The sequence below is a fragment of the Corynebacterium sp. HMSC035E02 genome (genome assembly GCF_001836065.1).
GTDB lineage: Bacteria > Actinomycetota > Actinomycetes > Mycobacteriales > Mycobacteriaceae > Corynebacterium > Corynebacterium hiratae.
The window spans coordinates 34,179-239,125 of the sequence record NZ_KV827337.1; the positions used below are offsets into that span (position 1 = coordinate 34,179).

The window sequence follows — 204,947 nt, forward strand, 5'->3', positions numbered from 1 at the left end:
ACTTGTACCCACTGCTCCCATGGATTGGCGTACACCAAGTTGGGCGCAGTGGTCCCTAAATGCCTGTGAGGTGTACACACTACCGTGGTCGGAATGGAAAATTGCCCCTTTAAGGCTTCCGCGGACTTTTCTGGCATGAGATAAAGCTTCGATAACCAGCGATACCCGCATGTGATCGGCTAGTGCATGTCCGACGAGTTTGCGCGAGTAGACGTCGATGACCGTGGCCAGGTACATGTTCTTGCCGCCCTTACACGGCAGGTAGGTGATATCGCCTACATAGACCTGGTTCGGCTTATCAGCGGTGAATTTGCGGCCTATTAAATCTGGCATGACTCGATGGCCAGGCTTGCGCCTGGTGGTGATGCACCGACGCCGTTTACTAAAGCCTTTCAGCCCCATGGATTTCATGATGCGTGCGACCTTCTTGTGATTGATCGGAGGAAAGTCCGTATCGTCGTTGAGGCTTGCAGCGATGCGTTTAGCACCATAAAGCCCGTGCTCATCATCGAAGATGGCCTTGATTCGTGTCAATCCGACGGCAACATCACACTCACCACTTTTCTGTAGACATAAGACCTAGACCCCGCTAGACACGTGTAAAACAATGCTAGGAACGGCCCTATTTTACAGGAAACATTCTGCCGCATACCGGCGTAACAATAGGGTGTACCCCAGGTGCCCCTACCAGCGCCCGCAGTTGAAGGCTTCACCTACCAAATGGTAAAGTTAGCTATATGCGAACCAGTCAGCGCTCCGAGATCCTGGAAGCTGCCCTCCGCGTCATGAACGCAGCGGAGGGTGGCGACATTACCCTTGACGCAGTGGCCCACGAGGCCGGGCTCACCAAACCGGGATTGCTATATCACTTCCGCAACCGCGACGTACTGCTCGCCGCGATCGTCGACCACGCTGCGGCCAACGTCGAGAACGACATGACTGCCACCCTTGGCAAGCCCCTCGAGAACGCCAACGCCACCGAGCGGCTCCTGAGCTACGTTCACGTCGCCGCCCACGGGGCCGCCAAGCGCGCCGAGTTCATCATCTGGGGCCAAGCGACGTATCGGCCCGAACTCACCGAACCGTGGACTACGCGGATGGGCCGCTGGCTCGAACTCCCGGACGATCTCGACGCCGCCACCCGAGCCAGGCTGACCACCGCCCGACTCGCCGCCGACGGACTCTGGGGCGCCCAGGCCACAGGTGTGTCCACCCTCCACGGCGCGGATCTCGAAGCCGTCGTCTCCAGCATTCGCTCCCTGATCGAAGGAACAACCCCATGAAGCAGTGGTTCCTGCTCGCTGGCGCCATCACTACCGAAGTGGCGGCGACGCTGTCTCTCAAGGCGGCGCTCAATCACCCATCCTGGTACATCGTGGTTGCTGCCGGATACATCGGCACTTTCGTCTTCCTCACCTTCTGCCTGCGCGAAGGAATGCAGATCGGCGTCGCCTATGGCATCTGGGGAGCCAGCGGGGTCGTGCTCGCCGCCGTGCTATCCGCCGCGATTTTCGGTGAACCTCTGACCGCTGTGATGGGTCTTGGAATGGTTGCGATCATCAGCGGTGTCCTCACCGTCGAACTCGGCTCCCAGAAAGCTCAGCAAACCGCAGCCCAGGAAGCAGGAGTCAACTCATGAGATGGATCTTCCTCGCAGGCGCCATCTTGTCCGAAGTCGTCGCGACCATGTCGCTACGAGCCTCCGACGGTGGCCGGGTGAAGAAATGGTTCATCGGCGTCATCGCGGGGTATCTCGTGGCGTTCGTCGCCTTAAGTCTCGCCTTGGCCGACGGCATGGCCCTTGGCGTCGCCTACGGCATCTGGGCAGCATCCGGCGTAGCTCTCACCGCGATCCTCGCCCGGGTCATCTTCCACGAACCCCTCACCCGAACCATGGCCCTCGGCATCCTCCTCATCGCCGTCGGAGTTCTCACCGTTGAACTCGGCGCCAACTTGGCGAACTGACGCATTTCCGCAGGTAAACCAGGCAGATTGGTGTGCTGCACCACGAGGCGCACAGACAAAGGCTCCCCAATGAGCGCCTGTGGGCCTAGCGTTGTGGATGTGATCACCTGTGTCGTCCACTACACCATCGACCCCGACCAGATCGCAGCCTTTGAACAGTTCGCCCGCGCTTGGATGCGGCATGTCGACGAACACGGCGGCACCCACCACGGGTACTACCTACCCGCGGAAGGTGTGAGTGACCGTGCGGAATCCCTGTTCAGCTTCCCCAGCCTGGCTGCCTACGAGCAGTACCGCACCTTGTTCGGCACCCACTCGGACTTCATCGCCGCTGACCGGATTCGAGACGAGTCCGAGTGCGTCCTGCGGTACGAGCGCACCTTCATGCGGCCGCTCCTACCCCAGGGACACTGAAAGGGACTCCGGCAGCACGCTCGGCACAACCCACAACGCCGCAGGTCAGCGCGTACAGATGGGTGTACCTTATCGCTACATTAATTGTTAAAGTGTTGCCGCTGATCTATAAAGCCTGTTACTACCTCCTGAAACATGTATCACTGGGGCCTTTCGTGACATGGTATTTTTACGGTGCTGTTGCAAAGTTGGGGCAGTAGAAAGACCGACGTGAAATAATCAGAGCCATGGGCATCTTCTCCGGTCGGCATTTCCCCCGTGACATCATCCTGTGGGCGGTGCGGTGGTACTGCCGCTACGGCGTGAGCTACCGCGACCTCGAAGAAATGATGACCGAGCGGGGTGTGCCAGTCGATCACACCACGATCTACCGCTGGGTGCAGAAATACGCCCCTGAGCTGGATAAGCACACTCGCTGGTACCGGCAGGTACCCGACTGGCAGGCCCGGTCCTGGCGGGTGGATGAGACCTATATCCGGGTCGGCGGCACGTGGTGCTATCTCTACCGGGCTATTACCGCCGGTGGGCAGACCTTAGATTTCTACCTCTCACCAAAACGGAATGTGGCTGCGGCCAAGCGTTTCCTGGCCAAGACGCTGCGATCGAATACGACAGCCGGGTCCCCGCGGGTCATCAACACCGACAAGGCACCAGCTCTGGCCAAGGCGATCTCCGAGCTGAAGGCGGAGGGAATCTGCCCTCAGATGGTGGAGCACCGGCAGGTGAAATACCTGAACAACGTTCTCGAGGGAGATCATGGCCGACTTAAAAGAATCCTGGGACCGAAGGGGGCGTTCAAAAACCGAATTTCCGCCTACCGGACGCTGAAAGGGATGGAAGCGATGCATTCATTACGGAAAGGTCAGGGCACGATGTTTGCTTATGGGCACCCCAATCCGGACGCGGTGATCGTCAACCGGGTCTTCGAGACGGCCTGAGAACGCCGGCACGCAGCGGCCATCAGGAAATGAGAAACTGGGTCGTCACGGCTCTCCGCCCAACTTTGCAACAGCACCTATCATATATAGTACATGCCAGCTAAAGGCTTTCATCTTTACACAGCGTTGGATTTGTACTCGCGCAAGGTTGTGGGATGGACTGTCCAACACCGACAGGAAAAGACCATCGCTACACGCCTGATTGAACAAGTCATTGCTGACCAGGAGCTCAACGGTCACAGCGTTGAAGTCGTACACACCGACAACGGCAAAGTCATGACCTCACACATGATGAAGGACATGCTGGATGAACACGGCGTGCAGCTGTCATTAATTCGGCCGAATGTTTCGAATGACAATCCATTTGAAGAGTCATCACATCGCACAATCAAGCATCACCGCTATGCGTTAGAAACCTATGATGATATCCAGCATGCGCAGAAAGTCATCGGCAGGATTATCGACGAATACAATAACCGTGACCGCCACAGCGGGCTGAATGGATACACACCTAGTGAAGTGTATTCAGGCACGTGGCGTGACATCCTTGAACATCGCCGAGCAAAGGAAACCGTCTACTACGCGACGCACCCGCACCGCAGACCCAGACCCCGGAAATCCGTCTACAAGCCACCACCTAAAACGGTAGAAATCAACAACGGCAAACCCCTAGCGCCCGAGACATCGAGCGCGTAAAGTAACAACCACGTCAAACAGGGGGATGTTCACAACTCAAAGGCAGGCGCCGATCGAGGGCAAAGGGACCAAAGTAAGAGGACCAAACTAGAGGGACCATCAAGCGAGCCTCTCCACATCCCCGGTTGGCGGGTTACTTATACGCCGAGAAGCCCGTAATCTTCTTGCCCATGATGAGGGATTGCACGGTATCGGTGCCCTCGTAGGTGTGCATGGCCTCGATGTCGGCGAAGTGGCGCGCGATGTCGTTTTCCAGCAGGATGCCAACTCCGCCGAGCATGTCGCGAGCATCGGCAGCAATGCGGCGAGCCGCACGCGTGTTGTGGAGCTTTGCCGCCGAGGCCTGCTCTGGGGCCAAGGTGCCCGCGGTTTCTCGCTGAGAAACCTCACGGCACGTCAGCATCATCTGACTAAGATCCAAGACCATGTTGGCCAAGCGCTGCTGAATAATCTGAGCCTTGGCCAGCTCACGGCCAAACTGGACACGCTCCAGCACATAAGAACGAGCAATCTCGTAGCAGGCCACCGCCGAACCGAGTGCCATCCAGGACACGCCAATGCGCGTCGCGGTGAGCACGCGGGAGACGTCCTTGAAGCTGCGGCAGCCCGGAAGCTGGTTGGCGGCAGGAATGCGGCAATCGGTCAACGTGATGTGTGCCTGGTGAATCGCACGCAGAGAGAGCTTGCCCTCGATGACGGTGGCGGAGTAGCCGGGGGTTTCCTGCGGGACGATGAAGCCGCTAACGTTACCGTCTTCCATACGGGCGTAGATGATGGTGATGCCGCCAGAGGCGCCATTGCCAATCCACTTCTTTTCGCCGTTGAGGACCCACTCGTCACCATCGCGAACCGCGGTAGTTTCCAAAGCGATGGAGTCCGATCCGTGTGCGGGCTCGGTCAGGCCGAATGCGCCAAGCAGCGAGCAGCTAGCCATCTGTGGCAAGTACGAAGCCTTCTGTTCCTCCGAGCCCAACATGGCAATGGAGCGCATAGCCAACCCCGCCTGGACCGCAATAACGGTACCCATCGAGGCATCCGCGCGCGTGATTTCCATGAGCGTAAGGCCAGCACCAAGCGTGGACATCTGCTCGTGACCTTCCACAGCCAGGCCATCAGTCATCACATCCAAGGAACCCAAACGCTCCACCAAGTCCAGCGGATACTCAGATGCCTGCCAGTGCTTGTTGATCACCGGGTCGGAGTACTCGCGGAACTGAGCGGCACGTTTCCAGCCAGCAGCATCGGCCTCAGAGAGGTCGTCGAAGACGCCGAGGAAGTCAGTGGTGCGCTCAAAGAGATTGTGGGACATGGTTGCTTCTCCAGGTAATACGAATGACGATTAGCCACAATTGTGACGTGTATCTCGACACCTGTCAAGCAGTTGCCCTGTACACTAACCACCATTAGCTAGAACAGGAGGACGCCCCACCGTGGCCAACCAGAAACGTCGCGACCAAATCGCCGCCGCCGCACTCGACCTCTTTGACCAACGCGGCTATCACGCCACCGGCATGGAGGACATCGCCAAAGCCGTCGGCATGCGCGCCTCCAGCCTGTACAACCACTACTCCTCCAAACAAGAGCTTCTCGCCGAAGTCACCATCACCGCCATGGAGGACCTCCTGCGCGCCAACGCCGCCTGCCTCGCCGGGCTGAGCGATCCCCGCGACAAGCTCGTCGCCACCATGAAAGCCCACGTCATCTACCACGCCACCCACGCCCGGCGCGTCCGCGTGGTCAACAACGAGCTCACCAACCTCGAAGAGCCTCACAAATCCGTCGTCCTGCAACTGCGCCGCGACTATGTCGCACGGTGGATGGCCGTGGTCAACGAGGGAGACTTTCACGCGGAGAACCTCAAAATCGCCTGCTGGGCGCTCATCGATATGGGCATCGGCGTGGCCCAATGGTTCAGCCCCGACGGGGATTACACCGCCGAGGCTTTAGGTGACATGTACGGCCAGTTCGCCCTGCGCCAACTTACCTAGGGTGCACAACCAATCTGCTGCTCTTCCTCACGCCCATCCGGGTACTGCACGCGCACGCGGGAGTAGACCTCGGCGTGGTAGCCGCAGGCCACGCGCTTATCGACGACCACCTTGACCCGATCCTCGCTAAACTCGCCCTCCGCGCAGTTGGGATCACAGTTGTTCTCGATAGCCACGCCGTCTGCCTCCGCGGCATCCGCACCCCAGTGCTGCCATTCAAGCTGGTTGACCAAGTAGTTATTATCCGCACAGGCCAGCGAGATGCGGTCCGGGCCCTCCAGGCCCGTGACGGAGACACAGTCCAAAATGGCCGTGGCATCGATGGTGGTTTCCACGTCTGGGCCTACGAGTCCAACCACGCGCACCAACTGGCCGGTGGCGGGCAGGACGGAGAAGGAGACGCGGTCGGAATCGCGAATCACGGTGACCAGCTGGTCCTCGCCTTCGCCCTCAACGGTGCCGACCTCATTGCCATCCGCCTCCGCCAGCATGTCATAGGCAATCTTCTGCTGCTCGCTACTCAGTCCCGGCTGGAGCAGCAGCTCCAGCGCGCCTAGCGCGCGATTCGGGGCGGAATCCGCCAGCTTCTCCAGCCCGGCGCGGTCGGTAGCAACGACGAGCTCCTCCGGGTTGATGGAGGGCTGCGGGTCGAAGCCCGGCACCTCGCCTTGCGAGGAGACCTCCACGGCACCGCCAGCATCCACCGCATATTCGGTGATTGCCGTGGCATCGCCGAGGGTATCGACACGCTTCATGTATTCCTTCGCGGTCACGCCCTTATCCACGGCATCGGGCTGGGTTGCGGCTGCCTCGCCGGCCTGGGTCAGAATCTCTGCCGCCGAGGCCACCGGCTCCGAATAATTGAGCAGCGGGAAGGCACCGCCGATGAGCGCGAGCACCGCGACGGACGCCGCCGCAATGGTCCACGTGGGGCGGCCCTTCGTGATCTTTGCGAGGGTGTCTTCGGAGCGGGTGAGGGAGGCGTCGTCAAGCGCAGTGTCGGGAACGGGGTTGGCGGCGCGGAGTTTGTCGAGAGAGTTAGACATCGGTTTCTCCTGTGAGTTCGGAAAGGTGGGTGCGTGCGCGGTGCAGGCGAACGCGCACGTTGTTGCGGGAAATGCCGAGGACCTCGGCGATATCGGGATGGTCGAGCCCCTCCCAGGCATGGAGAGTGAGAATTTCGCGCTCGGCGTGCGAGAGCTGCATCAGCGCGCGCGTGATGTCGAGGTTGGCATCGACTGCGTCATAGCCGGCGTAGGACTCCAGCTCGTGATCATCGAGGTTCTCCGTCTCCCGGCGGGTGCGGTAGAACTCGCGCATCACGTTGCGGGCGATGCCATACAGCCACGGCAGCGGCGTGCCGCGCAACGAGTCGAAGCCGGCCCACGCCCGCTCGAAAACGTCGGCCGCCAGCTCTTCGGCATGGCTCGGTGGGACGCGGCGGCGCAGGTAGGCCAGCACCGCCGGATAATGCTCGCGGAACAGGCGGGAGAACTCCCGCTTGCGCGAACCAGGCAAGGTAAGGACAGACACTAATTAACTCCAGATTCCTATTGGGCTCACTGAGTATGTTGCACCAGACGCCCAAGCGTTACAGCGGACTGATCAAATGGTTTACTAAAGGGGATGGAACCTCTCGAGCTCTCCGCCCTGACGGGCACGCAGTCGCGCACCTACGGCACGCGCAAGATCACTAAACACATGATCTCAGCACCTGTGCACGTGGCCATTGCACTGTGGGACGAGCGCTGGGATTCTGCGGAGGACGGGACTATCGACGGCTGGGTCATTGCCGTCAACACCACGAAGACGCGCTTTGTGCGCAAGGGCCAGATCATAAAGGGCGACATCGTTGAGGTGGCCGTCCGCGAGTTGGAGAAGGCCACGAAGAATATTCGGGGGCGCAAGTGGATCGTCACCGGCCGCCGGCAGGCGGCGCTGCGGGCTGCGTTGGAGGAGCGCGGTTACACCGTGACGGGGAGTTTTGCGGAGGAGAATAGGGCGTCGAAAAGCGCCAGCTCCGTGCGGCGCAAGCAGGCCGGCATCACCGCGCGCCGCGCGAAGAAGGAGGGCGAGGCGCCGCGCAAGAAGCAGGTCGTAAAGGTAGAAACGCCGAAAGCGCACTGGTGGCCGAACTTCTCGACGGCCTCCTCCTGGCCGGAGGGCGCTACCGTGCGCATCGCTACGGATGCCTCCTCGGACACGGTATTCAAGGGCTCCATGTGCTTCGTGGCCAGCAATGGCGACTACCGGTTGCGCACGCGCAAGACGACGGCGAGCACCGATGAGCTTGAGCTCGAATCCTTGACGCTCGCACTGAAGTACCTGCTCAAGGTTGGCGCAACCAAGGCGATCATCGAGTCGGACTCCGTCGCCGCCTTGGAGGCGGTGGAGCAGATTCGGACGAAGGGCTCAAAGGCGGTGCGCTCCCGCGGCATGTGGCGGGGGCTATCCTCGGGCTCGCGCTCGCGCTTCCAGCAGGCATGGCACGACGTGGAGGGGATCTGCGAGGTAACCATCCGTCGGGTGATGGGGCATGCGGGTGACCCGCTGAACCGGGCGGCGGACCAGATTGCGTACATGGGCCTGCGCGCAATTGCGCATCCGATGAAGCAATCGCGGGCGACGCTGAAAGAGGGCATCGCGAAGACGCTGGCTAAGCTCTAATTCGGGGTTCGGCGCACTGGTGGCCTAGGGTAAATCGCATGAGCAATCCCTTTGACTCCAATCCTTTTGAGGAGCCGGCCAAGCCTTTCAGCGGCCGTGGAGCGAACCCCTTCGCGGAGCCCGCGCGTGAGGCGTATGCGGCGCCTTCTGCGACTCCGCCTGTGACGCCTTTCGCGGATCCTTTTGCTGAGCCTTTTGCCGAGTCTGAGCACGCATACGCCCCGGCCCCGCTGCAGGACTATTCCCTCGAGCAGCACTCAACGGGCGGCAAGGTTCACCGCTTTTCCGTCTTCAAGGGCCTGCTCAGCCTGTTCTCATTCTTGGTCGGCTTCACCGCGATTACCGATGGCGACGTAGCCTTCGGCCTCGGCTTCGCTTTGCCCGGCGCGTGGTACTTCATCAAGACGCTGCAGCAGAAAGCCAACCCGACCACGCCGCAGAAGCGCCACTGGTTTGTCATTTGGCTCATCGCCATCGTGCTCATGTTCTTCGGTGCCTAGGCCACAAGCCGCCGCCACACGATGCGCAGCAGCGAATGCGGGGTCGCCACTACCTCGCGCAGGTAGTTCCACGGGCGGTCTCTTCGCGGGGTGCCAACACCATGCGTGCGGACCCGAATCCCTAGGTGCCAGGCCCACATGCGGGTGCGCAGCACGTGGAAGTCATTGGTCACAACGCGGAAGTAGCTATAGTCCGGGCACAGCGCATGTGCGCGCTCAAGATTCTCGTTGGTGCTCGTAGCGAGTGGTTCGAGGCGAATCCGCTCCGGATTAACGCCCCGCTCGATGAGGTAGCGCGCCATCGGCTCCGCTTCCCCGTAACCGGATACGATGATCGGCTCCTCCGGCAGCATGCGAGCCATCACCACCGCGCGGTCCAAGCGGCTGCGCAGCAGCGAGCCGGGCTCGCCGCCCTCCACGCGCGCGCCCAACACCAGAAGCGGAAACTGCATGCCCGCTAGCTTAGCGTGCATACTGGTCAGCATGAGTATGTGCGTAGTCGGCTCTTAAGATCAATCTCCCCGGTCGACTTCCCGCTTTATTCGCCGAGGAGCTGGGAACGCAGGTTCTCGTCCTTCTTCTCTACCTCGGCGGCCATGTTCTCCTGGTAGGCCGCCATCTTCTCCACGAGGGCTGGGTCGCCCGCGGAGAGGATGCGCACGGCGAGCAAGCCGGCGTTCTTGGCACCACCGATGGATACGGTGGCCACCGGAACGCCACCCGGCATCTGCACGATGGAAAGCAGCGAATCGAGACCATCGAGATCCTTCAGCGCGCGCGGGATGCCGATGACCGGCAGCGGCGTGGCCGCGGCAACCATGCCCGGCAGGTGGGCCGCACCACCGGCACAAGCGATGATGGCTTTAAGCCCGCGCTCGTGGGCAGACTTGGCATAAGCCAGCATCTTTTCTGGGGTGCGGTGCGCGCTGACGACGCCCACCTCGAAGGGCACGCCGAACTCGGCGAGCACCTCGGCGGCGGGCTTGACGGTGGGCCAGTCGGAATCGGATCCCATGATCAGGCCGACGAGAGGTTCCATGAAAAATCTCCTTCTTTACTAAGGCTTAAGCTCGCTGCGGGCTTAAGCCCACTGCGCGTGGACGAGGAAGTGGGCAGCATCGTGAGCGATGCGGCGGGTTTCCTCCACATCCTCACCGACGACGTTGACGTGGCCGATCTTGCGGCCCGGCTGGTGGTCCTTGCCATAGAGGTGGACCTTCGCCTCTGGGTAGCGCTCCATGACTTCACGGACGCGCTGCGGCATGGGCATCTGCGGATCTTCTTCGGCACCCAGCACATTGGTCATGACGGTGACCGGCGCTAGGGCTGCGGTGGAGCCGAGCGGCAGGTCCAGCACGGCGCGCAAGTGCTGCTCGAACTGGGAGGTCACGCAACCATCCTGGGTCCAGTGGCCGGTGTTGTGTGGGCGCATCGCCAGCTCGTTGACGGCGATGTCTTCTGCCACGCATACTCCCGGCGCACCGGAGGCGGACGCAATGATGGAGCCGGCGTCTTGCTTCGTCGCAAAGGCGAAGAGCTCCACTGCAAGCACGCCAGTCACGCCGAGCTCGGTAGCTACCTTGATGCCTACCTGCATGGCACGCTCTGCCAACTCCGGGGACAGGTTCGGGGCGGGTGCGAACGCTTCTGCACAGATACCATCTCGTTGCACGGACTCGGTGACCGGCCAAGCCTTCACTTCGCCGGAGGGGCGGCGGGCGACGAGCACGGACAGCTCGCGGGTAAGGGCCACTTTTTCCTCAGCCATCAGCGGGGTGCCTGCCGCGAGAAGTTCTTCTACCAGCGGCTCCAGCTCCTCCGCAGAGGGGAACCACACGCCATGGCCGTCGTAGCCGCCGCGGCGGGCTTTGAGGCACACGTGATCGTCGACAAGCGCGGCAAAATCCCGCGCATCCTCCACCGAGTCGATAGCAGCAAAGCGTGGCACCGGGGCGCCCAGCTCGGCCAGCTTCTGGCGCATGAGCAGCTTGTCCTGCGCGTTGAGGAGGGCGGAAGGCTGGGGCTGGACGTTGAGACCGTCGGCGATGAGCGCCTGGACGTGCTCCGTGGGGACGTGCTCGTGCTCAAAAGTAATCGCGTCCGCGCCTTCCGCAGCGGCGGTGAGCACGTCGAGATCGTGGTAGTCACCGAGCACCACGTCCGGAATCACCTGTGCGGCGGACTTGTCTGGCGCGGAGGCCAGCACGCGCAGGTGGATATCGAGCTCAGCCGCGGCCGGCTGCATCATGCGTGCAAGCTGGCCGTCTCCATAAACAGTAACGAGGGGTTTGTGTTGTTCACTCACTCTTTCAATACTAGCCTTGGGGCCATGATCGTCCGGCATACCATCTTTCAGAACTCCCTCATGACCGCGCTGTTGGATGGCATTTACGACGGCGAAATGACCATCGGCGAGCTCTTGGGCAAGGGCAATTTCGGCATCGGCACCTTCGATGCGCTGGACGGGGAGATGATTATCCTCGACGGCGTGTGCTACCAGCTGCGCGGCGATGGCACCGCCACGGTGGCGGACTTGGACCAGGGAACCCCCTTCGCGGTGGTCACGAACTTTGTCCCCCGTATTAAGGTGGCCGCGCCCACAGGATTAAAGCGCGAGGAGCTTTCGGCCTTCATCGATGAGGTCGAGCCTTCCGCCAACTACATGTACGCGGTGCGTATCACCGGACGCTTCAGCAACGTAGTTACCCGCACGGTGGTCAAGCAGAGCAAGCCTTATCCACCGATGGCTCAGGCGGTGGGCGGCGATAAGGAGCTGCGCTTTGACGACGTCGAGGGCGTCATCGGCGGTTTCCGCACGCCGGTCTTTGAGAAGGGAATCTCCGTTCCCGGATGCCACGTACACTTTATCGACGCCGAGCGCACCTCCGGCGGGCACGTGCTGGACTACACGGTAGATGAGGCCACCATTGAGCTCTGCCCCGGAACGGACCTCGACCTGCGCCTGCCACTGACCCACGAGTTCCGCTCCGCCAACCTGGCACCTGATGACCTAGACCAGCAGCTGCACACGACAGAGATTAAGGACTAACCCCACACCGGCTGTTCGTTAAGGATGCCCTCGACGTACTTGGCTTTGGGGATGGACGGAAAATACATCGGCTTCTCATAGCCATGGAGTGCCAGCGAAATCCCGCCGCGGCGGCGACGCGCGCCGCGGATATCGGTGAGCGGGATCGAATCAACGCGCTTGCCCTCGCGGGCGATGACGCGCAGGTTGGTCACGATGAAGCGCTTGCGGCGGGCCTTGGCAAGGGGCACGATGAAGCGCCAGACGGCAAGCAGGGCCCATAAAGCTACTAAGCCATTGCGAATCGCCAAGTCAATGCCGTTATAGTCACACCAGCCGATGGCAATCCAGCACACACCCGTGACGACGACGAGCTCTAAAAAGGGAAAGAGCAGTGTCCGAAACGGGGCGGTCATGTCCGCGCGCACAACCTCGCCGCGGCCCATCTGCATGAGGTTCATGGGGCACATGGTACCTACCTTCCCACTCGTTCCACGGTCCTCCCCCGCTACCCGAGCGTGAGGGGTGACCGCCTCCTAGCCTCGGCAATCCGGCGGCCCGGCGCGGCATCGCACATGGCATTTCCTAAAAGGCATCAGTCGAAAGGCGTCCTTGCCCCTGAAAACACCATCTGTCGGCCTGCAAAAGGCGTCTTTGGGAGTAAAGACGCCTTTTGACTAATGCCTTCTGACAGACGCCTTGCGAAAAGCGCCATGCGGGATTGTGACAACCTAGCGCGTTCCACCGGGGTTACCTCTCCTCGCAGATGGGGCCAGTGCACGGAAATTTCTAGACCTCACGACTAGCGCACGACGACTAGCGCACGACACAAAACCCTTGACAGCGGGAAAGGCCGGCAGTAGGTTGAGAAACACCTATGCAATCGATTGCACTAGAGGCCACAGGAAGGAGGATTTCATGACTGGAGCCACATTAAAAGATATTGCCGCTGCGGCCGGGGTTTCAGTTTCCACCGCCTCGCGTTCCCTTGCCGGAAATCCTGCTATCTCCGAGAAAACACGGGCAAAGGTAATGAGCATTGCGCAACAGCTCAATTATTTGCCCAACGCTCAGGCACGAGCCTTGAGAAACTCTCGGTCCGACGCCATAGGGCTCATCATCCCCAACTTGGACAATGCCTATTTTGCTGCCATGGCCGCTGCAGTGGAAGAAGAAGCGAATAAGCGCAAACTCTCGACCATAATTACCAGTTGCGGAGAAGACCCAGAGCGCCTAACCAAGGCCCTCGACACCCTCTCCCAACGCCAGGTAGACGGAATCATCAGTGTCCCGCTCGAAGGTGCAGAAGATGCACTGCAGCGCGCGGCGGAATCTCGCCCACTGATACTCATCGATCGTTCTCTTAAAAACCTCCCAGCCGTGGTCTCAAACCCAATTACCGGGATACATGCGGCCGTGGCCCAGCTCAAGAGCAAGGGACACACGTCAATTGGGTATCTCTCTGGCCCCCAAGAAACGTCCACCGGACGCGAGCGCCTCAACGCATTCAAGGACGCAACAACCGGAATGGATATCCACATCCATCACGGCAGCTTCCGCCACCGATCTGGATACAAGGGCGCCATCGCGCTTCTTCAAGAAGGCGTCACAGCCATAGTCGCAGGCGATTCCATGATGACCGCAGGCGCGCTAGAAGCTTGCCATAACGCTGGCAAAAGAATTGGTGAAGAAATCGCACTAGTTGGCTTCGATGACTTCATCTTTTTACGTTTCCAACCAGCGCCAATCTCTGTCATAGACCAGAACGTTACGCGCATGGGAGAAGAAGCTACCGCTCGCTTGGTTGACGCAATTGATAACAAGCGGCAGCCCGAATCGACGGTCATCGATACCCGCTATATCCCACGAATGTCCACCGCCTACCGATTCCCTGGAGAACTCACATGAGTGAAACCGTCCTAAAACTTGAAGGCGTAACCAAGTCCTTCGGCCCCGTTGATGTCATTAAAGGGGTCGACCTCAACGTTCGGCGAGGCCAAGTTCAAGCCCTTTTGGGCGAAAACGGCGCCGGTAAGTCCACGCTCATCAAAATGATTGCGGGCGTACACGAACCGGACTCTGGCCGCATACTAGTAGATGGCAAAGAAGTTAGAATCCCCGATACTAAGGCCTCCGAGGCCCTCGGTATCGCCACTATTCACCAAGAACTCAACTTGGTGCCGACTATGTCGGTAGCTGAAAACATTGTGCTCGGTCGCACTCCGCAACGCTACGGACTTGTCAACCGCAAGCATCTCAAGGCTCAAGCACAAGCAGCCCTACACCTCATCGGACTTGATGTTGACTTGGATACTCCGGTGGGTGAGTTGGGCGTCGCCAAGCAGCAGCTGGTTGAGATCGCCAAAGCCCTTTCCATGAATGCGCGCATCCTTATCTTGGATGAACCCACAGCCGCGTTGACCGGCAAAGAAGTCGATGCGCTCTTTACAGTTCTCGAAGGACTCAAAGCAAAAGGCGTGGCGATGGTGTTTATCAGCCACCACCTGGATGAACTGGCACGGATCGCGGAGACCATTTGCGTACTGCGCGATGGTGCCTTCATCGCCGAGGTCCCTTCCGATACAGATGAGGATGAACTGGTCCGGCTGATGGTCGGTCGCAGTATCGAAAACCAGTACCCGCGCGACACTCCGCCCGAGCGCGGCGATGTCTTGCTTGAAGTTGCAGGCCTGACTACACAAGGTTCGTTTCAGGACATCTCCTTCGAGGTCCACTCCGGCGAAGTTGTCGGTCTCGCCGGACTTGTCGGCGCTGGCCGCACGGAGATCATTCGTGCCATTGCTGGCGCAGACACCTACGATTCAGGATCCATTCGTGTGAATGGCCAAGAACTTCGAGGCGGCGACATCGGCGCCGCAATTCGCGCCGGGGTGGGACATATCCCCGAGGACCGGAAAGCACAGGCGCTAGTCCTGGATGCTTCGGTAGCAGACAATCTCGGTTTCGCGACGCTCTACCCCACCGCTAGAGCTGGGATTGCGGACCGTTCTGGCCAACATCGGCGTGCGGGAGAAGTGGCAGAAAAACTTCGTATACGCATGTCCGGGCTTGACCAGGCTATCCGCAATCTCTCCGGCGGAAACCAGCAAAAGGCAGTCTTCGGCCGGTGGGTCCTCGCCAACTCAAAAGTTCTCTTACTCGATGAGCCAACCCGCGGCGTCGACGTAGGCGCCAAGGTCGAAATCTACAACATCATTAACGAGGTTACGGCAGCCGGTGGCGCGGTCCTCATGGCTTCCTCTGATCTACCAGAGGTACTTGGAATGTCTGACCGGATCCTCGTCATGTCAGGGGGCCAACTTGCCGGGCAACTGCCAAAAGACTCCACTCAAGACGAGGTCATGACCCTCGCCGTAGCCAACGTAACTTCAGCAACCTCCGCTGCCGCTACTAACTCCGCTAGCCACGACCCCAAGGATTAATTATGACCAAGAATCGTGTAACCAACTGGGCTCTGAACAATGGCGCTCTCGTCGGCCTCATCGCGCTGTGCATAGCGCTTTTCATCGCCACCCCGTATTTTTTAACCGTAACGAATCTACTTAACGTAGGCATCCAGGCAGCTACCGTGGCCATCCTAGCTTTCGGCATGACCTTCGTTATTGTTACCGCGGGAATCGACCTTTCTGTCGGTTCTGTAGCCGCTCTTGGCGCTATGGTGTCGGCCTATATGTTCTCCACTGCTGGGCTTCCGGGCTGGCTGACTCTCCTCATTGGTCTCGGTGTGGGTGCCTTGGCGGGCGCTATCTGTGGAATGGCCACTGCGTGGGGAAAGATTCCCTCCTTCATTGCAACACTGGCAATGATGTCTATTGCGCGTGGCCTAACCCTCGTCATCTCGCAAGGCTCTCCCATTGAGACCGCGCCTTCGGTCAACTTCTTTGGCAGCGACGTCGCCGGCCTCCCCGTGCCCATCATCATGATGGTGATCGCTGGGCTCCTCTGTTGGTTCATCCTCGAGCGCACTGTGCTCGGTCGTTCCATGTACGCGATCGGAGGAAATCTCGAAGCAGCTCGCCTCTCCGGTCTCCCAGTCAAGCGCATCCAGATCGCAGTTTTCGCGCTTTCTGGGTTCTTCGCAGCGTGGGCAGGCATGGTTATGGCGGGCCGACTCGAATCTGCGCAACCGCAAGCAGGCACCGGTTATGAGCTGGATGCCATCGCCGCAGTCGTCATCGGTGGTGCCTCGCTGTCTGGTGGACAAGGCAAAGCAACGGGGACTCTGGTTGGCGCTATTTTGCTGGCTGTCATCCGAAACGGCCTCAACCTCCTCAATGTTTCCTCCTTCTGGCAGCAAATCGTCATCGGTTTAGTCATCGCGTTGGCCGTGGGCTTCGACGTCTTCCGCAATAAGACGGCCAACTAAGGAGCGCCTCATGAAAAAGATCATTTCTGCAGTTCTCGTTGCCGTTCTTGCTTTGGGTTTGGTCTCATGCAACCGCTCGGAGGAAGACCGTCAGCGCATAACTCTTGCGCTATCAACCCAGACAAACCCCTTCTTCGTTGAGCTACGCCATGGCGCACAGGACAAGGCCAAAGAACTCGGAGTCCCCCTCGATATCCAAGACGCCTCGGATGATCCTGCTCAGCAAGTCAATCAACTCGGCAACGCTACGTCGATGGGCGCGAAAGTGGTGGTTGTTAACCCCACAGACTCCGATGCTGTAGCTCCAGCAGTACGCGGAATCAAGAACAATGGTGTCCCTGTGGTCGGTGTAGACCGCGACGTTAACGGCGTAGATTTGGATTCCATGGTTGCCTCCGACAATGTCGCCGGCGGTGCCCAAGCAGCAGATCAACTGGCCAAATCCATCGGCGAGGAAGGTGACATCCTCATCCTGCAGGGCACCGCAGGTACGTCGGCCTCGCGCGAACGTGGCAAGGGCTTCGAGTCACAGATTGCCAAGTACCCGGGCATCAAGGTGGTTGCTAAACAGTCGGCAAATTTTGATCGTACAGAGGGGCTCAATGTAGCCACCAACCTTTTGCAAGCCAACCCGAACATCAAGGCCATCTTTGCGGAGAACGATGAAATGGCCCTTGGCGCCATCGAAGCCCTGGGATCGCGCGCTGGTTCCGAGGTCAAGATCGTGGCCTTTGACGGTACTTTCGACGGACTTAAGGCTGTCAAGGACGGCAAGCTGGAAGCTACTATCGCTCAGCAACCAGCCGAGCTCGGTGCCCGCGCCATCGAGCAAGCCGCACAACTCCTGCATGGTGAAAAGGCACAGAAATCTGTCCCCGTAGAAGTCATCACCGTTACCCGCGACAACGTAGAGGAATTCCAATGAGCAAGTTAACTGTCGTCGGTTCTATCAATGCCGATCTCATCGTCCACGCCGAGCGCCACCCTCAGCCCGGTGAGACCCTGCTGGGTTCTGGCGGTGAAATCCTAGCCGGGGGCAAGGGCGCAAACCAGGCAGTGGCCGCGGCCCAACTTGGTGCGCATGTCGCTTTCGTTGGCGCCGTAGGGTCTGATCCCTATGCGGAACCCGCTATGCATTACATGCGGACCTCGGGTATCGATCTCAGTGCAGTAGAGCAGGTAGACACCAATACTGGCCTCGCTGTCATCACTGTTTCCGCCGACGGCGAGAACACCATCGTCATTTCCCCCGGCGCTAACGCTCAAGTCGACTCAGATTTTGTCGCCGCTCGCGCCTCCACCATCGCCGATGCCGACATTGTTCTCCTACAAGGTGAAATCCCTGCTTCCGGTTTTCAAGCCGCAGTAGAACACAGCAATGGACGCGTCGTGGTTAACCTCGCCCCTGTTGTCCAAGTCGACCGTGAAAGCCTGCTGCAAGCCAATCCGCTTCTTGCCAATGAGCACGAGGCTGGTCTCATTTTAGAGCAGCTCGGTCTTCCCTCCGATGGCACCCCTCACGAGCTTGCTCACCGACTTATTGAGGCTGGCTTCCGCTCCGTAGTCTTAACCCTTGGCGCGCGTGGAGCGTACGTAGCCACCCCAGAAGGCGGCACGGATATACCTACCCCACGCGTGACCACCATAGATACCACCGGTGCTGGCGACGCCTTCGCCGGCGCGTTGTGCTCCCGACTCTTGCAGGGCGACTCACTCATCGATGCGGCCTCATTCGCTGCCCGCGTCGGAGCTTTCGCTACAACCGGCAATGGAGCACAGCCTTCTTACCCAACTACTTCTTCACGCTTACCGGAGGTGGACAATGCGTAAATCTGGAATCCTCAACCCTGCACTCGCCAGCGCCGTTGCTCGCCTTGGGCACACCGATACTTTCGTCATCGCGGATTGCGGGCTTCCCATACCGCAGGATGTGACAGTTATTGATTTGACGTTAACCTTTGGCATCCCTTCCTTCGGCGATACGCTTTCCGCGTTACTCGCCGAAGTAGTAGTAGAGGCAGCCACGATTGCGGATTCCACTCCGCCAGAGGTTCGGACGCTGCTTCCCAGCATCCCACTTACGGAAGTCGCGCACGAGGAGCTCAAACGTCAAGTCGCCGACGCCTCTTTCGTGGTGCGCACTGGGTCAACAACGCCGTTTTCCAATGTGATCTTTCGCTCCGGCGTGCCCTTTTAAAACACCTTTCGATCCTTCCAAAAAGCACGCACTCCCAACTCGCTACTGACCAGCTGGGCGCAGGTGGATGACATCACCCGCGGAGTAGTACTCACCGCCGACGTTGATACGGCCGTCGTCCGCCACGCCCTCAACAGTGCCGGTCACATCGCCCGTCGGGGCTTCGAGGCGGACTTCCTGACCAATCGAAGAACAAACCTTGCGGTAATCAGCCATGAGCTGCGGATCCTGCTTCTCCCATTGGGTGATGCGGTGGCGCAGGTTCTTCAGCACGGTGATGGCCAGCTCGGTGCGGTCGGTATCAAGCCCCTCGAGCGCGAGAGAGGTTGCGGCCTCGATGGGCAGTTCCTCCCTCGTCAACGTCACGTTGATGCCCATGCCCACGACCACGCGGGCTGAGGGCGGATTAGCGGCCTCTGTCTTCGGGGCGATTTCGGCCTTATTCACTTCAGCTTTGTTGATTTCAGCTTTGTTGATCTCTGCCTTGTTGACTTCTGTCTTGGAGACCTCCGTCTTCGGAGCAGACTTGAAGGCCTCACCCACCGGACCGGCCTCCGCGAGGATGCCGCAGAGCTTCTTGCCGTCGATCTGCACGTCATTCGGCCACTTGAGTACCGCTCCCTCGACGGTATCCGTCACGGCCAAACCTGCGGCTAGAGGCAGGGTGCCCAAGTGGTCGAGCGAATCCGGAAGGATGAGCACGGAGAAAATGAGCTGGGATCCAGCCGGACTCACCCACTGACGGCCCAAGCGGCCTTTGCCGGACACCTGCTCGTTGGCGAGCAGCACGGTGCCATCGGCAACCTTCTCCGCCTCCATGAGATCGGTGTTGGTCGAGCCAGTGGACTCGGTGTAATCGATGACGGAAAAATCACCGTCGAGAGCTTCGCGGATGCGGTCAAGATTTAGAGCTGTCATACTGCCAACCCTACCCGCCGTTAGTACTCGACCACGCGCACTGTGTCCGCAGCGAGTGCTAGTGTATGTGCATGGCAAAGGTCACTTTTGAGAACGTCGGCATCACCTATCCCCGCGCCGAGAACCCCACGGTCAAAGACCTCAATCTCGAGATCGCGGATGGCGAGTTTCTAGTCCTCGTCGGCCCGTCCGGCTGCGGTAAGTCCACTACCCTGCGCGCCCTCGCAGGACTTGAACCGGTCTCCAGCGGCCGCATCCTCATCGATGGCAAAGACGTCACGGGGCTCGAGCCCGGCGAGCGCGATATCGCCATGGTCTTCCAGAACTACGCCCTCTACCCGCACCTCACCGTGGCCCAGAACATGGGCTTCGCCCTCAAGCTGGCCAAGATGCCCAAGGCTGAAATCAAAGCCAAGGTAGAGGAAGCCGCGAAGACTCTAGGGTTAACGGAGTACCTGGAGCGTAAGCCGAAGGATCTATCCGGTGGCCAGCGCCAGCGCGTCGCCATGGGCCGCGCCATCGTGCGCGAGCCCAAGGCATTCCTCATGGATGAGCCGCTATCTAACCTGGATGCCAAGCTGCGCGTGCAAACCCGTGCGGAGCTGGCCAGCCTCCAGCAGCGCCTCGGCACCACCACCGTCTACGTCACCCACGACCAGGTGGAGGCCATGACCATGGGAGACCGCGTCGCCGTGCTCAAGGACGGTGTCCTGCAGCAGGTTGCACCGCCGCGCGAGCTGTACGACTCCCCCGCTAACGAATTCGTCGCCGGCTTCATCGGCTCCCCCGCGATGAACATCTTTGACTACAACGGTGGCCGCGTTGGCGTTCGCCCAGAGAAGATGTTCATCAACAAGGGACCGGTGGGCTTCCAAGGCACCGTGGAATTCGTAGAAGAGCTAGGCTCCGAGTCCTTCGTCTACGTCATGGTGGGTGAGCAGCGCTTCGTTGCCCGCGCGAGCGATAACGTTCCACAGCGCGGGGACAACGTCGTCCTCACCTTCAACCCCCGGGAGGCGCACCGCTTCGATCCTGAAACCGGACAGCGCATCGAGGTTTAAGAAGAATCAGGGGTAGTTTTACCCCCATTTTGAGTGAATTAAACGTCAAAACCACGTGCACTGTGGGGGTGATCCCCTATTTTGAAGTCACCAGAAGTTTTCCGAAAGGTGAATACTCCATGAAGAAGCCGTTTCTCCCTAGCTCGCTGCGCTCTGTCCGCCGCGGCGTAGTCGTTACCACCGCTGCCCTTGCTCTGACCTTGGCGGGTTGCTCGTCGAGCGACGAGGGATCGTCGTCAAGCGCTGGCTCCGATGCCGCCTCGACGGATGGTGACGGCCGCGGCCCCATCACCTTTGCCATGGGCAAGAACGATACCGACAAGATCACGCCCATCATCGAGGCATGGAACGCCGAGCACCCAGATGAGAAGGTCGAGCTCAAGGAGCTCGCCGGCGAGGCCGACGCTCAGCGCGAGACCCTCGTGCAGTCCCTGCAGGCGGGCAACTCTGACTACGATGTCATGGCGCTGGACGTGGTCTGGACCGCGGACTTCGCCGCTAACCAGTGGCTGGCACCGTTGACCGGTGACCTCGAGGTGGATACCTCCGGACTGCTGGAGCCCACCGTGGAATCCGCCACCTACAACGACACTCTCTACGCGCTGCCGCAGAACACCAACGGCCAGCTGCTCTTCCGCAACACCGAGTTGGCGGACAAGGCTCCGGAGAAGTTCGACGACATCGCTTCTGCTTGTGAGGCCATCAAGGGTGATGCTTCCTGCCTGACCACCCAGCTCAAGCAGTACGAGGGTCTCACCGTGAACACCGCCGGCTTCATCGAGGGCTGGGGCGGCTCCATCCTGGATGACGAGGGCAACGTCGCCGTTGACTCGGACGAGGCGAAGGAAGGCCTGCAGGCGCTTGTCGACGCCTACGAGGACGGCACCATCTCCAAGGACTCCACCGCCACAACGGAGGAGGAGACCAACCTTGCTTTCACTGAGGGCAAGACCGCTTTTGCCATCAACTGGCCGTACATGTACACCAACGCCGAAGAGGCTGGCGTGAAGTTTGAGGTCCAGCCGCTGGTGGGCAAGGACGGCGTCGGTGTGTCTACCCTCGGTGGCTACAACAACGGCATCAATATCAACTCCGAGCACAAGGCTACGGCCCTGGACTTCATGAAGTTCATCATCAACGAGGAGAACCAGAAGTCCTTCGCCGAGGCTTCCTTCCCGCCGGTGCTGGCTTCCATCTACGACGATGACTCCTTGGTCGAGGAGTTCCCGTACCTGCCGGCTCTGAAGGAATCCCTGGAGAACGCCGCACCGCGTCCGGTCTCCCCGTTCTACACCGCCATCTCCAAGGCGGTGCAGGATAACGCCTACGCGGCACTGACCGCGGGCAAGTCCGTCGATGACGCCACGAAGGATATGAAGGCAGCCATCGAAGCCGCTTCGCAGGGTTAATTTCCCAGCGTGCATGGGGGCGCGAGTAAGTCCACGTGACTTGCCCGCGCCTCCTTCTGCGATCCGGGCTCTTTTCTCCCAGAGGAAGTCCGGGCTACCCGCTATGATTTCCCCAACCCCCGTTAAACCCCTTCTCCCCCTATGAATTAGAAAGGCAGGCACCGCATGGCTGGAGCACCGCCTACCGTGCAGCCCCGCAGACAGTACCTGCGTGTGGCCGCGCTCATCGCACCGGCGCTGATAGCGCTGGCTGTGGTCATCGGCTACCCCATTGTGCGCGCTGTGATGCTGTCCTTCCAGGGCAACAAACGGCTGAACCCGACTACGGGTGTGTTCGAGGAAGGCTCCTTCGCCGGCCTTGAGAACTACCTTTACTGGATTACCAATCGCTGCATGTCAGCCACTGGCCAGGCCACCGCGTGCCCTGACGGTGTCATCGCCACCGATTTCTGGCCGGCTGTGAAGATCACTCTCTTTTTCACCGTGGTCACGGTTGCCCTGGAGACCATCCTGGGCATGTTCATGGCGCTGGTGATGAACGGTGAGTACCGCGGTCGCGGCCTCGTGCGCGCGGCAGTGCTGGTTCCCTGGGCTATCCCCACCGCGGTGACCGCGAAGCTGTGGCAGTTCATGTTCGCGCCGGATGGCATCGTCAACGCGCTCGTCGGCACGCGCATCGCGTGGACCACAGACCCGTTCTATGCCCGTCTCGCGGTGATTATCGCCGACGTGTGGAAGACCGCCCCCTTCATGGCGTTGCTCATCCTGGCTGGTTTGCAGATGATTCCGCGCGATGTCTACGATGCCGCCCGCGTGGACGGCGCTTCGCGCATCCAAACCTTCTTCACCATCACCCTGCCGCTGGTACGCCCGGCGCTCATGGTGGCGATCCTCTTCCGCACGCTGGATGCACTGCGCATGTACGACCTGCCGGTCATCATGATCTCGGCCTCCTCCAACTCCCCGACAGCGACCATTTCCCAGCTCGTCGTGGAGGACATGCGCCAGGGCCACTTCAACTCGGCCTCCGCGTTGTCCACGCTCATCTTCCTGCTTATCTTCACCGTCGCGTTCATCTTGGTGCGCTTCCTCGGCGCTGATGTCTCCGGTACTGCCCGCCAGAAGAAGGAGAAGAAGTCATGAAAAAGATCGGCCATTACCTAGGCATCCTCTTCATCATGTTCTGGGGGCTCGCACCCTTCTATTGGATGGTCGTCACCGCCCTGCGGCACAAGTCCCATACCTTCGACACCACCCCGTGGCCCACGCATGTGACCCTCGATAATTTCCGGGATGCATTAGCCACGGACAAGGGCAATGACTTCCTCAATGCCTTAGGGAACTCTTTGCTCATCTCCCTGGCCACGACCGCGGTGGCGGTCCTCATCGGCGTGTTTACCGCCTATGCCTTGGCGCGCTATGACTTCCCGGGTAAGGGCGTTGTCACCGGCATCATTCTGGCCGCCTCGATGTTCCCGGCCATCGCGCTGGTAACCCCGCTATTCCAGCTCTTCGGCAACCTCGAATGGATCGGTACCTACCGCGCGATGATCATCCCGAATATCTCCTTCGCGCTGCCCCTGACGGTCTACACGCTGCTGAGCTTCTTCCGCCAGCTGCCCTGGGAACTGGAGGAGGCCGCTCGCGTGGACGGTGCTTCCCGCGGTCAGGCCTTCCGCCTGGTGCTCCTGCCCTTGGCTGCGCCGGCACTGTTTACTACGGCTATCATCGCCTTCATCACCACGTGGAACGAGTTCATGCTGGCCAAGCAGCTCTCCACCACCGCCACCGAGCCGGTGACCGTGGCCATCGCACGCTTCTCCGGCCCCTCAGCCTTCGAGTACCCCTACGCCGCCACCATGGCTGCGGGCGCGCTGGTGACTGTTCCGCTGATCATCATGGTGCTCATCTTCCAGCACCGCATCGTCGCCGGCCTCACCGCCGGAGGTGTTAAGGCCTAATGCGCCGCGCACTGCTGTGGGACACCGCGCTGGGATTCGTTGGCTTCTTCGCCTTCCTGGCGCTGGTGCAGGCAGTTCTCAATCTTTTTCACCCCTCCCCCGCCATCTGGCCGGGGCTCCTCGCGGGCGCGCTGTGCCTGGCGGAGTATCTGCTGTGGCGGGCTAAACGGAAGGATCTCCGATGAGCTGGCACGACAACGCCATTTTCTACCAAGCCCTCGTGGGCTCGTACAAGGACACCACCGGCGAAGGCGTGGGCACGCTGCGCGGGGTTATTGAGAAGCTTGACTACCTCAAGTGGCTTGGCGTTGACTGCCTGTGGCTTTCCCCGTTCTATGCTTCCCCGCTGCGCGATGACGGCTATGACATCGCCGATTACTACTCCATCCACCCTGACTACGGCACGATGGAGGACTTCGACGAGCTCGTCGCCGAGCTCCACGCGCGCGGCATGCGCCTCATGACGGATCTCGCGTTTAACCACACCTCTACCGATCACCCGTGGTTCCAAGCCTCCCGAACCGATCCGGAAGGGCCCTATGGGGACTATTATGTGTGGGGCGATGATCCCCTGCGCTACCCCGAGATCCGCATCATCTTCACCGATACGGAGACCTCGAATTGGGCATGGGACCCGGAGCGCAAGCAGTTTTACTTCCACCGCTTCTACTCCCACCAGCCGGACCTGAACTACGACAACCCGAAAGTCCACGAGGAAATTTTCAAGATCCTCTCCTTCTGGTTGGACAAGGGGGTGGATGGCTTCCGCCTCGATGCCATCGCCTACCTCTACGAACGCGATGGACTGGGCGGCGAGTCTCTGCCGGAGACGGTCGAATTTGTGGAGAAGGTCCGCGCCTTCATCAACGAGAACTACCCCGAGGCCATCATGATCGCGGAGGCCAACCAGCCACCGGTGGAAACCATGGAGTTCTACGGCACGGGCAACCGCTTCCACATGGTCTTCAACTTCCCAGTGATGCCGCGGCTTTACCAGGCGCTGGCGCTGGGTGATGCCACACCGGTCTACGACATCATGGCGGAGCTTCCGGAACTGCCCGAAGGCTGCCAGTGGGGAACCTTCCTGCGCAACCACGACGAGCTGACCCTAGAGATGGTCAACGCGGACCAGCGCGCGATCATGTACGAGCACTACCTGCCCGATGATCAGATGCGCGCCCACGTGGGCATCGCGCGGCGCCTTGCCCCGCTGCTGGGCAATGATTACCGCAAGATTGAGCTTTTTTATTCACTACTCATGACCCTGCCGGGCGCTCCCTTTCTGTACTACGGCGATGAGATTGGGATGAACGATGCCCCCGAGCTGCCTGACCGCGATGCTGTGCGCACGCCCATGCAGTGGGAGCCGGGCGAGGGTGCAGGCTTCACTACGTCCGCCCACCCGCGCCGGCCCATCGTCGGCGGCGTAGGGGTTTCGGTAGAGGAGCAGCTTGCCGACGATGACTCGCTCCTCCACCGCCTGCGCGGGCTGATCCAGCAGCGTAAGGCACATCCGGAGCTCGGTACCGCGCCCTTTGAGGCCGTAGAGACCGGCTATGCGGGCGTGCTGGGATTCCAGCGCGGTGAGTTGTTGTGCCTGCACAACTTCACGGATCAGACCGTCGACTTAGGCCCTGTGGAGCTGGGCCCCTATGGCTACGCTTGGCTGCCTGTAGAGGCCTAAAAGACACTTCGTAACTCACCTCACATTTCCCGCTAGGTTAACTAAAAGTTAACTCGCCGTGAATGAAAGCTAGCTTTTGGAGGATTTTACCTATATAGTTGGTTCAACCCCATGATGCGGACAGCCGCATCATTACGACAAGAAATAGAGAGGTGAGCCAAATGAATACCCTGACCGGATTCCTTTCCGCCATCACTAACGAATTCAAGAGTGCCACCGGAATCAACCTTGACACGGTGCACCCGGCGCCACTGGTGTCGCACATCGCTGAAGATCTGCTCAAGCACGGTCTCATCCCAGCCACCCACACGGACATCGAAGAGTCCTACGCCACACTTACGGGCACCTTCCCCAAGGAAGAGGATCTCGTAGATGCCGAACTCTTCCTCTACAGCCTCGGTTGGCTGGCAGACACCCCCGAATAAAACCACATAACCTAAGCCTCGCCCCCTTTTACGGGGCGAGGCTTTTTCATTGAGTCACCTTTCGACGCCCCTCACTACACACCCACTACACTGACCCACATGCACCCGACGCGCCGTATGCGAGGATTCCCTCACCTTTTACACCACCATTCACCTGCACAAACGTGAACTGTGAGAGAAATCACCCGCGTGCCGCTATACATTCCTATACAAAACTTCTCTACACTGTCGAAACATGACTATTTCCTCACATTTGTCGGAGCTTGACTCCCTGAGCGCCGACACCACCGCAGGCAAGATCGCTGAACTGAAGAGGCGTCGCGAAGCAGCGGCGCAGCCCATGGGCGAACAGGCCCACGAAAAGGTCCGCGCCCAGGGCCGCCTCACCGCCCGGGATCGCTTGGACTACCTCCTCGATGAAGGTTCCTTCGTCGAGACTGACATGCTCGCCGTGCACCGCACCACGGACTTCGGTATGGGCAAGAAGCGCCCGGTCACTGACGGCATCGTCACCGGCTGGGGCACCATCGACGGCCGCGAGGTCTGCATCTTCTCCCAGGACGGAACCGTCTTCGGAGGCGCCCTCGGCGAGGTCTACGGCGAGAAGATGATCAAGATCATGGAGCTGTCCATCACTACCGGTCGTCCACTCATCGGCCTGTACGAAGGCGCCGGCGCCCGCATCCAGGACGGTGCCGTCTCCCTGGACTGGATTGCCAAGACCTTCTACCAAAACGTCAAGGCCTCCGGCGTCGTCCCGCAGATCTCCGTCATCATGGGCGCCTGCGCCGGCGGCAACGCCTACTCCCCTGCGCTGACCGACTTCGTCGTGATGGTGGATGAGAAGTCCAAGATGTTCGTCACCGGGCCCGACGTCATCAAGACCGTCACCGGCGAGGAGATCTCCCAAGAGGAACTCGGCGGCGCCGGAGTCCACATGCACAAGTCGGGCACCTCGCACTACACCGCTTCTAGCGACGAGGAAGCACTGGATTGGGTCCACGACCTGCTGACCTACCTGCCTTCCAATAACCGCCAGCTGACACCGGCTGAGCCCTACGAGGAGCTGGGCGAAGAGACTGCCAATGACCTCCTGCTGGATGAAATCATCCCGGACTCCCCGAACCAGCCCTATGACGTCAAGGAAGTCATCGAAACCCTCACCGATGACGGCGATTACCTGGAGATCCAGGCTGATCGCGCCGATAACGTGGTGACCGCCTTCGGCCGCATCGAGGGCCAGACCGTGGGCTTTGTGGCCAACCAACCGCAGGTTTTCGCCGGCTGCCTCGACATTGATTCCTCCGAGAAGGCCGCCCGCTTCGTGCGCACCTGCGATGCCTTTAACATCCCGATCATCATGCTGGTCGACGTTCCCGGCTTCCTCCCCGGCGCCGATCAGGAACACGATGGCATCCTGCGCCGCGGCGCCAAGCTTCTCTACGCCTACGCCGAGGCCACGGTTCCGAAGATCACCGTCACCCTGCGCAAGGCCTACGGTGGTGCCTACTGCGTGATGGGTTCCAAGGGCCTCGGCGCGGACGTCAACCTGGCGTGGCCCACCGCCCAGATCGCCGTCATGGGCGCAGCCGGCGCCGTCGGCTTCATCTACCGCAAGGAGATCAAGGCAGCCCACGAAAAGGGCCTCGACGTGGCTGAGCTGACCAAGTCCTTCGAGCGCGAGTATGAAGACCACATGCTCAACCCGTATAAGGCAGCGGAGCGCGGGCTTATCGACGCCGTCATTCTCCCCTCCGAAACCCGCAGTGCAATTGCCAAAAACTTGCGCTTCTTCGCCGACAAGAACGTCGCGCGCCCGGCGCGTAAGCACGGCAACATCCCGCTCTAACGCGCACTCGGATCGGCACAGATTAGTACAGAAGACGCACTGTATTACACTAGTGTCCCATGACTGACTTGAAGACGACCGCTGGCAAGATCGAGGACCTCAGCGCCAAGCTCACCGAGTCCCGTGCGCCGCAGGGAGAGGTCCCTGCGGCTCGCAGCGCCATCGAGGCGCTCTTCGATGCCGGATCCTTCGTAGAGACCGACGCGCTTGCTCGCCACCGCTCCACCGAGTTCGGCCGCGAGCACGTCCGGCCCTACACCGACGGTGTCGTCACCGGTTTCGGCACCGTGGACGGCCGCAAGGTCTGCGCTTATGCGCAGGACGCCTCGCTGTTCGACGGCACCATGGGCGAGGTCTACGGCGAAAAGGTCACCAAGCTCTACGACCTCGCCATTAAGACCGGCGTGCCCATCGTCGCGCTCGTCGCCAGCGACAAGCCCCGCGCCCAGGAAGGCATCGTCTCCTCCGCCATGCAGGCCCGCATCCTGGCCCGCGCTACCACCGCTTCCGGCCTCATCCCGCAGGTCACGGCGGTCTACGCAGACTCGAAGGAGGCCTCGCTCGTAGCCGCGTTGTCCGATGTAGTCATCGCTCCGGACGGTGACCTGCAGGCGGACGGGGAGCACGAGGTGAGCGTCGCCAAGCGCGTGCTCTCCTACCTGCCTTCCAATAACCGTGCCGCCGCTCCCCGCACCGAGGCCACCATCGTGTCGGGTTCGGTGGAGGAGAACATCACCGACGCCGACCACGCCCTCGATACCCTCGTGGGCGATGACGGCGCCGTCGATCTCGCCGACGTGGTCACCGCCACCTGTGAGGATGTTTTCGAGCTCGGCGCCCAGGTGCGCGGTGTCTTCACCGGCTTCGGCCGCGTGGAGGGCCGCACGGTGGGCTTCATCGCCAACCGCGACACCCTCGACGCGGAAGCTGCCGCCAAGGCCGCGCGTTTCATCCGCCTCTGCGATGCCTTCAATACTCCCATCATCGAGTTCGTCGATACTCCGGCACTGGACGTGGAGAAGGCGGCGCTGGCCAAGCTGGTGCACGCCTACTCCGCGGCGAGCGTGGGCAAGATCAGCGTCATCGTCCGCCGCGCGCACGGTACCGGATACATCGCCTTCGGCTCCAAGGAGCTCGGCGCGGATCTGTCCTATGCGTGGCCGACGGCCGAGATCGCCGTGGCCGATGCCCCCGCACTGGCCTCCGAGCTAGAGCTGAGCGAGGAGGAGGCCGCCGCCTACCTGACCCCGTACCAGGCCGCTGAGCGCGGTCTCGTCGATTCCGTTATTACCCCGGCAGCCACGCGTGGCTCCCTCATTGAGGGCCTGCGCCTGCTGGATCGCAAGATTATTCCGACCCTGCCGAAGAAGCACGGCAATATCGTTTTGTAGAGGTGTCCAATGACCGCTTCCCTGTTTACCGTTCTGCGCGGCAACCCCACCGACGCTGAGGTGGCGGCCCTATCCACGGTGCTCAGCCAGCTCGACTCTGAGGCGCGCGCCAAGGCCGCCGATACCCGCTCTGAGCGCGACCTGTGGGGACAGCCGGGTGACGTATTCAACCCGTCCGCCTTCCGCAACGTCCGCTACTACTAAGCGCATGCGCCTGGTTCTGGCCTCCCAGTCCCCCTCCCGCCTGTCCATCCTGCGGGGTGCGGGCGTGGAACCCGTCATCGCCCCGGCTCACGTGGACGAGCGCGCCATCGAGGAGCGCCTGGCGGGTGCTGAGCCCGCCGAAATCGTCTGTGCCTTGGCTACTGCTAAGGCGGAGGCCATTGCTGCCGACTATCCCGAGGACGTCGTGGTGGGTGGGGATTCAATGCTGCTTCTCGACGGCTCCCTCCAAGGCAAACCCCACACCCCCGAGGCCACCGTGGAACGCTGGCACGCGCAGGCCGGGCGTACCGCGGAACTCATCACCGGACATTGCGTGCTCTACGGCGAGGAGCGCTTCGTTGAAGCCTCACGCACCACGGTGCACTTTGCCCAGGCCTCGGACGCCGATATCGAGGCCTACGCCCGCACCGGCGAGCCGCTGGAATGCGCCGGCGCCTTTACCTTGGAAGCCCTCGGCGGCTGGTTCATCGACCGCATTGAGGGCGATCCTTCCTCCGTCATCGGGCTTTCGCTGCCGGTGCTGCGCCGCGCGCTGTATTCCTTTGGGCTCAACGTTTCCGGCTTCTGGGTTTAATCAAACCTATTGACTGGATTTTTAATCACCGATATTATGTGATTCACATTTCACTGCATGCGAGAGAGCGGAATTAGATCCTGCAATCTACAGGTTTTAAATCGCTTCAGGAACTCGCACAGAGCTTAAGTAAGGAATTTGGAGTACACCATGTCCTCATTGCTGCATCAGTAATTTCTATTTGACACACCGCTGCTTTCGACGGGTCAATATTTCACCGCCGAGAGAATTGTCTACCTCGAAATTCCGACGCTGGGTTCATGCTGCGCGCATGAGTTTCCAGTCGCGGTTGTCAAAACATAGAGAGAACCGATGCAAGATCACAATACTACTGGTGGAAATTTTTGGACTATTGTACGCAAGAGTCATCCCGATTACTTACGGTGGTTCTTCGCCGACACAACAAGCGCTTTAGGCTCATCCCTCATTGCCATCCCTGTTTCACTTGCGAGCTTCTACCTCACTGGAAGTCTAAGCCAAGCAGGTCTCATCGGAGCAGCAAGCTCAGCTGGCTCCATGATCATGACCATCCCAGCCGGAATGATCATTGATCGCTTCGATAAGAAGAATCTGCTTCTCCTTTACGGCCTGAGTCAGATTGCTATCTGGTCTTCCTTTTCCCTACTCCTCTGCCTGGGTAAATTCGCCTTCATCTCCTTATTCTTCTTCAGCGTTTTTGCTGGGATGATTACAGGCACCTTCGGAGGGCTAACCAACGCCATTCTAAGATTCATCATCCCAGAGAATCTACTTGTCCAAGCACAGGGCCGTAACCAAACTCGAGACAACATTATCTGGATGGTCGGATTACCCTTGGGAGGCCTCCTTTACGGACTCGCCCCGGTTATTCCTTTTATTACGCAAGCCCTGTCAGGGCTTGGTCCCGTATATGCTTCAAGGAGCATCAATGCAAACCTAGGTGAAACAATCAGCGGCCCAAGATATTCATTTAAAGAGTTCTGGTCCGATAGCAAATATTCTTTGGCTTGGATTTGGAAATATCCGGTGCTCCGGGCAATTTTCAGCATCGATTTATGCTCGAATTTTGCCAATTTTTTCCTCATCGCGTCCATAGATCTATGGTTGGCCTATCTTAAAGTTGATGGCTGGATAATCGGCTTAACTTCAACCATGTTTACCCTAGGCATGATTGTTGGAGGATTTTTTCAGGACCACCTCATCAAGCGATTACCTGGAAGAAACATAATCCGAGCAACCATGCTCTGGGAATTAATGTGGTACATATTTCTTCTCGTGTTTTCCCATTATTGGCCGCTTATCGCAGTCGCAGCATTTTTCATCGTCATTCCCTCGATCGCATGTAACTCGTACTCTGGTGGACTACTTGCGTTATCTGCACCCCCTGAAAAGATAGGTAAGTGCTCGGCAGGAGCACGCCTAATGATGGGACTACTTCCAATCATCGCCTCCACCAGCGCAGGCGTTCTTCTTTCTGCAATTGGTTTTCAGGCAAGCATGGCACTATGTGTTCTGTGCTCGGTTATCTCTTGCTTGATAGTGGCGGGTTCAGTCTTACGCGCACTACCTAAAGCAACCGAGTTCAATTCCCTCCCAGTTCTCGAGTAACCCTTATGACGTATACGAACGCTTCAAAGCCTTCGCGGCGCCAGTCGGACCCCAGCCTTAGCCTCGACTAGTCGTATCCAAGCTCGCCCCCTCTGGTGGCCTCACTGCCACATGGCTAGAGTGGGGCGGCATGGAAATGAAAGACATGCTCGCTCCCCCACCCATCAATCTGCCCGCCGATCCGGGTGCTGACAGCACCGCTGATCTCACCGCGGGAATTGTCGCCCACCCAGATTCCCCGCTGCTCTGGGCGCTGCTGGCGGAGCAAGAACTAGACAAGAACAAGGGCGCTGAGCCCACCGCATTCATCACCGCCTACGCCTATGCGCGCACCGGCTACCACCGCAGCCTCGACCGCCTGCGCGGCAATGGGTGGAAGGGCTGGGGCCCTGTCCCCTTCTCTCACGAACCAAACCAAGGCGTACTGCGCGCGATTGCCGCACTGGGCCATGCCGCGAAGGCCATCGGTGAGGACGCAGAATATGACCGCATCCGCCAGATGCTCTCCGATGCCGACCCCGAGTGCGTCGCTACGCTACTGGATTAAGCACATGGTTCTAGTCACCTGGTTCTACTCAAAAGGTTTAGTTGGGGGCAAGTAAACCATCTAGGAGGCCACAGATGGTTTGTTTGGGGGCACATGAACCATCTGACCTGAACCATACGACTGAAACCAACTGTGGTGGCTACCGGAATTCTCAGACAGCCCCTCCTACATGTAAAAATCCCGCGGACCTCGAATGTGAGGCCGCGGGATTAGCGTGTCTGCGAAAAGCGCAGCGCGTGAGACCACCTATTCCTTATCGCTATCGCCATCCGCCTGAGAGACAAGGTCTCCGGTGTTCTGCGCGGTGCGGATGTTCGCCACGAAGAACTCCAAGATCAAACGGAACTGAATGACGTAGAAAAGGAACGCGATTCCGCCACCGATGACAGCGCCCAGGAACGTCAAGATTCCGATGAGAAAGCTGTCAGTGAAAGCAAAGAAGGAGAAGAGGATCATTCCCGCCCATGCTGCCCCTGCCACGATGACGAGCAGCAGGTAGATGAAGGAGGAGAACTTCAGGGTGACGAAGTCATTGAAGGAGAAGTCAAACAGCGCCTTGAAGAAGCCAGCGCCCTTGGAGGGGCTGCCGCCCTGTGAATTCTGCTGTGGGTAGTCCTGCTGCGGGGAGGCGGCAAAGGGCGAGTTGTTCTGCTGACCAAAGCCCTGCTGATCCTGCGTGCCGAAAGCCTGCTGTTCTTGGGCGCCGAAACCTTGCTGGCCTTGTGCCCCAAATCCTTGGTTCTGTTGGGGGTAGCCACCAAAGCCGGAGGTTGAGTGGGAAGCCGTGGTTCCAAAGCCCTCTCCCGACTGCTGACCAAAGCCATGGTCTTGGTGCGACTCCGACGGGGTGCCGTAGCCATAGCCCTGGTTAGAAAATCCCTGGCTGCCATAACCCTGGTTGTCGTAGCCCTGATTACCGTAGTTCTGGCCGCCATAGCTTTGGTTCGAGTTCACGGAGTCCGCAGCGTGATCAGCGCCAGCATTGTGAGCGCCAGCATTGTGATCGGTGCCAGCGTTGTGCTCGGCGCTGGAGTTCTGCGCCGCACCCGCGTCGCTGTCGGCATTGTACGAGCCGTAGGAAGCGCCAAAGGTACCGTGAGAGGCTTGGGAATCTTGCCCGCCGAAGGTTTCGGAAGCAGGGACAGAGGAGCTGGAAGAGTGCTCGGTGCCAGACTCCGTGCTGTTCTTCGCCGAATCATAGGCCGAGTCCGCGGCGGAATCGGAGGACGCATTAAAGCCCGAACCGGACGCGTCAAAGCCGCGATTCTCAGCATCCGGCTGCGCACCCTGGGGAGCGGAATAACCGAATCCAGACGAGTCGGCGGAGCCCTCGGAGTAGTCGCCATATCCTGCCTGGCCACCCCAGCCGAAACCGGAGTTCGATGCCTGGCTACCCCACGCGGACGCAGCGTCATCGTTGCCTGACTGGGAGCTATCGTAACCGCCGAAGCTGCTGTAACCGTTGTTCCCGGCGTTCTCACCGTTGGACCCGTTGACGTGGTTATCGCTGTTATCGCCGTTCTCACCAAACTGGTTGGGGTTCGTCATTTTTTCGTTAGACCTTTCGGAGAATCATCGAAATTCGCAGCGCGCTACAGCACTACAATGGCGTAATTTTTACCCCTCCGAACGTACCTGAGATCTCGCTCACCGGCAGCGCGGCTTGGGGAACACGCCCCAGAAAACGACAGTTCCCCCGCCGCAGGCGGGGGAACAATCACAAGCTTGTGCTCAAAGGCTAGTGCGCAGCAACACGCTTAGGCGTGCTTGGCCTCCACGCGCTTGATGGCCTCAGCAGCCACCTTCTCCTGGATGCCCATGTCCAGCTCAGAGGTGAAGCCCACGCAGGAGCAGTTAATCTCACCAAGGACGTAGGTGTCCTCACCATTCTCACCATCAGCCAGCATGAAGTCCGCAGTCCAGATCAGCGGGATGTTGTCGCCACCGAGCTTCTCAGCGATGACCGGGCGGACGTCAGCGAACATGTCGACCAGCTCCTGCCACTCCTCCGGCTTCTGGTAGGTGTACTTGGCACCGGAGAACAGGGTGGCGGAGAAGGCGTCGCCGCCCTCGGCCGGCTTCTTGTGCACCACGAAGACCGGATCTGGGCCCACGAGAAGAATGCGGATCTCGCCTTCGACGATGCGCGGCATGAAGCGCATGTCCACGAGCATGCCGTTGTCACCCACGATGTACTGGTCGCAGAAGTCCATGAACTCGCCGAGCTCGCGCTCCTCAGTGTGGTTGTCCACAGCCTCGGTGCACTTGATCTTGGTGTCGAGCGGCAGTGCGGTGCCCGGCTCGACGGACTCGGCCAGCTTCTCGTCGGCAAGGCGCACGCGCCAGATGCCGGAGCCGGTGGAGCCACGGTTCTGCTTGAGCACGCGCTCACCGTAGGACAGCGAGGTCGGGAAGGTCTTGTGGAAGGACTCGACGTCGTAGTAGGCGGCGGTGTCAGCCGGAACCAGGTCCGTGTCATTGAGCTTGACCAAGGCATCCTTAGCGCCGTAGGCCATCATCTCGTACGGGGTGGACATGCCGACCAGTCCGGCCTCGGACACCTTGGTGAGCAGATCGAAGTAGCCCTTCTCACCGCCCGGGATGTTGCCCGGGTTCACGCGGGAGATGTAGGCATCGAAGTTCTCCGATACATACTCGAAGAGCTTCTCGGACCACTCAGGGCGGTAGAACACGACCTCGGCGTGCCAACCTGCATCCTTGATGCAGTCGACGATCGGCATGGTGTCCTTACGGTGTCCGTTGATCTGCTTATCGGATCCGCCCTCAACCTCGAAGACGACGATTGCTTTGTGCACAGTGATTCCCTTCCACTAGGGGGTTAGTGAGTGTCACTTCTTAAAATAACCCAGGTTGGACCCTCGCGCTCACCTAGAAAAGCACCCCCGAAAAGGCATAAAAAGCAAGCGTACCGCACTTTTTGGCCGCTGACCTGCACGCTTGTTATAACCAGTGAACGTGCAGCAGCGCTAACTGCAGAAGAAATGTATCCAACACCACAAATACGCCTCCCCCGTGACCACATGTCCGCCCAGCACGCTAGAGTTGAACCGAACGTTCCCCCTCAACGAGAAAGGCAGGTGGACCGTGGCCGAATTCGACCCGAATCCCCCTTTCCAGGAATACGCGCACCCTGAGCGCCTCGTGTCCGCACCGTGGCTGTCCGCGCGACTGGGCATCAACGGCCTCCACGTCATCGAGGTTGATGAGGACTCACTCCTCTACGACATCGGCCACATCCCCACCGCGATCCGCATCAACGTCCAAACTGAGCTGCTCGACAGCACAGCGAGGGACATTATCAGCGCAGAGGATTTCACCGCACTCCTCCGCTCCAAGGGTATTGAGCGCGACGACACCGTCGTCCTCTACGGCGACAAGTCCAACTGGTGGGCTGCTTTCGCGCTGTGGGTCTTCGAGCTCTACGGCCACGAGGACGTGCGGCTTCTCGACGGTGGACGGGACGCCTGGATGTCCGAAGAACGCGACACCTCCTTCATGGTCCCCGAGCCTTCTGCTTCCTCCTACCCGGAGGTTTCCCGCGAGGAATCCTCGCGCATTTTCGTCGACGAGCTGCGTGACTCCTCCGCCACGGTGGTTGACACCCGCAGCCCAGAGGAGTTCTGTGGCGAGGCCGCCCACAAGGCTGGAGCCGGCGAGTCCGCCTACGGCACCACAATGACCCACGGCCACATTCCCGGCGCCATCAACCTCGAGTGGGACCGCGCGATTTACCCGAACGGCTGCTTCCGCGCGCTCAGCGAGCTGAAGGTCAACTACGGCGAGCTCGAACCGGCAACGGAAACCGTCCTCTACTCCCACGTCGGAGCCCAAGCCGCGCACACATGGTTCGTCCTCAAGTACCTGCTCGGATTCGAGGCACCCCGTGTCTACGACGGCTCGTGGGCAGAATGGGGCAACATGGTTCGCATGCCCGTTGAGCGCTAGCAACACGCCGATATAAGCCCGCATCCGCGCTGGTGCGGGTTTATTTTTTGACACGAAACCAAGATGTGAAGGTATCCTCATGTTTTGGTGTGCAAGAATAGTACGCAGTCCTATCACAAATCATGGAGGAGGGTTCCTGCCGTGGCAGTTGAAACCAAGAACATCACCAAGGTCCTCGTGGCCAACCGCGGTGAGATTGCGGTCCGTGTTATCCGCGCGGCTCGCGACGCCAACATTGCATCCGTAGCGGTCTACGCCGAGCCCGATGCCGATGCCCCATTCGTCACGCTTGCCGACGAAGCCTTTGCACTCGGCGGCCAGACTTCCGCGGAGTCATACCTCGACTTCGGCAAGATTCTCGACGCCGCCTCCAAATCCGGCGCCGACGCCATCCACCCCGGCTACGGCTTCCTCTCCGAGAACGCCGAGTTTGCTCAGGCCGTCATCGACGCCGGCCTGATCTGGATCGGCCCGTCCCCGGAATCCATCGCGGAGCTGGGTGACAAGGTCACCGCCCGCCACATCGCCGAGCGCGCTGATGCTCCTATGGCACCGGGCACCAAGGATCCCGTCGCCAGCGCAGAAGAAGTCGAAGCCTTCGCCGATGAGCACGGCCTCCCCGTTGCTATCAAGGCCGCCTTCGGCGGCGGTGGCCGCGGCATGAAGGTCGCGCACACCCGCGAGGAGATCAAGGACCTCTTCGAATCCGCCACCCGCGAGGCCGTTACCGCTTTCGGCCGCGGAGAGTGCTTCGTCGAGCGCTACCTGGATAAGGCCCGCCACGTCGAGGCCCAGGTCCTCGCCGACCAGCACGGCAACGTCGTCGTCATGGGCACCCGTGACTGCTCCCTGCAGCGCCGCTTCCAGAAGCTCGTCGAGGAGGCTCCTGCCCCCTTCCTTACCGATGAGCAGCGTGCTTCCATCCATGAATCCGCCAAGCGCATCTGCCGCGAGGCCGGCTACTACGGCGCCGGTACCGTGGAGTACCTCGTAGGTGCGGACGGACTCATCTCCTTCCTCGAGGTCAACACCCGCCTCCAGGTGGAGCACCCCGTTACTGAGGAGACCACCGGCTTCGACCTGGTGCGCGAGCAGTTCCGCATTGCTGAGGGGCGTGAGCTCTCCATCTCCGAGGATCCCGCCCCGCGCGGCCACGCGATCGAGTTCCGCATCAACGGCGAGGACGCCGCCGCGGGCTTCATGCCGGCTCCTGGAACCGTCGTCACCTACTCCGAGCCTTCCGGTCCGGGTGTGCGCATGGATTCCGGCGTGCGCGAAGGTTCCGTTATTGGCGGCCAGTTCGACTCCATGCTGGCCAAGCTCATCGTCTGGGGACCGGATCGTGCCACCGCCATCGCGCGCGCACGCCGCGCCCTGGCTGAGTACCGCATCGAGGGCCTGCCCACCGTTATCCCCTTCCACCAGGCCATCCTCACCGATCCCGCCTTCACCGCCGAGGACGGCAACTTCACGGTCTACACCAAGTGGATCGAGGAAGAGTGGGTCAACGAGCTTCCCGCATACACCGACCCCGCCGAAGCACCCGAGGACGAAGAGCAGGAGGCGGCCCAGAAGTTCGTCGTCGAGGTGGGCGGCCGCCGTATCGAGGTGGCCCTGCCGGGCAACCTGCTCTTGGGCGGTGGTAGCAAGCGCAAGAAGTCGAAGAAGCGTCGTGGCAAGGGGGCGTCGGCAAGCGTGTCCGGTGACACCGTGACCGCGCCGATGCAGGGCAGCGTCATCAAGGTCGCTGTCGAGGAAGGCCAGGAAGTGGAAGAGGGCGAGGTCGTCGTCGTCCTCGAGGCCATGAAGATGGAAAACCCCGTCAAGGCCCACAAGTCCGGCACCGTGACCGACCTCAAGGTATCCACCGGCACGCAGATCAACAAGGGCGAGCCGATTCTGGAGATCAAGTAGTTCGCTAACGCTTCCCTGCCGACAGAGAGCAGTACAAAACTGCTAGAAACCTTGCCTCGATTAGCACAGTTAATTACTCTATGACGTGATACCCCGGTGGAGCTCTGCTCTGGGTCACTGACCTGCTGAGTACTACTTACCGGGGTGCTGACTTGTCGCTCCGGGGGGATGCAGCAGTGGCGCATCAGGATAGCCAGTGGATTACGCAATGGCTCTCAACACCGCGCTGGGAGCCATTTCTTCATGCTGCTCATCAAGACGGCGAAGCCGCATTAGCACTATATGAATGGAACATCAGCGTCGCGATGGCATTTCTCCACGACGCCTCACACGCCGAAGTTCTGCTCAGAAACTCTTATAACACTGTTTTGGAACGGTGGTGGCTGGGGGACCAGCATTGGCTTATAGATCCCAAGTCACCAGTGAATGCACCTCTCCACCGAATGCGCGACGGAGTACAAATAGATTCGAACGATAAGAACCGGCAATCAATAGCGGAAGCTCTGCGACGCAATCATACGAAGCATGTCAGTCCAGGAGCTTTAGTCGCCGAGCTCCCCTTTGGATTCTGGCGCCACTTAACAGACGCAGCTCATGAGCAATTGTTGTGGATTCCTGCGCTGCACAAGGCATTTGAGCCGCACACACGCCGCAAGGAAGTCGAACAACATCTAGCGCGAATCAATCGCGTCAGAAACCGCGCGGCCCACAATGAGCCATTCATAAGCTCACGACGTCGCAGGGAGGCTATTCACGCCTTCCGCTCGATCTTGAAAGTCGAGGAGTTACTGAACCCGCGAGTTACACGCCACACCACCGCCACGAGTACTCTTCTCTGGACCATAGAGAATCCACCAACGCCCCTCGAGCCACTCTGTGAGTAGCTAAATTCAGAGATCAAGTAGCCTCGAAAGGCATGAGCGTTAACGATTCCGAGTTCGGCGTACGGTTGGCCAAGGAGCACGACCGTACCTACCTCTCCCGTCTCCTTTTCCTCGCCGATGTCCTCGGTGACGAGGACGCCCATATCGGGGATTTCCACACACCTGACGTGGGAATGTACGTCGATGAATGGTCCCCGCACGTCGACGGCGGCGTCATCGCAGTCTCCAGCCACCGCGTTCCCGTCGGTGGTGCGTGGCTGCGCTACTACACCACCGAAGCGAAGGGCGCAGCCTACACCGGCAACCCCGAGGCCGATCCTTTCGATGAGTCCCAATGGGCCACCGACCTCGACCCGGAGGATATCCCCGAGCTCTTCATTGCTGTGGAGTCCCGCTACAGGGGCCTCGGCGCTGGGCGACGTCTCCTGCGCAACGCCTGCGACCTCGCCGAGGCGCAGCAAGCCCCGGCGATTTCGCTGTGGATTGAGCCGGAGAACACCGGCGCCCGCAAGCTGTATGAATCCGAGGGCTTTGTCGACATCGACGTCCCGGGCCGCCCGGATGCCCACGTGATGCTCAAGCGCTTCTAGTACCGCAAGCCGACAAAGGGTGTCGACTATACTCGACACCTTCGTCGGCGCGCCGACGGCAGCGCCAAGAGCGACGTTGCTCACCCGCCTATAACCTAGGTCGGGTCACAACGACCGTTTCCGTAGAACGCTGCACGTATCTTCGCGAAACGGATTACCTTCTTCGCACCCCTCGCAACGCACAACGTCTGCATGCCTCCATCGACGTGCTGGAGACATCTGCCAAAAGGCGTCTGGTAAAAGGCATCTGCCAAAAGGCGTTTTCACGGCTAAAAACGCCTTTTACTCATTGCAGATGGCGTTTTTGGACCCAAAGATGCCTTCTGCCAGATGCCTTTTAAGAGGGACGCCCTCCTGACTTAGGCCAATGCAGTGCGGAAAAATCCCACCCCACCGCAGAAACCACCGGTGAGCAGCGCCAAGAATGACGCTGCTCACCCATCCACGACCTAAGTCGACTTTTAGTTGATAACGGCGATGAGGTCGCCGCCCTCCACCTTGGTGGCGGCGCCAATGGCGACTCGCTCGATGGTGCCATCCTTGGTGGCGGAGATGGAGGCTTCCATCTTCATGGCCTCGATGACGGCGATCTGGTCGCCGGCCTTGACCTCGTCGCCAGGCTTGGCGGTCGGGTTCACCACGCCGGCAAACGGTGCGGCCACGTGGCCTTCGTTAGACGGGTCAGCCTTCTCCACGGTGGCGACGGTAGACTCGACGTTGTTGTCGCGCACCTTGAGCGGGCGGATCTGGCCGTTGACGTTGAGCACGACGTTGCGGATGCCTTTCTCGTCCGGCTCGCCCATCGCGTCAAGACGCAAGGTAATGGGCTTGAGATCTGCACGGTCGTTGGAGCCCTCCGGGAAGTGGTGAACAATGTAGTCCTTACCTTCTTCCAGACCGTAGAAGAAGACGGTGTCCGTCAGCGCCTCGGTGTTGCCGTAGGTGCGGCGGAACTCGTTGAACTCTTCGAACTGCTTCGGGAAGAGCAGGCGGTTGAGGGAAGCACGGCGCTCGGTGGAATCATCCGAAGTCAGGTGTGCCTTCTCCTCTTCAGGGACGGGCTTGACGGTGACGTCGCCAGGCGCGCGGCCCTCCAGGACCTTGTCGCGCAGCGGCGGCCAGCCACCCGGAGGCGTACCGAGCTCACCGCGCAGGAAGGCGATGACGGAATCCGGGATGTCGTACTTGGTGGGGTTGGCCTCGAAGTCAGCTGGGTCCACGCCAGCACCCACGAGGTGCAGGGCGAGGTCACCAACCACCTTGGAGGACGGGGTCACCTTGGTCGGGCGGCCGAGCATCTCATTCACCGCAGCGTAGGTGTCCTCGATGATTTCGAAGCGGTCCTCCAAGCCCAGCGCGGTAGCCTGTGCGCGCAGGTTGGACAGCTGTCCACCCGGAATCTCGTGGCGGTACACGCGGCCGGTCGGGCCAGGAATTCCCTTCTCGAACGGATGGTAGAGCTGACGCACTGCCTCCCAGTAGGGCTCCAAGTCGGAGACTGCCTTGAGGGAGATACCGGTGTCACGCGAAGAGTTCGAGAACGCCGCGATGATGGCGGACAGCGAAGGCTGAGAGGTGGTTCCCGCCAGCGGTGCGGAGGCGCCGTCGACGATGTCGGCACCAGAAAGCGCTGCCGCGTAGTAGGTAGCCAACTGGCCACCGGCGGTGTCGTGCGTGTGCACGTGAACCGGCAGGTCGAATTCCTTGCGCAGAGCCATAACCAGCTTGGATGCGGACTCCGGACGCAGCAGGCCCGCCATGTCCTTGATAGCCAGGACGTGGGCACCGGTGTTGACGATCTCTTCGGCCAGCTTGAGGTAGTAATCCAGCGTGTAGAGCTTCTCATCCGGGGAGCACATGTCACCGGAGTAGGCCATGGCAACCTCGGCCACGGTGGTGTTGGTCTCCAGGACGGCGTCGATAGCCGGGCGCATCTGGGTGACGTCGTTCAGCGCATCAAAGATGCGGAAGACATCCACGCCGGACTTGGCAGCCTCCTGCACGAAGCCGGTGCACACATCGTTGGAGTACGGCGAATAACCCACGGTATTGCGGCCGCGCAGCAGCATCTGGATGTTCTGGTTTGGCATAGCCTCGCGCAGCAAGTCCAGGCGGACCCACGGGTCCTCCTTGAGGAAGCGCATGGCCACGTCGTAGGTGGCGCCACCCCATGCCTCCACGGAGTAGAGTTCCGGGGTCATGCGGGCCACGGCTTCCGCCGCGGTGACCAGAGCAGTGCCGCGTACGCGGGTGGCCAGCAGGGACTGGTGAGCATCGCGGAAGGTGGTATCGGTGACGGCCAAGGCGTCCTGCTTGCGGATCTTCTCCGCCCACTTCTTCGGGCCCAGCTCCAGCAGATCATCGCGGGAACCGCGCGGCAGCTCAGAGTTAAAGTCCAGATCCGGCAGCTTATCGAAGGGACGCAGGATGGTCGGGCGCTCGCCGTTCGGCTTGTTAACGGTCACGTCCGCGATGTAGTCGATGATGCGACCAGACTCGTCCACGGCCGGCGGGGCCTTGAGCAGGTCTGGGTGCTCCGGAATGAAGCTGGTGTCCACGCGGGTGTTGACGAAGTCCGGCTCGCGCAGCAGTGCGCGCAGGAAGCCGATGTTGGTGGCCACGCCGGCCACGGTGAACTCGTTGAGCGCACGCTGGGCGCGGGATACCGCCTGCTCGAAGGTGGCACCACGGCAGGTCATCTTCACCAGCAGGGAGTCGAAGTTCGGGGAAATCTCCGCGCCGACGGCCGTTGCACCGTCGAGACGCACGCCCGCACCACCCGGCGAACGGTACTGGGTCAGCGTACCGGTATCCGGACGGAAACCGTTGGAAGGATCCTCAGTAGTGATACGGCACTGCAGGGCCGCGCCGTTGATGTGGATGTCTTCCTGCTTGAGACCCAGCTCGTCTAGGGAAAAGCCCGCGGCAATCTGCATCTGGGACTTCACGATGTCCACGCCCGTGACCTCTTCAGTTACGGTGTGCTCCACCTGCACGCGCGGGTTCATCTCGATGAAGACGTGATTGCCCTTTTCATCGACGAGGAACTCAACGGTACCGGCGCCTTCGTAGTTGATGTGCTCACAGAACTTCACGGCGTCCGCACAGATGCGGTCACGCAGCTCCGGGTCCAGCGTCGGGGCCGGGGCAATCTCCACGACCTTCTGGTGGCGACGCTGCACGGAGCAGTCACGCTCATACAGGTGCATGACGTTGCCCTGGGAGTCAGCCAGAATCTGCACCTCAATGTGCTGCGGGCGAATCACCGCGGTCTCAAGGTAGACGTTGCCATCACCGAAAGCGGCCTCCGCCTCGCGGGAAGCCTCCGCACACTTGGTCTTCAGCTCCGCCTCGTTCTCAATGAAGCGCATACCGCGGCCGCCACCGCCGGCAACTGCCTTTACGAAGACGGGGAACTCAAAGTCCTTGGAGTATTCCGCCAGCTTGTCGACGTCCGTCGAGGGCTTCGAGTCCTTCAGAGTCGGCAGCCCCGCCTCCTCGGCCGCAGCCACAGCGGCAGCCTTGTCGCCGGTCAAGTCTAGGGTCTCAGCGGTGGGGCCGATGAACTTAATGCCGTTGTCGCGGCATGCGCGGGCCAGATCCGCACGCTCAGAGAGGAAGCCATAGCCTGGGTAAATGGCATCCGCACCGGACTTCTTGGCGGCGCGAATCACCTCATTGATGTCCAGGTAAGCCTTGACCGGCTGGCCTTCGGTACCAATGCGCACTGCCTCGTTAGCGAACGCGCGGTGGAAGGAGTTGCGGTCTTCCTTGGGGTAAATGGCGACCGTCTTGGCACCAACCTCGAAGGCCGCACGGAAAGCACGCACGGCAATTTCGCCGCGGTTTGCCACCAAGACCTTGGAGAAGGATTTGTGGGCGGTATCAGACACTGGGAGTAATCCTTTCAGATAAGCACGATACAGATCTCAGAGTAGTGCCCTTCGTACTCACGTGAGGCGGAATTCGACATATAGGTCAACAGAAATCCGCAACCTGTACATAAACTGGGAAAATAGAAGCGAAAAGACCAGCGCACTGCATGAGCACGCTGGTCTAATTCTTCCTTCGCTAGATTTCCTTCGGCGGAACGGAGCGCTGCTCCTTGCCGTTGTAGGCAGACAGCGGGCGGATGAGGGAGTTGCTCTCGTTCTGCTCCACGATGTGTGCGGTCCAGCCGGTGATGCGGGCCATCACGAAGATCGGGGTGAAGAACTCAATGTCGAAGCCCAGGATGTGGTACGCAGGGCCAGCCGGGAAGTCCAGGTTTGGCTGGATCTTGATGGAGGTGTTCTCATACATGGTCTTCGCCATGATTTCGTACACCTCCACCCACTGCTCCTGGCCGTGGTCCTTGGCCAGCTCACGGAAGGCTGCCTCCATGGTCGGAACGCGGGAGTCACCGTTCTTGTACACGCGGTGACCGAAGCCCATGACAAGCTCCTTGTTCTTGAGCTTGTTGAGCGTCCACTCCTCTACCTTGGCAGGGTCACCAATCTCGAGGAAGTTTTTCATCACGGCCTCGTTGGCACCTCCATGCAGCGGGCCCTTCAGAGCGCCGATGGCGGCAGTGACGGCAGAGTAGGTGTCCGACATCGTCGAGGTCACCACGCGGCCGGCGAAGGTGGAGGCGTTGAAGGAGTGCTCAGCGTAGAGGATGAGGGACTTATCGAAGGCCTCAATATCGGAGCGCGACAGTGCCGGGGAACCTTCCTCCTCACCAAAGACCATCCACAGGAAGTTTTCCGCAAAGCCCTTCTTGCGGGAAGGCTCGATGTAGCCCTCACCGCGACGGCGGCGGATATCGAGCGCAACGATGGTCGGCAGCTTCGCCATGAGCTCCAGCGCGGTGCGGCGGATGTGCTCAGAGTCCTTGGTGTACTCCTCCGGGTCCTGGGAACCAATGAAGGAGACTGCCGTGCGCAGAACGTCCATCGGGTGGCAGGACTTTGGCATGGAGGTGATGAGGTCGATGAGGTGGCGGTCCAGGTGGCGCAGTGCCTTCTCACGAGCGGAGAAGCGCACGAGCTCACCTTGGTTCGGCAGCTCGCCGTTCCACAGCAGGTACGCCACTTCCTCGAACGAGCAGTAGCGGGCGAGCTCCTGGACCGGGTAACCGCGGTAGGTCAGGGAGTTGGTCTCCGGGACGACCTTGGAAATGGCGGTCTCATCAACGACAACGCCGTACAGGCCCTTGCGGATCTCTGGGGTCTCAGACATGGTATTTCTCCTTTGCAGTTATGGGGTATTAATCAAAAGTGGGCTTGTAAGTGTCCTTCGAGTACGTGAACACGCTCTGGTCAAAGGCGTTGTACTCGTCGTAGCGCACCAGCTCATAAAGGCGGGAGCGGTGCTGCATGCGCTCGAGCCACTCCTCGGATTGCAGTCCGGTTTCCTGCATGTCGCGCAGGAATTCTTCGGTAGCGCCCATGGCCACGCGCAGGGTGGACACCGGCCAGATGACGGCGTTGTAGCCCAAGTCTTCGATGCGCTTAGCCGACAGCAGCTCGGTCTTGCCAAACTCCGTCATGTTGGCCAGCAGTGGGGTATCCACGGCGGCGCGGAACTTCTCAAAGTCCTCAGGCGAGTACAGGGCCTCGGTGAAGATGAGGTCCGCACCAGCGTCGGCGTAGGCCTTGGCGCGCTCGATAGCGTCATCAATGCCGTGGATACCGGCGGCATCCGTGCGGGCACAGATGATGAAGTTCTCATCGCGACGCTCGTTGACGGCGGCGGTGATGCGACGGACCATGAGATCCGTCGGCACCACTTCCTTGCCATCGAGGTGGCCGCAGCGCTTCGGATTGACCTGGTCTTCTAGGTGGCAGCCGGCCAGGCCAGCGTCCTCCAGCGCGGCAACCGTGCGAGCGGCGGACATGGGTTCGCCGAAGCCAGTGTCGGCGTCGACAAGCACCGGCAAGTCCGTGGCACGAGCGATGTGCCCGGCGCGCTGCGCCACCTCGGTGAGAGTGGTCAGGCCGATATCCGGCAGGCCCAAGTCATTGGCCAACACCGCGCCGGAGACGTACACGCCGCCGAAGCCACCAAGGTCTTGGATAAGGCGCGCGGTGAGCGGGTTGAACGCTCCCGGCAGGGTGGTGATTCCCGGCGCGTTCAGCGCCTCGCGGAAATTCTTGCGCTTTTCTGCGTTGCTGATGGTGGAGCCAAACAGACCAGCCATTTAGAACAGTCCCTTCGGGGTTTCTGGTGCGGTAGCGAGTGCTTCGTCGGTGAGGCGAACGTTGAGCTCGTTGAGGTCGGTGAGATTCTCCAGGTCCTGTACCGCGGCAAGGAAGCGCTCCTGCTCTTCCTCCGAGACCTTGCCGGCGGCGAGCTTCTTGAACTTGTTGATGTATTCCTCGCGGCCGAAGGGGCGGGCGCCGAGCGGGTGGGCGTCGGCCACCGCGCGCTCATCCTCAATGACGGTACTGTCCTTGAAAGTGATGACGGCCTTGCCGCCGAATGCCTTTTCCTCCAGGTCGTTGGAGTGGTAGCGGCGGGTCCACTCCGGGTCCTCGACGGTGGAAATCTTGTGCCACAGGTCGATGGTGTCCTGGCGGTGCTTGCGCTCATCCGAGTAGGAGGTCTCATAATCCCACTCGCCGTCCTGCAGGGCCACGGCGAAGATGTACATGATGGAGTGGTCCAGGGTCTCGCGGGAGGCGTTCGGATCCATCTTCTGCGGGTCGTTGGCGCCGGTGCCGATGACGTAGTGGGTGTGGTGCGAGGTGTGCAGGACGATGGACTCGATGTCCTCCGTCTTCAGGCCCTTCTCCGCGAGGGTCTTCTTGAGAGCAAAGGCCATATCGATCGGGGCCTGCGCCTGGTATTCCGCGGAGTGCTCCTTGGTGTAGGTGTCTAGGATGGCGCGCTTTTCCTCACCCTCCGCCGGAAGGGGGACGGTGTAGGTGCGCTCCGGGGAGTGGAGCATCCAGGCGATGAAGCCGTCCTCGCCTTCCCAAATCGGGGCCGGGGCACCCTCGCCGCGCATGGAGCGATCCACTGCCTCGATGCCCATCTTGCCGGCAAAGGCCGGTGCATAAGCCTTCCAGGAGGAGATGAGGCCCTTGCGGGACTGGCGGGTAGCGGTGGTGGTGTGCAGCGCCTGGCCGATGGCCTGGTAGATGGTCTCGACGTCGAGGTTCAGCATGGTGCCGAGGCCCGCGGCGACGGAGGGGCCGAGGTGCGCCACGTGGTCGATCTTCCACTCGTGGAGGCAGATGCCCTTAACCAGGTTGACCTGGATTTCATAGCCGGTAGCCAGGCCGCGGATGAGGTCCTTGCCGGTCAGCCCCTTGTGCTGTGCCACGGCCAGAATCGGCGGGATGTTATCGCCCGGGTGGGAGTAATCGGCGGCGAGGAAAGTGTCATGGTAGTCCAGCTCGCGCACGGCAGTGCCGTTGGCTAGGGCTGCCCACTCTGCGGAATAAGCGCCGTCCACACCGAAGATGGTGGCGCCGCCTTCCTGCACCGGGTGAGCCTGCGCAATGACGCGGGCGGAGGTAACCGGGCGGCGGGTGGCGGAAGCGACGGCCACGGAGGCGTTATCGATGATGCGGTTGATGATCATCTCGGTGGTCTCGGCCGGAACCTCGACGGGATCGGCGGCTACCTTGGCGATCTTGTAGGCGAGGTGCTCTTCGATGGGGAAGTTCTCGGCTGACTTGTGGGTACGTACTTCGTGGTTAATCAAAGGGGTTCTCCTCCTAGACAAGAACAACGATTGCGATAGGCATCACACTAACCCCAGTCCGTGCGCCCTGCCACATGTGTAAACTGTGACTATCTGTTGCAGGGATTTGCGTTACTTGCAAAACTTGTGGAATCCCCAGGCAGGAAGGCTTTTTAGGAGGAAACAGACGGTGACCAAGCACTACGCGGGGGCGAGAATCCACGCATTACGCAAGGAACGCCACCTCACGCAAGCCGCCATGGCGAAGCAGCTGGGGCTATCCACCAGCTATCTCAATCAGTTGGAAAATGACCAGCGCCCGCTCACCGTCACCGTCCTCATGCAGCTGACCCAACGCTTCGGCGTTGATGCCACCTACTTCGCTGGGGACCGTGACCTGCGTGCGCTCGCCGAGCTGCGCCAACTCTTCCCCGAAGCATCTGAGGCAACTCTTACCGATCTCAGCGGGCGCTTCCCCGAACTTCTGCCCCGGCTTGTCGACGCCGCCGCGCACACCCCCGCCGAACCCGGCCCTTTCGAAGCGGTCCGCGACTTCTTTTACGACGCGCACAACTACGTCCACAGTCTCGACATCGCTGCCGAGGAGCTTTCCGATTCGCTCGGGGACCGAGTTCTGCGCCGCGGGCGCTTGGCTTCCGTCCTGCAAGATGAGTTCGGCGTTACGACGCGATTTTCCTCCTCGTCCCCGCGCCGACGCACCTTCCACAACCGGGAGCTGCACCTGCGCGCGGGCCTTACGGAATCCCAGCTGGTTTTTGAGATGGCCCTTCAGTACTGCCTGCTGGCCTACCCGGAGCACTGCGCGGAACTCGTCGCAGAATTGCCGGGCGAGGAAGCGCAGACCATTGGCACTCTGGGCCTCGCGCAGTATTTTGCCGCCGCCGTGACCATGCCTTATACCCAGTTCCTCGCCACCGCAGAGGAAACGCGCTATGACATCGACGTCATCGCGACGGCCTTTGGCACTGGTTTCGAAACCACCGCGCAGCGCTTGGCGACGTTACAGCGACCCGGCCACCAAGGTGTTCCCTTCTCCTTCATCCGCACCGACCGCGCGGGCAATATCTCCAAGCGCCAGTCCTCCACCGCTTTCCACTTCGCCCGCAGCGGCGGCTCCTGCCCATTGTGGGTGGTGCACCGCGCGTTTGAAACGCCCAACCGCATCACGCGCCAGGTGGCCTCGATGCCCGATGACCACACCTACTTATGGATCGCGCGCTTCGTCCAAGGACAGGCCCAGGCCTGGGGCACGCCGCGCAAGGAATTCGTCGTGGGCCTAGGCTGCGATATCGCACAAGCGGATCGCGTGGTCTACGCGGACGCGCTCAACCTCTCCCCTTCCGAGGCGACCCCCATCGGCCCCGGCTGCGCCGCCTGCCCGCGCCCGGCGTGCCCGCAGCGCGCCTTCCCGCAGGCGGGCCGGCCCGTCAGCCTCGACCTCAATGCCACGCCGGTGACGGCATACGCCACCTCGTAGTTCTCTCATTTTCGCCTAGGCTTTCGAATCTCTTGCGGCGATGTCCGGTGGGCTTGCCACTATAGGACGTGTTCGGCACCACGCCGAGTTCTCTTCACTCACCTATGCAGGAGGTTCTCTCTCATGTCCAACCCTTATGCAGCTCCCCAGTTCTCTCCGGAACCAACCTCAGGGCAGGCAGCACCGAAGAAAAAGAAGAAAGGCGGCTGCCTCAAGTGGGGCGCGGGGGCAATCGCGGTATTGGTGCTCGGCAGCGTCGCCCTCAATGCGGGTTCTGACGGCGATGACCCGACCAACACCGCCGCACCGGAGCCAAGCACAAGCATCACGGCCGTCGATATCAACAATGCCGCAGCTGACGTGGAATCCACTGCAAGCGATACTGGCAACGATGACAACGCCGTACCCACAGAGCACAAGAATGCTCTGCGCGCGGCGAAGCGCTATGTGGACTTTTCTGCCTTCTCTGAGGCTAAGCTCTATGACCAGCTCACGAGCGAATACGGCTCGCAATTCTCCCCGGAGGCGGCGCAGTACGCCATGGATCAGCTCGATGTGGATTGGAATGCCGAGGCTCTCGAGTCCGCCGAACACTACGTGGATTTCGCCGCCTTTTCCAAGGCCAAGCTCTATGACCAGCTGACCTCCGAGTACGGAGAGAAGTTCACACCGGAACAGGCACAGTACGCCGTGGACACGGCAAATGCTGATTGGATGGCCGAAGCCGTCGAGGCAGCGGAAAACTACCAGGAGATGATGCCGATGTCCGGCCCGGCGCTGCTCGATCAGCTCACCAGCGAGTACGGCGAGAGATTCACCATGGAAGAAGCCCAGCATGCCGTGAGCACACTGGGCTTATAAATCCGAGCCGAAGCTAAACCAGAGCCAGGTCTGATTTACTCGCGGTCTTTATTCAAGGTCGTCGTGGGCGACAAGGCGGCGGGCCGCCTCCGTGATGGTGCCCGACAGGGACGGGTAGACCGCGAAGGAATCCGCCAGCTGGTTCACCGTGAGCTGGTTGGTCACCGCCACGGCGATGGGCAGGATAAGCTCGGAGGCGGTCGGCGCGACGATAACGCCGCCGATGACACGGCCGGAGGTAGCGCGGCAGAAGAGCTTGACGAAGCCATGCTGCAGGGAGCGCATCTTGGCGCGCGGGTTGGTGTTCAGCGGCATCATGACGGTGCGGGCAGCGACCTCACCGGCCTCAATCTCTGCCTGGGTGAAGCCCACGGCAGCGATCTCTGGGCGGGTAAACACGGCGGTTGCCACGGTCTTCAAGCGCAGCGGGGACACACCCTCACCCAGGGAGTGGTACATGGCGATGCGGCCCTGCATTGCCGCAACGGAAGCCAGCGGGAACAGATCGGAGCAATCACCGGCGGCATAGATGCCGGCGACGTTGGTGCGAGAGACGCGGTCAACCTCAATGTGGCCGGACGGCGTGGTGGCCACACCAACGTGCTCCAAGCCGAGGTTTTTGGTGTTCGGAATGGAACCAATCGACATGATGACGTGGGAACCGTGGATCTCGCGGCCATCCTGAGTCTTGACCACGACGTTGCCGTCTTCTGTGCGGGAGACCGTCTCCACGCGGCAGTTCTTCTCCAGCTCCACGCCGCGCTCAGCCAGGACGGTCTCGAGGACGTCGGCAGCGTCAGCGTCATCGTGCGGCAGAATGCGGTCGCGGGACGCCACCATGGTCACGCGCACTCCCATCTCCGCGAAAGCAGAAACGAACTCCGCACCGGTCACACCGGAACCCACCACGATGAGGTGCTCCGGCTCCTCCTTGAGGTCATAGACCTGCTGCCAGGTCAGGATGCGCTCGCCGTCCGGCTGCGCGCCCGGCAAGATGCGCGGGGTGGCACCGGTGGCAACGAGGACCAGGTCCGCGTCGAGGGTTTCGGTGGTGCCATCTTTGTGGGTGACATCGATCTTATGCGCTGCCCCCTTCACACCGTGCTGGTCCTCGGAGAAGGCAGCGCGCCCATCGATGACCTTGACGCCGATCTTCTCTAGGCCCGCGCGCACGTCGCGGGACTGGTTAGCAGCCAGCGCCTGCACACGGCCGTTGAGGGCCTCCAGGCTCAGCTGCAGCGAGCCGAGCTGGTGGTTCAGGCCCATATCATCCGCGCGGCGGAAGTCGGTGCGAATGTTGGCGCCAGCGATGAAAGACTTCGAGGGCACGCAGTCCAAGAGAACGGAGGAGCCACCCGGGCCCTGTTCCTCAACCAACGTAATGTGCGCGCCGTACTTGGCGCCGGCGGTCGCAGCCTCGTAGCCTGCGGGGCCACCGCCGATAATTACGATGCGGGGGGCTTCCTGTGACACTGTCGCTCCTTTTTAAAATTCTGCCTATAAGAACTCTGGGAAATCCTTGTCACAGTGTAGTGCTTAGGCGCTTAATCCTCCACGTTGGCGAACTGTTCTGCTACGGAACCAAAGAGTTTGACACCCACGCCGATGGCCCGCTCATCAGGCGCCAAATCCCCCATGTGGAGATCATGCTGCTCTCCTTCACCAGACCAGCAGCCCAAACGGGCCATGGAGCCGGGAACCTTCTCTAGGTACCACGAGAAGTCTTCGCCGCCCGAGGATTGTGGGGCCTGAACCACGGCTTGCGGGTCGATGGCCTGGGCAGCGCTGGCGAGGAGGGCGGTGGAGACGTCGTCGTTAAGCACGGGCGGAACCCCACGGTGATAGACCAACTCATGTTCCACGCCCAAGGGCGCTAGCACCTGTTCCACCAACTCAGCGAAGAGCTGCTGCATGTCGCGCCAAATGCCAATGTCCGCCGTGCGCATCGTGCCGGACACAGAGCCGGTCTCGGGAATCGCGTTCGGGGCATAACCCGAATTCACCTGGCCAAACACCAAAACGGTGCCGGTGCGCGGATCGACGCGGCGCGAGAGCAAGCCCGGCAGATCCGTCAGCAGCTTGCCCAGGGCATAGACGACGTCTGCCGACAAGTGCGGGCGTGACGTGTGCCCGCCCGGGCCAGAGACGTTAATTTCCACAACATCGGTGGCCGAGGTGATCGCGCCGGCGCGGACGCCGATGCGCCCGACGCGCAGCTTCGGTTCAACGTGGACGGCGAAGATGGAGTTCACACCTTCGAGCGCGCCCCACTCGATAACGTCGGTGGCACCGCCCACCCACACCTCTTCAGCGGGCTGGAAGATAACACGAACACCGAAATCCAGCGGATGCTCGCGGTTGAGGTCCGCCAAGGCGCAGGCCGTAGCAAGTGCGATGGTGGTGTGCATGTCGTGCCCACACGCATGCATGACGCCGGGCACCTCGGAGGTGTATTCGAGGCCGGTGACCTCGGTGACAGGAAGCGCGTCGATGTCGGCGCGGAAGGCCAGGCGCCCGAGTTCCGTATCGGGACCAATGTCCACCATGAGGCCGGTTTCGGGGAAAAGCTGCGGCTCCAAGCCGTACTCGCGCAGGGTGCGGGACAAGAAGCGGGTGGTTTCCACCTCGTTATTGGAGGTCTCCGGGTGGCGGTGGATATGGCGACGCCACGCGATGACCTCCGCGCGGTGGTTGCTGAACCACTCACTGACGTAGTCCGAGATCACTGCTTCCTCCTCCGTGGTTTCCTATTGGGAAGAGTCTACAACTAGACCATGCGGTTCAGTTAGTCGGGCAGGTCACGCGCTAGATATACTGAGCGGTCTGCCCCGACCGATGGTTTCGCTACAGGTCGATATTGCGGGGACCATAGAGGCGATCGCCGGCATCGCCGAGGCCCGGGACGATGTAGGCATCCTCGTTGAGGGAGGGATCGATCGCTGCCGTGACCAAGCGGACTGGCAGCCCCGAGTTAGCCAGCGCATCGACGCCAGGCTGCGCGGAGACCATGCAGATTGCCGTGATGTCGGTAGCGCCGCGATCTGCCAGGAGCTTCAGGGAGTGCAGGAGGGAACCACCCGTGGCCAGCATTGGATCAACCACGAAGACACTCCGACCGCTGAGATCCTCCGGCAGAGCTTCCAGGTAAGGCACCGGCTCGTGAGTTTCTTCATCGCGCGCCATGCCGATGAAGCCAACTTGGGCATCAGGGATCATCGACAGCGCCGGGTCAATCATGCCCAGCCCAGCACGGATGATGGGCACGATAATTGGCGGGTCCTGCAGGCGGGTACCGTCGGCCGTGGCGACGGGTGTGACGCACTCAAAGTGCTCAACGGGCAGGTCGCGCGCCGCCTCATAAACAAGCATGGTGCCCAGATCTCGCAAGGCAGCGCGGAAGGCGGCGTTGTCGCTGCGGGCATCGCGCATGAGGGTCAGCCGGGAGGTGGCGAGGGGGTGGTCTACTACGTGGATATCCATGCCCTTCACTGTATAAGAATCGGCCGGGAACCGATCAGCGGGCGGCACAGTCTAATAAGCCATGACTAGCTTCGATACTTTCACCATTGATACTGAACACACTCGCCGCTTAGCCCACGAACTTGCCACTGTCTCTCAGGCCTCTCCCGCTCCTTCTCCCGAGCTACCGATAGAGCCGGTCGTGGACGGCTTTAGCAGTGCGTTCAACGCCGCCATGGAGAATCTCACAGCACGCCTTGCCCAGGTCAGGGCCGATGCCGGAGCGGTGGCAGAGTCCAGCTTCCGCATGGCGCGGGAAGCCGAGGAGACCGATAGTGGCCTCGCGAGCGCGTGTGGAGGTCTGTGATGTTGGAATCAGCGATAGCTCAGATTGCGCGGATGCAGCCGGCGCAGCTTCCCGACGTCTCCCTGCCCACTGTGCCCGATCTCACTGCCGCGGGACCCCTCGCGGAGATAGCGCACGGTGATCCGCGAACGCTGTTGGACACCGCCCGCCAAGCCACTGAGGATCTTTCCACGGCCCGCTCCGCTCTGGATTCCGCGCGCGGGCTGATTTCAGCGGCCATCAGGGAACTCATCGGACTGGGCTTCGAGCTACTCCAGCGCGGTTTACCTATAGCTCTGGGGTTGCTCATTCCGAACCCGGCGGCACAGGCCGCGGCACGCTCAGCTTTGCAGGCTCTCGCTATGGAGTACGTCGGCAAGGCACTTCAGCGCTTGAAGCACTTAGCCGGCGAACTTCTGCAGGCGGCGGCTCCCCTCGTTCCCATCGGCCAGCGTGCGGTCCAGCCTTCGGTGCGTGGCCCCCAAGAAGAAAACACGGCGCGCCACGCGCTCGTCGCTCCGGCGGCGGAGAACGGGGCAACCACGCAGGGACAGGCCGCAGCACAAGCAGCGCTATCCCAGGTGGGGACTCCTTATGGCTGGGGCGGAACCGGCAACGGTAGTTTCGATTGCTCAGGACTCACCCAATGGGCCTGGCGCCAGGCCGGCGTGGAGCTACCGCGCACCGCTGAAAGCCAGACCGTGGGCCGACAGGTCAGCGCGGAGGAGCTGCAACCCGGTGACCTCATCGTGTGGGATGGGCACGTGGCGATGTACTCCGGCGACGGGCAGATGGTGGAGGCCGGAAGCCCCGTGCAAACCAATCCATTGCGCACCAACAACATGGGGATGGCTTTCAAAGGCTTCTGGAGGCCCACAGGGTAGACTGTTTCCCCATGAACACCCGCGCTATTGTCCCTATCCAACTCTCCCTTTCCGAGGGCGATTTTTATACCCTATGGGCGCCAAAGTGGCGCCAGAACGGCTCCGAGTGGCAGGCATTTCTCGGTGATGACGAGTCTGTCCTGCTCTTTAAAACGGAAGCCGAAATGCTGTGCTTCCTCGAGTCGGGGACGAAGCATGACTTGCTCGATCACCCCAAGTGGGAAGTGTTCAACTCCCAAGCGGCAGACCGCGTGGTTCCTGAAAAGAAGCACGTGTACGACCTCGTCGGCATGCCGAAGTACCTCGCTGGCCGCCCGAGCCACGAGAACGTCTCCACGGTCGCGCGTTGCTTGGAGATTGCGCACTCGCTGGCAGAGGTCAGCGGCGCCGAGCACACCGTCATCTTCTTCGCTTCGCACTCCATCCTGCGCAACCCTGCCCGCGGTGCAGATCACTACGCCGGCGACCAGGGCATGAGCGAGTGGTCCGGCGTGGGCCGCGTTATCCACAGCAACTGGCGCGCAGTGATCGAAGACCTCGACAAGGTGGTCAAGGTCGTTCCTTCTTCTGATTTCACCCAGGATGCAACCACGAGCGCCGCCACCCGCATTTCCTCCGCCACCGAAGCGGCGGAGGAAGCACGCAAAAAGGCCGAAGAAGAGCGCAAGGCCGCCGCACAATCGGCAGATCCTTATGACAGCTCCCCGTGGGCAGCCGCAGGCATCGACCCGGTAAAGATCACCGCCGACCAAAGGACTGTCTACACCCTGCGCACCTACCTCGACGGCAAGCCAGTGTTCCTGGGCAAGTGGGGCGAGATCTTCACCTTCCCCAGCTCCAAGGTGCTCGTGCGCTGGATCATGGAAAATGACGACCACGACTTGGCCAAGGTCTCCACCTGGGAGGAGGTCGTTGCCGCAGCGAACGCCGGTGAGCTGGAGGTCACGGTTCACCCGGATAACCAGTACAACTTCAACGGCATCGTGCGTGACATTGAGAAGGGCCCGGAGGCGGTCGATACGGATCAGATGGGTCGCTGCTACGAAGTCTGCGCCGATGCTGCCGACTGGTCCGGGGATGACTCCATCAACTCCTACATGCTGCAGAACCCGCGATTCCAGGACTACCTGGGCTACATGCTCGGCTCCACCGAGCACGCAGGCTACGTTCCCTCCAAGCCCTACACCGAGCACGCGGAGTCCTGGAAGGGCCTGGAGGAGATGCTGACGAAGCGCTTCTCCCGCTTTTAGTTTCTAGTCGGAGGACTCAGTCTCTTCTTCCGCTTCTTCTGTCTCGGAAGCGTCCTCCGCGAATTCCGGATCCGCCAGCTCCTCGTACGCGGGCAGAATCTTCTGCTCGATGAGGCGCTGGCGGTCCTCTTCGCTGGCAAAAGAGTTCTCAATCGCCTTGATGGTGAGGTCGAAGAACTCCTCCAGCCCGTAGCCAAAGGTCTCGCTCAGGGCCAAGAAGACGTCGCTGAGCTTCTCCCCCGCCACCGTGCAGGTAAAGCCGAGCTGCTGCAGCAGCGGCAGAGGGTGATCAGCCAACTCCTCTGCGGGCAGCTCCTCCAGCGGCGCGAAGGTCAGCGCGATGCGGCGATCCCGCACCCACGCAGAGGCCCTGCCTGGGCGAACGCCGTCGAGATCCGCGCTGAAGTCATCGACAAGATCAGTGGCATGAACAAGGCGCGTCGCACCCGCCTGCACTGCAGCCACGGCATCCTCATAAGAATCGACATCGCGCTCCCACGGGATGAAGTCCGCGCGGAGCTTCTCAGCCGCAGACAGCTCGGTCAGCGCCACGCCCACCGCGGCCTCGCTGGCATCGCCCTCGACGATAAGCCGAGCATCGATTCCAGGAACATCCAACCCTTCCTGCGCGGCGGCGAGGGCCTCGGCCGCGTCGAAGGGGAAGGCGCCGGGGCTCAGCCGGAGCTCGGCGTAGACCACGTGGTCGTCGGCAAGCGCTTGTACAACAGCGTGCGTGGCCGCGCGGAGCTCGTCCGGGGTCGAAGCATCCGTGGGCAGCGGCGCGAAGAGCGTCACCTTGGGCAGGCCGGCGAAAATCTCGGCGCCGGAGTCTTTGTTTTCGGGACTAATCAGAGGTGCGTCATGCATGAGGTTCATCCTAGGACGGGGTCTAGGATTAAGCACGCTATGAAACATGTCCCCGCGATCCTGACTGCCCTCGCCTTAGCCGCGACGCCACCGGCGTTTGCAGAGGAGGAAGAGTCAACGTCGCCCACGCGCACCACCGCGCCGGATACCGACTCTTGCCCGCACTCCCTCGTTCCCGAGGAGCCAACCACCACCTCCGAGCGACTCTCCCCCGGCCAAGTCGCGCCCACTCCCCTGCCCGCTGTTGAGGGCGCTGCCTGCGGCGTGACCGCTCCGCGCGGTTTTCGGGTCAATAAGGACGTGGTGGCGTCGGCGTGGATGGTCAGTGACCTGGACACCGGCGAAATCATCGCCATGAAGGATCCCAATGGGCGCTACCGCCCGGCCTCCATCATCAAAGCACTGTTAGCGCTCGTGGTCATCGAGGAGCTTCCCCTCGACCAGCGCATCACCGCCACGCTTGACGACGCCTCCATCGAGGGCTCCGCTGTCGGCCTCGGCCCCGATGGGGTCTACACCGTGGAGCAGCTTTTGCAGGGTTTGCTCATGGCTTCCGGCAACGACGCCGCGCACGCTCTCGCGCAGGCTGTTGGCGGGGACGATGAAGCATTGGCAAAGGTCAATGCGAAGGCACAGGAGATTGGCACGCGCTCGACGGTAGCGGCGAGCTACTCGGGGCTGGACGCGGCAGGCATGTCGACGTCCGCGGCGGATATCTCGCTGATTTACCGCACGGCTTTTGCCAACGACACCTTCGCGCGCATCGTCGACACCGAGCACGTGGAGTTTCCCGGCTGGGGTGACATGCCCGGCTATGAGCTGTGGAACGACAATGGGCTGTTCCTCAACGACCCGGATGGCATCGGCGGCAAGACGGGCTATACCGAGGACGCACACCATACCTTCGTCGGCGCTATCGACCGCGATGGGCGCCGCCTCCAGGCGGTTCTCCTCGATACGACCGTCGAGCATGGGTTCCGCGCCTGGGAGCAGGCGCAGATGCTTCTCGACGAAGCCTCCGACGTCCGCGCCGGCGATGGCGTCGGGCACCTAGATGACTTCGCAGCCGGAAAGGAAGAGCCCGCGGAGTCTGCGGTTACGAGCCCGGCTCCCACCACCCCGGCTGCGCCCGCCACCGCGGAGGTGGCTGCGGAGTCTTCGTCCTTCGAAGGCTCGCAGGGCTGGATTGGCTGGATGGTGGCGGGGCTCGTCGCGCTCCTCGTCGTAGTGGTTGCTACTTTTTCACTACTTCGGCGTTAGCCATGATGTCGTGCTGGCCGCGTAGATTGTTCTTGGCCCCAATCGTGGTCACCACGTAGAGGGCACCAAAAAAGGCGATCAGCGGCCCAATGAGCGGCACGAGGGAGGCCACGCGCCACCAGTTGCGCCTGATGCTCTGCTGCCAGGTGAGCTTCTCGTGGGTCGTCACATCGCGCACGGTATACCCGGCAATCATCTTCGCAGGTGTTGCCCCGGCGAGGACCTCGAAACAGATGTAGTAAGCCACCGTGAAGATGCTGGAGATGCTGACGATCCACACCGAATTATCATCCGGGTTGGTAAAGCCAAAGCCGACGATGAAGGACACCACGAGGGCCGCGAGAAAGTAGTCAATGACGGCCATGAGCACGCGGTTGCCGGGAGAGGCGCGCCGCGCATCATCGCGGGGCGGAGTTGGCGTTGGGGCGTGCGCGCTCTCACCCCACCGGCCGGTAGTCGCGTAATCCTCCAGCTGCGCCCACGTGAGCTGGGCGCCGGACTCGACCTTTTGGTCATAGCTGGCGCGGGAGGAAGGCTCGCATAGAATGCGGGAGGCAACGGCAAGCTCCTCGCGCTCTGGGGCTTCGGGGAGGTAGCCGAGGCCTTCGAGGTGAGCGTCGGCAGCCGCCAACTGCACGCCCAGTTCTCGTGAGGTCGCGCGTGAATCGAGGCTGAAGTGCTCGTACAGGTTCGGGGCAAAAGACGCTGGTAGCATCGGCCTACTTTCGGCGCAGCAGGGCCCAGGCACCAGCTGCGGCTGCACCCAGGGCAGCACCGGCGCCCAGGGTCACGCCCGGGTTCGGGCCCTGGCGGATCTCGTTGCGGACGCGGATGACAGCCTGGTCTGGGACGGGCGGCACGAGCAGCTCGAGGGATTCCTCGGTGGTGGCCGTCCATGCGGAGACGTACAGGACGACGCGCCAGACCAAGTACATGACCACCATGAGGACGATTACGGGGCCGAACACGGCGCCTGCCGGGTTGCCCGCCGCGGAGGACATGATGACGGTGGACAGCTGCTTGATTACCTCAAAGAGCACCGCACCAATGGCCGCGCCCATCAGTCCCGACTTGGTGGGAACCTTCGTGCGCGGCAGGAAGGCCACCATCCACCAGAAGACGAGGAAGTTGGCGATAAGGCCGATGACGATACCGGCCACAACCAGCACTGCGCCCATGCCAGGGAAAGACTCAATACCGACCCACTCGAAAATCTTTTGGGTCAGTCCGGAAGAACCCGCCGCCGTCACGCCGAAGGCGATAACCATGGCCACGAGCAGGCCGATGAGCCCCAGCAGATCGCTGAGCTTCTTGGTCACAAAGTTGCCCGGGGCGTCAGTCGGATCCTGCATCCACATCGCCGAAATGCCAATGCGCAGGTTGTTCATCCAGCCCAGCCCGGACCACAGGGTAGTCAGGCCACCGATGCCGTACATCGCGCCGCGCTGTTCAATCGCGGTATGCAGAATCTGCGTAATCGAATCCCCCAGATCGCCAGACACGGAGTTCGCGATCTGCTCCTCCAGTTGCTGCATGAGATCGGGGCGATTGGCCAACACGGTGGCGATGGCTGCCACCGTGAGCATGAAGATGGGGAAGATAGCCAGAACCGAGAAATACGTAATTCCGGCCGCGAACTGGTTTCCGCCCTGGCTGCCGTAGCGGTCCAGCATCTTCATGATGTGGTCGATAAAACCGGACTTCTCGCGGACTTTATCTACCGCGCCCGGCTCATCGGCATTAGCACGCTCGATGCCGTAGTCATCGGTCTTCTTCTCATCGGGTTGAGTCGTTGGCGCCACAGGCTTTCCCCTTTTTATGAATTACAGAAATAAGTTACAGAGTCCTCTACACAGTCTTCATCATGCTAACCAACTCAGCCGCGGCGCGCGGGGAGGAAGCCCACCGCCTCGTAGACCTTGTCCACGAGCGGGGAGGCGATCTCCGTGGCGCGCTCGGCACCCTGGGCCAAGATGCGCTCGAGCTCGCCGCGGTCTTCCATGAGCTCGTCGTAGCGTGCCTTCAGCGGAGTGGTGAAGGCCTCCAGCGCTTCTGCTGTGTCCACCTTCAGGTGGCCATAGCCCTGGCCCGCGTACTTGTCCACGAGGTTCGGGATGCTCTCACCGGTCAGCGCAGACTGGATAGCCAGCAGGTTGGACACGCCGGGCTGCTTCTCGCGGTCGAAGGCCACCACGCCGAGGTCATCGGTCACCGCGGACTTAATGCGCTTAGCGGAGGTCTTAGGAGCATCGAGCAGGTTCACGATGCCCTTCGGGTTTGCGCCCGACTTCGACATCTTGGACGTCGGCTCCTGCAGGTCATAAATCTTGGCTGAGCCCTCCGGAATGAAGGCCTCTGGCACGCGGAAGACCTCGCCGTATTTGTTGTTGAAGCGCTCCGCCAGGTTGCGAGTGAGCTCGAGGTGCTGGCGCTGGTCCTCCCCCACCGGCACATAGTGCGGGGAATACAGGAGGATATCCGCGGCCATCAGGACGGGGTAGGTAAACAGGCCCACGGACGTGCGGTCCTGGCCTTGCTTGAGGGACTTGTCCTTGAACTGGGTCATGCGGGAGGCCTCACCGAAGCCGGTCAGGCACTGCAAAACCCACGTCAGCTCCGCGTGCGCGGGGACGTGGGATTGCACGAAGAGGGTCGATTTCGCCGGATCGATGCCCAATGCGATGAGCTGTGCGGCGCCCGCCACGGTGCGGTGGCGCAGCTCCTCCGGGTTCTGCTCCACCGTGATGGCGTGCAGGTCCGGGATGAAGTAAAAGGCCTCGTGCGAGTCTTGCAGGTCAATCCACTGCTTGAGCGCACCGAGGTAGTTACCGAGGTGGTAGGAGTCCGCCGTGGGCTGAATACCAGAGAGGACTCGAGAAGCGGAGGTCGATGCAGAAGTGGAGTCAGTCATGGTTGACTACTCTACTCTGCCGCCTCCGGCGGGGAGGCGGTGCGTCGGTTAAATCTTGCGGGAGGTCGGGCTAATGACGTCCATCATGACGGCGAAACCGGCCACCATGAACGCGCCGCCAACGCCCTGGAGGACGATCGGGCCAAGGAAGGCAAAGGACGGTCCGACGATGGTCCACCACCAGATACCCAGGGCAAGCAGAATAGCGCCGAGGACAAAGTAGATGATTGCGCGGGTCATGAGCATCTCCTGCGAAATAGAAAAGGACGTTAAGACGGGATTATCGTACCACTACTTGAATTCGGCTACTTGTACTCCACCAGAAGAGGAGAGTGATCGGACCAGCGCTCCTCCACCGTCGGCGCCTTCTCCACCCACGTGCGCTGCGCGCGCTCCAGCATAGACTTCGTGGCCGCTTGATAATCGATGCGCCACCCAGCGTCGTTATTGAAAGCCTGGCCGCGGTAGGTCCACCAGGTATAGGGCCCCTCAGCCTCCGGGTGCAGGCGCCTGGCGACGTCAAACCACTGCGGGTCCGCGGCCGCTTCCCAGGCGGTCTTGGTCTCATAATCCACCACGCCGAGCCAATCCCCGAGCCCCTTCTTCTCCTGCGGCTGCGCATCCGGGAAGGAGCCAAAGACGCGATCCATGAAAGCGCGCTCCTCCGGCAGGTGGCCGGACTTCTTCTCGTTGGGCTTGTTGTTCTTCAAGTCCTGGGCGCGGTGGCAAATATTCCAGTCACCACCGATAACAGCCTCCGGGTAGGTCGCAGCCATCTCATCCAAGACTGAAGAAAACTCGTCCAGGAAGAGGTACTTCTCATCCTGCTTCGGCGAATCCACATCGCCGGAGGGCAGATACAAAGAGGCCACGCGCACGCCTTCCACGGTGGCGGCAATGAAGCGGCCGGATTCGGCGAAGGAGCCGAAGCCCACGGAGACGTCGCCAAGCGCATGCTTCGATAAGATGCCCACGCCCGCGCGGCCCTTGGCGGCGGATTCGGCCTGCACCAGGTTCCATCCGGCCTCCAGAGCCGGGGCCAGGGCCTTCTGGGTCTGCTCGGGATTGGCGCGCACCTCCTGCATGAGGACGACATCGGCCGGCGTGGTATCCAACCACGCGTTCATCCCCGGGTTGTTCTCATTGCGCTGTTTGCAGGCCGCGCGGATGCCGTTGACGTTGACGGAGGCGATGGTGAAACTCATGCCGGTCAGTCTAACTCTGTTCAATAATCTTCACGGAAGGGCCCCGGCGGCGCTTGTCCCACATGGTGACGACCCAAGTAACACAGCCGGCCACCGCCAGGCCCGCGCCGGCCAGCGCGGTGGAGTTATAGGAGTAGCCCGCGCCCACGACCGCGCCACCGATAGCCGCGCCCGCTGCATTAGCGATGTTGAGCGCGGACTGGTTCAACGCCGCCGCGAGGGTCTGCGCATCCCCCGCTACGTTGACCAGGCGCAGCTGCAAGGAAGGCACGAGAATGGAGCCGAAGAAGGCCAAGACACCAAAGGCAATCGTGCCCGCCCATGCGTTGTGAGCCAGGAAGTAGAAGGCCACGGACACACCGACCATGCAGATGAGAGCAAAGATGATGCCGAATTCCAGGTTTCGGTCCGCCAGCGCACCACCGGCGACATTGCCAACAGTCATACCGATGCCATAGGCCATGAGCACAATCCACGTGTGGCTCGGGTCCATGCCGGCGACCTCCGTCATGGTCCACGTGATGTAGGTGTAGACGGCGAACATGCCACCGAAGCCGACGGTGCCGAGGAATACGGTGAGCAGAACCTGGCTGTTTTTCAGCGCGCCGAGCTCAGTAAACATATCCGTTTCCGGCATGCGCGTCATGTGCGGGAAGAGGAAAAAGAGCAGGACCATCGTGAGCCCCGCAATGGCCACGACCAAAAAGTACGCCGCATGCCAGCCCAATCCTTGGCCTAGGGCCTGGGCCGCGGGCACGCCGATCACGGTGGCGATGGACAGACCCATGCCCACCATCGACATGGCAAACCCTTGCTTGCCCGGTGGCGCCATCGATGCCGCAGCCAGATTAGCTACGGAAAAGTATGCGCCATGCGGCAGACCCGCGATGAAGCGCGCCACCAGCAGGACGCCGTAGTTCGGGGCCAGGGCTGTCAGCAGGTTACCCACGAGCAAGAAGGCGATGAGCAGGATGATGAGGCGGCGGCGTGGGAGCTTGCCTGTAAGTGCGGCGATGACTGGGGCGCCCACGACGACACCGAGTGCGTAGACGGAGATGACTACCGACGCCGTGTCTTCCGTAATGCCGAAATCATCCGCGATGAGCGGCAGCAGGCCCATGGAGGTGAACTCCGTGGTACCGATGGCGAAAGCACCCAGCGCCATGGCAATCATGACGATGGTGCGGCGCGTCGCGGAGATTTCCGTCTGGCGTGGGACGGGGCGGCGTTGGATACGGGTATTCATCGGTTTCACGTGGGCAGACCTTAGTACTTTCCCTGCCGAGCTCGTAAGTCCAGCCGGAAAGGTTGTGCCAAGTACACAGACTTCCCCCGCTGGTGGTGCGAGTCACAGGGGGACCGGCACCGCGAGAAAATAAGACAGGTATCCTGTGAGGTTGAACAGTTTTCAACTTCTTTAGGAGAACCATGGCAAAGATTATCTGGACCCGTACCGACGAGGCGCCGTTGCTGGCGACCTACTCCTTCAAGCCCGTCGTGGAGGCCTTCGCGTCCACCGCAGGCATCGAGGTGGAAACCCGCGACATTTCCCTGGCCGGCCGCATCCTGGCCCAGTTCCCGGAGCGCCTTGGTGACAAGAAGGTCTCCGATGCCCTGGCTGAGCTCGGCGAGCTGGCCAAGACCCCGGAAGCTAACATCATTAAGCTGCCGAACATCTCCGCTTCCCTGGTGCAGCTGAAGAAGGCCATCGCTGAGCTGCAGGCCGCCGGCTACGACCTTCCGGAGTACGAAGAGGCTCAGGAGAAGTACGACGCCGTCAAGGGCTCCGCCGTCAACCCGGTTCTGCGTGAGGGCAACTCCGACCGCCGCGCCCCGATTGCGGTCAAGAACTTTGCTAAGAAGAACCCGCACAAGATGGGTGCGTGGTCGGCGGATTCCAAGACCAACGTGGCCACCATGGACGCTGACGACTTCCGCCACAACGAGAAGTCCGTCATCATGCCGGAGGAGGACACCCTCTCCATCGTGCTGAAGACCGCCGAGGGCGAGCAGACCCTGCTGGAGAAGCTGCCGGTCCTCAAGGGTGAGGTCATCGACGGCACCTTCATGTCCGCCAAGGCACTCGACGAGTTCCTCAAGGCGCAGGTTGCCCGCGCCAAGGAAGAGGGCGTTCTCTTCTCCGCTCACCTCAAGGCCACCATGATGAAGGTCTCTGATCCCATCATCTTCGGCCACGTGGTGCGCGCTTTCTTCGCTGATGTCTTTGAGAAGTACGGCGAGGAGCTCGAGGCCGCTGGCCTCAACGGCGAGAACGGCCTGGGCGCTATCTACGAGGGCCTGGACAAGCTGGAGAACGGCGCTGAGATCAAGGCCGCTTTCGACGCCGCGCTGGCCGCGGGTCCGGACCTCGCCATGGTCAACTCCCACAAGGGCATTACCAACCTGCACGTTCCGTCCGACGTCATCATTGACGCCTCCATGCCGGCCATGATCCGCACCTCCGGCCACATGTGGAACAAGAACGACGAGGAGCAGGACACCCTCGCCGTCATCCCGGATTCCTCCTACGCCGGTGTCTACCAGGCCGTGATCGAGGACTGCAAGGCCAACGGCGCCTACGACCCGACCACCATGGGTACTGTCCCGAACGTCGGCCTCATGGCACAGAAGGCTGAGGAGTACGGCTCCCACAACAAGACCTTCAAGGTGCCGGCAGCCGGCACCGTTGAGGTCCGCAACTCCAAGGGCGAGGCTCTCATCTCCCACGACGTGGAGGAGGGGGACATCTGGCGCGCCTGCCAGACCAAGGACGCCCCGATCCAGGACTGGGTCAAGCTGGCTGTCAACCGTGCTCGCCTGTCCGGCATGAAGGCTATCTTCTGGCTCGACCCGGAGCGCGGCCACGACGCCAACCTCATCGAGCTGGTCAAGAAGTACCTGCAGGATCACGACACCGAGGGCCTCGACATCTCCATCGAGGATCCGGTCACCGCGACCAAGATCTCCGTCGAGCGCATCCGCAAGGGCGAGGACACCATCTCCGTCACCGGTAACGTCCTGCGTGACTACAACACCGACCTCTTCCCCATCCTCGAGCTCGGCACCTCCGCCAAGATGCTGTCCGTGGTTCCGCTCATGGCTGGCGGCGGCCTGTTCGAGACCGGTGCCGGCGGCTCCGCCCCGAAGCACGTCCAGCAGGTTCAGGAGGAGAACCACCTGCGCTGGGACTCCCTCGGTGAGTTCCTGGCCCTGGCTGAGTCCTTCCGCCACGAGCACAACACCAACGGCAACGCCAAGGCTGGTGTGCTGGCCGCTGCACTGGACAAGGCCACCGAGACCCTGCTGGATGAGGGCAAGTCCCCGTCCCGCAAGGTGGGCGAGAACGACAACCGCGGCTCCCACTTCTTCCTGACCCTCAACTGGGCCAAGGAGCTGGCTGCACAGTCTGACGACGCCGAGCTGGCGGAGGCCTTCAAGCCGGTTGCTGAGGCCCTCGAGGCCAAGGCAGGCGAGATTGAGCAGGCGCTTCTCGACGTCCAGGGCTCCCCCGTCGACCTCGGCGGCTACTACGCCCCGAACGAGGAGAAGCTCAACCAGACCATGCGCCCGGTTGCTGCCTTCAACGACATCATTGATGGCCTGAAGAAGTAACTCTTTCTCCCGTCATGTTTCCGACCGCCGCGCGTATCCCCTCCGTAGTGGAGCGCGCGGCGCCGTCGTTTTCCTACGAAGACGTCCTTAACCACCAAGTCACCTTCGACGCCGCTGCGTGACGCGAGACATGGTCCCACCTCACGCTCTACCGGCGGTGTAACACCCCCTCCTCCTCCGATGCCATTGGGCAATTTCTCCGCTGCCTAAAATCAGGTGACTAGCGTCCCGTACAACCATGGGAGCATCAGCTACGGTCGATGCCATCCACTTTTTGAATCTGGCGCTTCTTAGAAATGAAATAGGCTGATACCCAGAGAATCGTCGTAAGTAGGGCCGTCCGGACTACCCACATCAAGTCAGCAGAGGAATACCCCACCATAAGTACCGCGCCTATCGACAAAATCCAACCAGCCAAAAATGATTTCATGCTCTCAACACCTCTACTTAGCGAGAATTGCATCCCAGTCGCAACTGGCGTAACCGTTTAGGCCACCCGCTACAACTCCGGTCGCAATTGCCTTAAGCATTCCTTGCACCGCCCGGCCCGCAGGAACACCAGCAACGGTCATCGCCACTAAGCATCTGTTCCATGCCTCCTGCTTCTCGGGAGATGCACCAGTTGCCACTCCTTCTGGCAATTTGCACGTAGCCGGATTGTTCGCACAGTCTTGGATGTAAGAGTCGGAGGGTTCAGTGGGAAACGGATTGTTGTAGTTTTGCGCATGCGCAGTTGGAATCTTCACAAAGCCTGCCAGCATTACGCCAGCAATGACTACCGCGGTAGTCTTATGTTGTCGTGCAGGGGGGGCAGATCTTCATAATGCTCATGTGCTCAGGCTATCAATATGAGATTAGCCTCGCTATCCCTATTGGCAGATCTCTGTAGCCGACCATCAATTGAAGTCCGACAACGGCTTATGCAAACCCCTAACCTCATCAAAGGTTGTAAAAGCTACACCGCACAGCAAAAGAGAGAGTTTTTCAATCCACGGGAACCAAGCAACCACCGCCTCCGACTAGTAGTGCAGTTGATATCAGCGCCTGTCCATCGCCCGTCTTGAGTGCCCGAAAGCATTCACCCTCAGGCACCCACTACGGGCCCTACCTGTACACACTGAAAAGAGCACTACTTATGAGTCGGACGGCTCTGCGATCCTTCATTCAACGCATCCACTTTTATGGCGGCATGTTCGTCGGCCCCTTCATCCTCGTTGCGGCATTGACTGGCTGTCTCTATGCCATGGCGCCCACCCTGGAGAAGGTGGTGTACCGCGACGTCATGACCGTTCCGGCGGTCGAGCACCCCGTAAGCTTGGAAGAACAAATCCAGGCCGCACAGCAGGGGCACCCCGACATGCCCGTGTCCCAAGTCTGGCCGGCAACCAGCCCCACGGATTCGACGCGCGTGCTGGTTTCCGATGACAGCATCGACGAAAGCCTGCAGCGCACCGTCTTCATCGACCCCGCCAACGCCGAGGTCATCGGGGACTACCCCACCTACTCGGGCCTGGGTGAGATGCCGCTGCGCCGCTGGATTTCCTCCCTGCACGAAAGCTTCCACTTGGGCAAGGTCGGTGAACTCTACTCGGAGCTAGCCGCCTCCTGGCTGTGGGTCATGGCCTGCGGCGGTCTTTATATGTGGTGGATTCGCCGCCGCCCGAAGAACAAGGCAACCGCGAACGCAGCGCAGCAGCAGCCCAAGCGCTCTGCCCGCTGGAAGGCCACCCGCCTGCATTCCACTGTTGGCGCCTGGATCTTCATCGGCCTGCTTGGCCTCTCTGCCACCGGTATCACGTGGTCGGGACTGGCCGGCGACAACGTCGATTCCCTCGTCGAGCGCATGGACTGGAAGGCCACCCCGATCGAGACTGCCCTCCCCGGTACCACCGCCGAAACACATGAGCACACTGGCCATGAAGGACATGAAGGTCATGGGGTTGGAGGGGCGTCGTCAAGCGCGAGCGTGGCTGCCGACGCCGAGCGCGTCCTCGCCACCGGCCGCGCCGAGGGTCTGACCGGACCGCTGCGCCTCTACCCGCCGGAGGACGCCCACTCCGCCTGGCAGGTCAGCGAACGCTGGGTGGAATGGCGCACCACCTCCGATGCAATTTCGGTAGATGGCACTACCGGCGACGTCATCGACCGCCAGCCTTTCTCCAGCCTGCCGCTGTTTAGCAAGCTCAGCAGCTGGGGCATCTACCTGCACATGGGCATCATGTTCGGCCTTCCACTGCAGATTGCGCTGCTCGCACTGGGTCTCGCCACCGCCGCTCTCGTAGTACTGGGGTACTACATGTGGTGGAAACGTCGCCCGCGCTTCCTCCCGACTGCCCACTTCTCCTGGGCCACCACAGGGTTGGGCGCGCTTTTCGCCGCCACCGTGGGCGTCTTCCTGCCGCTCTTAGGAATCACCTTGGCGGCGTTCTTGGTTCTCGATGTCATCCTTGTGAACCGTGCCACCGCCCCGCGCAGGGAACGCACGCCAATCCCGGTCGGATAATTTAGTGAAAGCCATCACATAGGGCGGAGCTTATTAGGTACGGTAGTTTCTTATGACTAACCCACTACTGACACCTTCCACGCTGCCCTACCAGCTCCCGCCGTTTGCGGAGATCAAGGTCGAGCACTACCGCCCCGCCTTCGACGAAGCACTCGCGCTTCACGACGCCGAAATCGCCTCCATCACCGACAACCCCACCACGCCTACGTGGGAAAACACCGTGGAGGCGCTCGAGCGCTCCGGCCAGGACCTCGACCGCGTCATGGCCGTCTTTGGCAACCTCTCCGGCACGGATGTCACCGATGAAATGGAGGAGATCGCCGCCGACATCTACCCGCGCCTGTCCGCGCACTATGACGCGATCTACCAGAACGAGGTGCTCTACGCGCGCATCAAGGAGGCCACGCCGCCTGCCGACGACGCGGAAGGCCAGCGCCTCCACGAGCACCTCCTGCGCACCTTTGCCCGCAAGGGTGCCGACCTCGACGCGGCCGGCAAGGCCCGCCTGTCCGAGATCAACCAGCGCCTCTCCGCGCTCTCTGAAGAATTCGGCCGCAACCTCATGGCGTCTACCCGCGAGCGCGCGGTCTCCTTCACCGAGGAAGAACTCGAGGGCCTGCCCGCCGAACGCATCGCCTCCGCCAAGGCCGATGCCGAAGCACTAGGCCGCGAGGGCTTCGTCATCCCGCTGGAGTTGCCGACCGTGCAGTCCGAGCTGAGCCGTCTGGCGCGGGAGGATGCGAGGGGGAGGCTGTATGGGGCGTCGACAAGCAGGGGCTCCGAGAACAACATCCCGGGGCTCATCGAGGCCGTGCAGCTGCGCGCCGAGCGAGCCGAGCTGCTGGGCTTTGCCACGCATGCCGACTACGTCATCGCCGAAGAAACCGCCGCGACTGCCGACGCCGCCCGCACCATGCTCTTCGACCTCGCCCCCGCCGCCGCGGCCAACGCCGAAGGCGAGCAGAAGCTCCTCACGGAGGAAGCAACGCTCAACGGCCAGGGTTTCAGCTCCGCGGACTGGCCTTATTGGGAATCCAAGGTCCGCGCCCGCGACTTCTCCCTCGATGAGGAGGAGCTGCGCAAGTACTTCCCACTCGACCAGGTCCTGGAGAAGGGCGTCTTTGCCGCCGCCGAGCGCCTCTACGGCATCACCGTCACCCCGCGCGATGACCTCGAGGGCTACGCGGAGGGGGTTCGCGTCTGGGAGGTGCGGGACGGCAATCACGAGAGTAAGGGGATCGGTCTTCTTCTTACCGACTACTTCGGGCGTCCCACCAAGCGCGGCGGCGCATGGATGAGCGAGTTCGTGGGCCAGTCCCGTCTGCTGGAGCGCAAGCCGGTCATCGTCAACGTCATGGGCATCACCAAGCCCGCCGACGGCTCCCAGCCGCTGCTGAGCATGGACGAGGTCCGCACCGTCTTCCACGAATTCGGCCACGCCCTGCACGGCCTGCTTTCCGACGTCCGCTACCCCACCTTCGCCGGCACCAACGTCCCGCGCGACTGGGTGGAGTTCCCCTCGCAGATCAACGAGAACTGGGCGCTCGATAAGAACTTGGTCAAGGAGTACGCCCGCCACGTCGAGACGGGCGAACCTATTCCGGACGAGCTTCTCGACGCTATCTCCGCCGCCTCCGAGTTCGGCCAGGGTTTCGCTACCTCGGAGTATCTGGGAGCGTCGATCATCGACCTCGCGTGGCATTCCCTGAGTGCTGCCGAGGCCGCGGAGCTCAAGGCCACTCCGGAGGCCGTCGCCGAATTTGAGGCCGAAGCTCTGCGCGCGGCCGGGCTGGATAACGAGCTCATCGCGCCGCGCTATCGCTCGACTTACTTTAACCACATCTTCGCTGGCGGCTACTCCGCGGGCTACTACTCCTACCTGTGGGCCGAAGCGCTCGACGCCGATGGTTTCGAGTGGTTCAAAGAGCAAACCGACCTGCGCGAGGCCGGTCAGAAGTTCCGCGATGTCATCCTGTCGAAGGGCGCGTCTCGCGACTTCACGGAGGCTTACCGCGAGTTCCGCGGCCGCGACAAGGACGTCGCGCCGCTGCTCAAGCGCCGCGGCCTCGCCGGGGCCTAGTGCCGACTAGTTATCCACAGATTTCGATGGATGGCTAGTTGGGGGCTTGGAGTGGGGGTTGGGCGCTTTTAGGCTGCGGGGTATGAGATTGCAGACATTCTTCGCCGCCCTCGGCCGCGCCATTGACCTGGTGGCCGAGTGCGCGGGACTGTCTGAATCTGACTTGGTGGCCCTCGGCGCCACGCCTGCCGACGCCACCGTGTTCCTCTCCCTCCACCACACCTACTTCGGGCACACATCCTCGACGAAGAAACAGCGCACGGCGGTTGCAGCCGCGCGTCGCCGCGGACACGGACTGGTGACCTTGCAGCTTATTGAGCGCTTCGTTGCCAAAGTTCGGGACCACAACAAAGCGTGGGATTTGCGAGTGGAGCTGTGCCAGACCAGCGCGGAGCTGGTGGAAAAGGTCGCGCGCAAGCGCCTGCGTCAAATGCGCAAACCCCGCACGTATGCCGAGCGCGCCAAACTCACCCAGCATGGCAACGGTCTGGCCACGCTCACGGTGACGGCGGATTCGCTGCAACTGACTGGTGTATTCGAAGGCATCGACCAGGAACGCCCCGGCGAGAGTTTCTTGGAGAATCTAGACGGCGGTGGCGTCAAGACTGAGGTTGCCACCATGGCGGTCCTGCAGCTCGATGACTACGCCGAGCTGCTCAAGGGAAATACCGAGAAGGATGGCGAGGAGTTCATCGTCCGCACCACCAGTGGCGCGACGATGACCGGCTCGCAGCTGGTGGAGCGCGCTTTGCTGGACAAGGGGGTCATCGTGGCTGTCAGCCGCGAGCATGGCCCGCTCGATGTGTTCCGCTTCCAGCGCTTCGCCACCGCCAAGCAGCGTCTTGCCTTGGCCGCGGAGAATCCCTGCTGCGCCTGGGAGGGCTGCAAGGTTCCTTTTGAGAAGTGCCAGATCCACCACATCAAGGCCTGGGCCCGCGGCGGGCCCACCAACATCCTCAACCTGGTGCCACTGTGCCCGTACCACAACGGAGTCAACGACGATGACCCCGATGCCCCGCCCTCCCGCGGCCACATGGATCGCATCGGGGGCCGGGTGGCATGGATCCCGCCATACGACGCCGCGCCGGTCTTCACCAGCGCCTTCAACTAACGCTTCAACAAACCTCAAGGTCATCTTGCGCACCAGTGTGCCCCGCTCCGCCAGGGCACTCTTCCAGCACTGTTTGGTCGTACCCCGCAGGAAATCATCTCCTCGCGGGGCATTCGGCGTGCGGGTCGGTTGGCCGTAGATTCTAGCCGGCGTTGCGCAGCGCGGTGGCTAGGCCATTCATCGTGACCTGGATGGTCTTGGACACCAGGAACTGATCATCGCCCTTACGGTAGCGACGCAGCAGCTCCAGCTGGATGGCATTGAGCGGAAGCAGGTACGGATAGCGACGCTTGAGCGACCGCGCCTGGCGTTGGTTCTCACTGACCAACTCCGCGTTGCCGGTGACCTTAAGGTAGACCTCGCGGGTGCGCTCAAACTCCTCGGAAATCAGGCCGTAGATACGGTCCGCGATTTCTTTGTCGTCGACCAAGTTGGCATACAGGCGCGCCAGCTGCATCTCCGCCTTAGCCATGACTTGGGCCATGTTGGCAAACACGGAGCGGAAGAAGGGCCACGTACGGTACAGCTCGCGCAGCTCCTCCCAGCGCTTCTCCTCGCTCCCCGAAACCTCCCCTCCGGAGGCTTGCTGCACCCACGCCGTCACCGCACTGCCCACGCCGAACCAGCCCGGGATGTTGGTGCGGGATTGTGACCACGACAGCACCCAAGGAATCGCACGCAAATCCGTAATCGCGGTGGTCTGCTTGCGCGAGGTCGGGCGCGAGCCCAAGTTGAGATCACCAATCTCGTGCAGCGGGGTGGACTGGGTGAAGTAGGTGATGAACCCGGGGTCGTCGACAAGCTGGCGGTAGGCCACGCCACTCAACGCCGCCAGCTCGCGCATGATCTCGTAGGCGCGCTCCGGATCCGTAATGGGCTCGGTATCCAACAACGATGCCTCCAGCGCTCCGGAAACAAACGCCTCCAAGTGGCGGCGCGCGGTCTCCGGAGCTCCATACTTCGCAGAAATCACCTCACCCTGCTCGGTAATGCGCACCGAACCCGACACCGCACCCTTCGGCTGCGCCAAAATCGCGTCATAGGTCGGACCACCGCCGCGGCCCACCGCGCCACCGCGGCCATGTGCCAAGCGCAGCTCTACGCCATGACGCGAACACAACTCAACCAGGGCCAGTTCGGCGTCGTACAGCGCCCAGTTTGCCTGCAGGTAGCCGCCATCCTTGTTGGAATCCGAGTACCCCAACATGACTTCTTGGATATCCCCGCGCGAGCGCAGATGCTCGCGGTACACGGGCACCTGCCACAGCTTCTCCAGAATGCCGGCGCCGGCCTTCAAATCCTCGATAGTCTCAAACAGCGGCACCACATCGACCTGGCCTAGGCCCACCTCCTTGAGCAGCACCATCGGCTCCAAAATGTCGGAGACCGTTCCCGTCATAGAAATAATGCAGTGCGACACCGACTTCGGCCCAAAGTCCCGCACAGCGCGTGCCGCCGCACGGAAAATCCCCAGCTCCTTCGAGGTATCCTCGCTGAACTCCCGCTCGGAGCCGGGGAAGAGCAGCGGACGGTTGGTCTGCAGCTCGCGCACGAGCAGCGCGACCTTCTCCTCCTCTCCCAGCGCGCAGTAGTCCGGGGTGATGGTGGCCGCGGCGAAAATTTCGGTGAGAACGTTCTCAAAGGACTCGGAGTTTTGGCGCATATCCAGCGTCGAAAGGTGGAAGCCAAACGTGGTCACCGCCGAGCGCAATCGGGCAAGGCGATCATCAGCGATGATGTCGTCATTGAACTGGCGCAGCGAGCGGTCGATCACGTCCAGGTCACGTTTGAGTTCCTCCGGCGACGCATACGCGCTTGGCGACGTCTCCCCCTCCAGCCTCGCCAGCACCTTCTTCCGGATGCCGAAGATGGCCCGGCGGTAGGGCTCGTCGACGCGGGATTTTTCGTCGTTGTGGGCGGCGTCGGCAAGCGCGCCCAGTTCCTTGGAACTGGAGGAATATCGATCCGACAGGGAGAGCTCGCGCTCCAACTCGCCGAGCTCGTCGGCGTAGTACTGCAGCACCGTCGCTGCGGCCTTGCGGGTGGCGTAGGTCAGGGTGTGCTCGTTAACAAAGGGGTTGCCGTCATGGTCGCCGCCAATCCAGGAGCCGGGGCGGACGACGGGGGAATCGGGAAGCTGCTGGCCAAAGGTCTCACGCATGGCGTGGCGAATGGCGCGGTTGAGGGCGGGAACCTGGTCGAGCAGCGAAAGCTTGTAGTAGCGCAGGCCGACGTCAATCTCGTCTTCGAGGGTGGGGCGGGCGATACGAATCAGCGCGGTCTGCCACAACAGAGTCATGCGCAGGTACATTTCCTTCTCGATCGCCGCCATGTCGCCGCCGCGGTGCGCTTCCTTGAGGAGATTCTTGATGTGGGTCTGGGTATCGAAGACGGTGCGGCGGCGGGTTTCGGTGGGGTGCGCGGTGAGAACGGGGGCGACGTGAGCGCCTCGGATGACGGAGGCGGCGTCGGCGGGCGCGACGCCTTCTTCTTTGAGCTTGGCGAATGTCTTGCGCAGGGAAACCGGCGCCTCGACGGACTCGTCATCCAAGTCCTCCGCTAGATTCGCGATGAGCGCGAAATAGCTGAACGCTCGCGCCACGAGGTTGACTTTGGTGATGTCGAGGTCGCGGAAGATAGCGACGAGGTCTTCCGGCTTGGCATCGCCGTGGGCGATGTCGAAGGCCATGCGGCGGGTGGATTCGACGAGCTCAAAAACGTCCTCGCCTTCCTGCTGCGCGATGACCCGGCCGAGCACCCGGCCGAGGAAACGGATGTCTTCGCGGACTTGTTCTGGGGCAGGTGTGCTCACGGCGAGGAGCCTTTCTGGGAGTGATGTGTTCAGCTAGCACATCTCAATGTATCCCAGAGCACTATCGGGCGATAGTTATTTAGCAAAAGAAGCGAGCCACGCGGCGTGGAGGCGCGAGTCACCGTTTTCTTCCGGATGGAAGCTCAGCGCTGTGACGCGTCCCTGCTGCACACCGACGATCACTTCGGCCCCATCATGTCTGGCGCAATCTGCGTGTGTCATACCACCTTTGCCGCCCACTCCCGCACTGATGGCCCCGCTGCTACTTATCGCGCCACCAGCCCTTGTCGCTCCACCAGCCACAGAACCAAGCGCAGGGGCAGGCAGGGTGGCGATGACCTCGACACCGTCGCCCACGCGGGTAACGATGGGCGCGCGGATGAAGCTCGCCTCAATATCGAGCGTGATGCTTCGGGGTCCTATGCCATGAGCCTCGGCGTCCCGGCGCCGCGCCCCAACCTCTGAGGTCTCTGCATCGGGCCGCTGACCTTGCATCGCGACGGGAACGATGCGCTCCTGGGAGAAGCGTTGGTTGCCGAAGGCGTTGCGGCGCACGGTGACGTCGATAAGCCCCAGTGTCTGCTGGCCCGGCGCGGGGTTTTCCAGCTCGCGAGCGCTGTAGATGAGCCCCGCGCAGGTGGCCAGGACCGGCAGCCCTCCCTCGACAGCACGGCGCAGCGGCTCGGCGACGCCAAAAGAGCGCGCCAGCTTATCGATGGTGCTCGACTCTCCGCCGGGCAGAATGATTCCGTCCAGCCCGTCGAGATCCTGCGGCAGGCGCACCCGGCGCGTTTCAGCGCCGAGGCTTTCCAACACGGCGAGGTGTTCCTCCACGCCGCCCTGCAACGCGAGGACACCAACGTGTGGTCGCACCGCGGTTACCAACCGCGCTCTGCCAGGCGGTGCGGGGCGGGGATGTCGTTGACGTTGATGCCCACCATGGCCTCGCCTAGGCCGCGGCTGATCTTGGCCAGCTCGGCCGGCTGATCATAGAGGGTCGCCGCCTTCACGATGGCCTCCGCGCGCTTCGCAGGCTCGCCGGACTTGAAAATGCCGGAGCCGACGAAGACGCCTTCGGCGCCCATTTGGCGGACGAGGGCGGCGTCGGCAGGCGTAGCCACACCACCAGCGACGAACAGTACGACCGGCAGCTTGCCGGTCTCCGCGACCTCAGCAACCAGGTCATACGGTGCCTGCAACTCCTTGGCTGCGACGTAGAGCTCGTCGCGGTCGAGGTTCTGGAGGCGCGCGATTTCACCCTTGATGGTGCGCAGGTGCTTGACGGCCTCGGAGACGTCGCCAGTGCCGGCCTCGCCCTTGGAGCGGATCATGGCCGCACCTTCGGTGATGCGGCGCAGGGCCTCGCCCAGGTTGGTGGCGCCACAGACGAAAGGCACGTCGAAGTCCCACTTGTTGATGTGGTTGACGTAATCGGCCGGGCTGAGCACCTCGGACTCGTCGATGAAATCTACGCCCAGCTCGCCGAGGATCTGCGCCTCCACGAAGTGGCCGATGCGGGCCTTCGCCATCACCGGAATGTCCACAGCGTTGACGATGCCCTCGATGAGGTCCGGGTCAGACATGCGGGCCACGCCGCCCTGAGCGCGAATATCGGCCGGCACGCGCTCCAACGCCATGACGGCGGACGCACCCGCGTCCTCAGCAATTCGGGCCTGCTCCGGGGTGACTACATCCATGATGACGCCGCCCTTGAGCATGTCAGCCAGTCCACGCTTGACGCGCGTGGTGGCGCGTCCCTGTTCAATCTTCTGTTCAGTCATGGCTCACATAGTGGCCCAGAAAATTGGTCCAAGACAAGAGCCATTTTTAGAGTGTTGAATTAGACCACTTATGATGGGGTCGTGTCTTTCCGCCTCGATCCATCTGATACGCGCGCGTTGCCGGTGCAGATTGCCGAAGCCCTCCGCACCCAAGTCGCGGCGGGCATTTTGCTGCCCGGCGAGCAGGTGCCGTCGACGCGTTCACTGGCGCGCGATCTGGGCATTTCCCGAGGCAGCGTGGTTACCGCCTACGAGCAGCTCACCGCCGAGGGCTACCTCACTGCGTCGGTTGGCTCGGGCACCGTCATCAACCCGCATCTGCCCCACGGGCGCACCCCACAGCCTCACCCTGCACCGCGGCCCAGTCCTGCCCCACCGCGCGTGGAGCTGACCCCCGGTTTACCCGATACGGCCGGAATCATCACCCCCGAATGGAGGGCGGCGTGGCGCAAGGCCGCGGTGAATCCTTCCGGCGATCTTCCCCGCGAGGTGGCCGCGCACCTGCGCCACATGCGCGGGCTCACCGTCGACCCGGCCTACGTCGTCATCACCGCCGGCGCCCGCGACGGCCTCTCGGTGCTGCTGCGCGCGCTGGGCGGCCACTTGCGCGTGGGCGTGGAGTCCCCCGGCTACCCCAGCCTGCGCCGCGTTCCCCAAGCTTTGGGCCACACGCTTGTCGACGTCCCCACCGACGCCCACGGCGTCACCGTCCCCACCGTTGACCTCGACGTTCTCATCGTCACCCCCTCCCACCAGCACCCTTATGGTGGTTCGCTGCCGGCGGCCCGGCGCGCGGAACTCGTCGAGTGGGCACGCAGCAACGACGTGCTCATCATCGAGGATGACTTCGATTCCGAGCTGCGCTACGTCGGCCAGCCTTTGCCCGCGCTGACCGCACTCGCCCCGGAGCACACCGTCTTGCTGGGCACGTTTTCCTCGGTGATTTCGCCGTCCATTGCCTGCGGCTACCTCGTGGTGCCGCCGAGCTTACGCTCGGCGGTGGATCGGGTGCGGGAGGTCTTCGGCCAGCCTGTCGGCGCAATCCCCCAAGCAGCGCTGGCGAACTACTTGGCCAGCGGTGCGCTGCGGCGGCACACCGGGCGGATGCGCCGCGCCTACAAACGCCGCCGCGATCTCGTCCAAGCCGCGCTGGAAGACGCCCCCGCTACCCTTCTGCCCATCCACGGCGGGCTCCATGCGGTGTTGCTGTGCGATAACGCCGTGGTCGACCGCGCGGCTTCCCTAGGGCTAACGCTCACCCCGCTCAGCGACTACTGGGGCGGCGTGGCCGCCGAGGAAGGCGTGGTCTTGGGCTTTGGGCATTTGAGCGATGTCGAACTCGCCGCCGCGCTGGATCTGGTCAAGCAGGCCTTAACTAGCTGACACGTAGCTAGCCTGGCGCGTAGCTGCCCTATCGCATACCGGGCTAGCTAGCGCTGGCCAAGGTCACGGTGGCGAGGGTACGACCGGTGGGTTGCTCGCTGCCACCCGCGGGTTCCTCGGTAACCATGACTTTGACCGCGGCACCGTCGAAGGGCATCCACACCCCATCGTGTGGGGCCTGACCGATAACCCCGGCTGAGGCCATCTCACCATCTGCACTGACTGCCCACACCTGGGCGCCCATGCCGTCGGCCAGTTGCGGCTGGCCATCGACCATCGCGCCGGATTTCGCCATCGAGGCGGAGGAAACGATATCCAGTTGCGCTCCCGAGGCATCCGCATTGCCCTGCATAAGGTCCTCTGCGCCCATGATGTCGTGCATGGATTTTTCGCCCGGCGATTCAGCCTCTACTTGCGCGCTATCCGGTGCATCTTGCTGCCCCAACTGCAAGAGCTGCGGCGCGGCTACCACGCCTGCGACGAGCACTGCGGCGGCAGCCGGCACCGCTACGAAGGCCCGCCAGCGGCGGCGTGGAAGCTCGATGACCTCAGCAGCTTCGCCACCGTCAATTTCCGCAAAGACAGCATCTTTCATTCGCGCTGGCGGATGCACGTCTGGGAGGGAATCGAGGAAGTCGTCGAAAGTCTCATCAGAAAACTCATGCGTATTGCTCATCTTCCCTCCTTTCCGAGAATCGCTTTTAGCTTCTTAACGCCGTCGCGCACGCGCGTCTTCGCCGTACCCAGCGGTACTCCCGTTGATTCTGCCAGTTCAGCATGCGTCAAGCCATTGAAAAATGCGAGGGCTACCGCGGTGGAATGCGGCTCCCCAATCTCGTCGATGGCCCAGCGCAGGCGCTGCGCTTCGACATGTCCTAGGGCCTCATCTTCAAGAGGCTCGGTGTAGGTAGCCTGGTCCAACAGCGCGTCGCGGTTATCGCGTTGCACTGCAGCAACGTGGCTACGCAGCTTATCGACGGCCCTCCCATGCGCCAACCTGCCCACCCACGACCGCGCGTTTCCCCGCTGCGGGTCAAATTTCGCAGCGGAAGTCCACACCTCAACGAAGACATCTTGGGCAACCTCTTCGGCTAAGGCGGGATTGCGCAGAACGCTCAGGCACACGCTGTACACGGTGGGCGCGAGGGCGTCGTATAGCGCACTGAAGGCATGCTTGTCTGCCGCAGCGGTCTGAACGAGCAGGTCGTTCAGCCGCGCATGTTCATCAGGGGACATCGCAGACACGGGTGTAGAGCTTACCTCCAGCAGCGGGGCGGACATGGCACTTTTACTTAGTCATTTCTTCACTCGGCGCCATCATCTCATCGCTCTTCATTTCCTCAGTCATCATGGAATCCGACTCCATCGCATCAGAACTCGGGGCCATCATCTCAGAGCTGGGCTTCATGTCCACTTCTTCCTTCTTGTCGTTGCAGGCAACCAGCCCACTGGCGGCTACGGCAAGTGCAGCGGCGGCGGTAACAAGCTTCTTCATTTCGGTACTCCTTCTTCAGGTCTTCGGGTCCGGCCTTTCCGGACCCTGTATCTGACCATTCGGAGCCACCCTGCGATGCGGATTGGACGGATTTAAAAGCAATCCGCTTTTCACTCGTGTTCCGAACTAGTTGCATACGCACACCGCATCACAAGCGAAGGAGCACAGGATGTTATCTACGCTATTCATCGGGTTTACCGGTGGCCTTATCACCGGCATCTCGCCCTGCATCTTGCCGGTCTTGCCGCTGGTCCTCGCAGTCAGCGGCGGCTCACGGTGGCGGCCATGGCAGGTCGTCGGCGGACTCGTCACAAGTTTCAGCCTCGTCACGCTGTTTGCCACAACGCTGCTCAATGCCTTGGGCCTCCCGGCCGACGTCCTGTGGAAAGTGGGAATCGCGCTGCTCGTTCTCGTGGGCCTGGGAATGGTGTTCCCTCGCGTTCAGGAAGCCCTCGAGTGGCCTTTCCAGAAGCTCCCGAAAACTGGCGGCTTGCAAGCCACAGCCCGCGACAAGGGCGGCTTCGTCGTTGGCCTAGCCATGGGGGCTGTCTTCGTTCCCTGCGCGGGCCCAGCACTGGCCGCAATCTCCGTGGCGGGCGCCACCGGGACTGTCGACGCCCACATCCTCCTCCTCTGTCTCTCCTTCGCCCTCGGCGTGGCGATCCCGCTGCTGGCTTTCGCCTTAGGCGGCAACGAGGTGGGCAAACGCGTCGATGCTTTCCGCTCCCATCAGCGCGGGGTGCGCATCGCTGCGGGAATTGTAGTGATCGCTATGGCCGGCGCCATCTCACTCGGCGCGCCCGCGTGGCTGCAGCAGAAACTCCCCAGCATCAACGCCGGCGCCACGCCCGTTGAACAGGCCACCCGCACAGCGGAAGGAACCCCTGTCCCCGAATTTGCAGGATTGACCGGCTGGTTCAACACGGATGCGCCCGTCGATCCGCGCACCTCCGGCAAGGTCACGCTCATCGATTTTTGGGCTTATGCCTGCATCAACTGCCAGCGCAACAACACGCACCTGACCAAGCTCTATGCGCATTACAAGGACTACGGCTTCGACATCATCGGAATCCATGCACCGGAGTACGCTTTCGAGCACGAGGCCGACAACGTGCGCCGTGCGGCCCGCGAGCAGGGAATCGAGTATCCAGTGGCACAGGATAATGACTTCGCCACGTGGAAGAACTTTGGGAATCGGTACTGGCCGGCGCACTATCTCGTCGACAAGCACGGCATGTTGCGCCAATCCCACCACGGCGAGGGCGACTACGCCGAGACCGAGCGCCTCATTCGTGAGCTTCTCCTCGAGCGCGACCCCAGCATAGAACTGCCTGAGCCCATTGAAGCCGCCGATGCTCACAGCGCTCCGCGCTCGCCGGAGACCTACCTCGGCACCGCACGCGCACAGTATTTCACCAACCCCGATTACCACGACGGCACGCACCAGTTCACCACGAGCGAGCCGCCGTTAGGTCAGTATTCGCTGGGCGGGACGTGGACTTTGGCCGACCAGCCCATCACCGCCGGACCTAACGCGCGGCTGCGACTGAATTATCGCGCCGCCTGGGTACAGCTCGTGGCATCAGGGCAAGGAACGGTTCGCGTGCACCGCGCGAATGGTTCGGTCCGCACCTTCGACATCACCGAGGACGGCACGGTGGATCTCGTCAGGGAACCGGACAATCACACCGAAACAATCGAGCTGGAAGTAAGCGAAGGCCTCTCGCTGTATTCCTTTACTTTTGGCTAGCGTGGGGATCATGAAGGTTTCTCTGCATGGGCAATCCGCCGTGGCTGTCGAGGCTCCCCAGGGGCGCATCGTCATCGACCCCGGCCCCCTTTCAGACCTCAGCTGCCTGGAAGGCGCTGAGGCGGTGCTGCTCACGCACGCGCACGGCGATCACCTCGACGTCGATGCCGTGCGTGCAAGCGGCCTGCCAGTATGGGGAACGCAGGAAGCCATCGACGCCCTCGGCTCCGGCACCGTCGTTCATACCGGAGAGACGTTCACGGTTCTGGGCCTTGAGATTCACGCGGTGGGCGGGCTCCACGAGGAAATCCACCCCAATATCCCGCGCCCGGAGAACCTAGGTTATTTCTTTAATGGTGTGCTGCACCCCGGCGACCAATGGTGCGTCCCGAAGGGACGCACGGTAAATGTCCTCCTACTCCCCATCGCCGGGCCGTGGGTGCGCGGGGCGGACGCCGCGGATTACGCCATGCGCATCGGCGCGCGGCTGACGGTGCCCATCCATGACGCCGTGCTTTCCGACGCCGGCAAGCAAATCACCGACGGCATGCTCCAACGCGCCGGCGTGAGCGGCTATCGGCGCCTGCGGGTTGGTGAAAGCATCGACGTTTAAGCCGAACCAACTGCTCGGTCTATTTTTATTCTCGGGCTTGCCTGCGGTTTCCACAAAGCCACTAACAGCACTGAACCGCTTGGTCTAGCCTTTGTGGCATGAGCACCAAATACGATAATTCCGAAGTCAACGAGTGGTCGTTCGCGACCCGCGCCCTCCACGCCGGACAGAACCTGGACGGCTCCACCAACGCACGCAACGTTCCGATTTACCAAACCACCTCGTATGTCTTCAACGACGCCGAGCACGCCGCCAACCGCTTCAACCTCTCGGATGCCGGCCCGATTTATACCCGCCTGACCAACCCCACGCAGGACGCGCTGGAGGAGCGCCTCGCCTCCCTCGAAGGTGGCGTCGCCGCCGTGGCTTTCGCCTCCGGCCAGGCCGCCGAGACCGCGGCCATTTTGAACCTGGCCTCCGCCGGCGACCACATTGTCACCTCCCCGCGCCTCTACGGCGGCACCTCCACACTGTTTACCGTTACCTTGAAGCGCCTCGGCATTGACGTCACCCTCGTCGAGAACCCCGATGACCCGGCCTCCTGGCAGGACGCCGTCCAGCCAAACACCAAGGCTTTTTACGGCGAGACCTTCGGCAACCCGGTCGCCGATGTCCTCGACATCCCCGCCATCGCCGAGGTGGCCCACAAGAACCAAGTCCCGCTCATCGTGGACAACACCATCGCCACCGGCGCGCTCGCCCGCCCGCTGGAGCTGGGCGCGGACATCGTCGTGGTTTCCACCACCAAGTTCTATACCGGCAATGGCTCCGCCATCGGTGGTGCCATCATCGACGGCGGCTCCTTCGATTGGACCGTCGAGCGCGACGGCGAGCCCGTCTTCCCCTACTTCGTCACCCCGGACGAGGCTTACCATGGCCTCAAGTACGCCGACCTGGGCGCACCGGCCTTCGCCATCAAGGCGCGTGCGGGCCTGCTGCGCGATACCGGTGCCGCCATCTCCCCCTTCAACGCCTGGCTGACGCTGAATGGCATCGAGACGTTGCAGTTGCGCGTCGAGAAGCACAATGCCAACGCCCAGGCCGTGGCAGAGTACCTGGAGTCCCACGCCAAGGTCACCACCGTCAATTACGCCGGCTTGGACTCCTCGCCGTACAAGGCCACCAAGGAGAAGCTCGGTTACGCCTACACCGGCTCCGTGCTCTCCTTCGACATCGACGGCGGCCGCGAGGAGGCGTGGGCCTTTATCGATGCGCTGAAGCTGCACTCGAACCTGGCCAACATCGGCGATACCCGCTCCCTGGTGGTGCACCCGGCGACCACGACACACTCGCAGTCCGATGAGGCCGCGCTTAAGGCCGCGGGCATTACGCAGGCCACGGTGCGCCTGTCGGTGGGCATCGAGGATGTCAACGACATCATCGCCGACCTCGAGCGTGGGTTCGCGGCCATTGGTTAGCGCCATCCCGGAACTCGCGCCCGAAGGCGAGCTCACCGTCGTCCCCATCGGTGATTTCACCACGGAAGCAGGCGCCGTGCTTGCCGACGCCCACGTGGCCTACCAACGCTGGGGCGCTTTCGCCGGCGACCCGGACGGCGTCAACAATGTCTTGGTGGTTGAGCACGCGCTGACCGGGGATTCCAATGTGGCGGACTGGTGGTCCGACCTGGTGGGGCCTGGCAAGGCTTTGGACACCACGCGCTGGTGCGTTATCGCGACCAATGCGCTGGGCGGCTGCAATGGCTCGACGGGGCCGAAGTCGCTGCACCCGGATGGAAAGCCGTGGGGCGGGCGCTTCCCGGCGCTGTCGATTCGGGACTTGGTGGAGGCTGAGCACGACTGCTTGACGCAGCTGGGTATTTCCCGCGTGCACGCGGTACTCGGCGGCTCGATGGGCGGCGCGCGCACGCTGGAGTGGAGCTTGCTGCACCCGGAAAGCGTGTCCGCGGTGTGCGTAATTGCGGTGTCTGCTCGGGCTTCGGGCTGGCAGATTGGCATCCAATCCGCGCAGATTTCCGCCATCGAGCGCGACCCGTTTTGGCATGGCGGAAATTACTACCTCACGGACAAGACTCCGCGGGATGGTCTGGCAGCGGCGCGCCGCATCGCGCATTTGACGTATCGCGGCGAGCAGGAGATCGACGAGCGCTTCGGCGCTACCGCACAGCAAGGCGAGAATCCCTTGGGGCCGCACCGCCAGCTCAATCAGCGTTTCGCGGTGAACTCCTACCTGGATTACCAGGGGGCGAAACTCACCGAGCGCTTCGATGCGGGTTCCTACGTGGTGCTCACGGAGGCGTTGAACCGGCATGACGTCGGCCGCGGGCGCGGCGGGCTCATCAAAGCGTTGGCGGCATCCCAGGTGCCGACGATGGTCGTGGGCGTGGACACGGATATCCTCTACCCCTATCACCAGCAGGAGCACATCTCCCGCAACGTCAACCACCTGCTGGCGATGGCCAAGATTGTCTCCCCCGTGGGCCACGACGCCTTCCTGACGGAGACCCGGCAGATGAACCGCATCCTGCGCAACTTCTTGTTGCTGTCAGCCCCGAATGGCCTTGATGTGGGACCGGCCTACGTGGGCGACGAGTATTTCATCTGATAGAGCCGTTTGGCTCTTTTTAGGAGCCACACGCGTCATGATCCAAGCGCGTCGATGGAAAAGGCCACGAACACCATCGCCGCGCCCAAGGCCCCGGTAAAGCAGGCGTCAAAGCGCCGCGAGCGCACCGCCAGCACGCCGACCCGCGAGGAATCACACGTCAGGCGCACCACCGTAAGCCACATAAGCGCCCCTCCCAGCAGCATGGTGGCGCGCCGCCAGTGCTCGGATACCGCATAGATTCCCGATACCGCCACCGCAGCCACGAACAACCCAATGGCGACCCACTGCACTGCCGGGGGCAACGGCGAAGGCTTCAGGTGCGCGTCGTGTGGGTTCGACAAGGACACCGGCGGCGCTGCCGGCGCTTCTCGACGCCCCTCCCGTGGACCCTGCGTAGTCATCTGCGGCTTTATTGCGCGGCCAGCTTCTCAGCGCGCTCGACGATGTTGCTCACTAGGAATGCACGCGTCAGCGGGCCCACGCCACCCGGGTTAGGGGAGACGAAACCGGCCTTGTCCCACACGTCCTCGGCGACGTCGCCGGCGAGTTGTCCGTCGACGCGGGAGACGCCGACGTCGAGAACCGCGGCACCTTCCTTGACCATATCGGCAGTAAGCATGTGTGCCTTGCCGGCCGCAGCAATGATGACGTCAGCCTGACGAGTCTCAGCCGCAAGGTCCTTGGTGCCGGTATGGCACAGCGTCACCGTGGAGTTCTCACTGCGGCGGGTAAGCATGAGGCCAATTGGGCGGCCCACGGTCACGCCGCGGCCAATGACGACCACCTTTGCGCCGTTAAGCTCCACTCCGAAGCGGCGCAGCAGGTGGATGCAGCCGTTCGGCGTGCACGGCAGCGGGGCGTCCTCGTTGAGCACCAGCTTGCCCAGGTTAATCGGGTGCAAGCCATCGGCGTCCTTGGCCGGGTCGATGAGCTCCAGCACGCGGTTTTCATCCAGGTGCTTCGGCAGCGGCAGCTGCACGATGTAGCCGGTGCAGGCGTCGTCGTTGTTGAGCTCTGAGATGACGCGCTCGAGTTCTTCCTGGGTAACGTCGCCAGGCAAGTCCTTGCGAATCGAGTTAATACCCAGCTTCTCGCAGTCGCGGTGCTTCATCTTCACATAAGAATGCGAACCCGGGTCATCGCCCACCAGGACCGTGGCCAGACCCGGGGTAATGCCTTTCTCTTTAAGGGCGGCCACGCGCTGGGCCAGGTCCTCAAAAATCTCGTCGCGGTACAGGTTGCCATCTAGTTTGGTAGCGCTCATGCCCACCATCCTAGACTGATGCTTATGAGCCGCCTGCACATTGTCTTCGACAACCCCGTGATCCCTACCAATACTGGCAACGCTATCCGCACCGCCGCCGTCACGGGCGCGCGCCTGCACCTCATTGAGCCGCTGGGCTTCAATTTCGACGACAAACACCTCAAGCGCGCGGGCTTGGACTACCATGACTTGGCGGATCTGAAGATCCACAAGGACTTCGAGGCCTGCATGGACAGCTTGCCCGGCGCGCGGGTCTTCGCCTTCACTACCCACACGGATAAGTGGTTCACGGACGTCGAATACCAGGAGGGCGACGTCCTTCTCTTCGGCACCGAACCGACCGGACTGCCGGAGGAACACGCCTTCCACCCGCGCGTCACCGAACGCGTGCGCATTCCCATGATGCCGGCGCGGCGCTCGATGAATCTGTCTAACGCGGCGTCGACAGCCGTGTATGAGGCCTGGCGGCAGCTCGGCTTCCGTGGCGCGGTCTAGGAAGTCGCGGCACAATGTGGGTGACAGCCACGACGAAGGAGCACCATGTCGAACTTGCGCCCACTTCTTGATTCCCTCACCACGCGCGTAGAAAACGCCGCGACCGAGTACGCCGAGCAGATTGCCCGAGTGGCGCCCACGCACCGGCCCGGCGCGGTGAACCTGGTGCGCTACATGGCGCTGCGCTCCCAAGACGCCGTGGAGTTGCAAGAAGGCCTCAGTGCGTTGGGCGCGACGAGCTTGAGCCACCCGGAGCCGGCGGTGCTGGAGCGCCTACATGCGGCCCGTAACGTGCTTGATGCTTTCGACGGTCAAGCCCTGACCTACCCGATGCAGGCCATCGCCTCGGCGTATGCGTCCGCCGATGACATCCTCGACGCCAACACGCAGGCCCTCCTCGGCCCCACGCAGGACGGCACGCACGCGCGCATCATGGTAACGCTTCCCTCCGAAGCTGCCGAGGAATACGACCTGGTGCTGGACTTTGCCCGCGCGGGCATGGAATTAGCCCGCATCAATTGCGCCCACGATGGTGAGGCCGCCTGGGAAAAGATGGTTGAGAACGTCCACCGCGCCGCCGAGGAGGTGGGGCGCGAGATTCTCATTTCTTGCGATATTGCCGGCCCCAAGGTGCGCACTGGTGCCATCGAGCCGGGGCCGCAGGTCATCCGTGTGCGTGGTGAACGCACCGCGTCGGGCGAGCTTCTGACCCATCCAACGCTCGTGCTTTCCGACGTCTCCCGGGCCAAGGAAGCCCAGGGGGTGGCAAGGGAGGCGTCGGCAAGCGCGGCGCGGCCGGCTGTGCCACTCGAGGTAGATACTGAATGGTTGGCTGCGCTGGAGCCGGGCGATGAGGTGCGGTTTGCTGAGGCCCGCGGCCGTTCGCGAACCTTCTCCGTGGAGTCTGTCGAGGACGGCGTTGCTGTGCTGCGCGGCGAGCGCAATTGCTATCTGGCGGAAGGCACGGTTTTCAGCCATGAATCGGCGACGACGCAGGTGCACGGGGTTCCGGCGCTCGAGCAGAAGATTCGTCTGCACCGCGGAGACGAGCTGGTCTTAAGCACGTCGCAGGAGCCGGCGCGAGTCGTGGAGGGAGAGGTGACGACGATTGGTTGTACTCTCCCGGAGGTGGTCACCGCGCTCGAGGTGGGGCACGCCGTAATTTTTGATGACGGCGCCATCTCCGGCCGCGTTACCGAGGTCCGGGACAACGGGGCCGAGCGCGAAGCTGTCATCACTATCGACCATGCCGGGCCCACCGGCACGAACCTGGCGGCGTATAAGGGCATCAACCTGCCTGATACCGAGGTTCCGCTGCCGAGCCTTACCGAGGAGGACATTGCGGCGTTGCGTTTTGTGGCCACGCACTGCGACATCGCGGCCGTATCTTTCATCCGTACGCCGAGTGACGTGGCTTTTCTCTTCGACACCCTCGAGGAGATTGCCGCGGCACAGGAAACCGAGGAGCTAGCGCAGCGCGTGCGCGAGCTGGGTATTGTGCTCAAGATCGAAACGGTGCCAGCATACGAGCAACTGGGCGCCGTGCTGCTGGAAGGCATGCGCCACGAGAAATTCGGCATCATGATTGCCCGCGGTGACCTCGCCGTGGAGCTCGGTTTTGAGCGCATGGTGCAGGTTCCGGGGCGCATCATGAAGCTCGCGGAGGCCGCGCACATCCCCGTCATCATGGCCACGCAGGTGCTGGAGACCTTGGCGAAGACCGGTCTTCCCTCACGTGCCGAAATCACCGACGCCGGCTATGCGCTGCGCGCCGAGTGCGTCATGCTCAACAAGGGCCCGCATATCACGGAGGCCATCCGTATTTTGGACCGGATGTCGCGCAAGCTGGGCCGCTCGCGCCTGAAGAACCGCCAGATGCTGCGTCAGGTCGGCAGCTGGACCTACTAATCCGGCTCCACCGTGGCGAAACCGCGCCACGTGGTGAGGATCACCTAAGATTCTCACCCCAAAGACTAGACCTGCCTATCTTTGCTTAGGGTACCCTATATGGGTAAACAGGATAGGAAGAGAGCCGACCGATATGTTGTCTGGGTGCCCACGGCAAACTGCCGACGCCATCCCCATGGGATGCACCGTTACCTTGGGTAAAGAATGTATTTCCTGCACGTGCGACGCCGCTTTGGCAGTGCGTCTCGGTGAGCTGGGGATCCGCCCCGGCGCCACGTTGACCATGGGCCCACGCGTGGCGGGTGGGGCGCGCGTGGTGTCGGTGGGCACGTGCCGCTACGCCATCGATAAGGCAACACTTCAGGCCATCGAGGTCTAGCCATGGCCTCCGCCCCTAGCTGCCACGGCGATCCGGGCGGCGCGCTTGCCCCTGCCGGCGCACCCATCGTCGCTCTCGTTGGCTCCCCTAACTCCGGAAAATCCACACTGTTTAATGCCCTGACCGGCGCGAAGGCCCAAACCGGCAACTGGCCCGGGACCACCGTTGAGGTCAGTCGCGGCGCGTGGAAACTAGGTGAGCGCACGGCCGATCTCATCGACTTCCCCGGCACCTATTCGCTCGATCCACTCAGCCCGGATGAGGCGCTGACCCGCGCCATGCTCATCGAGTGCGCGGAGGACGAGCGCCCCGATGCCGTTGTTGTGGTCGTCGATGCCACCGCCGTAGCCCGCGGCCTCAATGTCGCGCTCCAGCTAGCGGAACAGCCCTACCGCCTCATCATCGCGTTGACGAAGACGGATGTGGCGCTCAACCAGGGACAGGTCGTCGACGCCTCTGCGTTGGCCGAGGTCACCTCCATCCCGGTGGTGGTTGTGGATGGGCGTAAGCGGGAGGGCGTCGAGAAGCTGCGCGAGGTCGTGCTCGAGTCTTTGGCGCAGCACCCGGTACAGCTGCGTGAGGATACCGGGCTGGAGGGGCGCTTCGCGGAGCTGGACGCGGCTGCGAAGGCCTCGGTACGCGAGGTCGAGCACGCCACGCCATTGTCTCACCGCCTCGATGCGGTGGCGTTGCACCCGGTTGTCGGTCCCCTGCTGTTTCTAGCGGTAATGTGGCTAGTCTTCCAGATCACGACCACGGTAGCTGCTCCCCTGCAGGACGGTCTGGAGGCGCTGGTGTCTGGGCCCTTGAGCGACTGGGCGCGGGCGGGGCTGGGGGCCATCGGCCTGGGTCATCCCCTCATCACGGGCCTGCTTGTCGACGGCCTCATTGGCGGCGTCGGCATGGTCCTCACCTTCGCCCCGCTTATGGCACTCATGTTTTTGTGCTTGGCGGTGTTAGAGGATTCCGGCTACATGGCGCGTGCTGCGGTGGTCACGGATCGTCTGATGCGGGCCATCGGCTTGCCGGGCAAGGCGTTTATCCCCATCGTCGTCGGCTTTGGTTGCAACGTGCCGGCGATTTCGGCCACGCGTGTGCTGGGCAGCCCGCGGCATCGCATCATGACCGCGCTGCTCATCCCGTTTACGTCATGCTCGGCGCGCTTGGTGGTGTTCGTGATGCTCTCGGCCACGTTCTTCCCCGAACATGCCGGCAGCGTGGTGTTCATCATGTACGTCATCTCCATCGCGCTGCTCGTGTTGGTGGGTTTGGCGCTGCGCAAGACTCTGTGGCGCGCAGTACCCGAAGAGGCACTGGTTATTGACCTGCCGACGTATCAGCTACCCACGGTTCGCCTGGCGCTGAGCGTGATGTGGACGCGTTTAAGGGGCTTCCTGCAGACCGCCGGCGGCATCATCGTGAGCACCGTGGTTGTGGTGTGGCTGCTCATGGCCATTCCGGTCGGCGCGGCCGCCCACGACACTACCTGGGGCGAGCCCCCGGCCCCGGAGGATTCAGCCTATGGCGCGGTTGCGCATGCCATCGCCCCGGCCTTTGCCCCGGCCGGTTTCGATTCCTGGTCCTTGGCCGGCCCGTTGGTCACTGGTTTCGTGGCCAAGGAGGCGCTGATTTCGACGTGGGCGCAGACCTACGCCGTCGAGGATGTCACCGACGCCTCTGCCGAAGAACAATCCCACAGTGCACTCAGCGACCACGTGCGTGAAGATTTCGAGCAGGCCTCCGGCGGTCATCCCCTGCCGGCGGTGTGGGCCTACATGCTCTTCCTGCTGGCTTACACTCCCTGCGTGGCCACGATTGCGGCGCAGCGCCGCGAGATTGGCTGGCGCTGGACGCTCTTTGGCTTCGGCATGCAGCTGGCCACCGCGTGGCTGCTGGCGGTGGGTGCCTTCCACATTCTGAAGGTGTTCATCTAATGCCCACCTCCCCTATCCAGGCTGTGCACGCAGCCATCGAATCCGGTGGGCGTTCACGGGCGGCCATCGCCGCGGAGACGGGGCTGGAACCGGGCACGGTGGATCTCATCCTTGACCATCTCACGACTTCCGGCGTGCTGGACATGGAGCCGCTGGGCTCCTGCCCCGCGGGCGGGTGCGGGTCCTGTTCCGCGGCCTCTGCCTGCGCGGGCCCCAGCAGCACCCGCGGTCCGGTGTTGCTTAAGCTTCGCCGCCCAGCGGGCCGTTAAGCGGGCCTTCCAGAACCGGGAGGCGGCGGGTGCGCAGGCGGGTGAGGAGCTCGGAGGCGTCGGCAGGCGTAAGGTCCTGACCCGCCATCCTGACTGGACCCGCCACGAGGTCGAAACGCACAGTACGCACGCCCGCAAGATGGCTTAGCGGCCCCACCTTAAGCGTGAGCTCCTGGATGTGCGGGGTGCCAATCACCATGACGCGGCGGTTGACGCGACCGCGATGCACGATGGTGACAGGCTGAGGTGAATCCACCAGCGTTACCGACTGTTGCTTGCGATCAATGGGGCTGACCCACCATGCTCGGCGCGGCGAGGTATACGTGGGCTGCGTGTGCCCCTCGGGCCGGGCATAATCCTCGATCTGTGCGCGGTCCAAGTCCGAAATGAGCGCCAGCAATTCCAGCGCCTGCTCACGGGTTCCCACCGGCAGGATGCGCGTAGAGCCGGACTGTTTGCCGCCGCCCTTGGTGCCGTAGCCAGCAACGGACACATGCACCTCGTACCAGCCGAGGCGCCGCCACAAGAAAGGCTGGCTTACCCGCACGCCGTGGATGCGACTTATGCGGATGGTCTGGCGGCGGCGGTCGGCGAGGCCGTAGGAGATGTTGAGGGCGTTGGCGGGGGCGTCGTGAAGCGCGGTGAAGGTCCACGAGGAATCCACCAGGCTCCACACACGGCCCACAAAGCCCACGATGATGGGCAACAGTGCGGTCCACATGCCGGGGATAAAGAGCAAGCCGCCGATGATGAGCGCGGTAATCAGCGTAGGCAGTCGCAGTGCCTCCGCAGCAATGGTGCGCACGATGGGAATCTCCGGAATGAGAGCCGGTTCTGCTATCTCTTCCACTGCTTGTTCTGGCTGCTCAGTCTGTCCACCGTTCGTGCGGCGCAGCAGCTCGGCGCGCAGCTCTTCCGCCTTCGCCTTGGACAGATACTGGATCTGGATCACAGAAGAAGTACCGCCCGCGGTCTCTATGCGCACCGAGGCGAGACCCAACAGGCGAGCAATGATGGATTCGACGACATCCACCGCCTGAATGCGCTCATAGCGCGCGGAGCGAAAAGACGTTGAAATCACGCCGTGGCGCAGCGCGACTTCATCATCGGTAAGTTTGTAGCCCAGTTTGCGCCACCACACTCCAGACACCAGCCAGATCACGGCACACACCAGCACAAAACCACCGATTCCCAGCAGAGTGCCGCGACCCACCTCGCCCAGATGTCCGCCCTGTAGGTAGGACACAACGTCCTCGATCATCGAGGCGTTGATGTTGAGAACAAAGATGGCGAGCAGCGCCAGAATGAGCGACCAAAAGCGCAGCAGGGGGGTGAGGCGGTGGACGCGGGTGTAGCCGTCGACGTCGACAAGCGCGCGGTCTTTCACAGTCCGCTCATCCTCTCGCGGGCTTTAATGGCGAGGCGCTCGCGCAGGGCATCGGCGTCCGCGGCAACCAGGCCGGGGATGGTGGCGTCGCTGCTGGGCGACGCCGTGTGCAGCTTCACCTTCTTCAGCCCCATCGAGCGCTCCACGGGGCCGGCGGTGACATCGACGAATTGGATACGGCCATACGGCACGACGGTGAAGGTGTGCCAGATTTTGCCGCGGGTGACCAGCAGCTCGTCCGCGGTTTCCTGCCAGCCTAAGTTTTTGACTTGGGCGGGGATGAGCCACAGTTCGTAGAGCGCCCACACAACGAGCGCGCCGGCGACCCAGTAGAGCCAGTCCCACCAGAAATACGCGGCGGCGGCAGCGAGGGCGGCGAGGATAACATCCCAGCTTAAATTCGTAATGTAGCGGGCTTTCGTGAGTGACGGGGATACGGGGTTCATGCCAACACACTAACACAAACTCTTGACAAGTCGTTGGGTTTATACAACACTGTGATGCATGTCCCCAAAGAAAAAACCTACCCGCCCACTCTTTAACCGGGTCCGCGTGCTCCGCGTTGAACGGGACATGACGCGCGCACAGCTTGCCGACGCCATCGGGGTCAACCCCCAAACCATCGGCGCACTCGAGCGCGGCGACCACTCCCCCAGCTTGGACCTCGCCTTCAACATCTGCGAAGTCTTCAACCTACCCGTGGAAGCCGTGTTCTCCCGGACCGAATTCACCCCCATGTCCTCCGAAATCTACCGAAAGGACTAGCCCGCACATGTCCGCCTCTATTCCCGATTCCGTTAAGACCCGCAAGCGCTACATCACCCTGGCCGATCTCTCCTCCTGCCTCATCATCCTGTCCCTCCCCCTGCAGTTCTGGGACTCCTTCACCTCACTCATGGTGGCCTGCCTAGGAACGCTGCTCACCGGACTGCTGACCGCCCGCCTGCGAGGAGCGATAGGTGCCGCTGACCTGCCCAGGACGGAGCTCGATGAGTACCAGATGCAGCAGCACCTCGAAGCCCGCGACGACGGCCTCAAGTTCTCCCTCGCCGCACTCGTCATCTTGCTGCCAGTCACAGGCCTTATCGCCTGGGGCGCGCGGACCATGCCCATCATGGATGGCATGTTCGTCTCCCAGCTCTACCTCAAGCTCATCTCGCTACTGCTGGTGTGGCTGCCCTTCTCCGTGGCGCGTTCCTTGGCCGGAAAAATGAACCGTGACGAGCTCATCTCGAAGGAGTAAGCACCCCTAGCGGAAATCCCTCGAGCCGCGCGAGAGTGCCTCGCCGAAGGCCAGCGGCTCCAGCTGGTCGGCGGCGACGGTAACCGCGCCGGAAGCATTCTGCACGATACCGCGCACGATGAGCGCAGGAGCCGTCCGAGCGGTGACCTTGTCTCGGGCCCATAGGCCGGGCGAGACCATCACGTTCATCAGCCCGGTCTCATCCTCCAGGCCGAAGAACACCACACCAGCCGCGGTCTGGGGGCGCTGGCGGTGCGTGACCACCCCGGCGATGCGCACGCGCGTGCCATCCTCCACGGCCGGCAGGTCCGCCGCCGACAGGACGCCGCGGGCACGCAGCGCCCCGCGGACCTGCTCCATGGGCTGCTGGTTGTGGGTCACGCCGGTGCTTGCTACATCCGCCGCCATGAGCTCGAAAGCACTCATTCCCGGCAAGGACGGCGCCTCGATGGCAGAAAGTCCCGGTAGCATCCCTGCCTGTTCCGTCGCGGCCACACCTGCCTGCCACAGCGCTTGGCGACGATCCACCCCAAAGACATCCAAGGCCCCCGCCACCGCGAGGGCCTCCACGTGATCGACGGTGAGATCGGCGCGGCGGGAGAGATCCGGGACGTCGGCAAACGGCGCGGCCGCCTCAATGCGGTCAGCGGCCTTATCGCCCAACCCCTTGATGAGGTTGAGCCCCAAACGGATACGTACCTGGCCATCCTCCCCCACCACGGCGCGGGCCTCACGGCCCGAATCGTTGACGGTGGCCGGCAGCACCTCCACGCCGTGACGGCGTGCATCCTGAATGAGGGACTGCGGCGAATAGAAACCCATCGGCTGCGCGCGCAACAGACCCACGCAAAACTGCGCCGGATAATAGCGCTTAAACCACGCCGAAAAGTACACCAAGGAGGCAAAAGACTGCGAGTGCGACTCCGGGAAACCATAGGCGGCGAAAGCGACAATTTTGGCCCACAACTTGTCCGCGACCTCCCCGGCAATCCCGTTGGTTTCCTGCAATCCGTCGTAGAAACGCTGCTTGAGTGCTGCCATCTTGGCCGGCGAGCGCTTCGAGCCCATCGCGCGCCTCAAATCATCAGCCTCCGCGCCGCTGAAACCAGCGGCATCGACAGCAATCTGCATGAGTTGCTCCTGAAAGAGTGGGATGCCCAACGTCTTGCCTAAGGACTTTTCCAACACCGGGTGGTCATACTCCACCGCTTCTATGCCATCGCGACGGCGCAGGTAAGGGTGCACCGACCCGCCCTGAATAGGTCCGGGGCGAATGAGCGCGACCTCCACCACGAGGTCGAAGAAGACCCGTGGCTTGAGCCGCGGCAGCGTGTTGAGCTGCGCGCGCGATTCCACTTGGAACACCCCCACCGCATCCGCACGGCAGAGCATGTCATAGACTTCCGGGTCCGCCAGGTCCAGCTCCCACAGGTTGACTACCCTGCCGGTGGTTTCCTCCACCAAGTCCATCATGTGATGCAGCGCTTCGAGCATGCCCAAACCCAGCATGTCGAACTTCACCAGCCCGGCTGCGGCACAATCGTCCTTATCCCACTGCAACACCGAGCGGTTCTCCATACGTGCCCATTCCACGGGCACGACATCCGCAATCGGCCGGTCACACAGCACCATGCCACCAGAGTGAATGCCCAGGTGGCGTGGCTGACCGAGGAACTGCTCGGCTAAGGATTCGACGTCGCTCGGCGCGGGTGCTAGGCCTTTCGACCACGCATCGGCCGAACCCTGCGGATAGCCCAACGCCCGCGCAGCATCCCGCAGCGCACCTTTGCGGCGATACGTAATCACGTTAGCCACCTGCGCGGCACGCTCGCGGCCATGCTTGGCGTAGACGTACTGGATAACTTCCTCGCGGCGGCCTGATTCAATATCAATATCAATATCCGGCGGGCCATCACGATCCGGAGAAAGGAAGCGCTCAAAGAGCAGACCCGCGGAAATCGGCTCCGCATTCGTAATCCCCAGCGCGAAACACACCGCGGAGTTCGCCGCCGAGCCACGCCCCTGACACAGGATGTTCTCCCGCCGGCAAAAATCCACGAAGTCACACACAATAAGGAAGTAACCCGGAAAGCCGAGCTGCTTCACGACGCCCAACTCATACCTCATCTGCTCCCACGCCCGCTCCCTAATCTCCTTAGGCCGCGTGGCGTAGCGCGTTTTCGCACGTTCGAAGGTGAGGTACTCCAACCAGGACATCTCGGTATGCCCCTCCGGCACGTCGAAATCCGGCAAATTGGGAGCCAGTGCTTCCCAGGTGAAGCTGCACTCCTCCAGCACTCGGACGGTTTCCGCGATAAGTTCTGGACGGTCTGGAAATAGCTGCGCCATCTGCTCCCCCGAGCGCAGCCAGGACGAGCCCATGGGGTGGGAGTTGGGGGAGGCGTCGGCAAGCGCGAGGCGCCGGGACAAGGCTTGTTTGGCCCCAGCCAACCGCGCGTGTTCCCGTGTGGCGGCAGCCGGGCGGGCCGTGGCGATAGCGCGCGGAACCGGGCAGGAATCCAGCAGCGCGTGGTGGTCAACGTCCTCCGGAACTTGGGTACAGGAGTACTCCAAAACCATGCTGTCTATTTTAATTCTTTCGCTCAGATAGTCGAACTGCTCTGCCCATTCCCACCCCACAAGAAAGAAGCAATGCTCCTGCAACTCCGCCGCAATATCCGCCAACGGCGGATAGGACACCGCGTCTTTCTCCCCCGCCTCCATACGTGCGCGGGAGATGAGCCGCGACAAACGCCGGTACCCCTCCGGAGTGCGCGCCAGCACAGTTAATGGCGCTGGTTCGAGGCTCAGTTCCGCGCCAAAAACAGCGGGAAGGCCGACCTTCGCGGCAGCCTCTGCAAACTTCATGAGCCCATAGAAGCCATCCCTATCTACCAGCGCCATTCCCTTTAAACCCAGCTCGACCGCCCGCGCCACAAGCTCCTCCGGCTCGGAGGCTCCCTGCAGGAAGCTATAGGAACTCACCGCATGCAGCTCCGCAAAAGGCACGGCAGAGTACCCCGCCTTCGGGGCATCCGTAGCGTCCGGCAGATGATCCACCGATACGGGAATGGGCCCCGGGCGGCCAGACAAGATCCGCTCGACGCGGGACCACGGTAGCGCTGCACCCCCATTGAACCTCATAGCCCCACACCTTATAATCGAACACTCATTCCCGTCAAGACTTTCATTGAACAATTACCGGAATAGACAAAGCGGTTCAATCGTTGCTAGTTTTTCGAGCAGTGTAATCACCTGCGGTGCCTCACCCCGTGCCGCACGACCAAGAAGGGACACTAAGACCCATCATGAGCATCCGTCGCGTACTTGCTGCCACCTCGGCAGCTGTCATCGCCGCTACCGGCCTGGTCGCCTGCTCCTCCGATTCCTCGGACTCTGAAGCCAAAGGCGACGGCGAAGAAATTACCAAGGACTCCACCATCACCATCGGCACCACCGACGCCAACATGGAAGAGTGGGCTGTCTTCCAGGACCTGGCCAAGGAGGCCGGCTACGACGTGAAGCTGGAGAACTTCGCGGACTACAACACCCCGAACCAGGCTCTGGATCAGGGTCAGCTGACCGCCAACAAGTTCCAGCACCTGCAGTTCTTGGCCAAGTACAACCAGGGCAACGGCACCGACCTCGTCCCGCTCGCCTCCACCGAGATCTACCCGTTGGCCATCTACTGGAAGGACCACAAGGACCTCTCCGACATTGAGGGCCAGGAAGTGGCCATCCCGAATGACTCCACGAACCAGGGCCGTGCTATCGGCCTGCTGGCCCAGGAGGGCCTGGTCACTCTTAAGGAGGACAGCCCGCTGATCCCGACTCCGCTCGATATCGACGAGAAGGAGTCCAAGGTCACCGTCACCCCGGTGGACGCCGCACAGACCCCGGCCGCCTACGGCGAGGGCAAGCCGGCCGTCATTAACAACTCCTTCCTGGAGCGCGCGGGCATCGACCCGAAGTCCGCTGTGGCAGAGGATGACCCGAACTCCACCGAGGCAGAGCCGTACATCAACGTCTGGGCCGTACGCGCCGAGGATGCTGACAACGAGACCCTCCACGAGCTGGCCAAGCTGTGGAAGGACCCGAAGGTCACCGAGGCCGTCCTGAAGTCCTCCGGCGACACCGCCGTGGCTGTGGACCGCCCGCAGGAAGAGCTGCAGGAGATTCTGGACCGCCTCGAAGAGGAAGCCTAAGCTCCCCGCTACTCCACATGTCCCCCCGCGTTCACGCTTCAGTGTGTGGCCGGGGGATTTGGCCGTTACACACGATTCACATAACCCCCACAAGGACACCTCACGTGATTGACCACACTGGCGCCCCTCGAGGCACCCGGATTGAGTTCCGCAACATCACCAAAGTCTTCACAAACAAAAAGACCACTACGAAAGCACTCGATAACGTCTCCCTGACCGTCGAGTCCGGCGAGATTGTCGGCATCATCGGCTTCTCGGGTGCCGGCAAGTCCACGCTGGTGCGCATGATCAACGGCCTCGATACCCCAACGTCGGGAGAGCTGCTTCTCGACGGCACCGATGTCGTCGGCATGCCCGAAAAGCAGCTGCGCGGTCTGCGCCGCAACATCGGCATGATTTTCCAGCAGTTCAACCTCATGTCCTCGCGCACCGCGGCGGGCAATATTGAGTACCCGTTGAAGCTGCAGGGCGTCGAGAAGCAGGAGCGTAAGAAGCGCGTTCAGGAGCTTTTGGAATTCGTCGGACTGGCGGACAAGGGCAATAACTACCCGGAGCAGCTCTCCGGTGGCCAGAAACAGCGCGTCGGTATCGCCCGCGCTTTGGCGAATAACCCTTCCCTGCTGCTGGCGGATGAGGCCACCTCGGCGCTGGACCCCACCACTACCCACGAGGTGCTCGACCTGCTGCGCAAGGTCAACCGCGATCTCGGCATCACCATCGTGGTCATTACCCACGAGATGGACGTCGTGCGCTCCATCGCCGACAAGGTGGCCGTTATGGAAAACGGCCGCGTCATTGAGGCCGGCAGCGTCTACGAGGTCTTTTCCAATCCGCAGACCAAGGTGGCGGAGAAGTTCGTGGCCACCTCGCTGCGCAACACCCCGGACGTCGTGGAGGCCGATGACCTGCTGGCCCACGAAGGACGTTTGTTCACCATCAACCTGACGGAAAAGTCGGGCTTCTTCGGCGCCGCCGGCAAGCTCGCGGACGAGGGAGTGTCCATCGCCGTGGTCCACGGCGGCATCACCACCCTGCAGAAGCATTCCTTCGGCAAGATCACCGTGCGCCTCAACGGCCCGGATGCCGCCATCGAAGACTTCTACGCACATATGCAACGCACCACCGACATTGAGGAGATCCAACGATGAACGTCACCTACCTCGCGCAGGCCAATTGGGATCGACTGGGCGGCACGCTTGTCGACGCCGTCAAGGACACCCTCATCATGGTCGCCACCACCCTGGTGATCGCCGGCATCATCGGCTTGGTTCTCGGCATCCTGCTCTACACCACCCGCCCGGGCGGCATCCTGCAGAACAAGCCCATCTACTTCATCATCAACATCCTGGTGAACTTTGTTCGCCCGATTCCCTTCATCATCTTGCTGGCCTTTGTCCAGCCGCTGACGGTGGCGGTGCTGGGCAGCTCTATCGGCCGTGAACCGGCCACGTTCGTCATGGTTATTGCGGCCACGTTCGCGGTGGCGCGCATCGTGGAGCAGAATCTCGTGGCGCTGGACCCGGGCGTGATTGAAGCAGCCCGCGCGATGGGCGCTTCGCCGTGGAAGATCATCACCACGGTCATCATTCCGGAGGCGCTGGGCCCGCTGGTGCTGGGCTACACCTTCCTGTTCATCGGCATCGTCGACATGTCCGCGATGGCCGGCTACGTCGGCGGCGGTGGCTTGGGTGACTTCGCCATCGTCTACGGCTACCGCGCCTTCGAGTGGGAGGTCACCGTGGTGGCTACGCTTATCATCATCGTGCTGGTGCAGGCAGCGCAGTTCTTTGGCAACTGGCTCTCGGCCAAGATTATGCGCCGCTAACCGCGCCGACCCCGTGCTCTATACGCTGCGCTTTTCGACGCGGCGCGCGGCATAGAAACGAGAGGTCTTCGGCTCGTCTCCACAAGAAGAGACGACGCCGGAGGCCTCTTTTTCTTCGAGTTCTACGTCCCATGCGCGGCCATCGCGGTGGCGCACAACGACGCTATTTCTCGCGGCGGGGGTTTCCGCCGCGTCGACGGTGAGGTCGCCGTAGTGGAGGGTCTCGGAGGCGTCGAGAAGCTGGCGCGCCACCGCGAGCTCCGCCACCTGCCCTTGGGGCGTGGTGAGGCCGGAACCGCGGTTAGCGGGATAGAAATACTCGCCGTGCAGCGCCTTGCCCACGAGTTCGCGGCCAGCTTCCACGTTGAGGCGACCGAAGGAATATCCCCAGGGCATCAGCAGCACCGACGGTGCGAAACGATGGCCTTTGGTGTGGGAGGTCTCCCACACGGTCTCCCCAAATTCGCACGCCAGGGAGGCGGCAAGCGGGCGGCCCTTGATTGCGCAGCAGGCATCGCGCTTGGCATGGGTACACACGAGCACCAGCGGCAGGCACGTGCCAGTGGGGTGCTCCAGATCCAGATCGAGGATGTCCTCCGGGCCGTTGAGGACATAATCCTGTACCAACCCCTCGCGTGCCCACACGACGAAACAGCGGAAGTGCCCCGCCCCCCGTTCATGCCCGGCGCGCCCAGGGCGGCGAATGAGTTGCAGGCCCGCCACGCCTTTGAGCTTGGCCTTGAGCTTCGCAGTCAAGCCGGGGCCAAAGGTACGTCCGTCAAGCACGTCGCGAGACCAGGCCGTGGGCCACTCAAAGAGGACGTACACAGATTCTTGTTTTGCGGTACCGGCCAGGGGCTCGACCTGGACGTCGGAGCAGAAGGTCATGGCGCCATCTTAACTGGCATCACTTTCTTCACAACAATGTGGTTACGATGCCTAGCTCGATGCATATAATTCCCCGTAGTGCCACTACGCTCGAAACCATGCCGAAACACAGTCTCTTGCGCACAGCCGCCCCAGTGGCCGCACTCGTTGTCTCGGGTGCACTCGCGCTTCAGGGATGCGCTCCGTCTTCCTCCCCGGACGGCAGCCCCGACGGCCCCACGAAGACTCTCGACGCCACCCTGTCCGGCGCCTCCACCTCCACGGCTACCGTTACTCCCACTGCCCCCTCCCCCGCCGCACCGGCTGGGCTGACCCCGCTGGGCGACGCCAACATGGAGATGAAAACCCTCCGCCCACCGGCCCCCTCGGAGCTGGTGGTGACTGATGTCCGCGTGGGCAAGCACGAAGGTTTTGACCGCGTGGTCTTCGAGTTTGTCGGGGACGGTTCACCGGGCTGGTTCATCGATTACACCGATGCCCCCGCCCAGCAGGGCTCCGGCAACCCGATTGCTTACAAAGGTTCCACCGCGCTCGACGTCAGCATCGACGGCACCGCTTACCCCTTCCAGCTCGACATGGAAGACCCGAACATCGGCACTGTAAAGGGCGCCGGCGGGCTGGTGACCCAGGTGGTCAACGGCGGCACCTTCGAGGCTCGCTCGCAGTTCGTTATCGGGCTTAATGAACGCCACCCGTACTCGGTCCAGGTGCTCAGGGGGCCGACGCGCCTGGTCATCGACATCTTGAATTAAGCCGTTCAGGCATAGGTTGCCTCCACAGACCAGCGCCCGCCTGCCCACACGAGGAGCCAGGCGCGCTGGCCTTTCTCGTTTTCTCCGACGACTTGCAGGCGCGCGCAGCGCTGCGCCGCACCCGCCTCCCACCACCCGGTGTCTACGGGCCACGGGCCGGCCCAACCGGTCACCCGGTAGCGGTGGCGCCCCCATCCCAGACCCGCCGGCTCCCCGGAAAGGAGGGCCTCGGCGGTGACGATGACCTCCTTCGAGGAGACGTCGATAAGCCGAATCCGCGCGGCCGGGTGCGCCAGGCTCGCCGGGAGCGGCGCCGGGATGCGCCCCGGCCAGGTGCCCTCCGGCTGCGGATCGCGCTGCTCGCCATAGGGGACGTACTCGATGCGCTCGGCCACCCCACGCCCGCCCGCCGGGCGAGGCTGCAGCACGCGGTCCACCCCCAGCTGGGATTGCACCCGCGCGATGACACGCTTGGCCTGCTCCGCGGATTCGCCTGCGCCCCACAGGAGTCCATCCCCCGGCGGGGCGACCTCCACCGGCTCCAACGCCAGCTTGACGACGCCTCCTCCCTCACCCGGCGCACTCCCCGCCCACGCAGCACTCAGCCAGCCATCGAGCTGCCAGCGCACGCGGTCCGCCGTGGCGGCCTCGCTGAGCGCTTCCTGGGTACGCCAGATCCGCTCCAAACGCTCGCCGCCCTCGAACTCCGCGGCAACGCGCAGCCGCAGACACACCACGCCGGCCTCATCGAGCACCACATGCAGGCGCGCCGCGAGCTGGCGCGCGGCAAAGGCCGCGGCGTCTACGCGCTCTAAGGGTTCTTCGAAGCCCTGCTCCACGCCCAGGTCCGGGCGTGCAAGCTCCGGCGCCACGCGCCGATCCGGTGCGGCCGCGGCCACCGCGTGGCACCGCCGTCCAGCCTCGCCGAAACGGGTGGTGACTTGGCGCAGCGGCAAACTCGCCAGCTCCCCTAACGTGCGCACGCCCAGCTGCTCCAAGGCATGCACCACGTCCGCCGCACACCCCAGCGCCACTTCCGCGGCCAATACTCCCACCGGCTGCTGAGCCAGAAAGTCGCGCGAGCCGCCTGCCGGGACTACCGCGCCCAGGTTGTGGTGGCGCGCGGCAATCAGCGCGGTGGCGATCTCATCGGCGACGCCGACGGTGGCGTCGAGGCGGGATCTGGAGGTGGCGTCGACAAGCATCTCTACCGCCTTCGCCTCACTGCCGTGGAAACGCCCGGCCGCGCCCGCATCCACAATGACCAAGCCCGGACGCAGCACCTCCACCGAGGAGGCCACCGCATCCAGCCCCGCGGCGATCTCCGCGAAGACCACGCCGTCTCGGTCCGGGTTGGCCTCCTCCACGCGCAGCTCCGGTAGGAGAGCTTGGGCTTGGCGCACCCGCATCCCGCGGCGCACCCCTGCCCGGCGCGCTGCTGCGTTGCAGACCGCCACGCGGTGCTGAGCAGCAATAACGCACGCTGCCCTGTCAGCGTCCTGCAGCGCCTGGATAGGCCAATCCGGGAACCACAGCGCCGCGACCCTCACACGACCTCCAGGCGTGGGCGCGCGTCCAGACGCTGCCCACACGTGAGCACTCCACGGCGCGGGCGCATGCTTGCCGACGCCACCCGCACCCCTATATCAACTCCCCAAATACGCCCGCTGCCCCGGCCCAAGCCATGCACCGCGACGACCTCCGCACCTATCTCCATCGCCGTTCCTGGCAGCCGGGTTCCCACGGTGAGCAGGGCCGCCTGCCCTGCTCGCACCTTCGCCAGCACGGGGCGCGCCCGGGTGGGGCTCAGCTCGCCTGTGCCTTTGTGCACCACCAGGTCCAGTCCCTCACACAGCACGCCGGTCACCGCCCAGGGCTCCGCGCCCGGTTCGGGCACCGCGATGACCCGGGAGATATCTCCATCCTCAACCACCTGTGCGAGTGAGAGATCGGGCCAGCCCACCACCGCAACGTGTCCGCCCGCCGCGCTAACATGGGATATCAGCTCCACCACGAGAGCGGCACATTCCGCACAGACGGTTGCCCGCTTGCGGGGAAGGCCACCGCCCGGGAGCAGCTCAGATAGCCCTTCGGGGACGCCGAGAAGCTCCACCTCCGGCTGCACCTGCGCGGCAACATCCGGGGTTTCCAGGCGTTGAATCTGGGCGCGCAGGACCGCAATTTGCTCGGCCTGCGATCCGCCCACCACACGAACACCTGTTTGATTCATGGCTCCTATTATGAACCTCTCTCCGGACGCGCGCAATTGCGCTGGTAGCGTTAGGCGCCATGAATCCCCTCCGCACGCACACCACCCCAATCCCCACTCCGCTGTGGGTGCGACTCGGCGGATCTGCCTTGGCCGGCGCCGCCGTGGCGGTGGGTACCAGCCGCATCCACTTCGGCCTCGCGCTGGGGCTCAGCCTGCTCCTCCTCATCGCGGCCTGCGCGCTCGTACTCCTACACCCCTACCGCGCGGACCTGCGTGATTATGCCCAGCGCCACAACGTCACCATGCTGCCCAACGCGGCGCAGCTCATCCCGCTTATGGTGCTGTGGTTGATGGTCATGTTCTCCCCGCTCCTCGCGCTGCCTGCCTGGGGCAGCGCACTGGTGTGGGTGCTCGTTTCAGGCGCGGCCTTCCTGCTCTTTCCCCACGTCGACGGCTCCCGCAAGCTCGCCTACGCACCCCCTGCCTAAACCCAACCCGCCTAGGCCAGGCTGTTTAAGCCAGGTCGCGCGAGGTGGCCCAGCGCGTGAGCTGATGGCGATTGGACTGCTGGGTCTTGCGCAAGATGTTGGAAGCATGCGTTTCCACCGTCTTCACCGAAATGAACAGCTGCTTGCCAATCTCGCGGTACGTATAGCCGCGCGCGAGCAACCGCAAGACCTCTAGCTCGCGCCGCGTGAGCGCATCCACCGCCGGGTCCTGTCCCTCCTCCGGCTCCGGCGCGGGCGAACCGGAGGAAAAAGCGTCGAGGACAAAGCCCGCCAGGCGCGGCGAGAAATACGCATCCCCGCTGTGCACCTGCACCACCGCCTCGGCCAGATCCGGGCCGGAAATATTCTTCGTCACATACCCGCGCGCCCCTGCCCGAATCAGCGCAATCACGTCCTCCGCCGCATCCGACACGCTCAGCGCCAAAAACACCGGCCGCGCCGGCTGATTAGCCGTCGCGTTAATAACGGCGAGGCCACCGCCGTCGGGCATGTGGACGTCGAGAAGCACCACGTCCGGGGAGGTACGCGCAATGCCCTCCAGCGCCTCGGAGACGGTCCCAGCATCGCCCACGATCTCAATCTCCGAGGACGCCGCCAGCTCCGCACGCACGCCCGCGCGAAAGACGGAGTGATCATCAACCAAAAAGACCTTCACCATGTTCACAACGCTACCGCGAGCTCCACCTCGGTGCCCTCCCCCGGGGTCGAGGAAATCCGCACGCGCCCACCAGCTCCCTCTACGCGCGCGCGAATACTGTCACGAATCCCGTGCCTATCAGCGGGAATATCCTCCACGTCGAAACCCACCCCGCGGTCGCGCACAAAGATACTCAGCTCGCCCGCCAACAACTCCGCATAAACATCCACCACGTCCACACCCGCATGCTTGCCGGCATTCACCATGGCCTCACGCGCGGCCTGGATAAGCAGCTTCGCGGACTCCGTCAGCTCCGTGTCCTCACCCACCGTCACAGCAGATACCCGCATGTCGAAGAGATCTTCCACCTCCCCGCACGCCGATTCGAGGGCACCGAAACAGGTGGTGGGGGCGGCGGAGGGGGCATCGAAAAGCCAGGCGCGCAGCTCGCGTTCTTGGGCGCGCGCCAAACGCGTCACCTCGCGCGAATCCCCCGCCCGCTTCTGAATCAGCGCCAGCGTCTGCAGCACCGAATCGTGCAGGCGGGCGGCAATCTCGGCGCGCTCCTCCGAGACCGCCTTGGCCGCCTGCTCCTGCGACAGCGAGCGCCAGAGCTTCAGCACCAGCGGCACCACCAGCGCGCCAAAGCCCACCAGCGTCAGCGCCGTGGCCAGGATCGCCGAACCCGATCCGCTCTCCCACGTCACCGCCGCCACCACGACGCCACCGATGACCAGGACGGCACCGGCCGCCACAGCAACCAGGCCCACCGGCGTGTTCAGCCCGCGGTCATACGCCAACCACGCCAGCACCGCGCCGATGGCCACCACCGCCAACGGCACCGCCACGCTTAGCGACGCCCCCGAAACCCCCAACACACCCACCGCACTACCCGCCAGCGCCAGGAACACCAGCACGAGGGAGAGGGGGCTGCGGCGGGTGGAGGGGGCGTCGTCAAGCGCGGGCGTGAAAATCCACAGCCCGGCATAGGCCATCGCCCCCACCCCACCCAGCAGGGTCAACGCGGTCAAGGCGATGCGCACGGAGAGCGCCGAAACCCCCAGATTCTGCGCCAGCCCCGCCGCCACGCCGGCGACCACGCGGCCAGATTGGGGACGCGACATCACGGGATAGGGCGCCGCGTTTTCTGCGGGCACATAGGGCGAAGTCATACTAGCCATAGTCCCACGCGCCACCCCTCGGGCACATCAGGGACAACCCTGAGGTCAAAAAATCAGGGCGATTACCGATACCGCCGCGAGGCCCCACGCGGCACCATAAAAGCATGACGAAGAACAGCACACTCAACCAGATGTGGACGACCCGCCCCGTCCGCCTTCCCAAGAAACAGGGCGGTGACGCGCACATCGCTGGTGTCTGCGAAGGCATCGCGGTGCGCTACCAGCTTGACCCCACGATTGTGCGCGTGGCCTTCGTGGTCGCAGCACTCGCCTTCGGCGGCGGCATCGCCGCCTACCTCCTCGCGTGGGCGCTCATGCCGCGCTTCGGTTCGCCCTACTGCCCGCTCGATGCGGCCATGGGCAAGGATGGCGTCAAGGAGGAACAAGAGCTCGGCTGGGTGCTGATTATCGGCGTCCTTCTGACGTTTGGCTCCGGCCCGCTGTTCCTCAGCGGACAATTCCTCGCCGGCCTTCCGCCCGCTGCGCTGACCTTCGGCCTGTTGGCGCTGGCGTGGTACGCCCTTCACCAACGCGAACCGCTACCGCCCAGCGGGCTGTTGGCTGCCGAACAGCCGGTGCGCGAGGAACCGGTCAACCTCAACCCTTATACCCCAGCAGACGGACACCCCTTCCCACCGGGGCGCACGACCCCGCCGTCCTGGGATCCACTCGGCGTGGTGCCCGATGCCTGGGACCTGCCGGAGCCGGGCCCGCGGGAAGAACCGAAAAAGAAGCGCGGTTCGCAGTGGGCTGAGGCCGCGATTACCCTCGGCGCTGTGGGGGCTGCCCTGACGATTGCCTTCTTTGGAGGCACCTTCGTCATCGAGGCCGACGAAGAATCCGGCTTCAGCGCCCGCTTCAATGTCGGTTCTCAGCACATCGCGCCCACCCATGAAGATGAGCTCCAGGAATACTATGACCTAGGTATTGGCACCTCAACGGTGGACTTGAGCCAAATCGAAGACCTCAAGGAAAAGCACGATGTCACCATCGACGTCGGCATCGGCAGCGTCGAGGTCATCCTCCCGAAGGACGTCCCTGTATCACTCACCTGTGACAGCGGCTTAGGAGAAAGCAACTGCACCAACCGCCATGACGATGATGCGCTGCTAGATATCCGCATCGACCAAGGCATCGGCGAGCTCACCGTCACCGGCTAAACTGGCCCACCATGATTCACTTCGGCAACGATTACCACCGTTTAGCCCACCCCCGCGTCCTTGATGCCATCGCGGGGGCGGGTGGGGCTTATGCCGGCTATGGCGCCGACGAGCTGTGCGCCACGGCCGCTGAGCGCATCCGCACTGCCTGCCAGGCGTCGAACGCTGAGGTGCATTTCATGGTCGGTGGCACGCAGGCCAACGCCACCATCATCGCCCACCGCCTGCGCCCCTGGGAAGGCGTTATCGCGGCGGATAGCGGGCACATCGCCACCCATGAGACGGGCGCCATCGAGCACACCGGGCACAAGGTCATCACGTTGCCGAACCAGCTGGGAAAAATCACCGCCGCGCAGGTTCGCGCCTGCATGGATGAGTACCGCGCCTCCGGGGTGGAAGAGCACATGCCGGAGCCCGCACTGGTCTACATCACGCAGCCCACCGAGTTCGGCACCGCCTATTCCCGCGACGAACTCGTGGCCCTGCGCGAGGTCTGCGACGAGTACGATCTGGGCCTGTTTGTCGACGGCGCCCGCCTCGGCTACGGCCTGTCCGCTGCGGATGTCACCCTGCCGGACCTGGCCGCGCTTGTCGACGTCTTCACCATCGGCGGCACCAAATGCGGCGCCCTCTTCGGCGAGGCCATCGTCTTCCCCGCGGGCGCGCCGCGCTTTCGCAATGCCATGAAGCAAAACGGTGGCCTGCTAGCTAAGGGCTGGCTGCTCGGCGCGCAATTTGCCTCCCTCTTCAGCGCACCAGGCGATGAGGTAACCAGGACGGCAGCAACGACCCTCTACGAGCAGATCTGCGCCCGCGCCAACGCCCAGGCCCAGCGCATCGCCGAGGCATTCCGCGCCGCAGGCATCGACATGCTCTTTGACTCCCCTACCAATCAACAGTTCGCTCTGCTAACCCGCGAGCAGGAAGAGAAGCTCGCGCAGGACTTCGTGTGCCAGTTCTTCGAAGAACACGAAGGCCTGCGCGTGGTGCGATTCTGTACGGCGTGGTCGACGGAGGAGGGGGACGTCGATAAGCTCTGCGCTGCGATTTCTGCGCTCAAGTAGCGAGGTTGCCCAACCTGGTTTAGGCTGTGGGCTATGCAACTGGGGGGTTACATTCAAGCACTAGCGCGCGGGCTCGACGTGGTCGAGCAATGCGCCGGTGTCACGCGCGCGCAGCTGGTTGAGATGGGTGCGCGGCCGGATTTCGCGGAGAAGCTCCTAGGACTGCACGCGGTGTATTTCGGGGACACGATGTTCCGCTCCCGGCAGCGCAAGGCCCGCCGCACGGGCCACGACGTGTTCACGCTCCTCGATATCGAGCGCTATTGTTCCAAGCTCAAGGCCCGCAGGGCCTGGGAGCTGCGCCAACTGCTAGCCGCTACCCCGCGGGAGAAAATCCCCATGGTGGCGAAGGCCAAGCTCAAAGAGTGGCGCCCGCTCAGGGACCCCGACCCGGGCGTGCGGGTGACGCGGCGCGCGGGCCGCAACCACACGCTGAGCATTACGGATTCCTCGCTCAATATTTCTAAGCTGCTGGCCGTGCTGAAGACCACTGACAAGGACTTGCTCACCGCGGCGCATACCGTGTTCCGCGGCGGGGGTGGCTCCGGCCAGAAGCTGCAGTCCAACGTCATCGTGCGATTGGATGAACTCGACCGCATAGTCGACGGTGATGGCGAAGAGATTGAACTACAGCTGACCAATGGGGCCACGATGACGGGTGCGGAGTTCGTGCGCGAAAAGCTTGCCGACGTCGGCCTCATCACCCTCGTCCATCCCCACCACGGCCCCGTGAACCTGTACATGGCGAGCCGTTTCGCCAACACCAAGCAGCGCCTCGCGCTGTCAGCGGAGCACCCGACGTGCGCGTGGCCGGGTTGCAACGCGCCCGCGGAGGATTCGCAAATTCATCACCTCACCCGTTTCCAGGACGGCGGGCCGACAAACATGGCCAACTTGGTGCCACTGTGTGCGTATCACAACGCGGTCAATGACGATGATCCGGAAAAGCCCACCGACCGCGGGCACCTCGACCGCATCGATGGCCGCGTGCACTACCTTCCGCCGTGGGCGGGGCCGCCAATTCCCATCGAAAGCCCGGCCCACCCGCCGCGCTCCGCTCCGGGGCCAGCTCGCGCATCCACGGATCCGCCGGCATCCGGCCCGCCCGACCCACGCTCCACGCCGCGTGGGACACCAGCCCCTGTCTCCGGCGCGCCACCGCATAACTCCGGCGAACCTCCGGACCCGCCACCGAGTTCATGAGTGCTTTTAGTCCGTAGACTTCGCCCTGTTCTCACGGTGGAAGCGCCACCCCGCCGGCTCAATGGTTCAGCGGCTCGCGGGTCACCGCTCCGCCGAACCAACCGGTCGCAAGCTGCCGCTCCGCAGCCCCACCAGCCGGAGACGCCCTAAGGCACACAGCCGCTTTAACCAGCCGCTCGCTGAGAAAATTTGCTCGGCGTGCGGCTACTCGCGCGCGCGATATAGAGGTATGCGTCCTTGTGCCGTGCGTACTAACGCCGTCGATACTGGCAACGGACACGCTAACGCCATGCAGACTGGCGCCTGTCGCGACCACCCCCTGGAGGGTACGCAGGAGCCTGGCACCGCGCCATCTGCCCCCATTCCGCGGAGCTGAGTGCCGGGGATCGAAAACGGGGAACGCGGCCGCGCCCTGCTAATTCAAGGCGCGGCCGCGCTACACAGCGTCTGGGAGTTTGCTTCGCTACCCGCTTTCTACCACCGAGCTATCTCACTGAGATACTCCACTGCACTGCTACAGTGCGTGTCCCAGTGCCTTTCGGCTGCGCTTACTCCCACTCGATGGTTCCCGGCGGCTTCGAGGTTACGTCGAGCACCACGCGGTTGACTTCCTTGACCTCGTTGGTAATGCGGGTGGAGATCTTCTCCAGCACGTCGTAGGGCAGGCGCGTCCAGTCGGCGGTCATGGCGTCCTCGGAGGACACCGGGCGCAGGACGATCGGGTGGCCGTAGGTGCGGCCGTCGCCTTGGACGCCGACGGAACGGACGTCGGCAAGCAGCACCACCGGGCACTGCCAGATCTCGCCATCCAGGCCAGCGTTGGTCAGCTCGGTACGCGCGATGAGATCCGCCTGGCGCAGGGTCTCGAGGCGCTCCTCGGTGACCTCACCAATGATGCGGATGCCCAGGCCCGGGCCCGGGAAAGGCTGGCGCGCCACGATTTCCTCCGGCAGGCCAAGCTCACGGCCAACCGCGCGCACCTCATCCTTAAAGAGCAGGCGCAGCGGCTCGACGAGCTCGAATTCGACGTCGTCAGGCAGGCCGCCCACGTTGTGGTGAGACTTAATATTCGCGGTACCGTCACCGCCGCCGGACTCCACGACGTCCGGGTACAGCGTGCCCTGCACCAGGAAGGCGGCATCCTGGCCGTCCAGGGCCTGGTCGACGGCGCGCTCGAAGGAGCGGATGAACTCCGCACCGATGGCCTTACGCTTGGCCTCCGGCTCGGTCACACCAGCCAGCTTGGAAAGGAAAGCCTCGCGCTCATCAGCGGTGATGAGCTTGGCGCCAGTCGACGCCACGAAGTCCTTCTCCACCTGTTCACGCTCACCCGCGCGAAGCAGACCGTGGTCGACGAAGACACAGGTCAAACGGTCACCGATTGCGCGCTGCACGAGGGCTGCGGCTACGGCGGAATCCACGCCGCCGGACAAGCCGCAGATTGCGCGGCCTTCCTCGCCGATCTGCTCGCGCACATCGTTGATGAGCTGCTCCGCGATGTTCTCCGCGGTCCAGTTCTGCTCCAAGCCTGCCACCTCAGTCAGGAAGCGCGTGAGCACCTCCTGGCCGTGCGGCGAGTGGAGAACTTCCGGGTGGTATTGCACGCCGGCCATCTGCTTGGACAGGCACTCGAAGGCTGCCACGGGAGCGCCCTCGGAAGAGGCGGTGACCTCAAAGCCCTCCGGGGCTTCCGTGACCGAATCGCCGTGCGACATCCACACCTTGTGGGTGTCCTCCAGGCCCTTGTGCAGCACGCCGCCGGACACGGTCATGTCCGTGCGGCCGTACTCGCGGGCACCCGTGGAGGCCACGGTGCCGCCCAGGGCTTGGGTCATGGACTGGAAGCCGTAGCAGATACCAAAGACCGGGATGCCGAGCTCGAGCAGCTCCGGCTTCAGTGCAGGGGCGCCGTCCGCGTATACGGAAGACGGGCCACCGGAAAGGATCAGCGCGGCCGGGTTCTTGGCCTTGATGTCCTCCACGGAGGCGGAATTGGGGACAACCTCGGAGTAGATGTTGGCCTCACGCACGCGCCGGGCGATGAGCTGCGCGTACTGGGCGCCAAAGTCCACCACGAGGACAGGACGCGGGGTTGTATTTGGGTTAGTCACGGTCATCAGTTTAACGCAAGAACCCGCACCCTAGACCGCAGGGAGTGGCCCATAATCTTTCGCGGTGGCAGCTGCCTTGCTCAACGCCGCCCGAAACGCCCGCAGCGCAGGGTGTCCCTCGCGCCCAGCGCGAACCGCGGTGTAGAGCGTGCGGGTGGGATTACCAGGCAAGGCAACCACACGCACGCCTTCAATTTCCTCGAGGAAAAGGTCCGAGATCACCGCCACCGCGTGGCCCGTACGCACTAGGTGCGCGTGCAGGAACGGGTCCGGGGTTTCATAGAGCACGCTGGGGTTAAAACCATGCCGGCGGCACAGCCGGTGGACGAACCTCCCCAACAAAAACTCCTCCGGGTCCATGGCAAAAGGGATTTCGTCATCGAACGCTGCAAAATCCTCCAATCGCAACTCGCTCCAGGGTCCGGTGAGTGGGGTGATGAGGCGGAGGGGGTCGTCGAGAAGCAGCTCCCGGTGGGTGTGCTCATCCGTGGCGGGCATGTCCGACTCGTACTCTTCACCCAGGATGAGGTCCACCTCCCGGCGCGCCAGCAGCTCCATCGCGCCTTCGGCTTCGCGCTGGATGATTTGCACGCGCAGGTCCGGGTACTCCCTGGCCAGCTCCGTGAGCGCCCGCGGGACCAGCGAGGACATGATGGTTTGAAACGTCGTGACCTTAATCGTGCCCCGCACCGCGTTGGTTGATGCGATGACCTGCGACTCCGCCTCATCCGCCAACGCGAGCATCCGCTCAGCATAAGACGCAAGGATTTCCCCCTGCTCCGTCAAACGCACGCGCCGGCCGACCTTTTCATAGAGCGCCACGCCGACGTCCTTCTCACACTGCGCCAGTTGTTGGGAGATTGCCGAGTGCGTATAGCGCAGCGATTCCGCCACCGCAGTGACAGTGCCGAGGCGGTGCAGCTCGTAGAGAATGCGCAGACGATGCAGATCCAACATGACAGAATCCCTAACAGGTACGTGTTAAAAACTGTAGATAGACTAACAGTTCTTCCCACCCCACAATGGTCTGCATGACCAACCCGTTTGCCGTTCTATGCGTCATTGGCTCGTGCATTTCCCTCCAGCTCGGAGCCAGCCTCGCCATCCAAATTTTCCCCACCGGCGGGCCCTGGGGCACCGCCTCGCTGCGTTTGCTTTTCGCCGCCGTGATTCTGCTCGCCATTGCGCGACCGCGCGTGCGCACATGGAGCCGCGAGAAATGGATCTCTGCCACCATTTTCGGCCTCACTCTGGGCCTGATGAATGGCTTCTTCTATTCCGGCATCGAGCTGGTTGCGCTGGGGCCTGCCGTGACCATCGAGTTCCTCGGCCCGCTGCTGCTGGCGGCGTGTCTCTCCCGCTCGCTTCGCGACGCCACCTGCGTCGCCCTCGCCCTTCTCGGCATGGGTCTGATGGGCCTGGATTCCTTCAACGGAGACCCCCTCGACCTGCGAGGTGTGTTCTTCCTGCTGTGCGCCGGCGCGATGTGGGCTGCTTATATCTTGGCCAGCAAGAAGGCCGGCGCGCTCTTTAGCGGTGCAGACGGCTTGGCTATGGCTTTCCTCATCGGCGGCCTCGTGCTCCTGCCAGTGGGTGGGCGCGGGGCGGTGGCGTTGGCCAGCGACCCCACCCTATTGCTGTTTGCCCTGGGCACGGGCGTGCTGGCCTCGCTCATCCCCTACTCGTTGGAGTTCCTGGCGCTACGCAGGCTTGCCCCCAACGTCTTTTCCATCTTGATCGCTTTGGAGCCCGTTTTCGCCGCGCTCTTTGGCTGGATCCTGCTCTCCCAGAACGTGTCTCAGCTCAAGCTGGCAGCTATCGGGCTGGTGGTGGTGGCCTCGGTGCTGCAAACCATGGCGCCGGCGCGCGGGCGCGTGGTTTTCCGCAAGGTGGCACTGCGCCCACGCCGCCTGAAGAAGCCCCGGCTACCGCGGTTTCACAAGCCACGCAATCGCAGCTCTGATCCAGCAGTGAGTCCAGTGCTCAGCACAAAGGACGCCGAGGCAGCGAAGTAAACTCCGTCCCGAGGCAGGCTGAGCGGCGCAGCGCCCCAACGGGGGAAGCTGCGCCTGCAGGACTAGCGAACGGCTAGCCCAACCTTCTGGAAAGACTTCAGATCCGTGTAGCCGCACTTTGCCATGGCGCGCTTCAGCCCGCCAACCAAGTTGAGCTCACCCAGCGGTTCGTTGGACGGGCCATGGAGCACGACCTCCAACGAAGGCGCACCCGCTGAGGCATCCTCGGCGGTGCCAGAAGCTGCGTTGCCAGAAGCAGCGGCGTCAAAAGCATCGGCGCCAGAAGTGCCGGTGCCCAGGAGGGCATCGGCCACGCCAATCGGCTCGATGAGGCCGCGCGGGAAACGCGGGTGGCCGGCCGTGGACGGCCAGTACCAGCCCTTGCCGCCGGCCTCCGCCGCGCGGGCCAGCACTGGCCCTAGAACGACACCATCGGCGCCACAGGCAATGGCCTTGGCGATGTCGGCGGAGGTGAAGATGTCGCCGTCGGCAAGCACGTGCACGTAGCGGCCCCCAGTCTCATCCAGGTAGTCGCGGCGTGCGGCCGCAACATCCGCGATGGTCGTCGCCATGGGGATATCGATGCCGACGGTCTCCGGGTTGGTGTTCACGCCGGAGCCAACGATAATGCCCGCAGCACCCGCGCGCATCAGGTGCAGCGCCGTGGTGTAATCCGCCACGCCACCGGCAATCACCGGGGTATCCAGCGAGCCGATGAACTCCTTCAAGTTGAGCGGCTCGCCACCAGTCTGCACGTGCTCGGCGGAAATCAAAGTGCCGTGGATGAACAGCAGCTCCGCGCCGGCCTTAATAACCACGGGCGCCAGCTCGCGGGCGTGCTGCGGGGAGACGCGCACGGCCACGGTCACGCCGGAATCGCGCACCTGCGCGATGCGCTCTGCCAGCAACTCCTCATTCAGGGGTGCTGCGTGCAGCTCCTGCAGCGTGGACAGGTCGCCGAAGTTCTCCGTCACGCGGGCAATCGCGCCTTCCAAATCCTCGTGACGGCCCCACAGGCCTTCGGCGTTAATAACACCCAAGCCGCCCTGCTTGCCCATCTCGATGACAAATTCGGGTGTGGCCAGCGCATCAGTCGGCGCCGAAACGAACGGAACGTCGAAGGTGTAGGCATCGATGTGCCATGAGGTGTCCACGTCCTTGGAGGAACGGGTGCGGCGAGTCGGCACCAGGGAAATCTGGTTCAAGTCATAGGTGCGGCGGGCCTCGCGGCCCACGCCGATTTCTACGTAATCGCGCATTCTTAGTCCTTAGCGGTAGTTCGGAGCTTCGACGATCTGCTGAAGGTGGTGCGGGTGAGACTCCTTGAGGCCCGCAGCGGTGATCTGGACAAACTGCTTGGTCTTGAGCTCAGCCAAGGTGGCGGAGCCGGTGTAGCCCATCGAGGCTCGCAGGCCGCCCACAATCTGGTGGACGATGGCATCGATATCACCGCGGAATGGCACGCGTCCCTCGACGCCCTCCGGCACTAGCTTGTCCTCGCTCTTGACGTCGGCCTGGAAGTAACGGTCCTTGGAGTAGGAGCGCTTCTCACCCGTCAGGCCGCGGCCCTGCATGGCACCCATAGAGCCCATTCCACGGTAACGCTTGTACTGCTTGCCTTGGACCACGACGATGTCACCCGGCGCCTCCGTGGTGCCGGCCAGCATGGAGCCCAGCATGACGGCATCGGCGCCGGCTGCCAAGGCCTTGGCGACGTCACCGGAGTACTGCATACCGCCATCGCCGATAACCGGCACACCTGCCGGGCCTGCCACGGCGGCGGCCTCCATGATGGCGGTGATCTGCGGGGCACCGACGCCCGCCACGACGCGCGTGGTGCAAATGGAGCCCGGTCCGATGCCGACCTTGATGGCGTCGGCGCCAGCCTCAATCATGTCGCGGGCTGCTTCACGGGTGGCCAGGTTGCCGCCGATGACGTCAATGCGGTCGCCGAAGTCCTTCTGCACGCGGGAGACCATCTCCAGCACGCGGTTGTTGTGGGCGTGGGCGGAGTCGACGACGAGGACGTCTACGCCGGCGTCGACAAGCTGGCCTGCGCGCTGGTAGGACTCCTCACCGGTGCCAATGCCGGCGGCCACGAGCAGGCGCCCGGAAGCATCCTTGGAGGCGTTGGGGAACTGTTCAGTCTTGACAAAGTCCTTGACGGTGATGAGGCCAACGAGCTTGTTCTCATCGTTGACGATGGGCAGCTTCTCCACCTTGTTGGCGGACAGCAGCGCCAGCGCCTCCTCCTTGCTGACGCCTTCCTTGGCCACAACCAGCGGCATCGGGGTCATAATCTCGGAGACCTTGCGGGAGAAATCCGGCTCGAAGCGCATGTCACGGTTGGTGCAGATGCCCACGAGGGTGCCCTGCTTATCGACGACCGGCAGACCCGAAATCCGGAACCGCGCGCACAGCGTGTCCACCTCGTCGATAGTCATGTCCGGGGTGGCGGTGACCGGGTCGGTCACCATGCCGGACTCGGAGCGCTTCACAATTTCCACCTGCTGCGCCTGATCCTCAGCAGAGAGGTTGCGGTGCAGGACGCCAATGCCACCTTGACGGGCCATGCCGATGGCCATGCGGGCCTCGGTCACGGTGTCCATCGCGGCGGAAGCCAGCGGCACGCCGAGGCGAATGTTGCGGGTGAACTGCGCCGAGGTATCCACCTCGGAGGGAACGACGTTGGATTCTGCCGGCAACAGCAGGACATCATCAAAAGTAAGGCCGTAGAGTGCAATCTTGTCGGGGTTGTCTCCGCCGGTGTGGACGTGGCTCATGAGGGTGGGGCTCTCCTAAACTGACCAGATAGTTTTATGCGGTAGCCCTCACTGTAGTGCGTGGACGCCCCGTAGTGGTAGCCGTGGGTGGACGAATCGGTGTCGAGAGAGAATTGCTATGCGCGCACGGAGTTAATAGGCTCGCAGACGTGAACTTTTTCGCCAACATGCCCCGCGATCCTTTCGCGGACGATCCCAACGACCCAGCTTCCTTCCTCGAGGAGGAGGACCACGTCGAGCCGCTGTCCGAGGAGGACCGTCTCGCCGTCATCCACGATCTGGCCATGGTCCAAGAGTTCGCGCGCGTTCTCAGCCCGCGCGGCATCGACGGCATTTTCTTTTTCTGCGAGGACTGCGAGGAAAACCACTTCTACGAGTGGGACATCATGGCCTCCAACATGCAGGCCACGCTGGCAGGCCAGCTCGCCCCTGTCCACGAGCCGGGCGCGGAGCCGGACCCCATGCGCTACGTCCCGTGGGATTATGCGGTGGGCTACCTCGACGGCATGGATTCGCGCTACTAACGCGCGCGGTTGGCGCGGATTAAGTACCGCGCCTTATACAACGAAAGAACCTCTCCTCCCTGCTATGGGAAGGAGAGGTTCTGTGCGTTTTATTGCTGGAACTGCGGCGGCGGGAGTTGGCCGTTATCCCCAGTACCATCCCCGTCGGAGTTACCGCCCTGCGGAGGCGTTGGCTGCTCGCCACCACCCGGCTGGCTCGGCTCCGGGTAAGTAGGTGCTGGAGGGTTCAGCGGGTTACCGGCCGACACCGTCTGGGTGACCACAACGGTGGACACCGCAGTCTGCGTCTGCGTGACGGTTGCCGGCTCCTGCGGCGGCTGCTCCTCTTCCACCGGAACGGGCTTTTCCACGGTCTGCGTCTCCGTCACCGTGGCGCGGGTCTGCGGCTTCGTCGCACGTGGGGTGTCCGCCTCGCGTTCCCGCTTGGCCTGGTCCACCATCTTCCGGGCTTCTTCGAGCAACTGGCGGGTGCCGTCCATGTCTCCCTGTGCGGAACGCTTTTCCATTTCGTCGAGCGTTCCAGCCAGCTCCACTACGGACACATCCTCATTGTTCGTGCCGAAGAGCGACTGATTCACGCCATAAAGCGGCGATCCCGGGCCGGCGTTGACGACCACCGCTCCGCTACCTGCGATCAGGAGCGTAGCTGCGGCCGCGCCGATGAGGCCGTGAATGAATGGCTTGCCCCGACGACGGCGACGTGCCGCATCCAGGGAAATAACCTCCGGCTCTTCGTCCGCGCCTTCAATGAGCGGGGCCGGGGGCATCTGCTTTTCGACGTCCCCGCGCAACTCCAGCAGGAGCCCTGCCAGCTCATCACCGCCATCGGAGGGATCCGTTCCTTCGGAGAGAGTGGTGAGGAATGCATCATCATCAACCAAAGGCTGCAGCTGCTCAGCGACGCCCTGCTGAGGCTGGTCCTTCTTTGCCACGATGTCCTCCCTTCCTTGATAGAGAAATTCTTAACTTGTCGGTGCCAAGTGCCGATGGCTCACTGCTAGCTTGTGCTAGCCCCACTGCTGGTTCATAGCGTCTCGTGCGAGTCGAGGGATTTGCGCAATTGCGCCAGTGCACGATGCTGTGCCACGCGGACTGCGCCAGGGGTGGACTCCACAATTTCTGCGGTCTCCTCTGCCGACAGCCCCACGAACACACGCAAAATGATAATGTCCCGGGCCTTGTCACTTAACGTATCGAGCATGGCCCGCACTCTGTTACTACCGTCCATGACCAGAGCGGATTCTTCGGGGGTAGCGTCCTCAGCAGCGTCTTCCGGGACGTCGTCCGTGGGGTGGGTCTGATCGCGGCTGAGGGCGCGGTGGGCGTCGGTCACCTTGTGGGCAGCGATGCCATACACGTAGGCCATAAACGGGCGGCCCTTGTCCTTGTACGTGCCAATCGACGTCGCTACCGCCAAGCAGATTTCCTGCGCCACATCCTCTGCCGTGGGCTGGCGGTGGCCGCCGATGCGGGCGCGGCAATAGCGCAGGACCTGCGGGTGAATAATGCGCATGATGCGCTGAAGGGCGCGGCGGCTACCGTCGACAGCGAGCGGAACGAGGTCCGCTAGTTCCTTATCGCTGTCGCGCTTCGACGCCGCTGAGGAGCCGCTCGCGTCTGTAGCTTGAGTAGCCACTGTCATCCTTGCTTGTTCTGCTTGGTGTATTAGTTCATATTCTGCACGAATATCATGTCACAACCTTTGGTTGAAACCCGAAACGACGGGCCTATTCCCCACCCTTCGACGGCTATGAGAAAAGTTCATACACCGTTCATCTTAAGCGTAGGCGCAGGTCATTCAGGGTAAAAGTGAGAGGTTCCGACCTGCTACACCTACATGTCAGCATTGCGTAACGCGCCGTTTACCCAAGGGGGACACACTTCTATCTCGTCTCACCTCGCCCCGGTGCTCAGGGCATCACGCCCCGTGCGGAGGCTTGCCCACAGCACGATGCGCACCAGGGCGCTCTATCTTTGATTAAGGAGAATCGAACGTGTCTCAGTCCTTCCTGCTCCCCGGGCCGAATGCGGACTTTTGGGATTGGCAGCTCCACGGGGCATGCCGTGGAGAAAACTCTGACGTGTTCTACCACCCGGACGGCGAGCGCGGGCGCGCCCGCGCTCAGCGCGAAAGCCGCGCCAAGGCGATCTGCCACACCTGCCCAGTCATCGAAATGTGCCGCGAACATGCCCTGGCCTCCGGCGAGCCCTACGGCGTGTGGGGTGGCATGAGTGAATCTGAGCGCGTCGTAGCTCTGCGCTCGCGCGACGCTCACGCCACCGTCAGCGCCTAAGCCCCTCGCTTCACGCTTCGTAGCCGTAACGGGGCCAGACGCGCGGTTTCTTTAGGTAGCATCATTTCCCGCTCGTACCGACAGTCTTCGCGTCGAGGCAACCCCCGGATTCCGTGCCCACATCCCAGGGGATAGCACGGCTAGCTCCGTAGAACAGTTGCTCACCGGTGAGTCACCGGTGAATGCAGGACAAAGGCCCGCAGCCCCTTCCCCACGTACGGGGCTTGGGCGACGGGCCTTTTCTTGTAGCTCTTTGCTATTCCCGGAGAAACGTTGTTTCCCCGCGCTTTTAGTGGGCGTGCGCGTGGCCTGCCTGTGCTGGTTCCTCCTCGGCGGGCTTCTCCACCACGGAGGCCTCGGTGGTGAGCACCATGCGGGCCACGGAGGCGGCGTTAACCACGGCGGAGTGGGTGACCTTTACCGGGTCGATGATGCCCTGCTCCAGCAGGTTGCCGTACTCCAGGGTGGCGGCGTTGAAACCTTCACCGTTGGCCTGCTCGGCAACGCGGGCGACCACGACGGAACCATCCAGGCCGGCGTTCTCAGCGATCCAGTAGGCCGGGCGGGTCAGCGCACGGGCCACAGCCAGCACGCCAACCTTGGCCTCGCCCTCGAAGCCCTCGGCGAAGGCCTCAAGCTCCTGGGAGATCTGAACGAGCGCGGAGCCGCCGCCAGCGATAACGCCCTCTTCAACGGCCGCGCGGGCGGCGTTGATGGCGTCCTCGACGCGCAGCTTGCGCTCATTGACCTCGGTCTCGGTAGCGGCACCAACGCGGATGACGGCAACGCCACCGGAGAGCTTGGCCAAACGCTCCTCGAGCTTCTCCTTATCCCAGGTGGAGTCGGTGCGCTCGATCTCGCGACGCAGCTGCTCGCGGCGCTCCTCGACGGCCTCAGCAGTACCTGCACCATCCACGATCACGGTGTCCTCCTTGGACACGGTGACGCGACGTGCGGAGCCGAGAACCTCCGGGCCGACCTCCTTGAGGTTGATGCCAACCTCCGGGTCGACGACGGTAGCACCGGTGACAACAGCCAGGTCATCCATGAAGCCCTTGCGACGCTCGCCGAAGTACGGGGACTTCACGGCGGCGACCTTGAGGACCTTGCGGATGGAGTTCACCACGAGCGCCTGCAGCGGCTCGCCCTCGATGTCCTCAGCAATGATGAGCGTCGGGCGCGAGGACTCCGCGATCTTCTCCAACAGCGGCAGGAAGTCCGGCAGGGAGGAGATCTTGTTGCGGACGAGGAGAATGGCGGCGTCGTCAAGCACGGCGTTGTAGGTCTCCTCTTCCGTCGCGAAGTACGGGGAGAGGTAGCCCTTGTCGAAGGAAATGCCCTCGGTGACGTCCACGGTGGACTCAATGGTCTGGGACTCCTCGACGGTGACGACGCCGTCCTTGCCCACCTTGTCCATGGCGCCAGCAACCATCTCGCCGACCTCCGCATCGCGGGAGGACACGGTAGCAACCTGGGAGATCTCCGCAGAGGAGTTCACCGGGGTGGCGCGCTTCTTGAGCTCCTCGACGACCTTCTCGGCCGCCGCCTCGATGCCCTTGTTGAGCTCCACCGGGTTAGCGCCGGCAGCAACGTTGCGCAGCCCCTCGAAGACGAGTGCCTGGGCCAGCAAGGTGGCGGTGGTGGTGCCGTCACCAGCGATGTCGTTGGTCTTCACGGCCACGGACTTCACCAGCTGGGCGCCAAGGTTCTCAAAAGGATCGTCGAGGTCAATATCGCGGGCGATGGTGACGCCGTCGTTGGTGACGGTCGGGCCGCCGAAGGCCTTGGACAGTACGACGTTGCGGCCGCGGGGGCCGAGGGTGACCTTGACGGCGTCGGCCAGCGTGTCTACACCGCGCTGGATGCCCTCGCGGGCCTCCTGGTCAAATGCAATCAGCTTTGGCATAGGGTTAATCGCCTACTTCTCGATGACAGCGAGCAGGTCACGAGCGGACAGCAGGAGGTACTCCTGGCCGTCGTACTTCAGCTCGGTGCCGCCGTACTTAGAGAAGATGACGGTATCACCCTCGTTAACGCCAACCGGAACAACCTCGCCCTTGTCGTTGGTGCGGCCCGGGCCTACGGCTACGACGGTGGCCTCCTGCGGCTTCTCCTTTGCGGAGTCCGGGATGACCAGGCCGGATGCAGTGGTGGTCTCAGCTTCAACGATCTGGACGAGGACCTTGTCCTCCAGCGGCTTAATGTTTGCCATGATGATTTCCTCCAAAGTGTTCTCAATGCGCGCCCACATGAGCGCGCGTGTGCCGGTTGTGGGTAGCCCAGCACAGCCGTCGTCGCGGGTGAACAACTGTGGGTCAAAACAACCTGACTAGCACTCTACCCGCGCGACTGCTAGCCCTCAACAGCCCGGGCCGCCAACCCGTTCGCCCTCCGCGAACGCCGCCCTCGCGCGCGCGAGAGTTGTCATGATTCCCGCCGCAACCTCGGCCAATAGAACCGGAGAGCGTCTCGAAAACGGCCAAAGACGCTCGGACTCGATACGAGCCGTCGCGTCCTTGGGTTCCTGAGGGCTGCGCTAACGCACCCTAGGCCTACTTATGGGATTTACGAATTTAAACCTGCTTATCGGAGTTGATGACGGCCGCGCGCCACAGGTTGTATTCCTCCGGGTTATCCTCGCGGTAGTTCTTCACCGCGCGGATACCGTGCTCAACGGCCTCGACGACCTCGTCGATGTTCTTGTCGTCGCCGTCGGCAGTGACGAAGATGACCGGGCCGCAGATGGAGCGGATCGGGTCCTGCAGGAAAGCGGAGTTTCCGGTAGCGGCGGCGTTGCGGGCCAGGGAGGCCACTGGGTTCGGGTCGGCGTCGTCAGCCTTCGCGTTCGGGTTAAACAGCGCCGCGTAAGTCTGGCCATCATCCTGGAAGGCCACGGAAACGCGATCCTCGGTGGTACCACCGAGGAATTGGTTTGCCTGTTCGAGCTCAAACTCGATGATGCGGCGGGACAGGTCAGGGTTAACGAGGAATCCAGTGGTCATAGCGGTGTGAGCTCCTTGTGTGTGAGCCGGACGATTATCGGTCATCACACTACCTGCACCCTGGAGGTTGCGCATCCGCTAGCGCGCAGCGGCCACGAGCGGAACCTCCACCTCAAGCTGCGTATCGGTCCCACACGCCAGGCCGGAAGGTTCAGCGCCCTCGTGGATGAGCTGGGCAGCCACCGCGGCGATCATCACGCCATTGTCGGTGCACAGCTTGAAACGCGGCACGCGCAGCTCGATTCCTGCGGATTCGCAGCGCTTCGCCGCCAAGGCGCGCAGACGCGAATTCGCCGCCACGCCGCCGCCGAGCAGCAGTACCTTGGCGCCTGTGTCCTGGCAGGCGCGCACGGCCTTGGCGGTGAGTACATCAGCCACCGCTTCCTGGAAGGAAGCGCACAGGTCCTCAACCTGGACCGTGGTGCCCTCGCGCTCGGCCTTTTCCACGTGGCGTGCCACCGCCGTCTTGAGTCCCGAGAAGGAGAAATTGTGGCGGTTGGGCCCGCGCAGGTCCTCGGCCTTGGACAAACCTCGCGGCAGGTCGATGGTGGGCTTTCCTTGGGCGGCCAGCTTATCGATGACCGGCCCTCCCGGATACCCCAACCCCAGGAGGCGGGAGACTTTGTCGTAGGCTTCGCCGGCGGCGTCGTCAAGCGTGGTGCCCAGTTCCTTCATGGGTTTGCCCACGGCTTCGACCTCGAGCAGCTGGGTGTGGCCGCCGGAGACGAGCAGCGCTACCGAGTGCGGAAGCTCCTCGCCCTCCAGGTTGGCCACAGCGACGTGCCCGCCGAGGTGGTTGACGCCGTAGAAGGGCACGCCCCACGCCGAAGCAAAGGCCTTGGCGGCAGACGCCCCGACGAGGAGCGCGCCGGCCAGTCCGGGCCCCACGGTGGCAGCCACTGCATCTGGCTTCTCGACGCCTGCCTCCTCCAACGCCGCCTTCATCACCTGCGGCATGGCTTCGAGGTGGGCGCGGGAGGCAATCTCCGGAACCACGCCGCCGAAGCGCGCGTGCTGTTCCATGGAGGAGGCGACGACGTCGGCGCGGATCTCCATGTGTCCGTTCTCAGACAGCTCGATGATGCCCACGCCGGTTTCGTCGCAGGAGGACTCGATGCCGAGGATTAACATCTCTCACTCTTTCGTGGTCGGTACATGGTGTGGGCGTCCGCGCCGGAGGGCTGATAGTAGTTGCGGCGCAGGCCGTTGATGACAAAATCATAGGCCTCGTAGAGGCGGATGGCCGGATCGTTGCCCACGCGCACTTCGAGGAAGATGGGCGCGTCGTGGGAATCTGCAAGCTCGACGATGGCGTCCATCATCAGCCGCGCGATGCCCTGCCGTTGGGCGGCAGGGTCGACACCGATGGTGTGGATTTCGTACTCCGGCCAGGCAGCGGGCCCCATCCGTCCCACGCCGGCGTAACCGAGAACTTCCGCGCGGTTGTCGTTGTGGTCGTCGCTTGCGTCAACCGCCCAGTAGGTGGTGTGGCCCGCCGCGATTTCCTGCTCGAAGGCATGCGCCGGCCATGGGTGTTCGCCGGGGAAGAGTACCTTTTCCAGCTCGGCGCAGCGCGGCGCGTCCGCGGGGGTCAGTGGGCGCAGCCTCATGATTCGGGAGTGTCCTCGATGCCGCCGACGAGCGCGGCCGAGCGCGGCTTGGCCTGTGGCTCCACGGCATCGGGACGGCGAAGGTAGAGCGGGACGAGTGGCGCGGGTTCAGCGGACAGATCAGCGCAGGCCACCAAACCCGCGGCGCGCGGTGTGGCCCACTCGCGGGGAAGGTCAGCGATACCTTCCGGCAAACGCGGGGCGATGGACTCTGGGAACACTAGGCGCGTGCTCTCCGGACTCGAAAGTCCGGCGGTGCTCAGATCGAGGGATTCCGGCTTCGATACGTTCGGGCCGCTACGGCGCTCCCCTTCGTCATAGGTGGCCCAGTAGACCTCTTTGCGGCGAGCGTCGATGGCCACCAGCCACTCCCCCATTCGACCATGCGCGATGGCATCCAAGGTGCACACGCCATGCACGGGCAGGTGGAGGGCCACGCCCAACGCGGAGGCGGTGGCCATGCCCACGCGCAGGCCGGTAAATGGTCCGGGCCCCGTGCCCACGACGATGGCGGAGAGATCTGGGTAGGTCAGGGAGGCGTCGGCAAGCAGCTCCTCGATGGTAGGGATGAGCTGCTCATTGTGGGCGCGCGTACCGCTGATGACGCGGTCGATGCTGTCGCCAGTGTCGGTGTCAACGATGCCCGTGACCAGATCCGTGGTGGCGGTATCGAGTGCGAGGACCTTCATTAGCCCACGAACTGCCAGGCAGGAGCGTCCTCATTGTCAGCGCCCTGCTGCAACATCTGGTCATCACCGCGCAGGAACTGCAGCGGCTCGCCCGGCTGGATGCCGCGCAGCGGCGGAGCGTCCTGGCCCTGGGCCTTGGCCATCTCCACCTGCTCGAGGACGCCGGAGCAGAGGTCCACCTGGGAGCGGTTCAGCTTCTCCACCTGGTACTCCTGATTGACGCTGACGGTGACAAAGTAGTTCTCATCCTCCGCCACCTTGCCGTCGACAAAGTCGATACCGGCGACATCCACGCCGCCTTCCCCAAGCTGCTGCTCCGTAGCACCCGGGCAGACGACGAGACCGGCAATCCAATCCTGGCCGTAGACGTCGGGGACCAAGAGCGCGGAGAAGCTCAGGTTCTTCGGGTACGTGTCCAAGGTTTCACCCAACGTCGAGGAAGGCTCCTCCGGCGAACGGGTCATGGACAGCGCGATGAGCAAGCCAAGGACGATGGCAAAGCCGCCGATGACGACGGTCGTGATGAATTGGCCGATTTTATTCATGGGGATGTGCTCCTAATATTAGGGAGTTCAGTACGGGGATATCCTACGTGACCGCCCTGCAGCGACCCTGACCGGCCCTTCCGGTGCCGAGAAAAGGATCAGACGATCAACAGGGCAAGGACCTGACACATGAGGATCTTGCCGATCATCGCCGTGGGGTACACGGTGGCATAGCCGCGCTCTGCCAGCTGGGTGCCGGTCTGGGGGTTGAGGTAGGCCATGATCGCCGGGTTCGTGGTCATGCCTGCGGCGATGCCCATCGACTCATCAAACTTCAGGCGCAGCACCAGCATGGATACCGCGACGATGCCGATGGCGGAGACCAGCGACAGCACAATACCCACGCCCATATACTTCAGGGAGGTCGGATCCGACAAGGCGTCGCGGAACTGGCCGCCAGCCGACGTTCCCACGCCCGCCAAGAACAAGGTCAAGCCCAGCGTGGAAATAGTCTGCTTGGCGTGGAAAGGAAGCTGCCAGTTAATCGGGCCCGAGCGGCCCAGCGCGCCCAGGATGAGGCCGACGACGATGGGGCCGCCACCGAAGCCGAAGGACAGCGTCGTGCCGCCTGGCAGCGGAATCGGGATAGCACCGAAGAGCAGACCAATGAAGAGGCCGAGGGCAAAGGGGAAGAGATCGACGTTGCCGAGTTTGGCTTCGGAGTCGCCGAGGAAACGGCGGACGTCGTCAAGCCTGCCCGGCGCGGTGATGACGCGCACACGGTCCGAGTAGTGCAGGACGGTTTCCTCGTTCGGCACGACGTCGGAGTCACCGCGGCGCACGCGCGCGATGAGGAAGCCTTCCTTGACAGTGTCCAAGTCCTTGAGCTGATAGCCCGCAACACGTGGGCTGGACACGGTCAGGCGGCGGTAGACCAGGCCATCTTCCTCGTGGAGGTTGAGGTGGATCTCCTCACCCAGCTGGGAAATCGCACTATCGAGCGCTGGTGCCGTGCCGTTGAGCAAGAGCTCCATGCCGGCGCGCAGCGGCAGCTCCGGGTAGGCCAGGTTGTGGTTGTGGGGATTGTTGACGTGGCGGGTAGCGATGACGCGCTCGCCAGTCACCTCCTGCAGCTTCCCTACCGTTGCGTCAAAGTCGCGGGTCAGGCGCACCGCCCGCCACTCCAGCGGCTCCGCAATCATGCCCTCGGCCCGGGCGTCCTCAACGTGATTCACGCGCAGCGCCTTCGCGCCGATGGCGGCCACCAAAATGGTTCCGATAATGCAGCCAGGGTAGGCCAAGGAATAGCCCACCACCGGGGTGCTATCGCCGCCCAGGGCCTCGACGACCGCGGCCATACCAGGCGTCGAGCTCAGCGAACCTGCCAGCGTGCCCACGCTGATCGCGGGGTCCAGATCAAAGAGGCGCATCGCCAAGGTTGTCAGCCCCGCAAGGATGAAAAAGAAGACGATGACCACCATGGACATCTTCCAACCGCGCCGGCGGAAATCTTCGAAGAAGCTGCGGCCGAAGTTCAGGCCGATAACGTAAACGAAGATGGCCAGACCAAACTGATAAACAAAGGCGGGGACCACGATGTCTGGGTTCGCCGCGGACAAGCCCAAGGCCACGAACATCGCCGCTGCGGCGCCGAGCGAAATGCCGAAGACATTGATCTTGCCCACGGCCAGTCCCACCGCCATGATCAGAAAGAGCGTCAGCAGGGGCTGTTCGGCAAGAAAAGCCAGCACGTTAGTTCACCCATTTCCATGTAAAGACGCGGACGTCATCGTCCGAGTCGCGGTTGATTGTGATGGCGAGGTACGCATCGGACAGGCGCTCCATGAAGCCCCCACCCCACTCGGCAACGACCACGGCGTCCTCGATTTCGGTGTCCAAGTCTAGACTGTCCAGCTCCCCCAACGGATCATCCGAATGATCGAGCAAGCGGTAGGCATCCACGTGCACCAACGTCGGCCCGCCCACGCGGGAAGGGTGCTCGCGCGCGATGACGAAGGTCGGCGACGTCACCCGTCCCTTCACCTGCATCCCGCGGGCAATGCCCTGCGTAAAGGTGGTTTTCCCGGCACCTAAGGGGCCGTCGAGGATCACCAAGTCCCCTGCTTCCAGCGCCGCGCCCAGCTCTTCGCCGAAGGCCTGGGCATCCTCCGGGGTGGCAGCCACACGGCGCCCTTCGTGCGGAAAATCACTGCGCATCGTTAGCTCCTTCACAATAGGTGCGCGTGGTGCGCCCGGTCGGGCGGCACACCACTTCATAGTTGATGGTGCCAGCGGCCGCGGCCAATTCTGTAGCGCTCATACCGCCGCGCCCAAAGATAACGGCGGTGTCTCCGGCGCGCACGCCGTGAGGGTTGGCGCCGAGGTCGACGACGATCTGGTCCATGCAGACCCGCCCCACCTGCTGGTACAACTCGCCACCAATGCCTACCTGCAGCGCCCCCTGAAAGGCGCGCGGCAGCCCGTCGGCATAACCCACGCTGACGGTGGCGAGCTCGCGGTCACTATCCGCGGTCCAGGTCAGGCCATAGCATGTGGACTCCCCCGCCAAAATCGGCTTCACAGCAACAACGGAAGCCTCCCACGTCATGGCTGGTTCCAGCCCATGGTCGAGCCCGGCCACCGGTTCAAGCCCGTACAGGGCCACACCGGCGCGCACTTGTTCAAAACGTGCTGAGGGGCGAGTCAATGCCGCCGGCGAATTGGCCAGGTGGTTCAGCGGGCACTCCAGCCCCACCTCGCGTGCAAGCGCTAGGGCCTGGCGGAATTCCGCCTCCTGATGATCATTGTGCGGGTGCTCCGGCTCGTCCGCACAGGCAAAGTGGGACATGAGGCCTAGGACGGTGATGTGGGGGGCGTCGGCAAGCAGGCGGAAGGTCTCCTGCCACGCATGCTTGTCGACGCCCGACCGGTGCATCCCCGTTTCCACCATCACGAAGGCTTCGGTGGGCGCTTCGGCAGCCTCGATGAGGGCTCGTGCGTGCATCAAAGATGGGATGCCGATCTGAATACCAGCGGCAAGGGCTGGGGCGAGGTCCTCCGTTGGCTCCCACAGCCACGCGGCGATGGGAAGGTCCTCGATGACGCCTCGCAACTCCACGGCCTCGACGAGCGTGGCCACCCCGAAGGCGTCTGCCCCCGCCTTCGCCATGACCGGTGCGCAGCGCTGCGCACCGTGCCCGTACGCGTCCGCCTTGACCACGCACATGAGGCGGGCCGGGGCCACCGCCTCCTTCACGCGAGCAACATTGTGGGCAATAGCGTTGAGGTCAACGGTGGTTTTTAACATACCCACCATTGTGCCACTTGAGGGCTCAGCGCTATTCGACGGTCACCGACTTCGCAAGGTTACGCGGCTGGTCCACGTCATAGCCCTTGGCGGTGGCTACACCGCAGGCGAAAATCTGCAGCGGCACAGTAGCCAGCAACGGCTGCATGAGCGTCGGCGCCTGCGGGATGCGGATGATGTGGTTGGCGTAGGCCTCGACCGCCTCGTCGCCCTCTTCCGCGATGACGATGGTGATAGCGCCGCGGGCGCGAATCTCCTGGATGTTGGAGACGACCTTGGCGTGCAGGGAATCGCGACCGCGCGGGGAAGGCACGATGACAAAGACCGGCTGGCCCTCCTCGATAAGCGCGATCGGGCCGTGCTTGAGCTCGCCGGCAGCGAAGCCCTCCGCGTGCAGGTAGGCGATCTCCTTGAGCTTGAGCGCGCCCTCCAGCGCGACGGGGAAACCGACGTGGCGGCCGAGGAAAAGCACCGACTTAGCGTTCTCCATGGCAGTGGCCAGATCGTAGACCTGTTTTTCGTTGTCGATGACTGCCTGGACCTTATCCGGCATCGCACGCAGATCATCCAGGACGGAGTTGACCTCATCGGAGAACATGTTGCCGCGCAGGCGCGCCAGGTAGAGGCCAAGTAGGTAGGTCGCGGTGATCTGCGCCAGGAAGGCCTTGGTGGAGGCCACGGCGATCTCCGGGCCGGCGTGGGTGTAGAGGGCGGCGTCGGACTCGCGCGGAATGGAGGAACCCTGGGTGTTGCAAATAGCAATCACCTTGGCGCCCTGCTGGCGGGCGTGGCGCACTGCCATGAGGGTATCCATGGTCTCGCCCGATTGGGAGAGGGCCACGACCAGGGTCTTCTCGTTGACAATGGGATCGCGGTAGCGGAACTCGTGGGCCAGCTCCACCTCACACGGGATGCGGCACCAGTGCTCGATGGCGTAGCGCGCGACGTGGCCGGCATAAGCGGCGGTGCCGCAGGCGATGACGATGATCTTGTCGATGGACTTGAGCACCGACTCCTCAATGCGGATCTCATCGAGGACCAGGTTGCCGGTCTCGTCGAGGCGGCCGAGCAGCGTATCGCGCACTGCTGCTGGCTGGTCGTGGATTTCCTTCTCCATGAAGGAGTTGAAGCCGCCCTTTTCGGCAGCGGCGGCATCCCACTTGATCTCGAAAGGCTTGCCCTGGGCGGGGTTGCCGTCGTAGTCGGTGATCTCGATGTCATCCGCGGTGATGGTGACGACCTGGTCGTTGTCCATCTCCACGGCGGACTTGGTGTAGTCGATGAAGCCGGAGACATCCGAGCCGAGGAAGTTCTCCCCCTCACCCAAGCCGATGACCAGCGGCGAATCGCGGCGCGCAGCCACGATGCGATCGGCCTGCTCGGCATGAATAGCCAAGAGGGTGAACGCGCCTTCCAGGCGCTTGCCGGTCAGCTGCATAGCCTTGGTGAGGTCGCCGCCGGCCTCATTGTGGAACACATCTGCCAGAAGGGTGGCGGCTACCTCGGTGTCGGTCTCGGACACGAAGTTATGGCCCTTGGCCTCCAGCTCGCTCTTAAGCTCGGCGAAGTTCTCGATGATGCCGTTGTGCACGACGGCGAGCTTGCCGCCGTCCACGACGTGCGGGTGGGCGTTCAGATCGGTTGGACCACCGTGGGTTGCCCAGCGGGTGTGCCCAATGCCCAAGACGGAATCCTTCAGCGGGCGCGCAGCGATTTCAGCTTCCAGCGCAGCGACCTTTCCAGCCTTTTTGCGCCAGGAGATCTCCCCATCGGCGTACATTGCGACGCCTGCTGAGTCATAGCCGCGATACTCCAATCGGCGCAGGCCCTCCAGCACAACGTCGAGGGCAAAGTACTCACGACCATCGGTGTTATGGCCAATGTATCCAACGATTCCACACATGGAACGGAATTTTACAGCATGATTTATCGTGCCGAACCGCAAGGATCGTGCTTAAAACCTTCCCCCACCTATCTGGTACATGTCCACCTCTTTGTCTACGCTTTCCTCTATTCTGTAAAGCGTGTCTGCGAATTTGAAGAAGCATCTCGGTACGTTGTCCAAGCGCGGCCCGCACCGCGTCCTCGTTGGGGACCTGTCTTATGCAGGGCTAGAAGGCAAGGTCTACACCCCTGCTGAAGGCAAGGGCCTGCCCGCCGTGGCGTTTGCTCACGACTGGACGAAGAGCATCAAGGACTACCACGCCACTCTGCGCCACCTAGCCAGCTGGGGCATCGTGGTGGTTGCTCCCGATACGGAGACTGGTGTGTTTGCCAAGCACCGTAACCTGGCTGCCGACCTCGAATCGGCTTTGCAGATTGCCGCCGGCGTTAGGCTGGGCGCTGGCAAGATTTCGGTGTCCGCTTCCAAGCTGGGCGTTTTCGGCCACGGCATGGGAGGCGGCGTAGCCACCTTGGCTGCCGTGGATAACCCGAAGGTCCGCGCCGTCGCAGCCCTCTACCCTGCTGATACCTCACCATCCGCCGTTCAAGCTGCCCGCTCCGTCAAGGCACGCGGCCTCGTTATCGGCGCGGGCCAGGATGACATCTTCCGCGCCGGCAACCCCGCAAAGCTGGCCAACGCGTGGGGCGGACCGGTGGCCTACCGGGAGATTGCCAAGGGCACGCAGTCCGGTTTCAGCGAGGATAAGTTCTTCAAGTTGGCGCTCGGTTCCGGCTTCTTCCAGGGCTCCGCAGTCGAGACCGCCCGCGGCCTTGTGACCGGCTTCTTCCTTTCCACCCTGGCTGGCGAATCCAAGTATGACGGCTTTGCGGATGCCGACGCCTCCGCGAAGGGCGTTGAGAGCTTCACCGGCGAGGACCTGGCTCAACGCGCCGGCTTTGAGTACAGCAAATAAAGCTCCAACGAAATAGCGCTTCACAGCGCGGCTTTTCCTAACTACAGCAGGACGATCAGTTGTCGTCCTGCTGTAGTTGTTTTAGCTTAGGGACTTCAAGAAAATACCAGGCAATAAGTGCAATGCCCGGCAGAAGCAACTGAGCGGCCGTCCACAGCTTTATGTGGGACATTTCTCTGTCGAATTTAATCTCAATGCCAAGCACAACAAAAGCCACCAAGAGGTACAGCATGGGAAGAACGCCCCACAGGACGTCATGAAGCCAAGGCACTGTTGTCATGCGGCATTCTCCTCACCCTGGTTGATACGTGCAGTAGGCAGTCACCTCACGGTATCACCTGTGGCTGCGAGGAACCAGACTTGTTTCTCGCTGCTGCTTCAGCTGCGCCTGAGCACCGACTGCACCTGACCGCGCGGACGGCCCCGGCCCTGCCCCTGCGCTTGACTATGCGGCACGCCCCTGGACTCTGGGTTTCGCCCCGGCGTATGTGTGTGCGGCGCATGTGTGTGCGCTTGGGCTTGGGCCGCGCGCTGAGCGGACTTCTCGAGCTCGTCCTGTGCCTTGGCCATCGCTTTCTCAAACTCCAACAGCCGTGCGGCTGTGCGCTCACGGAATCCGCGTGCGAACTCATCGAAATCATTGTGCGGCATTACCACTGCCCTGCCTTTCGCGCCTGTACGGATGGGGAATCTGAGCTTTCTTCCGGTGCCGTTTCCGGTGTCATTTCTGGTGCGGCTCCCGCGCCGGGAGCCGGCCCAGACGCTGGCTCAGGGGGCGGTTCAGGGGCTGGTACCGGTGCAGGTTCCGGCACTGGTGCCGGTGCCGGCGCTTCCGCTGCCTGCATATGCGCCAGCTTCTCCGGTGGAGCTTCTGGCTCCGGAACGTTATTTAGCTCTGGCGGTGGTGGCGTGACTCCGTTGTCCGGGGCTGGTTCTGGTGCCGGCGGTGGACCTGGCTCCGGTTCCGGCTGCGGCTCTGGTTCTGGTTCGGGCTCAGGCGCAGGTTCCAGCTCAGGCTCCGGTAGGTTCTCAATGAAATCCACGGCGGCTTCAGCCAGCAGCCCAAGCCCCAGAATGGCAACTCCTACGCCTAGGATGCCCAGACTTCCGCAGCAGGATTCCTCCAGCTTACACTCACAGGATTCCGCGTTAGGACTCTCGCCGCTTTCTTCCTCACAGTCTTCAGCTTCTACAGGCTCGTCAGGCTCCTCGACCTCTTCGACTACCTGCACCGCCTCCTCCGGGCATTCAGTCACCTCCGCCTGCACGGGTGCGGTCGGCACGTCAACCTCGCTGGGCACCTCAATCCCGGCGTCGGCCGGCGTGGTGGTTCCCACGTCGCGCGGCTGCTCAGTGCAGGTACAAGACTGCTGCTTCTCCTTCTCCGCGTGGCACCCGCACGGCTTGTGCGCTTCTTCTGTTGCGGTGGAATCGGGTGTGGGCTGCGCTTGCGCTGCGGGCTCAGTCGGCACGGTATGCGGCGTGTTCGGTTTCGCTGGCTGAGGCTTGTCTTCAGCCGGCGGGCATTCTTCTTCCGTCACCGCCGCGGGCTGGGTTGGCGCAGGTTTTTCTGGCGGTGCCACCGGTTTAGATGGTTCCGGCCCAACTGGTTGCTGCGGTGGAGCGGGCTGCGCTGTCGGCGCCGGTGGCGTTGGCTGGGCTTGCGCCGGTGCCGTTGGTTCTGCGGGGCTCACAGGTTTCGTCGGTGCACAGGGCTCAGGATCCGGTTGTGGGCACTCCTTCGGCTTCTCCTCGCCACCGCATTCAGGCTCAGGCGGGGTTTCCGGCAGCTCCCGCTCGCATACCTCGGCGCAGCGCTTTTCAAACTCGCCGTAGCAATTCTCAATGGCGGTGTCGCGGTCCCGGCAGGTTTGCGAAATGGTGTCATTCGTCTGGTCAATCAGGTCACCGCCAATGCGCGAGATAACCGGGACGATGGCCTTGCCCAACGGGTGCCGCTGCAGCAACATGGTCAAGATATTCAGCAGCGGAATTACTGCAGAAATCAACTCCGCTACTGCAGATTCGGAAACACTGACCACGTCTTCGATGGCCTCGGAGCACTGCTGCGCGGACTCCACCAGATCATCGGCTTCGTCTCTTTCCTTCTCAAAGTCATCCTGCACGCCGCGCAGGTGATCCATGATCGCTCCCCCAGCCAGCGACAGCACCGTGCCAAGGAGGAAATCCCGCAGACCATTGCCGCCGCGCAGTGGACGTCGCGCGCCCATCGCCGACGCGGTATGCGTCACGAGCTCTCCTGGGTTGATCCCGTCGACGGAACCCACCATGTCCCCCAACAAATCAATCGGTGTGCTGGGACCGGAGTAGCCGCCAAGGCTCGCAGCCTGAAATTGGGAGACTACCTGTGAATAATCGCCCAAGAGTGACTTGATCATCGTGGACATCAGTTCACCCCCGCTTCCTGGCTGCCGAATTGGCCAGCGAGGCCACGGTCGACGTCGCCAAAAGCGCGCACCTGCTCACGCGCGGCGCCCGCGGTGGCCGATATGTTCTCCAAGCGCCACGCACCGCGCTCGTGTAGCCGACTCAGCAACGCCTGAATCTGTGCCCCATGCCCGCTAAAATCCCGCCCCGCAGAAGACGGGGCAAAGCTCGGTCTGTCCCCGCGGTGCGCGTCACTTTGGGCGCGGGCTTGGTCCATGACGTCGTCGAGAAGCCGCGTGGCTTCCTCCTCATCAAAAAATACGTCGGGCATGTGCGCCCTCCTTCTCGTCCACAACAAACAGTGATTCCTGCTCTTATTGGACTGAGAAAGCCACCCGCCGGTTCCCCCACCGCACAGAAAAAGAAGAAACCCCAGGCCAAAGGCCCAGGGTTGCGATTATGCGGGTAGAACTAAACTGCAGCAACGACGGCAGCGAGCTTGCCCGCTACCTTGCGTGCCTGCTCCTTTTCAGCTGCTTCCACCATGACGCGGAAGAGCTCCTCTGTGCCTGAGGGGCGCAGCAGGACGCGGCCCGTATCACCAAGCTCTGCCTCGGCGGCGGCAATAGCTTCCTTGACTTCGGGGGCATTGAGGATGACCGCCTTATCGGACACCGGCACGTTGATGAGCACCTGCGGCAATACCGTCATCACGGAGGCCAGCTCCTTGAGAGTCTTGCCGGACTTAGCCATGCGCGCCATGATGGACAGTCCCGTCAGTGTGCCATCGCCAGTGGTGCAATCATCCGGCAGCACCACGTGACCGGACTGCTCGCCGCCCAGGGAGAAATCACCGCGGTTGAGCTCCTCCAGCACGTAGCGATCCCCCACGGCGGTTTCCTTGACCTCAATGCCCTGCTCCTGCATCGCCAGCTTCAGCCCCAGGTTCGACATCACGGTGGCCACCAGGGTGTTGAAGCGGAGGTCGTTCTCTTCCTTCATGCCCACCGCGAGGATCGCCATGATCTGGTCACCGTCAACGACGTTGCCCTCAGCATCGACGGCTAGGCAACGGTCAGCGTCACCGTCGTGGGCCAAGCCCAGATCAGCGCCGTGCTCGACGACGGCCTCCTGAGTCTTCTCAATGTGGGTCGAACCGCAGTCCTCGTTGATGTTGAAGGCATTGGGCTTGTTGTGGATAGCAATGACCTCAGCGCCCGCTGCCTCATAGGCCTGCGGAGCAACCTTGGAGGCAGCACCGTTTGCGGTGTCGACGACAACCTTGATACCGCTCAGATCCGTGGTGACGACCTCTGCTAGGTGCTTGAGGTAGCGCTCCCGGCCGTCGGGGGCCTCCGAAATAATGCGGCCAATCTTGGTCCCCGTGGGCCCACCGTCGGTGAGGTTGTCCATGGCAGCCTGGATGCGGTCTTCCACCTCATCCGGCAGCTTCTTGCCGCCCGCGGAAAAGAACTTGATGCCATTGTCCGGCATCGGGTTGTGGGAGGCGGAAATCATCACGCCGAGGTCCGCCCCAAAATCATCGGTGAGGAATGCGATGGCCGGGGTCGGCAGCACGCCGACGCGCACGACGTCGACGCCGCGTGAGGCCAAGCCCGAGGCAATCGCCGCATCCAACATCTCGCCCGACACACGCGGGTCGCGCCCAATAATCGCCAGCGGGCGGCGCTCGTAGGACTCCCGGTCCGAGGTCAGCACCTCCGCCGCTGCCTGCCCTAGGCGCAAAGCCAGAATGGGAGTGAGCTTCTTGTTCGCGAGGCCGCGAACTCCATCGGTTCCAAAAAGTCGAGTCATAGTTGTTTATTATGCCCGCTCCCCCTTGCCTGGCGCAGGTCGGCTCGTTCTTGTTGTGTAAACTTCTTCCCACCTTCTGCCCTGTGAGCAGGGCCGGTGGGGAGTTTCCCCAGTTAACGCGCGCGCTGGGCCGTCCTCTGCTTGAATAATCACCATGTCCTATGCGAAAGGCTTGACTCGCGTGAGGGAGTCGAAGGGAGTGAAACTCTTCAAAGCCCTCACCGATGGTGTGCTCACCAAGTTCAACATGGCGGTACTCGTTGTCGCAGCGCTATTTCTGGTGCTCGGAAATACCGAGCCCGCGGAAACGGAAGAACCTGCAGTCATCGCTCCGGGCGAAACGGTGGAGTTGCAGCAGGCCCAGGTGGTCGTCGATAAGCCCCGCGTCGAGGCCGGCCAAGTCCACGTCACCGCCACGTTCCTCAACACCCAAGACATCGCCTTCACGGACTACCAACAGATGTTTAGCCTTACCCGCAATGGTGAGACTATCCCCTTTGAGCAGTTCTCCATCGCGCCCTCACTGGAGAACGGGGCGGTGACCAGGCCCAACCCCGGGGTTCCCTTCGCCGTCGACATCACCGTCGACGATGCCCCCGGAACAGCGCTTGTTCTCAACGATCTGACGGTGCGCAAATCCAGCCTGGACATGTCCTACCGATGGTTTGACCCCACCCCCGTAGCAGAGATGGAGTTGGCATGACCCACCGCAAATCTTCCTCCCTGCCCCTGCTCAACCGCAAGAAGGTCCCCATGATCGCCGTGGCCGCAGCGATCACCTCCCTGGGCATCTTCATTAGTGACCAGATGCCCGATCCGCGCGAGGTGGAATTCTCCCACTTTGAGTACACCGACGAAATACCCGGGCACACCCGCATTAGCCAGGTAGACGTCCACACTCGCCCACTGGCGTCCGGCGACTACGCGGAATTCACCGGTACTCTGCCCGAGGGCGAGGAGCTCAGTGAGCTGTATGAAGTAGCCGTCGATTTCACGCTGGAGCGCACTCACTCCTACCCCCTGAGCCTGAAACTGGAAGACTCCGAGGGCCGTGTTTTCCGAACGACCACACCGCAATGCGACGCCGAGGTCGTCTCCCTCCCCATGACCTGTACCAGTCTCTTTGTACTCCCATCGGATTCGCTGGGCCCCGCCACGCTGGCGCTAGAGGTGGAGAATCTCCTCGGCGACTTCCACCAACAACCGGTCCCCATGGGCAAGGAACTTCACACAGCCGTGGAGGTTAAAGCATGACGTCCCAAGACACAGCATCGAAGAAGGCCTCGAAGGCGTGGTGGTGGGCAGCAACTCTTCCGGCGCTCGCGATCATGGTGGCGGCCTCCTCCTCCGTCATGGTGCACGGCTACCGCCCGCTGTCGATGCATTCAACCGTCGAGGCCACCAAGCAAGAGCCCGCCGAGTTCAGCTTTGATTATCAGCTAGACCACGATACCGCCCGGCGCTCGGCGACGGTCACCCTGGCCGCCATCGACAAGGCAGACCCCTCCGAATTCAGCTCCCTTTATGCCGACAAAAGCCTCATGGATCCCCCTGCGCTCCCCGGGGACACCGCACTCTACAAGGCCACCGTGGACTGGCATGCGGATCCGGAAAGCCCACTGGAAGGCTGCGAGGTCGGGCTCCGTGACGGCCAAGGGATCGAGCAACCTGTCCGCCTCGTGTTGTCCCCGCAGGACGTGCCGACCGATATGCCCGCCGCCTTCCCCAACCTCTGTGAACCCGAAGGGGCTGCGGGGCCGATGGCCATCAATCCTTTCGAACTAGATGCCAATATCCTCCCCGAGCCCAGCGCGCGGCCGGCTGAATGGGAGATGACGTACTACTTCGTCACCAACGCCGATTTCGAGCCTTCCGAATTATTCGTCACCTGGGGCGCCCCTTATGAGGTGCGCCTGCGCACAGGCGCTTAGAAGCCTTCTGCGCGGACAACCGCCTCAACGTCCTCCGCGCCCGGATCGGTCTTGTTCCACGGCCACGACACCATTACCTTCTCTTCTGGGTAGTAGACGAAAATGTCGCCACCGCCGAATCCATCCTTGCCCCATTCGTTGACGAGGACTTCCGGGGCGGAACCATTCGCCTCGCGAACAGTACGGGTCGACGTCTGGAAGGCATCATCGTGATAATCGGGCAAGGCTCTGTACATCTCTTCGGCCTCCTCCCCAATGACAATGTCCCGCGGACTATGGAATGTCATGAGCCCCTCAGCGTCCTGCTCCTTGGTAAGCCACGGCTTGCAGGAATAGCCGTGGGCTCCTTCTAGCAGAGCATTCTCGGATTGCAGCGGTGCTTCGGTACACAGGGCGATCTTCTCAATGAAGGCCTCCGGCAAGACGTCCGCGGTCTCAGGGCGCAGGTTCACGATGTGGTCCTCCCGCAGGTCCGGACGCGCCAGCTCCTCGCTGGACCCGCGCCTGTTGATCTGCTCAACCGTAATCCCGCCAGCAATCAACACCACCGCGACAACCAGGGTGAGAATGTTCAGCTTGCGCGCGCTGATGTGGGTATCAGGATCGGTCGTGGCTTCTGCGCGATCCACGTCACCGGCTTGAGTGTGCTCAGTAGTCTGTGTCACCGATTCCACCTACTTCTCTCCCGCCTGGCTCGCTGGGACGGCAGATTCAGCGTCCGGCTCTTCGCCTTGGTTTTCGTCGGTGCTCTCATCTGCGTCCTCCGCCTCGGCGTACTCAGCGTTGAGGAAGCGGTCCAGCGCGGCTACCACCAGCGGGAGCGCAACGAGGAAGTACACGGCTCGGGCAAGGACCAGCACATAAGGCTCAAGCCCAATGGTGATGGTCCCCAGCGCCAGCGGTTTGATGATGGCACGCAGGGCATAGATTACGCCCAGCTCAGCGCCCGAAGCCAAGACGAAGACGAGGCAGAAGGTCAGCATGGGGACCGCACCGGCGACTGCCAGCGTCTTGAAATTGCGCCACGCATTACGGAAGGGGCCGACGAGTGGCTGCGCGGCGTTGTCCAGCATGTCTCGCGTCGTTCGGAAGGCTGCTTCCGAATAGCGACGCCCATAATCGGCCCACATCTTCTGCTCGGCATGCGGGGAGAGCTTTCCTCGTTCGGCGGGACCTTCGATGGGGGCATCGGCTACCGTCTGCAGGGGCGGTACCGCGTCCTCCTCGCCTGACGTGTCCGGCTCAGAACTGTCCTTCTCTCTGGTCAGGCTCGTGTTGTAGACCACCGCGCCGAGGGTCAGCCATGCGAAGGGCACGACGATAAAGTTGCCGATTTGCGCCGCGTTATTCCACAGCCACCCAATCACCGCACCAATGACCCAGGTGTGGGCGACGATCCAATCCTTCGCCGTGACAATAGAGTCCCACACGGGGCCAATGCCTTGCCGGCTAAGAATCCACACACGGACCTTCTCAAAATTGCTGGTGATACTTAGCGACGCCGTGGCCATCCACAGCACCTCCAGGTACGCCGCCGCAGTGGCCACGCCAAAGGCGCGCTCCCCCAACTGCAGCGCACCAATGAGTTTGCGCAGCACCACGATAGAAATGAGAAACCCTGCAAATAGCCATCCGGAGTTTATGAACGAGCGCCCGAAATCATAATCGAGAAAGCTGGTGGCCACCTCGATGGTCACGGAGTCGTAGACAAAGGTCCGCGCGTCATCCCGCAACAGGCCGTGGGAGGAATACACGGTAAGGAACGGGATGAGGAGGCCACCGACGGTCAGCAGCGTGGTCTTATCCAGTTTGCTAAAGCGGGTCTCGCCGCCAAAGAACTCCATGGACGGCTGCATGATCCAAAAGCACACGATGACGCCGGTCATCACAGAAAGCGGCGCAAAGGGGAAGATGAGCGTGGCGGCCAACGGCGAATACTCAGAAATAACCACCGCCAACCACAGCACCGCCGCGCGCACGGCCAGCGACAGGCAAATCACCGTGATCAGCTGCGGCAGGTACCGCCACAGCAGCTTTGCTGCGTCCAAGGGGACTGATAGTGCGTCCCGCGCGCTCTCAAGAATGACTTTCACGCCGCTTAGTATAAGGAGAATCACACCAGTGCGCTGCCCGAACGGGGAAAGCCGCCACCTCCCCCGAAAGGGAAGCAGCGGCTTTCGAAAATGCAGTATGCGCGAAGATTAACGCTTGGAGTACTGCGGGGCACGACGTGCCTTGTGCAGACCAGCCTTCTTGCGCTCCACGGCACGAGCATCACGGGTGAGCAGGCCAGCCTTCTTCAGGGCCTGGCGGTCAGCCGGGTTGTAGATGTTCAGTGCGCGGGCGATAGCCAGACGCAGGGCGCCGGCCTGGCCGGTCGGGCCACCACCGGTGACGGTGACCTTGAGGTCAAACTGGCCCTCGCGCTCGAGGATGGTCAGCGGCTGCAGGATGTCCTGCTGGTGCAGCTTGTTCGGGAAGTACTCGTCAAAGGCACGGCCGTTGACAGAGATGTTGCCGGAACCAGCGACGAGGCGGACACGAGCGATGGCGCGCTTACGGCGGCCAACGGTCTGAATCGGGCCCTCGTGGATAGCCGGGGCAGCGGTCTCAACCTCAGCCTCGGTGTCGGTTGCCAGGGAATCACCGATGGTGTTGGTGAACTCCTCGGTAGCGGCGGTTGCTGCAGCGATGTCGGCAGCGTCGGCTACATTGTTGTCGATGTTCTGCTCGGTCATTACTGTGCCACCTGCTTAAACTCAAAGGTTTCCGGCTTCTGGCCGGCGTACGGGTGCTCCTCGCCCACGAAAACGTGCAGCTTCTTGATGGAGGCGTTGGAAAGCTTGTTGTGCGGCATCATGCCCTTCACAGCTTCCTCGATAACGCGAACCGGGTTGGCGTCCAGGGACTGACCAAGGGTCATGGACTTCAGGCCGCCCGGGTAGCCGGAGTGGCGGTAGCGCATCTCGCGCTCGCGCTTGTTGGAAGAAATGTGGATCTTGTCCGCATTCAGGATGATGATGTGGTCGCCGCAATCAACGTTCGGTGCGTACTGGGGCTTGTGCTTACCGCGCAGCATGTCAGCCACGGTGGAAGCAAGCTTGCCCAGAACCACGTCGGTAGCGTCGATGACGTACCACTTGCGGGTGATGTCACCGCTCTTCGGGTGGAAAGTAGACAAAATGACTCCTTGAAAGTCTGTCTCGGAACTGCCGGCCAACGCTATGTAAGCCCCTACGCGGTACATACAGCGGCCGGTGGAGACCTGCAGCACGCGCGCACCCACGTAGACGCGGGTGCGGACACATAGGTGTTTCACTTTAGTATGAGGCTGTTTGAAAACCCAAAACGCCGATATCGCCCCTCACCAACGCCTCCATCCCCAGATACTTCGGGGTGGGGGTAGAGACAGAAACGTTGATGAGAAGCGATACCGGCGCCTTTCACTAGGTGGGCAGAAAGTGCTGACTGTGAGGTGGTGCGTCCAGCCCTTCCATTGACTGCACCCCCTCTCCTAGCCCTTCACGCCTTCCTCCACGCCACCCACCGCTCATGGTTGTGAATGGTGATGGAAGACTGCGCCCATACTCCTAGCGAAAGACCCGCAGTCGAGACGGTTTAGCCCCAGCTAGCGGCGGCGCGGCGGTTGACGTCACTCATATTGTCATTGCCCTGGGACACCGTGGTGGAGATGGTCGCTAGCACCGTGTTGAGCTCGGCGGCAGCTTTATCCCACTTGGCCTGCGCCGCGTTATATGCGGCGGCGCTTTCTCCCTCCCATGTCGATACCATCGGCTGCAGGGTGGCCTTAAGGTCACCGAGGAGCCCGTTGATGCGGCCGGAGGTGGAGTTGATGTCGGCGGCGGCACCAGCGATGGCGCCAAACTGATACTTAATTCCAGACATTGCGTGTTCCTTATCTTCTGTGTGCTCGTGTGTGGTTCAGTGCGTACGGCTATAGGAGGCTGCGGCTCTGTTTAAAGGGCCAGGCCCGCGCCGCCGACGTTGTCGAAGGACTGGGCGTTATCTGCCTCGACCGAATCAAAGTTGCGGGCATTGTCCCTGATGTTGTCGCTGATGGCGGTCAGTGCCTCACGCAGCTGCTGTGCGGAGGAGTTGTAGCGCTGCATCAGGTTGTCAAAGGAAACCTGCGCGCGGCCTGCCCAGCTGGCGCGGACGGAGTCCACAACTCCCTGCAGACGGGTGAGCTCACCCTGTACCTCGTCATTGGTGGAGTCGACGCGGCCGGCGGTGGCCACCATTACGTCGGCTTCTGTGCGGAACGTTTGAGTCATTGTTCTCTCCCTTTCTTTGTTCCCTACCTGGGGCATGCCCTTTTACTACGGGGCCTGATGTGTGTTTCTTTCCCCCCGAGAAGCACCCTGTGTCCTTCTCACCCTTATTGGACTGAGTTAGTGGCGCATCGGTTCCCACCGGTTTCAAAGTTTTTAATTTTTCTGGCTTGCCGCTGCTTAGTCCTTCTTAACCAGCGATTCCGCCGCCATTCGGCACGCTGCCTTCTGCACCACGTTGGGCTCGAACTTGGTGTGGCAGCCCACGGACATCTGGTGGCCTTTGTCCTCCCACATCATCCAGGTCACCCGCGAGCCATCGCCGGGGTCCTCGGTATAGGTCAGCCGCCCGGACTCCTCTACCGGATCACGGAGGGCGGGATCGGATTCGATCTGCTCCTTGATCTCCGCAAAAAGGACGTCAACGGGCACGTTGAAAAGCGGATCTGCAGCGACAAGGATCCGCAGGTTGGGATCCTCACCGGCCGCGGTAACGAGCCCATCTTCCACGCTGGTACGAAAACCCTGTGGCAAGACCAAGGACATCCCTTCCACGTCGATGGCTTGTTGGCCCGGACGCAGCTGCGCACTGCCGGTATCCCCGGGCGAGCCTTGCGTCCCGCCCTCCTCAGTCGGCGCGTCCGAGCTCTGGGTCGGGGCCGTACCCGGCGAATGGGCAGCACTGGAAGTACTTACCGCCGTCTGGTGTGGTGTCGCGGCTGCTAAGGCTGCGTCTTTGCGTCCCACGGCCCACCAGGACACCCCGGCCACGACGAGCACCATGACCGCAATGGCGATATAGAAGGGGTCGATGCCTCCCACGAGCGCAGAAAGGCGGTGTGGTGTCGCGCGATGGGAGCGTCGCGCGCGCGTGGCTCGCGGCCGCTCAGCTGTCACGGTGTCTGCATGGCCCTCGTCGTGCCCGTCCACAACCGCCCTTGTAAGAGTCGGTGTTTGTTCCACCACGGGCGGCGATGGTTCTGTTTCCACTACCGTCGCGCCCGCGCCGGTCAGTTGGCGGCGCAGGATGCTCACTGCCTCGTCAGTGATGTCCGTACCGGATGGATCCGCTACCACCTCGGCGCTTACCTCCGGCCACTCCGCCCCGCAGACCTTTTCTGCCTGGTCAAGGACGGCGTCGAGCGCCCAGCCTTCGGCGATGCCAGTGCCGGGTAAGTCATAGCGGTAGATCGTCTCCGGCCCCTCATAGATCGTGGCGGCGTCGAGCACCGTGATAACGAGTGTGGTCTCTGGCGTAGTCGACGGTGTGCGCAGTGCATGAGTCGCGGTCATTGGTTATCTCCCTTGCTGGATGTGGTGTGTGGTGGTTCTTCTGGTGTGTCGGTGTCCGGCACATACACCTGTGCCAGGCCTTGGGGTGCCCCACGCACGACCCATTGGCCGCGGCCGGGCGGCAGCGCTACTGGTTTGATGCCGAAGATGGCGCCTTCGTCGCGGTCGGCGTCGAGAAGCAGCAGTGCTGGCTGCAGGTCGCGCACTGCCGAGAGGAACTGCCCAAACAGCGCGCGCCCGATTCCTCCTGATTTGCGTGCGAGCACTAGGTGCAGGCCCACATCGCGGGCGTGCGGGAGAATCTCCACAAGTGGTGCCAGGGCAATGTCACTGACCAAGTCGAGATCATCGATGACAAGGTAAATATCCGGCCCCTCCCACCAGCTCCGCGCGGCCAACTGCGCGGGAGTGACCTCGGGGCCGGGGAGGCGCTGCTCTAAGGTGCGGACGGTATCGAGGATGGCCTGGGTGGCTGCGCTTGCCGACGCCCCGTAGACCGCCACCATCTCCTCATCCAGCGTCCCCAAATGTGCCCGGCGCTCATCGATAACCACGAGGCGGGCTTCCTCCCGGTTCAGTTGGCTGATACCGGCGAGAATCACGCTGAGGAACTGCGACTTACCGGAACCTTGAGAACCAATGCACACGAGGTGGGGCTGCGTGGTCGGATCCCACGTCAGAAGGTCCAGGTCCGGCCCGCCAATTCCCCAAGCCACCCCGGCCGGTGGGCTGCCGGCCGGTTGTGGAAGCTCGGTGAGCAGGGCGGGCAGCATCTTCAACGGCGGGACCGGCTGGGCGTCCGCATGCACTCCGCAGATATGAGCGATATCCTGCGGGGACGTCGCAGCGAAGAGCAGGTTCTCCCCCGCCAGCGTGATGCCCCGACCGGGCGCTGCCGGGAGTTTTTGTTGTGCTTTGCGGTCAATGAGGGAATCCATGGCTTCACCCAGACGCAGCTCGAGGCGCGCCGCGATAAGGTCCCGGATTGACGGCCGCAGGCTGGTCCACCGCGCCGCCGCGATCAGGACGTGAACGTGGGAAGACGCACCATCTGCGACCAGCTGGGTAATCGGCTCGGCGAGATCTTCAAAATCCGCCCCAGAGGTGCCAATGTGGTGCCAGCCATCCACAATCAGGAAGGTGTGGCGGGATTCCGGGCGACGCACGAGGCCAGCGACTTCGTCGACGATGCGCCGTACCTTCTCCGGTTCCTCGCGGCCGGCCACCCCGGCCACGTGGGGCAGCCGCTCCAGAACCTGCAGTTGTCCGCCACCCAAGTCGATGACATAAAAGCGCACCTGGTCCGGCGAGTGCCGCAGTGCCATTCCGGAGGCGATACTGCGCAGCGCCATTGACTTGCCCGACTGCGGCCCACCGCACAGGGCCAGGTGCCCGCCACCCGTCGTGAAGTCCACGGTGAGTAGGTCTTGGCGCTGGTGGTAGGGGCGGTCGATAAGCCCCACCTCGGCGCACAGCCCGCCGCCCGCGCCGGGCGATTCTACCTGCACAGCGGCGACACTGGACAGCTCCACCACGGCGGGCAAGGGCGGCAGCCAGATTCGCCGCGCTGATTGACCGCGCCCGGCGGCTTCGTCCCGGGCAGCCCCCACCACGGTGTCAAGGAGGGTGCTCGAGGAGTCCACGAGTACTGCGAAGTCTAGGTCCTCCTCCACCACGCGGTGCCCGGTGAAAAGCTCTAGGCGCGCCGTGTGCTGTGCGGAAGCATCATCTTCTAGCGCTACCCGGCGCGTCACCGGGCCGGACACATAGGAGGCCTGGAAACGTGTGGGGGCATCGGCATCCGTCTTGAGGTAGCCGGATCCCGGCTGGGCGGGGAGGTGGTAGGCGTCGGGCACACCGAGGACCTGGCGGGACTCCCCGGCGGAGAATGTCTTCAGGCCAATGCGGTAGGACAGGTGCGAATCCAATCCCCGTAGGCGCCCTTCTTCCAGGCGCTGGGATGCCAGCAGCAGGTGCACGTGCAGTGAGCGGCCGAGCCTTCCTACTGCGACGAAGAGCTCCGCGAAGTCCGGGTGCTGGCCCAACAGTTCCGAGAACTCGTCCACCACGATGACCAGCGCCGGCAGCGGCCCGTGCTCCGCCACCGCGGCAGCGGAAGCATTGAACTCGCCCACATTGGCAAAGTTGCCGGCCTTGCGCAGCAGCTCCTGGCGGCGGTTCATCTCCCCGGAGATGGCATCGTACATGCGCTCCACCAGGGTAGATTCCTCCTCCAGGTTGGTAATCACGGCGGAGGTGTGCGGCAGCTCCTCGCAGCCGAGAAAGGTCGCGCCACCTTTGAAGTCCACAAGCACGAGGTTGAGCTCCTCCGGGCTATGCGTGGCGGCTAGGGCCACGACGAGCGTCCTGAGCAGCTCCGATTTTCCGCTGCCCGTGGCACCGATGCACAGCCCATGCGGGCCCATGCCGCCCTGCGCCGACTCCTTCAGGTCGAGCACCACCGCTTGCCCGGACTCGTCCACACCGATAGGCACGCGCAGGCGTTCGGCCGGGCTGCGGCCATGCCACATGCCGGAGGCCTGCAGCGCATCCACGTCCCGGTAGCCCAGCAGCACAGGGAGGTCTGCATCGCGACCGTGCCGTGGCGTTGCCGGAGCATCGCCGCCGAAGGGGCGATGATAGGGCGCAAGCGTGCGGGCGTGGAGGAGGGCCGTGGAAACGTCGATAAGCGCGCAGCTGCCCAGCTCCTCCTCCCCCGCGGCGGTAACCACGGACAGCGCGCCTTCCGCCCGCAGGTAAATGCCTTCGTCCTCCGCACGGCGGCCCAGCAGCGAATGAGGTGTGACACCCACGGCGATGGTGGTCGTCGGGGCGTCCCCCGGCGCTCCCTCTTTGTCCAGTACACCGCGATGCCGGTGGTCCTCCTCCACGACCCGGATACGAAACTGAGCGCTCTCCGGATCCCTCGAGTGCGGCAGCCACTTCAGCCACTCCCAGCTCTCCCCGTGGTACTCAATGCCCACGGTTTCCGGGCCATGCAGTACCGCCAGGTGCAACAGCAGCGCGCGGGCCATACCGTGCGCATCCGCACCGGCCAGCCCCACGATAGGGAAGGCTTGGAGCTGGATGACCACCGGCATATCCGCCAGCGTTCCCACCGCGCGCACGGTCTGGCGCAGGCTCACCGCACACACTGGGTCGAGGTCTTCCGCGGCACCCGAATCTGGAACATTGATCGGCGTGCACAGTGCCATCGGCCCGGTGCCCACCCGCACCTCCAGCGCATCCGGGGCATCCGCATCCCGCTCCCAGAGGCGCGACGTCGGAATCAACGCGCCGAGCTGCCCAGGCGCCGGATTGCGGTGTTCCTCATGCGCGCGCTGCGCCGCCGCGCGCTCCAGCGCCTCCTCGCGCAGCGCCTTGAGGTGACGCAGGTACGTCCGGCGAGTTTCGTCCGGATCCTGCCCGCCTCCCTGCGGGTTGAACATCATCGCCATGCTGGCCAGCATCATGAGCGGGAACATGAGACTCATGGGGCTTATCCGGCGCGCATCACCCGCGCCGAGAACCATGAGCGCCACCATGCCCACCATGGCCGCGATCATGACCAGCGGCATAAGCAGGCGAACCAACGGAACGGGCTGGGCACGGGCCGCCTCCGGCACGGCCTCGGCATCAATGCTGCCTTGCGGCAGTGGTGGCGCTGGTTCCCGATATGACGACAGCCCGGTGTCAACGACGCGTGTAGGTACGCGCATGTCAAAGTCCTTCCCCCCGAAGTACTCCACCGCCTCCTTAAGCGGTGGACAGCGTGCCACCAGTAAGCCACAATGTGAGGCAATGGGCAAGGGGTTGCCCAGAAATTTTTCTCGGGGGAGGTATTTTCCATGACTCGCGCACTCGCGCATTCTGTCCGCGTCACCGTCCGTATCCACGCAGGCCAGACCCGCAAAGAAGCGGATATCTCACTGCCGCTTTCTTCCAGTCTCGGGGAGGTGCTGGGGGAGCTGCTCGTGCTTGTCGACGTTCCCCCAGCACCCATCCTGTGGCGCGCCACTACCGCGGCGGGCAAGACCATATCGATGACCACGCCACTGGATCGCACCAGCGTAGAAGAAGGCTCCGTGCTGGTGCTTAGCCCGGATGCACCGGCGCCGGCACCCATCGTGCGCGACGCCGCGGAAGCATTAGCCGCCGATGTCTCCGCCACGCAGCTTTCTGGCCTGGCTGGGCTGTGGGGTGTGGCGGGCCTTATCGCCGGCGGTGGGCTCCTTGCCGCAACACTGTCCCCCACGGTCGGCTGCGCCGCCACTGCACTCCTCGCCCTCGTTCTTGCGGTATGGACGCGGCGAGGATCTCTGCTCGCCACCGCGCACGTCGCCGCGGGGCTGGCGGGCGGGTTAGCCACTGGCGCAGCATTTGTCGCTGGACCTGCAGGTACCGCGGTGTCGGCGGCACCCGTCGTGGGGGCCGCGACCGCCGTCGGTGCGACGGCGGTGCTCTCCCACCTGGTACGCATCGGCGGGCTGCGGGACCGGGCTACTGCCGCGACGTGGTGCCTGCTCGTGCTCGTCGGTCTCCTCGGCCCCGCCCCGCTCCTCGCAGCCACCGTGGGCCTGTTGGCGGGCGCTCCCCTGCTGACCACGCGGCTGGCGGGTTTGCGCGTGCCGCAGCTTCCCACCGCCGGGCAAGACTTAAGCATCTCGGACGAGGTACCCACCGATAACGCGCTCGCTGCCCGGCGCGCCGGGCAGGCCTACGAGGGCATCGCGGTGGGCTGCGCGGTGGCGGGCATCCCTGCCCTGCTCCTCATCGCATTAAACGCCAACGCGGCGGCAACCCAGGGGGCCTCCCAAGCGCTGTGTGTAAGTATCGCTGGCGGGGTCATCGTGCATGCAGCACGCCATGCCCGGCCCATTGCTGCGTGGGCACTGGGAATCTATGGCCTCGCCGCTGCGTGTTCCGCGGTGGCTGTGCCGCTGCGCGAGTGGCAGCGGCTTTCTGCGCCAACCACGGAAACATGGGTGCTCAGCGTCATCGCGGGGCTCATCGTTGTGGCCATGCTGTCAGTACCGGTGTGGGCAGGCAAACTACGGCAGATTGAGCCGACCACCATCGTGTGGTTCGAGCGCGCCGAAGCCCTCGCACTGGCTGCGTGTTTGCCGCTCGCCGCACACCTGGCTGGGCTCTTCGAGTTCATTAGGGGGCTGGGCTCATGATAGCTCTAATTAGAATCGGCGCCGCCAGCGCTGCTCTTGGCGCTGGTCTGGCGTGGGGGTCCTGTGTGTTGCCCGGGCCGGTAGCTGCTGCCCGCGAGCCAGACACCGCGTGCGCGGAGGCTACCCTCGCCGCGGCAGGGCCGCAGCCTTCCGCGCAATACTCGGACTATCGCGCGCGGCTGCATTCTTTTGCCACGGGTGCCGGGGTGAAGGTCGCGGTCATCGACACCGGAGTGGCCGCGCACCCCCAGCTGCGCGTGACACCGGGAGCGGACTTCGTAACCCCAGACGAGCCCGACCCGCTGCGAGACTGTGACCTGCACGGCACGGTGGTGGCCGGGGTCATCGCAGGAAGAGAGCTCGGCGTGGCCCCGGATGCGGAAATCTACGCCATCCGGCAAACCAGTTCGCATTTCAGGCAACCGGCGCCGGATAACTCGGCAGGGGCCGATGGTTCAGCGGAGGAAGACCACGGTTCCGGAACGCTGGCCAGCCTGGCTGCTGCCATCGAGGATGCCGTGAACGCGGGAGCTCAGGTCATCAACGTCTCCGTCGTGTCCTGCGTCCCGCCGGATGCCGCCTCACGGGTGGATCGATCGGGCTTGGACGCAGCGCTGCAGCGCGCGGAGGACGCTGGGGCGGTGGTGGTGGCGGCGTCGGGAAACGCGACATCCGGTGGCTGTGAACAAGGTGATGTGGTCTTCCCCGCCGTGGCGGATACTGTCCTCGCGGTTGGCGCCCTAGCCACCCCGTACGACCTTGCGGATTACTCCATCGCTGCACCTCTCAGCGCAGAGGGCAACGTACCACTCGCCTTGGAACCCGGCGGCGGCTGGGCCAGTGCCAAGGGGGATACCCTCTTTCAAGGCACGTCTTTCGCCGCGCCCCTGGTCAGCGGAACGCTCGCTCTGCTGGTGCAGCGCTACCCCGACGAGTCCCCGGCGCAGCTGCGCCAACGCGTCATCGATTCCGCCGAGCCCGGCCACGGGGTGGTCGATCCCCTCACCGCGGTGACCTTTCGTCCTGCGGCCGAAACCCGCGAGGAGCGTTCCTTTGCGGTGACACCACTGACAGCACCGGCCGCCCAAGGCTGGCCTATGGTGCGCCTACTCCTCGGGGCCCTGGGGTTCCTCGTCCTCGTGGCTGTTATCAGTGCTCATTCTTTAAGGCCTCCGCGCGGCTCAAGGCAGAACCTTCCGGCAGCAGACGCAGAATCTCCCACGGCACCTGCTCCGGTTCCCCCAGGCCCAGCGCGTTTAGCTCCCCGGCGCTAGCCAGCTCGTGGCGCCTGCCGGTGGCAGAGACCACGTGATAACCATGCCCGCTGTCTACGCCCACGCCCGCCCGCAGACCGGCGAAACGCTGCGCCGCCGAATCACCCGGCAAGTCCACGGTGGCTGACACCGGGCGCGTCATACCGGCTCCATGCTGGTGCGTCGCGCACAACCAGCCCTGCTCAGGAGACAGGAAGTCCATGCGGGTAGCCGGGAGGTTGAAGGTCGGTGGGACGTCGCCAAGCGCGGCTACCTCCTGCGACTGTGCCGGCAAACGCTGCGCGCCCATGCCGACGAGCATCTCCGCCTGGGTGGGAGTGATGGCGAAAACGCCCTGCTCCGTTCGCGCCCACAGCTGTTCGCCGGTATCCAGAATCTCTGGTGGCGCGGCTGGGAAACTCAGCGGCTCCAGTTCGGCGAAGGCATTGAGTAACTCCGCGGGCACGCTCCACACCGCCGTCTCCGCGGTCATCCCCAAGGCGCGGCGCAGTACCCTGCCTTGCGTGCTCGTGGCCTCGGGCAACACGACGCGCCCTTGGCCGGTGAGCAACCACTGCGTGCCCTCGGATTCCGCCACGGCGGCATGCTCTTCGTCGAACCCGGGAACGGCGTGGTGCGCCACCACGGTCACGGTGCCGACGCGACTGCTGGACTGCCAGTTCTCCCCTTGGGTGGATTCCTCCAGGCAGGCTGACCAGCTTGGCTCCTCCCCTGTCGCAGCGGCAAGGAGGTCCGGGGCATCGGCAATCCCCAGCGGTGTGCCTAAGCTTATCTGGTCTAGAAAGCTATCCCCGGCCGCATGTGGCTCCACCGCTTCGTTGGCAATGAGCCGGGCCGACGCCAGGTTAGCCACCGGGTGGTAGGTGCCATTGACCAGTGCTAAAAGCTGTCCCTCCGCAGAGCGGACCACGGGCGCATCCCCGGGTTGCGGATCCGGTTGCATCCACGCAATGAGCCCCGAACCGAGGCTAAGGAATGCGACTGCGGCTACTCCACCGAGCAGTGCGCGCCGGCGCCGTTTCAGCGGATCATGGATCATCCTGATATCGCCGAAAACTAGGCCGTGCTCGAGCCGGCGCAACAAGAACTTGTGGCCCGATACCTGGGCCTTGGTAGTAGGCAACGCGCGTGCCATGAGAATCCTCCCCGAATCAGTGCACCACCCTCCCTGGTGCAGTGGGGTCTAGATTAACCCAACTCCGTGTCCTCCGCAGCACGACGGCTGCGGGTCATCTTCGCGCGCGCAGCCAATTGGTCTGCGTCGGGATAGTCCACGCCAACCAGGCTCAGCCCCGCGGCCGGGGCGAGGGGAATCTGGGAGGATCTGCTGGTTTCCTGAAGCATCTGGGCCGCGAACTCCACCTCTCGGGAACCTTCGCCTACCCGCAGACAGCATCCCACGAGGCAGCGCACCATGGACCAACAGAAGGCATCGGCGCTAACGTGTGCCTCATAGAGCTGCGGTTCTGCGGGCGTCGACACGTCCTGCCACTCGAAGGCGAGCAACTCGCGGATGGTCGTGGCGTGTGGCTTGGCCTTGCAGAAGGCCACGAAATCGTTGAGACCCACCAACTGATCGGCGGCGGCCTGCATTAGGTCCAGGTCCACCGGCTTGAGCCACGTTGCGGTGTCCCGAGCGCGGGTCGGCAGCGCGCCGCGCGGATGAGTGGTGATGCGGTAGACGTAATGGCGGCGCAGGGCGGAAAAACGTGCGTCGAAATCGTGCGACACCTCGGTGCAGGCGTGCACGCGGACGTCGACCGGCAGCAGCTTGGCCAAGCGCCGGACCAGTTTGGCGGGATCGCCATCGATGCTGCGCTGACTTAGTGCGGCGCGAGTGGTGTCGAAGTGCGCCACCTGACCGCTGGCATGCACGCCCGCGTCGGTGCGCCCAGCCACCGTGAGCTCCACCGGGTGGCGCAAGACCATAGCCAGCTTCTCCTCGATGGTCTGCTGCACCGTGCGAAGGCCGTCCTTCTGCCGGGCCCACCCGTGGAAGTCAGTGCCGTCATAGGCCAAGTCCAATCGCAGACGAACGCTTTCACTCATGGGGGTTGATGATACCGTGCGCTCGACGTGCCGTGGGGACTGCGTCCGTGGTCCGTTTTAACAAATAGTGGCCTGAAAAGTGGAATTTTTGGACCCTTATTTGTTAAAACGGTACACCCCCAACACGGCTCCCCTCTCTGCGCCGTGGCGCGGAGAAAACGACAAAGGCCCGCGCCCCACCGCAGTGGTGAGCGCGGGCCTTGCCTAGACCTCAGAAGAATTACTTCTCCTCGGTGGTCTCCTCAGCCTCAGCCTCAGCCTCGGTAGCCTCAGCGGACTCAGCCTCAGCCTCTTCAGCCTTAGCTTCCTCAGCCTGCTTGGAAGCAGCAGCGCGGGTAGCGCGGTTAGCCTCAGAGGTCACGGTCTCCTCGAGAACGAGGGAGATCTGGGACATCGGGGCGTTGTCGCCGGAGCGGTTGTCCAGCTTGATGATGCGGGTGTAGCCACCCTCACGGTTCTCAAACTTCGGTGCCAGCTCGTCGAAGAGGTAGGCAACAACATCCTTGTGCGGGATGAGCTTGAGAACTGCGCGACGGTCAGCAACGGTGCCGGCCTTCGCCTTGGTGATGATCTTCTCGGCGTAAGGACGAAGCAGCTTCGCCTTAGCGTCGGTGGTCTTGATTGCGCCGTGCTCGAACAGGCTCGCTGCCATGTTGCTCAGCAGGTGCTTCTGCTGGCTGGCGGAGCCGCCGAGACGCGGACCCTTCTTGGGGGTAGGCATTATGTACTCCTCGTGTGCGGATTAATTGAGCGCGCGACGGGGCGCAAAAAGCCGCGCCGTCACGATTCAGTGGAATTCTTTACTCGGAATCGTCGGAAGCCGGGTCCTTGAAGTCGCCGGTCTCTGCGTCGTAGCCTTCGAGCTGGGTCGGGTCGAAGTCCTCAGGGGTGTCCTTGAGGGCCAGGCCCAGGTTAGCCAGCTTGATCTTTACCTCGTTGATCGACTTCTGACCGAAGTTGCGGATATCCAGCAGGTCCGATTCGGTGCACTCAGCGAGCTCACCGACGGTGTGGATCTCCTGACGCTTCAGGCAGTTGTAGGAGCGGACGGAGAAGTTCAGATCCTCGATCGGCATGCTGTAGGCGGCGATGTACTCCGTCTCCTGCGGGGACGGGCCAATCTCAATGCCCTCAGCAGCGGTGTTCAGCTCGCGAGCCAGGCCGAAGAGCTCGACCAGGGTGCCGCCGGCGGAAGCCAGGGCGTCGCGTGCGGAAATCGAGTTCTTAGTCTCGACGTCGATGATCAGCTTGTCAAAGTCAGTGCGCTGCTCAACACGAGTAGCTTCGACCTTGTAAGAGACCTTCAGCACCGGGGAGTAAATCTGGTCGACCGGAATGCGGCCGATTTCTCCCGAGGTGGCGGCAGCCGGGACGTAGCCACGGCCGCGCTCGACGACGAGTTCCATCTCCAGCTTGGCGGACTCATTCAGCGATGCGATGTGCAGATCCGAGTTGTGGATCTCCACGCCAGCCGGCGGCTGGATATCGCCTGCAGTGACCTCACCCGGGCCTTCCTTGCTCAGGTACATGACCACCGGCTCGTCGGAGTCGGAAGACAGAACCAGACCCTTGACGTTAAGGATGATTTCGGAAACGTCTTCCTTCACACCATTGATGGTGGTGAACTCGTGGAGCACACCGTCAATCTTGATGGAGGTTACTGCCGCGCCCGGGATGGACGAAAGCAGCGTGCGACGAAGCGAGTTACCGAGGGTGTAACCGAAGCCCGGCTCGAGCGGCTCGATAACGAACTTGGAGCGAGACGAGTCGATGAATTCCTCGGTGAGCTGAGGACGCTGGGAAATAAGCATGGAGTTTCTCCTTGTCGGCGCCCGCTATTTGACGCCGGTAGAAGGGGTAAAGATGAAAGTGTCGAAGGATTACTTCGAGTAAAGCTCGACGATGAGCTGCTCCTGCAGCGGAACGTCGATCTGAGCGCGCTCGGGCAGCTGGTGCACGAGGATGCGCAGGGTGTCCGGAACGACCTGCAGCCACGCCGGAACGTTGGCGTCAACCAGGCGGTCCTGAGCCTCTTCGAACCATTCCATCTTCTGGGAACGCTCACGAACATCGATGATGTCGTACTGCGTAACGCGGAAGGAAGGAACGTTGATCTTCTTGCCGTTCACGGTGAAGTGACCGTGGGAGACAAGCTGGCGAGCCTGGCGGCGGGTGTTGGCCAGACCTGCGCGGTAGATCACGTTGTCGAGACGGGACTCGAGCAGAACGACGAGGTTGTCACCGGTCTTGCCCGGAAGGCGGTTAGCCTCGGCGTAGTAGCGGCGGAACTGACGCTCCAGCACACCGTAGGTGTACTTGGCCTTCTGCTTCTCCTGGAGCTGCAGCAGGTACTCAGATTCCTTGATGCGGTTGCGGCCAGCCTGTCCCGGAGGGTACGGGCGACGCTCAAATGCCATGTCGCCGCCGACCAGGTCGACGCGCAGACGGCGGGATACGCGGGTAGCGGGGCCAGTATAACGAGCCATTTTCTTACCTCTTCCTTTCCCTTAAACCTTGCGGCGCTTGGTCGGACGGCAGCCGTTGTGCGGCTGTGGGGTGGCATCCGTGATCGAGGAAACCTCGAGGCCTGCAGCCTGCAGGGAACGGATGGCGGTCTCGCGGCCGGAGCCCGGACCCTTGACGAAAACGTCAACCTTCTTCATACCGTGGTCCATGGCCTTGCGGGCCGCGTTCTCAGCAGCCATCTGCGCTGCGAACGGGGTGGACTTACGGGAACCCTTGAAGCCGACGTGGCCGGAGGATGCCCAGGAGATGACAGCACCGTGCGGGTCCGTGATGGACACGATGGTGTTGTTGAAGGTGGACTTGATGTATGCGTGGCCAGCGGCCACGTTCTTCTTTACGACGCGACGACCACCACGGCGCGCGCCGGAACGAGTCTTGGGTGGCATGTTTTACTTCTTCTTTCCTGCGATCGTCTTCTTCGGACCCTTGCGCGTACGAGCGTTGGTCTTGGTGCGCTGACCACGAACGGGCAGACCACGGCGGTGGCGGATGCCCTGGTAGCAACCGATTTCAATCTTGCGACGGATGTCAGCCTGAACCTGGCGGCGGAGGTCACCCTCTACCTTCCAGGTAGCTTCAATGACGTCACGCAGCGCCGACAGCTGATCGTCGTCGAGGTTGTCGGTGCGCAGGTCGGGAGAAATGCCGGTCTTTTCCAGCAGTTCCTTGGCACGGGAAGGCCCGATGCCGTAGATGTAGGTGAGAGCAACCTCCATGCGCTTGTTGCGCGGGAGGTCAACACCAGCTAGACGTGCCATATGGCTAGTCCTTTCGGGTTGTTACGATGGTTTTCTCCTCATCCGTCCCCCGCCACGCATACGCTTCGCCCCGGGCCGTGCCGGGGAAACTGTGGGCATGCTTAGCAGCGTGGGCTCAGGCCATCGCAGCCTGAGGTAGAAAAGGACGCACCTAGGGCGCGTCCCGTGGGTGAGGAGGCTTACAGTCTTTACTTGTAGCGGTAGACGATGCGTCCGCGGGTCAGGTCATAAGGAGACAGCTCCACAACAACGCGATCCTCCGGGAGGATGCGGATGTAGTGCTGACGCATCTTGCCCGAGATGTGGGCAAGAACCTTGTGCCCGTTGTCGAGCTCGACGCGGAACATTGCGTTGGGCAGGGGTTCGACGATGCGACCCTCAACCTCGATTGCGCCTTCCTTAGCCATAACCTCTACTTTTCTGATGGAGTTCTTTTCGCCACGCTTGGCGACGCCTCCACCTGCATGTTTGGTGTCTACTGCCTGGTGTCCTCAGCAGCCAATCCGGCCGCGTACAGACACCAGCACTAAAGCATACGCTGCGAGAACGGGTTTTCCAAATACAGAAACCTCCCGTCGCACTAAAGCGCGGGAGGCAAATGGTGTCTAGCGGTGGCTTGCCCACCGCTACGTCCTAGTAGATGAAGACCTTGGAGCCCATCGGCACATCATTCCAGTAGCGCACGGCATCCTGGTGGGTCAGGCGCACGCAGCCATTGGACTGGTAGGCCGGGGAGCCCTCGTGGAAGGCGTGGCCGTTGTTCGTGAAGTACATTGCGTAAGGCATCGGTGCGTTACCGAATTCCCACGAGATCTCGTCCTTCACCTTACGGTTGATGTAGTACGTGCCGGCCGGGGTTTCCTCACCCGGCTTACCGGTGGACATGCCCTGCGCAACGTAGGTGACGTTGCCGTTGCCGTCCTGCAGCCAGGTACGGCGGCCATCGCGGTCCACGCAGATACGCGCATCTGCCGGGCACGGGCCAACATCGAAGCGCTGCGCCTGACGCTCAGCCTCAGCCTTGCGCGCGGCTTCCTCAGCGGCGGCCTTCTCGCGAGCAATCTGCTCAGCGTGGGCGCGCTCCTCAGCTTCACGAGCAGCGCGAATCTCCGCGTTCTTCTGCTCGATGAGGCCCGGGAAGACGAGCTCAATAGCGCCATCGATTACTGGGCGAAGAGCATCGACTGCCTGCGGGTTAACATTCTGCAGCGCTTCCAGCATTTGGTTGCGGCTAGCCCACGCGTTCTCACGGGTCTGGCCAGCGAACTCATCAAGCTGGGACTGGACGTTGGAGGACAGGGAATCAATAGAGGGGACCGTCTGTGCATGTGCGGCCGGGGCGACCGAGAGAGTAGCGGTCAGAAGGCCGATTGCGGTGGCTCGGCGTAGGGAGCGAGCACCAGCGCGGGAGCGAATTTTAGACATGGCAAGAAGTATAAACCTTCCGACCATGATTTCCTACCCGAAAGACGTGTTTTAGTAGCGCGGGGTCAGGATTCGGGGACCATTCTCCGTCGCCGCGACGGTGTGCTCCCAGTGCGCCGACCACGAGCCATCGAGGGTTACCACGGTCCAGTCATCCTCTAAGACCTCGCTGTCCTCAGTACCCAGGGTCAGCATCGGCTCGATGGCCAACACGGAACCTTCCTGGATGAGGGGACCGCGCCCTGCCTTGCCTTCGTTGGCCAGGTAGGGCTCCTCGTGCATCTCTCGGCCGATGCCGTGGCCGCCGTAGCCATCGACGATAAAGAGCTCGACGCCGAATTTATCCTCGGCGCGGTAGGTCGCCTGCTCAAGGGCAGCGGAGACGTCGGTCAGCCGGTTGCCCGGAACCATCGCCTTGAGACCCTCGTGGAGGACCCATTCGGTGGCGTCGCTCAGCGCCTGCGCTTCGGCGCTGGGCTTACCGACGCCAAACGTCCACGCACTATCCCCCACCCAGCCGTCGAGAGTGGCACCACAGTCGATGGAAACAAGGTCCCCCTCAGCCAGCAGCATTTCCTTACTCGGGATGCCGTGGACGATGACGTCGTTGACCGAAGCGCAGATGGATCCCGGGAACCCGCCGTAGCCCTTGAAGGTGGGCACGGCACCGGCATCGCGGATGGTCTGCTCGGCCACCTCATCGAGTTCCAGCGTGCTCACGCCCACCGCCGCGGCAGCGCGTACCGCCTGCAAGGCGCGGCCGACGATCTCGCCGGCCGCCTGCATGGCATCGAGCTCGCCTGGGGTGCGGGCGGGGATGGTTTTAGTGCGTCGTCGAAAAGCCATGGCTTAAAAGGCAGATTACTTGCCCATGGCCTTCAGGGTGCGCTCGTTGATCTCCTCAACGGAACCCTCAGCCTTCACGGAGATGATGGCATCGCCGTAGTGCTCAATAAGCGGGAAGGTCTCCTCGCGGTAGACGCCCAGGCGGGTGCGGATGGTCTCCTCGGTGTCGTCTGCGCGACCGCGGGCGAGCATGCGCTCGACGACGACGTCCTCGGACACCTCAAAGTTCAACACGCCATCCAGCTTGAGGCCCTTGTCGTCAAGGAGCTTCGCCAGGATGTCGGCCTGCTCCACGGTGCGCGGGAAGCCGTCGAGGAGGAAACCTTCCTTGGCGTCATCCTGGTTAAGGCGGTCCTCTACCATGCGAGCGGTGACGTCAGTCGGCACCAGCTTGCCGGCGTCGATGTAAGACTTGGCCTCAACGCCGAGCGGGGTGCCCTCACCAATGTTGGCGCGGAAGAGGTCACCGGTGGAGATGTGCGGAACGCCGAGCTTCTCGCTGAGGAGGGCGGCTTGGGTGCCCTTGCCGGCACCGGGAGGGCCAAGGAGTACGTAACGCATTACTTAAGCAGTCCTTCGTAGTTGGATTGTAGAAGCTGGGACTCGATTTGCTTGACCGTAGTCAAGGCAACCGAGACCATAATGAGGATGGCGGTACCACCGAAGGCGGAGGTGCCGCTGGCACCTGCAGTGCCCACGCCGAGGTCCAAGAGGATATTCGGCAGAACAGCGATGAGCGCCAGGTAGATCGAACCGACGAACAGCAGGCGGTTCATCACGAAGCCTAGGTACTCGGCGGTCGGTCGGCCCGGGCGGATACCCGGGATGAATCCACCATACTTCTTCATGTTGTCGGCTTGTTCCGCAGGGTCGTACTGAACCGATACGTAGAAGTAGGAGAAGAAGATGGTGAGCACAAAGTAGAGGACGATGTACTGCCAGGAGCTCGGTGCTTGCAGGTGAGCAATGACGTTGCGCTGCCACCAGTTATCGGAGACACCCGGGGAGCCGGAGTTGACGATCTGGGTGATGAGCACCGGCATGTAGATCAGCGAGGAGGCGAAGATGACCGGGATAACGCCGGCCTGGTTGACCTTGAGCGGCAGGTAGGTGGAAGAGCCACCGTACTGGCGGCGGCCCACCATGCGCTTTGCGTACTGCACCGGGATACGGCGCTGACCCTGCTCGATGAAGGTAATGCCCGCGACGAGAACGATGAGGCCCGTGAGAACCATGGCGAAGACCAGACCACCATTGTTCTGGAAGATGTTGACGCCGTCGGTAGGAAGGCGGGTAGCAATACCGGCGAAAATCAGCAGCGACATGCCGTTGCCGATTCCCTTCTCCGTAATCAGCTCACCCATCCACATCACCAGGATTGCACCAGAAGTCATGGTGATAACGAGCACGACGAGGGTGAAGAAGTTGCGGTCCTCCGCCAAGACGCGCACGCCCTGGCCCAGGAGCTGCTCGCGGTCCGCCAAGGCCACGATGCCCGCGGACTGCAGCAGGGCCAGCGCAAGGGTGAGGTAACGCGTGTATTGCGTCATCTTCGCCTGACCGGACTGACCCTCCTTCTTCAACTGCTCGAAGTGCGGAATAACCACGGTGAGCAGCTGCACGATAATGGACGCCGTAATGTACGGCATGATGCCGATGGCGAAGATCGACAGCTGCAGCAGCGCACCACCGGAGAACAGGTTGATCACCGAGTACAGGTTTCCGGACTCCTCCGTAAGGTCACGAAGGCGACCGGCGATGGTGGCGTAATCAACGCCCGGCGACGGGATCTGCGCGCCAACGCGGTAGAGAATAATCATCACGAGCGTGAAGATGATTTTCTTCCGCAGGTCGGCATCTTTGAAAGCCTGCAAAATGGCGGACACTACTCAATCCTCCTGGCCTACCGCGCTTGCTGTGCGGTTCGAATTCGCCGCGCACGGGGGTGGATCTCATCTGTTCCCAAAAGTTAAGAACCTTCTTAAGGTCCTTCATAGGAACGCTTGGACAGTTTTGACCCCATTACCCTACCAGCCCCGCCCCCTTTCGCCACATTGGCCCCGCGAAAACCAGGCTTATCCTTCTCGGATTAGTTTCCCCCTTAGCGCCATCGACGCATGAGGCCTACCATGGACCGCGTTGCCCTAAGGCAATGTCCTTACAACATTTCTACGTCTTTTCGACCTCTCAAGCGGCGCCCCGGGGCGCCACAGAGTATGGCCGTCTTCTATCTGCCTAACCTTAATCCGAAAGTAGTATGTAGTTTTATGAGTAAGCGATTCTCCCCAATGACCGTGGCTGAGATCATCGATACCTTCGTTCCCAGCCCCAACCCCTTCCGCTGGGAAGCTTTCGACGGTTCCGCAACCGGCCCAGCCGACGCGCAGTTCACCGTCAAAATTAATAACCTGCAGGGTCTGGCCTACATCGCCACACACCCGGGCGATGTAGGCTTCGCCCGCGCCTACGTCACCGACGGAATCACCGTCGAGGGGGAACACCCGGCACACCCCTACGGCATCTTCGACGCCTTGCACGCAATGTATGACAAGTTCTCCCGCCCGGACGCGAAAACCCTTGCCCGCGTCGCGCGTTCCTTGGCTTCGATGGGCGCTTTTCAAATCCAGCCGGTCCCGGATGTCGAGCGTGCCTCGTGGCTGCGCCGCAAGCTCCATGAGGGGCTGTCCAAACACTCCAAGGAGCGCGACGCAGAAGTCATCTCCGATCACTATGACGTGGGCAACGACTTCTACGAGCTCTTCCTCGGCGACTCGATGACGTACACCTGCGCCTACTACCCCTCCCCTGACGCCACGCTCGACGAGGCCCAGGAAAACAAGTACCGCCTCATCTTCGACAAGCTGCGGCTCAAGGAAGGCGACCGCCACTTGGACGTCGGCTGCGGCTGGGGCGGCATGGTGCGCTACGCGGCCAAGCGCGGCGTGAAGTCCTTGGGAGTCACCCTCTCCAAGGAACAGGCAGAGTGGGGCCAGGCCAAGATCAAGGAGGAGGGCCTAGAAGATCTCGCGGAGATCCGCTTCCTGGATTACCGCGACGTCACCGAGGAAGGCTTCGACGCCATCTCCGCCATCGGGTTGCTCGAGCACATCGGAGTCAAGAACTACCCGGACTTCTTCAGCTTCCTCCACGGCAAGCTCAAGCCGGGCGGCCTCATGCTCAACCACTGCATCACCTACCCGGATAACCACAAGACGCCGAAGGGCGGGTTCATCGACCGCTACATCTTCCCCGATGGCGAGCTCTCCGGCTCCGGCACCATTACCAAGTGCATGCAGGATGCCGGTTTCGAAGTCGTCCACACGGAATCCCTCCGCTTCGACTACATGCGCACGCTGCATGATTGGTGCGAAAACCTCAAGGAGAACTGGGAGGAGGCCTGCTCGCTAGTGGGCCTTCCCACTGCCCGCCTGTGGGCCATCTACATGGCCGGCTCCGAGTGGGGCTTCGAGCACAACATCATCAACCTGTACCACTTCTTGGGCGTCAAACTGGGCGATGCTGGCTCCCGCGCCGGCGTGCCCGAGCGCCGCTGGTGGGAAGATTCGCGCTTCTAAATCTTGAAGGAGTTCTATGTTGATCGATCTCATCCGCAATCATCGCAGCGTCGACGCAATCGAAGTCCCGCCGGTGGGCTGGAAGGCGCATGAGGAGGGCGTCGACAAGCTCCTGCGTAGCTTCCACGCGGTGCCGAAGGATAAGCGCGTACGTTTGGCGAAGAAGACCTCGAACCTCTTCCGCGGGCGCAGCGAGCAGCAGGCGGGCCTCGATGTGTCCGGCCTGGGTGGGGTCATTGAGGTCGATCCGATTGTGCAGACCGCCGAGGTCCAGGGCATGTGCACCTACGAGGACCTTGTCGACGCCACCTTGCCGCACGGGCTCATGCCCTTCGTGGTGCCGCAGCTCAAGACCATTACGCTCGGCGGTGCGGTGACGGGCATGGGAGTCGAGTCCACGAGCTTCCGCGACGGCCTTCCCCACGAATCCGTCCTGGAGATGGATATCCTGACCGGCACCGGGGATATTGTGACGTGCTCGCGCGAGGAGAACGTCGATCTCTTCCGCCTCTTCCCCAACTCCTACGGCTCTCTAGGCTATGCGGTGCGCCTCAAGATTGAGCTGCGCGCGGTCAAGCCCTACGTGGAGCTGCGTCAGGTGCGCTTCAACGACTTCAACTCACTCACGCACGCGCTTGACGACGTCTCCCTCACCCGCACCTACGACGACGTCGAGGTCCACGGTCTCGATGGCGTGGTCTTCTCACCGGAGGAGTCATACCTCGTCATGACCCGTTTTACGGATGAGGAAGGGCCAACCTCGGATTACACGCGGGAGAAAATCTTTTATCGCAGCCTCCAGCACCAGAGCGGGATCCGCCGCGACCGCCTCACGGTGCGCGACTATATCTGGCGCTGGGATACGGATTGGTTCTGGTGCTCCCGCGCGTTCGGCGCGCAGAATCCGCGCGTGCGCGAGGTGTGGCCGCGACAGCTGCGCCGCAGTTCCTTCTACTGGAAGCTCGTGCGCTTAGACCGCAAGTACGAGCTGGAGTACAACTTCATCAAGAAGCCGAAGGGTCTGCCCCGCGGCGAGCGCGTGGTCCAGGACATCGAAGTCACACCGGACAATCTGCCGAAATTCTTGGATTGGTTCTTCCAAGCCTCCGACATCCAACCGGTGTGGCTCTGTCCGATTCGGCTGCGCGAGGGCGTCGAGGACCTCATCGGCACCGGCTCGCTTGCCGCTGATTCCCCGGCCCCGTGGCCGCTCTACCCCCTGCGCCCAGGACAGACCTGGATCAACGTCGGTTTTTGGTCCGGCGTGGAGGGCAATCACGTCGATCCCTCGGCCCCTGGCAATGGCGCCTTCAACCGCGTCATCGAGGCCAAGGTCAGCGAACTCGGCGGACATAAATCCCTGTACTCAGAGGCCTTCTACTCCCCTGAGCAGTTCGCGGAGCTCTATGGCGGCGACCTGCCAGAGCGCATCAAGGCCGTGACCGACCCTGATGATCGCTTCCCGGGCCTCTACGAGAAGACGGTCAACGACGCCTAACGGCCCCGCATAAATTTCTCACCATAAGGTTCCTCTCAAAAGGCATTAATACCTTTTGAGAGATGCCTTTTGCGGGCCTCCCGCAGCCAAAGCCCTGGTCATCGCATAACATCTGGACCATAAGGTTCCCCTCAAAAGGTACTAATGCCTTTTGCGGGGCTCGCTGGGTAAATCCCCAGGTCATCGCATAACACTGAAGCCATAAGGTGCCTTTCAAATGGTACTAATACCCTTTGTGTCCTAGGCCAGGACCAAAAACGCCAGAAGCCCTCCCGAAGGCCACCGAAAGGTGACGCCGCGGGAGGGCGGTGGCTCTCACAGAGCCTGTAAGAGAATTACTTGGTTGCGGTGGCGGTGCCGCCAGCAGCCTCGATCTTCTCGACAGCAGACTTGGAGAACTTGTCAGCGGTGACGTTCAACTTAACGTTGATGTCGCCGTTGCCCAGAACCTTGACCGGCTGGTTCTTGCGAACCAGGCCAGCAGCGACGATGTCCGCAACGGTGACGTCGCCACCGTTAGCGAAAGCCTCTGCGAGGTCAGCAACGTTGACTACCTGGTACTCAACGTGGTTCGGGTTCTTGAAGCCCTTGAGCTTCGGCAGACGCATGTGGATCGGCATCTGGCCACCCTCGAAAGCAGCGGAAACCTGCTTACGAGCACCGGTGCCCTTGGTACCGCGACCAGCGGTCTTACCCTTGGATGCCTCACCGCGGCCGACGCGGGTCTTGGGCTTGTTGGAGCCTGCGGCCGGGCGCAGGTCGTGGAGCTTGATGATATCAGCCATGGTTTACTCCCCTGCCACTTCTTCGACGGTGACCAGGTGACGCACCTTGTGAACCATACCGCGGATGATCGGGGTGTCCTGCTTAACTACAGAGTGACCGATGCGCTTGAGACCAAGCGACTCCATGTTTGCGCGGTGGTTCGGCTTGGTGCCCACAAGGCCCTTTACCTGAGTAATCTTCAGAGCCATTGCTTATGCCTCCTGACCTGCGCGCTTGCGCAGCATCTGGGCCGGTGCGACGTCCTCGAGGGACTTGCCACGACGTGCGGCAACTTCCTCCGGACGAACCAGCTGCTTGAGGCCGTCCACGGTAGCGCGGACGACGTTGAGAGCGTTGTCGGAGCCCAGGGACTTCGACAGAATGTCCTGCACACCAGCGCACTCAAGCACCGGACGAGCAGCACCGCCGGCGATGACACCGGTACCCGGAGCGGCCGGCTTCATCATGACGATGCCAGCTGCGTCGCGACCCTCAACCGGGTGGGTAATGGTGCCAGCAATCATCGGGACGCGGAAGAAGTTCTTGCGAGCCTCTTCTGCACCCTTCTGGATTGCGGCCGGGACTTCCTTGGCCTTGCCGTAGCCGACGCCCACCATGCCCTGGCCGTCGCCAACGACGACGAGAGCGGTGAAGGACATGTTGCGGCCACCCTTAACGGTCTTAGCGACGCGGTTGATGGTCACAACGCGCTCGATGTACTTATCGCGCTCGTTGTCCTGCTGGTTGCGGCGGTCGTTACGACGGCCGTTGTTGCGACCCTTGCGGTCGTTGTTGTTCTCGGCGGAGCGTCCGCCGTCACGCTGTTCACGGTCCGACATTAGGCGTTCCTTCCGTTGATGTTTCCGTATGCCTTAATCATTAGAACTGCAGACCACCTTCGCGAGCGGCGTCGGCCAGCGCAGCAACGCGGCCGTGGTACTTGTAGCCTGCACGGTCGAAGACGACCTGCTCGATGCCAGCAGCCTTGGCGCGCTCAGCGATGAGCTGGCCCACCTTGGCAGCCTTGGCCTTCTTATCGCCCTCGAGTGCACGCACGTCGGCTTCCATGGAGGAAGCGGCAGCCAGGGTGTGGCCGGCCAGGTCGTCGATGACCTGGACGTGCATGTGGCGGGAGGAGCGGTGAACGACCAGACGCGGTGCCTCAGGGGTGCCGCGGAGGGTCTTACGGATGCGGAAGTGGCGGCGCGCGCGTGCTTCACGACGACGCGAGGAAATGTCCTTGCCAACCGGGGTGCGCTTTGCGTTTTCAGTGTTAGCCATTGCTTACTTACCCGTCTTTCCGACCTTGCGGCGGACCTGCTCGCCGTCGTAGCGAATACCCTTGCCCTTGTAAGGATCGTCCTTACGCAGGCGGCGGATGTACGCGGCGACCTGTCCAACCAGTTGCTTGTCAATACCAGATACGGAGAGCTTGGTTGCGCCATCCACAGCGAAGGTGATGCCCTCCGGAGCCTCGATGAGGATCGGGTGGGAGTAGCCCAGAGAAAACTCCAGGTCCTTGCCCTTCTGCTGGACACGGTAACCGACACCGAAGATTTCCATCTTCTTGGTGTAGCCCTCGGTCACGCCAACAACGGCGTTGTTGACCAGGGAGCGGGATAGACCGTGCAGGGCGCGGTTCTTGCGGTCGTCATCCGGACGGGAGACCTTGATCTCATCGTCCTCGACGGCTGCGGTGATCGGCTCCGGCAGCTCAACCTCGAGGGTGCCCTTGGAACCCTTAACGTTGACAACCTGGCCGTTGATGGTGATCTCGACGCCCTTCGGGACGGCGATAGGTGCTAGACCGATACGAGACATGTGTCAATCCTCCCTTACCAGACGTAGGCGAGAACTTCTCCGCCTACACCCTTCTCCTGAGCCTGACGGTCGGTAAGCAGACCCTGAGACGTGGAAATGATGGCCACGCCCAGGCCGCCCAGAACCTGCGGCAGTTCGGTGGACTTTGCGTACACACGCAGACCCGGCTTAGACACGCGACGCAGACCCGAGAGGGAACGCTCACGGTTGTTGTACTTAAGCTCGAGGGTCAGCTCGTGGCCCTCGACGGAGTAGTCAGCGATGTAGCCTTCCTGCTTCAAGATCTCAGCGATGTTGGCCTTGATCTTGGAGGTCGGCATCGACACGACGTCGTGGTGCGCATTAGATGCATTGCGCACGCGCGACAGCATGTCGGCAATAGGATCAGTCATAGTCATATGAGTGACCTGTAACCTTTCTCGTTGCGGTTCCCGTAAAAGCTCACCAAAGCGTTTTCCGTGTGATTTCGGGCTACTCACGCTCCCCGCGGTCAATACCGCGAGGCGCTCGCCACCCTTTGATACAGACAACGGTCCGCTATCTACGGCGAGGGGCCTACAACAAAGTAGATATGTTCAATTCTTCCGGCTTGGCACGTTTCCGCACCTCCTGCGCTGTTTTCGCGGCGCAGGAGTGGGAAAATGCAAGTCCGTCGGCTTACTCTACCCGCTGACATGCTGTTTTCCAAAACGCGTTAGCATGAGAAGTCATGAGTGAAACACCAGACCCCATCCGCACCGCCCACCAGTGGCTCCAGGAGGCCGCCGAGCTTCTCGACGTCTCCCCGGCCGACGCCACCGCCCTCGTCACGGAGTTGCTGGATCTGACCAAGGATGTTGCCCACACCCAGTCCCGGCCGGCCGCTCCCCTAACGGCCTACCTGGTGGGCCTAGCGTCTAAGGACACAGAGGAGGCCCGCGCTCACATCGCCACATTGAAGGAGGCCCTTAACCGATGAGCGGGCGCATCAACGCCACCTTTGCCGTAACCAAGGTGCGCCTCGATGAGAACGGGCAGGTCACCCAGGTAGATACCCGCGGCGATACCGTCGCCGGCGAAGAGCCGCTGGAGATCCGCGTGGGCGGGCAGACGCTGACGACGACGATGCGCACGCCGGGACACGACGTCGAGCTAGCGCATGGTTTTCTTCATTCCGAAGGACACATCGAGAAGGTCAGTGATGTCCGGGAGGCGCGCTACTGCGCTGGCGCCTCGGTGGATGGGCGCAACCCCTATAATCTGCTCGATGTGGAGCTGGCTAACCCCCACGCGATCTCGCTTGCCGATCTGCGGTTGACGACTACTACGTCTGCCTGCGGCGTGTGCGGCACCTCGTCCATCGAGGCGCTCATGAAGCAAAGCCGCTACGAGATTCCCCGGGTGCCGGTGGATCCGAGGGTCGTCGCCACGCTGCCCGAGGCCCTCAAGCGGGAGCAGAAACAGTTCCGCAAGACCGGCGGCATTCACGCCGCAGGTGCCTTCACACTTGACGGCAAGCCCGTCGTGGTGCGCGAGGACGTCGGAAGGCACAACGCGGCGGATAAGGTCATTGGCCACCTACTCATGGAAGGCTTGCTGCCGGCCAGCGACCTCATTCTCGTCATGAGCTCGCGCGCGAGCTTCGAGCTGGTCAACAAGGCCGCAATGGCCGGCTTTGGCATGCTCGTCGCGGTCTCCGCCGCCTCCTCCCTAGCCGTGGAAACCGCCCGGGAGACCGGAATGGCGCTCGTGGGCTTTGCCCGCGGGGACCGCTTTAACCTTTATTCCGGAAGCTTGACCGCACGATAGCTTCGCTTACTGCGGGGATCGTCGCGACGATGGAACTGGGCTGCGATGAAAAGAGAAAGAGCTCCTATTGAGGAACCAATTTCCATTGTGACCAGGTACTTGTGTCGCCACGGCTCAGATAGTTGTACGCAAAAGGGTTTCCGTAACTGTATCGATCATCCCATTGGAAATTGATTTCTCGACCATCAACATCAACAAATCTGTGCTTGTTGGTTCGGCGCCAGAGTGCACGATCAGAGTTACAGTCCGCCGACCATGCAATCCGATCGTCGACGTTAGGCGTGGAATAGACGCACTGTAACGACTTCGGGTCTCTAATTCGCATGTAGCTATCGCCTACAGTTTCAATCTGCAAGCGGTTACTATACGGCTCGTCTTTGTAGTCACATTTCACTGTCCACAGTGAGTTGTTCGGGCTCGTCCATAAACACACTTTCCCGCCCCACGCTGCTGCTTGCCGTCCATCCCACCCTTCAATCCGAACTATGGCACGGTCGGGGACCGCTCTATCCTTGACTTTGTAGTACAAGCTAGAATTCATGTCTTTAGGCGGCGCGACCGGGGCAGGTCGGCTCACTAGATTCAAGTACCCCTGTTCGAATGCATAAAGGTCGATCGAATCGGTATCGTCAGCCGTCAAGAAGTTTGCTCCAACCGCACGCAGAAAGTCAAGATTTTCGCGCCAGTCGTGTTTTTCCTCCGCAATCGGCGTGGCTTGACGTCGATCTGTGAGGCGATAACAGCAGCTCGAGTCGTTATTGAAGAATGCATCCGTTGCCGGTATAGGCTTCTTATCCCCAAATGTATTCGGCACCGTATACCCAGCCGCCGGCCCTGGAGTAAACATCACAAAATCCGGTACCGGAACGAAAGCCCCTAACTTCTTCCCAAAGAAGTGGACCACAGCTACATATTCTCCAACCGTGCCTTTCTTGACGTTATCCAAAGCCACGTTCACGGGACGCTCAAAGGCTCCGAAACGACTTCCAACCTCACGTTCCGTGCGAAGAAACTCGCTTGCATCCTTGAGATTAACCTCGACAATAGGCACCTGTGTCCGAGAAGCGGCCGACCACCAGCCGACTGCTCGTGATGCATTGCTGCCGAGCTCTAGCTGCGGTGGATCATCCAATTGCTCCCCGCTATTCAAGGCCATCGCAATGCCAGGATTGATCTTTGGCATCAACGTGAAGCGGTTTTCAATGCCTGATTGGCGAAGCAAGTTTTCAAAATGCTGTGGAGTGGGAGCCTCATTCATGGAAAATTTCACCATGAAGCGCTCGAGAACTCCCCGCCCCGCATACTCTCGTTCTTTTTCGTCTAGAACTTTCAACGTCGCCAAGAAGGCCGACTTCTCCTTAATTTCTAGCTGAATAACTGACTGCCCCTCATGTTGAAGAGTGAAATCAACTAGCTCCTCTACCGAAGGAACCTCGAATGACGTTTCAGTACGATCGGGCCTCACCAATCGAAGACTCTTCAGTTCTCCAAACTTCAAGGAATTTAGTCTTTCGTTTGGCCCCTCATTAGATTCTGGGTCATAATCCTTGCGCAGCATTTTTCCGATGTTCGTATCATGAAAAATCACGGGGACGCCATCCGCCGTCATTCGGACATCTGTTTCGATGACCGGACGACACTGATCAAATGCTTGAAGGAACGCCCCCAAACTGTTTTCTGGGAGTTGCTTGTCAAACGCTCCACGATGTCGCGCGGTGATGACCTTTGAATTAGTCTTTTCCGACCGAATTTGCTCTACCTGCGTCTGCCAATTCGGGCATCGGGATTTTACCAGCGCTCCATTCACAGTTGTTTGAGCGTTAGCCTGAGGTGAGAATGACGCCAAAAGCATGGTCAGGATGGCTATCAGAAATTGTAACCGTCTCATCAATACTCCTTTACGGTTGGGCACCAACATTGATTGTGTGGAACCCCAATGAGGTATTTCCCCATTACAAATGAAGGTAAATTTCTGATTTCACCGTTCCTATGACTCAAATCTCTCTTGCAGTTTTCTTAAAGTTCGGAAGTGCGCTAATCCACCACACGCAGCTCAAACGTGCACCTAAATGGCCCTTCGGATAGTCAGTGATCCTTCCACAATCAGGCCAGGTTTCCACACAATTCAAGAGGCACAGAATCACAGGCTTGACACTCATCGCAATACCGACGAGGCTCAGATTTCTTAGATGACACTATGTACATTGAAAAGAGGCTGGATACCGATGTTGTCTCGACCAATAAACTGCTATGCAAAGCACAGCGCTACCGTCAAAGTCATCGCAGCAATAGCAAATCCAGTTCGATGGACAATTCTCCACACTCTTTTCATTGCTGGTCCACAACAGCAAAAGCGCCTTGCCTGTTACCTGCAGGTCACGGAATCAGTACTCAGCCGTCACGTAAAGATTCTTAGAGAAGCGCACCTTGTCCAGATCTCAATCGCTCCAGCTGGCCGGGCGGTCTCAGTTTCTCCGAACGCTGGAAACATCATCCTCGCAGCGCTGCCATTAATTCCTTCAGCAAATACTCGGCTTGAAACTCAACCACGACCGCGCGAGCCCTGGACCTAATTTTCGTTTGGTGGCGCAAGAGTACGCCCAGGGACAAAATTCCCTTGATACTTTCTTTGGATCCACGGGGTCTGTTTCTCGACATCTCCATATGAATCGATCAATTCAAGAATCGAAGAAATCGCTGCCTCGGCCAGTTTTCGCACAGGCCAGGAATAAGTCGTCAAACCCATAATGTCGAAGCCTGGCAACGCCCCATCACAGCCAGTGACACTCACTTGGCTGGGAACGGATATTCCCTCATCCTGGCAAACACGCAAGTAATGGAGCTGGCGCAAATCTGTTGGGCACATGACAGCCGTGATGGCTCCACTCTTAATGAGAGGTACCACATACGCTTCCCCGCTATCGAACTTCACGTCAACAATAAAGGGCTCCAACCCTTGTTTACGTATTTCTGCGATTGTTGCCTGAGCTCGGGTGTACTCCGGAAACGAAACTTCAGGACACGTACGCACCACTGCAATCTTCGTGTGGCCGGCTTTAACAACAGCTTCAGCAAGAACCTTGCCTGCGTGTTCTGCATCGAAAGAGACAGCGGGAATTAACGCATCGGGCTCCGGTCGACCTGCCCGAATGATTGGTACGCGTTCTGCGAAAGGCAGCAAGAGCTCACTCGCTAAATCTCCAGTGGAGACAATTAGTCCCGCTACTCCCAACCCAAGGAGATGAGACAAGCTGTCTAGCTGACGGTCATCACACTTACCTGGCGCAACCGACATGGTAACTAAATCATATCCGTGGCGATGAGCGGCAACCTGCAGCTCCTGGAGAAGCAAACCGTAAGCAGGATTAGCAGGGTCCCGAACCAATGCACCAAGTGTTCGCCCGTTAAGAGCCGATAGTTTCCGAGCAATCACGTTCGGAACGTAGCCAAGTTCATGCGCAGCCTCGAGAATCCTCCGTCTGTTTTCATCAGACACTTTCTTCTGTCCCCGAAAAACGCGTGAGACTGAGCTGCGAGAGACGCCGGCTCGCGCCGCGATGTCTCCGAGCGTCGGCTGTCGACCCTCTGCCCCATTAGAAATACAGTCACCCATGGAGAGCCCTTCCTTCGCAGCATAAGACAGACCTAGAAGAGTGCCGCGTTTTGTCTCCCTTCTTGCACAGTACCCACCACTGCCCTTTACCGCTCTACTTTTCACCAATTGCGCAGCCATTCATTGGGACTGGGCATCTGCCGCATCAACAAGCCCCCTCTTACTCAGGCACCCCCGCATGAGGGTCATTTGAAGAAACTCCAACCCCAATAACTCCAAAGTGAGAAAAGCCATTTTGCCCAAGTGGGGAAACTTCCCCCCTCCTCCAAGGGAAACGTAGCCTCATCGCAGAGTGTTGGGTAAACAAAATCCCGATCGTTCACCTCAACGCAACCTTGTCCACTTGGCCTTCAACCAACAAAAAGAGCAAAAGTCAAGCTCAGGGGGTTGCCACAAATTGAAACAGCGAGACGACGCGCTTCTACCTGCACACATGCAGACCAGAGAAGACGTGGCGCGCTTCGTTTGTTGTTTACGCACCCGAGTGACCCCGTTTACTTACAGCTGGGACAGTGTTTTCGCTTCCCAAGGGCGGCGACGCACCGCATTCTGTCACGGATGCCGCGCTTGGCAGGTCAAAGCATCAACTCTCGTTCACTTTTAGTTCAGAAAGTTATCTCGATGTCCGACATAGTTTTTGACGCGGCTACGCTGCTCTATCCCGGCAATGAAACACCCACCATCAATAACCTCGATCTCACAGTCAATGACGGCGAGTTTCTAGCGGTCGTTGGACCATCCGGCTCCGGTAAGTCCACGACCCTTCGAATGGTTGCAGGTCTCGAAGCTGTCACAGGTGGTGAAATTTTCATTGGTAATCAGCGTGCCTCTCAGCTCCCACCTTCTAAGCGCGATGTCGCTATGGTCTTCCAGTCTTACGCCCTGTATCCGCATATGACGGTCGGTGAGAATATGGAGTTTGCGCTCAAGATGCAGAAGGTTGACAAGGCGAGCCGCGCTGAACGTGTAGCTGAGGCAGCGAAGCTACTTGAACTCGAGCCTTACCTCGACCGACTACCTAAAGCATTGTCTGGTGGCCAACGCCAGCGCGTTGCCATGGGACGTGCCATTGTTCGCAATCCGCAGGTATTCCTGATGGACGAGCCGCTGTCCAACCTCGATGCCAAATTGCGCGTAAGTACTCGCTCGCAAATCAGCCGTCTACAGCGAAAGCTCGGGACGACGATGCTCTACGTCACTCACGACCAGACTGAAGCCATGACCATGGCTGATCGAATCGCAGTTCTGGAAGGGGGAAACATGCAGCAAGTCGGAACTCCGGAGGATTTGTACTTGCGCCCCGCGAACGTTTTTGTGGCTACATTCATCGGGTCTCCATCGATGAACCTAGTTTCTGCAGTCAAAGACGGTTCAGAGCTGAAAGCCAATGGGTTCGATCTTCCTGTACCCGAACTCAAAGTTCAACCAAACGACCGAGAGGTCATCATTGGCATTCGTCCAGAGGACTTCGAGTTATGCGAATCAGCAGACGCCGACATTTTGGGCACTGTTGAATACGTGGAGAACTTTGGTTCCGACAAATATGTACATGCTGTTCCGCAAGGTTCACCAGTCGCGGCTTCTTCAAAAGCCTCTGAAACCAGCGACGAGGAATCCACCGCAACTCTTCTCGTTCGCGTTGCAAACACTGAGATGCTGGACGAAGGCGCACCCATTTCGGTACGCATCAAGCGCGACAAGCTCCACCTTTTTTGCGGCCATACTAAGGAGCGGATCAACTAATGAGTATCACCGCAAACTCTGCTTCCTCAGCTCGTCGTACCGCTGAAACCGTCAAAGAGGACAAACAGCAGCACCGCGGAGCAGGGATTGACTGGCTTTCCTGGGCAATGTTGTTTCCAACCCTTGTCCTTTTCCTAATCTTTGAGTTTTACCCTTTCTTCCGAGCGCTGTATTTGTCGTTCGTTTCGACCGACCTTTTTGGGCGCCCTAAAGGGTTCGCTGGTCTCGAGAACTACGTTGACATGTTCACCGACCCAGCCTTCGGTGCCACTTTGGTGCGAACCTTGGTGTTCACGGTAACCACCGTAGTTCTCAAGCTCGCTATCGGTTTGGCCATTGCGCTTCCCCTGAGCTACCGGCTAAAGGGAACTTTTTGGATGCGTTCTTTAGTGCTAGTGCCTATGGCTGTATCAACGGCGATTGGCACTCTCGTTTTCCGAAATATGTTCGCGCCCGTCATCGGCTTCTTTGATCAGTTAGCGACGATGCTCGGGTTTGGGACCGTAGGCTGGCTAACCAGTCCTCGAGTAGCCCTAATTTCCACAATCACAGTTGACTTGTGGATCGGCATTTCCTTTGTCATCTTGCTGCTAATGGTCGCTATCGACGGTATCTCGGATGACGTCGTAGAAGCCGCGAATCTCGACGGCGCCACCGGTATCAGGTACGTGCGTTACATCATCATTCCAGGAATCGCCCCAATGCTCCTATTCCTGGCTGTGACTCAGTCCATGGCGGCGATGAAGGAGTTCACAATCTTCAACGTTCTCACTGACGGCGGCCCAGCATCATCCACTAGGACCCTCGTTCTTGACATCTATGACTTGGCATTCGGCGGCGGTACAGCAGACTTTGCTGCAGCTTCCGCCCGCGGCATGGTGCTTTTCGTCATCATCCTCATCCTCACGCTCGTCCAGTTTCGCCTAAACCGGAAACAGTCTTAAGAATTTTTTGAAAGGAGGAGCACGCGATGTCTCACGCCTCAGATACCCCGCACAAAAAAGTGAAGCAGGTCCGCCGACAAAAGCGCTCCCAATCTTCCCAATCGACTCCTAGCCCCAGTTCTCAACTGCGCTCACCGTTGATGACTGCGCTCATTTGGGTCTGGTTACTTATTGCCTGCATCTTTATCATATTTCCTGTCGTCTACGCGTTCGTCGGCTCTATACGTTCCACAGCAGATATTCAAGCCGGCATCCAAACACTGTTCTTTGGTGATTTCGTCGGTTCAAACTATCCACGAGCATGGGAGCAGTCCCAAGTTGGTCAACAGCTTGTGAACTCACTGATTGTCACGGTTTGCCAAACCGGAGGCCAATTTATTACATCGGTTCTTGCGGCCTTTGCCTTGGCTTTCGGCCGTATTCCCATGCCTGGGAAGATCCTCGGTTTCTTTCTTATCCCCATGATGATTCCATCCGAGGTCTCGGTGATTGGTAACTATCTCACCGTGAGTGAGATGGGCCTATACGACACAGTCATCGCAATTTTCCTTCCCTATGTCGCGTCATCCTTCACAATCTTCTTGTTCTATCAAGCTTTCAAGCAGTTTCCCAAGGAAATCTATGAAGCAACGAGGCTCGAAGGTGTTGGAAGGATTCGGTTCCTCTTTACTTTCCTTCTCCCTTTGAATCGTTCGGTATGCATGACTGCGCTAGTCACCGGCGCAATTGCCGCCTGGAATGGCTATATGTGGCCATTGCTTATCACCCAATCCCCGTCCGTACGCACCATTCAGCCGGGTATCAAAGCCTTGGCGGATGAAACTGCCGTTGACACTGGCCTTGTGCTCGCTGGACTTCTCATTGCAGCCTTGCCCACAATCATCCTCGTGGTATTTGGCCAAAAGTACCTGAGTCGCGGCCTCACCGAAGGAGCTGTCAAGTAATGCCATTTTCTTCCCGCACAAAGGTGTTGTCTGTTGTCGCTGCCGTGGGTATCCCAGCTTTTGGAATTGCCGCCTGCGGCTCATCTTCTGACTCAGTGCCAAGAAATGAAGCCGGCGAAATTGTGGTGAACTTCTGGCATTCTTCTTCAGGCGCCTCTGGCGAGACGCTCCAAGCAATTGTTGACCAATTCAATTCGGAGCACGAAGGCGAGTACGAAATTCATGCTTCTTACCAGGGAGCATATGAAGACTCGATTTCCAAGTTCATAGCCTCGGTCCAAACTGGCCACTTACCAGCACTCATGCAAGCTAGCGACATTCAAAGTCGCTTCATGATGGACTCAGAACTCGCTATCCCGGCTGAAGACTTGGCACAGGAAAATGGCGACTATGACTTCAATGATCTTGTTCCCGTCGTCGCCAACTACTACAAGATGGGAGACAAGATTTACTCGATGCCAGCAATGGTGTCTCAACCAGTCTTGTACGTCAATGACGAAGCCCTCGCAGAAGCTGGTATCAAACCATCCTCATTGAGCACCACTGAGGGGCTCATGGAAGCTGTGGAAAAGCTGCACGGCAAGACTGGCCGATCTGGCTTAACTTTCCATCACTCAGGCTGGTATGTCGAAGAGATGGCAGCCATGTTGGGCAACGAGTTTTGTACACCAGAGAATGGCACTACCTCGGAAAAGGCTTCAACGTTCAAAATTGACGACCCGCAACTTGTCGATATGTGGACGACGATCAGTGAGCTCTACAAAGAGGGCGCCATCCATGATGCGGGCAGTGATGGTTCTGCAGCCACGGGCGCATTCCTTAGTAAAAATGCTGCCATCCAGATGAACTCCTCTGGTGGTTACGGAAATGTCGCCGAGGCAAACCTCGATTGGGATTGGTCCATTCACGCCTTGCCACGAGATACAGACGCCGCTGGCGCAGTTCCTGGAGGAAACTCTCTGTGGGTGATCCAAGAAGGTACTTCCAAAGAAGAACAAACCGCAGCTTGGGAATTCATGAAGTTCGTCGGCTCGGATGAGATTCAAAAGAAGATTTTTGACGAAACCGGCTACCTACCGACTACAACTTCAGCCATGGATTCTCTGACCGATCTAAGCCCCCAGCAAAAGTCGCTGCTAGAGCAGTATGCTTCTACGCCAGTCAACACTGTTACCGCTGGGTGCCATACCGGCGCCTTGAATGACGCTCGTAAGTCCTATAGCCAAGCCATGTCTGCCATCGCCAATGGCAAGGACCCAAGGGCAGAATTCGAAACTGCTCAAGAAACGGCTGATTCTGCCATTGCCTCCTACAACAAACGCGCAAGTAAGTAGGTACTAGTTCAATGACTAAGATTGCCAATCCCCATACTTGGGAAAAGTTCACCGAACGCGGCGATGTTCGTCGCCATCCTGGTTCTACCTTTGTTGCACATGTTCCTGAAGGCTCTGAGTTCCAACAACTTGAAATTAGAATTCAGGACGATATTAAGTCTAGAGGTTGGGAAGACGATTACGGCTTCACCATTCCATCCAGCTTCCACATGACCCTCCTCAATGGTCTCAAGCATCAAGCTTTACTCGATCAGAAAGAAGCTTGGCCAGCTTGGCTCAGCGATGCCGATGATTTTCCTGATTCGGTTGTCCGGATGCGTCAACGCCTCGTTGAAGCCAACATTGAAGGGCCCAAGGCTCTTGCGGTGCACGCTGTAGAGATGTACCCACTCGCCAAACACCTGACCATCAAATTGAAGCCAGCTGATGAGTCGGTTCGTCAAGAGATCGAACGATTTCGTTGTGATGTTGGAGAGGTGCTCGAGATTCCCGTGACAAGCCTTGAGCACTACCAGCTACACTCCACTTTGGGTTACCGCCTTACCCAGGCAGAAGGAAACCTGGAGGAACTCTCTGAGGCCGAGGAACTTTATAATTCCTGGTTACAGGAGATGGGCGTTATCAACCTCGAACCTGCTTTTTTCTCCTTGTTTAACGATATGCAGAGCTTCCCGCCTTTGCTCTACTTCAATCCGAGAGAGGGGTAGACAATAGAGAATGCCCTGGCTTCACATTCTGGTGAGGCCAGGGCATTCCTTTCGGTGGGGTAACTCTAGGTCAATACATTAGCTAGAACAGTGCGTGCAGGCACCACTCCTCCCCACAGCTGTCCTTGCCAGCCAAACGCCTGGGCACCTTCAATGTTTACGGGGCGATCATCAAAGAACACAACATCTTCACGCTTGTGGGGGCCAAAGGATTTCTCAATTTCCTTTTCGGCTATACGAAAAATCTCTTGACTCGGTTTGGCAACCCCGACCTCGGACGAGAACACCTGTGCCACAATCTCCTGCGCCCACGGAGAAGTCCTTACCGCCTTAGCCATCGAATGCGGTGCATTGCTCAAAAGTGCAACTGGCACCTCAGCGGCATGAAGTTCCGCAAGGAAGTCCGAAGTCTCGGAGGTAGTCGCAGAGTTACGCTCCCCGTCGAGGGCTCCCAATGCTGCAGAATCAACGTGCTCAATCTCAGCGGAGGAAAGCCCCGCATCGAGAAGGACCTTCGGCCAATACTCCTCGTCTGACATCCCCAAGTCATAAGCATCGCGATGGGCCCAATACGCGTTCATTAACGACTCCGTATCCACTGACAATCCGCACTCGGTAATGAAGTTAACCAGGCGCGGAACCCTATCTCCCTCCGGCACCAACACCTTGCCAATATCAAACACAACGATCGTCATAGCCTCTCCTCAAACCAAAAGAATTTTCTCACTGACTCCGCACACTTCAGTACGTACGAATCACAGTGTAGCGCCCGAATTTTCCGGCTGACCTGGCGTAATAGAAATTTTGGCCGCAACAGAAAAGATTCATCTATAGGCCATCTTGGCTGTTTACTTGTCGTTAATCTGCGCTAGATGGGCTTAGCGTTGCGCTTAAGAAGGGAGAGATCTTGCCCGTATTTCCACACCACGAATAGCGGCACTGTCAGTCTTCTTAGCCCCGAGACTCGGCACCTTTCCCGTGTCATCGTCTACTGAGGGACTCTCGAAGAAGCACGGAAGATTGACTGGATGAACCGTCGACTAACCAGACCGTTGCGCGAACCACGAGCTGCGTGGCCCTAAGAGCCCTCTACGATTCAGAAATTCCTCCCCGGGCAGTTCGCCCGAGGCAGTGAGAAGACTAGTCGCGGTACGCTTCCGGGCCGGAGTTAAGCCAGGCGTACACGCCACCAATAAGGAAGCCGCCGCCGATAAGGTTGCCGACCCACACGATGGACCAGTTGAGCAGCACCGCGCCGAGGGTAAAGCCCTCCGGCAGCGGGCTGGCGCAGAAGAAGGTCAGCAGCATGAGGCAGAAGTTTGCAATCACGTGCTCCAGGCCCAGTCCCACGAAGCAGGCAATGATCGGCACGATGACGAAGAACTTGGACACAATGTCCTTCGCAAAGACCGCGCCCACAATCGCCATGTTGACCACGAAGTTAGCCAGGATGGCCTCCACGAACATACCGCCCGGGCTCTTGGTCAGCTTGCCCATCGACAGCGTGGCAATGAGGTGATTCGGGTCAATACCACCCAGCTTCGCTGACACCCCCATGGCAGCGGCAAAGAGCACGACGCCCACCAAGTTAAACAGGGTGGTGACGACCAAGAGCCACATTCCCTTGCCCCAGCTCACATGCTTGTTCACGGCGCCATAGATCATGAACATCATGTTGCCCGTCGCCAAGTCTGCACCCAAGATAACGATGGCAAAAAGGCCTAGGCCGAAGAGGCTGGCAAAGACCAACGAGCCTAGTCCTTCCGCATGCTTCTCGACGCCCATCCCCATCACCGCAGCAAAAGCCGTACCGATGGCAAGATAGACGCCCGCCAGGGTGGAGCGCACGGCGAAGCGGGCGAAGGACTCATCGAGCAACGTGACCTTCTTCGTCACGGCCGCCGCAGCAGCATCATTCAGGGACATCACTTACCTCACTGGGGAACACAGACTTTTCAGACGCTCGTAGTCTACTCCCCACGTCAGACATACCCATTGCTCAGGGGAGACGACACCCCAAAAAGGGCGCAGACGCAAAAATTCCCCCGGAGCTCCTTCACGGAGTCCCGAGGGAATTATTCAAGCGCTATTTACTTGAACGGGAAGCCGAGCTCGCGCAGGAGCTTGCGGCCCTCCTCGTCGTTGGTAGCGGAGGTCACGACGGTGATGTCCATACCACGCGGGCGGTCCACCTTGTCGATGTCGATCTCGTAGAACATGGTCTGCTCGGTGAGGCCGAAGGTGTAGTTGCCGTGGCCGTCGAACTGCTGGTCGGAGAGACCGCGGAAGTCGCGAATACGCGGCAGCGCAATGGTCAGCAGACGGTCCAAGAACTCCCACATACGGTCGCCGCGCAGGGTAACGCGTGCACCGATGGGCATACCCTCACGGAGCTTGAAGTTAGCGATGGACTTCTTAGCGCGGCGCACCTGCGGCTTCTGGCCGGTGATAGCGGTAAGGTCCTCGAGAGCGCCGTTGATCATCTTGGAGTCGCGGGCAGCGTCGCCCACACCCATGTTGACAACGACCTTGGTGACGCCCGGAATCTGCATCACATTGTCGTACTTGAACTCTTCGTTCAGAGCCTTCTTGATTTCCTCGCGGTAGCGGGTCTTCAGACGCGGAGTGTAGTTCTCGCTCATGTTAGATGTCCTTCCCGTTGCTACGTGCGATGCGGACCTTCTTGCCGTTCTCGTCGAAACGGTAGCCCACGCGGGTCGGGTTGCCCTCGGAGTCAACGATCGCAACGTTGGACACGTGGATCGGAGCTTCCTGGGTAACGATTCCGCCGGACTCGGCGCCACGCTCGGTAGCGGAGTTAGCAACGTGCTTCTTAACGCGGTTGACGCCCTCAACGAGGACCTTGTCGCGCTTCGGGTATGCCTCGATGACCTTGCCCTTCGCGCCCTTGTCCGGGCCCGAAATAACGATCACCATATCGCCCTTATGAATCTTCATAAGATTAGATCACCTCCGGTGCGAGAGAAACGATCTTCATGAAGCGCTTGTCACGAAGTTCGCGAGCAACCGGGCCGAAGATGCGGGTACCGCGCGGCTCGTTGTCACCCTTGAGAATAACTGCGGCGTTTTCATCGAATGCGATGTAGGAGCCGTCCGGACGACGGGTCTCCTTCTTGGCACGGACGATGACGGCCTTGACGACATCGCCTTCCTTTACGTTGCCACCCGGGATGGCTTCCTTGACAGTGGCGACGACAATGTCACCAATGCCAGCGAAACGTCGAACGGAGCCGCCGAGAACGCGGATGACGAGGATCTCTCGTGCACCGGAGTTGTCGGCGACGCGCAGACGCGATTCTTGCTGAATCACTATGGGTCTCCTGACCTGGATTAACGTGCGTCAAGATTTCCGTCCTTGACACACCTGGTCTACTTGCTTACGTGGCACAGGCTGTGCGACGAACTCGCTGTTCACAGCGGTCGAAGGGTCTCGGTGCGGCGATTCGGAAACGCATCGCGCTGCACCGACCGGCCATATGCAACCCATACATTCAAGCATGCTCGCCGCTGTTTCCCCAAATCGCGCGCTGCACCACTTCCCCGACCTACGACACTTCTCATCCCCTCAAACCCAAATGTGCAGACCTCAAAGTGCAGAGGTGCTGCGTGGCGTCGTGAAGCGCACGCGCAGTGCTTGGCGACGACCAGCGTGTCTGCACTTCCAGGTCTGCACTTATGGAAGCGGCGGACGGGCCCCTAGGCCTTGTCCACTGAAGCACCCCTAGGTCTTGGAGGCTGATGCGGCAGGTGCTGCATCAGCCGGTTCCGGCTTCGGGTCCACGGTGAGAAGCGCCTCGCCGAAGGAGATCTCCTCGCCCGTGACATAGGCCGGCAAGACTAGGCCTGTCTTCTTCGAGTTGGAGACGACGACCGGCGTGGTCACCGGGTAGTCGGCGGCCTTGATGGCCTCGATGTCGAATTCGCACAGCAGGTCACCGGCCTTCACCTCATCGCCCTTGGAGACGTGCGAGGTGAAGTGTTCGCCCTTCAGGTTCACGGTATCGAACCCGATGTGCATGAGAATGTCCACGTTGTTGCCGTCGGCGTCCTTGCCGCGCACGGCATACGCGTGTTTGGAGGGGAAGGTGACGGTGACCTTACCGTCGATCGGGGAGACAAGGCGCCCCTCTGTGGGCTCGACGGCCGCGCCGGCGCCCAGCTTGCCCGCCGCGAACATCGGATCCGAGACCGACTCCAAAGCGATAGCAGTACCAGCCAGCGGGGAGGCCACGCGATAGGCGTTCGGGTCAGCGGTGGCAGCAGGTACCGCGCCGCCGGCACCGGTAGCAGCACCGGTCTCATCAGGATCGATGGAACCGTTCTTGGCAATCAGGTAGCGGCCATAGGCAAAGGCCACGCCGAAGGACAGGATCAAAGAGGTAAAGGCGCAGATGAAGAACTGCGTGTAGTCCTCGGGGCGCATGGACACGAAGCCGATGAAGCCGGCGGCGCCGAGGGCGGTGGCTTTGACGTCGAAAAGCGCAATGAGCGTCGCAGCAATCGCGGACGCACCCATGCCGATGTAGAAGGGCCAGCGCAAGCGCAGGTTCACACCGAAGATGGCGGGCTCGGTAATACCGAAGAGCGCGGAGACACCCGAGGCACCAGACAGGCCCTTGAGCTTCTCAGAGCGGGCGAGGAAGTAAACCGCCAGGGCCACACCACCCTGGGCAATGTTGGCCACGGAAGCCACCGCGAAGATGAAGGAGCCGCCTTCGTTCCACAGCATGGTCTCGATCGGCGGGAAGGACTGGTGCAGACCCGTGATGACAATCGGCGAGTAGAACAGACCAAAGATGAAGCCGCCCACCGGGCCGGCGAACGTGTAGAGGTCATTCAGACCAGCACCGAGCATGTCGCCGGCAGTGCGCAGGACCGGACCCACTGCAATGAAGGTGATAAAGCCCGTCACCAGCAACGTCAGCAGCGGGGTAAGCAGGAAGTCCACCGTGCCCTTGAGGTGCTTGTGCAGGAACTTCTCAATCGTGGCAAGAATCCAGGCGATGACGAGGATGGGCAGGATGGAGCCTTGGTAGCCGGCTTGGGCCACGTCGAGGCCGAAGATGCTCCAGTAGGTCATCTCCCCCGCTTCGATGGTCGCGGCTACCTGGTAACCGTTGACCAAGTCCGGCATCACCATCGCCATAGCCATGCCGGCGCCGAGGAACTCGTTGCCGCCAAAACGCTTGGTGGCGGTAAAGCCCACCAAAATAGGCAAGAACGCAAACGGCGCGGAGGCCAAGAGGTTAATAAGCCCGGCAACATCGGCCATAGCCGGGAACATCTCAATGACTGACTGCTCACCGAAAAGGCCGTTGACGGTCAGGACGTTATTGAGCGCCATGAGCAGACCGCCGCCGACCAGAATCGGGATGAGCGGCACGAAGATATCCGCGAGGACCTTCACCGCGCGGGAGAACCAGTTGCCGGAATCGGCGGCAATGTCCTTGAGCTTGTCCGTGGAGACCGCGATGTCCTTGGTGGTTATCTTGTTGAGCTGGTCGAAGACGATGTTGACATCGCCCGGGCCAACGATGACCTGGAACATGCCGCCGGCCTCAAAGATGCCCTTGAGGTCCGGATCGTTTTCCAGCGCAGCCTTGTCGACCTTCTTGCTGTCTTTGAGTACCATGCGCAGGCGGGTGGCGCAGTGCGCGAGCGCCACGATGTTGTCTTCGCCGCCGATGGCTTTCAGGATTCGCTCCGCGACTTGTGAGTGTTCCATGCCGCCGTGCCTCCTAGAAGAGTGAGATGAGTTAAATAGCGTCACCTCTTATTAGACACGTTACTCAACATAATGCCAAGCATTCGGGCACAAATATAGGAAGATTCACACCCTATCGGGCTTCCCAGCCGAGCCAGCGAGCGCCGCTGGCGCCAAGAACAGTCGACGCCCCCGCAATCCGCCCATCGCCCGCAAAGACCTCCACCGCGCAGCCATCCGCGATGAGGTCCAGGGAACCAGCCGGACACGGCACGACGCGCTCATCACCGCCGCAAGCCAAGCGGAGTTCTCCCCCGCCGTAGGTGACGCGGAAGGCTTCGGCCCCGGAGTCGTCGACAAGCGCGTACGTGCCTTCGCCTGCCTGAAGCATTGCAACCGAGTCGTTCTCCGGCAGCTCCCAGACTGGAGCTTGGCGCAGCCAGCCATCCTCCAACCACACGCGCCGCGGCAGAGTGAGCGTGTGGACCCACCCTTCTTCCACGGTCGGGGTGTCATCCTGGGCCGGCAACCCCATCCACCCCAGCATGATGGCCTCGCCGTCCTTCTCCACCAGCTGTGGTGCATAGAACTGGTGGCCATAGTCCAGCTCACTAAAACCACGCTCCACGTGGAAAACCGTGCCATCGAGTCGGCCCACGAGGTAGCCGCACTGGTCGGAGGAAGCGTAGTGCGTAGAGCCGTCGGCAAGCACCGGCTCAAGACCTTGCGGGCAGATGACCAGGACGTCCTTGTCCTCGCCCGTAGCGCGGTCACGCAGCGTCACAAGGTTGGGGCATTCCCACATGTAGCCGCCCGGCACGAGGTCAGGGCTCAGGCCCGGCTCGACCTGGCTGGTATCGAACGTGAGCGCGCCTTCAAAGGACCAGTGCGCCAAGTCCGTGGAGCGGTAGAGCACCACGTGCCCCGTTTCATCCTCCGCTTGCGCGCCGAGCACCATGCGCCAGCCCGCATCATCACGGGTGATCTGGGGATCCCGGTAGTGCCCCGTGAACCCCTCCGCGGGCCCATTGATGAGTGGGTTGGCCGGGTCGTGCTCGTAGAAACCACCTGCCGGGCCTGAAGGCTCTACCGCGCGCATGCGGTTCTGCGAGGGAATCCGTACGCCATCGCGCTTAAGGTTGCCGGTATAGAACAGCCAGACGTCCTCGCCGTCGACCACTGCGCCGCCCGAGTAGCAACCGTGGGCGTCGTACTCACGGATGGGATACAGCGCGTCCGGGTAGTGTCGCCACGGTTGCGCGGCGACCAGCGATGCTACGGCGTGCCCCCACCCCGTTTGTTTCTTAGCGTGTGGGAAGCACGGGTCGTGCTGGTAGTAGACGTGCAGAGTATCGCCATCAACAAAGATTCCGTTCGGGTCATTCAAGCGGCCGGAGGGCGGGGAGAGATGAAAAAGCGGACGGTAGTTCATGCCCTCGATAGTATGGGCTCTATGGACATTATGGTGTGTGGCGAAGGCCTCGTTGATCTTGTTCCGCGTGGCCGCGGGCAGCTGGCTGACCTCCAACCGGCGCTGGGTGGCGGCCCCTTCAACGTGGCGGTGGCAGCCGGGCGATTGGGCGCTGACGTGGGCTTTCAGTCCCGTCTATCGAAGGATGCATTCGGCTGTGCGCTGGTGGAGCGTCTCACCGAGGAGGGCGTGGACACCTCCCTTGTGCAGCGCGGCGAGGAACCCACCACGCTGGCGGTGTGCAACATCGCCGACGACGGCTCGGCAACCTATTCCTTTTACACGGAGGGTACTGCCGACCGCCTGGTAGAGCCCGCGCTTGCCGACGTCCCCTGGGCCTGCTTCGGCACCGTCTCCCTAGCGCTGGAGCCGGGCGCCTCGCGTTATGCCGCGCTTCTCCAGGACTTGGCTGCGCGCGGGACGAAGGTGGCGCTGGACCCGAACATCCGGCCCTTCTTCGCCACTGCGGAGCACCGCGAGTTCCTGCTGAGTCTGCTTCCTCACGTCACGCTGCTGAAGCTCAGTGAAGAAGAGGTTGATTTCCTTGGGGCTGGGGCACTGGAGCAGGTACCGGTGGTGGTCACCACGCGCGGGGCGGACGGGCTGAGCGTGCGCACGGCGTCGGTGTCGTTGGAGGTCCCGCCGGTGAACGTCGAGGTGGCGGACACCATCGGCGCGGGCGACACGGTTATGGCTGCACTCCTGACTCTTCTGGCGGAACGAGACGGGAATGCAGCCGAGCTCAGCGCCGAAGACTGGCGCGAGATCCTGCAGTTTGCGGCGGCTGCCGCGGCCATCACAGTCTCACGCACCGGCGCCCAGCCGCCCACACGCACCGAAGTAGAGGCACGGCTATGAACTATCCCCTGCGCACAGCCGTCTTAAACGCGGTCCTCCTCGTTCTCGTCGCGATATGTTTCCTCCTGCCGGTATTCTTCGGCACCTCGGCCCTGCTCCCGGTGCCCGTCGCGGCCTGGACATCGATCATCCTTGCCGTGCTAGCGCTTATCGACGCCTCCTACCACGCCTTCTCCCCCGCCCAACGCCCCACCCGTGGCCTCCGCGCGCTCACCGCCCTCGGGGCGGGCACGCTCATCGCAGGCTGGTTGGTCTGGGTTCAGATCTTTAACACCATCGACGTGACCAGCACTACGCCCTACCGCATCGGCACGTTCCTTCTCGCGGTCGGCACGGTGCTCAATGCGTTTTGCCTTGCCATTGCGCTCACACACCGCGGCGCGCGCTAGAGGAGCTGGTCTCGGAGAAGAGCGCGGCGGAACAAAAATAGCCCCCACGATAACCGTGGGGGCTATTCACGTAGAAGAGGGCTAGATACTACTTAGCCTTCTCCACGATCTCGACGAGACGGAAGTGCTTGTCCTTGGACAGCGGGCGAGTCTCGGCGATGAGAACGCGGTCGCCGATGCCGGCGGTCTCGTTCTCGTCGTGCGCCTTAACCTTCTTGTTAGTGCGCATGATCTTGCCGTAGAGGGCGTGCTGCTTGCGGTCCTCGAGCTCGACAACGATGGTCTTATTCATCTTGTCGGAGACAACGATGCCGGTGCGGGTCTTGCGAGCGCCCTTTTCCTTCTTAGTGTTCACGTTTGCCTCACTCATGATTAAGCCTCAGCTCCCGGAGCAACGGACAGGCCCAGCTCGCGCTCGCGCAGAACGGTGTAGATGCGGGCAATGTCGCGCTTAACCGTGCCGATGCGGCGGTTGTTGGTCAGCTGGCCGGTGGCCTTCTGGAAACGAAGGTTGAAGAGCTCTTCCTTCGCGTCCTTCAGGCGGTTCTCCAGCTCAGCATTGTCGAGCTCGCGGAACTCGTGGGCGGGGGTACCGTTAGCCATTAGAACTGGTCCTCCTTCTTGATGATGCGGACCTTGCACGGAAGCTTCTGACCAGCGCGGCGCAGGGCCTCGATGGCGGTAGCCTCGTTCGGGTAGGTCATCTCGAAGAGGATGCGGCCCGGCTTAACGTTGGCAACCCACTTCTCGACGGGACCCTTACCGGAACCCATACGCACGCCGAGCGGCTTCTGGGTCAGCGGACGGTCCGGGAAGATGTTGATCCACACCTTGCCACCACGCTTGACGTGGCGGTTGATGGCAATACGTGCGGCCTCAATCTGGCGGTTGGTGATGTACGCCGGCTCGAGAGCCTGGATGGCGTAGTCACCGAAGTTGATGCGGTTACCGCCCTTGGACACACCCGAGCGGGTCGGGCGGTGCTGACGACGGTACTTGACGCGCTTAGGAATCAGCATGGATTAGCCCTCCTGCTTCTGCTGTGCGCGCTGGCGACGCTGGCCACCACGACGCGGACGACCGTTGCGGTCACCGCGGCCACGGCCCTGCGCCGGAGCGTTCAGTTCGGACTCGCGGACGCCACCGACAACGTCACCCTTGTAGATCCACACCTTGATGCCAATGCGGCCGAAGGTGGTGTGGGCCTCTGCGGTGCCGTAGTCGATCTCGGCGCGAAGGGTGTGCAGCGGAACGCGACCCTCGTGGTAGCGCTCGGTGCGGGACATCTCAGCGCCGCCCAGACGACCAGCCAGGAGGATCTTAATACCCTTAACCTGCGGCTGGCGCATAGCGGACTGGATGGCCTTGCGCATTGCGCGGCGGAAGGCCACGCGGTTAACCAGCTGCTCAGCGATGGACTGTGCAACCAGGTTTGCGTTGGCGTCGACCTGCTTGACCTCGAGGATGTTGAGGGCGACCATCTTGCCGGTGAGCTTCTCCAGCTCGCGGCGGATGCGGTCAGCCTCAGCACCGCGGCGGCCAATCACGATGCCCGGGCGGGCGGTGTGAATGTCCACGCGGACGCGGTCGCGGGTGCGCTCGATGACGACGTCGGCGATGCCGGCGCGGTCGAGGCCCTTCTCCAGGTACTCGCGGATCTTGATGTCTTCGGCTACGTAATTTGCGTAGTCCTTATCGGCGTACCAGTGGGTCTTCCAGTCGGAAGTGATGCCCAAACGTAGGCCGTGAGGATGGATCTTCTGGCCCATTACTTGGCCCCTTCCTTCTGGCTCTCGACAACCACGGTGATGTGGCTGGTGCGCTTACGAATCATGAATGCGCGGCCCTGTGCGCGCGGCTGGAAACGACGCATGGTCGGACCCTCGTTGGCGTATGCCTCGGAGATGACCAGGGTGCGCGGATCCAGACCGAAGTTGTTCTCAGCGTTGGCAGCTGCGGATGCAACAACCTTGGCAACCGGCTCAGCGGCGCCCTGCGGAGCGTACTTCAGGATTGCAAGTGCCTCGGCTACGGACTTACCGCGGACCAGGTCGATGACGCGGCGTGCCTTCATCGGGGTAACGCGGACGTAGCGAGCCGTTGCGGATGCGGAGGTGATGGTGTCACTCATCGCTTATCGACGTCCCTTCTTGTCGTCCTTAACGTGACCCTTAAAGGTCTTGGTGGGTGCGAACTCACCGAGCTTGTGACCAACCATGGAGTCCTCGACGAACACCGGGACATGCTTACGACCGTCGTGGACGGCGAAGGTGTGACCGATGAAGTCGGGCAGGATGGTGGAGCGGCGAGACCAGGTCTTGATGACCTGCTTGGTGCCGGCCTCGTTCTGAGCATCAACCTTGTTGAGGAGGTGCTCATCGACGAACGGGCCCTTCTTAAGGCTGCGTGGCATTGTTTACCTCCTCTTAGCGCTTCTTGTTCGGGCGACGACGGCGCACGATCATGTTGTTCGAGTAACGGTTCGGGTTGCGGGTGCGGCCCTCCTTGTGGCCCCACGGCGACACCGGGTGGCGACCACCCGAGGTCTTACCCTCACCACCACCGTGCGGGTGGTCGACCGGGTTCATAACGACACCGCGGACGGTCGGGCGGACGCCCTTCCAACGCATACGGCCGGCCTTGCCCCAACGGATGTTCATCTGGTCAGCGTTGCCAACCTCACCGACGGTGGCGCGGCAACGGATGTCGACGCGACGAATCTCGGAGGACGGCATACGCAGGATGGCGTACTTGCCTTCCTTACCCAGCAGCTGGATGGAGGCACCAGCGGAGCGAGCCAGCTTAGCGCCAGCGCCCGGCTTGAGCTCCACAGCGTGGATGGTGGTACCGGTCGGGATGTTGCGCAGCGGCAGGTTGTTGCCAACCTTGATATCTGCGTTCGGACCAGCCTCAACGATGGTGCCCTGCTTCAGGCCCTTCGGGGCGATGATGTAGCGCTTCTCGCCGTCTGCGTAGTGCAGGAGGGCGATGTTAGCGGTACGGTTCGGGTCGTACTCGATGTGAGCGACCTTTGCAGGGATGCCGTCCTTGTCGGTACGGCGGAAGTCGATGAGACGGTAACGGCGCTTGTGGCCACCGCCGATGTGGCGGGTGGTGATGCGGCCGTAGTTGTTACGACCACCAGTCTTGCTCAGCGGGCGCAGCAGGGACTTCTCCGGGGTCGAGCGAGTGATTTCCTCGAACTCAGACACGGAGGATGCGCGGCGACCCGGAGTTGTCGGCTTGTACTTACGAATAGCCATAATTCTTCCTTTTCCTTTCGGCTCTTCGGTGGGGCTTAAGCGCCTGCGCCGAAGACGTCGATGGAGTCGCTGCCTTCACGGAGCGTCACGTAGGCGCGCTTGGTGGACTTACGCTGACCGAAGCCGGTGCGGGTGCGCTTACGCTTGCCTGCACGGTTCACGGTGTTCACGGAAGCAACCTTCACGCCGAAGATCTGCTCGACGGCATCTTTAATCTGGGTCTTGTTGGAGTCCGTGGAGACGTAGAACGTGTAGACGTTCTGCTCCATCAGGCCGTAGGACTTCTCGGACACAACCGGTGCGATGATGACGTCGCGCGGGTTAGCGAGCTTAGCCATTACTTCTCCTCCTTAGCTTCCTCGGCGGCGCCGGTAGCGCGCTCGACGAAGGTGTGCAGAGCCTCAACGGAGAACACAACGTCGTCCGAGTAGAGGACGTCGTAGGTGTTCAGCTGGCCGGCATCCAGGATCTGGACGTTCGGCAGGTTGTTGGCGCTGCGGCGAGCATTGATGTCCTCGCGGCCGATGACCAGAAGAACATTCTTGCGGTCGGTGAGGCGCTCGATGAAAGCCTTGGCCTGCTTGGTGGACGGGGTCTGGCCCGGGACGAGCTCCTCGATGACGTGGATGCGCTCGTTGCGTGCACGGTCAGACAGTGCGCCGTAGAGAGCAGCCTTGATCATGCGCTTCGGGGTGCGCTGGGAGTAGTCGCGCGGAACCGGGCCATGCACGGTGCCACCGCCGGTGTAGTGCGGCGCACGGATGGAGCCCTGGCGGGCGCGGCCGGTGCCCTTCTGGCGGAACGGCTTGCGACCACCACCGCGGACCTCGCCGCGAGTCTTGGTCTTGTGGGTACCCTGACGAGCGGCAGCGAGCTGTGCGTTGACAACCTGGTGCATCAGAGCAATGGATGCCTCGGTGTCAAAGAGCTCGGCCGGCAACTCAACGGTGCCGTTGGTCTTACCGTCAGCGGTCTGGACGTCTAGCTTGAGGTTGCTCATGCGTGTGCACCGCCCTTCACTGCGGTCTTAACGGTGACGAGGCCACCGCGCGCACCCGGGATAGCACCCTTGATGAGCAGCAGGTTGGACTCGGCATCAATCTTCTGAATCTTCAGGTTCTGGGTGGTCACGCGGTCCTGGCCCATGCGGCCAGCCATGCGCTTACCCTTGAAGACGCGGCCCGGGAACGAAGCGCCACCAATGCCACCAACGCGGCGGTGGGCAGCCTGGTTACCGTGGGCAGCGCCCTGGCCTGCGAAGCCGTGGCGCTTCATGGCGCCAGCGTAGCCGTGACCCTTGGTGGTACCGGTGACGTCAACGAAGGTAACGCCCTCGAAGATGTCCACCTTGACCTCCTGGCCGACCTCGTATGCGGAGGTATCGTCCATGCGGATCTCAGCGACGTAACGGCGCGGGGTCACGCCAGCCTTCTTGAAGTGACCGGTTGCAGGCTTGTTGACCTTGCGCGGGTCCTTCTCGCCGAAGGCAATCTGGATGGCGTTGTAGCCATCGGTTTCTACAGTACGGATCTGGGTAACCACGCACGGGCCAGCCTCGACGACAGTCACCGGCACAACGCGGTTCTCCTCGTCGAAGACCTGGGTCATGCCGAGCTTGGTGCCCAGAATTCCCTTGATCTCGTTTTCACTCATTGTTTGTTCTCCACCAAATACGTTGTGTCGATCGCTTACTGGATATTCACGTCGACGCTTGCCGGAAGGTCGATGCGCATAAGGGCGTCAACGGTCTTCGGGGTCGGGTCGAGAATGTCGATGAGGCGCTTGTGAGTGCGCATCTCGAAGTGCTCGCGAGAGTCCTTGTACTTGTGCGGAGAACGAATAACGGCGTATACGTTCTTCTCGGTTGGGAGCGGCACCGGGCCGACAACACGAGCACCCGTACGGGTAACGGTCTCGACGATCTTCTTAGCAGAAGCGTCGATGGCCTCGTGGTCGTAGGCCTTCAGCCGAATGCGGATTTTTTGTCCCGCCACGCTTATCCTCTTCCTCGCTTCCCCACTTTCACATTCCCGGCCTATCCGGGGCGTGAAGCGGTGGGAAATTGCTTCTCGATTTCTCTATAACGTTGTCCGGGCTGGAAGCCATGGCTCAACGCCAGTTGTCTGACTGTCATGACGACCACGAGAGTGACTTAAGGCAAAAGCCCAGAGTGCAGTGCTCGTGACGGGGTACAAGACCCGTAGTCAAAGTAAATAGGAAGAAGACTGGGGCGTTAGATCTTAAAGATCCGCAACCAAAGTCTTATTCATATACTGCCGCTGTTTATTTGCCATGCCCCTTCTCCGGTCCATCTTCTCGGGATTGTCTCTGCTCAAGCGCGGACCTAGCCCGATCGGATGACCTTCGCGTGTAGTCCTAGAAGAACTCCACAACAAAGGTGTCATGTTCGCTTTACCAGCAACAACGCCCTACAAGCATCAGCCTGCGGCTACGTCGCTGTGTTAAAGCAACCCCTGTATTTAAGCACGTAACCTCGCGTTTTCCAAACTCCTGCAGAAACAGTGGGTAACATCACGTTTTGGCCAAGGATTGACTCTCCGCCGCCCCGCGTTCCGCGTTCGCGGTTAAGCTCGTGACGTAGATACAGACCTTAATCAACTACACAGTGAGAGGGATCCATCATGGCTGAGAACACCACACCCAAGGACGTCGCCGAGCAGACTGCACCGGCTAACGACGCCACCCCGGCCCCTGCCCCGGAGCGCAACAAGAACCTGGAGACCGATTTTGGCACCACCCGCATCGATGATGTCGTTGTGTCCAAGATCGCCGGCATCGCCGCCCGCGAGGTCTCCGGCGTCGCCGCGCTCGGCGGCGGTGGCGCCCGCATGATGGGCTCCATCCGTGAATCCTTCGGTGCTTCCGAGGACGTACGCCAGGGCGTGAGCGTCGAGGTGAACAACGGCACCGCCTCCATTGATATCGCCATCATCGCCGAGTATGGCGTGGCCATCCACGAGCTCGCCGAGGCTATCCGCCGCAACATCATGAACGCGGTCGAGCGCATGACCGGCCTGTCCGTGGACCGTGTCGATGTCGTCGTCCACGACGTCAAGCTGCCGCGCGAAGAAGACGAGTCCGCCGAAACGGCCCCGGCAGTTACCCAGGGCCAGGCATAACGTGACCTCTGCCGAGCTCACCCTCCCCATTGCCACGTCCATAGCGGAGTCGGTGACGGATCTGAGGGGCGTCGCCAAGCTTTCGCCCGGCCGGTTCGGGGAGGTCGCGCTGCTCTTCCCCGGTGAGCGCGTGCACGGCATCCGCCGCCCCAGCCCGCAGGATGACACGCACCTGGAGCTGCACATCGTCGTTGATGTCAGCGCTGGCGTTCCCCTCGCCGAGCTTGGCGACGCCACCCGCACCACCGTCTGCGCCACCTGGCCCGCGGTGCGCCGCGTGGACGTTGTCTTCGACGACGCGGTCTAAAAGGAACCGACCCACAGAACTAAAGGAAAACCATGAAGAATTACACCTCCCTCGGCGTGATCGCCGGCTTGGTTCTGGCCTTTTTCATCTACCTCGGCGTGTGGTACGTCGCGCTCGCGGTGCTGCTCGCCGCAGTCGGTGGCGTGATTGGCGCGCATTTCGACGGCCGCATCGACCTCACTGCGGTATGGAAGGGCGTGGTCGGCCAGGATAGAGGCCGAGGCTAGTGAGCACCGCCAAACACGGCCGCACCCGCTTTTCTCTGCGCGCGATGGAGAAGGTTATTAACGCCGCCATTGCGAGCGTGCCGGGAACCGCGGCTGTCGACGCCAAACTAGCTGGCCTGGCCGGCCGCGCCTTTCCGCGCGTGATGGCGCAGATGGATCCGGATACGCAGATGGTCGCTGTCGACGTCGATATTGCCGTCTACTGGCCCTCCCCCGTCACCGACGTTGCGGCAGCCGTTCGCACGGCGATACGTGAGGCCGTGCGTGATTTCACCGGTTTCCGGACCACCCGCGTCAACGTCACCGTGGGTGGCGCCGTGGCAGGCGAACGCACGACTGCCTTGGCGGTCGAGACACGGGCGCCGCTGCAGGCGCAGATCCCCGCGATTGTGCCGGAGCGTGTCCTAAAGCCCATCACCACCGCGAACGGCGCGCCCGTGCGCCACATTACGGCCCCACGCGAGGCTACGGTACGTGCTGTGGCGGCACCGGAGGGACCGCGGGTGCGGGGTGTTGCCGCGCCATCCGAGGTTGCGGTTCGCACGGAAGGTTTCGGCCCTTCAGAGCAGCGCTACGACGAGCTGCGGCCAATCGTTACGGCAGCGCCGCGGCCGCTGCGCGTTATTGCTGACCCCGCGCCCGTCAACGTTCGTTCGGTGGCGTCGCCCCAGGAATTCGCGTTGCGCCGCATCACTACTCCCCGCCCGGTCCAGCCGCGGCACGTGGACGTTCCACAGGCACCAGCGCTGCGCTCCCCGCACGCCGAGCCGCTCCAGCTGCGCCCGATTGAGATTCGGCCCTCGGCCCAGTTCACACGCCGGGTAGACGTCCCGCGCCCGGCGCCGCTGCGCGCCATCACGATCAACGATAGGAGGCCATTATGAGTGAGAGCTCCCTGCCCGTTGGCTTTGGTCAACGCCCGAAGGCCTCCCCGCCGGCGCGCGGCTGGACCATCATCCTGGGCGTCGTCCTGCTCGTCGCCGCCGTGGTCGTGGGGCGTGAGGCCTGGGTCGTGGGTGCCGATGAGGGCGCTGCGTCGTGGTTGCAGCCGTTCATCGATGTGATGTCCTCCCCGGAGATCCACGGGTGGATGCTGGTGGCCGGCGGTGCGGCCATCCTCATCGGACTGATTTTGTTGTGGGCGGCGTGTGCGCCGCGGAAGACGACGCACGTGCGGATTGGCTCCGAGGATGCGTCGATGTGGTTGCGCGCGGTGGACATTGCGCGGGTGGCGTCGGCAACGGCGCGTCGGGTGCCAGGAACTACGGCAGCGCGCAGTAGGGCGCGGATCTCTAAGGACCAAGCGCGCATTACGGTGACTGCGACGGGCGATGCCGACGACGCGCAGCTTAAAGAGCGCGTGACTGAGGCGGTGACCGCAGCACTCGCGGCTATTACCCCGACTCCGGACATCACCGTGGTGCTTGAGGATGAACAGGAGGAGATCGCTAATGTCTAAGGCGCTCGCCGGCGTGGACCGTACGATCCTTGCCATTGTGGGAGTCCTTCTCATTGCTCTGGGCGCGTGGCCGATTCTCATTCACTTCAACGTGTCCTTTGCCACCTACCTGGCAACGTGGGTTGACCACGACACATGGGCGGGCTTACCGGAGCAGGGCTGGTGGCCCTATGCGCTGGGCTTGGCGACGATTGTCTGCGCCCTAGCCGGTCTGTGGCTTGTGATCAGCAACCTGCGGCACCATCGGTTTAGCTCGGTCTCTTCGGAACAATCGAATGAGGAGGGCGCGATTAAAACTGAGATGTCCGCTATTGCAGGCGCGGTGGCGGATACCCTCGCTGAGGTTGAGGGCGTGGAGAAGGTCTCGCGGCTCGTCGCCTACGACCGCTCGCGGCCGACTCTGCAGTACGAGGTCCTGGCAGATCCCGATACCCCGTTGCTGCGAATCAAGGACGCCATCGAAGTCAACGACCGAGACTTCCGTGCCGCGTTCCCTGACGTGGATGTGGATACGCGATACAAGGTCCACTTCACGAAGGTGCGCAACGCGGTCCTCTAGATACCACCTACCCTGCTCGCAAAACTATTCGTGAGCAGGGTTTTTCTTCTTCCGGTTGCGGGGCACTCGGTCCTGTTTTAGTCTCTGTGCCCATGGGGGATATCGACACCTACATCCGCCTCCGCAACTCGGGGATTGCGCTGGTGGAACACATACCTGGCACACCCGACGAGCTCCGCGCGCTCGGCGCCGACCCAGCCGACGCCACAGAACTTGCCGGTCTGCACCAGGTGTACTTCGGCCCCACCCGCTACACCGGCAAGCAAAAGAAAGCACGTGCAGCCGCCCTTGCCCAACGCCACAGCTTGGGCACCCTCACACTGATTGAAACCTATGTTTCAAAAGTAAAGAAGACCTTGGATGCGTGGAACCTCCGAGCAAAACTTGCCGCCACACCCGCACACCGCATCCCCACCGTTGCTACCGCACGGCTTAAAGAACTCAAGCGTAAAAGAACCGCCAAACCAGGTGTGCGCATCACCTACCGAGAGCAAGGCCCTAACACGCTCTCCATTACTGACGATGCCACCACGATTGCCAACATGCGCGCAGTCCTAGAATCCACCAACAACACCGACCTACTCAAAGCCGCCAACGACGTCTTCTTCAACCAAGCCACCGGTACTAAGCCAGCGGTGCGCACCCAAGTCATCGTCACCTTGAACGAGTTGGACCAAATCATCAACGGTGACGGGGACGAAATAGAGCTCAACCTCACCAACGGCGCGCGCATGACAGGCGCTGAATTCCTCACCCACAAGTTTGCCGAAATCGGTTACGCCACCATCGTGCACCCCATCGAAGGACCCATCAACACCTGGCGGCTAGAACGCGGAGCAAACTTCAACCAACGCCTCACCCTGCACGCGGAATTCCACACCTGCTCACGCCCTGGCTGCAATAAACCAGCCGACTACTGCCAAATCCATCACCTCATCCCTTGGCAGGCTGGTGGCTACACCAACATTAAGAACCTGACGTTTTTGTGCGCCTACCACAACGGTATTAACGACGATGACCCACAAAGGCCTACCAGGCGCGGCTACATGTACCGGCTCAACACCGGCGTGGCCTTCATCCCACCCTGGGGTACCCCGATAACCGCGATGCCGGAATACCAAGAAGCACTAGCCAGACTCAACGCCGAAAAAGCAACCACAGCGCCAGCCCAGCCACCGGACCGACCACCCGACAGCAGCTAACACCCCAACACCAAACGCAAAAGAGTAAAAGCGCCGGTAACCTGCAACAAAGGCGCTCCCGATAGAAGAACCCGTCAGACAAGGCCATGCTGACGGGCATATCGGCGATCCCAAGTTGCGCTTCACTCGACGCCGGATACAACAGGGGCAGCCACGGCAGGATCCTTAAGCCCTTAAAGAACGAGACCTGGCAACCACAGCCAGGGTGACAGGGAACTTGGCGAACCCACGCAACGATTCAAGCGTTAACCTCACAGTTCAGTGGGCACATCGGCGATCTAAAACGCGGAACAGCGTGCTAGCGGCTATCTGCTCGAGAAGTGCAGAAGACCTGGCGGGTTACGAGCGTCGTGAGGATTTCGGCGGGCTGAACAGGGCCTCGCTAGTAAGGCAAGGCGGACTCGTTCCAAGGCGCGGATTCAGCGAGAATGACCTCCTGGATACGCCCAAAGGTGTGCAGCGTGCCCCGTGAAAGGTGGACGCGAAGCGGTTCCCCGACTTCCCCGGCCTCGATGGTGTGCCACGAGAAGTCGGTACGGACAAGCTCCCGGTTCTTGCGCTCCACGATGTGGAGGCCATGGTCAAGGATGATGGTTTCGGAATCGGTACGGATGAACCACACTCGGTCCCCCACGCTGCGCCGCTTAAGACCGGTCAGGTTGCGATGGTCTTCTCGCAACCGCGTAACGGATTCAACGACACCAAACCGATGCTCGAAGCCTTCGGCATCGGCAATCACGAGCGGTCGTCCTGGCCCAACGGGCCGGAGGGCTGACACCGTCCACGCCACCGGCTGGCCACGCTGGCCCTCCTTGGATACCGGCCTTACCACCGCCACGGACGTCGCCTGTCGGCGCTGCTCCACACTGCGAGAGGCGGCAGCCGTAGGAGCTAGCGTCACGCGGTGTGTGGGCGTAACGACGAGCCAGAGGCCCTCGGTGACGAGATTGGCGTCGAGAGGCACAAGCGGGGGATGCACAGCCGCCATCGCCTCCAGCCGCGCGGTGAGTTCGTCGTCAGGCACGCCCCAGCCGTAGCCCTCCGCCGCCAACATGCCAAACAAGGTTCCCAGGGGAAGGTCCGGTTGGCCTTCCCACGCGGCGCGCAGTGCGGCGAGGGTGCGGTCAATGCGGGTTGGGTCGAACATAACTCTCAAGCCTAGTAGGCCCACGATCACCAAAGCCGCCCAACCCCATCAGGGATTGAGCGGCTCACAGACCTGCTAATCAGGAAGGGCCTTAAGCCCTAGCAAGAATTAGCCCAGGATCTTGGTAACGCGGCCAGCGCCGACGGTACGGGAGCCCTCACGGATAGCGAAGCGCAGGCCCTCGTCCATAGCGACCGGCTGGATGAGCTCTACGGACATCTCAACGTTGTCGCCCGGCATAACCATCTCGGTGCCCTCAGGCAGCTTGACGACGCCGGTAACGTCGGTGGTGCGGAAGTAGAACTGCGGACGGTAGTTGTCCATGAACGGGGTGTGGCGGCCGCCCTCTTCCTTCTTCAGGACGTAGACGGAACCCTCGAACTTGGTGTGCGGGGTGTAAGCGCCCGGCTTGATGCAAACCTGGCCACGCTCAACCTCTTCACGCTTGGTACCACGCAGAAGCAGACCACAGTTGTCGCCAGCCTCGGTGTAGTCCATCATCTTGCGGAACATCTCGATACCGGTAACGGTGGTGGACATCGACTTCTCCTTGATGCCGATGATCTCGATGTCCTCGTTGACGTTCAGGGAGCCACGCTCAACACGGCCGGTAACAACGGTACCGCGGCCGGTAATGGTGAAGATGTCCTCGATCGGCATCAGGAACGGCTTGTCCAGCTCGCGGACCGGATCCGGGATGGAGTCATCGCAAGCCTGCATCAGGTCGATAACAGACTGTACCCACTTCTCGTCGCCCTCAAGAGCCTTCAGAGCGGAAATGTGAACGATCGGAGCTTCCTCATCGTAGTCCTGCTCAGCGAGCAGCTCACGGATCTCCATCTCGACGAGCTCGATGATTTCCTCATCGTCAACCATGTCACACTTGTTCAGTGCAACGAGGATGTACGGAACGCCAACCTGGCGAGCCAGCAGAACGTGCTCGCGGGTCTGCGGCATCGGGCCATCGGTTGCAGCAACAACCAGGATAGCGCCGTCCATCTGAGCAGCACCGGTAATCATGTTCTTGATGTAGTCGGCGTGGCCCGGGGCGTCCACGTGTGCGTAGTGGCGCTTCGGGGTGGAGTACTCAACGTGGGAGATGTTGATGGTAATACCGCGCTCCTTCTCCTCAGGAGCCTTATCGATCATGTCGAAGGCGAAAGCGGTGTTCTCCTCCGGGTAAGCGTCAGCCAGAACCTTGGTGATCGCTGCGGTGGTGGTGGTCTTGCCGTGGTCGACGTGTCCGATGGTGCCGATGTTCACATGCGGCTTCGTACGCTCGAACTTCTCCTTTGCCACTGTTTGTCCTCCTGGACTCTATGGCGGCTACGTATTTCGCAGCCACGTGGTTTGTATTGCCATTGGCACTTCGAGCCGAAGCTCATAAGCGCTAATGACGCTTTCTTACGTGCCAGTTACACGATCCTAGATTTATGCCGCAGTTTTTTCAAACTGCCTAAATAGGAGGTAACCCCGCCCAACACGTGCGGACGTTGACCCTCGACAAGAATCAAATTAACGGATCCTGGGAGGGTAACGGCCGGCTCAACCCACATCAAGCGTGTGCGCTCAGCCGACCGCTACCCCAAGGCGCGGAACTGGTCTTCCACTGGCGAAGACTACCAGCCCCGCATGTACGCCTTTGCGGCAGGGGCCTAAAAGTTAGGCCTTGGCGCCGGTGCGCTCCTCGATGATCTCCTGTGCCACGGAGGACGGAACCTCAGCGTAGGAGTCGAAGACCATGGTGAAGTTTGCACGGCCAGCGGTGGAAGAACGCAGGTCACCGATGTAGCCGAACATCTCGGACAGCGGAACCTTAGCCTTGACGACCTTGGCGCCGGAGCGGTCTTCCATAGCGAAGACCTGGCCACGACGGGAGGAGATGTCACCGTTGACGGTACCCATGTACTCCTCCGGGGTCACAACCTCAACGGCCATGATCGGCTCCAGCAGAACCGGCTTAGCCTTAGCGACGGCCTCCTTAAGGACCTGGGAGCCGGCGAGCTTGAAGGCCATCTCAGAGGAGTCAACGTCGTGGTAAGCGCCATCCTCGAGGGTGGCCTTGATGTTCACCAGCGGGAAGCCAGCGACGAAGCCGTACTGCATGGCGTCCTGGATACCAGCGTCGACGGACGGGATGTACTCCTTCGGAACGCGGCCACCGGTGACGGAGTTCTCGAACTTGTAGGTTGCGGACTCGCCCTCTTCCAGCTCTTCCGACTCCGGGTTGTACGGCTCGATGGTAACGATGACCTTTGCGAACTGGCCAGAACCACCGGTCTGCTTCTTGTGGGTGTATTCCAGGGACTCGACCTTCTTGCGGATGGTCTCGCGGTAAGCAACCTGCGGGTTACCGATGTTGGCCTCAACCTTGAACTCGCGCTTCATGCGGTCAACCAGAACGTCGAGGTGCAACTCGCCCATACCGCCGATAACGGTCTGGCCGGACTCCTCGTCGAGGTGAACGGTGAAGGTCGGGTCCTCTTCAGCGAGCTTCTGGATAGCGGTACCCAGCTTCTCCTGGTCAGCCTTGGTCTTCGGCTCAATAGCAACCTGGATAACCGGATCCGGGAAGTCCATGGACTCAAGGATGATCGGGTTGTCCGGGTTACACAGGGTGTCACCGGTGGTGGTTTCCTTCAGGCCGATGAACGCGTAGATGTTACCGGCGTCGGCGTGCTCGACCGGGTTCTCCTTGTTCGCGTGCATCTGGAAGAGCTTGCCCACGCGCTCCTTCTTGTTCTTGGTGGAGTTGAGCATCTGCTCGCCCGGGATAGCCTGGCCGGAGTAGACACGCACGTAGGTGAGCTTGCCGAAGAACGGGTGCACGGCAATCTTGAAGGCCAGTGCGGAGAACGGCTCCTGGACGGAAGGCTTACGAGTCAGGGTCTCCTCACCGTCGAGGGAGGTGCCGTTGACCTCGCCGATGTCCAGCGGGTTCGGGAGGTAGTCAACAATAGCGTCGAGCAGCGGCTGGACACCCTTGTTGCGGTAAGCGGTACCGCAGAGGACCGGGTAGATCTCGGAGCTCACGGTCAGCTTGCGGATAGCGCCCTTGATTTCCTCAATGGTCAGCTCTTCGCCGCCGAAGTACTTCTCCATGAGCTCTTCGTCGGACTCAGCGACGGTCTCGAGCAGCTTCTCGCGGTACTCTTCAGCCTTCTCCTGCAACTCGGCAGGGATCTCCTCGATAGTGGCTTCGGTTCCGGTTTCTACCTTGCCGCGCCAGGTCAGCGCCTTCATGTTGATCAGGTCGACGACGCCATCGAAGTCATCTTCAGCACCGATCGGCAGCTGCATGACCAACGGCTTAGCGCCGAGGCGATCAATGATGGTCTGGACGGTGAAGTAGAAGTCCGCGCCCATCTTGTCCATCTTGTTGACGAAGCAGATACGAGGGACGTCGTACTTAGCAGCCTGGCGCCACACCTGCTCGGACTGCGGCTCCACACCTTCCTTGCCGTCGAAGACAGCAACAGCGCCGTCGAGAACACGCAGGGAGCGCTCAACCTCAACGGTGAAGTCCACGTGGCCCGGGGTGTCAATGATGTTGATCTGGTTGTTGTTCCAGAAACAGGTCACAGCAGCGGACGTAATGGTGATGCCGCGCTCCTTCTCCTGCTCCATCCAGTCAGTGGTGGCGCCACCATCGTGGGTCTCACCGACCTTGCGGTTAATACCGGTGTAGAAGAGGATGCGCTCGGTGGTAGTGGTCTTACCCGCATCGATGTGCGCCATGATGCCGATGTTGCGGACCTTGTTCAGATCCTTAAGCACTTCTTGTGCCACAGTTAATACCCCAACTTAATTGTCGTCGACGCCGACGCCAGTTATGCACTGACGAAACATAGGTGACGTCTTCATGGATAGGTCTTGGTCTATTTTGCCACGTCTGGGCTTCTACGTCAGCGTGAGACGTGGAGCCCACGCCATAAAAATGGCCCGAACAACGCTATTCAAGTTTAGGTTCCGCACTGTTTAGCGTGGAGCGCTCCGCCAAGGGGAGCGAGAACACGCAGTGTCAGCGCAGGTAAACGATAATATCGCTGTTCGAGCCATGATGCCATGTGGCGGGTTATACCGGAGGGATTACCAGCGGTAGTGAGCGAAGGCGCGGTTAGCCTCAGCCATCTTGTGAGTATCCTCACGGCGCTTCACGGAAGCACCCAGGCCGTTGGATGCATCGAGGATCTCGTTTGCGAGACGCTCGATCATGGAGTTCTCACGACGCTGACGGGTAAAGGTAACCAGCCAACGCAGAGCCAGGGTGTTGGCACGTGCCGGCTTAACCTCAACCGGAACCTGGTAGGTAGCGCCGCCCACACGACGGGAGCGAACCTCGAGGTCCGGGCGAATGTTGCCCAGGGCCTTCTCCAGGGTGCCGACCGGGTCGGTACCGGTCTTCTCACGGCAGACCTCGAGAGCGCCGTACACAATGCGCTCAGCGGTGGACTTCTTGCCGTCACGCAGGATCTTGTTCACGAGCATGGTGACCTGCTCGGAGTTGTAAACCGGGTCCTTAACTACAGGACGCTTCGGTGCAGCATTCTTACGCATTGTTGATTACTGTCCCTTCTTTGCGCCGTAGCGGGAACGAGCCTGCTTACGGTCCTTCACGCCCTGGGTATCCAGTGCGCCGCGGATAATCTTGTAGCGAACACCCGGGAGGTCCTTCACACGACCACCGCGGACGAGCACCATGGAGTGCTCCTGCAGGTTGTGGCCCTCGCCCGGAATGTAGGCGGAAACCTCGATACCGGAGGTCAGGCGCACACGGGCAACCTTACGCAGAGCCGAGTTCGGCTTCTTCGGGGTGGTGGTGTACACGCGGGTGCACACGCCACGGCGCTGCGGGGAGCCCTTCAGGGCGGCCGTAGCAACCTTGGCCTTCTTGTCGTGGCGGCCCTTGCGGACCAGCTGCTGAATAGTTGGCATAAATCTAGTCTTTCTCTATGACTTCGGCTTGAACTGACCGCTTTCACACGTCCAAACATGCAAAAATAGGGGCTCTTCTCCGGGGCCCTTCCGCATGTCCAGAACGAATCTCTCCCAGCGGATGGTTGAGATACCGATCAGACTTTTCATCTCCTATAAAGATGAAACCTTGGACAGACTACCACCACCCCACTGATCTGCCCAAATCTCACGTGCCCGTACTTCCCAATGGTTAGTGACCGGCGTACACAGCACGGCCCGGCTGGCCACGCCAGTGGCGCCACGCAATGCTGCCCACAAGGACCCACTAGAGAGTTAGCTCCACTCCCACGTCAGGTCCGCCTCCACCGCGCGCTCGGCGAAGTGCTCTTTTTCCTGCCGCTCCCAGGTTTCAAACCACTCTTCATAGCCAGGGTCGCGCTCCAGGGCGCGCTCGCGGCGCTTCTCGCGTGGCCCGTCGATACGCACCGTCACCACGGAGCCGCGCTCTTTGGCGGCGGCCACGGTGGCCTCGGTGACAGAACCAACTCCTTCGACGATCAGATCATCGCGCTCATCCAGGCTCGCCCAGTCCTTCGGCGCGTTGGCATCCCAGTCCCAGCGCCAATAGCCCGGGTTATTCTCCCGCAGCACTTGCTCTGAAACCATCTCTGAACCCTCTTGCAGCCCATGCCAGCCGGGGTAGAACTCGTCAAGGTGGACTACCCGCCACCCGGTACGCTCAGCCAGCGCTGCAGAAGCCCAGGTCTTGCCGGCGCCCGAGGGGCCGTCGATAAGCACGGTGACTGGGCGCATCGGGCGCTTGCGCGACGCGGCGAGCGCCACCACATCGGCCAAGAGCCGATCCATCTCGGCGGCGTGCGTCTGGGCAGTGTCCTTACCGCTGTCCTGGTCGGCCGTGCGGTCCGCGTCCTGCATGTATTTCTTCACCACTTCTGGGTACGTCTAGCGTGCAGCTTTGAGAGAGTCGTCCTAGAGTCCGAAGAATCTCCAGGACCCACTGAGAACCGAAACTACCACCGGAAGCGCCGCAAGGCCCGTTCCCACCACCATCACCAGCCAGTCTCTGCTGGCAAGGCGGGACGGCCGCGCCCATGTGCGTTGCCCACCGCCCGGTGGGGTTCGCCCGAAACCGCGCGCCTCCATCGCCGTGGCCAGCTTGCCCCCGCGCCGCAGGGCTAGCACCAAGAGCCCGAAGGACATGGTGATGAGGTGCTTGATGCGGCCCTCGTCGGTCAGCCCACGCGCGCGCCGCGCCATGGCCAGGTACTGCCAATCGGATTTGAACAACGTCATCATGCGCACCCCGGCCACCGCACCGATGACGAAGCGGGAAGGTAGCTTGAGGATCTGGGAGAGGGCGTCGCCCAGCTCCGTCGGGTCAATATCCCGCGCCAGCACCACCATGGGCAGCGCTACCGCCAGCACGCGCATTGTGATGGCGATGGCCAGCTCCATCGAGTTATCCGTGACAGTAATCAGCCACCAGCTGAAGTACTCCCGCCCGCCCGGCGCGCCGTAGAGCAGCATCGAGATGCCAGACAATGGGGCGATAAGGAAAAGGAACCAGCCAGCTTTAAACAGGCGCGGCCACGACACCCCGCACAGGGGCGCAAAAACTGAAGTCATGGCCAACGACACTGCCGCAGAGACCCAATCCACGGAGAGCAACAGCGGGCTCACCCACACGAACATGAGGAAAATCCGGGTCAGCGGGTTCACGCCGTGCAGTAAACCTGCACGGCCAGCACGTTCGACGCGACCAGCGTCGTCCGCGTTCGCCGACGACGTAGTTGTCTCAGCCACGGCTCACCTCCACTCGGTGGTCACCCAGGGCGGAAATGAACAACGGATCATGAGTCACCGACGCAATCGTCGTCCCCTCATCCGCCATGCGCCGCAGCAACCACACCAACTCGGTGAAGGTGTGGGGGTCTTGGCCGAAGGTGGGTTCGTCGAGAAGCAGCACCTCCGGCGCCGTGACCAACGCAGTGGCCACCGACAACCGGCGCTTCTCCCCACCGGAGAGCGTAAACGGGTTGGCGTTGAGCAAATGCCCCAGGCGTAGTGCCTCCACGAGTTCCGCGATGCGCCCCTCCGGCACCTCGCGGTGCATGACACGGGGTGCCACGCGCAGCTCCTCCGCCACCGTACGGGCGACGAATTGGTGCTCGGGGTTCTGGAAGACGAAGCCAATGCGGTCCGCCAATTCCCGGGACTTCCACGTCAACGGCGAGCCTTTCAGGCCTCGGCGCACGTACTCTGCCACACCAATCTCCCCGGCCACTGCTGGAAGCAACCCCGCCACCGTCATCAGCCACGTGGTCTTGCCCGCACCATTCGGCCCGGTAATCACCGTGGACATCCCCCGGGGCAGCGCGTAGCTGCGCGGCGGCCCGAAACGGGTGACCAGGTCCGTGCTCCACAGCGCCGCCGATTCGGGTGCTCTTCCAGTGCTGCTTGGCGACGTCCCGCCAGCATCCCGCGCCCGCGGCAAACCGCTGATAGAGCGCGAAGCAACAACAGCCTCCACGGGACCGTCGGCGACGATGCGCCCATCCTTCAGCTCAATCGCACGGTCAAGCACACCCCTCCACGCCGCGTGCTGGTGTTCCACCACGATAAGGGTGGCCCCGGTGCGCTCCACCATGGTGGACACGGCCTCAATAACCTCGCGCGCGCCCTCCGGGTCGAGGTTCGCCGTCGGCTCATCGAGCAACACCATGCCCGCGCCCATGGCAATCACACCGGCTAAGGCCAAGCGTTGCTTCTGCCCTCCGGAGAGACGCTCCGTGGGAAACGACAAATCGACGTACGGCCCCACCATCTCCAGCGCCGCCGACACCCGCTGCCAGATCTCCTCGCGCGGGTAGGCCAAGTTCTCACAACCAAAGGCAACGTCATCGCCCACACGCGCGGCAATCACCTGGGAGTCCGGGTCCTGCAGCACCAGGCCCACCGGAATCGTGCGGCCAGGCGGCTCACTATGACCAGAGGCATCCTCAAGAAGAATCTCCCCCACCCGGGTGCCCTCGTCATCGCCACCCAACACGCCCGCAATGGCCGCCAGCAGCGTGGACTTCCCGGACCCGGAATCACCGCACAGCAGAACCTTCTCCCCTGGCTCAATAACCAAGTCAATATCCGCCAGCGCCGGCGCACGCCTCCCCGCATGCGTCCAGCCATAGCCGCGCGCGACAAGCTTCGTCGCGCCCGCGGACATCCCTTCTACGGAACCCACATCAGCCATCAGAATCAGCCACCAGCCACCATGCAACAGCCATTACTTCAGCTACCAGTCAATGCTCAGCATCAACAATCAACAAGCACCCACAGCAAGCAACGCACAACAAGCAACGTTTGCTTAAGCACTGCGCTGCTCTCGGCCGACCGCGAAGCGGTCCAGCGCACCGGTCTTCGCCAGCGCATTGACCACGATGTAGCCCACGGCTCCCGCCAGAATGGCGCCAGAAATGCTCAGAGTAACCAAGTAGATGATGTTGAACTGCAGGGTCTTGCCCAGGTTTCCGGAGGTAAACAGCTCCAGCACAAACGCGCCCCAGCCAGCTGCCATGCCGCCGAGCATCGCAATGCCCAGGCTAAAGCGGCGGTAGAGGAAGATAGCCAGCACAATCTCCACACCAATGCCCTGCGCGATGCCGGAGTACAACGTACTAATACCCCACTGGGAGCCCAGCACCGCCGACACGATGGCCGCCAGCAGCTCCACGTAAAGCGCTGCGCCCGGCTTGCGGATAATCAAACCGCCAACGACTCCACCAAGAAGCCAAATGCCGGTGGCAATACCACCCAACCCCGGTGTCAGCGCATCCATGGCTTGGAACCAGGCATAGCCCACCGTGTTCCACGCCAGGAACACGATTCCACACGCCACACCCAGCACGGAGGCCACCACGATGTCGACGACGCGCCAATTCAAACTGCGCGGCGCAGCAGCGCCATTCGCAGTTGCGCCATTAACAGATCCACCATGAGATACAGAGTTCATGATTCCTCCCTTTCGCCGGCATTATCCGGATCAGGTTCGACGGTTCGCCGCTGCACTGCGGCATCTCAGCCTCCTCCGGAACATCCATGCACAGCCTCAAAGGCAGAACACAGTGTGAACGAGGAAGCACCCGTGACGATGTTTAATTTGTTGTTTTATGTACAGCCGCCAGCACTAATAAGAACCGGCTCAGCACGCTCAAAAGCACTGACAGCTTAGCAAGCCGGACTATTAAGAGCACACTGCAGCCCCACTACTCCCCCATGCCACCAGCACTCCATCAAGCCAGTGCACAACATTTCGCCGGCCAAAAGCATCAGTAGACTGGAGTGACAGTCAATCACAAAGGAGCTCGCCCCTCTATGCCCTCAATCAAAGTCATCTTCAAAGCAATCGGCATACCTCTTGTGTGCATCGTTGCCCCCGCCGCCGGTGTCTGGGTAATCCGCTCCATCAACTCCAGGCGCTTTGCTGCACCCAAGCCGCCAGCAGGTGGCGATGATCGCATTCTCAAAGAAGATGGAGTTTCAAGAATTGACGGCCGCTACATGAAGGGCTTCCACCTCACGCCGCTAGCCACCGGACAGGAACAACAATCTGCACAGGCCCGCCCAGGCACCGTCATCGTATTTGGCGGCTCGGACGGCGGTGCCAACGTGGAACAGGCACGAATGCTCCGTGATGCCGGGTACGATGTGCTCGCCTTGTACTTCTTTGGTAAGCCCGGGCAAAAGGAATTCATCGACGAGGTCCCACTCGAGTTCTTTGACGAGGTCCTCGCCTACGCTGAGGAGCACGGCAACGGCAGCAGACCGCTGACTGTTATCGGTACGTCCAAGGGCGCGGAGCTTACTGGCAATCTCGCCGCCCGCTACCCGCAGATCGACAACATCGTTCTCTACACGCCTGCGCACCACACTTACGGCAGTCTGACTTACCAGCGCGGCAGCGGCTCCACGAGTAGTTTCTCCTGGCACGGTGAGCCCGTTCCTTTTGCGAAATTACAAGGAAAAGAAATGGGCAAGGTTATGCTCCGCTTCGCGCTTGGCCTGCCCGTGTCCTACCGCGCCGGCTATGAGGCCGACGCTGCTGCAGCTAGCCCCGAGTCCGCCATCAACCTGAGCAACTTCCAAGGCAACGGCCTTCTGTTCGCCGGCGCCGAGGACGCCATGTGGCAAGGCGACGTAGCCGCGGAAGCTCTGGCCGCACAAAACGAGAACCTTGAGCCCCACATCTACGAAGGCGCCGGCCACCTCTTTCACGAGAGCATCGACGAACTCATCGGCCCCTCCTGGGAAACAATGATGGGCGGCACAATCGCAGCCAACCGCGAGGCAAAGGTGGATTCCGACCGCATCCTGCTTGAACACCTCAAACAGTGGCACGCGCATTAGAACACAAACCCAGCAGGACAATGACAGCCGAGACAGACGAAGACTAAAGGCGACTTCAACAGAACACGATGCCGAGTCACGTCAAAAACATAAAGATGTACCCCGCCGCGTCCTCTGACCTACGCGACGGGGTACTTGCACACCGGCAAAGAAGCCAGTGGCCATGAGCCTCCACACGCGCAGCTTAAGGAAAGGAAAAGCTTCGGTGGAGACCCAAGACTTAATGAAATAACTAAATGTATTTCGGGAATATCAAGTAAACAAAAGTACCAAACAAATACAAGCAAGTTGAGAACTAGGGCTTGCTACCGGAGTCTTATGCCCCGGCAGCAATGCCCTACTCCATCAACTCTCAGGTTGGGTGGGAGGTTAACGCTCCTCCCTTAGCGGTGTTGTTAGAGGAAACACATCCTACGGTTCTCCTAGTTGGAGGAACCCTCGCCGGCACCCGGTGCACAAGCATCAGCCAACAGG

207 protein-coding genes, 2 pseudogenes and 1 riboswitch are annotated in these 204,947 nt (G+C 61.8%); of the genes and pseudogenes, 91 read left to right on the forward strand and 118 right to left on the reverse strand.

Going from position 1 to position 204,947, the window contains the following annotated elements; translation table 11 throughout:
• Window positions 1–528: pseudogene (locus HMPREF2635_RS05355) on the reverse strand (IS3 family transposase); the annotation flags it as partial.
• A 209-nt stretch (window positions 529–737) separates the two neighbouring features.
• Here HMPREF2635_RS05355 and HMPREF2635_RS05360 point away from each other — a divergent pair.
• The 6 genes from HMPREF2635_RS05360 to HMPREF2635_RS05385 all read left to right on the forward strand — a co-directional run bounded on the left by HMPREF2635_RS05360 (window position 738) and on the right by HMPREF2635_RS05385 (window position 4,013).
• On the forward strand, window positions 738–1,283 hold the full coding sequence (locus HMPREF2635_RS05360) for a TetR/AcrR family transcriptional regulator (RefSeq protein WP_034666346.1): 546 nt from the start codon (window positions 738–740) through the stop codon (window positions 1,281–1,283).
• Window positions 1,280–1,639 (forward strand): DMT family transporter, encoded by a 360-nt coding sequence (locus HMPREF2635_RS05365; RefSeq protein WP_048733039.1) that lies wholly within the window; start codon window positions 1,280–1,282, stop codon window positions 1,637–1,639. The genes HMPREF2635_RS05360 and HMPREF2635_RS05365 overlap by 4 nt, the downstream gene beginning before the upstream one ends.
• Entirely contained in the window at window positions 1,636–1,965 is a 330-nt protein-coding gene (locus HMPREF2635_RS05370; RefSeq protein WP_003849969.1) for a DMT family transporter, read from the forward strand. The genes HMPREF2635_RS05365 and HMPREF2635_RS05370 overlap by 4 nt, the downstream gene beginning before the upstream one ends.
• Before the next feature lie 99 nt (window positions 1,966–2,064).
• On the forward strand, window positions 2,065–2,379 hold the full coding sequence (locus HMPREF2635_RS05375; protein WP_174232238.1) for an NIPSNAP family protein: 315 nt from the start codon (window positions 2,065–2,067) through the stop codon (window positions 2,377–2,379).
• 227 nt (window positions 2,380–2,606) lie between these two features.
• Window positions 2,607–3,317 carry an IS6 family transposase gene (locus HMPREF2635_RS05380; RefSeq protein WP_070515977.1) on the forward strand — a complete coding sequence of 237 codons (711 nt, stop codon included), beginning with the start codon at window positions 2,607–2,609 and terminating at the stop codon, window positions 3,315–3,317.
• A gap of 93 nt (window positions 3,318–3,410) precedes the next feature.
• Window positions 3,411–4,013, forward strand: a complete 603-nt coding sequence (locus HMPREF2635_RS05385; protein ID WP_070523112.1) for a DDE-type integrase/transposase/recombinase — start codon at window positions 3,411–3,413, stop codon at window positions 4,011–4,013.
• A 133-nt stretch (window positions 4,014–4,146) separates the two neighbouring features.
• Here HMPREF2635_RS05385 and HMPREF2635_RS05390 read toward each other — a convergent pair whose 3' ends face one another.
• Entirely contained in the window at window positions 4,147–5,322 is a 1,176-nt protein-coding gene (locus HMPREF2635_RS05390; protein WP_070515979.1) for an acyl-CoA dehydrogenase family protein, read from the reverse strand.
• Between the two features lie 121 nt (window positions 5,323–5,443).
• Here HMPREF2635_RS05390 and HMPREF2635_RS05395 point away from each other — a divergent pair, with 121 nt between their 5' ends.
• Window positions 5,444–6,001, forward strand: coding sequence for a TetR/AcrR family transcriptional regulator (locus tag HMPREF2635_RS05395; protein ID WP_070515980.1), 558 nt, complete (start codon window positions 5,444–5,446; stop codon window positions 5,999–6,001).
• Here the strand turns inward: HMPREF2635_RS05395 and HMPREF2635_RS05400 are convergent.
• Window positions 5,998–7,047 carry a hypothetical protein gene (locus HMPREF2635_RS05400; protein ID WP_070515981.1) on the reverse strand — a complete coding sequence of 350 codons (1,050 nt, stop codon included), beginning with the start codon at window positions 7,045–7,047 and terminating at the stop codon, window positions 5,998–6,000. The two genes, HMPREF2635_RS05395 and HMPREF2635_RS05400, sit on opposite strands and share 4 nt — an antisense overlap.
• Complete coding sequence (locus HMPREF2635_RS05405) at window positions 7,040–7,534, reverse strand: RNA polymerase sigma factor (RefSeq protein WP_046647003.1); 495 nt, start codon at window positions 7,532–7,534, stop codon at window positions 7,040–7,042. The genes HMPREF2635_RS05400 and HMPREF2635_RS05405 overlap by 8 nt, the downstream gene beginning before the upstream one ends.
• A gap of 93 nt (window positions 7,535–7,627) precedes the next feature.
• Between HMPREF2635_RS05405 and HMPREF2635_RS05410 the strand changes: the two genes are divergently transcribed.
• Both HMPREF2635_RS05410 and HMPREF2635_RS05415 read left to right on the forward strand, forming a co-directional pair.
• Entirely contained in the window at window positions 7,628–8,668 is a 1,041-nt protein-coding gene (locus HMPREF2635_RS05410; protein ID WP_070515984.1) for a ribonuclease HI, read from the forward strand.
• 38 nt (window positions 8,669–8,706) lie between these two features.
• Window positions 8,707–9,168, forward strand: coding sequence for a hypothetical protein (locus HMPREF2635_RS05415; protein ID WP_049156335.1), 462 nt, complete (start codon window positions 8,707–8,709; stop codon window positions 9,166–9,168).
• On the opposite strand, the gene HMPREF2635_RS05420 is transcribed toward HMPREF2635_RS05415, so the two are convergent.
• From HMPREF2635_RS05420 to HMPREF2635_RS05430, 3 genes are all read right to left on the reverse strand, one after another.
• Window positions 9,165–9,620: a YdcF family protein gene (locus HMPREF2635_RS05420; protein ID WP_070516035.1), complete on the reverse strand. Its 456-nt coding sequence runs from the start codon at window positions 9,618–9,620 to the stop codon at window positions 9,165–9,167. The genes HMPREF2635_RS05415 and HMPREF2635_RS05420 overlap by 4 nt on opposite strands.
• 86 nt (window positions 9,621–9,706) lie before the next feature.
• The gene (gene purE / locus HMPREF2635_RS05425) at window positions 9,707–10,207 is read right to left on the reverse strand and encodes a 5-(carboxyamino)imidazole ribonucleotide mutase (RefSeq protein WP_046647007.1); all 501 of its coding nucleotides are present in this window, start codon (window positions 10,205–10,207) and stop codon (window positions 9,707–9,709) included.
• Window positions 10,208–10,249: 42 nt separating this feature from the next.
• A complete protein-coding gene (locus HMPREF2635_RS05430) occupies window positions 10,250–11,512 on the reverse strand; it encodes a 5-(carboxyamino)imidazole ribonucleotide synthase (protein WP_070515986.1) in 1,263 nt (420 codons plus the stop codon).
• Here HMPREF2635_RS05430 and budA point away from each other — a divergent pair.
• Entirely contained in the window at window positions 11,498–12,217 is a 720-nt protein-coding gene (gene budA, locus HMPREF2635_RS05435; RefSeq protein ID WP_070515988.1) for an acetolactate decarboxylase, read from the forward strand. The two genes, HMPREF2635_RS05430 and budA, sit on opposite strands and share 15 nt — an antisense overlap.
• Here budA and HMPREF2635_RS05440 read toward each other — a convergent pair.
• Window positions 12,214–12,657 carry a hypothetical protein gene (locus HMPREF2635_RS05440; protein ID WP_070516038.1) on the reverse strand — a complete coding sequence of 148 codons (444 nt, stop codon included), beginning with the start codon at window positions 12,655–12,657 and terminating at the stop codon, window positions 12,214–12,216. The genes budA and HMPREF2635_RS05440 overlap by 4 nt on opposite strands.
• Before the next feature lie 457 nt (window positions 12,658–13,114).
• Between HMPREF2635_RS05440 and HMPREF2635_RS05445 the strand changes: the two genes are divergently transcribed.
• From HMPREF2635_RS05445 to rbsD, 6 genes are read left to right on the forward strand one after another with little or no spacing between them, the layout of a single operon-like run.
• Window positions 13,115–14,104 (forward strand): LacI family DNA-binding transcriptional regulator, encoded by a 990-nt coding sequence (locus HMPREF2635_RS05445; protein WP_046647010.1) that lies wholly within the window; start codon window positions 13,115–13,117, stop codon window positions 14,102–14,104.
• Complete coding sequence (locus tag HMPREF2635_RS05450; RefSeq protein ID WP_049156342.1) at window positions 14,101–15,639, forward strand: sugar ABC transporter ATP-binding protein; 1,539 nt, start codon at window positions 14,101–14,103, stop codon at window positions 15,637–15,639. The genes HMPREF2635_RS05445 and HMPREF2635_RS05450 overlap by 4 nt, the downstream gene beginning before the upstream one ends.
• A gap of 2 nt (window positions 15,640–15,641) precedes the next feature.
• Entirely contained in the window at window positions 15,642–16,583 is a 942-nt protein-coding gene (locus HMPREF2635_RS05455) for an ABC transporter permease (protein ID WP_046647012.1), read from the forward strand.
• 10 nt (window positions 16,584–16,593) lie between these two features.
• Window positions 16,594–17,508 (forward strand): D-ribose ABC transporter substrate-binding protein, encoded by a 915-nt coding sequence (locus tag HMPREF2635_RS05460; protein ID WP_070515990.1) that lies wholly within the window; start codon window positions 16,594–16,596, stop codon window positions 17,506–17,508.
• Window positions 17,505–18,413, forward strand: coding sequence for a ribokinase (locus HMPREF2635_RS05465; RefSeq protein WP_049156354.1), 909 nt, complete (start codon window positions 17,505–17,507; stop codon window positions 18,411–18,413). The genes HMPREF2635_RS05460 and HMPREF2635_RS05465 overlap by 4 nt, the downstream gene beginning before the upstream one ends.
• Window positions 18,406–18,780 carry a D-ribose pyranase gene (rbsD, locus tag HMPREF2635_RS05470; RefSeq protein ID WP_049156355.1) on the forward strand — a complete coding sequence of 125 codons (375 nt, stop codon included), beginning with the start codon at window positions 18,406–18,408 and terminating at the stop codon, window positions 18,778–18,780. The genes HMPREF2635_RS05465 and rbsD overlap by 8 nt, the downstream gene beginning before the upstream one ends.
• Window positions 18,781–18,822: 42 nt before the next feature.
• Here the strand turns inward: rbsD and HMPREF2635_RS05475 are convergent, their stop codons facing one another.
• Window positions 18,823–19,698 (reverse strand): biotin--[acetyl-CoA-carboxylase] ligase, encoded by an 876-nt coding sequence (locus tag HMPREF2635_RS05475; protein WP_070515991.1) that lies wholly within the window; start codon window positions 19,696–19,698, stop codon window positions 18,823–18,825.
• Window positions 19,699–19,769: 71 nt separating this feature from the next.
• Between HMPREF2635_RS05475 and HMPREF2635_RS05480 the strand changes: the two genes are divergently transcribed.
• The 13 genes from HMPREF2635_RS05480 (at window position 19,770) to HMPREF2635_RS05540 (ending at window position 32,411) form a co-directional block, all read left to right on the forward strand.
• Window positions 19,770–20,759, forward strand: coding sequence for an ABC transporter ATP-binding protein (locus tag HMPREF2635_RS05480; protein WP_070515993.1), 990 nt, complete (start codon window positions 19,770–19,772; stop codon window positions 20,757–20,759).
• A 119-nt stretch (window positions 20,760–20,878) separates the two neighbouring features.
• The gene (locus HMPREF2635_RS05485; RefSeq protein ID WP_070515995.1) at window positions 20,879–22,168 is read left to right on the forward strand and encodes an ABC transporter substrate-binding protein; all 1,290 of its coding nucleotides are present in this window, start codon (window positions 20,879–20,881) and stop codon (window positions 22,166–22,168) included.
• 165 nt (window positions 22,169–22,333) lie between these two features.
• Window positions 22,334–23,311, forward strand: a complete 978-nt coding sequence (locus tag HMPREF2635_RS05490; RefSeq protein WP_070509492.1) for a carbohydrate ABC transporter permease — start codon at window positions 22,334–22,336, stop codon at window positions 23,309–23,311.
• Window positions 23,308–24,129, forward strand: coding sequence for a carbohydrate ABC transporter permease (locus HMPREF2635_RS05495; RefSeq protein WP_049156365.1), 822 nt, complete (start codon window positions 23,308–23,310; stop codon window positions 24,127–24,129). Before HMPREF2635_RS05490 ends, HMPREF2635_RS05495 begins: the two co-directional genes overlap by 4 nt.
• Entirely contained in the window at window positions 24,129–24,314 is a 186-nt protein-coding gene (locus HMPREF2635_RS05500) for a hypothetical protein (RefSeq protein ID WP_049156366.1), read from the forward strand. The genes HMPREF2635_RS05495 and HMPREF2635_RS05500 overlap by 1 nt, the downstream gene beginning before the upstream one ends.
• Window positions 24,311–25,813 carry an alpha-amylase family protein gene (locus tag HMPREF2635_RS05505; RefSeq protein ID WP_070515996.1) on the forward strand — a complete coding sequence of 501 codons (1,503 nt, stop codon included), beginning with the start codon at window positions 24,311–24,313 and terminating at the stop codon, window positions 25,811–25,813. Before HMPREF2635_RS05500 ends, HMPREF2635_RS05505 begins: the two co-directional genes overlap by 4 nt.
• Before the next feature lie 161 nt (window positions 25,814–25,974).
• Window positions 25,975–26,238: a hypothetical protein gene (locus HMPREF2635_RS05510; protein ID WP_046647021.1), complete on the forward strand. Its 264-nt coding sequence runs from the start codon at window positions 25,975–25,977 to the stop codon at window positions 26,236–26,238.
• Window positions 26,239–26,473: 235 nt separating this feature from the next.
• Window positions 26,474–28,087, forward strand: a complete 1,614-nt coding sequence (locus HMPREF2635_RS05515) for an acyl-CoA carboxylase subunit beta (RefSeq protein ID WP_046647022.1) — start codon at window positions 26,474–26,476, stop codon at window positions 28,085–28,087.
• Between the two features lie 59 nt (window positions 28,088–28,146).
• On the forward strand, window positions 28,147–29,478 hold the full coding sequence (locus HMPREF2635_RS05520; protein WP_070515999.1) for a carboxyl transferase domain-containing protein: 1,332 nt from the start codon (window positions 28,147–28,149) through the stop codon (window positions 29,476–29,478).
• 9 nt (window positions 29,479–29,487) lie between these two features.
• Window positions 29,488–29,682, forward strand: coding sequence for an acyl-CoA carboxylase subunit epsilon (locus HMPREF2635_RS05525; RefSeq protein WP_046647024.1), 195 nt, complete (start codon window positions 29,488–29,490; stop codon window positions 29,680–29,682).
• Window positions 29,683–29,686: 4 nt separating this feature from the next.
• Complete coding sequence (locus HMPREF2635_RS05530) at window positions 29,687–30,277, forward strand: Maf family protein (protein ID WP_070509489.1); 591 nt, start codon at window positions 29,687–29,689, stop codon at window positions 30,275–30,277.
• A gap of 312 nt (window positions 30,278–30,589) precedes the next feature.
• Window positions 30,590–31,864 (forward strand): MFS transporter, encoded by a 1,275-nt coding sequence (locus HMPREF2635_RS05535; RefSeq protein ID WP_070516001.1) that lies wholly within the window; start codon window positions 30,590–30,592, stop codon window positions 31,862–31,864.
• A gap of 130 nt (window positions 31,865–31,994) precedes the next feature.
• Window positions 31,995–32,411 carry a DUF3151 domain-containing protein gene (locus HMPREF2635_RS05540; RefSeq protein ID WP_070511468.1) on the forward strand — a complete coding sequence of 139 codons (417 nt, stop codon included), beginning with the start codon at window positions 31,995–31,997 and terminating at the stop codon, window positions 32,409–32,411.
• A 246-nt stretch (window positions 32,412–32,657) separates the two neighbouring features.
• On the opposite strand, the gene HMPREF2635_RS05545 is transcribed toward HMPREF2635_RS05540, so the two are convergent.
• Together HMPREF2635_RS05545 and HMPREF2635_RS05550 are read right to left on the reverse strand one after the other, a co-directional pair.
• On the reverse strand, window positions 32,658–33,959 hold the full coding sequence (locus HMPREF2635_RS05545; protein ID WP_070511466.1) for a DUF4282 domain-containing protein: 1,302 nt from the start codon (window positions 33,957–33,959) through the stop codon (window positions 32,658–32,660).
• 209 nt (window positions 33,960–34,168) lie between these two features.
• Window positions 34,169–35,227, reverse strand: coding sequence for a Cj0069 family protein (locus HMPREF2635_RS05550; RefSeq protein WP_046648351.1), 1,059 nt, complete (start codon window positions 35,225–35,227; stop codon window positions 34,169–34,171).
• A 289-nt stretch (window positions 35,228–35,516) separates the two neighbouring features.
• Between HMPREF2635_RS05550 and HMPREF2635_RS05555 the strand changes: the two genes are divergently transcribed.
• From HMPREF2635_RS05555 to HMPREF2635_RS05565, 3 genes are all read left to right on the forward strand, one after another.
• Window positions 35,517–36,377, forward strand: a complete 861-nt coding sequence (locus tag HMPREF2635_RS05555; RefSeq protein WP_046648352.1) for a sulfurtransferase — start codon at window positions 35,517–35,519, stop codon at window positions 36,375–36,377.
• 141 nt (window positions 36,378–36,518) lie between these two features.
• Entirely contained in the window at window positions 36,519–38,291 is a 1,773-nt protein-coding gene (locus tag HMPREF2635_RS05560; protein ID WP_070821390.1) for an ATP-binding protein, read from the forward strand.
• Between the two features lie 916 nt (window positions 38,292–39,207).
• A complete protein-coding gene (locus tag HMPREF2635_RS05565) occupies window positions 39,208–39,765 on the forward strand; it encodes a GNAT family N-acetyltransferase (protein WP_046648354.1) in 558 nt (185 codons plus the stop codon).
• A gap of 461 nt (window positions 39,766–40,226) precedes the next feature.
• Here the strand turns inward: HMPREF2635_RS05565 and HMPREF2635_RS05570 are convergent, their stop codons facing one another.
• The 4 genes from HMPREF2635_RS05570 to prpD form a co-directional block, all read right to left on the reverse strand.
• The gene (locus HMPREF2635_RS05570; protein WP_070821391.1) at window positions 40,227–43,658 is read right to left on the reverse strand and encodes a pyruvate carboxylase; all 3,432 of its coding nucleotides are present in this window, start codon (window positions 43,656–43,658) and stop codon (window positions 40,227–40,229) included.
• 178 nt (window positions 43,659–43,836) lie between these two features.
• On the reverse strand, window positions 43,837–44,985 hold the full coding sequence (locus HMPREF2635_RS05575) for a bifunctional 2-methylcitrate synthase/citrate synthase (RefSeq protein ID WP_070821392.1): 1,149 nt from the start codon (window positions 44,983–44,985) through the stop codon (window positions 43,837–43,839).
• Window positions 44,986–45,013: 28 nt separating this feature from the next.
• Window positions 45,014–45,946, reverse strand: coding sequence for a methylisocitrate lyase (prpB, locus tag HMPREF2635_RS05580; protein ID WP_070821393.1), 933 nt, complete (start codon window positions 45,944–45,946; stop codon window positions 45,014–45,016).
• Complete coding sequence (prpD, locus tag HMPREF2635_RS05585; RefSeq protein ID WP_070821394.1) at window positions 45,947–47,458, reverse strand: 2-methylcitrate dehydratase PrpD; 1,512 nt, start codon at window positions 47,456–47,458, stop codon at window positions 45,947–45,949.
• Between the two features lie 169 nt (window positions 47,459–47,627).
• Between prpD and HMPREF2635_RS05590 the strand changes: the two genes are divergently transcribed.
• Window positions 47,628–48,935, forward strand: coding sequence for a short-chain fatty acyl-CoA regulator family protein (locus HMPREF2635_RS05590; RefSeq protein WP_070511454.1), 1,308 nt, complete (start codon window positions 47,628–47,630; stop codon window positions 48,933–48,935).
• A 123-nt stretch (window positions 48,936–49,058) separates the two neighbouring features.
• Window positions 49,059–49,796: an Ltp family lipoprotein gene (locus HMPREF2635_RS05595; RefSeq protein ID WP_070511452.1), complete on the forward strand. Its 738-nt coding sequence runs from the start codon at window positions 49,059–49,061 to the stop codon at window positions 49,794–49,796.
• A gap of 48 nt (window positions 49,797–49,844) precedes the next feature.
• Here the strand turns inward: HMPREF2635_RS05595 and HMPREF2635_RS05600 are convergent, their stop codons facing one another.
• The 3 genes from HMPREF2635_RS05600 to upp form a co-directional block, all read right to left on the reverse strand.
• On the reverse strand, window positions 49,845–51,269 hold the full coding sequence (locus tag HMPREF2635_RS05600; protein ID WP_046648361.1) for an NAD(P)H-quinone dehydrogenase: 1,425 nt from the start codon (window positions 51,267–51,269) through the stop codon (window positions 49,845–49,847).
• Between the two features lie 71 nt (window positions 51,270–51,340).
• On the reverse strand, window positions 51,341–52,522 hold the full coding sequence (locus HMPREF2635_RS05605) for a M20 family metallopeptidase (protein ID WP_046648362.1): 1,182 nt from the start codon (window positions 52,520–52,522) through the stop codon (window positions 51,341–51,343).
• Window positions 52,523–52,640: 118 nt separating this feature from the next.
• Window positions 52,641–53,276: a uracil phosphoribosyltransferase gene (gene upp / locus HMPREF2635_RS05610; protein ID WP_046648363.1), complete on the reverse strand. Its 636-nt coding sequence runs from the start codon at window positions 53,274–53,276 to the stop codon at window positions 52,641–52,643.
• Window positions 53,277–53,337: 61 nt separating this feature from the next.
• On the opposite strand from upp, the gene HMPREF2635_RS05615 reads away from it, so the two are divergent.
• Genes HMPREF2635_RS05615 through HMPREF2635_RS05625 form a run of 3 tightly spaced genes read left to right on the forward strand, consistent with a single transcriptional unit; the run spans window position 53,338 to window position 55,735 of the window.
• The gene (locus tag HMPREF2635_RS05615) at window positions 53,338–53,622 is read left to right on the forward strand and encodes a hypothetical protein (protein WP_070821395.1); all 285 of its coding nucleotides are present in this window, start codon (window positions 53,338–53,340) and stop codon (window positions 53,620–53,622) included.
• Entirely contained in the window at window positions 53,622–54,485 is an 864-nt protein-coding gene (locus tag HMPREF2635_RS05620) for a C40 family peptidase (RefSeq protein WP_070821396.1), read from the forward strand. Before HMPREF2635_RS05615 ends, HMPREF2635_RS05620 begins: the two co-directional genes overlap by 1 nt.
• Before the next feature lie 11 nt (window positions 54,486–54,496).
• Window positions 54,497–55,735, forward strand: coding sequence for a hypothetical protein (locus HMPREF2635_RS05625; protein WP_049157259.1), 1,239 nt, complete (start codon window positions 54,497–54,499; stop codon window positions 55,733–55,735).
• A gap of 3 nt (window positions 55,736–55,738) precedes the next feature.
• Here the strand turns inward: HMPREF2635_RS05625 and HMPREF2635_RS05630 are convergent, their stop codons facing one another.
• Complete coding sequence (locus HMPREF2635_RS05630; RefSeq protein ID WP_198531387.1) at window positions 55,739–56,602, reverse strand: amidohydrolase family protein; 864 nt, start codon at window positions 56,600–56,602, stop codon at window positions 55,739–55,741.
• 39 nt (window positions 56,603–56,641) lie between these two features.
• Between HMPREF2635_RS05630 and HMPREF2635_RS05635 the strand changes: the two genes are divergently transcribed.
• Entirely contained in the window at window positions 56,642–57,862 is a 1,221-nt protein-coding gene (locus tag HMPREF2635_RS05635) for a D-alanyl-D-alanine carboxypeptidase family protein (RefSeq protein WP_070511446.1), read from the forward strand.
• On the opposite strand, the gene HMPREF2635_RS05640 is transcribed toward HMPREF2635_RS05635, so the two are convergent.
• From HMPREF2635_RS05640 to HMPREF2635_RS05665, 6 genes are all read right to left on the reverse strand, one after another.
• Window positions 57,837–58,577 carry an RDD family protein gene (locus tag HMPREF2635_RS05640; protein WP_070511444.1) on the reverse strand — a complete coding sequence of 247 codons (741 nt, stop codon included), beginning with the start codon at window positions 58,575–58,577 and terminating at the stop codon, window positions 57,837–57,839. The two genes, HMPREF2635_RS05635 and HMPREF2635_RS05640, sit on opposite strands and share 26 nt — an antisense overlap.
• 4 nt (window positions 58,578–58,581) lie before the next feature.
• The gene (locus HMPREF2635_RS05645; protein WP_049157256.1) at window positions 58,582–59,664 is read right to left on the reverse strand and encodes a YhjD/YihY/BrkB family envelope integrity protein; all 1,083 of its coding nucleotides are present in this window, start codon (window positions 59,662–59,664) and stop codon (window positions 58,582–58,584) included.
• Window positions 59,665–59,738: 74 nt separating this feature from the next.
• The gene (trpS, locus tag HMPREF2635_RS05650) at window positions 59,739–60,773 is read right to left on the reverse strand and encodes a tryptophan--tRNA ligase (RefSeq protein ID WP_070511442.1); all 1,035 of its coding nucleotides are present in this window, start codon (window positions 60,771–60,773) and stop codon (window positions 59,739–59,741) included.
• Between the two features lie 48 nt (window positions 60,774–60,821).
• Complete coding sequence (locus tag HMPREF2635_RS05655) at window positions 60,822–61,013, reverse strand: hypothetical protein (protein WP_049157254.1); 192 nt, start codon at window positions 61,011–61,013, stop codon at window positions 60,822–60,824.
• 65 nt (window positions 61,014–61,078) lie between these two features.
• Window positions 61,079–61,978, reverse strand: a complete 900-nt coding sequence (locus tag HMPREF2635_RS05660) for an exodeoxyribonuclease III (RefSeq protein ID WP_070511440.1) — start codon at window positions 61,976–61,978, stop codon at window positions 61,079–61,081.
• A 10-nt stretch (window positions 61,979–61,988) separates the two neighbouring features.
• On the reverse strand, window positions 61,989–63,224 hold the full coding sequence (locus HMPREF2635_RS05665; protein WP_198531389.1) for an MFS transporter: 1,236 nt from the start codon (window positions 63,222–63,224) through the stop codon (window positions 61,989–61,991).
• 182 nt (window positions 63,225–63,406) lie between these two features.
• On the opposite strand from HMPREF2635_RS05665, the gene HMPREF2635_RS05670 reads away from it, so the two are divergent.
• The 4 genes from HMPREF2635_RS05670 to HMPREF2635_RS05690 all read left to right on the forward strand — a co-directional run bounded on the left by HMPREF2635_RS05670 (window position 63,407) and on the right by HMPREF2635_RS05690 (window position 71,284).
• Entirely contained in the window at window positions 63,407–65,590 is a 2,184-nt protein-coding gene (locus HMPREF2635_RS05670) for an NADP-dependent isocitrate dehydrogenase (protein ID WP_070702128.1), read from the forward strand.
• 1,135 nt (window positions 65,591–66,725) lie between these two features.
• The gene (locus tag HMPREF2635_RS05680) at window positions 66,726–68,093 is read left to right on the forward strand and encodes a PepSY-associated TM helix domain-containing protein (protein WP_070702130.1); all 1,368 of its coding nucleotides are present in this window, start codon (window positions 66,726–66,728) and stop codon (window positions 68,091–68,093) included.
• A 52-nt stretch (window positions 68,094–68,145) separates the two neighbouring features.
• Window positions 68,146–70,173, forward strand: a complete 2,028-nt coding sequence (locus tag HMPREF2635_RS05685; protein WP_070821397.1) for a M3 family metallopeptidase — start codon at window positions 68,146–68,148, stop codon at window positions 70,171–70,173.
• Window positions 70,174–70,255: 82 nt separating this feature from the next.
• Window positions 70,256–71,284, forward strand: coding sequence for an HNH endonuclease signature motif containing protein (locus HMPREF2635_RS05690; protein ID WP_070821398.1), 1,029 nt, complete (start codon window positions 70,256–70,258; stop codon window positions 71,282–71,284).
• Between the two features lie 142 nt (window positions 71,285–71,426).
• Here HMPREF2635_RS05690 and ppc read toward each other — a convergent pair whose 3' ends face one another.
• From ppc to pdxS, 3 genes are all read right to left on the reverse strand, one after another.
• The gene (ppc, locus tag HMPREF2635_RS05695) at window positions 71,427–74,096 is read right to left on the reverse strand and encodes a phosphoenolpyruvate carboxylase (protein WP_070821399.1); all 2,670 of its coding nucleotides are present in this window, start codon (window positions 74,094–74,096) and stop codon (window positions 71,427–71,429) included.
• A 75-nt stretch (window positions 74,097–74,171) separates the two neighbouring features.
• Window positions 74,172–74,969 (reverse strand): pyridoxal 5'-phosphate synthase glutaminase subunit PdxT, encoded by a 798-nt coding sequence (pdxT, locus tag HMPREF2635_RS05700; RefSeq protein WP_070821400.1) that lies wholly within the window; start codon window positions 74,967–74,969, stop codon window positions 74,172–74,174.
• 5 nt (window positions 74,970–74,974) lie between these two features.
• Complete coding sequence (pdxS, locus tag HMPREF2635_RS05705; protein ID WP_049157099.1) at window positions 74,975–75,877, reverse strand: pyridoxal 5'-phosphate synthase lyase subunit PdxS; 903 nt, start codon at window positions 75,875–75,877, stop codon at window positions 74,975–74,977.
• 81 nt (window positions 75,878–75,958) lie between these two features.
• Between pdxS and HMPREF2635_RS05710 the strand changes: the two genes are divergently transcribed.
• Window positions 75,959–77,260 carry a MocR-like pyridoxine biosynthesis transcription factor PdxR gene (locus HMPREF2635_RS05710; protein WP_070754618.1) on the forward strand — a complete coding sequence of 434 codons (1,302 nt, stop codon included), beginning with the start codon at window positions 75,959–75,961 and terminating at the stop codon, window positions 77,258–77,260.
• 43 nt (window positions 77,261–77,303) lie between these two features.
• Here the strand turns inward: HMPREF2635_RS05710 and HMPREF2635_RS05715 are convergent, their stop codons facing one another.
• The 3 genes from HMPREF2635_RS05715 to HMPREF2635_RS05725 are packed head-to-tail and all read right to left on the reverse strand — an operon-like array spanning window position 77,304 to window position 78,755.
• Window positions 77,304–77,936 carry an anti-sigma factor gene (locus tag HMPREF2635_RS05715; RefSeq protein WP_049157096.1) on the reverse strand — a complete coding sequence of 211 codons (633 nt, stop codon included), beginning with the start codon at window positions 77,934–77,936 and terminating at the stop codon, window positions 77,304–77,306.
• Window positions 77,933–78,541, reverse strand: a complete 609-nt coding sequence (locus HMPREF2635_RS05720) for a sigma-70 family RNA polymerase sigma factor (protein ID WP_070821401.1) — start codon at window positions 78,539–78,541, stop codon at window positions 77,933–77,935. Before HMPREF2635_RS05720 ends, HMPREF2635_RS05715 begins: the two co-directional genes overlap by 4 nt.
• A 7-nt stretch (window positions 78,542–78,548) precedes the next feature.
• Complete coding sequence (locus tag HMPREF2635_RS05725; protein ID WP_049157090.1) at window positions 78,549–78,755, reverse strand: hypothetical protein; 207 nt, start codon at window positions 78,753–78,755, stop codon at window positions 78,549–78,551.
• A 169-nt stretch (window positions 78,756–78,924) separates the two neighbouring features.
• Here HMPREF2635_RS05725 and HMPREF2635_RS05730 point away from each other — a divergent pair, with 169 nt between their 5' ends.
• The 4 genes from HMPREF2635_RS05730 to HMPREF2635_RS05745 all read left to right on the forward strand — a co-directional run bounded on the left by HMPREF2635_RS05730 (window position 78,925) and on the right by HMPREF2635_RS05745 (window position 83,683).
• Window positions 78,925–80,505 carry a redoxin domain-containing protein gene (locus tag HMPREF2635_RS05730; RefSeq protein ID WP_070821402.1) on the forward strand — a complete coding sequence of 527 codons (1,581 nt, stop codon included), beginning with the start codon at window positions 78,925–78,927 and terminating at the stop codon, window positions 80,503–80,505.
• Between the two features lie 10 nt (window positions 80,506–80,515).
• Window positions 80,516–81,118, forward strand: a complete 603-nt coding sequence (locus tag HMPREF2635_RS05735; protein WP_070821428.1) for an MBL fold metallo-hydrolase — start codon at window positions 80,516–80,518, stop codon at window positions 81,116–81,118.
• Window positions 81,119–81,216: 98 nt separating this feature from the next.
• Window positions 81,217–82,536 (forward strand): O-acetylhomoserine/O-acetylserine sulfhydrylase, encoded by a 1,320-nt coding sequence (locus HMPREF2635_RS05740; RefSeq protein WP_070821403.1) that lies wholly within the window; start codon window positions 81,217–81,219, stop codon window positions 82,534–82,536.
• Window positions 82,484–83,683, forward strand: a complete 1,200-nt coding sequence (locus HMPREF2635_RS05745) for a homoserine O-acetyltransferase MetX (RefSeq protein ID WP_246824851.1) — start codon at window positions 82,484–82,486, stop codon at window positions 83,681–83,683. Before HMPREF2635_RS05740 ends, HMPREF2635_RS05745 begins: the two co-directional genes overlap by 53 nt.
• A 35-nt stretch (window positions 83,684–83,718) precedes the next feature.
• On the opposite strand, the gene HMPREF2635_RS05750 is transcribed toward HMPREF2635_RS05745, so the two are convergent.
• Both HMPREF2635_RS05750 and HMPREF2635_RS05755 read right to left on the reverse strand, forming a co-directional pair.
• Window positions 83,719–84,087 (reverse strand): DUF3017 domain-containing protein, encoded by a 369-nt coding sequence (locus HMPREF2635_RS05750; RefSeq protein ID WP_070511412.1) that lies wholly within the window; start codon window positions 84,085–84,087, stop codon window positions 83,719–83,721.
• A gap of 8 nt (window positions 84,088–84,095) precedes the next feature.
• Window positions 84,096–84,950: a bifunctional methylenetetrahydrofolate dehydrogenase/methenyltetrahydrofolate cyclohydrolase gene (locus HMPREF2635_RS05755; protein WP_070511410.1), complete on the reverse strand. Its 855-nt coding sequence runs from the start codon at window positions 84,948–84,950 to the stop codon at window positions 84,096–84,098.
• Between the two features lie 24 nt (window positions 84,951–84,974).
• Here HMPREF2635_RS05755 and HMPREF2635_RS05760 point away from each other — a divergent pair, with 24 nt between their 5' ends.
• The 5 genes from HMPREF2635_RS05760 (at window position 84,975) to HMPREF2635_RS05780 (ending at window position 89,935) form a co-directional block, all read left to right on the forward strand.
• Window positions 84,975–85,445 carry a tRNA (cytidine(34)-2'-O)-methyltransferase gene (locus tag HMPREF2635_RS05760; protein ID WP_070511408.1) on the forward strand — a complete coding sequence of 157 codons (471 nt, stop codon included), beginning with the start codon at window positions 84,975–84,977 and terminating at the stop codon, window positions 85,443–85,445.
• Between the two features lie 45 nt (window positions 85,446–85,490).
• On the forward strand, window positions 85,491–87,353 hold the full coding sequence (locus tag HMPREF2635_RS05765; RefSeq protein ID WP_070511406.1) for a pyruvate kinase: 1,863 nt from the start codon (window positions 85,491–85,493) through the stop codon (window positions 87,351–87,353).
• Window positions 87,354–87,486: 133 nt separating this feature from the next.
• Window positions 87,487–87,732 (forward strand): FeoA family protein, encoded by a 246-nt coding sequence (locus HMPREF2635_RS05770; protein WP_083306697.1) that lies wholly within the window; start codon window positions 87,487–87,489, stop codon window positions 87,730–87,732.
• A 2-nt stretch (window positions 87,733–87,734) separates the two neighbouring features.
• The gene (gene feoB, locus HMPREF2635_RS05775) at window positions 87,735–89,666 is read left to right on the forward strand and encodes a ferrous iron transport protein B (protein WP_070821404.1); all 1,932 of its coding nucleotides are present in this window, start codon (window positions 87,735–87,737) and stop codon (window positions 89,664–89,666) included.
• Window positions 89,666–89,935, forward strand: a complete 270-nt coding sequence (locus tag HMPREF2635_RS05780; RefSeq protein WP_070511402.1) for a FeoC-like transcriptional regulator — start codon at window positions 89,666–89,668, stop codon at window positions 89,933–89,935. The genes feoB and HMPREF2635_RS05780 overlap by 1 nt, the downstream gene beginning before the upstream one ends.
• Here the strand turns inward: HMPREF2635_RS05780 and HMPREF2635_RS05785 are convergent.
• Both HMPREF2635_RS05785 and HMPREF2635_RS05790 read right to left on the reverse strand, forming a co-directional pair.
• Window positions 89,907–91,322, reverse strand: coding sequence for a PH domain-containing protein (locus HMPREF2635_RS05785; RefSeq protein WP_070511400.1), 1,416 nt, complete (start codon window positions 91,320–91,322; stop codon window positions 89,907–89,909). The two genes, HMPREF2635_RS05780 and HMPREF2635_RS05785, sit on opposite strands and share 29 nt — an antisense overlap.
• Window positions 91,319–91,768 (reverse strand): PH domain-containing protein, encoded by a 450-nt coding sequence (locus HMPREF2635_RS05790; protein ID WP_070511398.1) that lies wholly within the window; start codon window positions 91,766–91,768, stop codon window positions 91,319–91,321. Before HMPREF2635_RS05790 ends, HMPREF2635_RS05785 begins: the two co-directional genes overlap by 4 nt.
• A 58-nt stretch (window positions 91,769–91,826) precedes the next feature.
• On the opposite strand from HMPREF2635_RS05790, the gene HMPREF2635_RS05795 reads away from it, so the two are divergent.
• Both HMPREF2635_RS05795 and HMPREF2635_RS05800 read left to right on the forward strand, forming a co-directional pair.
• Window positions 91,827–92,087 carry a helix-turn-helix transcriptional regulator gene (locus HMPREF2635_RS05795; protein ID WP_039673876.1) on the forward strand — a complete coding sequence of 87 codons (261 nt, stop codon included), beginning with the start codon at window positions 91,827–91,829 and terminating at the stop codon, window positions 92,085–92,087.
• 7 nt (window positions 92,088–92,094) lie between these two features.
• Window positions 92,095–92,565, forward strand: a complete 471-nt coding sequence (locus HMPREF2635_RS05800; RefSeq protein WP_070511396.1) for a hypothetical protein — start codon at window positions 92,095–92,097, stop codon at window positions 92,563–92,565.
• 6 nt (window positions 92,566–92,571) lie between these two features.
• Here the strand turns inward: HMPREF2635_RS05800 and HMPREF2635_RS05805 are convergent, their stop codons facing one another.
• On the reverse strand, window positions 92,572–95,709 hold the full coding sequence (locus tag HMPREF2635_RS05805) for an error-prone DNA polymerase (protein WP_070511394.1): 3,138 nt from the start codon (window positions 95,707–95,709) through the stop codon (window positions 92,572–92,574).
• Between the two features lie 164 nt (window positions 95,710–95,873).
• On the opposite strand from HMPREF2635_RS05805, the gene HMPREF2635_RS05810 reads away from it, so the two are divergent.
• The 3 genes from HMPREF2635_RS05810 to HMPREF2635_RS05820 all read left to right on the forward strand — a co-directional run bounded on the left by HMPREF2635_RS05810 (window position 95,874) and on the right by HMPREF2635_RS05820 (window position 98,595).
• Window positions 95,874–96,770 (forward strand): MetQ/NlpA family ABC transporter substrate-binding protein, encoded by an 897-nt coding sequence (locus HMPREF2635_RS05810; protein ID WP_070511392.1) that lies wholly within the window; start codon window positions 95,874–95,876, stop codon window positions 96,768–96,770.
• A gap of 104 nt (window positions 96,771–96,874) precedes the next feature.
• The gene (locus HMPREF2635_RS05815; RefSeq protein WP_070511390.1) at window positions 96,875–97,918 is read left to right on the forward strand and encodes a methionine ABC transporter ATP-binding protein; all 1,044 of its coding nucleotides are present in this window, start codon (window positions 96,875–96,877) and stop codon (window positions 97,916–97,918) included.
• Window positions 97,915–98,595 carry a methionine ABC transporter permease gene (locus HMPREF2635_RS05820; protein WP_046648398.1) on the forward strand — a complete coding sequence of 227 codons (681 nt, stop codon included), beginning with the start codon at window positions 97,915–97,917 and terminating at the stop codon, window positions 98,593–98,595. Before HMPREF2635_RS05815 ends, HMPREF2635_RS05820 begins: the two co-directional genes overlap by 4 nt.
• A gap of 18 nt (window positions 98,596–98,613) precedes the next feature.
• Here the strand turns inward: HMPREF2635_RS05820 and HMPREF2635_RS05825 are convergent, their stop codons facing one another.
• Window positions 98,614–99,483 (reverse strand): sucrase ferredoxin, encoded by an 870-nt coding sequence (locus tag HMPREF2635_RS05825; protein ID WP_070511388.1) that lies wholly within the window; start codon window positions 99,481–99,483, stop codon window positions 98,614–98,616.
• A 98-nt stretch (window positions 99,484–99,581) separates the two neighbouring features.
• Between HMPREF2635_RS05825 and HMPREF2635_RS05830 the strand changes: the two genes are divergently transcribed.
• Window positions 99,582–100,235: an AMIN-like domain-containing (lipo)protein gene (locus HMPREF2635_RS05830; protein ID WP_083306696.1), complete on the forward strand. Its 654-nt coding sequence runs from the start codon at window positions 99,582–99,584 to the stop codon at window positions 100,233–100,235.
• A 5-nt stretch (window positions 100,236–100,240) separates the two neighbouring features.
• Here the strand turns inward: HMPREF2635_RS05830 and HMPREF2635_RS05835 are convergent, their stop codons facing one another.
• Window positions 100,241–101,785 (reverse strand): DNA polymerase Y family protein, encoded by a 1,545-nt coding sequence (locus HMPREF2635_RS05835; protein ID WP_070511385.1) that lies wholly within the window; start codon window positions 101,783–101,785, stop codon window positions 100,241–100,243.
• On the reverse strand, window positions 101,782–102,465 hold the full coding sequence (locus HMPREF2635_RS05840) for a hypothetical protein (protein WP_070511383.1): 684 nt from the start codon (window positions 102,463–102,465) through the stop codon (window positions 101,782–101,784). Before HMPREF2635_RS05840 ends, HMPREF2635_RS05835 begins: the two co-directional genes overlap by 4 nt.
• A 59-nt stretch (window positions 102,466–102,524) precedes the next feature.
• On the opposite strand from HMPREF2635_RS05840, the gene HMPREF2635_RS05845 reads away from it, so the two are divergent.
• Window positions 102,525–102,935 carry a hypothetical protein gene (locus tag HMPREF2635_RS05845; RefSeq protein WP_070821405.1) on the forward strand — a complete coding sequence of 137 codons (411 nt, stop codon included), beginning with the start codon at window positions 102,525–102,527 and terminating at the stop codon, window positions 102,933–102,935.
• A gap of 25 nt (window positions 102,936–102,960) precedes the next feature.
• On the opposite strand, the gene HMPREF2635_RS05850 is transcribed toward HMPREF2635_RS05845, so the two are convergent.
• Both HMPREF2635_RS05850 and HMPREF2635_RS05855 read right to left on the reverse strand, forming a co-directional pair.
• A complete protein-coding gene (locus tag HMPREF2635_RS05850) occupies window positions 102,961–103,614 on the reverse strand; it encodes a response regulator (RefSeq protein WP_070821406.1) in 654 nt (217 codons plus the stop codon).
• Between the two features lie 2 nt (window positions 103,615–103,616).
• Window positions 103,617–104,765 (reverse strand): ATP-binding protein, encoded by a 1,149-nt coding sequence (locus HMPREF2635_RS05855; RefSeq protein WP_210397795.1) that lies wholly within the window; start codon window positions 104,763–104,765, stop codon window positions 103,617–103,619.
• Between the two features lie 113 nt (window positions 104,766–104,878).
• On the opposite strand from HMPREF2635_RS05855, the gene HMPREF2635_RS05860 reads away from it, so the two are divergent.
• Genes HMPREF2635_RS05860 through HMPREF2635_RS05870 form a run of 3 tightly spaced genes read left to right on the forward strand, consistent with a single transcriptional unit; the run spans window position 104,879 to window position 108,201 of the window.
• Window positions 104,879–105,934, forward strand: coding sequence for a PspC domain-containing protein (locus HMPREF2635_RS05860; protein WP_046648405.1), 1,056 nt, complete (start codon window positions 104,879–104,881; stop codon window positions 105,932–105,934).
• Window positions 105,935–105,945: 11 nt separating this feature from the next.
• A complete protein-coding gene (locus HMPREF2635_RS05865; RefSeq protein ID WP_070821408.1) occupies window positions 105,946–106,998 on the forward strand; it encodes a threonine aldolase family protein in 1,053 nt (350 codons plus the stop codon).
• Window positions 106,999–107,031: 33 nt separating this feature from the next.
• Window positions 107,032–108,201 (forward strand): HNH endonuclease signature motif containing protein, encoded by a 1,170-nt coding sequence (locus tag HMPREF2635_RS05870; protein ID WP_070821409.1) that lies wholly within the window; start codon window positions 107,032–107,034, stop codon window positions 108,199–108,201.
• Between the two features lie 548 nt (window positions 108,202–108,749).
• On the opposite strand, the gene guaA is transcribed toward HMPREF2635_RS05870, so the two are convergent.
• Together guaA and HMPREF2635_RS05880 are read right to left on the reverse strand one after the other, a co-directional pair.
• Window positions 108,750–110,318 carry a glutamine-hydrolyzing GMP synthase gene (gene guaA / locus HMPREF2635_RS05875; RefSeq protein WP_046648408.1) on the reverse strand — a complete coding sequence of 523 codons (1,569 nt, stop codon included), beginning with the start codon at window positions 110,316–110,318 and terminating at the stop codon, window positions 108,750–108,752.
• Window positions 110,319–110,342: 24 nt separating this feature from the next.
• Window positions 110,343–111,269, reverse strand: coding sequence for a LysR family transcriptional regulator (locus HMPREF2635_RS05880; RefSeq protein ID WP_070821410.1), 927 nt, complete (start codon window positions 111,267–111,269; stop codon window positions 110,343–110,345).
• Between the two features lie 74 nt (window positions 111,270–111,343).
• On the opposite strand from HMPREF2635_RS05880, the gene HMPREF2635_RS05885 reads away from it, so the two are divergent.
• Window positions 111,344–112,327, forward strand: a complete 984-nt coding sequence (locus HMPREF2635_RS05885) for an EamA family transporter (RefSeq protein ID WP_168167654.1) — start codon at window positions 111,344–111,346, stop codon at window positions 112,325–112,327.
• A gap of 62 nt (window positions 112,328–112,389) precedes the next feature.
• Here the strand turns inward: HMPREF2635_RS05885 and HMPREF2635_RS05890 are convergent, their stop codons facing one another.
• Together HMPREF2635_RS05890 and guaB are read right to left on the reverse strand one after the other, a co-directional pair.
• Window positions 112,390–113,586 carry a GuaB3 family IMP dehydrogenase-related protein gene (locus HMPREF2635_RS05890; RefSeq protein WP_046648412.1) on the reverse strand — a complete coding sequence of 399 codons (1,197 nt, stop codon included), beginning with the start codon at window positions 113,584–113,586 and terminating at the stop codon, window positions 112,390–112,392.
• 9 nt (window positions 113,587–113,595) lie between these two features.
• Entirely contained in the window at window positions 113,596–115,110 is a 1,515-nt protein-coding gene (guaB, locus tag HMPREF2635_RS05895; RefSeq protein WP_046648413.1) for an IMP dehydrogenase, read from the reverse strand.
• Between the two features lie 149 nt (window positions 115,111–115,259).
• On the opposite strand from guaB, the gene HMPREF2635_RS05900 reads away from it, so the two are divergent.
• On the forward strand, window positions 115,260–115,634 hold the full coding sequence (locus HMPREF2635_RS05900; RefSeq protein ID WP_046648414.1) for a DUF5319 domain-containing protein: 375 nt from the start codon (window positions 115,260–115,262) through the stop codon (window positions 115,632–115,634).
• 89 nt (window positions 115,635–115,723) lie between these two features.
• Here the strand turns inward: HMPREF2635_RS05900 and HMPREF2635_RS05905 are convergent, their stop codons facing one another.
• Together HMPREF2635_RS05905 and HMPREF2635_RS05910 are read right to left on the reverse strand one after the other, a co-directional pair.
• Window positions 115,724–116,566, reverse strand: a complete 843-nt coding sequence (locus HMPREF2635_RS05905) for a hypothetical protein (RefSeq protein WP_070517448.1) — start codon at window positions 116,564–116,566, stop codon at window positions 115,724–115,726.
• A gap of 92 nt (window positions 116,567–116,658) precedes the next feature.
• Window positions 116,659–117,276, reverse strand: coding sequence for a sigma-70 family RNA polymerase sigma factor (locus HMPREF2635_RS05910; RefSeq protein ID WP_070517446.1), 618 nt, complete (start codon window positions 117,274–117,276; stop codon window positions 116,659–116,661).
• A gap of 352 nt (window positions 117,277–117,628) precedes the next feature.
• On the opposite strand from HMPREF2635_RS05910, the gene HMPREF2635_RS05915 reads away from it, so the two are divergent.
• Entirely contained in the window at window positions 117,629–117,928 is a 300-nt protein-coding gene (locus HMPREF2635_RS05915; protein ID WP_046648418.1) for a WhiB family transcriptional regulator, read from the forward strand.
• 289 nt (window positions 117,929–118,217) lie between these two features.
• Here the strand turns inward: HMPREF2635_RS05915 and groL are convergent, their stop codons facing one another.
• The 11 genes from groL to glmS all read right to left on the reverse strand — a co-directional run bounded on the left by groL (window position 118,218) and on the right by glmS (window position 128,924).
• Window positions 118,218–119,834, reverse strand: coding sequence for a chaperonin GroEL (groL, locus tag HMPREF2635_RS05920; protein ID WP_070702182.1), 1,617 nt, complete (start codon window positions 119,832–119,834; stop codon window positions 118,218–118,220).
• Window positions 119,835–119,846: 12 nt separating this feature from the next.
• Entirely contained in the window at window positions 119,847–120,146 is a 300-nt protein-coding gene (groES, locus tag HMPREF2635_RS05925; protein ID WP_167595557.1) for a co-chaperone GroES, read from the reverse strand.
• Between the two features lie 355 nt (window positions 120,147–120,501).
• Window positions 120,502–120,930: a hypothetical protein gene (locus HMPREF2635_RS05930; protein WP_049157036.1), complete on the reverse strand. Its 429-nt coding sequence runs from the start codon at window positions 120,928–120,930 to the stop codon at window positions 120,502–120,504.
• Between the two features lie 78 nt (window positions 120,931–121,008).
• Window positions 121,009–122,061: a tRNA (adenosine(37)-N6)-threonylcarbamoyltransferase complex transferase subunit TsaD gene (gene tsaD / locus HMPREF2635_RS05935; RefSeq protein WP_049157034.1), complete on the reverse strand. Its 1,053-nt coding sequence runs from the start codon at window positions 122,059–122,061 to the stop codon at window positions 121,009–121,011.
• Window positions 122,055–122,540: a ribosomal protein S18-alanine N-acetyltransferase gene (rimI, locus tag HMPREF2635_RS05940; protein WP_046648421.1), complete on the reverse strand. Its 486-nt coding sequence runs from the start codon at window positions 122,538–122,540 to the stop codon at window positions 122,055–122,057. Before rimI ends, tsaD begins: the two co-directional genes overlap by 7 nt.
• Window positions 122,537–123,229, reverse strand: a complete 693-nt coding sequence (gene tsaB, locus HMPREF2635_RS05945; protein ID WP_070511358.1) for a tRNA (adenosine(37)-N6)-threonylcarbamoyltransferase complex dimerization subunit type 1 TsaB — start codon at window positions 123,227–123,229, stop codon at window positions 122,537–122,539. Before tsaB ends, rimI begins: the two co-directional genes overlap by 4 nt.
• Complete coding sequence (locus HMPREF2635_RS05950) at window positions 123,229–123,774, reverse strand: hypothetical protein (RefSeq protein WP_046648423.1); 546 nt, start codon at window positions 123,772–123,774, stop codon at window positions 123,229–123,231. Before HMPREF2635_RS05950 ends, tsaB begins: the two co-directional genes overlap by 1 nt.
• Window positions 123,775–123,872: 98 nt before the next feature.
• Window positions 123,873–125,465 carry an aspartate:alanine exchanger family transporter gene (locus HMPREF2635_RS05955; protein WP_070754638.1) on the reverse strand — a complete coding sequence of 531 codons (1,593 nt, stop codon included), beginning with the start codon at window positions 125,463–125,465 and terminating at the stop codon, window positions 123,873–123,875.
• 1 nt (window position 125,466) lies between these two features.
• A complete protein-coding gene (gene tsaE, locus HMPREF2635_RS05960) occupies window positions 125,467–125,931 on the reverse strand; it encodes a tRNA (adenosine(37)-N6)-threonylcarbamoyltransferase complex ATPase subunit type 1 TsaE (protein WP_070754639.1) in 465 nt (154 codons plus the stop codon).
• Entirely contained in the window at window positions 125,921–127,021 is a 1,101-nt protein-coding gene (gene alr / locus HMPREF2635_RS05965; RefSeq protein ID WP_210401592.1) for an alanine racemase, read from the reverse strand. The genes tsaE and alr overlap by 11 nt, the downstream gene beginning before the upstream one ends.
• Before the next feature lie 31 nt (window positions 127,022–127,052).
• Window positions 127,053–128,924 carry a glutamine--fructose-6-phosphate transaminase (isomerizing) gene (gene glmS, locus HMPREF2635_RS05970; protein ID WP_070511354.1) on the reverse strand — a complete coding sequence of 624 codons (1,872 nt, stop codon included), beginning with the start codon at window positions 128,922–128,924 and terminating at the stop codon, window positions 127,053–127,055.
• Between the two features lie 121 nt (window positions 128,925–129,045).
• On the opposite strand from glmS, the gene HMPREF2635_RS05975 reads away from it, so the two are divergent.
• On the forward strand, window positions 129,046–129,879 hold the full coding sequence (locus HMPREF2635_RS05975) for a dienelactone hydrolase family protein (protein ID WP_046648427.1): 834 nt from the start codon (window positions 129,046–129,048) through the stop codon (window positions 129,877–129,879).
• Between the two features lie 55 nt (window positions 129,880–129,934).
• Here the strand turns inward: HMPREF2635_RS05975 and HMPREF2635_RS05980 are convergent, their stop codons facing one another.
• The 5 genes from HMPREF2635_RS05980 to glmM all read right to left on the reverse strand — a co-directional run bounded on the left by HMPREF2635_RS05980 (window position 129,935) and on the right by glmM (window position 134,082).
• Window positions 129,935–130,159: a hypothetical protein gene (locus HMPREF2635_RS05980; protein WP_046648429.1), complete on the reverse strand. Its 225-nt coding sequence runs from the start codon at window positions 130,157–130,159 to the stop codon at window positions 129,935–129,937.
• Window positions 130,160–130,257: 98 nt separating this feature from the next.
• Window positions 130,258–130,530 carry a hypothetical protein gene (locus tag HMPREF2635_RS05985; RefSeq protein WP_046648430.1) on the reverse strand — a complete coding sequence of 91 codons (273 nt, stop codon included), beginning with the start codon at window positions 130,528–130,530 and terminating at the stop codon, window positions 130,258–130,260.
• On the reverse strand, window positions 130,530–132,287 hold the full coding sequence (locus HMPREF2635_RS05990; protein ID WP_070821412.1) for a zinc metalloprotease: 1,758 nt from the start codon (window positions 132,285–132,287) through the stop codon (window positions 130,530–130,532). Before HMPREF2635_RS05990 ends, HMPREF2635_RS05985 begins: the two co-directional genes overlap by 1 nt.
• Window positions 132,287–132,598: a hypothetical protein gene (locus HMPREF2635_RS05995; protein WP_070821413.1), complete on the reverse strand. Its 312-nt coding sequence runs from the start codon at window positions 132,596–132,598 to the stop codon at window positions 132,287–132,289. Before HMPREF2635_RS05995 ends, HMPREF2635_RS05990 begins: the two co-directional genes overlap by 1 nt.
• 140 nt (window positions 132,599–132,738) lie before the next feature.
• Window positions 132,739–134,082: a phosphoglucosamine mutase gene (gene glmM / locus HMPREF2635_RS06000; RefSeq protein ID WP_049157018.1), complete on the reverse strand. Its 1,344-nt coding sequence runs from the start codon at window positions 134,080–134,082 to the stop codon at window positions 132,739–132,741.
• Window positions 134,083–134,236: 154 nt separating this feature from the next.
• On the opposite strand from glmM, the gene HMPREF2635_RS06005 reads away from it, so the two are divergent.
• Genes HMPREF2635_RS06005 through HMPREF2635_RS06015 form a run of 3 tightly spaced genes read left to right on the forward strand, consistent with a single transcriptional unit; the run spans window position 134,237 to window position 136,013 of the window.
• Window positions 134,237–134,785: a hypothetical protein gene (locus tag HMPREF2635_RS06005; protein ID WP_141761684.1), complete on the forward strand. Its 549-nt coding sequence runs from the start codon at window positions 134,237–134,239 to the stop codon at window positions 134,783–134,785.
• Window positions 134,782–135,336: a hypothetical protein gene (locus HMPREF2635_RS06010; protein ID WP_070821414.1), complete on the forward strand. Its 555-nt coding sequence runs from the start codon at window positions 134,782–134,784 to the stop codon at window positions 135,334–135,336. Before HMPREF2635_RS06005 ends, HMPREF2635_RS06010 begins: the two co-directional genes overlap by 4 nt.
• Entirely contained in the window at window positions 135,333–136,013 is a 681-nt protein-coding gene (locus HMPREF2635_RS06015) for a hypothetical protein (protein WP_070821415.1), read from the forward strand. The genes HMPREF2635_RS06010 and HMPREF2635_RS06015 overlap by 4 nt, the downstream gene beginning before the upstream one ends.
• On the opposite strand, the gene HMPREF2635_RS06020 is transcribed toward HMPREF2635_RS06015, so the two are convergent.
• From HMPREF2635_RS06020 to eccCa, 8 genes are all read right to left on the reverse strand, one after another.
• Window positions 136,010–136,678 (reverse strand): hypothetical protein, encoded by a 669-nt coding sequence (locus tag HMPREF2635_RS06020; protein WP_141745913.1) that lies wholly within the window; start codon window positions 136,676–136,678, stop codon window positions 136,010–136,012. The two genes, HMPREF2635_RS06015 and HMPREF2635_RS06020, sit on opposite strands and share 4 nt — an antisense overlap.
• Before the next feature lie 9 nt (window positions 136,679–136,687).
• Window positions 136,688–138,106, reverse strand: a complete 1,419-nt coding sequence (locus HMPREF2635_RS06025) for a hypothetical protein (protein WP_070545921.1) — start codon at window positions 138,104–138,106, stop codon at window positions 136,688–136,690.
• A gap of 108 nt (window positions 138,107–138,214) precedes the next feature.
• On the reverse strand, window positions 138,215–138,751 hold the full coding sequence (gene rpsI, locus HMPREF2635_RS06030; protein ID WP_046648438.1) for a 30S ribosomal protein S9: 537 nt from the start codon (window positions 138,749–138,751) through the stop codon (window positions 138,215–138,217).
• Window positions 138,751–139,194, reverse strand: a complete 444-nt coding sequence (gene rplM, locus HMPREF2635_RS06035) for a 50S ribosomal protein L13 (protein ID WP_010189505.1) — start codon at window positions 139,192–139,194, stop codon at window positions 138,751–138,753. Before rplM ends, rpsI begins: the two co-directional genes overlap by 1 nt.
• 437 nt (window positions 139,195–139,631) lie before the next feature.
• Window positions 139,632–139,919 (reverse strand): WXG100 family type VII secretion target, encoded by a 288-nt coding sequence (locus tag HMPREF2635_RS06040; RefSeq protein ID WP_046648439.1) that lies wholly within the window; start codon window positions 139,917–139,919, stop codon window positions 139,632–139,634.
• A gap of 71 nt (window positions 139,920–139,990) precedes the next feature.
• Window positions 139,991–140,308 (reverse strand): WXG100 family type VII secretion target, encoded by a 318-nt coding sequence (locus tag HMPREF2635_RS06045; protein ID WP_046648440.1) that lies wholly within the window; start codon window positions 140,306–140,308, stop codon window positions 139,991–139,993.
• 177 nt (window positions 140,309–140,485) lie between these two features.
• Window positions 140,486–141,598 carry a type VII secretion-associated protein gene (locus HMPREF2635_RS06050; protein ID WP_046648441.1) on the reverse strand — a complete coding sequence of 371 codons (1,113 nt, stop codon included), beginning with the start codon at window positions 141,596–141,598 and terminating at the stop codon, window positions 140,486–140,488.
• Complete coding sequence (gene eccCa / locus HMPREF2635_RS06055) at window positions 141,595–145,317, reverse strand: type VII secretion protein EccCa (RefSeq protein WP_180963896.1); 3,723 nt, start codon at window positions 145,315–145,317, stop codon at window positions 141,595–141,597. Before eccCa ends, HMPREF2635_RS06050 begins: the two co-directional genes overlap by 4 nt.
• Before the next feature lie 129 nt (window positions 145,318–145,446).
• On the opposite strand from eccCa, the gene eccD reads away from it, so the two are divergent.
• Together eccD and HMPREF2635_RS12955 are read left to right on the forward strand one after the other, a co-directional pair.
• Window positions 145,447–146,778, forward strand: coding sequence for a type VII secretion integral membrane protein EccD (gene eccD / locus HMPREF2635_RS06060; protein ID WP_070821416.1), 1,332 nt, complete (start codon window positions 145,447–145,449; stop codon window positions 146,776–146,778).
• Window positions 146,775–147,743, forward strand: a pseudogene (locus tag HMPREF2635_RS12955) (S8 family serine peptidase); the annotation flags it as partial. The gene eccD and the pseudogene HMPREF2635_RS12955, both read left to right, overlap by 4 nt.
• A gap of 184 nt (window positions 147,744–147,927) precedes the next feature.
• On the opposite strand, the gene eccB reads toward HMPREF2635_RS12955, so the two are convergent.
• The 12 genes from eccB to secY form a co-directional block, all read right to left on the reverse strand.
• On the reverse strand, window positions 147,928–149,187 hold the full coding sequence (eccB, locus tag HMPREF2635_RS06065) for a type VII secretion protein EccB (RefSeq protein WP_070545917.1): 1,260 nt from the start codon (window positions 149,185–149,187) through the stop codon (window positions 147,928–147,930).
• Window positions 149,188–149,240: 53 nt separating this feature from the next.
• The gene (gene truA / locus HMPREF2635_RS06070) at window positions 149,241–150,101 is read right to left on the reverse strand and encodes a tRNA pseudouridine(38-40) synthase TruA (protein WP_070821417.1); all 861 of its coding nucleotides are present in this window, start codon (window positions 150,099–150,101) and stop codon (window positions 149,241–149,243) included.
• A 220-nt stretch (window positions 150,102–150,321) separates the two neighbouring features.
• Window positions 150,322–150,822 (reverse strand): 50S ribosomal protein L17, encoded by a 501-nt coding sequence (gene rplQ, locus HMPREF2635_RS06075; RefSeq protein WP_046648456.1) that lies wholly within the window; start codon window positions 150,820–150,822, stop codon window positions 150,322–150,324.
• A 79-nt stretch (window positions 150,823–150,901) separates the two neighbouring features.
• The gene (locus tag HMPREF2635_RS06080; RefSeq protein WP_010189530.1) at window positions 150,902–151,912 is read right to left on the reverse strand and encodes a DNA-directed RNA polymerase subunit alpha; all 1,011 of its coding nucleotides are present in this window, start codon (window positions 151,910–151,912) and stop codon (window positions 150,902–150,904) included.
• Between the two features lie 69 nt (window positions 151,913–151,981).
• Entirely contained in the window at window positions 151,982–152,587 is a 606-nt protein-coding gene (gene rpsD, locus HMPREF2635_RS06085) for a 30S ribosomal protein S4 (protein WP_010189536.1), read from the reverse strand.
• A 21-nt stretch (window positions 152,588–152,608) separates the two neighbouring features.
• Window positions 152,609–153,013 carry a 30S ribosomal protein S11 gene (gene rpsK / locus HMPREF2635_RS06090; protein WP_010189540.1) on the reverse strand — a complete coding sequence of 135 codons (405 nt, stop codon included), beginning with the start codon at window positions 153,011–153,013 and terminating at the stop codon, window positions 152,609–152,611.
• Between the two features lie 3 nt (window positions 153,014–153,016).
• Complete coding sequence (gene rpsM, locus HMPREF2635_RS06095) at window positions 153,017–153,385, reverse strand: 30S ribosomal protein S13 (RefSeq protein WP_039673764.1); 369 nt, start codon at window positions 153,383–153,385, stop codon at window positions 153,017–153,019.
• 188 nt (window positions 153,386–153,573) lie between these two features.
• Complete coding sequence (gene infA / locus HMPREF2635_RS06100; RefSeq protein WP_003854422.1) at window positions 153,574–153,792, reverse strand: translation initiation factor IF-1; 219 nt, start codon at window positions 153,790–153,792, stop codon at window positions 153,574–153,576.
• Window positions 153,793–154,018: 226 nt separating this feature from the next.
• Entirely contained in the window at window positions 154,019–154,810 is a 792-nt protein-coding gene (locus HMPREF2635_RS06105) for a L,D-transpeptidase (RefSeq protein ID WP_070511331.1), read from the reverse strand.
• 51 nt (window positions 154,811–154,861) lie between these two features.
• Window positions 154,862–155,656 carry a type I methionyl aminopeptidase gene (gene map / locus HMPREF2635_RS06110; RefSeq protein ID WP_049156995.1) on the reverse strand — a complete coding sequence of 265 codons (795 nt, stop codon included), beginning with the start codon at window positions 155,654–155,656 and terminating at the stop codon, window positions 154,862–154,864.
• A gap of 15 nt (window positions 155,657–155,671) precedes the next feature.
• On the reverse strand, window positions 155,672–156,217 hold the full coding sequence (locus HMPREF2635_RS06115; protein WP_046648459.1) for an adenylate kinase: 546 nt from the start codon (window positions 156,215–156,217) through the stop codon (window positions 155,672–155,674).
• Window positions 156,217–157,542 (reverse strand): preprotein translocase subunit SecY, encoded by a 1,326-nt coding sequence (gene secY, locus HMPREF2635_RS06120; RefSeq protein WP_046648460.1) that lies wholly within the window; start codon window positions 157,540–157,542, stop codon window positions 156,217–156,219. Before secY ends, HMPREF2635_RS06115 begins: the two co-directional genes overlap by 1 nt.
• 381 nt (window positions 157,543–157,923) lie before the next feature.
• On the opposite strand from secY, the gene HMPREF2635_RS06125 reads away from it, so the two are divergent.
• Together HMPREF2635_RS06125 and HMPREF2635_RS06130 are read left to right on the forward strand one after the other, a co-directional pair.
• Window positions 157,924–159,231 (forward strand): class I SAM-dependent methyltransferase, encoded by a 1,308-nt coding sequence (locus HMPREF2635_RS06125; RefSeq protein WP_049156992.1) that lies wholly within the window; start codon window positions 157,924–157,926, stop codon window positions 159,229–159,231.
• Between the two features lie 16 nt (window positions 159,232–159,247).
• Window positions 159,248–160,729: an FAD-binding oxidoreductase gene (locus HMPREF2635_RS06130; protein WP_046648462.1), complete on the forward strand. Its 1,482-nt coding sequence runs from the start codon at window positions 159,248–159,250 to the stop codon at window positions 160,727–160,729.
• 335 nt (window positions 160,730–161,064) lie between these two features.
• Here the strand turns inward: HMPREF2635_RS06130 and rplO are convergent, their stop codons facing one another.
• Genes rplO through rpsH form a run of 6 tightly spaced genes read right to left on the reverse strand, consistent with a single transcriptional unit; the run spans window position 161,065 to window position 163,713 of the window.
• On the reverse strand, window positions 161,065–161,514 hold the full coding sequence (gene rplO, locus HMPREF2635_RS06135; RefSeq protein WP_070511323.1) for a 50S ribosomal protein L15: 450 nt from the start codon (window positions 161,512–161,514) through the stop codon (window positions 161,065–161,067).
• A gap of 3 nt (window positions 161,515–161,517) precedes the next feature.
• Complete coding sequence (gene rpmD, locus HMPREF2635_RS06140; RefSeq protein WP_010189565.1) at window positions 161,518–161,703, reverse strand: 50S ribosomal protein L30; 186 nt, start codon at window positions 161,701–161,703, stop codon at window positions 161,518–161,520.
• Between the two features lie 3 nt (window positions 161,704–161,706).
• Entirely contained in the window at window positions 161,707–162,333 is a 627-nt protein-coding gene (rpsE, locus tag HMPREF2635_RS06145; protein ID WP_046648464.1) for a 30S ribosomal protein S5, read from the reverse strand.
• 40 nt (window positions 162,334–162,373) lie between these two features.
• Window positions 162,374–162,775 carry a 50S ribosomal protein L18 gene (gene rplR, locus HMPREF2635_RS06150; RefSeq protein WP_046648465.1) on the reverse strand — a complete coding sequence of 134 codons (402 nt, stop codon included), beginning with the start codon at window positions 162,773–162,775 and terminating at the stop codon, window positions 162,374–162,376.
• A 3-nt stretch (window positions 162,776–162,778) separates the two neighbouring features.
• A complete protein-coding gene (rplF, locus tag HMPREF2635_RS06155) occupies window positions 162,779–163,315 on the reverse strand; it encodes a 50S ribosomal protein L6 (protein ID WP_049157327.1) in 537 nt (178 codons plus the stop codon).
• Between the two features lie 14 nt (window positions 163,316–163,329).
• The gene (gene rpsH / locus HMPREF2635_RS06160; protein ID WP_049157329.1) at window positions 163,330–163,713 is read right to left on the reverse strand and encodes a 30S ribosomal protein S8; all 384 of its coding nucleotides are present in this window, start codon (window positions 163,711–163,713) and stop codon (window positions 163,330–163,332) included.
• A 311-nt stretch (window positions 163,714–164,024) separates the two neighbouring features.
• Here rpsH and HMPREF2635_RS06165 point away from each other — a divergent pair, with 311 nt between their 5' ends.
• Together HMPREF2635_RS06165 and fdhD are read left to right on the forward strand one after the other, a co-directional pair.
• Window positions 164,025–164,273 (forward strand): DUF6457 domain-containing protein, encoded by a 249-nt coding sequence (locus HMPREF2635_RS06165; RefSeq protein WP_049157331.1) that lies wholly within the window; start codon window positions 164,025–164,027, stop codon window positions 164,271–164,273.
• A complete protein-coding gene (gene fdhD / locus HMPREF2635_RS06170) occupies window positions 164,270–165,103 on the forward strand; it encodes a formate dehydrogenase accessory sulfurtransferase FdhD (RefSeq protein WP_070517411.1) in 834 nt (277 codons plus the stop codon). The genes HMPREF2635_RS06165 and fdhD overlap by 4 nt, the downstream gene beginning before the upstream one ends.
• A 64-nt stretch (window positions 165,104–165,167) precedes the next feature.
• Here fdhD and HMPREF2635_RS06175 read toward each other — a convergent pair whose 3' ends face one another.
• Window positions 165,168–166,991: a glycerophosphodiester phosphodiesterase family protein gene (locus HMPREF2635_RS06175; protein ID WP_049157335.1), complete on the reverse strand. Its 1,824-nt coding sequence runs from the start codon at window positions 166,989–166,991 to the stop codon at window positions 165,168–165,170.
• Window positions 166,992–167,328: 337 nt separating this feature from the next.
• Between HMPREF2635_RS06175 and HMPREF2635_RS13820 the strand changes: the two genes are divergently transcribed.
• Window positions 167,329–167,676, forward strand: coding sequence for an ArsR family transcriptional regulator (locus HMPREF2635_RS13820; RefSeq protein WP_161799819.1), 348 nt, complete (start codon window positions 167,329–167,331; stop codon window positions 167,674–167,676).
• Here the strand turns inward: HMPREF2635_RS13820 and HMPREF2635_RS06180 are convergent.
• Window positions 167,673–168,836, reverse strand: a complete 1,164-nt coding sequence (locus HMPREF2635_RS06180; protein WP_080975135.1) for a LacI family DNA-binding transcriptional regulator — start codon at window positions 168,834–168,836, stop codon at window positions 167,673–167,675. The genes HMPREF2635_RS13820 and HMPREF2635_RS06180 overlap by 4 nt on opposite strands.
• Window positions 168,837–169,337: 501 nt before the next feature.
• Between HMPREF2635_RS06180 and HMPREF2635_RS06185 the strand changes: the two genes are divergently transcribed.
• The 5 genes from HMPREF2635_RS06185 to HMPREF2635_RS06205 are packed head-to-tail and all read left to right on the forward strand — an operon-like array spanning window position 169,338 to window position 174,388.
• A complete protein-coding gene (locus HMPREF2635_RS06185; RefSeq protein WP_049157338.1) occupies window positions 169,338–170,459 on the forward strand; it encodes an ABC transporter ATP-binding protein in 1,122 nt (373 codons plus the stop codon).
• On the forward strand, window positions 170,459–171,403 hold the full coding sequence (locus HMPREF2635_RS06190) for a carbohydrate ABC transporter permease (protein WP_065422051.1): 945 nt from the start codon (window positions 170,459–170,461) through the stop codon (window positions 171,401–171,403). The genes HMPREF2635_RS06185 and HMPREF2635_RS06190 overlap by 1 nt, the downstream gene beginning before the upstream one ends.
• A gap of 26 nt (window positions 171,404–171,429) precedes the next feature.
• The gene (locus HMPREF2635_RS06195; RefSeq protein ID WP_080975136.1) at window positions 171,430–172,347 is read left to right on the forward strand and encodes a carbohydrate ABC transporter permease; all 918 of its coding nucleotides are present in this window, start codon (window positions 171,430–171,432) and stop codon (window positions 172,345–172,347) included.
• The gene (locus HMPREF2635_RS06200; RefSeq protein WP_070517407.1) at window positions 172,347–173,681 is read left to right on the forward strand and encodes an extracellular solute-binding protein; all 1,335 of its coding nucleotides are present in this window, start codon (window positions 172,347–172,349) and stop codon (window positions 173,679–173,681) included. Before HMPREF2635_RS06195 ends, HMPREF2635_RS06200 begins: the two co-directional genes overlap by 1 nt.
• Before the next feature lie 11 nt (window positions 173,682–173,692).
• Window positions 173,693–174,388, forward strand: a complete 696-nt coding sequence (locus tag HMPREF2635_RS06205; protein WP_049157342.1) for a DUF1868 domain-containing protein — start codon at window positions 173,693–173,695, stop codon at window positions 174,386–174,388.
• A 65-nt stretch (window positions 174,389–174,453) separates the two neighbouring features.
• Here HMPREF2635_RS06205 and HMPREF2635_RS06210 read toward each other — a convergent pair whose 3' ends face one another.
• The 7 genes from HMPREF2635_RS06210 to HMPREF2635_RS06240 form a co-directional block, all read right to left on the reverse strand.
• Complete coding sequence (locus HMPREF2635_RS06210; RefSeq protein ID WP_049157344.1) at window positions 174,454–175,083, reverse strand: HAD family hydrolase; 630 nt, start codon at window positions 175,081–175,083, stop codon at window positions 174,454–174,456.
• A gap of 445 nt (window positions 175,084–175,528) precedes the next feature.
• Window positions 175,529–176,314: a formate/nitrite transporter family protein gene (locus HMPREF2635_RS06215; protein ID WP_049157345.1), complete on the reverse strand. Its 786-nt coding sequence runs from the start codon at window positions 176,312–176,314 to the stop codon at window positions 175,529–175,531.
• Window positions 176,315–176,478: 164 nt separating this feature from the next.
• Window positions 176,479–177,030 (reverse strand): 50S ribosomal protein L5, encoded by a 552-nt coding sequence (gene rplE, locus HMPREF2635_RS06220; protein WP_046648471.1) that lies wholly within the window; start codon window positions 177,028–177,030, stop codon window positions 176,479–176,481.
• Window position 177,031: 1 nt separating this feature from the next.
• Entirely contained in the window at window positions 177,032–177,346 is a 315-nt protein-coding gene (gene rplX, locus HMPREF2635_RS06225; RefSeq protein ID WP_005527724.1) for a 50S ribosomal protein L24, read from the reverse strand.
• Between the two features lie 4 nt (window positions 177,347–177,350).
• The gene (rplN, locus tag HMPREF2635_RS06230) at window positions 177,351–177,719 is read right to left on the reverse strand and encodes a 50S ribosomal protein L14 (RefSeq protein WP_046648472.1); all 369 of its coding nucleotides are present in this window, start codon (window positions 177,717–177,719) and stop codon (window positions 177,351–177,353) included.
• A 411-nt stretch (window positions 177,720–178,130) separates the two neighbouring features.
• Window positions 178,131–180,134 carry a sucrose-specific PTS transporter subunit IIBC gene (locus HMPREF2635_RS06235; RefSeq protein WP_070821418.1) on the reverse strand — a complete coding sequence of 668 codons (2,004 nt, stop codon included), beginning with the start codon at window positions 180,132–180,134 and terminating at the stop codon, window positions 178,131–178,133.
• 112 nt (window positions 180,135–180,246) lie between these two features.
• On the reverse strand, window positions 180,247–181,545 hold the full coding sequence (locus HMPREF2635_RS06240; protein WP_070821419.1) for a glycoside hydrolase family 32 protein: 1,299 nt from the start codon (window positions 181,543–181,545) through the stop codon (window positions 180,247–180,249).
• 21 nt (window positions 181,546–181,566) lie between these two features.
• On the opposite strand from HMPREF2635_RS06240, the gene HMPREF2635_RS06245 reads away from it, so the two are divergent.
• Window positions 181,567–182,442, forward strand: coding sequence for a carbohydrate kinase family protein (locus HMPREF2635_RS06245; protein WP_046648508.1), 876 nt, complete (start codon window positions 181,567–181,569; stop codon window positions 182,440–182,442).
• Window positions 182,439–182,831 carry a hypothetical protein gene (locus HMPREF2635_RS06250; RefSeq protein ID WP_070821420.1) on the forward strand — a complete coding sequence of 131 codons (393 nt, stop codon included), beginning with the start codon at window positions 182,439–182,441 and terminating at the stop codon, window positions 182,829–182,831. The genes HMPREF2635_RS06245 and HMPREF2635_RS06250 overlap by 4 nt, the downstream gene beginning before the upstream one ends.
• 88 nt (window positions 182,832–182,919) lie before the next feature.
• Here HMPREF2635_RS06250 and rpsQ read toward each other — a convergent pair whose 3' ends face one another.
• From rpsQ to rpsJ, 11 genes are read right to left on the reverse strand one after another with little or no spacing between them, the layout of a single operon-like run.
• Entirely contained in the window at window positions 182,920–183,201 is a 282-nt protein-coding gene (rpsQ, locus tag HMPREF2635_RS06255) for a 30S ribosomal protein S17 (RefSeq protein ID WP_010189641.1), read from the reverse strand.
• Window positions 183,202–183,203: 2 nt separating this feature from the next.
• Window positions 183,204–183,434: a 50S ribosomal protein L29 gene (rpmC, locus tag HMPREF2635_RS06260; protein WP_046648476.1), complete on the reverse strand. Its 231-nt coding sequence runs from the start codon at window positions 183,432–183,434 to the stop codon at window positions 183,204–183,206.
• A complete protein-coding gene (gene rplP, locus HMPREF2635_RS06265; RefSeq protein ID WP_010189643.1) occupies window positions 183,434–183,850 on the reverse strand; it encodes a 50S ribosomal protein L16 in 417 nt (138 codons plus the stop codon). Before rplP ends, rpmC begins: the two co-directional genes overlap by 1 nt.
• A gap of 3 nt (window positions 183,851–183,853) precedes the next feature.
• Window positions 183,854–184,600: a 30S ribosomal protein S3 gene (gene rpsC, locus HMPREF2635_RS06270; RefSeq protein WP_049157353.1), complete on the reverse strand. Its 747-nt coding sequence runs from the start codon at window positions 184,598–184,600 to the stop codon at window positions 183,854–183,856.
• Window positions 184,600–184,962 carry a 50S ribosomal protein L22 gene (rplV, locus tag HMPREF2635_RS06275; protein ID WP_010189645.1) on the reverse strand — a complete coding sequence of 121 codons (363 nt, stop codon included), beginning with the start codon at window positions 184,960–184,962 and terminating at the stop codon, window positions 184,600–184,602. The genes rpsC and rplV overlap by 1 nt, the downstream gene beginning before the upstream one ends.
• A 3-nt stretch (window positions 184,963–184,965) precedes the next feature.
• Window positions 184,966–185,244, reverse strand: a complete 279-nt coding sequence (gene rpsS / locus HMPREF2635_RS06280; protein WP_010189646.1) for a 30S ribosomal protein S19 — start codon at window positions 185,242–185,244, stop codon at window positions 184,966–184,968.
• Window positions 185,245–185,257: 13 nt separating this feature from the next.
• Window positions 185,258–186,094: a 50S ribosomal protein L2 gene (gene rplB, locus HMPREF2635_RS06285; protein ID WP_010189648.1), complete on the reverse strand. Its 837-nt coding sequence runs from the start codon at window positions 186,092–186,094 to the stop codon at window positions 185,258–185,260.
• A gap of 35 nt (window positions 186,095–186,129) precedes the next feature.
• Window positions 186,130–186,432 (reverse strand): 50S ribosomal protein L23, encoded by a 303-nt coding sequence (gene rplW, locus HMPREF2635_RS06290; RefSeq protein ID WP_046648478.1) that lies wholly within the window; start codon window positions 186,430–186,432, stop codon window positions 186,130–186,132.
• Window positions 186,432–187,094: a 50S ribosomal protein L4 gene (gene rplD / locus HMPREF2635_RS06295; protein ID WP_010189650.1), complete on the reverse strand. Its 663-nt coding sequence runs from the start codon at window positions 187,092–187,094 to the stop codon at window positions 186,432–186,434. The genes rplW and rplD overlap by 1 nt, the downstream gene beginning before the upstream one ends.
• Entirely contained in the window at window positions 187,091–187,747 is a 657-nt protein-coding gene (rplC, locus tag HMPREF2635_RS06300; protein WP_046648479.1) for a 50S ribosomal protein L3, read from the reverse strand. Before rplC ends, rplD begins: the two co-directional genes overlap by 4 nt.
• Before the next feature lie 35 nt (window positions 187,748–187,782).
• Window positions 187,783–188,088 carry a 30S ribosomal protein S10 gene (gene rpsJ, locus HMPREF2635_RS06305; RefSeq protein WP_003848085.1) on the reverse strand — a complete coding sequence of 102 codons (306 nt, stop codon included), beginning with the start codon at window positions 188,086–188,088 and terminating at the stop codon, window positions 187,783–187,785.
• 648 nt (window positions 188,089–188,736) lie between these two features.
• Between rpsJ and HMPREF2635_RS06310 the strand changes: the two genes are divergently transcribed.
• From HMPREF2635_RS06310 to HMPREF2635_RS06340, 7 genes are all read left to right on the forward strand, one after another.
• Window positions 188,737–189,234: an Asp23/Gls24 family envelope stress response protein gene (locus HMPREF2635_RS06310; protein WP_046648480.1), complete on the forward strand. Its 498-nt coding sequence runs from the start codon at window positions 188,737–188,739 to the stop codon at window positions 189,232–189,234.
• A 1-nt stretch (window position 189,235) separates the two neighbouring features.
• The gene (locus HMPREF2635_RS06315; RefSeq protein WP_070821421.1) at window positions 189,236–189,541 is read left to right on the forward strand and encodes a hypothetical protein; all 306 of its coding nucleotides are present in this window, start codon (window positions 189,236–189,238) and stop codon (window positions 189,539–189,541) included.
• Between the two features lie 32 nt (window positions 189,542–189,573).
• Complete coding sequence (locus tag HMPREF2635_RS06320) at window positions 189,574–189,768, forward strand: hypothetical protein (RefSeq protein WP_010189668.1); 195 nt, start codon at window positions 189,574–189,576, stop codon at window positions 189,766–189,768.
• Complete coding sequence (locus HMPREF2635_RS06325) at window positions 189,768–190,652, forward strand: Asp23/Gls24 family envelope stress response protein (protein WP_246818668.1); 885 nt, start codon at window positions 189,768–189,770, stop codon at window positions 190,650–190,652. Before HMPREF2635_RS06320 ends, HMPREF2635_RS06325 begins: the two co-directional genes overlap by 1 nt.
• Window positions 190,649–191,227: a DUF6286 domain-containing protein gene (locus HMPREF2635_RS06330; RefSeq protein WP_046648483.1), complete on the forward strand. Its 579-nt coding sequence runs from the start codon at window positions 190,649–190,651 to the stop codon at window positions 191,225–191,227. Before HMPREF2635_RS06325 ends, HMPREF2635_RS06330 begins: the two co-directional genes overlap by 4 nt.
• Complete coding sequence (locus HMPREF2635_RS06335; protein WP_070821422.1) at window positions 191,220–191,786, forward strand: Asp23/Gls24 family envelope stress response protein; 567 nt, start codon at window positions 191,220–191,222, stop codon at window positions 191,784–191,786. The genes HMPREF2635_RS06330 and HMPREF2635_RS06335 overlap by 8 nt, the downstream gene beginning before the upstream one ends.
• A 92-nt stretch (window positions 191,787–191,878) precedes the next feature.
• The gene (locus HMPREF2635_RS06340; protein ID WP_070821423.1) at window positions 191,879–192,988 is read left to right on the forward strand and encodes an HNH endonuclease signature motif containing protein; all 1,110 of its coding nucleotides are present in this window, start codon (window positions 191,879–191,881) and stop codon (window positions 192,986–192,988) included.
• Between the two features lie 382 nt (window positions 192,989–193,370).
• Here the strand turns inward: HMPREF2635_RS06340 and HMPREF2635_RS06345 are convergent, their stop codons facing one another.
• From HMPREF2635_RS06345 to HMPREF2635_RS06385, 9 genes are all read right to left on the reverse strand, one after another.
• Window positions 193,371–194,135: a hypothetical protein gene (locus HMPREF2635_RS06345; protein ID WP_070821424.1), complete on the reverse strand. Its 765-nt coding sequence runs from the start codon at window positions 194,133–194,135 to the stop codon at window positions 193,371–193,373.
• Between the two features lie 108 nt (window positions 194,136–194,243).
• The gene (gene tuf, locus HMPREF2635_RS06350; RefSeq protein WP_046648489.1) at window positions 194,244–195,434 is read right to left on the reverse strand and encodes an elongation factor Tu; all 1,191 of its coding nucleotides are present in this window, start codon (window positions 195,432–195,434) and stop codon (window positions 194,244–194,246) included.
• 363 nt (window positions 195,435–195,797) lie between these two features.
• A complete protein-coding gene (gene fusA, locus HMPREF2635_RS06355) occupies window positions 195,798–197,924 on the reverse strand; it encodes an elongation factor G (RefSeq protein ID WP_070821425.1) in 2,127 nt (708 codons plus the stop codon).
• Window positions 197,925–198,224: 300 nt separating this feature from the next.
• Window positions 198,225–198,692, reverse strand: a complete 468-nt coding sequence (gene rpsG, locus HMPREF2635_RS06360; protein ID WP_046648491.1) for a 30S ribosomal protein S7 — start codon at window positions 198,690–198,692, stop codon at window positions 198,225–198,227.
• 6 nt (window positions 198,693–198,698) lie between these two features.
• Window positions 198,699–199,070 (reverse strand): 30S ribosomal protein S12, encoded by a 372-nt coding sequence (gene rpsL / locus HMPREF2635_RS06365; RefSeq protein WP_005286791.1) that lies wholly within the window; start codon window positions 199,068–199,070, stop codon window positions 198,699–198,701.
• Between the two features lie 315 nt (window positions 199,071–199,385).
• Window positions 199,386–199,988, reverse strand: coding sequence for a nucleoside/nucleotide kinase family protein (locus HMPREF2635_RS06370; protein WP_070821426.1), 603 nt, complete (start codon window positions 199,986–199,988; stop codon window positions 199,386–199,388).
• Between the two features lie 54 nt (window positions 199,989–200,042).
• Window positions 200,043–200,765, reverse strand: a complete 723-nt coding sequence (locus HMPREF2635_RS06375) for an energy-coupling factor transporter transmembrane component T family protein (RefSeq protein WP_070821430.1) — start codon at window positions 200,763–200,765, stop codon at window positions 200,043–200,045.
• Window positions 200,766–200,868: 103 nt separating this feature from the next.
• Window positions 200,869–202,293: an ABC transporter ATP-binding protein gene (locus HMPREF2635_RS06380; protein ID WP_371326315.1), complete on the reverse strand. Its 1,425-nt coding sequence runs from the start codon at window positions 202,291–202,293 to the stop codon at window positions 200,869–200,871.
• A 141-nt stretch (window positions 202,294–202,434) separates the two neighbouring features.
• Window positions 202,435–203,079 carry an ECF transporter S component gene (locus HMPREF2635_RS06385; protein ID WP_070821431.1) on the reverse strand — a complete coding sequence of 215 codons (645 nt, stop codon included), beginning with the start codon at window positions 203,077–203,079 and terminating at the stop codon, window positions 202,435–202,437.
• A riboswitch (TPP riboswitch) is annotated at window positions 203,068–203,223 on the reverse strand. Its footprint overlaps the gene before it by 12 nt.
• A gap of 218 nt (window positions 203,224–203,441) precedes the next feature.
• Between HMPREF2635_RS06385 and HMPREF2635_RS06390 the strand changes: the two genes are divergently transcribed.
• Window positions 203,442–204,473, forward strand: a complete 1,032-nt coding sequence (locus HMPREF2635_RS06390; protein ID WP_246819153.1) for an acyl-CoA thioester hydrolase/BAAT C-terminal domain-containing protein — start codon at window positions 203,442–203,444, stop codon at window positions 204,471–204,473.
• Window positions 204,474–204,947: the final 474 nt, after the last annotated feature.

What these genes read in the sequence shown, in the direction of transcription:
- HMPREF2635_RS05360 (WP_034666346.1), top strand. Translation starts at nt 738, where the DNA reads ATGCGAACCAGTCAGCGCTCCGAGATCCTGGAAGCTGCCCTCCGCGTC.
- HMPREF2635_RS05365 (WP_048733039.1), top strand. Translation starts at nt 1,280, where the DNA reads ATGAAGCAGTGGTTCCTGCTCGCTGGCGCCATCACTACCGAAGTGGCG.
- HMPREF2635_RS05370 (WP_003849969.1), top strand. Translation starts at nt 1,636, where the DNA reads ATGAGATGGATCTTCCTCGCAGGCGCCATCTTGTCCGAAGTCGTCGCG.
- HMPREF2635_RS05380 (WP_070515977.1), top strand. Translation starts at nt 2,607, where the DNA reads ATGGGCATCTTCTCCGGTCGGCATTTCCCCCGTGACATCATCCTGTGG.
- HMPREF2635_RS05385 (WP_070523112.1), top strand. Translation starts at nt 3,411, where the DNA reads ATGCCAGCTAAAGGCTTTCATCTTTACACAGCGTTGGATTTGTACTCG.
- HMPREF2635_RS05390 (WP_070515979.1), bottom strand. Translation starts at nt 5,322, where the DNA reads ATGTCCCACAATCTCTTTGAGCGCACCACTGACTTCCTCGGCGTCTTC.
- HMPREF2635_RS05400 (WP_070515981.1), bottom strand. Translation starts at nt 7,047, where the DNA reads ATGTCTAACTCTCTCGACAAACTCCGCGCCGCCAACCCCGTTCCCGAC.
- HMPREF2635_RS05410 (WP_070515984.1), top strand. Translation starts at nt 7,628, where the DNA reads ATGGAACCTCTCGAGCTCTCCGCCCTGACGGGCACGCAGTCGCGCACC.
- HMPREF2635_RS05415 (WP_049156335.1), top strand. Translation starts at nt 8,707, where the DNA reads ATGAGCAATCCCTTTGACTCCAATCCTTTTGAGGAGCCGGCCAAGCCT.
- HMPREF2635_RS05420 (WP_070516035.1), bottom strand. Translation starts at nt 9,620, where the DNA reads ATGCAGTTTCCGCTTCTGGTGTTGGGCGCGCGCGTGGAGGGCGGCGAG.
- purE (WP_046647007.1), bottom strand. Translation starts at nt 10,207, where the DNA reads ATGGAACCTCTCGTCGGCCTGATCATGGGATCCGATTCCGACTGGCCC.
- budA (WP_070515988.1), top strand. Translation starts at nt 11,498, where the DNA reads ATGATCGTCCGGCATACCATCTTTCAGAACTCCCTCATGACCGCGCTG.
- HMPREF2635_RS05430 (WP_070515986.1), bottom strand. Translation starts at nt 11,512, where the DNA reads ATGCCGGACGATCATGGCCCCAAGGCTAGTATTGAAAGAGTGAGTGAA.
- HMPREF2635_RS05440 (WP_070516038.1), bottom strand. Translation starts at nt 12,657, where the DNA reads ATGAACCTCATGCAGATGGGCCGCGGCGAGGTTGTGCGCGCGGACATG.
- HMPREF2635_RS05445 (WP_046647010.1), top strand. Translation starts at nt 13,115, where the DNA reads ATGACTGGAGCCACATTAAAAGATATTGCCGCTGCGGCCGGGGTTTCA.
- HMPREF2635_RS05450 (WP_049156342.1), top strand. Translation starts at nt 14,101, where the DNA reads ATGAGTGAAACCGTCCTAAAACTTGAAGGCGTAACCAAGTCCTTCGGC.
- HMPREF2635_RS05455 (WP_046647012.1), top strand. Translation starts at nt 15,642, where the DNA reads ATGACCAAGAATCGTGTAACCAACTGGGCTCTGAACAATGGCGCTCTC.
- HMPREF2635_RS05460 (WP_070515990.1), top strand. Translation starts at nt 16,594, where the DNA reads ATGAAAAAGATCATTTCTGCAGTTCTCGTTGCCGTTCTTGCTTTGGGT.
- HMPREF2635_RS05465 (WP_049156354.1), top strand. Translation starts at nt 17,505, where the DNA reads ATGAGCAAGTTAACTGTCGTCGGTTCTATCAATGCCGATCTCATCGTC.
- rbsD (WP_049156355.1), top strand. Translation starts at nt 18,406, where the DNA reads ATGCGTAAATCTGGAATCCTCAACCCTGCACTCGCCAGCGCCGTTGCT.
- HMPREF2635_RS05475 (WP_070515991.1), bottom strand. Translation starts at nt 19,698, where the DNA reads ATGACAGCTCTAAATCTTGACCGCATCCGCGAAGCTCTCGACGGTGAT.
- HMPREF2635_RS05480 (WP_070515993.1), top strand. Translation starts at nt 19,770, where the DNA reads ATGGCAAAGGTCACTTTTGAGAACGTCGGCATCACCTATCCCCGCGCC.
- HMPREF2635_RS05485 (WP_070515995.1), top strand. Translation starts at nt 20,879, where the DNA reads ATGAAGAAGCCGTTTCTCCCTAGCTCGCTGCGCTCTGTCCGCCGCGGC.
- HMPREF2635_RS05490 (WP_070509492.1), top strand. Translation starts at nt 22,334, where the DNA reads ATGGCTGGAGCACCGCCTACCGTGCAGCCCCGCAGACAGTACCTGCGT.
- HMPREF2635_RS05495 (WP_049156365.1), top strand. Translation starts at nt 23,308, where the DNA reads ATGAAAAAGATCGGCCATTACCTAGGCATCCTCTTCATCATGTTCTGG.
- HMPREF2635_RS05500 (WP_049156366.1), top strand. Translation starts at nt 24,129, where the DNA reads ATGCGCCGCGCACTGCTGTGGGACACCGCGCTGGGATTCGTTGGCTTC.
- HMPREF2635_RS05505 (WP_070515996.1), top strand. Translation starts at nt 24,311, where the DNA reads ATGAGCTGGCACGACAACGCCATTTTCTACCAAGCCCTCGTGGGCTCG.
- HMPREF2635_RS05510 (WP_046647021.1), top strand. Translation starts at nt 25,975, where the DNA reads ATGAATACCCTGACCGGATTCCTTTCCGCCATCACTAACGAATTCAAG.
- HMPREF2635_RS05515 (WP_046647022.1), top strand. Translation starts at nt 26,474, where the DNA reads ATGACTATTTCCTCACATTTGTCGGAGCTTGACTCCCTGAGCGCCGAC.
- HMPREF2635_RS05520 (WP_070515999.1), top strand. Translation starts at nt 28,147, where the DNA reads ATGACTGACTTGAAGACGACCGCTGGCAAGATCGAGGACCTCAGCGCC.
- HMPREF2635_RS05525 (WP_046647024.1), top strand. Translation starts at nt 29,488, where the DNA reads ATGACCGCTTCCCTGTTTACCGTTCTGCGCGGCAACCCCACCGACGCT.
- HMPREF2635_RS05530 (WP_070509489.1), top strand. Translation starts at nt 29,687, where the DNA reads ATGCGCCTGGTTCTGGCCTCCCAGTCCCCCTCCCGCCTGTCCATCCTG.
- HMPREF2635_RS05535 (WP_070516001.1), top strand. Translation starts at nt 30,590, where the DNA reads ATGCAAGATCACAATACTACTGGTGGAAATTTTTGGACTATTGTACGC.
- HMPREF2635_RS05540 (WP_070511468.1), top strand. Translation starts at nt 31,995, where the DNA reads ATGGAAATGAAAGACATGCTCGCTCCCCCACCCATCAATCTGCCCGCC.
- HMPREF2635_RS05545 (WP_070511466.1), bottom strand. Translation starts at nt 33,959, where the DNA reads ATGACGAACCCCAACCAGTTTGGTGAGAACGGCGATAACAGCGATAAC.
- HMPREF2635_RS05565 (WP_046648354.1), top strand. Translation starts at nt 39,208, where the DNA reads ATGAGCGTTAACGATTCCGAGTTCGGCGTACGGTTGGCCAAGGAGCAC.
- HMPREF2635_RS05575 (WP_070821392.1), bottom strand. Translation starts at nt 44,985, where the DNA reads ATGTCTGAGACCCCAGAGATCCGCAAGGGCCTGTACGGCGTTGTCGTT.
- prpB (WP_070821393.1), bottom strand. Translation starts at nt 45,946, where the DNA reads ATGGCTGGTCTGTTTGGCTCCACCATCAGCAACGCAGAAAAGCGCAAG.
- HMPREF2635_RS05595 (WP_070511452.1), top strand. Translation starts at nt 49,059, where the DNA reads ATGTCCAACCCTTATGCAGCTCCCCAGTTCTCTCCGGAACCAACCTCA.
- upp (WP_046648363.1), bottom strand. Translation starts at nt 53,276, where the DNA reads ATGGATATCCACGTAGTAGACCACCCCCTCGCCACCTCCCGGCTGACC.
- HMPREF2635_RS05615 (WP_070821395.1), top strand. Translation starts at nt 53,338, where the DNA reads ATGACTAGCTTCGATACTTTCACCATTGATACTGAACACACTCGCCGC.
- HMPREF2635_RS05620 (WP_070821396.1), top strand. Translation starts at nt 53,622, where the DNA reads ATGTTGGAATCAGCGATAGCTCAGATTGCGCGGATGCAGCCGGCGCAG.
- HMPREF2635_RS05625 (WP_049157259.1), top strand. Translation starts at nt 54,497, where the DNA reads ATGAACACCCGCGCTATTGTCCCTATCCAACTCTCCCTTTCCGAGGGC.
- HMPREF2635_RS05630 (WP_198531387.1), bottom strand. Translation starts at nt 56,602, where the DNA reads ATGCATGACGCACCTCTGATTAGTCCCGAAAACAAAGACTCCGGCGCC.
- HMPREF2635_RS05635 (WP_070511446.1), top strand. Translation starts at nt 56,642, where the DNA reads ATGAAACATGTCCCCGCGATCCTGACTGCCCTCGCCTTAGCCGCGACG.
- HMPREF2635_RS05640 (WP_070511444.1), bottom strand. Translation starts at nt 58,577, where the DNA reads ATGCTACCAGCGTCTTTTGCCCCGAACCTGTACGAGCACTTCAGCCTC.
- trpS (WP_070511442.1), bottom strand. Translation starts at nt 60,773, where the DNA reads ATGACTGACTCCACTTCTGCATCGACCTCCGCTTCTCGAGTCCTCTCT.
- HMPREF2635_RS05655 (WP_049157254.1), bottom strand. Translation starts at nt 61,013, where the DNA reads ATGACCCGCGCAATCATCTACTTTGTCCTCGGCGCTATTCTGCTTGCC.
- HMPREF2635_RS05660 (WP_070511440.1), bottom strand. Translation starts at nt 61,978, where the DNA reads ATGAGTTTCACCATCGCCTCCGTCAACGTCAACGGCATCCGCGCGGCC.
- HMPREF2635_RS05665 (WP_198531389.1), bottom strand. Translation starts at nt 63,224, where the DNA reads ATGAATACCCGTATCCAACGCCGCCCCGTCCCACGCCAGACGGAAATC.
- HMPREF2635_RS05670 (WP_070702128.1), top strand. Translation starts at nt 63,407, where the DNA reads ATGGCAAAGATTATCTGGACCCGTACCGACGAGGCGCCGTTGCTGGCG.
- HMPREF2635_RS05680 (WP_070702130.1), top strand. Translation starts at nt 66,726, where the DNA reads ATGAGTCGGACGGCTCTGCGATCCTTCATTCAACGCATCCACTTTTAT.
- HMPREF2635_RS05685 (WP_070821397.1), top strand. Translation starts at nt 68,146, where the DNA reads ATGACTAACCCACTACTGACACCTTCCACGCTGCCCTACCAGCTCCCG.
- HMPREF2635_RS05690 (WP_070821398.1), top strand. Translation starts at nt 70,256, where the DNA reads ATGAGATTGCAGACATTCTTCGCCGCCCTCGGCCGCGCCATTGACCTG.
- pdxS (WP_049157099.1), bottom strand. Translation starts at nt 75,877, where the DNA reads ATGACTGAACAGAAGATTGAACAGGGACGCGCCACCACGCGCGTCAAG.
- HMPREF2635_RS05715 (WP_049157096.1), bottom strand. Translation starts at nt 77,936, where the DNA reads ATGAGCAATACGCATGAGTTTTCTGATGAGACTTTCGACGACTTCCTC.
- HMPREF2635_RS05720 (WP_070821401.1), bottom strand. Translation starts at nt 78,541, where the DNA reads ATGTCCGCCCCGCTGCTGGAGGTAAGCTCTACACCCGTGTCTGCGATG.
- HMPREF2635_RS05725 (WP_049157090.1), bottom strand. Translation starts at nt 78,755, where the DNA reads ATGAAGAAGCTTGTTACCGCCGCCGCTGCACTTGCCGTAGCCGCCAGT.
- HMPREF2635_RS05730 (WP_070821402.1), top strand. Translation starts at nt 78,925, where the DNA reads ATGTTATCTACGCTATTCATCGGGTTTACCGGTGGCCTTATCACCGGC.
- HMPREF2635_RS05735 (WP_070821428.1), top strand. Translation starts at nt 80,516, where the DNA reads ATGAAGGTTTCTCTGCATGGGCAATCCGCCGTGGCTGTCGAGGCTCCC.
- HMPREF2635_RS05740 (WP_070821403.1), top strand. Translation starts at nt 81,217, where the DNA reads ATGAGCACCAAATACGATAATTCCGAAGTCAACGAGTGGTCGTTCGCG.
- HMPREF2635_RS05745 (WP_246824851.1), top strand. Translation starts at nt 82,484, where the DNA reads ATGTCAACGACATCATCGCCGACCTCGAGCGTGGGTTCGCGGCCATTG.
- HMPREF2635_RS05750 (WP_070511412.1), bottom strand. Translation starts at nt 84,087, where the DNA reads ATGACTACGCAGGGTCCACGGGAGGGGCGTCGAGAAGCGCCGGCAGCG.
- HMPREF2635_RS05755 (WP_070511410.1), bottom strand. Translation starts at nt 84,950, where the DNA reads ATGAGCGCTACCAAACTAGATGGCAACCTGTACCGCGACGAGATTTTT.
- HMPREF2635_RS05760 (WP_070511408.1), top strand. Translation starts at nt 84,975, where the DNA reads ATGAGCCGCCTGCACATTGTCTTCGACAACCCCGTGATCCCTACCAAT.
- HMPREF2635_RS05765 (WP_070511406.1), top strand. Translation starts at nt 85,491, where the DNA reads ATGTCGAACTTGCGCCCACTTCTTGATTCCCTCACCACGCGCGTAGAA.
- HMPREF2635_RS05770 (WP_083306697.1), top strand. Translation starts at nt 87,487, where the DNA reads ATGTTGTCTGGGTGCCCACGGCAAACTGCCGACGCCATCCCCATGGGA.
- feoB (WP_070821404.1), top strand. Translation starts at nt 87,735, where the DNA reads ATGGCCTCCGCCCCTAGCTGCCACGGCGATCCGGGCGGCGCGCTTGCC.
- HMPREF2635_RS05780 (WP_070511402.1), top strand. Translation starts at nt 89,666, where the DNA reads ATGCCCACCTCCCCTATCCAGGCTGTGCACGCAGCCATCGAATCCGGT.
- HMPREF2635_RS05790 (WP_070511398.1), bottom strand. Translation starts at nt 91,768, where the DNA reads ATGAACCCCGTATCCCCGTCACTCACGAAAGCCCGCTACATTACGAAT.
- HMPREF2635_RS05795 (WP_039673876.1), top strand. Translation starts at nt 91,827, where the DNA reads ATGTCCCCAAAGAAAAAACCTACCCGCCCACTCTTTAACCGGGTCCGC.
- HMPREF2635_RS05800 (WP_070511396.1), top strand. Translation starts at nt 92,095, where the DNA reads ATGTCCGCCTCTATTCCCGATTCCGTTAAGACCCGCAAGCGCTACATC.
- HMPREF2635_RS05805 (WP_070511394.1), bottom strand. Translation starts at nt 95,709, where the DNA reads ATGAGGTTCAATGGGGGTGCAGCGCTACCGTGGTCCCGCGTCGAGCGG.
- HMPREF2635_RS05810 (WP_070511392.1), top strand. Translation starts at nt 95,874, where the DNA reads ATGAGCATCCGTCGCGTACTTGCTGCCACCTCGGCAGCTGTCATCGCC.
- HMPREF2635_RS05820 (WP_046648398.1), top strand. Translation starts at nt 97,915, where the DNA reads ATGAACGTCACCTACCTCGCGCAGGCCAATTGGGATCGACTGGGCGGC.
- HMPREF2635_RS05825 (WP_070511388.1), bottom strand. Translation starts at nt 99,483, where the DNA reads ATGACCTTCTGCTCCGACGTCCAGGTCGAGCCCCTGGCCGGTACCGCA.
- HMPREF2635_RS05830 (WP_083306696.1), top strand. Translation starts at nt 99,582, where the DNA reads ATGCCGAAACACAGTCTCTTGCGCACAGCCGCCCCAGTGGCCGCACTC.
- HMPREF2635_RS05840 (WP_070511383.1), bottom strand. Translation starts at nt 102,465, where the DNA reads ATGAATCAAACAGGTGTTCGTGTGGTGGGCGGATCGCAGGCCGAGCAA.
- HMPREF2635_RS05845 (WP_070821405.1), top strand. Translation starts at nt 102,525, where the DNA reads ATGAATCCCCTCCGCACGCACACCACCCCAATCCCCACTCCGCTGTGG.
- HMPREF2635_RS05850 (WP_070821406.1), bottom strand. Translation starts at nt 103,614, where the DNA reads ATGGTGAAGGTCTTTTTGGTTGATGATCACTCCGTCTTTCGCGCGGGC.
- HMPREF2635_RS05855 (WP_210397795.1), bottom strand. Translation starts at nt 104,765, where the DNA reads ATGACTTCGCCCTATGTGCCCGCAGAAAACGCGGCGCCCTATCCCGTG.
- HMPREF2635_RS05860 (WP_046648405.1), top strand. Translation starts at nt 104,879, where the DNA reads ATGACGAAGAACAGCACACTCAACCAGATGTGGACGACCCGCCCCGTC.
- HMPREF2635_RS05865 (WP_070821408.1), top strand. Translation starts at nt 105,946, where the DNA reads ATGATTCACTTCGGCAACGATTACCACCGTTTAGCCCACCCCCGCGTC.
- HMPREF2635_RS05870 (WP_070821409.1), top strand. Translation starts at nt 107,032, where the DNA reads ATGCAACTGGGGGGTTACATTCAAGCACTAGCGCGCGGGCTCGACGTG.
- guaA (WP_046648408.1), bottom strand. Translation starts at nt 110,318, where the DNA reads ATGACCGTGACTAACCCAAATACAACCCCGCGTCCTGTCCTCGTGGTG.
- HMPREF2635_RS05880 (WP_070821410.1), bottom strand. Translation starts at nt 111,269, where the DNA reads ATGTTGGATCTGCATCGTCTGCGCATTCTCTACGAGCTGCACCGCCTC.
- HMPREF2635_RS05885 (WP_168167654.1), top strand. Translation starts at nt 111,344, where the DNA reads ATGACCAACCCGTTTGCCGTTCTATGCGTCATTGGCTCGTGCATTTCC.
- HMPREF2635_RS05890 (WP_046648412.1), bottom strand. Translation starts at nt 113,586, where the DNA reads ATGCGCGATTACGTAGAAATCGGCGTGGGCCGCGAGGCCCGCCGCACC.
- guaB (WP_046648413.1), bottom strand. Translation starts at nt 115,110, where the DNA reads ATGAGCCACGTCCACACCGGCGGAGACAACCCCGACAAGATTGCACTC.
- HMPREF2635_RS05910 (WP_070517446.1), bottom strand. Translation starts at nt 117,276, where the DNA reads ATGACAGTGGCTACTCAAGCTACAGACGCGAGCGGCTCCTCAGCGGCG.
- groL (WP_070702182.1), bottom strand. Translation starts at nt 119,834, where the DNA reads ATGCCAAAGCTGATTGCATTTGACCAGGAGGCCCGCGAGGGCATCCAG.
- HMPREF2635_RS05930 (WP_049157036.1), bottom strand. Translation starts at nt 120,930, where the DNA reads ATGACCACTGGATTCCTCGTTAACCCTGACCTGTCCCGCCGCATCATC.
- tsaD (WP_049157034.1), bottom strand. Translation starts at nt 122,061, where the DNA reads ATGTTAATCCTCGGCATCGAGTCCTCCTGCGACGAAACCGGCGTGGGC.
- rimI (WP_046648421.1), bottom strand. Translation starts at nt 122,540, where the DNA reads ATGAGGCTGCGCCCACTGACCCCCGCGGACGCGCCGCGCTGCGCCGAG.
- tsaB (WP_070511358.1), bottom strand. Translation starts at nt 123,229, where the DNA reads ATGAAGGTCCTCGCACTCGATACCGCCACCACGGATCTGGTCACGGGC.
- HMPREF2635_RS05950 (WP_046648423.1), bottom strand. Translation starts at nt 123,774, where the DNA reads ATGAATAAAATCGGCCAATTCATCACGACCGTCGTCATCGGCGGCTTT.
- tsaE (WP_070754639.1), bottom strand. Translation starts at nt 125,931, where the DNA reads ATGCGCAGTGATTTTCCGCACGAAGGGCGCCGTGTGGCTGCCACCCCG.
- alr (WP_210401592.1), bottom strand. Translation starts at nt 127,021, where the DNA reads ATGTTAAAAACCACCGTTGACCTCAACGCTATTGCCCACAATGTTGCT.
- glmS (WP_070511354.1), bottom strand. Translation starts at nt 128,924, where the DNA reads ATGTGTGGAATCGTTGGATACATTGGCCATAACACCGATGGTCGTGAG.
- HMPREF2635_RS05980 (WP_046648429.1), bottom strand. Translation starts at nt 130,159, where the DNA reads ATGACAACAGTGCCTTGGCTTCATGACGTCCTGTGGGGCGTTCTTCCC.
- HMPREF2635_RS05985 (WP_046648430.1), bottom strand. Translation starts at nt 130,530, where the DNA reads ATGCCGCACAATGATTTCGATGAGTTCGCACGCGGATTCCGTGAGCGC.
- HMPREF2635_RS05990 (WP_070821412.1), bottom strand. Translation starts at nt 132,287, where the DNA reads ATGTCCACGATGATCAAGTCACTCTTGGGCGATTATTCACAGGTAGTC.
- HMPREF2635_RS05995 (WP_070821413.1), bottom strand. Translation starts at nt 132,598, where the DNA reads ATGCCCGACGTATTTTTTGATGAGGAGGAAGCCACGCGGCTTCTCGAC.
- glmM (WP_049157018.1), bottom strand. Translation starts at nt 134,082, where the DNA reads ATGACTCGACTTTTTGGAACCGATGGAGTTCGCGGCCTCGCGAACAAG.
- HMPREF2635_RS06005 (WP_141761684.1), top strand. Translation starts at nt 134,237, where the DNA reads ATGTCCTATGCGAAAGGCTTGACTCGCGTGAGGGAGTCGAAGGGAGTG.
- HMPREF2635_RS06010 (WP_070821414.1), top strand. Translation starts at nt 134,782, where the DNA reads ATGACCCACCGCAAATCTTCCTCCCTGCCCCTGCTCAACCGCAAGAAG.
- HMPREF2635_RS06015 (WP_070821415.1), top strand. Translation starts at nt 135,333, where the DNA reads ATGACGTCCCAAGACACAGCATCGAAGAAGGCCTCGAAGGCGTGGTGG.
- rpsI (WP_046648438.1), bottom strand. Translation starts at nt 138,751, where the DNA reads ATGACCGAGCAGAACATCGACAACAATGTAGCCGACGCTGCCGACATC.
- HMPREF2635_RS06040 (WP_046648439.1), bottom strand. Translation starts at nt 139,919, where the DNA reads ATGTCTGGAATTAAGTATCAGTTTGGCGCCATCGCTGGTGCCGCCGCC.
- HMPREF2635_RS06045 (WP_046648440.1), bottom strand. Translation starts at nt 140,308, where the DNA reads ATGACTCAAACGTTCCGCACAGAAGCCGACGTAATGGTGGCCACCGCC.
- HMPREF2635_RS06050 (WP_046648441.1), bottom strand. Translation starts at nt 141,598, where the DNA reads ATGACCGCGACTCATGCACTGCGCACACCGTCGACTACGCCAGAGACC.
- eccCa (WP_180963896.1), bottom strand. Translation starts at nt 145,317, where the DNA reads ATGCGCGTACCTACACGCGTCGTTGACACCGGGCTGTCGTCATATCGG.
- eccD (WP_070821416.1), top strand. Translation starts at nt 145,447, where the DNA reads ATGACTCGCGCACTCGCGCATTCTGTCCGCGTCACCGTCCGTATCCAC.
- eccB (WP_070545917.1), bottom strand. Translation starts at nt 149,187, where the DNA reads ATGGCACGCGCGTTGCCTACTACCAAGGCCCAGGTATCGGGCCACAAG.
- truA (WP_070821417.1), bottom strand. Translation starts at nt 150,101, where the DNA reads ATGAGTGAAAGCGTTCGTCTGCGATTGGACTTGGCCTATGACGGCACT.
- rplQ (WP_046648456.1), bottom strand. Translation starts at nt 150,822, where the DNA reads ATGCCTACCCCCAAGAAGGGTCCGCGTCTCGGCGGCTCCGCCAGCCAG.
- HMPREF2635_RS06080 (WP_010189530.1), bottom strand. Translation starts at nt 151,912, where the DNA reads ATGCTTATTTCCCAGCGTCCTCAGCTCACCGAGGAATTCATCGACTCG.
- rpsD (WP_010189536.1), bottom strand. Translation starts at nt 152,587, where the DNA reads ATGGCTCGTTATACTGGCCCCGCTACCCGCGTATCCCGCCGTCTGCGC.
- rpsK (WP_010189540.1), bottom strand. Translation starts at nt 153,013, where the DNA reads ATGCCACCCAAGACTCGTTCCGGCGCGCGCCGTGGTGGTCGTCGCGTC.
- rpsM (WP_039673764.1), bottom strand. Translation starts at nt 153,385, where the DNA reads ATGGCACGTCTAGCTGGTGTTGACCTCCCGCGCAACAAGCGCATGGAG.
- infA (WP_003854422.1), bottom strand. Translation starts at nt 153,792, where the DNA reads ATGGCTAAGGAAGGCGCAATCGAGGTTGAGGGTCGCATCGTCGAACCC.
- HMPREF2635_RS06105 (WP_070511331.1), bottom strand. Translation starts at nt 154,810, where the DNA reads ATGTCTAAAATTCGCTCCCGCGCTGGTGCTCGCTCCCTACGCCGAGCC.
- map (WP_049156995.1), bottom strand. Translation starts at nt 155,656, where the DNA reads ATGGCTTTTCGACGACGCACTAAAACCATCCCCGCCCGCACCCCAGGC.
- HMPREF2635_RS06115 (WP_046648459.1), bottom strand. Translation starts at nt 156,217, where the DNA reads ATGCGTTACGTACTCCTTGGCCCTCCCGGTGCCGGCAAGGGCACCCAA.
- HMPREF2635_RS06125 (WP_049156992.1), top strand. Translation starts at nt 157,924, where the DNA reads ATGAGTAAGCGATTCTCCCCAATGACCGTGGCTGAGATCATCGATACC.
- HMPREF2635_RS06130 (WP_046648462.1), top strand. Translation starts at nt 159,248, where the DNA reads ATGTTGATCGATCTCATCCGCAATCATCGCAGCGTCGACGCAATCGAA.
- rplO (WP_070511323.1), bottom strand. Translation starts at nt 161,514, where the DNA reads ATGGCTGATATCATCAAGCTCCACGACCTGCGCCCGGCCGCAGGCTCC.
- rpmD (WP_010189565.1), bottom strand. Translation starts at nt 161,703, where the DNA reads ATGGCTCTGAAGATTACTCAGGTAAAGGGCCTTGTGGGCACCAAGCCG.
- rpsE (WP_046648464.1), bottom strand. Translation starts at nt 162,333, where the DNA reads ATGTCGGACCGTGAACAGCGTGACGGCGGACGCTCCGCCGAGAACAAC.
- rplR (WP_046648465.1), bottom strand. Translation starts at nt 162,775, where the DNA reads ATGGCTAACACTGAAAACGCAAAGCGCACCCCGGTTGGCAAGGACATT.
- rplF (WP_049157327.1), bottom strand. Translation starts at nt 163,315, where the DNA reads ATGTCTCGTATCGGTCTAGCACCTATCGCCGTCCCGAAGGGCGTCGAG.
- rpsH (WP_049157329.1), bottom strand. Translation starts at nt 163,713, where the DNA reads ATGACTATGACTGATCCTATTGCCGACATGCTGTCGCGCGTGCGCAAT.
- HMPREF2635_RS06165 (WP_049157331.1), top strand. Translation starts at nt 164,025, where the DNA reads ATGAGTGAAACACCAGACCCCATCCGCACCGCCCACCAGTGGCTCCAG.
- fdhD (WP_070517411.1), top strand. Translation starts at nt 164,270, where the DNA reads ATGAGCGGGCGCATCAACGCCACCTTTGCCGTAACCAAGGTGCGCCTC.
- HMPREF2635_RS06175 (WP_049157335.1), bottom strand. Translation starts at nt 166,991, where the DNA reads ATGAGACGGTTACAATTTCTGATAGCCATCCTGACCATGCTTTTGGCG.
- HMPREF2635_RS13820 (WP_161799819.1), top strand. Translation starts at nt 167,329, where the DNA reads ATGTTGTCTCGACCAATAAACTGCTATGCAAAGCACAGCGCTACCGTC.
- HMPREF2635_RS06180 (WP_080975135.1), bottom strand. Translation starts at nt 168,836, where the DNA reads ATGGCTGCGCAATTGGTGAAAAGTAGAGCGGTAAAGGGCAGTGGTGGG.
- HMPREF2635_RS06185 (WP_049157338.1), top strand. Translation starts at nt 169,338, where the DNA reads ATGTCCGACATAGTTTTTGACGCGGCTACGCTGCTCTATCCCGGCAAT.
- HMPREF2635_RS06190 (WP_065422051.1), top strand. Translation starts at nt 170,459, where the DNA reads ATGAGTATCACCGCAAACTCTGCTTCCTCAGCTCGTCGTACCGCTGAA.
- HMPREF2635_RS06195 (WP_080975136.1), top strand. Translation starts at nt 171,430, where the DNA reads ATGTCTCACGCCTCAGATACCCCGCACAAAAAAGTGAAGCAGGTCCGC.
- HMPREF2635_RS06200 (WP_070517407.1), top strand. Translation starts at nt 172,347, where the DNA reads ATGCCATTTTCTTCCCGCACAAAGGTGTTGTCTGTTGTCGCTGCCGTG.
- HMPREF2635_RS06205 (WP_049157342.1), top strand. Translation starts at nt 173,693, where the DNA reads ATGACTAAGATTGCCAATCCCCATACTTGGGAAAAGTTCACCGAACGC.
- HMPREF2635_RS06210 (WP_049157344.1), bottom strand. Translation starts at nt 175,083, where the DNA reads ATGACGATCGTTGTGTTTGATATTGGCAAGGTGTTGGTGCCGGAGGGA.
- HMPREF2635_RS06215 (WP_049157345.1), bottom strand. Translation starts at nt 176,314, where the DNA reads ATGTCCCTGAATGATGCTGCTGCGGCGGCCGTGACGAAGAAGGTCACG.
- rplE (WP_046648471.1), bottom strand. Translation starts at nt 177,030, where the DNA reads ATGAGCGAGAACTACACTCCGCGTCTGAAGACCCGCTACCGCGAGGAA.
- rplX (WP_005527724.1), bottom strand. Translation starts at nt 177,346, where the DNA reads ATGAAGATTCATAAGGGCGATATGGTGATCGTTATTTCGGGCCCGGAC.
- HMPREF2635_RS06235 (WP_070821418.1), bottom strand. Translation starts at nt 180,134, where the DNA reads ATGGAACACTCACAAGTCGCGGAGCGAATCCTGAAAGCCATCGGCGGC.
- HMPREF2635_RS06240 (WP_070821419.1), bottom strand. Translation starts at nt 181,545, where the DNA reads ATGAACTACCGTCCGCTTTTTCATCTCTCCCCGCCCTCCGGCCGCTTG.
- HMPREF2635_RS06245 (WP_046648508.1), top strand. Translation starts at nt 181,567, where the DNA reads ATGGACATTATGGTGTGTGGCGAAGGCCTCGTTGATCTTGTTCCGCGT.
- HMPREF2635_RS06250 (WP_070821420.1), top strand. Translation starts at nt 182,439, where the DNA reads ATGAACTATCCCCTGCGCACAGCCGTCTTAAACGCGGTCCTCCTCGTT.
- rpsQ (WP_010189641.1), bottom strand. Translation starts at nt 183,201, where the DNA reads ATGAGTGAGGCAAACGTGAACACTAAGAAGGAAAAGGGCGCTCGCAAG.
- rpmC (WP_046648476.1), bottom strand. Translation starts at nt 183,434, where the DNA reads ATGGCTAACGGTACCCCCGCCCACGAGTTCCGCGAGCTCGACAATGCT.
- rplP (WP_010189643.1), bottom strand. Translation starts at nt 183,850, where the DNA reads ATGCTGATTCCTAAGCGCGTCAAGTACCGTCGTCAGCACCGCCCGACC.
- rpsC (WP_049157353.1), bottom strand. Translation starts at nt 184,600, where the DNA reads ATGGGCCAGAAGATCCATCCTCACGGCCTACGTTTGGGCATCACTTCC.
- rplV (WP_010189645.1), bottom strand. Translation starts at nt 184,962, where the DNA reads ATGAGTGACACCATCACCTCCGCATCCGCAACGGCTCGCTACGTCCGC.
- rpsS (WP_010189646.1), bottom strand. Translation starts at nt 185,244, where the DNA reads ATGCCACGCAGCCTTAAGAAGGGCCCGTTCGTCGATGAGCACCTCCTC.
- rplB (WP_010189648.1), bottom strand. Translation starts at nt 186,094, where the DNA reads ATGGCTATTCGTAAGTACAAGCCGACAACTCCGGGTCGCCGCGCATCC.
- rplW (WP_046648478.1), bottom strand. Translation starts at nt 186,432, where the DNA reads ATGGCTAAGCTCGCTAACCCGCGCGACGTCATCATCGCACCGGTTGTG.
- rplD (WP_010189650.1), bottom strand. Translation starts at nt 187,094, where the DNA reads ATGAGCAACCTCAAGCTAGACGTCCAGACCGCTGACGGTAAGACCAAC.
- rplC (WP_046648479.1), bottom strand. Translation starts at nt 187,747, where the DNA reads ATGAGTGAAAACGAGATCAAGGGAATTCTGGGCACCAAGCTCGGCATG.
- HMPREF2635_RS06310 (WP_046648480.1), top strand. Translation starts at nt 188,737, where the DNA reads ATGGCTGAGAACACCACACCCAAGGACGTCGCCGAGCAGACTGCACCG.
- HMPREF2635_RS06320 (WP_010189668.1), top strand. Translation starts at nt 189,574, where the DNA reads ATGAAGAATTACACCTCCCTCGGCGTGATCGCCGGCTTGGTTCTGGCC.
- HMPREF2635_RS06330 (WP_046648483.1), top strand. Translation starts at nt 190,649, where the DNA reads ATGAGTGAGAGCTCCCTGCCCGTTGGCTTTGGTCAACGCCCGAAGGCC.
- HMPREF2635_RS06335 (WP_070821422.1), top strand. Translation starts at nt 191,220, where the DNA reads ATGTCTAAGGCGCTCGCCGGCGTGGACCGTACGATCCTTGCCATTGTG.
- HMPREF2635_RS06340 (WP_070821423.1), top strand. Translation starts at nt 191,879, where the DNA reads ATGGGGGATATCGACACCTACATCCGCCTCCGCAACTCGGGGATTGCG.
- HMPREF2635_RS06345 (WP_070821424.1), bottom strand. Translation starts at nt 194,135, where the DNA reads ATGTTCGACCCAACCCGCATTGACCGCACCCTCGCCGCACTGCGCGCC.
- rpsG (WP_046648491.1), bottom strand. Translation starts at nt 198,692, where the DNA reads ATGCGTAAGAATGCTGCACCGAAGCGTCCTGTAGTTAAGGACCCGGTT.
- rpsL (WP_005286791.1), bottom strand. Translation starts at nt 199,070, where the DNA reads ATGCCAACTATTCAGCAGCTGGTCCGCAAGGGCCGCCACGACAAGAAG.
- HMPREF2635_RS06370 (WP_070821426.1), bottom strand. Translation starts at nt 199,988, where the DNA reads ATGCAGGACGCGGACCGCACGGCCGACCAGGACAGCGGTAAGGACACT.
- HMPREF2635_RS06375 (WP_070821430.1), bottom strand. Translation starts at nt 200,765, where the DNA reads ATGTTCGTGTGGGTGAGCCCGCTGTTGCTCTCCGTGGATTGGGTCTCT.
- HMPREF2635_RS06380 (WP_371326315.1), bottom strand. Translation starts at nt 202,293, where the DNA reads ATGTCCGCGGGCGCGACGAAGCTTGTCGCGCGCGGCTATGGCTGGACG.
- HMPREF2635_RS06385 (WP_070821431.1), bottom strand. Translation starts at nt 203,079, where the DNA reads ATGAACTCTGTATCTCATGGTGGATCTGTTAATGGCGCAACTGCGAAT.
- HMPREF2635_RS06390 (WP_246819153.1), top strand. Translation starts at nt 203,442, where the DNA reads ATGCCCTCAATCAAAGTCATCTTCAAAGCAATCGGCATACCTCTTGTG.